We start from the raw sequence: 194,707 nt of genomic DNA, 5'->3' as shown, positions 1-194,707 counted from the left end.
AGCCATTCAATATGGCGGACTCAGGAGGATTCGAACCTCCGACCGCTCGGTTCGTAGCCGAGTACTCTATCCAGCTGAGCTATGAGTCCGTTTGGTGTTTTTAGACCAGATCACCGCTGGTTTTTTCGCCAGCCTGGCTTGAAGCCAAACTTGCCAAATAATGGCGGAGAAGGGGGGATTCGAACCCCCGACACCCTTTTGAGGTGTACTCCCTTAGCAGGGGAGCGCCTTCGGCCACTCGGCCACCTCTCCGCAACACGGGGCGCATGATAAACATGTTTTCCCCGTTTGCAAACCAAAATTTCGAGAAAAATTAGTGGTTTGGTTCTTCGCCCTTCTCTTTCTGGATGCGCTGGTAAATCTCTTCACGGTGAACGGCGACTTCCTTAGGCGCATTAACGCCAATCCGCACCTGATTACCCTTCACACCCAACACGGTGACAGTGACTTCGTCACCCACCATCAGGGTCTCTCCGACCCGGCGAGTCAGAATCAGCATTCCTTTCTCCTTACGGATTCAATTTCGGACAACAAGTCTGCAAACGTGAAAAGCGCTAGCTGGTGCCCAAAGGATCCAACCAGCACTCAGTATTGACCAGTACGGACGGAAGGAAAGTTCCACCTACACCAACCAAAACAACAAAAGGCGCGGATAAGCGCGCCTTTTGCAGGATGCCTCAATCGCCCTGTCGGGCCGGAGCATCGAGTTCGAACGCAGTGTGCAGCGCGCGCACTGCCAATTCCAGATATTTCTCTTCGATGACAACAGAGACCTTGATCTCGGAGGTGGAGATCATCTGAATGTTGATGTTCTCCTTGGCCAGCGCTTCGAACATGCGACTAGCAACACCCGCATGAGAACGCATACCAACACCGACGATAGACACTTTCGCAATGTTCACGTCTCCGACCACTTCGCGAGCGCCGAGTTCGCGCGCGGTGGCTTCGAGCACCTGCTGAGCGCTCTGGTAGTCGTTGCGGTGCACGGTGAAGGTGAAATCGGTGGTGTTATCGTGCGCAACGTTCTGCACGATCATGTCGACTTCGATATTGGCGGAGCTGATCGGGCCGAGGATCTTGAACGCAACGCCCGGCAGGTCAGGTACGCCACGGATGGTCAGCTTGGCTTCGTCGCGGTTGAAAGCGATGCCGGAGATGATCGGCTGTTCCATGGATTCCTCTTCATCAAGGGTAATGAGGGTGCCCGGGCCCTCCTGGAAGCTGTGCAGAACGCGCAGCGGGACGTTGTACTTGCCGGCGAATTCCACCGAGCGAATTTGCAGCACCTTGGAGCCCAGGCTGGCCATTTCCAGCATCTCTTCGAAGGTGATCTTCTCCAGACGCTGAGCTTTCGGCACGACACGCGGATCGGTGGTGTAAACGCCATCTACATCGGTGTAGATCTGGCACTCGTCAGCTTTCAGCGCCGCCGCCAGGGCCACGCCTGTGGTGTCCGAGCCACCGCGACCGAGCGTGGTGATATTGCCGTGCTCGTCGACACCCTGGAAGCCCGCCACAACCACCACACGGCCGGCCTTGAGGTCAGCGCGAATGTTGGTGTCGTCGATACTCAGAATGCGCGCCTTGGTGTGCGAGCTGTCGGTCAGAATGCGCACCTGGCTGCCGGTGTAAGACACCGCCGGCACGCCACGCTTGATCAGCGCCATGGCCAGCAACGCGATGGTCACCTGCTCACCGGTGGACACCATCACGTCGAGCTCGCGCGCTACCGGCTGGTCATCGCTGATTTGCTTGGCCAGGTCGATAAGGCGATTGGTCTCGCCGCTCATGGCGGATACCACGACGACTATGTCGTCACCCTTTTCGCGGAATTTCTTCACCTTCTCGGCGACCTGTGCGATTCGCTCGACGGTGCCGACGGAAGTACCGCCGAATTTCTGTACGATCAAAGCCATTTCAAAGCTGCCTCAGCCCGTGAAGGGCGCCCATTAAACAGACAACACCGCACACCACTGCGTTGCTTACCGGGCATGGCAAGCAGCGCGGTCACGCTTGAGTTACGGGCCTCAGAGGCCCTGCTCGACGAACGGACCGATCAGCGCCAGAGCACCATCGAGTGCGGCCGCATCAACCCCACCGCCCTGCGCCATGTCCGGACGACCGCCACCTTTACCGCCGACGGCTGCAGCGGCCTGCTTCATCAGGTCGCCAGCCTTCAGCTTGGCGGTCAGATCCTGAGTCACGCCAGCGACCAGCACGACCTTGTCGTCCTGCACGCCGCCGAGCAGGATCACCGCACTGCCGAGCTTGTTCTTCAGTTGATCGACCAGTGCGAGCAGACCTTTGCCATCCAGGCCATCGATGCGCGCACTGAGCGTCTTGACGCCTTTAATGTCCACGGCCGAACCAGCCAGGTCGCTGCCCGCTGCGCTGGCGGCCTTGGCCTTGAGCTGCTCCAGCTCCTTTTCCAGCTGACGGTTGCGGTCAATCACTGCTGCGAGCTTGTCGAGCAGGTTGTCGCGGCTGCCTTTGACCAGGGACGCCGCCTCTTTGAGCTGCTCTTCCGCGCCGTTCAGGTAAGCGAAGGCCGCTGCACCGGTGACCGCTTCGATACGGCGCACGCCGGCCGCCACACCACCCTCGCTGACGATCTTGAACACGCCGATATCGCCGGTACGGTTGGCATGAATGCCACCGCACAGCTCGACCGAGAAGCCGTCGCCCATGGTCAGCACGCGCACGCTGTCGCCGTACTTCTCGCCGAACAGCGCCATGGCGCCCTTGGCCTTGGCGCTTTCGATGTCCATCTCTTCGGTCTGCACCGGGGTGTTGCGGCGCACTTCGCGGTTTACAATCTCTTCGAGCTCTTTGAGCTGCTCGGGCTTGATTGCCTCGAAGTGGCTGAAGTCGAAACGCAGGCGCTGACTATCGACCAGCGAGCCTTTCTGCTGCACGTGCTCGCCAAGTACCTGGCGCAACGCCGCGTGCAACAGATGCGTGGCCGAGTGGTTGAGGCCGGTGGAGGTACGCACCGAAGCGTCCACTTCAGCGTTGATGGTGGCGCCGACGCTCAGGCTGCCTTTGCTGACCACACCATGGTGCAGCCAGGCGCCGCCGACCTTGGTGGTGTCGCGCACGTCGAAACGCACGCCCGGGCCTTCGAGGAAGCCGCAGTCACCGATCTGGCCGCCGGATTCGGCGTAGAACGGCGTCTGGTCGAGCACCACCACGCCCTCCTCGCCTTCATTGAGGATGTCGACGGATTGGCCGTCGCGCAGCAGCACCAGCAGCTCGCCACTAGCAACGGTGGCGCCATAGCCGAGGAAACGGGTATCGGCGTCGACCTTGACCAGGCTGTTGTAGTCCACACCAAAGGAGCTGGCGGAACGGGCACGCACGCGCTGGGCTTCCATCTCACGTTCGAAGCCGGCTTCGTCGAGGGTCAGCTCGCGCTCACGGGCGATGTCGCCGGTGAGGTCCATCGGGAAGCCGTAGGTGTCGTACAGCTTGAAGATCACCTCACCCGGAATCACCGTGCCGCTGAGTTCGGCAAGATCCTGCTCAAGGATCTTCAGGCCCTGCTCCAGGGTCTTGGCGAATTGCTCTTCTTCGGTCTTCAGCACGCGCTCGATATGCGCCTGCTGCTGTTTCAGTTCCGGGAAGGCCTCGCCCATCTCGCCCGCCAGGGCCACGACGATCTTGTGGAAGAAGCTGCCCTTAGCGCCCAGCTTGTTGCCGTGGCGACAGGCGCGGCGAATGATGCGACGCAGCACGTAACCACGGCCTTCGTTGGACGGGGTGACGCCGTCGGCGATCAGGAAGCTGCAGGAGCGGATGTGGTCGGCCACCACTTTCAGCGAGGCGTCGCCATCGTTGGCGCAACCGATGGCCTGGGCGCTGGCCGCCAGCAGGCTCTGGAACAGGTCGATCTCGTAGTTCGAGTTGACGTGCTGCAGCACGGCACTGATGCGTTCCAGACCCATGCCGGTGTCCACGCTCGGTGCCGGCAGCGGGTGCAATACACCGTCTGCGGTACGGTTGAACTGCATGAACACGTTGTTCCAGATCTCGATGTAGCGGTCGCCGTCTTCTTCAGGAGAGCCGGGTGGGCCGCCCCAGATGTGCTCGCCGTGGTCGAAGAAGATTTCGGTGCACGGGCCGCATGGGCCGGTATCGCCCATGGTCCAGAAATTGTCGGAAGCGTATGGCGCGCCCTTGTTGTCGCCGATGCGGATCATCCGCTCGGCCGGCACACCGACTTCCTTGTTCCAGATGTCGTAGGCCTCATCATCGGTGGCATAGACCGTGACCCAGAGCTTGTCCTTGGGCAGCTTCAGCCACTTCTCGCCGGTAAGGAATTCCCAGGCGAAGTGGATGGCATCACGCTTGAAATAGTCGCCAAAGCTGAAGTTGCCCAGCATTTCGAAGAAGGTGTGGTGACGCGCGGTATAACCGACGTTTTCCAGGTCATTGTGCTTGCCACCGGCGCGCACGCACTTCTGGCTGGTGGCGGCGCGGGTATAAGCGCGCTTTTCCAAGCCCAGGAAGCAGTCCTTGAACTGGTTCATGCCAGCGTTGGTGAACAGCAACGTGGGGTCGTTGTTCGGAATCAGGGAGCTGGAAGCGACACGGGTGTGTCCCTTCTCTTCGAAGAAGCTCAGGAAAGCTTCACGGATTTCTGCGCTTTTCATTGGCATTTTCCAGGAAAACAGGCGGCCACGGCACAGCCGGCAAAAGCCCGCATTATATCGGGCTTGGCCGCGGCGGCTAGGGCATGGGTACAATTATTTGCAAGCGCTGCAAAAGCCCTAAATTCAGGCTCTGCAATGACAGACAGCGGGCAGCAAGAAGCAGCCCGCCACGGGTCAATTTCTAAACGCGGCAAAAGCCTCGATCACCTGACCGATGCCATCGGCACTGACATCCAGATGGGTGACCATGCGCAGGCGCGGAGCAGCGCTCAGGCGAATACCGCGCTCGGCGCAAAAAGCCTTCAGTACCTCGGCACGCTCGCCGATCTGCACGTAGACCATATTGGTCTGCACCGGCTCGACCACATACCCCAGCTCACGCAACCCGGCGGCCAGACAATCGGCATTGGCGTGATCTTCGACCAGCCGTTCGACCTGATGGTCAAGCGCGTAGATCCCGGCAGCGGCCAGCACACCGGCTTGGCGCATACCACCACCGACCATTTTGCGTAGGCGACGCGCCTTGGTGATTAGCGCCTCGCTGCCACACAACACCGAGCCGACTGGCGCGCCAAGGCCCTTCGATAGACAAATGGATACCGAATCGAAATGCCGGGTGATTTCACCTGCGCTCACGCCCAGTCTGACCGCGGCATTGAACAGCCGCGCGCCGTCCAGATGCAGCGCCAAACCCTTATCGCGCGTGAAGGCGCGGGCAGCAGCCAGGTAATCGAGCGGCAGCACCTTGCCCTGCATGGTGTTTTCCAGCGCCAGCAAACGCGTGCGCGCGAAATGGAAGTCGTCCTGCTTGATCGCCGCCTCGACGCGGGCCAGATCCAGCGAGCCGTCCTGTTCCATATCCAGCGGCTGGGGCTGAATCGAGCCCAGCACCGCAGCGCCGCCGCCTTCATATTTGTAGGTGTGCGCCTGCTGACCGACGATGTATTCGTCGCCGCGCTCGCAGTGGGCCATCAGCCCGAGCAGGTTACTCATGGTGCCGGTGGGCACGAACAGCGCCGCTGCAAAGCCCAGGTCTTGAGCCAGACGCCGCTCCAGACGATTGACGGTGGGATCCTCTCCGTACACGTCATCACCCAGCTCAGCAGCCAGCATTGCCTCACGCATGCCGGCGGTGGGTTGGGTAACGGTGTCGCTACGCAGATCGATGATGGACATGAGCACTCCTGTTCGAGCAGATGGCGTAGGTTGGCAGCGCCGCTAAGGCCTGCTCACTCCAGTAAAGAGTCGGCCGCGGGTACCAGCAGAATGCCGGCGCGCTGGCCGTTATGAACTTTTGGGTTGGGAAAAATGATTCGTGCGCCCTGCTCTTCCACGACCCAGCGGCTGTTGGCCAAGTCTTCTGCGAGCAGATAACCGGGCTCCAGCTCGGTGAAGTTTTCCACGTCGACAGGCAAGTGCAGAACGAAGGCGTCACTGTGTTTGATCACTTCGCGGGCAAAGGAGAACAGCTGCAGTCGCTCGATAGCAGCCTCGTCGACCGCTGGCTCGCGGCCTTCTATGATGGCGTGCAGACGCAACTCCAGGCGATCGAGGTTTACCAATTCGTTATGGCCAAACGGCCTCGCCTTGCCCAATTCCAGGGTGAACGCCTCGGCGCCCAGCCCGGCATAGGTATAGGCGCTGAAGGTGGTCGAGGGCTGGCTTTGCAACAGCACGGCATCGATACCCGCAGCTTGCAGCCGAGCACATTCGCGGCGTGAGTGGCGACGCCCTTCGGCCCAAGGATACAGGGCGAATTGCTCGATACGCGAGGCACGAATCGCCGTGTGCATGTCGTAGTGCAGGCGCGTGCGTTCGGTGTCGGCAAAGAACGATGCAGCCAGATGCTCCAGTTCACAGGCGCGCATCGCTTCGGCGCCGCTACTCAGCTCGTGCCGGCCATTGAACAACCGGTTGATGTCCTGCTCGACAAACCGCTCGCCGCGGCGCATCGCTCCGGGGTTGCCGAACAGCAGCAGCAAGCGCGCCCGCGGCTGTAGTTCGTTGCGAGCAATGCTGCACAGCAAGCGGTCGAGCAGCTCGATCGGAGCCGTTTCGTTGCCGTGGATGCCTGCTGAAAGCAGCAGATCCATGCCGTTGTCGCGGCCAGCGGCCGGCGTGACTTCGAGGGCGCCCTCGGCAAGCCAGCGCAGGCGCGTGCCCTCCGGCGTCAGCTGAATCTTCGAGGCCGGCTCGTGGCCGGCCAACGTCATCTCAAGCAGGTTGCCGAGGGCGAGCATGGGCGTTCCTCAGTGATTGCAGTCTGGGCCGTGGACGTGGTCGTCATCGGCGCCATCATCAGCCGGTTCCATTTCCAGTTCCAGGCTGACCAGGTTGGTAGCCAGCGGACGCAGCAGCAGGTTGGCGTATTCGGTGTCGCCCTCGGCGACGTCTACACCAATCATCAACTGGCCGTTGCCGACCTGCTGAATCCATACTTCCTTGCCCTGCCACATTACGGCAAAACGGGTGCACGAGGTTTCCAGCTGGGTGCCGTCGGCGTCTTCGAGGATCAGTTGCAGGGCGTCGCTCATGGTTACTCCAGTAAGTTGGTGGCTCGTAGTGAGCCGCTTCAGATGAGTTGAAAGGGGTACACGGCGCCGAGCTTTAGAATTTGCGTAAGCTCATCCAGCGCCGTGCGGCATTCGTCGAGCAGCTGCGGGTCGGCCAGGTCATGCTCGCTCAGGCGGTCGCGGTAATGGCGATCGACCCATTGCAGCAGCCGCTCGTACAGTTCCGGCGTCAGCATCACACACGGGTTCATCGCCGCCAGTTCCTCTGCCTGCAAGGCTACACGCAGGCGCAGACAGGCGGGGCCGCCGCCGTTCTGCATGCTCTGCTTGAGGTCGAAGGCGCGAACCTCGGCAATCGGCCCGCTGCCTCCCAGCAGCGTTTGCAGGTAGGCCCAGACCCGCTGATTGCTGCGGCACTCCTCCGGCACTACCAGCAGCATACGCCCGTCGGCGCGGCTCAACAGCTGACTGTTGAACAGATAGGAGCGCACCGCGTCCTCGACGCCCAGCACATGCCGCGGCACACACACCGGCTGCAGCCGCCCCCCCAGACGGGCAAGTTTGTCGCCGAGTTCGGCAATCACTCGCTCGCTGTCCAAAAAGGCATCTTCGTGGTGGAACAGCACCTGGCCGTTGCCCACGGCAATAACGTCGTTGTGGAACACGCCCTGATCAACCACCGCCGGATTCTGCTGGGCGAACACCACGGCATCTTCGGCGAGGCCATGCAAACGCGCCACCGCCTGGGAGGCTTCTAGCGTCTGCCGTGCTGGGTAACGCTGTGGGGCGGGCAAGCGCAGGTCGAAGGCGCTGCGGCCGAACACGAAAAACTCCACGCCACGCTCGCCATAGTCGCGGCAGAACCGAGTGTGGTTGGCCGCGCCCTCGTCGCCGAACTGGCTGACCGCCGGCAGCGCACCGTGATGGGCGAAATGGCGTTCGTCAGCGAACATCGCCGCCAGTACGCGGCTGGTGGTGGGATGTTCGATGGAGCGGTGAAACTTGCAGTTGAGGTTGGCGGCAGTGAAATGCACGCGGCCGTCAGCGGTGTCGGCGCTGGGGCTGACGGTTGCGGCATTGGCGGTCCACATGCTCGAGGCCGAGCAGCTGGCGACCAGCAGCGGCATCGCCTCGCGCGCAGCTTTCTCGATCACCTGGGCATCGCTGCCGCTGAAGCCACAGCGCCGCAACGCCTGTACGTCCGGCCGTTCCTGAGGCGCCAGCACGGCCTGGGCAAAGCCCATGTCCATCAACGCCTTCATTTTTGCCAGGCCCTGGCGAGCGGCTTCCCGTGGATTGGACGCAACCTGGCTGTTGTCCTGCGAGGCGACGTTGCCGTACGACAAACCGCCGTAGTTGTGGGTGGGGCCAACCAAACCGTCGATATTCAGCTCACAGGCTGAAGCGCCAGAAATACTCATAGACTCACTCCCGGAGCCAGGCTGTCCGGCAACAGCAAGCTCTCGCTTTCCAGCGAGGCGACCGGATAGGCGCAGTAATCTGCGGCGTAGCAAGCGCTTGGCCGATGGTTGCCCGACGCGCCGATACCGCCAAACGGCGCAGCACTGGAAGCGCCAGTCAGCGGCTTGTTCCAGTTGACGATGCCGGCGCGGCTGCGCAGCCAGAACTGCTCGTAGTGCTCGCGGGAGTTGGACAGCAAACCGGCCGCGAGGCCGAAGCGAGTAGCGTTGGCCTCCACGATGGCGGTGTCGAAATCGTCATAGCGAATAACCTGCAGCAGCGGCCCGAACACCTCTTCGTCGCTACGCGGCATCACTGCTGTTACATCGATGATGCCCGGTGTCAGCAGCGCCGCGCCGTCGAGCGGTTGGCTCATATCCAGCAGCGGGCGGGCGCCCTTATCGATCAGGCGCTCCTGAACCTTGAGCAGATGCTGGGCCGCGCCCAGGGAAATCACCGCGCCCATGAACGGCTCGGGCTGGGCGTTGTAGGCGCCTACTTTCAAGCTCGCTACCACGCTGACTAGGCGCGCCAGCAGCGCGTCGCCCCAGGCGCCTTCGGGCACCAGCAGGCGCCGCGCACAGGTGCAGCGCTGGCCAGCAGAAATGAATGCGGACTGAATGATGCAGTACACCGCCGCGTCGATATCGGCGACCTGCTCGACGATCAACGGGTTATTGCCGCCCATTTCCAGCGCCAGGATGGTCTCCGGGTGGCCACCGAACTGCGCGTGCAACAGATTGCCGGTCCGGCTGGAGCCAGTGAAGAACAGGCCGTCGATACCCGGGTGAGCCGCCAGTGCCGCACCGGTATCGCGCGCACCCTGCACCAGGTTCAGTACGCCAGCTGGCAGGCCAGCCTCGATCCAGCACTTGAGCGTTGCTTCAGCCACATTTGGGGTGTGCTCACTGGGTTTGAACACCACGGTATTACCGGCCAGCAGGGCCGGCACGATATGGCCGTTAGGAAGGTGACCGGGAAAGTTGTACGGGCCGAATACCGCCACCACGCCGTGGGGCTTGTGGCGCAACACCGCACCCTGGGTGCCCTCGCGCTGCCCGGTGCGCTCGCTATGGCTCTGAATGGAAATCGCCACTTTGCCGATCATGCTGGCGACTTCGCTGGTCGCTTCCCAGAGCGGCTTGCCGGTCTCTTCACCGATGGTTTGCGCCAAGTCATCCCCGTTGGCCTTGAGCACAGAGGCGAAGCGCTCGAGCAACGCTATTCGCTCGTTCAACGGCATTGCGGCCCAAGCGGGGAATGCATCGCGGGCGGCCTGCACGGCGGCCTCCACCTGCTCTGCATCAGCTTCACGGCCCACCCAGAGCAGTTGCTGGCTGACCGGATCGAGAGACTCCAGGGCATTGCCGCGTCCCATCTGCCAGAGACCTGCAATGTAATGCGTGCTCATGGTCTATCACTCCAGGCTTTCACGGTTCGACAGACCGCCGCAGAACGATGGTCTTGTACATCTGACGGCTGCCGCTCTTTGGCGGCATAACCGGATCGGGGCAGTCTCTGCCCCGCCACATCAAAAACTCAAGCCTGCGCGGCCAGGGCCACAGCGCGCACCTGATCACCTACATTGAGACGCAAGCGCTTGGCGGTCAGCGGGTCGACCACCAAGGTACCGGCGGCCATCCGCGCACGCGCCGCGGTCATGCGGCAGTCTTCACGCTTGCGGTTATGCACCAGATACACCGGCGCATCGTCGCCCGGCGTGCCAATGGCCAACACCAGCAGCTGGCTGTCGCGAATCGCGCGGATCTTCGCCGTCTCGGCCTCTATGGCAGGGCCGGCATCGAAGATGTCGACATAGCCCTGATAACTGAAGCCTTCGGATTTGAGCATCGCCAGCGCTGGCTCGGTATCCGGGTGCACGCGGCCGATCACCTCGCGGGCGGCCTCGGATAGGAAGCAGGTGTACAGCGGAAACTTGGGCATCAACTCGGCGATGAACGCCTTGTTGCCAACACCGGTCAGGTAATCCGCCTGAGAGAACTCCATACGGAAGAAGTGCCGGCCCAGGCATTCCCAGAATGGCGAACGCCCTTGCTCATCGGAGACGCCACGCATCTCGGCGATGATCTTGTCGCCAAACTGCTCACGAAATTCGGCGATGAACAAGAAGCGCGCCTTGGACAGCAAGCGCCCGTTCAGGCCGGTGCGGTGATCGGCATGCAGGAACAGCGAGCACAGCTCGGAATGACCCGTCAGGTCATTGGCCAGGAACAACGTCGGCACCTGGCGATGGATACCCAATTCCTGAGACGCGCAAACGGTCAGGCCGACCCGGTAGTTGTACCAAGACTCACGCAACCCCACGCCACCGGCAATCGCGGAAATGCCCAGCACGCGACCGTCATCGTCTTCGAGCACGAACATGTAGTCGCAGTCGCCGCGCTCTGCTTCGCCACGAAAGGTCTTTTCGGCTCGACCGACGCGATAGGCAAGGCGCGCCTCATTGGCCGGCAAGGTGGTCAAGCCGGTGCCGGTGCTGCGCGCAAGGTCGATCAGTGCCGGCAGGTCGCCGGCCCGTACGGAGCGAACGATCATGATGCCTCCGAAAAGCTGCAGGTCAGACGCGTGGCACTCGTTAATGACGGACTCATACGGCCACCAGCCTTACCTGACCACCTTCGCCGACGCCAAGCGTCTGCGCGGTAGCAGGGTCGAGTGTGACCGGCTGGCCGGGCGCCCAGTCCAGTTCGGCGATCACGGCGCGGAAACCCTGCAGCTGCTCATTGCTGACCAAGTACGGCCGCCCACCACTGGCCTCACCCAGCACCACAGGCGCCACAACACTTTGGGCGATGGAGCGGATGCCAGAAGTGCGCGCATGCAGCGTCGGGCCGCCGTCGAAAATGTCAATGTAGTGGTCGGTCTCGAAACCGTCACGCATCAAAATATCGAACGACACCTGAGCGCGCGGGTGCACCAGGCCCATGGACTCCTGGGCGGTATCCGGCAGCAGCGGCACGTAGATTGGGTAATGGGGCATCAGTTCGGCCAGATAAGCGCGGCTGCGCAGCCCACACAGGCGCTCGGCCTCGCCGTAGCTCATACCGAAGAAATGCCGACCCACCGCATCCCAGAACGGCGACTCGCCGGCGTCATCACTTTCACCGACGATCTCTACCACCATCGCATCGGCAAAACGCTCCGGGTGGCATGCCGCGAACAGCAGGCGCGCGCGGGAGTTGAGCTCGGCGCAGACGCTGTCGACCAACGAGCGCTCGACGTAAAAGCTGGTCAGCAAGCTGTTGCCGGTCAGGTCGTGGCACAACGAGAGCACGTGGATCTTGTTGTGAATCTTCAGCTCGCGGGAGTTATGAACAAAGGTCTCGTTGCGAAAGCTGTAGAACGGCTCGGAATAGCCGGCCGACGCGACGATGCCCGAGCAGCCGACCAGGCGGCCGGACTCGGTGTCTTCGAGCACGAAGAAGTAGCGCTCCTCGCCGTTGAAACTCACTTCAGCGGCGAACGACGCCTCGGAGGCGGCGATCTTGTCGCGCAGCCGCTCGGCGTTGTCCGGCAGCGAGGTGACCCCTACTGGGCTGTCGGCAGCCAGGCGCTGCACTTCAGCGAGGTCGGTCATTCGCGCAGGGCGCATAACCAGCATGGTTCACTCCTTCAGCAAGGCGGGGGCGATACAGCCCTGGCAGCGAGAATCATCATCCGTGAAACGGGTCGGCACCTGCCGACACCGCGAATTGAACGGACAGCGCGCGGCTGCCCGATGCACAGATTAGGCCTTGGCGACTTTGGCGACGGCACGCTCGAAGCGATCCAGGCCTTCGTCGATATCAGCGTCCTCGATGACCAGGCTCGGCGCGAAACGCACCACGTCCGGGCCAGCTTGCAGAATCATCAGATTCTCTTCGGCCGCCGCATCGAAAAACTCGCGAGCCTTGCCCTTCCATGCATCGGAGAGCACTGCACCGATCAGCAGACCCATGCCGCGCACGCCGGAAAATACCCCGTATTTCTCGCCGATCTGCAGCAAACGCGCCTTGAAGCGCTCGTGCTTGGCCTTCACGCCATTAAGCACTTCGGGCGTGTTGACCACATCGAGCACGGCACCAGCTACCGCGCAACCCAACGGGTTACCACCATAGGTAGTGCCGTGGGTGCCGACTGCCAGATGGCTGGCCAGCGCCTCGGTGGTCAGCATGGCAGCAATCGGGAAACCGCCGCCCAGGCTCTTGGCGCTCGACAGCACATCCGGCGTGACGCCGTAGTGCTGATAGGCGAACAGGTGGCCGCTGCGGCCGACACCACTTTGTACTTCATCGAACACCAGCAGCGCGTTGTGCTGGTTGCACAGCTCACGGGCGCCCTGCAGGTATGCCAAGTCGGCGGGCAACACGCCGCCCTCGCCCTGAATTGGCTCGATGACCACGGCGCAGGTCTTGTCGCTGATCGCAGCTTTGAGCGCGTCAATGTCGTTGTAAGGCACATGGGTGATGCCCTGAATCTTTGGTCCGAAGCCATCGGAGTACTTCGGCTGGCCGCCCACGCTGACAGTGAACAGGGTACGGCCGTGGAAGCTGTTGGTGGCGGCGATGATCTCGTATTTGTCGGCGCCAAAGCGGTCGTGCGCGACGCGGCGCGCCAGCTTGAAGGCCGCCTCGTTGGCTTCTGCACCGGAGTTGCAGAGGAACACGCGCTCGGCAAAGGTGGCATCGACCAGTTTCTTAGCCAGGCGCAGCGCAGGCTCATTGGTGAACACGTTGGATACATGCCAGAGCGTATTGGCCTGCTCGGTCAGCGCCTTGACCAGTGCGGGGTGGGCATGACCCAAGGCGTTGACGGCAATACCGCCGGAGAAGTCGATCAGCTCTCGACCGCTCTGATCCCAGACGCGCGAACCGGCGCCGCGTACCGGCACGAATGTAGCCGGCGCATAGCTGGGTACCATCACCTGGTCAAAATCGGCGCGTTGCACCGGGTCGTGCTGAGCGGACATCGGGACTCTCCTGACGAGACACGCAAGCCAAGCAGGCCTGCGATGCGAAAGATTGTAGGGGGTGCTCAGGGGCCGGCATTGCCGGCATGCGACAACTTCGTACAGCGCCATCGCCCGCTGTGGGCCGGACAAAATCCATCTGCCTGGCCGGCGAGGCGCAGTTTAAACGTTGCGGTGGCTCCGGCGCACGGGGCGGCGAACATTTATCCGCCGCACGAATTTCGCACAGTGGCCATGCGGCTATGATTTTTTGGCATAAAGGGGCAAACCTGAGGTGGAAAATATTTTCATTCACCCCACCTGGGCATATTGCCAGCCTCCGGAGTGACGGTGATATCATTTTGCTCGCAGCGTGGCGCCCAAATATGAACGGCGTCCCACTGCCGGATCATCAAGGACCTGATGACCTGACGCAGTTTCCCTCAATGCTGTGCATCGACTCGTTAGTCAAGGAAGCACGAGATGAACACCAAAGAAAAACAACTAACCGAACTGCTTACCCTCACCTCACGCAGCATCACCCATATGACTGCTGCCATGACCGCATTCTCATTCGATCTGCTGCGTAGCGACGACAGTGGCGTGCGCTCCTCGGCCTCGAAGATGATCACCCGCCTCGGTGCGGTAAGCCGCGAACTGGATCAGCAGTGGGCTCTGATCAGTGAGTTGACCGGTGTCGAAGCGCCCGTCCGTGTGGACACCATCGAAGAAGTCCAGTTGCACTCGGCCTAAAGCGCCGCGCTCACCCACAGGCCGACGCAAAGTCGGTCTGTCAGCATATTCCTAATCAGCTATCTATCGTTCCCAAGCGCCAGATGCGCGCGAGCAGACTATGCACGCGCGGCCAGGTACTCACGCTGCAGCACGGCCACCAGCTCGGCAGCTGGCATCGCCCGCGCGAGTGCTGCGCCCTGCCCGGCCCAGTGTGCCGCAAATTCGGCATTCCCCGCCTTGCCCCCCGCAGCGATCAACTGTTTACCCGCATCGTAGGCAATCCCGAAACCCGGCACGGCAGGATGGCCTGGCGCGCCCACTTCAGCCATGAAGCGATTGACGATGCCACGCGCCGGGCGCCCAGAAATCACCGTGGTTACCTGAGTCACCCACGCCCGCTCGCTACTCAGCATCTGCCGATAGGCTTCATTGGCTGCCGACTCGGGGCAGAGAATAAAGGCGGTGCCCAGCTGCGCCGCGCTGGCGCCCAATGCCATAGCAGCGGCAATGCCAGCGCCATCCATGATTCCGCCAGCAGCGATGACCGGGCGAGACAGGTGTTTGACCAGCACCCTCACCAGAGCCAGCGTGCCAATGCCCTGATCGCCCCGCTGCGGCTCGAAAACACCGCGGTGGCCGCCCGCCTCGATGCCTTGGGCAACGACGATGTCGATGCCCGCGTCCTGCGCCAGCAGCCCTTCCTCCAAGGTCGTAGCCGAGGCCAGCAAAGTGATGCCAGCCTTCTTCAACGCGTCGATACGTTCCTGCGCAGGCAGGCCCAGGTGAAAGCTGACGATGGGCGGCCGCTCTTCGAGCAATACCTCGAGCTGACCCTCGTCATTTTGAAAACTGCAGTAGATATCGCGAATCGAATCAGGCGCTGGGACCCCAAATTCGGCGAAATAAGGTTGCAGGTACGCGAGCCAGGCCTGCTCTTTGGCAGCCTCGGCAACGCTGGGCTGGTGGCAAAACACATTAATGTTGAACGGCTTGCGCGTGCCTGCGCGGGTGTCTCTGATCATCTGCCGCCCAGCTTCAGCCTGAACCGCCGCAATGGAGATTGAGCCCAATCCACCCGCGTTGCTGACCGCGGCAGCAAGAGCCGGCGTGGCGGTACCGGCCATTGGCGCTTGAATGATCGGGTAGTCGATGCCCAGGGCTGCGCAGCTCATAGAGTTCTCGCTGATTCAGGTGATGAGGGCATCGACTATAGCCCCATGCATAACGAGAAGCCCACTTCGCAGCCTGCCCGCCAGCCGCAACAGATGCCGGGTACCACAATCCGTTTTACCTGCTGCGCCGTACTTGGCACTCTGTAGCTCCTCCGATCAGGCGACATCTCGATGAGCCTTCGCACCGCCCATTTGCAATTGCACGCAGCCGCCTTGCTGGTCGGCGTCTCGGCGCTGTTCGGCGAATCGCTGAAGGTCAGCGCCAGCATGATCGTGCTCGGTCGCTCGGCCTTCGCGTTATTGGCGCTGAGCCTGTTCTGCCTGTGCCTGAACAAACGCCCCTGGCGCGCCGTGAATCGGCGCACCGCCAACACCCTGCTGGCCACGGGCGTGACGCTGGGCGCGCATTGGTTGCTGTTCTTCATGGCAGTGCAAACCGGCGGCGTGGCCGTGGCGACCCTGGGCTTTGCATCGTTCCCGGCCTTCACCGCATTGATCGAACGCGTGGTGTTCGGCCAGCACCTGGGGCGTACCGACCGCTGGATTCTGCTGCTGGTGTCGATCGGGCTGATCCTGATCACCCCGTCATTCGATCTGCGCGATGGCGCCACCGTCGGGCTGCTCTACGGCGTGCTGTCCGGCGCGGTGTATGCGGCGATTGCCGTGGCCAACAAGCATGTCTCCGGCAAGGTCGATGGCCTGGCGTCCTGCTGGTGGCAATGCCTGGCCATCAGCCTGGCGTTGCTGTTCTGGTGCCTACCGGAGATCCCGACGATCAGTACCGGGGACTGGTGGCAGCTGGCCGCGTTGGGGGTGTTGTGTACGGCGTTGGCGTACAGCCTGTTCATCGCCTCGCTGCGCCATGTGCGCGCCCACACCGCGGCGGTGGTGATCACCATGGAGCCGATCTACGCCATCGCCGGTGCGTGGCTTATCTTCGGCACCATGCCGACCGCCGGCATGCTGCTCGGCGGTGCGCTGATTCTCGGCGCAGTTGCCTGGTCCGGGCTGCAGAGCAAGCGCTAGAGATTCATAAATGGCAGCCCGATCAAGGCTGCCAAGTGGTGCGCTCGCCACTGAGCCGGTGATCGAGAAAGCTCGCCGCGCTGATCAGCGCCAGGTGGCTCAGCGCCTGAGGCGTATTACCCAGGTGATGGCCGCGCCGATCCAGTTCTTCAGCGTACAACCCCAGCGGATTGGCATAGCGCAGCAACTGCTCGAATTCCAGGTGGGCTTTCTCGATACGACCAGCACGCGCCAGGCACTCCACGTACCAGAACGAACAGGCGATAAAGGAGCCCTCCTCGCCCTTGAGCCCGTCGTCGGTGCGGTAGCGATAGACCATGCCATCGCGCACCAGTTGCTGCTCGATGGCTTCCAGGGTGGCCAACCAGCGCGGGTCGGTGGCGGCGACAAAACGCATCAGCGGCATCAGTAGCATGGAGCCGTCGACATCCTGGCAACCGATGCGCTGCACGAAGTGGCCGCAGCTCTCGTCCCAGAAGTTGTTCCAGATATCGTCATGGATGGCTTGGCGCTCATCGTTCCAGCGCGCGAAGGGCGCCGGCAGCGAGCGTTTCTGGGCCAGGCGAATGGCGCGATCCAGGGCTACCCAGCACATCAGCCGCGAGTGCAGAAAGTGCTGCTCTTCGCCGCGAATCTCCCAGATGCCCACGTCCTTCTGCTGCCAGCTGTCACAGACCTGATCGACGATGCCCACCACGTGCTTCCAGCCGTCATGGGAAATCGCCTCGCCATACTTGTTGGCCAGGTACACGGCATCGAGCAGCTCGCCGAAGATATCCAGCTGGGTCTGTTCGTGGGCTTCGTTGCCGATGCGCACCGGCTTCGCGCCGCCATGCCCGGCCAGATGATCGAGGGCGCTTTCCGGCAAGTGATGCTGCCCGCGCAGGCTGTAGAGGATGCGCAGGTGCGCCGGGGTTTCCGAGCAGTCATCGACGCGGTCACGCACCCAGCGCATGAAAGCGTTAGCCTCCTCGGAAAAGCCCAGGCGCATGAAGGCGTAGACGGTGAACGAGGCGTCGCGAATCCAGGTGTAGCGGTAATCCCAGTTGCGCTCGCCGCCCGGCGCTTCGGGCAGGCCGTAGGTAGCAGCGGCGATGATGCCGCCGTGTTTGCGTGAGGTCAGCAGCTTGAGCGCCAGCGCCGAGCGATGCACCATCTCGCGCCAACGGCCGCGGTAATTGGATTGTTTAATCCAGCGCCGCCAGTATTTCAGGGTTTCCTGCAGGCAATGCTCGCAAGCGCCGGCAGCCACCAGTGGATCATCCGGCGCGCCAAGGACGAACTCGGCATGCTCGCCTTCACGTAATTCGAACTCGGCGATCGCGCAGTGCTCATCGATACGCAACGGCTGGCTCGCAGACAACCGCAGGCTGGGCTGCCCTGGCGCGTGGAACAGCACATCGCGGCCATCGATCTCCGCCACAGTGTCGGCGCGGCTGTAATCATGGCGCACCCGACAGCGCAGGCGGATCGTGGCACTGCCGGAGACCACGCGGATATTGCGGATCAGCCGCGGCGCGGCGTCGACATCGGCGTTGATCGGCATCAAGTCGGTACACTCCACCACCGCCTGTTCGTCCAGCCAACGCGTCTGCAGCACGTTGGTATCGGGCAGGTAGAGTTGCTGGCGACGCGCGTCGGGCAAGTCCGGCGCCAGCTGGAATACCCCGGCTTCGGGGGTATCGAGCAAGGCGCTGAAGATCGATGGGCTGTCGAAGTCCGGCCAGCAGAAGAAGTCCACGCAACCACTGTCGGCGACCAGCGCGGCGCTGCGCATGTCGCCGATGATGCCGTGGGCCTCGATGGGCATCTGACGATCATGGATATCAGCCATTGTCACGAAACTCCGGGTAAAGGCTCATGCCGCCGTCGATGAACAGCGTGGTGCCGTGGACATAGTCGGCCAAGTCGGAGGCCAGCCAAACCACCGCATTGGCGATGTCCTGGGCGTCGCCGATGCGCCCATAGGGGATCAGCTCGAGCAGCTTGTCGGCCGCCTCGCCCTCAGTGGCCTCGCGGTTGATCGCCGTGCGGATGGCCCCCGGCGCAATGGCATTGACGCGGATGCGTTGCTCGCCCACCTCCTGGGCCACGCTGCGCATCAGCAGGTCGAGCCCGCCCTTGGAGGCCGCGTAATTGGCGCGCCCGGCCCAGGGAATCAGCTGATGCACGGAGCTCATCTGAATGATCTTGCCGGCGGCGCGGGAAACCTCTTCACGAATACCCTGTTTAGCGAACTGCCGCAGGGCGGCGCGCACGCAAAGGAACTGGCCGGTGAGGTTGACCTGCAGCACCTGGTTCCACTCATCCAGGCTCATGTCCGCGGTCGGCGCGTCGCGCTGCATGCCGGAGTTGGCCAGCAGGATGTCGAGCCGCCCGAAGGTGGCGAGGGTTTCGGCGAACAGCGCCTCGACCTCCGCCTCGCTGGACACATCCGCCTTCACGGCGATGGCCTGGCCGCCGCCATCACGAATCTGCGCGGCGAGCTTTTCGGCGGCTTCACGCCCGGAACGGTAGTTGAGCACCACCGCAGCGCCCGCCTCGGCCAACGCCCTGGCAGATGCCGCACCGATACCTGAACTGGCGCCGGTAACCAGCGCGACCTGGGACTGCAGAGAGATGAGCATGGCCGTTTCCCTTTCCTCGACGTGCTACACCTGACTGGAAGCCAAGCGGCAGAGTTCAGGGAAAAGCCCGCTGCCGTCGATCAGTGCAGCAGCACCTCGCAGGCGTGGCGCGAATCAGAGAAAGGAGAACACCCCGAGGAACCTGCCATGCGAGACATCGAAACGCTGCTCGACTACCTGAAGCAGCACAAGCTCTACCTGACCACCGCCGAGTCATGCACCGCCGGCATGATCGTGGCGTTACTCGCCAAACACCCCGGTAGCGGCGAATGCTTGGACAGTGGCCACGTGGTCTATTCACCTGCGGCCAAGAAACGTCTGCTTGGCGTGAGCCAGCAAACCCTCGACACCTTCAACCTGACCAGCGAAGAAGTGGCATGCGAGATGGCGACCGGCGCCTTGAATGGCAGCCCAGCCAACGTGGCAGTGGCGAGCACCGGTGTCGCCGGGCCAGATGCCCAGGGCGAGATTGCACCGGGCACCCTGTGCTTTGCCTGGGCGTTTCGAACCGTGGGCGGCTCTATCCGGCTGTTTTCCAGCACCGAGCGCTTCGCCGGCGACCGCGCCCGGGTTCTCGAAGAGGCCGCGCGCTTCGCGCTGCTGCGCCTGCCAGACTGGCATGCGCAGCTGATCGACGAAGGCTAACGCCGGCTCTTGCCCGGCAGGATCGAGCTCAGCACCTGCTTGGTCGCCTGGCGCAGGATGCCGCCCTGGTTAGGGTCACCCTGCCACAAGGTCGATGCAAAGGCCTTGGCCTGGGCCAGGGTGATGTGCGGCGGCAGTGGCGGCACATCCGGGTCGGTCTTGAACTCGATGACCACCGGGCGATCCGCCGCCAGCGCCTGCTCCCAGGCACCCGCCACGTCTTCCTCATGGTCGACATAGATGCCCTTGAGGCCGATGGACTCGGCGAACTGGTGATAGGCCACACTGGGAATGTCCTGGGACGCCGAGAACTTCGGGTCGCCCTCCATCACCCGCTGTTCCCAGGTCACCTGGTTGAGGTCTTCGTTGTTGAACACTGCGCAGATCCAGCGCTTGTCCTGCCACTCGTGCCAATACTTGGCCACGGTGATCAGTTCGGCCATGTTGTTCATCTGCATCGCACCATCACCGACCAGGGCCACCACCGGGCGATCCGGGTGGGCGAACTTGGCGGCAATCGCATAGGGCACCGCCGCGCCCATGGACGCCAGGCCACCGGACAGCGAGCAGAGCATGTCCTCCCGCATCTTCACATCCCGGGCGAACCAGTTGGCGCAGGAGCCGGAATCGCTGGTCACCACGGCACGATCCGGCAGGCGCGGCGACAGCTCGTAGGCGACCCGCTGCGGGTTGATCGGCGAGGCCGAAGCCATGGCGCGGCGCTTCAGGGTGGTCTGCCATTGCGCCGTCCAGCGCTCGATACGCTTGCGCCAGGTGCGCAGCGTCTTGCGTTCGAGCAGCGGCAGCAGCGCCTGCAAGGTGTCCGCCGCATCGCCTTGCAGGTTCACCTCCATGGGGTAACGCAGGCCGAGCATGTCCGCCTGGATATCGATCTGCACGGCGCGCGCCTGGCCCTCCTTGGGCAGGAACTCGGCATAGGGGAAACCCGAGCCGATCATCAGCAGGGTGTCGCACTCTTCCATCATCTGGTAACTGGGCTTGGTACCCAGCAGGCCGATGGAGCCAGTCACCCAGGGCAGATCGTCCGGCAGCGCCGCCTTACCGAGCAGCGCCTTGGCGACGCCGGCACCGAGCACGTCGGCCACCTCGGTAACTTCTTTCGCAGCGCCCAGCGCGCCGGCGCCGATCAGGATCGCCACTTTCTTGCCGGCATTGAGCACTTCGGCCGCGCGCTGCAGGTCAGCGTCATAAGGCACCACACGCGGCCGGCTGTAACCGACGCCGGAATGCAGGGTGCCGTGTTCGCGCGCAGGTTCCTCGTACGGCAGGGTTTGCAAGTCGTTGGGCAGAATGATCGCCGTCACCCGGCGATCGCCCAGCGCGGTGCGAATGCTGCGGTCGACCAGGTGACGCACCTGGGACGGCGCACTGGCCTGCTGTACGAAGGCACCAGCGACGTCCTTGAACATCGACAGCAGGTCCACCTCCTGCTGGTAATGCCCGCCCAGGGCATTGCGCGCCTGCTGACCGACGATGGCCAGCACCGGCATATGGTCCATGCGCGCATCGTACAGACCGGTGAGCAGATGGGCCGCGCCCGGGCCGGAGGTGGCGATGCATACACCCAGATCGCCGGAGAATTTGGCATCGGCCGCCGCCATGAACGCCGCCATTTCCTCGTGGCGCGCCTGGATGAAGCGAATCTTGCCCTCGGCCCTCGCCAGGGCGCCGAATACGCCGTTGATGCCATCGCCCGGATAGCCATAAATGCGCCGCACGCCCCACTGATAGAGGCGTTCGACGATGAAATCTGCGACTGTCATGCTCATGGATAACTCGCTCGAAGTTCAGGCCCGAGATGGGGCCGACATGGATGGAGTTGCCACGCGACGTCTATGTGCGCGACTGCCCGGCCAGGCAGCTCTGCTGCCAGACAGAGAATCTTGACCGAGGCCTGATCGCAGAGGTTTAAGGTTTCTGACCACGCCGCTGCGCCTGTAGCTGCGCGGCATAGGCGCTGCGGGCCAGGCGAAGGTTGCCTGGCAAAAAGATCGAACATGCAGCGCGCGGCACCCTCAAACGACGTAGAGCGAAGAACCGAGGGACGAGGCATGACCCAGCGAGTACCCGATCCGACCCAGGCACCCGACTTGCCAGGTAAGCCCTCTCCACTCGATTTGCCCGATGAACCGGACAACGATGGGCTACCGGAAAAGCCGCAGCCAGACCCCGTCTGAGCGCGACGCCGCCGCTAACCCATCCACAACCAGGCAGGAGTGAACCTATGGTCGCCTTCGAACCGCAATCGCACCCCGAACGACGGGAGCCGCCACGCCAGAACGTCAGAGGCTGGGAGCGCCTGCTGTCCATTGGTGGCGGGCTGCTGCTCGCTGCTCTGGGTGCGGGCAAGCATGGCCAGCAGGGCAAGCGCCAGCTGAGCGTCGGTGGCCTGTTGTTGCTACGCGGGTTGAGCGGGCATTGCAGCGTGAAGAGCGCGCTCGATGATCCGCTGGAAGAAATCCGTTACCTGCGCGAGCGTGTGCAACGCCTGCAGGAGCTGGTGCTGATGGCCGAGGAAGTCGCCGACCGTACCCGCGCGCCTGCCGTGGCGCCCGTTCCCGTTCCGCCGGTGCCGCCAGTAACGCCCGCGCCGGCGGAGTTCAGCACGCCCATCGCCGATGAATTCGCCAGCCGCGAACAGAGCCGCTAGCGGCGTACAGGCAATAAATGGATAGTCCTTTAGAGCACGAGCAGGTGTAGCCACATGGAAAACGACAACCACGAACGCCCGCACAAGCGCCCCGCCAAGATCATCTCCGGGCATTGGCAACAGGATGCCCAGGAGCAACTGCGCGCACGTATTCAGGCCGAACAGTCGCATACCGATGAGCTGGAAGCCCTGGCACGAATCGCCCGCTCCACCATCGCCGACCTGGAAAATCCGGACGCGCCCCAGTCGGCTGATCGCCTGCAGGAAGCCGCCCGGCAGTTGGCGGCGCTGCGCGATGCCGTCAACAATTACAGCGGCCACGCGGTGCACAGCGTCGACCGTTTCGCCCGCAGCCATCCGCTGTGGCTGGCAGCCGGCGGCCTGGCTCTGGGTTACGCGGTGAGCCGGGTGTTGCGCAAGCGCCGTGATGATGGATATCCGCGCAAAGGAGCCCTGTAATGAACGAAGACCCGCGGCAACCACAACTTGAGCCTTCCCTGCTCGGCCTGCTGCGTCAGCTGACCCGTGAAGTGCAGACGCTGTTCACCAAGGAACTGGCGCTGGCCAAGGTCGAGCTCAACGCCTCCCTGCAGGCGACCAAAACTGGTATCGCTGCGGTCGCAGGCGGCGCCATCGTGCTGCTGTGCGGCGTGCTGATGCTGCTGCTCTCGGCGGTCTATGGTCTTAGCGAAGTGCTGCCACCGTGGGCGGCCGCGCTGATCGTCGGTGTGGTGGTGATCATCATCGGGCTGATCATGCTCAAGGTCGGTCAGCAGAAATTCGCCCCTTCCCAACTCACCCCCGAGCGCACCCTGGATTCCTTGCAGAAAGACAAGGAAGCGGTGCAGAGGCAAATGTCATGAGTACCCATAGCAGCATCGCAGCGGAATCGCTCAAATCCCCGGAAGTGCTCGAGCAGGAAATCGATCAGCAGCGCAGCCGCATCGATGCGCTGATCGATGATGTGGAAGCACGCCTGACCCCGCAGCGCCTTATCGATCAGGCTCTGGCCTATGGCCGCGACAGTGGTGGCCTGGAAATCGTCGAGCGCCTGGGCCAGACCCTCAAGGCCAACCCCGTACCGGTGGCCATGACCGCCATCGGCCTGGCCTGGCTCGCCGTGGAACAGGCCCGTGGCCGACCACGCCCGGAACCGGAAATCGACTACCCGACCGATCACGAATCCCTGGCCGATGCATTACGCGAAGCGCGCCAGTCGCTCGACCAGGGCACCCATGCTGTCAGGCAGAAACTGCACGATCTGGCAGACAGCGCCGATTCGGTGAAAAACCAACTGAAAGAAGGCGCCGACAAGATCAGCCAGGCGGTGCACCGTCGCCCTTGGGCTTTCGCTGCCGCGGGTCTGGCACTGGGCGCGGTGGTCGGTATTCTGGGCACGAGCCGCAAGCCTCATGCCGAAGAGCTCGAGGTGGAAACCTACGTGGTTCCGGATATCGAGGCGGGTTTTGACGAGCTGGACGACGATCCGGCCTTTCGGCCTGGCGCCATGTAAATGGCACCTTGAGCGCTGCCCCTGGCAGCGCTGCCGAGAGCAGAAACGAAAAAAGCGCCCTAGGGCGCTTTTCGCGTTGCTTCCGGGTGTTCAGTGGGCCCTGGAAGCTATATATGGCGCAGCGGACGGGACTCGAACCCGCGACCCCCGGCGTGACAGGCCGGTATTCTAACCGACTGAACTACCGCTGCGCATACCTCGATTGGTGGGTGATGACGGGATCGAACCGCCGACCCTCTGCTTGTAAGGCAGATGCTCTCCCGGCTGAGCTAATCACCCTTCACTCTCGAAGTGGGGCGCATTCTAGAGAGCGACCTGCACCTTGGCAACCCCCTTTGTGAAAAAAATTTATTGGCGTTCCAAAGGCTTAGGAATCATCACGGTTTCAGCGCAGAAACAGGTCAGCCTCTCGATACAGGGTTGGCCTAATCCACTGCTGGAAGGAATAATGCGCGCTCGCACTGGTCTGATCGTCGCGCGGTGGGTTTCACCTTCTGCTGCCAGACTGCCTTCGCTCTGCAACGCTGCAGATGCCCTGCGTCCGAATTGATGAATTTGCGTGCCTCGCGCGCCCCGCTAACTGGAGACAACCCGCTCATGTGGTTTCGCAACCTGCTGGTCTACCGCCTCACCCAAGACGTCGACTTCGATACCGAAAAACTGCAAGCCGCACTGGCCGCCAAGCCAGCCCGCCCCTGCGCCAGCCAGGAACTGGCGACCTATGGCTTCGTCGCCCCCTTCGGCAAGGGTGAAGATGCTCCGCTGGTGCACGAGAGCCAGGGCTTCCTGCTGATCTCGGCACGCAAGGAAGAACGCATCCTGCCCGGCAGCGTCGTTAAGGACGCCGTGAAGGAAAAGGTCGACGAGATCGAAAGCGAGCAGATGCGCAAGGTCTACAAGAAGGAGCGCGAGCAGATCAAGGACGAGATCGTCCAGGCCTTCCTGCCCCGCGCCTTTATCCGCAAGTCGGCGACCTTCGCCGCCATCGCTCCGGCCCAGGGCCTGATCATCGTCAACGCCTCCAGCCCCAAGCGTGCCGAAGACCTGCTCTCCACCCTGCGTGAAGCCATCGGCTCGCTGCCGGTACGCCCGCTGACCGTGAAGATAGCCCCAAGCGCGACCATGACCGACTGGGTCAAGGCCCAGAAAGCGGCTGCCGATTTCCACGTGCTGGACGAATGCGAGCTGCGTGACACCCACGAAGACGGCGGCATCGTGCGCTGCAAGCGCCAGGATCTGACCGGCGAAGAAGTGCAACTGCACATGAGCTCGGGCAAGCAGGTCACCCAGCTGTCCCTGGGCTGGCAGGACAAATTGTCCTTCGTGCTCGACGACAAGCTGGTGGTCAAGCGCCTGAAGTTCGAGGATCTGCTGCAGGAGCAGGCCGAACAGGATGGCGGCGATGATGACCTGAGCCAGCAGGACGCCAGCTTCACCCTGATGATGCTGACCCTGATCGAGTTCCTGCCGGCACTGTTTGAAGCCCTGGGTGGCGAAGATACCCCGCAAGGGCTCTAAAGGCTGCTGCGCGTCGGCCCTGCGGCGTTAAAAATAGGCTGGATCGCCAGCCCGGTCGGCAAGCCGCTTGCGGCTAACGCACTTCAGTGCGGCCCGAAGGGCGAGCGGAGCGAGTAATGCTCATGTACTAAAATACACTCCGCTTTCTCGCCTATTTTTGTGGGGCAGCTAGGCCTTGCAGGGCTCTAGCTCGCGGGCCTTTCAATTGCAGCTGCTCTTACAACAGGCCCAATACCCGCCCCATCCGACAGCCACCGCTGTCTATCCAACAATAACTGACCGCCAGCGCTCCGCCCCGGAGCCTGCCACCGCTCTTTAGGGAAAACCCATGTCCGCCCTGATCGCCCTTAGCCGCTTCGTCGGCAACACCTTCGCCATCTGGGTTCTGCTGTTCGCCGTGCTGGCGTTCCTGATCCCCGGTGCATTCCTGCCACTCACGGCGTTCATCGTGCCGCTGCTCGGGCTGATCATGTTCGGCATGGGGCTGACGCTGAAGACCGAGGATTTTCGCGAGGTGGTGCGCCATCCGCTGCGCGTGCTGATCGGCGTGCTGGCCCAGTTCATCATCATGCCTTGCCTGGCATGGCTGCTCTGCAAGCTGTTTAGCTTGCCGCCGGAAGTGGCCGTGGGGGTGATTCTGGTGGGCTGCTGTCCGGGCGGTACCGCCTCGAACGTCATCACCTGGTTCGCCAAGGGCGACGTAGCGCTGTCGGTTGGCATCACCGCCGTCACCACGCTGCTGGCGCCCCTCGTCACCCCGGCGCTGATCTGGCTGCTGGCCTCGGAATGGCTGCCGGTATCGTTCTGGGCGATGTTCAGCTCGATTTTGCAGATGGTGCTGCTGCCGATCATCCTCGGTCTGGTCGCCCAGCGCCTCCTGGGTGAGCGAGTGAAACTGGCAGTGGACGTGCTGCCGCTGATCTCGGTGGTCTCCATCGTCGCCATCGTCGCCGCGGTGGTGGCGGCCAGCCAGGCCAAGATCGCCGAATCGGGCCTGCTGATCATGGCCGTGGTGATGCTGCACAACGGTCTCGGCCTGGCCATGGGCTACGCTGCCGGGCGTTTCTTCGGCATGCCGCTGGCGCAGCGCAAGACGCTGTCCATCGAGGTCGGCATGCAGAACTCCGGGCTGGGCGCCGCCCTGGCCAGCGCCCACTTCTCGCCACTGGCGGCGGTGCCGAGTGCGCTGTTCAGCGTCTGGCATAACCTCTCAGGGCCGCTGCTGGCGACCTTCCTGCGCCGCATGAAGGATGACAAACCGCAGTGACTTGCCGCTGGGTTTGATGGGCTGATGCCCATCAAACCCAGTAGATCTGCGGAGCCTGTGGGAATGGGCCATGCCCGTGACTTGCACCAGGCGCCCCATCCGATGATGGCCTGCCAACAGTCACTGCCAAGCTGACTTGCCCAAACGACCGCGTCATGCACAATAGCGGTGCACGCCGGGGACGACCCTGGATTTCAGTGTCTGACTGCCGGGGACGACCCCACCGCCATCCGTGAGGGTCATATGTCCTGGATCATTCTGTTTTTCGCCGGCCTGTTCGAGGTCGGCTGGGCCGTCGGGCTGAAATACACCGAAGGCTTCACCCGCCCTCTTCCCACCGTGCTTACCGTCGCGGCGATGGTCATCAGTCTGGGCCTACTCGGCTTGGCCATGAAGGAGTTGCCGTTGGGCACCGCCTACGCCATCTGGACAGGCGTGGGCGCAGTCGGCACGGTGATCGCCGGGATCATCCTGTTTGGCGAGTCCATGGCATTGATCCGCTTGGCAAGCGTGGCGCTGATTATCTGCGGCCTGATCGGCTTGAAGATGAGCCACGGCTGAAACGAAAAGCCCGCCGATTGGTGGGCTTGTTCATTCAGCGATTATCGCCACGCAGCGCCCGCACTTCGGCCTGCAGCACCTGCCGCGTAGCCGCCTCTGCCTCGATGGGCGCGCCCGCCACCAGATCGATCCGCGACCAGAAACGGCGGAACAAGCCCTTCTGCGGGTCGCGGCTGAAAAAGCTGCCCCACAAGCCGCCCAGCGCCATGGGAATCACCGGTACCGGATTGTCCTGCAGGATGCGCTCGACGCCGGCCTTGAACTCGTCGATCTCGCCATCGGCGGTCAGCTTGCCCTCGGGGAAGATGCACACCAGCTCGCCGTCACGCAGGTACTCGCCGATACGCTTGAACGCCGCATCGAACACCAGCAGGTCTTCGCTGCGCCCGGCAATCGGCACCGTGCCAGCAGTGCGGAAGATGAAGTTGAGCACCGGCAGGTTGTAGATCTTGTAGTACATGACGAAGCGCACCGGCCGCCGTACCGCGCCACCGATCAACAGCGCATCGACGAACGACACGTGGTTGCACACCAGCACTGCCGGCCCCTCTTCCGGAATCGAGTCGAGCCCCTTGTGTGTCACCCGGTACATCGAGTGGCCAAGCAGCCAGATAAGAAAGCGCATGGTGAATTCGGGAACGATCTTGAAGATGTAGCTGTTCACCGCCACGTTCATCAGCGAAATGACCAGGAACAGCTGCGGGATCGACAGTCCGGCGACGCTGAGAAAGAGGATCGACACCAGCGCCGACACCACCATGAACAGCGCGTTGAGGATGTTATTGGCGGCGATCACCCTCGCCCGCTCGTTCTCGGCGGTGCGCGACTGGATCAGCGCATACAAGGGCACGATGTAGAAACCGCCAAACACGCCGATGCAGAGAATCGAACCGAGCACCCACCAGGCGTGGCCAAAGCCCAGCAGCGCCAGCCAGTCATAGGGCTGCGCTGCTTCGGGAATACCACCCGACGCCCACCACAGCAGAATGCCGAACACTGACAGGCCGATGGAACCGAACGGCACCAGACCGATCTCCACCTTGCGCCCGCTCATGCGCTCGCAAAGCATCGAACCCAAGGCGATGCCTACCGAGAACACGGTGAGAATCAGCGTCACCACACTTTCGTCGCCGTGCAGCCACTCCTTCGAGTAGGCCGGAATCTGCGTCAGGTACACCGCGCCGAGAAACCAGAACCACGAGTTGCCGACCAACGAGCGCGACACCGCCTTGGGTTGCGTCAGGCCCATGCGCAGGGTCAGCCAGGTCTGCCGGAAGATATTCCAGTCCAGCGCCAGCTCGGGCAGCGCGGCATCAGCCCGCGGAATGCCGCGCGCCGACAGGTAGCCGAGCACCGCCACCAGCACCACCGACGCGGCGACGATCACGCTGTAGTGGGCGCTGGTGAGCATCAGGCCAGCGCCGATGGTGCCCGCCAGAATCGCCAGAAAAGTACCCATTTCCACCAGCGCGTTGCCGCCGACCAGCTCTTCGGGCTTGAGCGCCTGCGGCAGGATCGAGTACTTCACCGGGCCGAACAGCGCCGACTGCAGGCCCATGGCGAACAACACACCGAGCATCAGCGTCAGGCTGCCTAGCATTACGCCGAGCGCACCGACGCCCATGATGAAAATCTCGAAGAACTTGAGCCGGCGGATCAACAGGTCCTTGGCGAACTTTTCACCGAACTGGCCGCCCAGCGAGGAGAACAGGAAGAACGGCAGGATGAACAGCATGGCCGCCACGTTGACCATCAGATCGCGGTCCGTGTCGAGGCTGAGCTTGAAGAGAATGGCCAGAATCAACGACTGCTTGAAGATGTTGTCGTTGAATGCACCGAGCAACTGGGTGATGAAGAACGGCAGGAAGCGCCGGCTTTTCAGCAGAGCGAATTGCGATTGCTGACTCATCGAGACCTTTCCTTAATGCGGATTCGATGAGCATTGGACTGCAACGGCTCGAGCAAAGCCACAGCCTCGCGATTTTTTGTCGACCGCGGCGCCTTTTCAGTTGAACAGCGGATTACCGCGCAGCCGCGCCACGGCCAGATCGACGAAGGCACGCACCTTGGCCGGCGCCTGGCGGCCTTCGGGGTACAACACGTGAATCGGCAGCGGCGGCTCCTCGAAGGCCTCGAGCACGACCTGCAGCGCGCCCTCCTGCAGGGAAGGGCCGGCCTGATAGCTCAGCACCCGGGTCAGCCCCCAGCCGGCGCGCGCCGTGGCGATCGCCGATTCGTTGGTGTTGGACTGCAGCACCGGATCGACCAGCACCCGCTGTCCCTCGGCAAAGCGCCATTCCGGCGAGGCCCAGGCACTTTGCGAGACGACGATGCGGTGATGTTTGAGATCGGCGGGCGTAGTCGGGACGCCATATTTTTCCAAGTAAGACGGCGCTGCGCAGATTACCCGGCGCACCGAACCGACCTGAATGGCGGTGAAGCCCGAGTCCGCCAGGTGACCGATACGGATCGCCACGTCGATGCCCTCGTCGACGATGTTCACCGGGCGGTCGACGAAAAAGGTGCGCGCATACATGCCCGGGTAGGCATCCAAGTAATCGAGCACCAGCGGCAACACATGCAGGTGACCGAACATCGACGCGGCGGTAATGGCGAGGGTGCCGGATGGCTCGGCGTAATGACCAGCGGCGGCCAGCTCCGCCTCGGCGATATCGCCGAGAATCCGCCGACAGTCCTGCAGATAGCGGCTGCCCGCATCGGTGGTTTTCACCGAGCGCGTGGTGCGTACCAGCAACCGCGCGCCGATCAGGTCCTCGAGGCCGGCAACGATGCGCGTCACCGCCGGCGCACTCATGTGCATCTGCCGCGCCGTGCTGGCGAAGCTCCCCGTCTCCGCGACCTTCACAAATACCCGCATCGCCTGCCAACGATCCATTTGCCCACTCCTATACTCAAGCGCTGGCTGCGCTAGTGGCGCAGCCAAGTGAGTATGCCGTATCTGGTAGCGCCGAGTGGGGGCACAACTGCATACGCAGAGCGCGTTCAGGATCACTCAAGGCTGCTTCTGGAAAGCAAAACCAGTGGCAGGAACGTGGCGGTAGCGGCCTTTTGTAGGGTGGACGACGCTTCACCCGTCCACCGCTTTGCGATCGCAATGGTGGATGAAAAGAGCGTCATCCACCCTACGTAGCGAACGGCTGCTTCTGCCTTGAAGCAATCCCTGCCTGCTACCGGCGCCGAGCTTCATACGCTTACAAAAGCGCGTGAACAGGCTTTCAGAAGCCGAAACTGCTAAGCCCCGGATGATCATCCGGCCGGCGCCCAAGCGGCCAATGAAACTTGCGCTCGGCCTCGCTGATCGGCTGTTCATTGATGCTGGCGTGACGGGCGCGCATCAGGCCGTCTTCGGCGAATTCCCAGTTCTCGTTGCCATAGGCGCGGAACCATTGGCCGCTGTCGTCGTGGTATTCGTAGGCGTAGCGCACGGCGATGCGGTTGCCGGTGAAGGCCCATAGCTCCTTGATCAGCCGGTAGTCGAGTTCGCGGTTCCATTTGCGGGTCAGGAACGCTTCGGCGTCGGCGCGGTTGCTGACGAACTCGACGCGGTTGCGCCAGCGGGTATCGACGGTATAAGCCAGCGCCACCTTGGCTGCGTCGCGGCTGTTCCAGCCGTCTTCGGCGAGGCGCACTTTTTCGATGGCGGATTGTTCATTGAACGGCGGCAGCGGTGGACGGGACATGGCAGAACTCCTCATTTACATTAAGAACACAGGGTGTGGGTGGTTGTCAGAGCGCCAGTTCGAGGCGCTGATAATCGGTGTTTTGCGGCTGCGCCGGTACGGCGCAGCAGATCAGTACTTCGTCGTCGCCATGCTGGGCACTGGGTTCTTTCAGGTAACTCACCGCGCCTTTCAGCAGGCGGGTCTTGCAGGTGCCGCAGGAGCCTTCGCGGCAGTTGAACTCAGGCTCCAGGCCGCGGGCTTCGGCCAATTCCAGCAAGGTGCCGGAGCCTGGCGTCCAGCGCGCTTCCTTCAGCGACTCGGTAAACAGCACCGCTACCGCCTCGGTTGCCGGCGCAACCGTTACGGTGGCAGCTGCCGGCTGATCGGGGCGACGCACCAGGGAAGCCGGCCCGAAACCCTCGGCATAAATGCGCCCATCGGCGATGTTGTAACCGCGCAGCCCGTCATACAGCCCCCGGGTGAAAACCGGCGGCCCGCACAGGTAGAAGGCGTAATCGTCGAAGGCCAGGTAGCGGGTCAACAGCGCCATATCGATACGCCCTGCCGTGTCGTAATCGACGCCCGGCTCAGCGCCCCTGGTGTCGCTGAGCACTCGCACCAGTCTCACTGAGCCTTGGGCCGCGGCGACCAGATCCGCCAGCTCACCATCAAACGCGCGCTCGGCTTTCGAACGCGCGGCGTAGAACAGGGTGACCGGCCGGATCCGCTGCTGGCGCCAGCCTTCGTAAACCACATGGCGCAGCATCGCCAGCATCGGTGTGATGCCGATACCACCGGCCAGCAGCACCAGCGGGCGCTGCTCCTGCGTATCGAGAGTGAAGGCACCGGCCGGCGCGCGGGCTTCGATCAGATCGCCCTCACGCAACCCATCATGGATGAATTGCGACACCCGCCCTTCACGCTTCACGCTGATCCGGTAAAGGCCATCGGACGGCGCGACGGACAGGGTGTAGGTACGAATCAGCGGTTTTTCATCCGTACCAAGCTGCAGCCGAATCGGCAGGTGCTGGCCGGCCAGATGCGGCAATAGCCCGGCGCCGTCGACGGGTTCGAGGTGCAGCGAGCGGATCGACTGGCTTTCCTCAACGATGCGCGCGACTTTCATCGGCCGCCATTGCGTGGCGTACCGGGCCGCGCGCAACCGGTCAGCTGCCTGCTGCCAATTGCCGGTGAGCAGCGAGCTGTCCGCCCAACCGTCCTCGCGTAGCGCCCAGCGCAGGGCTATGGCGCCCGGGCGGCGCACGATACGCCGGGCCCGGAACGTCCACAGCCGCTCGGCGCCCTGGAATGAACCGATCTCCGGTGAGTCGAAAACCACTTCGGCATCACCGCTCAGCTGCAGCACATCGCCCGTGGCGAAATCCACGAACAGCAGGCCTGCCTTGCCGTTGAGCACGATATTGCCGAGAGTGGAAAAGAACAGGTTGCCATTGAAATCCGGGATGGTCAGGGTGCTATCTGCCTCGCCCCGCACGAAGCCGCTATTACCGCCGCGGTGCGAGACATCGACCTGGCGCCGACCTTCGACATCGGCATAAGTCGCGACAAAGAAGGTATCCGCGTTTTCGATCAACCCACGCGAAGCGGCATCCAGCGCCGGCAGTTGCTCGACCTCAGCAGCGAATGGCGTCGCCGGATCACGGGCGAAGCTGAAATCGCGCTGCTGGATATAACGCGGGCAGTTGCCGAAGCTTTGCTCGACCGCTATCCGCAGGCCCTGCCCGCCTGCCGCCACCACGCCATTCATGCGGTTACGGCGGCGGGTGTGCAGCTCGATGCCCAGCAGCCCCAGCGCCGTGCCCTCGGTCATGCCCTGCCCAACCGGATCACCGGCCTGCGGCCGCGCCGCGATCTCCAGCACGGTAGGCGTTGGCGAGGTCATGAAACCAGCCTGACCTTCGAGCATGCCGGCCCAGGCATCGCCTTGATCATTCACGCTGCCGAGCACGATAAATGGCAACTGGGCGTAGAAATCGCGGTGCTGGTCGGGCATGAAGTCGCGCACCACGCGCTGGCCGACCGCCGCCATCCGCTCGGCGACACCGAGCTTCTCCTGAATGAAGGTTTCGCCCGGATGCCAGGTGGCGGACGTATTCGCAAGGTCGGTCATGGCTGTTCTCCAGATGGCGGCGGGTGGAGGCTCAGGCGTTGGCAGTCAGCCCGACAGGCGTTTCGGGAATCGCGACGAAGCCGGGCAGCGCCTCGATGCGTGCCAGAAAGGCGCGGACCTGTCCGTAGGCCGACAGGTCAACATTGCCTTCCGGCGCCCGGGCCAGGTAGCTGTAAAGCGCCACGTCGGCGATGGTCGGGTGGTCAGCGGCCAGCCACTGGCGACCGCTCAGGTGGCGCTCCAGGCGCGCGAGCAGCACGTGGGCGCGGGAGATCACTTCCTCGGCGTTGAAGTCGGCACCGAACACCGTGATCAATCGTGCCGCACAGGGCCCGTAAGCCAACTCGCCAGCGGCCACGGACAACCAGCGCTGTACCGCCGCCGCGCCCGCCGGGTCTTCCGGCAGCCAGTCGGTACGGCCGGTTTTCTTGGCCAGGTAAACGAGGATGGCGTTGGAGTCGGCCACCACCACGCCGTCATCCTCCAGCACCGGCACCTGGCCGAACGGGTTGAGCGCCAGAAATTCAGGCTGTTTGTGGGCGCCGGCAGCCAGGTCGACCTCGACCAGCTCAGGCTTGAGGCCCAGCAGCGAGGCGAACAGCACGGCGCGATGGGCGTGGCCGGACAGGGGGACGTGGTGGATTTTCATGGGTCGGCTCCTGGTTGACGGTGGGCCGGGAGAGTTCCCGATCCGTGCAACCAGCTTGCGACCAAGCGGCGTTTTGATGAATACGTGTTGTTGGCACTACTTTATTGCGATAACTGGAACAATCCGGCTTCGCATCAGATCGGCAACTGGCCCAGCGCCCAGCGCAGCCCGAAGAAGATCAGCAGCCCGCCGCCGATGGTCGCCAGCAGGTGGCGCGTCACCACGGCGATGGCGATGGTCGCCAGGCCGGCCATAAGGTAGGCGTTATCCCAGTTCAGCGCCCAGTTGCGCCCGTCCGGCAGCAGCATGGCCGGCACCACGATGGCAGTGAGCACTGCGGTCGGCACGTAATGCAGCGCCTGGCGCACCGCCTGGGGAAAGCGCAGGTCGGGGAAGGCGAACAGGCTGTAGCGGGTGGCGAAGGTGATCGCCAGCATGCCGAAGATCAGGACCCAGTTTTCCATCAGCAGAGCTCCTCCTGCAGCGGCCGTTGATAACGTTCCAGCGCCACGCCGACGACGATGCCGGCAAAAGCAGCGGCCATCAGCCCGAGTTTGTAGGGCAGGTCGTGGAAGACCAGCGCGGTGACGGCCGCGACCAGCGCCGCAGCGACCTGCGGACGGTTGCGCAACATGGGTACGACGATGCCAACGAAGGTAGCGATCATCGCGAAATCCAGCCCCCAGGCCGCCAGGTTCGGCACCGCCTGGCCGAACAGCAGGCCGATCAGCGTGCAACCAACCCAGTTTCCGTACATGGCCAGGCCGGCGCCGAGAAAGTACCAGTGCTTGTCTGGCGAGTCGTCGTTTCGCGCGTAGCGCTGCTGCACCACGGCGAAGGCCTCATCGGTCAGCCAGAATGCCAACGGCATGCGCCAGCGCTTGGGCAGGTGGCGCACGAAGGGCTGCAGGGTGGCGCAGTACAGCGCATGGCGCAGGTTGACCACCAGGGTGGTCAGCCACAGCACCGCCAGGGTGGCGCCACCGGTCAGCAGGCTGACGGCGATGAACTGCGCCGAACCAGCGAATACCAGCACCGACATGCCGATGGTCTGCCAGGCATCGAGCCCGGCGGCACCGGCCAGGCTGCCATAGATGATCCCGAACGGCATGGCGCCGAGCAGCATCGGCAGCATGTCGTGCAGGCCCTGGAAGAACTCTTGGTTTCGGGACATCGGCTTATCGCTTGGCTGAAAGATCGCCTGTGGGCGATCAGGAGCGAGTGAGGCTAGCCCGCCCTGCCCCTGCTGTCTTGAACAATCTTGCGCAGCTCACGCGATACTCGGGATTCTGTGCTGTACCTGTGGGAGCGGGCCGCGCTCGCGACTTTTCGCGGGTATGGCCCGCTTCCACAGGTAGTACGCAGGTCTCTTGTTGCCGTTACTCAGCCCTGGGTATCGCTTCGCTCAGCCAAAGGCTACTGGGCTGCGATGGCACGCATTGCGGTACTCGCCCGGGGCCACGCCGTAAGCCTGCTTGAACTGCCGCGTCAGGTGGCTCTGGTCGGCGAAGCCCAGTTGCAGGGCAACGTTTAACGGCGCGCAGCCATCACGCAGCAGCGCCCGCGCCTGTTCCAGGCGGCGCTGTTGTAGCCAGGCATGGGGTGGCAGACCAGTGGCGCGGCGAAATACCCGAGCGAAATGAAACGGCGAGAGGTTCACTGCAGCCGCCAACTCTTCCAGCGACGGCGGCTCACCGAGGCGCGAAGCCAGCAACTCTTTAGCTTGGGTGACGGCACGCGGCTCCTGGCCGGGCACCGGCGCCAGGCTGACGCCCGCGTGGCGCTGAAACAGCATCAGCAGCGTCTCGCGCCAGGCGGTCTGCTGTTGCAACACGCTGGCATCACTGTCGAGCAGACGATGCAGTTGGCCGAACGCCTGGTGCAGTTGCACATCCTGCAGCACGCTGGCCGCGAAAGACGGCAAGCCGCGCTGTGCCAACCCGAGTTCGTCGAGCACGCCGCTGACCTGCACCGGCGCCGGATAAAAAGCCCGATAGAACCAGCCCTGCTCGTGAGCGGCCGAACCGGTATGCACTTCATCGGGGTTGATCAGAACCATGCTGCCGACCGGCGCCAGGTGGTCGGCGCCGCGATGGCGAAAGCGTTGGGCACCGCCCTCGATCACGGTGAACACGAAGCCTTCATGCACATGCGGGGTAAAGCGCTGTTTGATATAGCGCGCCTGCAGCAGCTCCACGCCGGCCAGCGCGGGGCTTTCCCAGAAGCGGATGCGCTCGCCGGAGGGCATGGTTCACACGCCGAAGCGCGACTCCAGCCCAGCCTTGACCACCGGCCACTCCTGGTCGGTGATGCTGTACAGCACCGTGTCGTCGAGGCGGCCGTCGGCCAGGCGGCGATGGTTGCGCAGCAGCCCTTCGCGGATGGCGCCGAGCTTCTCGATAGCGCGCTGCGAACGCAGATTGCTGGCCGCAGTTTTCAGTTGCACACGCACCATCTGCCAGTTCTCGAAAGCATGGCGCAGCATCAGGTACTTGATCATGCTGTTGAGACCCGTGCCGTGTTGGGCCGCGTCCAGCCAGGTCCAGCCGATTTCCACGGCAGGCAGGGTCGGCATGAAATCGGCAAAACGGGTGGTGCCTACTACCTGATCACCCAAGCGAATCACGAACGGCAAGGCACGCTCGTCGCGCTGCTCCTGCAGCGCCAGGCGATACCAGTCCAGACGTTGCGTGCCGCTCATGTAGAGCAGCTCCTCACGGTTGGCTTCGGCCAGGGTGACCAGCGCCGGAATATCCCCATCGAGCAACGGCTCGATGCGCAAGGCACCGCGTTGCAGGGTGATCAATTGCGGCTTGAACATCGTTTCTTCTCCATCTACAACGCAGCCAGGCCGCTCAGTTTCTCATCGAACAACCGGCCTGTCTGCCAAAAAACCGTTGAGCACAGAGTGCCGCAAAGGCCAAGCCACGCCCCTGCGACCTTGGTAGCGCCTGACGCTACGCCGCTTTGCTGCGACACTACGCAGGTGAGCGCAAGTCCGCTATCCCATACGCTCGCCTTATTGCCCTCATGTTTTCGTGGAGTCTGCATGTCGCTGTCCAGTTGGCTTATTGCTGCAGTCGCCCTGCTCTACATGGCCGTGCTGTTCGCCATCGCCTTCTACGGCGACCGCCGCCGCAAACCGCTGCCGCCTAAGATCCGCGCCTGGGTCTACAGCCTCTCGCTAGCGGTGTACTGCACCAGTTGGACGTTCTTCGGCGCCGTCGGCCAGGCCGCCGAGCAGTTGTGGTCATTTCTGCCAATCTACCTGGGGCCGATGCTGCTCCTGCTCTTCGCCCCTTGGGTGATCGAGAAGATGGTTCTGATCAGCAAGCAGGAAAACATCACCTCGATTGCCGACTTCATCGCCGCGCGCTACGGCAAGTCGCAGTCCCTGGCCATCGTCGTGGCACTGATCTGCCTGGTCGGCGTGCTGCCCTACATCGCCCTGCAGCTCAAAGGCATTGTGCTAGGCGTGAACCTGCTGATCGGTTCGGAAACCGACCCAGACGGCACCCGCGCCCAGGACACCGCGCTGATCGTATCGGTGATTCTGGCGCTGTTCACCATCGTGTTCGGCACCCGCAACTTGGACGTTACCGAACACCACCGCGGCATGGTGCTGGCTATCGCCTTCGAGTCGCTGGTCAAGCTGCTGGCCTTTATCGCCGTCGGCGCTTTCGTCACCTTTGGCCTATACAACGGCTTCGGCGACCTGTTCAGCCAGGCGCAGCGCAGCACCGAACTGGAGACTTACTGGGCCGAGGCGGTGAACTGGCCGGCGATGCTGGTGCAAACCGGCATGGCAATGATCGCCATCGTCTGCCTGCCGCGGCAGTTCCACGTCACCGTGGTGGAAAATACCGAACCGCGCGACCTGCGCCTGGCGCGCTGGGTGTTCCCGCTGTACCTGCTGCTGGCGGCGCTGTTCGTGATTCCCATCGCCCTGGCCGGGCAGATGCTACTGCCAACCGGGGTGAGCCCGGACTCCTTCGTCATCAGCCTGCCGCTTGCCGAAGCGCACCCAGCCTTGGCGCTGCTGGCATTTATCGGCGGCGCCTCGGCGGCCACCGGCATGGTGATCGTCGCCTCCGTGGCGCTGTCGACGATGATTTCCAACGACATGCTGCTGCCCTGGCTGCTGCACCGCAAAAGCACCGAGCGGCCGTTCGAGGCGTTCCGCCACTGGATGCTCACGGCGCGGCGGGTGAGCATCGTGCTGATCCTGCTGCTGGCCTACGTGTGCTACCGGCTGCTCGGCACCAACGCCAGCCTGGCGACCATCGGGCAAATCTCCTTCGCCGCCATCGGCCAGTTGGCACCAGCGATGTTCGGCGCGCTGGTCTGGAAGCAGGCCAATCGCCGCGGCGTGTTTGCCGGGCTGATCACCGGCGCGGCGCTGTGGATCTACACCCTGGTGCTGCCGGTGCTGGCCCGTGGCCTTGGCTGGCCGCTGGACATTTTCCCAGGCCTGCGCACTTTGCTGTACGCGCCAATAGGCTTCGAAGTGGACGCGCTGACCCGTGGAGTGGTGCTGTCGCTGGCCGGCAACCTGACGCTGTTCGCCTGGGTGTCGTTCTTCTCGCGCACCCGGGTCTCCGAACACTGGCAGGCCGGGCGCTTCGTCAACCACGACTTCGGCCACAAGCAGGGTGGGCGCAGCGCCCTGGCCGTACAGGTCAACGATCTATTGATGCTGGCCGGCCGCTTCGTCGGTGAGGAACGCGCGCAGGACAGTTTCAGCCTCTTCGCCGCACGCCAGGGCAAGCCGTTCAATTCCGCGCAACCGGCAAGCAGCGAATGGATCGCCCACACCGAACGCCTGTTGGCGGGCGTGCTCGGCGCCTCATCGACCCGTGCGGTGGTCAAAGCGGCCATCGAAGGCCGCGACATGCAGGTCGAAGACGTGGTGCGCATCGTCGACGAGGCCAGCGAAGTGCTGCAGTTCAACCGCGCGCTGCTGCAGGGCGCAATCGAAAACATCAGCCAGGGCATCAGCGTGGTCGACCAGTCCCTGCGTCTGGTTGCCTGGAACCAGCGTTATCTGGAAATCTTCGAGTATCCCGAGGGACTGATCTGCGTCGGCCGGCCGATTGCCGAGATCATTCGCTTCAATGCCGAGCGCGGCATGCTTGGCAGCGCCGACGTCGAGGAAAGCGTCGCCAAACGCCTGTACTGGATGCGCCAGGGCACCGCCCACAGTTACGAACGGGTATTCCCCAACGGTCGGGTCATCGAGCTGATCGGCAACCCCATGCCCGGCGGCGGCTTCGTCATGAGTTTTACCGACATCACCGAATTCCGCGAAGCCGAACGTGCGCTCAAGGCCGCCAACGAAGGCCTCGAGCAGCGCGTCGCCGAACGTACCCATGAGCTGTCGCAACTGAACAAGGCACTGACCGCCGCCACTGGCGTGGCCGAAGCGGCCAACGCCTCGAAAACCCGTTTTCTCGCGGCTGTCAGCCATGACCTGATGCAACCGCTCAACGCCGCCCGGCTGTTCTCCGCCGCCCTCTCCCACCAGGAAGAAGCCCTGCCGCGAGAAGCCCAAGAACTGGTGCGCCACCTCGACAGCTCGCTGCGCTCGGCCGAGGACCTGATCAGCGATTTGCTGGATATCTCGCGCTTGGAAAACGGCCGTATCACCCCAGACCGTAACGCCTTCGCGCTGAACAGCCTGTTCGACACCCTGGGCGCCGAATTCAAAGTCCTGGCTGCCGAGCATGGCGTGGATTTTCATATGCGAGGTAGCAAGCTGCGTGTAGACAGCGACATCAAGCTGCTACGCCGCGTGCTGCAGAACTTCCTCACCAACGCCTTCCGTTATGCCAAGGGTCGGGTGCTGCTTGGCGTGCGCCGCCAGGGCGGGCACCTGCGCCTGGAAGTCTGGGATCGTGGCCCAGGCATTCCCGAAGACAAACGCCAGACCATCTTCGAAGAATTCAAGCGCCTGGACAGCCACCAGACCCGCGCCGAAAAAGGCCTGGGCCTGGGCCTGGCCATCGCCGACGGGCTGTGCCGGGTGCTCGATCACAGCCTGGAAGTGCGCTCCTGGCCAGGCAAAGGCAGCGTGTTCAGCGTTACCGTGCCCATCGCCCGCAGCCAGGCACCGGCAGTCCAACGGGCGCGCCCCGAGGGCAACGGTCAACTGCTGACTGGCACTCAGGTGCTGTGCATCGACAACGAGGAAAGCATCCTCACCGGCATGCACAGCCTGCTGTCGCGCTGGGGCTGCCAGGTGTGGTCGGCGCGCACCCGTGCCGAGTGCGAGCAACTGCTCGACGAGGACGTGCGTCCACACCTGGCGCTGGTCGACTATCACCTGGACGAAGGCGATACCGGCACCGAGCTGATGGCCTGGCTGCGCACCCGCCTGGGCGAGCCGGTACCCGGTGTGGTGATCAGCGCCGACGGCCGCCCCGAACTGATCGCCCAGGTGCATGCGGCCGGCCTGGATTTTCTGCCCAAACCGGTGAAACCGGCGGCGCTGCGGGCGTTGATCAGCCGGCATTTGCCGCGGCAATAAGGCAAAAGCAAACATCCAGCGACCTCGTGGGAGGGGCTTTAGCCCCGAGCTTTTTATCAACGCGAAAGCTCGCGGCTAAAGATGTAGTTGTAGGGTGGGTCGGGCCGCGTAGGTGAAGCCCATCGAGCCATTGATGGGTTTCACCCATCCTATATGGCTGAGATGCCCGCCTTGTGGGAGCGCGCCATGCGCGCGAGAAATCGCGAGCATCGACTAGGCGTCCCCGCCCGCTCCCAAAAGGGCTCGCAGGGCGTAGGATGGGTGCAACCCATCAATAACCGATGGGTTTCACCCATCCTACAAGGCTGCCGCAGCAGTAAAGCGACGAGCTACCTGTGGGAAAGGCCGTGGACGCCTGGTTCATGCCCGTGACTTTTTCGCGGGCATGGCCCGCTCCCACAAAGGTGTGAGCAATGAATGCCTCGTTTCGCCGCTGTTGCCAAGCCCCGCATTTCCTGCGAAAAACGCGCCCCTCTGCACTCTCGGAAACATGGCAATGAGCGACGAACTACGTATCGAAGATATCCACCAGGGCGACGGCAAGGCAGCAGTCAAAGGCGCACTGATCACCACGCAATATCGTGGCTGGCTGGAAGATGGCACCGAGTTCGACTCGTCCTATGCGCGCGGCAAGCCATTCCAGTGCGTGATTGGCACCGGGCGCGTGATCAAGGGCTGGGATCAAGGCCTTATCGGGATGCAGGTCGGCGGCAAGCGGCGCCTGTTCGTGCCCGCTCACCTGGCCTATGGCGAGCGTTCGATGGGCGCGCATATCACGCCCAACTCGAACCTGACTTTCGAAATCGAGCTGCTGGAAGTGCTGACGCGGGACGACTGAGCCGCCCCGCGCCTGGCACTCATTGTTTAGGCTGCGGCTCGACGCGGTCGAAGCTGAGCGCTTCGCTGCCTTTGATGTTCCAGGGATAGCCTTCAGTACCGACGAAGCTGACATCGGTGAAGCTTGAGTCCCGCAGGCCATCGATCTGCGCCCCTGCCTTGCCCTTGAAGCGCACCTGCTCGAAGGCGACGTTCTCGTGGAAGGCGTCGTGAGCGCTGTCGCCCTTGACCTGAATCGCCGCACCGGCGGCATCTTCCACCGTCACGTTGGCCACGCGGATGTCACGGAACTGCCCTGGCACGGTCGAGCGCTTGTAGTCGAGGATGGCGTTCGGGTCGTGGTAGTCGAGGGTCATGATCACGCCCTGCTTGACCGTATTACGGATCGCCGAATCGCGGAAGGTGACGTTGCGCGCGCCGCCGCCCATGAAGTTGGTGCTCTTCATGCGCAGGCCTGTGTCGGTGCCATCGGACACGTTGTCCTCGGCGAGGATGTTCTGGATCCAGCCGCCAGTATGGCTACCGGCGACCACCATGCCGTGGCCACGACGGAAGTAGTTGTTGAAGATCCAGGCATCTTCCTGGGGCGGCTGCTTGGTGGCATCGGCGCCAGTGCCGGATGCGAAGTTGACGCAGTCGTCGCCGGTGTCGAAGAAGTTGTTGAAGACCATGGCGCCCTTGCTGTTGGCGAACTCGATGCCGTCGCCATTGTTGGCGTCGTAGGTCATGTGCACGGTACCCGCCATCACCAGGTTCTCGGTCTCCAGGTTCATGATCCCGTGGTAGGCCGGGTTGAGCACGGTGAAGCCGCCGTAGAACACGTTCTTGACGTTGCGCAGGGTCATCAGTGACGAGCGCATCTGCCCGTAGGCGTCCTTGACGATGATGCCGCGCGCCACCGCCTTCTCGACCTGATCCTTGGCGAGAATGCCGTCTTCCATGTAGCGGGTGTTATCACTGGCGCGATAGAACGGCAGCGGGTTGCCAAGCTCGTCCTGGCTGTCGTCGTTGCGCTTCCAGCCGTTGCCGTCGATGGTGCCCTTGCCGACGATGCGGATGTTCTCGAACGCCTGATGCCGGCGCGGATCGCGCGGCAGCGCGTTGATCAACGACGCCGGGCGCACCATGGTCGAATACGGGTATTGGATATAGCCCTGCAGCGGGTAATCTTCGCTGCGCTCCGAACCGAGCAACGTCGCGCCCTCGGCGATCTCCAGGGTCATGTTGCTTTTCAGGTACAGTGCGCCGGTCTTGAATACGCCCGCCGGAATCAACACCTTGCAGTTCAGCGAGCAGGCATCGATGGTCTTCTGGATAGCGGCGGTGTTGAGCGTCTTGCCGTCACCTTTGGCGCCCCTCTCCTCGACGTTGAACACCTCGGGAGTAGCGGTGGTGCGCTGCACCAGCACTGGGCTGTCGCCTGACTCGCGACCTTCTGCATCCACCGAGCGCACGGTAAAGCGGTATTCGGTCTCGGGCTTCAGGCCATCGACGGTGAAGTTGTGGATGGAAATGCGGTGATGGAAGTTTTCCGTATCGGCCTTGTAGAACTGATCGATGTACGGTTTGGCTGGCGAATGCTGGTCATTGTTGGCGTTGGCGCCGCCCAGTTTCTTGCCATCCATGTAGACGTGATAATCGACGATACCAGCGGTGTTCTCCGGTTTTTCCCATACCAGGATGATCTGGCTGTCATCGTAGGCCAGAGTCGGCACCTGAACCTTGCTAGGTGCGTCCAGCGCCATGGCAGAGGCACTGAACAAAAACGCTAGCGGTATGACAACATACTTTTTCTGGATTGATTCGGCATACAAATTTACTGCGATTGAGCTCTCTGTGAGCGGCATATTCTTATCCTTTTTATGGCCAATATTTTGAATATACTGATATTTATTCAATCTCAGGGAGATTGAAAATAGCCAGCCAAGCAAGTTCGTCACACCCTCTAGAAGTACGACAACAGACAAGATAGACAAAATATAAGCGTCGTCCAGCCTGGAGCATGAAATTGCCCAGGCTGCGATCAACGATAAGAGGGGTTCAATCGCCTTCAGGGTCTTCCAGCTGCAGGCCGGCAGCTCGTTCGAGCAACTCAGGAGGCAGGCTCTTGCTGGCCCGGGCGCCGAGCAACTTGAGGTTCTCGGCGCGGCTGATCAGGTTGCCGCGGCCTTCGACCAGCTTGTTGCGCGCACCGGAATAAGCCTTGTCGAGCTGCTGCAGGCGCATGCCGACTTCGTCGAGATCCTGGATGAAGGCGACGAACTTATCGTACAGCGCACCCGCCCTTTCGGCGATTTCCCGGGCGTTCTGGCTTTGTCGCTCTTGGCGCCAGAGGCTGTCGATCACCCGCAGCGTGGCCAGCAGCGTAGTCGGGCTGACGATCACAATGTGCTGGTCGAAGGCCTCCTGAAACAGCCCCGGATCAGCCTGCAAAGCGGCAGCGAATGCCGCCTCGATAGGCACGAAAAGCAGCACGAAATCCAGGCTGTGCAGCCCATCAAGGTGCTGGTAATCCTTGAGCGATAAGCCCTTAAGGTGGCTGCGCAGCGACAACACGTGCTGTTTGAGAGCGAGCTGGCGCGTCGCTTCATCGGTAGCGGCCACACATTGCTGGTAGGCGGTGAGGCTGACCTTGGCATCGACCACCACCTGCTTCTCGCCCGGTAGCTGGATCAGCACGTCCGGCTGGAAGCGCTCGCCATCGGCGCTCTTCAGGCTGACCTGGGTGTGGTACTCGCGGCCCTTTTGCAGGCCTGCATGTTCGAGCACGCGCTCAAGCACCAGCTCGCCCCAGTTGCCCTGAGTCTTCTGGCCCTTGAGCGCCTGGGTGAGGTTCATCGCCTCTTCACTCAGGCGCTGATTGAGGCCCTGCAGGCGCTCCAGTTCCTTGCCCAGGGAAAAGCGCTCGCGGGCTTCCTGCTGGTAACTTTCCTCGACGCGCTTTTCGAACGACTGGATGCGCTCCTTGAGTGGATCGAGCAATTGGCCGAGGCGCTGCTGGCTGGTTTCCGAGAAACGCTGCTCGCGCTCGTCGAAGATCTTGCCAGCCAGCTCGGCGAACTGCGCGCGCAAGGCGTCGCGGGCGCCCTGCAGGTCTTCGAGGCGTTGCTGATGGTTTTCCTGTTGCTCATGCAGCTCGGCAGCCAGGCCAGCGCGCTCGCTGTCCAGGCGCCGCAGCTCGGTTTCCTGGCGCTCGCGCAAGGCCTGCACGCTACTGAACTGTTCACGCGCGAGCTGCAAATCGTTCTGCAGCAGATGAGTTTCGCGGCGCAAGGCGGCCAGCTCGGCCTGCTGGTCAGCCTTGATCTCGAGGATCTCGGCGAGCTCCTCACGGCAATTGTCCAGTTGCGCACTCAAACCCGCCTGGGCCATTTGCGCAGCATTCATACGCTCCTGAGCCAGCCCCAACTGCAGGCGCATCTCCTCAGCCTGCCGGGCCAGGGCCGCCATGCGCAGCCATAAAGGAACGGCGGCGACCAGCGCGCCAACCATGAAAGCCGGCAGCAGCGTTACGAAATCAAAGGGCATAAAAGCATCCAGGTAAGTCTGCCGGGCAGTATAACCGCGCGACTACAGCCGCCCCAGCAAGTCCCGCGCTTCGTCGTGCCCGTGCAGCGCCGCTAGCTCCAACCAGTGCCTGGCCTGCTCTGGTTCAAGGGTGCGCGGCTGACAGTACAGGCGCCCCAACTCCAGTTGCGCCAAACCGTCGCCTGCGCGCGCCGCCTGACGCAGCAGTTCGAAGCCGATGCGGCGGTCACGGGTATTGCCGCAGTCACGGCAGAGGAGTTGGCCGAGGCGGCTCTGCGCCTGAATCACGCCCTGGCGCGCGGGCTGCTTGAGCAGACGGCCAGCGATGCGCTTGACACTCGGCGCATGACCGATGCGTGGGCTGTCGAGTAGCCAGGAAGCGACACGAACAGGAACCTGGGCACGGACGGGAAGCGTATTAAGTTCGGTGTGGAGTAAAACGCGGGGCATAAGGCTAAAACGGGGGTTTTGAACAGGCGCGCCACTCTACTCTTTTTTATTCACAGGTAAAGCCCAGGCCGCCCTAGAGCGGCCCCTCACGACAATCCACAGAAGCTGTGGATAACTTTGTGGGTATGATGGGCGAAATACCTTCTAACGCTGATGATATGGGGCTCCAAGTCAAACTGATCATTTTTTCGCCACATATAAAAAGTCTATATTTTTCATAAACTTATAATTACCCCTACGATACTGGAGGCGTTTTGGCAAGTGGCAATCTGCTGCTTGACAAGCTGCATCGCGATTGTGCACAAGTTCGCAGAAGAGGCCTCTGAGGTGCCCTTTTGCAGGGCGCAAATAGGCTTGACATTGAGGTACGCCACGACGGCCGTGGCATGTAGCTCATGCACCAATTGCGCTCATGTCATCTGCGCGACATGAAATTGTGCAACGCGGTCCAGGCAAGCTCGGTTTGGCATGCCCATCTGGTTCGGGTTACCGTCGCCCATTCATCCGTTTATGGACCAACGCCCATGCTCAGCCGCCGCATCTGGCTGCGACTGTCTGTCACATTTGCCCTGCTCCTGGCATTTTCAGCTGCCGTTTATCTGGGTGGCCGCTATCTGTTGCAGCGAGGCGGTGTCGAAGACCTGAATTGGAGCGGCCTTTCACTATCGGCTGATGGCCTGCACATCGACAGCCTGAACATGCGCCAGCGCAGCGCCGCCGGCACCTTGAGCCTGCAAAGCCACAGCATTGGGCTGGCCTGGCGCGATTTCGGTTTCAGCCTGCCGTTCTGGCAGCATCTGGAAATCGACCGTCTGTCACTCGACTGGCAGCCGGCAGCCGAAAGCGCCACGCCGAGTACTGCGGCAACCGACCTCGATCTCCAGCAACTCTCCGCCCCGCTAGCTGTGCTGCCACTTAGCCTGCAGGTCGCTCAACTGGACGCCACCCTGCCCTGCGCCCGCCGGCGCTGCACTGCCACCGGAGACCTGAGCCTGCTGCGCGGCGACGATGATCACCTGAGACTGCAACTGAACCTCGATTATCAGGCGCAGATCGTGAGCGGCCTGCTCGAACTGCAACCAGCAGGCGATGCCTTCGACCTGACGCTGAGCCTGGCAGTCGATCAGCAACCGCAAATAACCCTTCACAGCAAGCTTCAACAAGTTGGCGATGGCATGACGTGGAGCGGCAAGCTCGACGCCATGAGGCTTACCCAGGCGGCCACTCTGCAGAACTGGCTGAGCGCCTGGACCGTGCCAGATGACGCGCAATGGCCTGATGCACCAGGCGAGGTCAGCCTCAGCGGCACATGGCAACTGAACCTGCCGCGCCGTGAGCTGGATGTGGACAACCTGCTGGCCTCCAGCGGCCAGTTCGACCTGCAGGGCAACCTGCCACAGCCGTGGCCTTTCCCCAACCTTGGGCAGTTGCAGGGTCAGTTGGCCATGGCGGCGCACAACGAGGGGCAGCAATGGATCGCCAGTCGCCTCGAAGCCGATCTGCAACTCACCGAGCCAAGCGGCGACTGGTTACAGTCGCTGCCACCGGAGCTGCGTGGCGAATCCCTGCATATCGAAGTACAGCCTGACGCTGCACTCGACAACCTGCGTGCCGATTTGGCCGACCGCAGCCTGCCGCTGAAAGTGACCGCCGCATTACGTGGCGCCACCCACCTCGATCTGCAGGGCCGCCTGGCGGTGGCAAGCGCCGCGCCCTGGGCCGTGCAGTTCGCCGACACACGCCTCAACACCAGCACGGCCAAGGTGAACCAAGCGGGCTGGCAAGCCGGCGAGCTGACCACAAATCTCAACCTTGCTGGCTACGCCGACGGCAACGCAGTTGAGCTGAACCTTGGCCAAGGCTCCGCAATTCAGACCGCCACCTTGAAAGGCGCTGAGTTGGCCGCGCAAAGGCTGCAGGTTGCTCTCGGCGGCACCGCGCTTAATCTGACGCTGCAGGATGACGCCCTGCAAGGTTGGCAATTCAAAGGCCCATTGAACCTGAGCACCACACGCCTGGAACAAGCCAATCTCAAACCTCAAGGCTGGCACTTACAAGGCCAGGTGACGGCAGCGGATCTGGCCGGCACCCTGCGCGGCAAGGTCACTAACGACAGCGAGCTGCAACTCGACCTCGACGCCAGCCTCGACACCAAACAGACCCTGCAACTCAAGGCAACCCTCGGCGAGCTGTTTCTACGCTCCGGCAATCCACTGGCCAAAACCCTGGTGCAATGGCCAGAGCTGCTCGACTTGAACAGCGGCCGCGTGAACGCCACCGCAAACCTGACACTGGCTGCCGGCAGCAACGCGCCAAGTGTTGACCTGAACCTGACCGGCAAAGGCCTGGGCGGTATTTACGACCGCTCCGAACTCAGCGGCCTGGACACTCGCCTGCAATTCAAACTGGCGCGCCAACGCTTCGACCTGGCCATTCAAGAGCTGAAAATACAGCAGGCCAACCCCGGCCTGCCCATTGGCCCAATCGAGGCACGCGGTCGCTACAGCGCATCACTGGCAAGTGTCGACAAAGGGCAGTTGGAGGTGAACCTTGCACGCACCGCGCTGATGGGCGGGCAAGTCACCCTCACGCCGGGGCAATGGGATCTGGCCGCAGGCAATCAACTGTTCCCCATCCAGGTTCGCGGCTTGGAACTCCAGCAGCTGTTCGCCCTCTACCCCGCTGAAGGTCTGGCGGGCAGTGGCACGCTGGACGGTGACTTACCGGTGCGCCTCGGCCAGAAAGGTATCGAGGTCGAGAACGGCCAGATCGCTGCCCGCCAGCCCGGTGGTCACTTGCAATTCAGCTCGGAGAAGATCAAGGCCCTGGGCCGCAGCAACCCGGCGATGCAGCTGGTGACGCAGTCCCTGGAGGACTTCCGCTTCACCACCCTGAGCAGCTCGGTCGACTATGATCAGCACGGCAAACTGCGCCTGGCCATGCGCCTTGAGGGTCAGAACCCGGCTATCGAGAACGGTCGACCGATACACTTCAACATCAACCTGGAGGAGGACATCCCCAACCTGCTCGCCAGCCTGCAGCTGACCGACCGGGTAAATGAGATCATCACGCGGCGCGTGCAGCAGCGAATACTGCAGCGCAATACCGCCCCCAAGGAGCCTTGACGAGGAGAAGCGCCATGCGCTTGCGTAGTTGCATCACCGCCCTGCTGCTGGGGCTACTGAGCGTAGCCTGTACGCCAACGGTACAACTGGCGATGCCCAACGAGCCGATCAACATCAACCTGAATGTGAAGATCGAGCACGAGATCTATATCAAGGTGGATAAGGCGCTGGACAGCATGTTCAGTGAATCCAGCGGACTGTTCTAAGGAGCCCACATGAACCTGATAAAACCTTTCGCCGGCCTGCTGCTGCTCTTCAGCCTGAGCCTGCCGGCCCACGCCATCAGCCTCAACGAGGCGATGTCCGCCCTGGGTGATGCCAAGGCCAGCGGCCAGCTCGGCGAGCAGCCTAATGGCTACCTTGGCGTGGTGAAATCCGGCGGCCAGGCCGACGAAATCGCCAAGCTGATCAACGCCGCGCGCCGCGCCGAGTACCAGAAGCTCGCCCAGCAGAACGGCATCCAGCTCAGCGATGTGGAAACCATCGCCGGCCAGAAGGCCATCGACAAGACCCCCGCTGGCCAGTACATCCAGCAGCAGGGTCAGTGGCGCCGCAAGTAACCCTGTAGAGCGCTCGCAGTACGCCGCGGGCGCTTTTCAATTCCCAGCAAAAAGCCGCAGCCCTCGCCAGCTCTGCTCTGTGGCGGAACTCGGCTACCGGCGCCCAGTCTCACGTCCAGCTATCGCCACTGATCAATGGATGACCGAGATGAGCCTTATCGACTGCCCCGAGTGCCAGAACCGTATCTCTGACAAGGCGCACGCCTGCCCGCAATGCGGCAACCCGATGAATGCGCAGCCCGGCAATCGCTGGCTGACCGAAAAGAACGTCGGTCAGGTCGCGGGCGCGACCACGGCCTGGCTCACAGCGCCGTGGATTGCCCGTATGGTTTTCGGCGTGGTGGCGATGATCTGCATCACCGTGATCATCGTCGCGCGCTGAGCCACCTTCAGGTGCGGCGAAGCAGCCGTGCCGCGTCCTTGGCGGCCTGCTCGATGGCCGTTTCCTCGTACGGCGCAAAGCCCATCACCAGCCCCGGCGCCTGAGGTTTCACGCAATAACGCTGCAGGGGCATCACGTCGATGCCCGCCTCTGCCAGCCGCGCCTGAGCATCGAGCTCATCCATCCCGTGCAGCCGACACACCACATCCAGCCCGGCGCGTATCGGTGGCACCTCGATCAGCCCTTGCCAGTTCCGCTCGGCGGCCTCCGCGAATGTCTCGGCACGCGCTGCATAGAGCTTGCGCATGCGCCGCAGGTGACGGTCAAAATGGCCTTGTTCAATAAAGTCCGCCAACACCGCCTGAGACAGGCTGTTGGCGTGCCGCGCGGTAAGCGAAACCAGCCGCGTGAAACCTTCCACAAGCTGCGGCGGCAGCACCACGTAAGCCAGGCGCAGAGAGGGGAATAGCAACTTGCTGAAGGTACCGGCGAGAATCACCGAAGCATCGGCGCCGGCCATGCTGCGCAGCGCCGGAATGGGCTTGGCGACGAAGCGGTACTCACTGTCGTAATCGTCTTCGAAGATGTAACTGCCCTGCTCGCCGGCCCAACGCAGCAACCCCAGACGCCGTGCCGGCGACAACTCGCCGCCCAACGGCGCCTGGTGCGAAGGCGTGACGTAGGCCATACACGCCGCCGGGGCTAGTCGTATGCCCTCCTCGACCTGCAGGCCCTCGCGGTCTACCGGCACATCGACCATCGCCACGCCGCTGGCCTTCATCAATTGCCGCGCGCCCGGGTAGCCGGGGTCTTCCATCCACACCGTTTCGCCGGGCGCCACCAGCAGCCGCAAGGTCAGGTCCAGCGCCTGCTGCACGCTGCCGAGGATGACGATGCGCTCGGCGCCCACCCGCACGCCACGGGCAATCCCCAGATACTGGGCGATGGCGCTGCGCAGGGCGGGTAAGCCGGCTGGATCAGCATCGAGCATGTCCAACAGACGCGACGAGCGTAGGTGCGCCGTATGCAGCTTGCGCCACAGGTCGATAGGGAACGCCAGCACATCTCCACGGTGAGGGAAGAACGGGCGCAGCCCAGGTTGAGTAGCGCTGCCCATAAAGATCGGTTTTTCCGCCTGCAGGCGCTGCGCCCAGGGCGTATCCGGCGCGTCGCGCTGCTGCTCTGCCACGGGCATCACACGGCGCCGCACATAGCCCGCGTTCAGCGTGGTATCCGGCAATACCGCGCAGACCCGTGTGCCGTAGCCGTTGCTGGTATCCAGATAGCCCTCGGACTGCAATTGCTGATAAGCGGCCTGCGCGGTACCGCGGGCCATGCCGTAATGCTCGGCCAGTGCACGCGTGCTCGGCAGCTGGCTACCTGACGGCAGGCGACTGCTGAGAATCGCCTCACGCAGGGCGGTGTACAGCCAACGCTGCAGACTCTCGCCCGGTTGCGGCGCGCCGAGCGGCAGCGATACCACTAATGGCCCCTGATTGTTGCCCGCCATGCCGCCCTCACTTGGATTAGTCGATTTGACGCTTTATGGATCAATGCGATGATCCACTTCAAGCAGAGAATCACCTCATCACGCCATCCGGTGTGTCGAACCTGCCCGCACTGCGGCCAGGCAAACGCTTTCGAGGACTCTCAGATGAAACAACGCATTCTAGTGATTGGCACCGGTTTCGCAGGACTGTGGGGCGCCCTCAGCGCTGCGCGTCAGCTCGATCTGCAGGCCCGCGACGATATCGAGGTGTGTGTGGTCGCACCGAAGGCAGAGCTGCATGTACGCCCACGTTTCTACGAGGCCGATGTAGCGCGCATGAACGCATCGCTCGATGAGCTGTTCGCCGTCGTCGGCGTGCGCTTCGTTCAGGGTTGGGTCAGTTCTATCGATAGCGTCAGCCAGACCGTGACGTATCGCGATAGACACCAGGCAGAGCAGCAGCTGACCTATAGCCGCCTGATCCTCGCCAGTGGCAGCCAGGTCAACCGCCCGGCCTTGAACGGCATCGAGCATGCTTTCGATGTAGACAGCCTGCAACATGCCATCGACTTGGAGCGCCATCTACACGGTCTGAGCACGTTGCCTGACAGCCCGGCGCGTAACACCGTGGTGGTCGCCGGCGGCGGCTTTACCGGGATTGAAACCGCCACCGAGCTGCCGGCTCGCCTGCGCGCGATCCTTGGCGACGGGGCGGATATCCGCGTGATCGTGGTCGACCGAGGCGAGCGGATCGGCGCCAGCCTGGGCGCACAAGTAGCGCCGATCGTCGCCGAAGCCAGCGCCCAGCAAGGCGTGACCTGGCGCCTCGGCAGTTCGGTCAGCGCGGTGGACGCGGGCGGCGTCACCCTGGCGAGCGGCGAACGTATCGATGCGCTGACGGTGATCTGGACGGTCGGCGTGCACGCTTCGCCGCTTACGGCCCAGCTCCCGGCTGAACGCGACGCTCAGGGTCGTCTGCATGTCGACCGCACGCTCAAGGTCAATGGCCTGAACAACCTGTACGCGGCCGGCGACACCACCTTTGCGGCCGTCGACGACCACGGCAACCACGCCATGATGACCTGCCAGCACGCCATTGCCCTTGGTCGCTCAGCCGGTAACAACGCCGCCGCCGACCTGCTCGGTGTCGCGCCTATCGCCTACAGCCAGCCCAAGTACGTTACCTGCCTAGACCTTGGTGAATGGGGCGCGCTGTTCACCGAAGGCTGGGAACGCAAGGTGGTGCTCACTGGCGCCGAGGGCAAACAGCTGAAAATGCAGATCAACACCGGGTGGATCTACCCGCCTGCCGCCGTCCGCGAAACCGCCCTGGCAGCAGCCGATCCACTGATTCCTGTGGTGGCTTGAGCATTCATAATTCCAAATGAGCGCAAGCTGGGCTGCTGCCATGCAGGCAACCCAGCTTTCACCATGATTTGAGCATTCCCCCATTGCAGCAATCAGCACATCTTGCTCTAATTTGCGACTAATTCTTATCTGCATTGAGGCGCGTAAACGCCTTCGGGTACGTGCTCTCGATGACGCCTTCCGATACCACCGTCCTGCACAACCTGTACGTCAGCCATCGCGGCTGGCTGCAGCAATTCTTGCGTCGGCGCCTGGGCGATAGCGCCGATGCTGCCGACTTGGTGCAAGACACTTTCGTGCGCCTGTTGCTGCGCCCGCGCAGCTTCGACAGCCACAGCGGTGAGCGCTCGTATCTGGCGACCATCGCTCGCGGCCTGAGCATCGATCACTGGCGGCGCAAGCAATTGGAACAAGCCTGGCTGACAACACTGGCCGACCGGCCGCAGGAGCTGCAACCTTCGCCGGAACAGACGGCGCTGATCATGGAAACCCTGCACGAGGTCGACGCCATGCTGCTGCGCCTGCCAGCCCGTGTGCGCCAGGCGTTTTTGCTCGCACAGCTCGATGGCCTGCCGAACCGCGAGATCGCCGTGCAACTTGGCGTGTCGGAGCGCATGGTCAAGAAGTACCTGGCTCAGGCGCTACTGCACTGCGCCGTGCTCGAAGCCGAACTCGACGGCCTGCTGGTCAAGTGAACGGCATGAACGCTCGCCCCCACACGCTCAGCCACGCCAGCCTGCAGCAAGCCGCTGACTGGTACGTGCGCCTGCACGATGAACGACCGGGCAGCCAAGTGCGCCAGCAATGGCAGCAGTGGCTGGAGCAACACGGCGAGCATCGCGATGCCTGGCAGTATGTCGAGCGCGTCAGCCAGCGCTTCGGCCAACTGCAGCAGCAGGATGATGGGCAGGTCTTGCGCCGCACCCTCGCCCAGCCAAGCCGCGCCGCCATCACTCGTCGCCAGGGGCTGAAAAGTTTGCTGCTCGTCGGAGCCGGCAGCCTGCTTGGCTGGAGCACCTGGCGCAGCACGCCGTTGCCGCGACTGGTGGCAAGTTGGACAGCCGATTTCGCCACCGGCACCGGTGAAGTGCGCGAAACACGTCTGGCCGACGGCACCCGCCTGTGGCTGAACGCGACCAGCGCGGTGGATGCCGATTTCAGCAGCGCCTTGCGCCTGCTGCACCTGCGTTTTGGCGAGGTGCTGATCGATACTGCGCGCGATACGCGGCCTTTCTTTATCGACAGCAGGCACGGACGCATGCAGGCCCTGGGTACGCGCTTTAGCGTGCGCAAGAACGACGATGAAACCTGGCTGACGGTGTTCGACGGCACAGTAGAAGTCTGCACCTCAGGCAGCCGCGAAACCCTGCGTATACAGGCAGGTCAGCAGGTCGCCTTCAGCGCCGCCAAGGTTGGCAGCCTGGGAACAGCAGCGAACGCCCGCGAGTCGTGGACGCGCCATGTGCTGGCCGCCGAAGACATGCCACTGGGCCAGTTGCTTGACGAGTTATCGCACTTTCGCCACGGCCACTTGGGCTGCAACCCGGCGGTCGCTGATTTACCAGTGATGGGTTACTTCCCACTCGATGACAGCGAACAAAGTCTGCACCTGCTAAAGGCCGCCCTGCCGATTCGCGTCCAGCGGCTGACCGACTGGTGGGTGAGCGTCGAGCCCAACAACGCCTGACTGCAAATAAATTATCCGCGCGGTTCCCCTTTCTGGATCTCGCTCGGTAATCCCTGAGAAGCCAACTATTCGAACCACTTCAGGGGACATGCAATTGCCAGCCGCGCACGCTTTCCGATTCTCTTTACGACCACTCGCCCTGGCGTTGCCCATGGCGCTGTCCCTCGCCCCGTCGCTGCTGATCGCCCTGCCGGCCACCGCGCAGGAAAGCCAGGCGGTACGCACCTACAGCATCGCGCCAGGGCCGCTCAACAGCGTGCTCAACCAGTTTTCCGCCCAGGCCGGTATCTACCTCGCCGGCCACAACGACCTGGCCAGCGGCAAGACCAGCCCCGGCCTGAACGGCAATTACTCGGTCACTGCCGGGCTCGCCCTGGTGCTGCAGAACTCGGGGCTGGAGGCGGTCGACCAGGGCGGCGGCGGTTATGTGCTGCGCCCGCTGCCCGCCAGTGGCGCACTGGAGCTGGACAGCACCACCGTATCCGGCCTCGCCGACGGCAATGCCGAGCTGCCGGGTGAGCCGCTGGCCGGCTACGTGGCTCTGCGCAACAGCAGCGCCACCAAGACCGATACCGCCCTGGTCGATACGCCGCAATCGATCTCGGTGGTCACCCGCGACGAGCTGCGCAATCGCCAGTCGGAGACCCTGTCCCAGGCACTCAGCTACACGCCGGGCGTCACCAGCCAGCCGACCAGTTTCAACCGTACGGCGGACCGTTTTCGCATCCGTGGCCTCGATGTCGAGTCCGCCACCGGCGGCTCGCTGCGCGATGGCCTGCGCCTGCAGAACAACTCTTATGACGGCATTCAAGAGCCCTATGGCCTGGAGCGTGTCGAGGTGATTCGCGGCGCGGCCTCGGTGCTCTACGGACAGCTGTCGCCAGGCGGCATGATCAACGGCGTGAGCAAGCGGCCGACTCGCGAGCCGCTGCACGAACTCAACCTGCAGATCGGCCAGAACGACCGCAAGCAGCTGTCCGCCGACTTCAGCGGCCCGCTCGGTGACAGCGATACCCTGAGCTACCGCCTGACCCTGCTCACGCGCGATAGCGGCACACCCCAGGATCACATCGACGACGACAGGCTCTATATCGCACCGGCGCTGACCTGGCGCCCGAACGAAGACACCTCCCTGACCTTGCTGTCGTTCTACCAGAAGACCGAAACGGGCTTCTCCGCGCCGCTGCCTTACCAACTGGTCAAGGGCGTGGACGACGCTGCGTACCAGATCGGTCGCCACGACTTCATCGGCGAGCCCGACTACAACGAGATGAACGGCGAGATGTCGACGCTGGGTTACGAGTTCGAGCACCACTTCAGCGAGCAGGTGCGTATCAACCACAAGCTACGTTACTACCAGACCGAAGTGGACTGGAAGTACCTGCAGGTGCGTACCGGCGGTAACGGTCTGACTGCCGCCGTGATCAATCAGGCGGCCACCACGGGCATCCTGCAGCGCCAGTACAGCGACCGCCGCGAGCGCGCCCGTGGCCTGGCCAGCGACACCAATATCGAATCGAAATGGCAGCTTGGTGGCGCGGAGCACAGCGTGCTGCTGGGCTTCGATGCCTACGACATGAGCTACGACTCGCACAACTTTCGCGGCGTCGCGCCAGCGCTGGATCTGAGCCGCTACAACTACGGGCAGCCGGTAGTGGTGAACAAGGACCGCAGCCTGGAGCGCGGCTCACAGATCGACACCCTGCAAAAAGGCGTTTATCTGCAAGATCAGATCAACATCGACGACCGCTGGGTTGCCGTACTCGGCGTGCGCCACGATTGGGCCGACCAGAACCAGCAGCATCGCGACGGCGTGCGCACCAGCCAGGACAACGAGGCCACCACCTACCGCGCCGGCCTGGTCTACAAGTTCGATAACGGCTTGGCGCCGTACCTGAGCTACAGCGAATCGTTCTTCCCGGTGTCAGTGGCCGTTGCCGGCGGGCAGAGCTTCGTGCCCACCGAAGGCAAACAATACGAAGCGGGCATTCGCTACCAGCCCGACGGCCGCAACCTGCTGCTCAGTGCCGCGGTTTTCGAGCTGACCCAGCAGAACGTGTTCAAGCAGGACCCTGCCACCAACATCGCCTCGCAGACGGGCGAAGTGCGCTCGCGCGGCTTCGAGGCGGAAGCCAAGGCGGACGTGACAGAGAACCTCAGCCTGATCGCCTCATACGCCTATATCGATGCACGCATTACCGAGAGCAGCATCGCCAGCGAAGTCGGCCAGCGCAGCGAGGACACGCCGTATCACCAGGCGGCGCTGTGGTTCGACTACAATTTCATGCGCCTCAACCTACCGCAACTCACCGTCGGCGCCGGCGCCCGCTACAAGGGCACCACCCAGGCCTCCGGCATGGACTCAGCGATGCCTGCCTACACCCTGTTCGATGCCATGGTCAGCTACCAGCTCGACGCGAACTGGGACATCAGCCTCAACGCCAACAACCTCACAGACAAGCAGTACACCTACTGTGAGTTCGCCACCTGCACTTATGGCGACGAGCGCCAACTGGTGACCGCGGTGAACTTCCGCTGGTAGCCAACGCCCAGGTCGGCCGCCTCATATGCGGCTGGCCTGGCTAGCTCAACGCGTACTCAGCTGATTGACGGCCCCGCTGTATCTGGCCAAACTCCAGCGTCTCAACCTGGCCGAGCCCGCCATGCTATCCATCGCCCATTCGCCTGCCCCGCTCTGCACCGGCCTTTCGCCGGCGGCGCTGTGCTGGCCGCGCGATGCCCTTCTGCGCCGCCGTCGTGCGGTGCTGTTCGCTTTCACCTTCTCGCCTCACGCCTGAGCTGCCTCGCGGCGGCTGTTTGTTGCTACCAGGCGCTGCGCCCTGTGCGCGGCGATATCTCCTTGTTTGCACACGCCTGCCCAACGTGCCAGGCGGGAGTCGAGAATGACCAATCGTAATGTGTTATGCCTGCTGATCGCCGCGGTGTCGGTGGTCGGCCTGAGCATGGGAGCGACGCTCCCGCTGGTGTCGCTGCGTTTGCACGAGGCGGGCGGCAGTTCGCTGGCCATCGGTGTGGTGAGCGCCATGCCGGCGGCGGGCATGATCCTGTCGGCCATGCTGGCCACTGCGCTTTGCCGGCGTTATTCCGCGCGGCAGCTGTACCTGGGCTGCTTCGCCCTGTGCGCAGCGAGTGCTGCAGGCATCGAATGGGTGAGCAGCAGCCTGCCAGCACTGGCGGCTTGTCGGCTGATCATGGGTTTGGCCATGGGTCTAGTGGTGATTCTTGGCGAGTCTTGGGTAAACGGGCTGTGCAATCCGCAGCGCCGCGGGCAGACCGTTGCGCTCTACGCGGCCTGCTTTACCGGCTGTCAGCTCGGCGGGCCGGCGCTGATCAGCATCCTGGGAACGCAGGCCGCCTGGATCGTGCTGATTGTCACCCTTGCCAACCTGGCGACCCTGGCGCTGATCTGGCAGCTGCCCGACCAGATGAACGAAGACGAGGAGCACGCGCGCAACTTTTCACTGCTCGGCTTTTTCCGCATAGCCCCAGCGCTGTGCATCGGCGTGCTGTTCTTCTCGTTCTTCGATGCGGTGATCCTCTCGCTGTTTCCCATCTACGCCAGCAGCCAGGGTTACGCGTTGGCCGCGGCGGCGCTGATGGCCAGCGTGATCCTAGCCGGCGACATGCTGTTTCAGGTGCCGCTCGGCTGGCTGGCAGATCGCCTTGAGCGGCGCGCCCTGCACCTGGCTTGCGGAGTCGTCAGCCTGGCGTGCGGCATCGCCCTGCCCTGGCTTATAGGCCAACCATCGCTGTTGTGGCCAACGCTGATAATCCTTGGTGCAGCTGCTGGCGGCGTCTACACCCTGGCGCTGATCCTGATCGGCCAGGACTTTCGCGGCGCCGACCTGGTCACCGCCAACGCCAGTGTCGGCATGTTGTGGGGCATAGGCAGCCTGCTCGGGCCTCTATTGAGCGGCGCTTTGATGGCCGGCAACTCCCATGGCCTGCCGCTCGCACTGAGCCTTGCCGCCAGCCTGTTCGTGCTGGCGGCGCTCTCGGCGTTGCGCTCGTCACGCCGTACGCTGAGTCAACGAGACACGACCTGAAAGACGCCTTCGCTCAAGCCGCTGCCTGACGATTTCCTTCAATACGGCATGGGTTCGGGGCGACAGACTGGCGGGCCTCCTTCCTAGACGAGCGATGCCCGCCATGCAACAGTTCCTGATCATTGCCGCCGCCCATTTCCTGGCGCTGATTTCCCCCGGCCCGGATTTCTTTCTGGTCGCCCGTACCTCACTCGCCGCAGGCTGGCGGGTCGCCAGCGGCGCCTGCCTGGGTATTGCCGTGGCCAACGGCGTGTTCATCGTCGCGGCGTTCACCGGCGTGTCGGTGCTGCAGCAGGGCAGCGTGCCCTTCATCACCCTGCAACTGGTCGGCTGCCTGTACCTGCTGTACCTGGGCGTGCTGTTCATTCGCCATGCCGGCAGCAGCGTGCTGCAGGCCCCGGGCGACGCGGCGCCTGGCGGGCGAACCTCCTGGCTGCAGGCGGCCGGGATGGGTTTTCTGTCCGGCATCCTCAACCCCAAGAACGCGCTGTTCTACGTCAGCCTGGCGAGCATGCTGGGGGCCCAGAGCAGTGCCGGCTGGAAGGCCTTCTATGGCATCTGGATGTTTGCCGTGGTGCTCGGCTGGGACCTGCTGGTGGCGCTGGCCATCGGCAATGGCCGCCTGCTGCGCAGCTTCCAGCGTGCCCTGCCGATGCTGGAGCGACTCTCTGGGCTGGTCTTGATCGCCCTGGCGCTGGGCATGCTCGGCATGCTGATGGCTTGATCGCGCTCACTGCCGCCCTGAGCAAGGCAGTCGGTGAGCGCTTACGGATCAATCCTTCAAGCGCGCCGCCAGTGTCGACAGGTCGCCGGACAGCCCCTGCATGGCGCGGCTCGCCGTTTCGCTGCGCTGCAGATCGGCCTCGTTGCTCTGGGCGATGGAGACGATCTCGGCCAGGTTGCGGGCGATGTCTTCAGCGACCGATGTCTGCTCTTCGGCAGCGGTAGCGATCTGCCGATTCATGTCACGAATCGATTCCACCGCCTGGGTAATGCTGTGCAGGCTTTCGCCGGCCATGCTGACCTGGGCACGGCCCGCAGCGCTCTGTTGCGTGCCCGCGTTGATGGCTGCGGTCGCCTCCTTCGAAGCGCTCTGCACGTTGGCGATCAGCTGGTGGATTTCACTGATCGAACTGGCGGTTCGGAACGACAGGTTGCGCACCTCATCAGCGACCACCGCGAAACCTCTGCCGGCATCACCGGCACGCGCCGCTTCGATGGCCGCATTGAGTGCCAGCAAGTTGGTCTGGTCGGCAATGCCACGGATCACGTCCAGCACGCTGCCGATGCGCTCGCTGTCACTTTCCAGACGCGTGATCACCTCCGAGGTGCGGGTGATTTCGTCGTGCATCTGCTCGATGGTGGCGATGGTGCGGGCCATGGTCGACTCGCCTTCCTGAGCGGCCTGATCAGCTTCATCAGCGGCACGCGCAGCCGCAGCGGAGTGCCGCGCTACTTCATCAGCCGTGGCGCTCATCTGGTGCATGGCAGTGGCAACTTGGTCGGTGCGCGAAAACTGCTCACGAATGCCATGGCCGATATGCCCGGCCACACTGCTCAGCTCGTGAGTCGCGGCATCCAGCTCACCGGTGCCGCGCCGCAGCTGCTGCGACAGCGCCTGCATAAATTCGCGCAGCCGGTTGGCCGCCTGAGCCAGTCGGCCCACTTCGTCTTCACGGCCTTCGCTCAGGCGCTCACCGAATTGCCCGCGGCTGAGCAGATCGAGCTGCCCGGTCGCCTGCAACAGCGGCGTGGTGATGCGCCGGTTAACCAGCCAGGCACTGAACAGCGCCAGCAAAAAACCCAGGGCGAGCATCGCCAAGCTACCGAACAGCACGCTGCGCTGAGCGATCTCGCGCAACTCAGCGGCGCTTGCCTGGCTGCGCTCGTGCAGCTCATCGACCAGCAACGACAGCTGCTCGGTGGTCGCCCGGTCAATCCCCTTCACTGCCGCATCACCGGCCTGCGCAGAAAACCCCGCTGCAGCAAATGCTTCATAACCTCGGCGATAGGCTTGGCCCATCTCGGCATGGGCACGGCGCAATTCGCTCAGGCGCTGGCGCAATTCGCCACTGCCGGCCGTATCGATCAGGTGGCCAATCTGCGCCTGAACCTGCCCTTCTTCCTTCTTAAACTGCTGCCAGTAGCGGTCGCGCTGGGTCTGGTCAGCGCCGCGCAGCAACACGTTCTTCCATTCCTGCACCTGGATTTTGAACGTCAGGTTGGCGCCGTCCACCTGGCGTGCCTCCTCCAGAGGGCCACTGAGCAACGCCTGATAGCCGTCCAGCTGGCGCGACAACAGCGCAAAACCCGCTAGCGCAATCAACAACATCAACACCAGACCACCGCCAATCAGCAACACCAATTGGGCACGCAGCGAACGACCAAAGCTCATGGAAATCTCGAACGGAAGGGAGAAGAACGAAGATTTTATGAATACTTTGTGACCTTTATGTTGCGGCCTAACAGCCGCCTGGCGGAGTGGTGTTCGCTATTGGCCGAGGCACTTGCGCAAAGGGCCGCGATCACGTCGCGGCCTGCGGCTATTGGAGGTAATCAGGCGGGAACCGGCGCCTGGGCATCGATCAGTTTCTGGCTTTTCAACTCACTCCAGAAGGCAGCAGGAATGCCAACTTTCATCGCCTGTACATTGGAGAGGATTTGCCCAGGTGCGCGCGCCCCAGGCACGATTGCCGACACCTGCGGATGCGCTGCGGCGAACTGCAATGCGGCGGTGTGGATGTCGATGCCATGCTGGCTGGCGACGGCCATGATTCGCGCCCGCTTCTCCACGGCGCCTGCCGGGATGTCTGGGCTGAAGTTGAAACGGCTGCGCCCACCAAGGAAGCCGTCGTTCAGCGGTGTTCCCACCACCACGCTGGTGCCATTTTTCTGCAAGGCCGGGAAGGTGTTGCGCAGTGCGTCGGCGTGATCAAGTAGCGAATACTGGCAGGCCAGCAGCACGATGTCCGGCGTAGGGTCATCGTTCGTCACCGCCCGCACGGCAGCATTCGGCGTGTTGATGCCAAAGCCCCAGGCCTTGATAAGCCCCTCGTCACGCATTTTTTCCAGCTCGACCATCGCCCCTTCACGAGCAATCCGGTAAGCCGCCTCCCAGCCACCCTCCAGCTCGGTGTTATCTGGGGAAAGGTCATGGATGAACACGATGTCGAGCCGCGGCAGACCCAGGCGCTGCAAGCTATCTTCCACGGAGCGCCGCGCGCCTGCGGCGGTGTAGTCGTATCGATAATTGAACGGCGCTGGCGACTTCCAGATGGCATGGTCTGCGCGCTTGCCTCCCGCCGCCGTCAGCACCCGCCCCACCTTGGTGGATATGACGTATTCAGCGGGATTGCGGTTATGCAGAAAGCGCCCCAAGCGGTACTCACTCAAGCCAAATCCGTAAAACGGCGAGGTATCGTAAAGCCTCACGCCAGCGCCCCAGGCGGCCTCAAGAACCGCCGCCGCCTGCTGGTCGCTTATTGGCTCGAAAATATTACCGATCTGCGTGCCGCCCATGCCAAAACGATGCGGCGTCATGTAGCGCATCTTATGGGAGGGTGAGTTGACGGGCAGATTCGCCCGCACGATTTTCCCTTCCGTGCGCATCACGCTGCCGCGCTCGGTCAACGATGCTGGGACCGAAGCAGCAGTTGCCGTACCTGCAACGCTCATTGTCGGCAACAACGCGGCGGCAACAGCACCTGCCGCTGAAAAGGTAAGAAAGTCTCGTCTGTCCATCTAGGTTTCCTTTCGCGAAACAGGGGCAAGGGCCGTTTAAAAAGCCGGCATCAGTGCTGGAAAACTAGAGCAACCATGACTTGCCGGGTGACCCTAATGCGCCCTATCTTTTGCACAATCCTGCCGATGCCCTTGTGCTGATCACACACTCTCAGCAGACTCGGCACTTCCATGGGCAGGGGTGCAGTTATGACCGGCGTATCCTCCTCGCAACTCAGCGTCAGCAATGCGCGGCCCGTCGCCTTGGGCGACCCGACGCCACCCTCAGAAACCTCGCGGGCACTCAATCAGTTGATTGAACGTGTGGCGTCTGCAATAGGTTTCGACGAGGTTCACAAAACCTCCATACCCGGCCTGACCTTCTATCGAATGGCCGACCTGGGAACCCCGACCTACTGCATTTACGAGCCTTGCGTGGCCATCATTCTGCAGGGCGCCAAGGAAATCATCTTTGGCGAAGAAGCCTGCGAGTTCGGCCCCGGCGTGTTCTTCGTCACCTCGGTGGACATTCCAACGCTGGCTCGTGTAACCGCAGCCAGTGAGCACACGCCCTATCTGTCAGTGGTATTGAAGCTCGACCTTGCCATGCTCAATGACGTGATTCAGACCCTTGCACCGACAAAGCAGGAAACCACTCAGGAAGCGCGGGGGTTCGTATCGGGAGCGGCGTCGAGGGAAATGCTCGAGGCGTTCGAGCGTTTGTCCGCACTGATAGACCGACCACTCGAAGCAGGGTTGATGTCGGACCTCATCAAGCGTGAGATTTGTGTTCGGCTGTTACTCGGCGCGGCCGGCCCATGGCTGCGCAGCGTTACCCGCGACGGTTACCGAGACAAAGGCATCGTCAGGGCCATCGAGTGGCTGAAGCACCACTACGACAAGCCACTGCACGTCGCAGACCTTGCCGAGCGCTCAGGAATGGCCAGCTCGACGCTGCACCATAACTTTCGAAAACTCACCGGCACCAGCCCTGTTCAATATCAGAAGCAGCTAAGGCTACAGGCGGCGCGCAGCCTGATGCTCACCGACAGGCTCGACGTGAACACCGCCGCATTGCGGGTAGGCTATGAAAGCGTCGCCCAGTTCAGCCGTGAATACGCCCGACGCTTTGGCGCACCACCCTCCAGAGATATCAAGCAGGCGCGCGAGAATGGCGGAACACTCGCCTAAAGACGAGAGGCCGGCTCAAGGTTTCCGAGTTCGTGCCCTGGCCTCCTTCTCGGCCTCATCCATGGCTGCGGAGAGCAGACCAGAACAGGCCAGCACACCAGCCCCTTTGGAGAGGCACTCATAACGCTGCTGCTCCTCCGCGGAACTGGTGAGACAGTCCTGCAAGGTGATTCGCTGTTCAGCCCCGGCAAGATTCGTTTGCACCTGCTCGTATTCAGCTGCGGTGATTCGGCCAGCGTCCTGCCGCTCCTGCGCGATCTCTCTCAGGTTTTGTAAATCAATAGCCGTCCAGCGCATGGCGCTCTGGCACATCTCACGCCTCGAGACCTTGCCTGCAACAGCTTCACCCGCAACCTCGACGGGCGCTGTGGGTACAGCCGTTCGTCCCTCACCGGCATACCCCTGCTTGATCGTAACGGCCTCAACACTCTGCTGGGCAGCCGGCGGCTGGCTACTGAAATGCTTCTGGCCCTTCTCGTCCACCCAGGTGTACACCTGGCTCAGCGCTTGATTGGAAAGGCTGCAGAGCAAAAGCAACGCAAGCGTCTGGCGAATGGGCATGACCGATAAATCCCTTTACTGAGCGCGGGCTGCGCTGCAGGCAATCTAGAACCGGGCGACGGCTTTGCCAAGGGGCCGCGGCTCTGCCTGCTCTATATCTGCGAACCGCTCGATGGTGGCTTTCCATAAAGTTGCCCAACACAGCGGGCAAGACTGCATACAATGCACATCCGCTTTCAGCTCCGCATAAGGATTCCGCCGCCATGGCCTCCCCCGACAAGCAGAAAAAACGCGCCCAGCGGGCCAAATCCAAGGCCAAGCAGAACCGCATCGGCAAGCCCAAAGCCAATGTCGTGCACCCGGTGCTGGCCAATCCGCTGATCGACGAACCGTTCGATGACGTGGAGATCGACCTCAGCACATTCGACTTCAAGGACATCGAGGAAAACGGCTTCGACCCGTCGCACTTCGATGACCTGTTCCAGGCGATGAACAAGGCGGAAGCCATCAGCCTGCTCGCCATGTGCCTGGTATTCCTGCAGTACCCGGTGCTGGAACTGGTGGTAGCCGAGGAAGACCCGGAAGCGGCGACCGACTTCATGATGGGCCTGCTGATCGTCTACCGCAGCCTGTTCCATCGCGATGACGAAGACGCGGCAGTGCAGTGGATCGGCAGCGAGACCTTCCAGACGGCCTACAACGAAGCGTCGGAGATTCTGCAGAAGAGAAATGCGCGGGCTGATGTGCGTGCTTGAAAGCTGAAGCGCATCTGGCCGCGTTAGTCACTCATGTCCATACAAGCCAGACTCGGCCTCGCGCATAAAGATCTCCAGCGTCTTCGGGCCAATGCCCTCGAACGCCAGCAGCCTTTTTGCAAAGTCCTCCCGGCTAGGGCTTTGCTGGCGAATGGTGGTAAGCATACCGCCGTATTCATGCAGCAGTTTGCGGCTGAGCTTGTGCAAACGCTCCGCGGTGGAAATGTCATAGCGCACGTAGCGCGCTTGACCGAGCAGACGCACCAGTTCCTGTTTGCTGCAGCGAGCGAGCTTTGCAGGCGTGTCCAGCTCGTGCTGCTCGACGATGACCCGATAGGCCCGCTCGGCAACCGATTGCTGGATGGGTTTACCGAACAGGAAACTCGCCAGCAGCCATTTGAACAGCGCCGTTTCACGCGCCTCATCTAGCTCAGCGTCGAGACCCAGTTGCTGCGCGGTGATGCGTTTTTCTGCCACCGGTGCACTGCTCTCCTGCATGGCGAGCGTTTGCTACGCCTTCTTCAAAGAGCAGACCACGGTTAGCGGGCAGCGCTCACCTCATCTGCTGACAGCCTCATATCTTGAAGCGCGACACCACCGTGCGCAGCTCGCCTGCCAAGCGCGACAGCTCGTCGGCTGTCTGCGCGTTCTCCTCGATGCCCTCGATCAGCACCATGCTGCCGTTACGGATTTCGATTACGTTGCGGTTGATGTCCTCGGAGACGGCATGCTGTTGCACGGCGGCGCTGGCGATCTGGGTATTCATGCCGACGATGTGCTCGACTTCATCATTGATCTCGCCAAGGCTCTTGGCAGCCTGATCCGCCGACTGCACACAGGCCTGCGCCTTGTCCTGTCCGGTTTTCATCTGCTCTACGGCGGCCGACATGGCCTGCTGCAGTTCCTGGATGATACGGCGGATTTCCTCGGTCGAGCCCTGCGTGCGAGAGGCCAGCGTGCGCACCTCATCGGCCACCACGGCGAAACCGCGCCCCTGTTCACCGGCACGGGCAGCTTCGATGGCGGCATTCAAGGCCAGCAGATTGGTCTGGTCGGCGATATTGCGGATCACCTCGATGACCCCGCCGATCTCTTGGCTGTGCACCGCAAGTGCGGAAACCTTCTGTGCGCTCAGCTCCACTTCACTGGCCAGTGCTTCGATGGTCATGCGCGTGTTCTGCATCACCGCAAGCCCGTTGCTTGATGCCTGACTGGCCTGCCCGGCTGCCCGCGCGGCGCCTTCGGTGTTCTGCGCCACGTCGGCGACACTGGCGGTCATCTCGTTGATGGCGGTGGCCACCTGTTCGGTTTCGCCCTGCTGGCCATTCATCGACTGCTTGGCCCGTTCGATGGACGCGCCCAGGCGCACCGAGGCCTCGGACACCGCATGGGAGCTGTGCTCCACCTGCGTCAGCGATGCGCGGAAGGCTTGCACCATGCTGTTAAAACCAGTGCTCACATCGGCCATTTCGTCTTTGCCGCGCACCTGCACCTGAACGGTAAGGTCGCCCTGTGCGATCAGCCGGGTGGCAGCGAGCACATCGTCGATGGCTTTGCGCATCGAGCCGTAGATGCCGGCGAACACATAGGCCAGCAACAGGCCCATGCACACGAACATCACTAGGATCAGCGTCCGGTCGGCCGCGCGATCATGGGCCCGGCTGTCCAGGGCGTCGGTCAGTTCCTGCTGCAAGACGTCCTGGGCCTTGTACAGGTCGGCCACCACTGCGTTGCCCTTGGCTGCCAAGCCCTGCACACCCGTAATGGTGCCGCCGGTATCGGCCAGTACCCGATCCAGGTCGCTGCGAAAGCTGTCCAAGGCCTGCAATGCGCTGTCGATAGGTGACTGCAGCCGGCCGGCCAGCGCCGGTTCATTGCGGCGCAGCAGCGTCAGGCTTTGCAGCAGCTCCTGGCGAATCTGCAGTTCCTGCTTGAGCAAGACCCGCATGGACGAGCGCGTGCCGGCAATCAGCGGCTGGCCTTCACGCAGCCCGCTGGCCAGGCCGCGCAATTGGCCGACGACATTGATCTGCCGCGGCAGACGCAGGGAGCTCTGGTCGATCATGAACAGCGAGTCGTAGTCATCGTCCAGCACCATGCCGGACGTGGCGCTGATCAGATAGACGAAGTTCAGGGTCTTGCCGATCTGGTCGTTCCAGGCATCGAAGATCGCCGCCTGTTCGGCATTGCCCTTGGCCTGCTCGATCAGTTGAAACGCATCGCTGCGCAGGCGCGCCACGCGGTCACCGGTTTCCAGCACGGTGCCCAACTCGCGGTCGGCGGCCTCCAGCTTGCTGAACGCTTCCTGTAGTTTCGCCTGGTTGGCGGCCAAATCTCCCTGGGCGGAGGCGTCGCCGCTGAGCAGGCGGTTGGTCAGCGCGCGCTGCAACATCGACAGGCGCAGCACCGGGGTGACGTCCAGCAGGTAACGCTGGCCCACCTGCTCACTGCGAATATTGTCGATGCTGGCATTGATCTGGTTGATAACCCGCAGGCCCAGCAGGGTCAGCGGAATAAGCACGATTACGGCGAGAATCGCGAATTTGACGGGGAAGCGCAGCCGACTGGTCAGGTGCATGGCAGGAGCAAGGATAATCATGGTTTCTCACTGATCTCATCGGATCGGCTTGGTGTTTTATGGCGCTCACAGCGGCTTGTCTATTAACAAGCCCTTGTGCCCGTAATGCCTGGGTGCGCCTTCTTTTGGAAGGTCGCCCACCCAGAATGGCAATAAGCCATTATTGGCGATGTGAGTGTGACAACCGGCCTCCAGCGTGGTTGCAACAAAATATTCGTTAGATAGCTCTGCACGGATTCACCCTGGCACTCAGGTCGGTGGCGGCCGAATCGCTGCCGCTACCTGCCTTTCGGCGCCCGTATGAACAACTTGACTCAGTAGTTACAAATTGCCATCACAACACCGTTATTCGGCTACTAAGCCGATGAAAATCCATGTGCTGGACACCGCCACATCAACCCGCTCGATACCCACAATGCGCCGCAGGCGCTCGAATAACCGGCGTAATCGGGCTAGCCTCGCGTTCACATGCATTACCCATTAACGCCGATAGCGAGGATTCGATGACCCAATCAACCTATGTTCCGCCCAAGGTATGGCAGCACCTTGAAGCTTCCGGTGGCCAGTTTTCCAAGATTAATCGCCCCACTGCCGGCGCGACCCACGAGGAGGAACTACCGGTCGGCAAGCACCCGCTGCAGCTCTACTCCCTGGCAACGCCCAATGGCGTGAAGGTGACCATCCTGCTCGAAGAGCTGCTGGCCCTGGGGCACAGCGGCGCCGAGTACGACGCCTGGCTGATCCGCATTGCCGAAGGCGACCAGTTCTCCAGCGGCTTCGTGAGCGTGAACCCGAACTCGAAGATTCCCGCCCTGCTCGACCGCAGCGGCGACACGCCAATCCGTGTATTCGAATCTGGTTCGATCCTTCTTTATCTAGCGGAAAAATTCGGCGCATTCCTGCCCAAAGACCCGGCAGGCCGCACCGAGACCCTCAACTGGCTATTCTGGCAAATGGGCTCGGCACCCTACCTGGGCGGCGGCTTCGGGCACTTCTACGCCTACGCCCCGGAGAAATTCGAGTACGCGCTCAACCGCTTCACCATGGAAGCCAAGCGCCAGCTGGACGTGCTGAACCAGCGCCTCGCCAATAATCGCTACCTGGCCGGCGACACCTACACCATCGCCGATATCGCCGTGTGGCCCTGGTACGGCGAGCTGGTGCGCAACAACGTCTACGGCGCCGCCGAATTCCTTTCCGCCCATGAATATCCCCACGTACAACGCTGGGCCAATGAGATCGCCGAGCGCGAAGCGGTGAAACGCGGCCGTCGCGTGAATCGCACATGGGGTGAGGAGTCAGAGCAAGTGCCAGAGCGGCATAAGGCTTCGGATCTGGCTTGAGGCGCGGATAACGACGGCGAACGCTGGTAGTTCAGATAACTACAAAAAGCCCCGATGCTTTTTAGCGTCGGGGCTTCAAGCCTGAAGTTTGCGTAGGAACGCGATTTTCTTTCTGGCTCTGATCGTCAAAGCGGCTCTAAAGCGTTTTTACACGACATGGGGCAGAAGCAGCCTTTTACTCCAGGCGGCCGCCAATTCGTATCGAGCCCCTAGTATCTGGCCGCCCGCTTTTCGATCTGGGTACTCGAAAAGAACATTATCAGCGCCACCAAGCAAACTAACGCCTGGATAACGCCTAAGGTCGACACCGGCGCGTACGCCAGCACCGATACCAACCAGGTGGTTATCGCGGCGGCGCCCATGGTCAGAAAGCCGAGCAGTGCTGACGCAAGCCCCGCTTCCTTGCCGAATGGCCCCATGGCAATGGCCGTGCCCAGCGGGTTGGCCAGGCCCATGCCCCAGAGAAAGGTCACCATCGACAGCGAGTACCAGCCAAGACCTGGATTACTAGGCCCGACCAGCAGCAGGCAGCCGGCTAGTACGGCGGTGGTCAGGCCCACAGTAGCGACGGTGCGGCTGCCATAGCGGCGCGCTAGGCGCGGTGCGGCCATGCCGGCGGCGAATACCACGAATACTGTGGCGGCGAAGTACAGCCCCGCTTGCAGGGACGACAGCCCCATGCTGCTCATCAGAATCGCCGGGGCGGCTGCGAAGGAAGCGAACAGCCCGCTCATCAGCAAACTCACTGCGGCGCCTGGAAGAATGAAGCGGCCATCGGCGATCAGCCGGCCGTAGGCGCCCACTACCTGCGGTACCGACTGTGCGGTTCGGCGTTCCGGCGGAAGCGTTTCGCCAAGGCCGCGCGCGTAGAAGAACGCGATGATGATGGCGGCAATCCCCACCATCACGAAGATCGCCCGCCAGCCCAGGGCGGTGGTCAGCAGGCTGCCCAGCAGCGGTGAGAAACCGGGTGCTGTCGCGGTGGCGATCATGGTCAGCGACAGCGCCCGCGCCAGGGTTTCGCCTTCAAACAGGTCGCGTGCAATGGCGCGGGCCAGCACCGCAGCGGCGCAAACGCCCAGCGCCTGGATCACTCGCCCGGCGATCAACATGTCGAGCGAGCCTGCAAAGCCGGCGACCAACGTGCCCACTACAAACAGCGAGAGCCCGCCGAGTACCAGACGCTTGCGGCCGAAACGGTCGGCCAGCGGCCCGAACACCAATTGCGCGAGCGCGTAGGTGATGAAGAAGCTGGAAAGCGTCAGGCCCAGCTCGCGGGAGGACACGCCAAGCTCCTGGCCGATGTCCGGGAACGCCGGAAGGATGATGTTGGTGGACAAGATGCTGATCGCCGACAGCCCCGCCAGTAACGCGACGACCTTGCCGGTCAGTTGCGTGCCGGTTTGCGTAGCCATCACGCTGTTGCTTGCCACCGCCTGATGCTGCCCGCTCATGGTGTCGCCTCCCAGCGCCGGAACAACACGCTGGCATTCACGCCTCCAAACCCGAAGCCATTAGAGAGCGCGTAGGTGATCGGCATTTTGCGGGCGTTGAGCGCGACCAGGTCGAGCCCCGCCGCTGCTTTGTCCGGGTTGTTGAGGTTCAGGGTCGGCGGCACGATCTGGTCACGCAGCGCCAGCACCGTGCAGATCGCTTCGATGCCGCCAGCAGCGCCCAGCAAGTGACCGGTGGCAGATTTGGTCGAGCTGATCGCCACGCTGGCATCGGCGCCGAACAGCGACTTGATAGCGGCCAACTCACCGTTATCGCCAACCTGGGTGGAGGTGGCGTGGGCATTGATGTGCTGCACATCGTCCGGGCTCAGGCCTGCCTGCTGCAACGCCTGTTGCATGGCGCGGCGGGCACCGCTGCCATCCTCGGGGCCGGCGGTGAGGTGATAGGCATCGGCGCTGGTGCCGTAGCCCACCAGCTCGGCCAGCGGCGTGGCGCCACGCGCAAGGGCGTGCTCCAGCGACTCGATCACCAGCAACCCGGAGCCTTCGGCCATCACGAAACCGTCGCGGTCACGATCAAACGGGCGCGAGGCCTGCTGCGGGTTATCGGCAAAACCGGTGGACAACGCCCGCGCCGCCGCAAAGCAGCCCAGGGTCACGCGGTCGATTGCCGCTTCCGTACCGCCGCAGATGGCGATATCGGCTTCGCCACTTCTGATCAGACGAGCCGCATCGCCAATCGCCTGCACGCCGGCGGCACAAGCGGTGACCGGCGCGCCAAGCGGGCCTTTGAAACCGTTGCGGATGGACACATGCCCCGCTGCCATATTGGCCAGGAACGAGGGTGCGGTGAATGGCGACAGCCTGCGCGGCCCGCGTGAGTCGGTGGTGCGCACCGCCTCGGCCATGGCACCGAACCCGCCCACGCCCGAGGCGATGATGGTTGCGGTTCGTGCCTGCTCGGCTTCGCTGCCTGGGTGCCAGCCCGCCTGCTCCAGCGCTTCATGAGCGGCAATCAGCGCAAACTCGATAAAGCGGTCCATCTTCTTGCGTTCTTTCGGCGCGATGATCTGTTCGGGTTGGTAGCCCGCCAGCGCATCCTCTTCGAACGTAGGCACTTGCCCGCCTACCGCCACGCCCGTGCCTTCGGTGATTTCTGCTGGCAGCGCGCGAATGCCCGAGCGCCCGGCTAGCAGGCGGCTCCACACTTCATCCACACCACAGCCCAGTGGCCCGACGATGCCAGTGCCGGTCACCACGATGCGTTTCTGTTGTTGAACGTTGCTCATTGGAACCTCTCTGTATCGGTCGACGCTCTCCCGAGCCGCAGGAGAACGCGCTGACCGGCCGCTGCGTCAGGCTTTCGCCGCGACGCTCGAATCATCGGTGCGTTCGCTGGGGCGGATCTTGAACCAGATGGAATACATCGCCGGCAGGAACACCAGGGTCATGATGGTGCCGACGAAAGTCCCACCGATCAGCGTGTAGGCCAGCGTGCCCCAGAACACCGAATGGGTGAGCGGAATGAAGGCCAGGATCGCCGCCAGCGCCGTCAGCAACACCGGTCGGGCGCGCTGCACGGTGGCTTCGACCACCGCCTGGAACGGGTCCAGGCCCTCTTGCTCGTTATGGTGAATCTGCCCGATCAGGATCAGCGTGTTGCGCATCAGAATCCCCGACAGCGCAATCAGCCCGACCAGCGCGTTGATGCCGAACGGCTGCTGGAACAACAGCAATACCGGCACCACGCCAATCAAGCCCAGCGGCGAGGTGAGAAACACCATGACCATGGCCGAGATCGAGCGCACCTGCAGGATGATGATAAGCAGCGTCAGGGCGATCATGATGGGCAGCAACGGCAGAATCGCCTGACTGGCCTTGCCCGATTCCTCGAAGGAGCCGGCCATCTCGATGCGGTAGCCGGCGGGCAGCGTCTCGATGATCGGCTGCAGGTCTTTCCACACCGCTACGGACACATCGGGCGGCTGCAGCTCTTCAGCGATATCGCCACGCACGGTGATGGTCGGTGTGCGGTCACGACGGCGCAGGATCGGGTCTTCCATGCGCACATCGACTTCGCCGATCTGCGACAGCGGAATGCGCTGGCCAGCTGAGCCAACCAGCGTGAAGCCCTCAATTTTCGCCGGGTCGAGACGGATATCCCCCGCGGCGCGGCCAACCACCTGCACCGAGCGAATGTCTTCGCGCACCGAGGTGATCGGCACGCCGGTGAGCAGAAATTGCAGCTGCTGCGCCACTGCGTTGGAGCTCAGGCCAACGGCTTGCAGGCGATCCTGATCCAGCGAGAAATGCAGCGTTGGCACCAGTGGGCCCCAGTCGCTGTTCACGGTTCTCATCATCGGGCTGGCTTGCAACACGCCCTGCACGCGGGCCGCGATTTCGCGCAGCTGCACCGGGTCCGGCCCCATCACTCGATAGGCCACGGGGTATGGCGAATACGGGCCGAACACCAGTTGCGTGACGCGCACCTTGGCTTCGGGCGCTAGCCCTTCGGAAGCCGCTTCACGGATGCGCAGCTTGAGCGCTTCACGGGCCTCCTGGCTGTCCGTCAGCACCACGATCTTGGCGAACGACGGATCGGGCAGTTCCGGCGCCATGGCCAGGAAGAAGCGCGGTGGGCCCTGACCGATATAGGAGGTGACGATCTTGGCTTCTTCCTGCTCGCGCAGCCACGACTCGACCTTGATGGCCGTGGCGTTGGTCTGCTCGATGGAGGTGCCGTACGGCATTTGCACTTCGACCAACACTTCGGGGCGATCGGACGTCGGGAAGAACTGCTTCTTCACCAGCCCCATGCCTAGCACTGACACCACGAACAAGCTGATAACCGTGCCAGCCACCAGCCATTTAAGGGCGATGACTCGCGCCAGCAACGTGCGGAAACGGTTGTAGTGGCGGGTGTTGTAGATGGCCGCGTGACCGCCCTCGACCTTCTTGATATTCGGCAACAGCTTCACGCCCAGATACGGCGTGAACGCCACCGCAACCACCCAGGAGGCGATCAGCGCGATGCCGACGATCCAGAACATGTTGCTGGTGTATTCACCCGCCGTGGACTGGGCAAAGCCGTTGGGCATGAAGCCGATGGCGGTGACCAGCGTGCCGGACAGCATCGGCGCGGCGGTGTGGCTCCAGGCGTAGGCCGATGCCTTGAAGCGGTCGTAGCCCTCCTCCATTTTCACCACCATCATTTCGATGGCGATGATGGCGTCGTCCACCAACAGGCCCAGGGCAAGGATCAGCGAGCCCAGGGTGATGCGGTCAAAGTTCTTGCCGGTGGCGGCCATCACCACAAAGACGATGGCCAGGGTCAGCGGCACAGCAGCAGCAACCACGACACCGACGCGCCAGCCCATGCTGACGAAGCAGACCAGCATGACCACCAGCAAGGCAACGAAGAACTTGACCATGAACTCGTCGACGGACGAGGTGATATTGACGGCCTGATCGGTAACCTTGCTGAGCGTCATGCCCAACGGCATGGCTTCATTGATGCTCGCTGTTTCGGCCTCGAGCGCCTTGCCGAGGTCGAGACCGTTCCAGCCCTCGCGCATGATTACACCGAGCAACAAGGCGGGCTCGCCACCGTTGCGCACCAGAAAGGTGGCCGGGTCTTCGTAACCACGCTCCACGGTTGCCACGTCGGAAAGCTTCAGCGTGCGGCCCTGCACGGCAATCGGGGTTTCGCGGATTTTTGCCAGTTTGTCGAAGGCGCCATCCAGGCGCATCACCACCTGCGGCCCGCTGGTTTCCACCGAACCGGCGGGCGTCAGCACGTTCTGGCTATTGAGAGCGGCGAAGATGTCCTGCGGGGTTACGCCCAGGGTTGCCAGCCGGTCGTGGGAGAAGGACACGAAGATGCGCTCGGCCTGTTCGCCGATGATGTTGACCTTCTTGACCCCCGGCACGTGCAAGAGGCGCTGACGCAGCGACTCGGCGTCACGTACCAGCTGGCGCTGCGGTTCGCCCTTGGCCTTCAGGGCATACACCGCGAAGGTCACATCGGAGAACTCATCGTTGATCATTGGCCCGATAACGCCGGCGGGCAACGTCTTGGCTTCATCGCCGAGCTTCTTGCGGGCCTGGTAGAACTCTTCCTGCACCTGCGACGGCGGCGTGCTGTCGAGCAACGACACCATGGTGAATGCCAGGCCCGCACGGGTGTAGGTTTCGCTGCGGTCGTACCACTTCAGCTCCTGCATGCGCTTTTCCAGCGGCTCGGCGACCTGATCCTGCATCTCCTGGGCGGTGGCGCCCGGCCAGGCAGTGATGATGGTCATCTGCTTGACGGTGAAGGGCGGATCTTCGGCGCGGCCCAATTGAAAGAACGCCAGCGTTCCGGCCACCGCGATCAGCAGGATCAGAAACAGGGTGATGGAGCGCTCGCGAACCGCAAGGGCGGATAGGTTGAAACGCCCCTCGCTCATGGCTGACTCCCGGCTACCGGCGTGGCGGCCGCCTGGGCCAGCCGCACTTCCTCGCCATCACGCAGCAGGTGTGCGCCAAGCGCCACCACCTGCTCGCCGGCGTCGAGCTTGCCGGCGATGCGCGCTGCATCATCGCCGATGCCTATCACCTGAACGGGGCGCCAGGAGACTTTCGCCGGCTCGCCGGCGATGACCCACACGCCCGTGCCATTGCCTGGGTCGTAGAGCGCGGCGATGGGCACCTGCAACACTTGAGTGGCGTTCTTGCCCTCTGCGATGTTAAGGGTGATGGTCGAGCCGAGCGGCGCGTTCGCCAGCGCACCGTCGAGCACATACCTGGCTTCGAAGGTACGGGTAGTGGCATCCGCGGCCTCGGAGAGCAAACGCAGCTTGGCCGCAACGGCAGCACCGTTGTTACCATAGAGAGTGGCCTGAGCCGTAGAGCCCGGCGCCGGGCGCAGGGTTTCGGGAAGGTGCACGATAGCTTCGCGCTGCCCTGCCCGCGCCAATCGCACCACCGGTTGCCCGGCGCTGACTACCTGGCCGGGCTCGGCCAGGGTGTCCATCACCACACCATCGGCGTCGGCCAGCAGCGCTGCGTAGCCCGTGGCATTGCGCGCCACATCTGCCTGAGCCTGCGCCGCGCTGAGCTGAGCCTTGGCGGAATCGGCCGCGGCCTTGATCTGATCGTAGGCCGACGCGGACACCGCACCAGCGGCTACCAGGCCGCGATAACGCGCCTCATCGTCAGCCGTCTGTCTGGCTCGCGCCCGGGCGGAAGCAACGGCCTCCTGCTGCGCACGTGCCTGCAATTGCAGGTCAATGGGGTCGAGACGCATCAGCGGCTGGCCGCGTTTGACCGTTTGCCCGGTGTCGACCAAGCGCTCGAGGATCTTGCCCGACACCCGGAAGCCAAGGTCACTCTGAGTTCGCGCGACCACCACACCGGTAAACGAGCGGGCCACGTCGGACGATTGCTCGACCGCCGCTGCCCTAACCAGCGGCGGCTTGAGGCGTGGGTCTTTGTTGACTGACGAATCGCCGCACGCCACCAGGACGATGGGCAGCAAGCAAATGGCGAAGGTGGCGGGCTTGAGGCGCATGGGTTCCGTTACTCAAGAGCAATGTAGGAACCACATTCTTCGACTTGTGACCAAAACTGTCAATGGTCACAAGCAATTATCTAGGGCGCCAGGCTGCGCAATATCAGCGCTGGCAGATGCACGGCGGCTTCGGCTGCCGTGTCGAGGTTGTACTGCAGTTGAGCCGAATTGACGTAGGGGCGCAGGATCAGAAAGATCGCATTGACGGCCTCATCCAGGGGCGTCTTGCGCTCGAATTCACCCGACTCTCGGCCCTCGAGAACGATCTGCTGGATAAGCTCACGAATGCGCAGCTCATGCGCCTTGACCGACGGCCACTGGTCGCGCGAAGCGACTGCAGCGATGTCGTAGAGCTTGCGATCGTGGAAGAACAGATCGCTGCCAGCCTCTGAAATCGAGCGAAACAGGCGCCTCAGCTTCTCGGACGCGGTCGGCGCCTCGGCCATGGCGGCTTCGACGATCTGCATGATCATGGCCAGGCGATTACTGCAGATCACCCCACCGATGGCCTGCTTGGAATCGAAGAACTTGTAGATGTAGGCCTTGGAAAAGCCGATTGCCTTGGCGAGGTCCGAGACGGTGGTCTTCTCGTACCCGTAATGGCCGAAATGCTGCGTCGCCGCGTTGATGATCTGGTCGCGGATCTCATGATCCAGCGGCCCACGTAGGGTCGAGGTGTTCATATCTTCGTTCATGGCCACAGCTTAACTCCGTGGTGAGCTGATTGACAGATAGTGACCAATCTATAATATGGTCACAACCTAAATCGGTCTAAGAGAAACGCCATGCCTCCCTTCCGTATTCTTGCTCTTGTGGTAAGCACCAGCCTGGCAGCAGGGTGCGCGGTTGGCCCGGACTACCATCGCCCGGACGCTCCCCTGGCCGAGCACTACGCTGGCCAGGCAGCGGTAGAGAGCCGAACCGCGACTGCCACCGCCAACTTCGCGGCCTGGTGGGAAGGCTTTGGCGACCCGCAATTGAGCGCCCTGGTCAGCAAGGCGCTTGCCCAGAACCTCGACATGGCCCAGGCCCAGGCGCGGGTCGCTCAGGCACGCGCCGGGCTGGGTGCAGCCAACGCTGCGCTGCTCCCTTCCGCCACGCTCAATGGCCAGGCCGCACGTGCTTACCAATCGGTGGAAACGCCGCTGGGCCAGGTGCTCGACACAACGCCCGGTTTTGACCGCTATGGCAATAGCTACGAGGCCAACCTCAACGCAAGCTGGGAGCTGGATGTATTTGGCGGCCTGCGCCGTGGCCGGGAAGCGGCGCTGGCCGACTACCAGGCATCCGAAGCAGGCGTTGTGGCAACGCGGCTCGCCGTCGCGGCGCAAACCGCCGATATCTACACCACCATCCGTGGCCTGCAGACTCGACTGGCGATAGCTCAGCGGCAGGTCGACACCCAGCAGGAGCTGCTGGATAAAGTGCGCCTGCTGCATGGTCAGGGCCTTGCCGCCGAATTTCAGGTGCAGCAGACCGAGGGCCAGTTGTCGCAGGTTAAGGCCAGTATTCCCGTACTGCAGACAGGTCTGGATGCGGCCATGAATGCATTGGACGTGATGCTCGGCACAGCGCCCGGTACTCATCGCACCGAGCTGCCTGGAACAGGCGCCATTCCACGCGCGCCGCAACTGGCGGCAATCGGCTCGCCCGCCGACCTGCTGCGCCGCCGCCCCGACCTGATTGCCGCCGAACATCGACTGGTCGCCGCCAATGCCCGTATCGGTATGGCGATCAGCGAGTACTACCCGAAATTTTCGCTCAGCGCCCTGCTCGGCAGCGCCACCACCCAAAGTGGCAACCTGTTCAGCAGCGGCGCCGCGCAATCGGCCGGTGTGCTAGGCCTGCGTTGGCGGCTGTTCGACTTTGGCCGCATCAATGCGCAGATCGATCAGGCCAAGGGCCAGGAAGCCGAAGCGCTGTCGGCTTATCGCCAGTCAGTTCTGAGAGCCAGTGAAGATGTCGAAAATGCCTTCTCGGCGTTGGTCAATCGCGAAGCTCAGGCGAGCACGCTGACGGCAGGCGAAACCTCCCTGAGCAGTGCCCGGCAGTCGTCCTTCATGGCTTACCAGAGCGGCGCTGCCAGCCTGATCGACGTGCTCAACGCAGATGAAACCTTGCTGCGTGCCTCGGATGCCAGAGCGCAAGCGCAGACGGAATCTGCGCGTGCGGCCATTGCCGCATTTCGTGCGCTGGGAGGCGGCTGGAACTCGCAGCCTCTGGCACTACGCTGAGCGATTGAAGGAGAGCCTTGCCCGAGTCTGTTTCTGGCCAAATAGCTTCGTCAACAAACTGCTAATTGCCATAACAATGATGAATTGAGCTCAGACCTCTTCAATCAGCGCACCATGCTCGAAGGACACACTAAATGGATGTCCTTGGAAATCCAGTAGCCTTGGGAAAAGAAGCTCTTGGGGCCAGTTCGCTCTCCTCCAAAGCCTTGCCGGATGGTCGTTGACGCAGGCGACGTAGAACGCCTCGCGCAGGTAACCGCCATGTAGCCTCTAACCCGCCACCTCGAAGATTGCCCCCTCCACACCCAGCACCTCGCCGCTGGCGGAATACACGCCAATACCCGTCTCGCAGACTTCCTTGATGCGCCCGTCGGCACAGCAGATGCGGTAGCGCAGCTGAAATGGCTCGTGCTTGAGCAGCGCGCATTGCACGCAGTACCAGACGTAGTCGGCGTACTCGGCAAGGATCAATGAGCCGAAGCTTTGTGCAGGGTCGCGGGTCAGGTACTCGGCGCTGTAGCCGGTCAGTTGCAGGCAGCCTTCACTGACGTAATCCATGTACCAGGTGCGGGCGTTGTCGCCACGATAGATCAGCACCGGTAGATGGTTGATCAACCCTGCGACGCCTGCCGGCCCATTGGGTGCCTTAACACTGGTCGAGGCCACCCCCTTGTGGCGGTGAACCCAGCTGGCCAGTTCCAGCCGCGAGTGCAGGTGAAATTTGCGCAGCAGGCTGCGCACATAGATTTTCACCGTGCCATCGCTGATCCCCAATTCACGGGCGATCTGCTTATTGCTGTTGCCGGCGGCGATCAACTGCAGGGTCTGCTCCTCACGTTCGGTCAGGGCATCTGACACGGCCGCAGGAGCCGGGGCAAAGCCGGCTGCACGCATTGTTCTCCTCCCCGTCTTCTGCGGTGTATGGAGCAATACAGACAGCAACTTCCATGCCCTCACCATGGCCACTACTCCTTTAGGCATACCTACTCAGGCGGATTGAGCAGATAGGCGCGACAGGAAATTATCTTGCCTACAGAGAAACACCAGCCATGCACCAACACATGGCCTGGTCGCTTCAATCCAGGGCAAATATGACCCTAGTCCTTACAAGGATCGCCATGAATCGCACAGCCGAGCTGCACCCCTTCAGCGTGCCGCGATACCCCAGCGGCAACCCCGCGCAACGGGTGGCCTTTCAGGTGCTGGTCACTCAGGACGACGGGCAGCAACGCCATGCGCAATTGCTGACCTGCACCGACGCCAACGAACTCTGCCACCTGGCGCTGCCGCAGTACGCAAGCGAAGCAGAACTGGGCGAGGCGCTAGGCACGCTGTTGAACGAAGCGCGGGTTGGCGTGCACCTAGAGCTACACGGCGACGAAGCCTTCATCTGGTCGCTGCGTGGTGTGGCACAAGCAGCCGGCCTGCTGGCCGACGAGATCACCCTGCACGGCAGCGAAAGCGGCCGACGCATGCTGTTCTGCGTGCACTGCGCCAGCTTGCAGGTGGGCACCTGCGCTGAGCTGCAAGCCTGCAACCACTGCGGGGTAATGCTGGAAGTGCGCCGGCACTTCTCCGAACGCCTGGGCGCCTACCTCGGCGTCTGCGCGGATGCCGACCAGCCCTATGCGCAGGCCCGGCCATGAATGCCTTCGAGGTACGGGTCGGTGAGACCCGGATGATCACCCCGGTAATCCGCGAGCTGTCGCTAGAGCCCATGAGCGGCAGGCTGCCGGCCTTTTCCGCGGGCAGCCACGTGCAACTGCACCTGCCCAACGGCAAGCGCAACGCCTACTCGCTGCTTAGCGATCCGGCCGACACCAGGCAATACCGCATCGCCGTGCGCCAGCAGACCCAATCACGCGGTGGTTCACGCTACGTACACGAACAGCTGCAGACCGGCGATCATCTGAAGATATCGCCGCCAGCCAATCTCTTTCCGTTGCAAAGCACGGCGCGCCTGCACGTACTGATCGCCGCCGGCATCGGCATCACCCCATTTCTCGCCTATTGCACCGAGCTGCTGCGCCGCGGCGCCGCGTTCGAACTGCATTACGCCTACCGCGCCGGGCTTAGCGATGCCTATATCGAGGTGCTACGTGAGCAGCTCGGCGAGCACTTGCACCTCTACGAAAGCAGCAGCCGACGTCTGGACCTGGGCCAGCTGCTGAGCCATCGCCCACTCGGCACTCACGTTTACGCCTGTGGCCCGCAATCACTGCTCGATGCACTGCGCGAACAGAGCCTGGCCCTCGGCTGGCCAGCGGCACGGGTGCACTGGGAGGCCTTCGCCGCGCCGGAGCCGGGCGTGCCGTTTCGTGTCGAGCTGGCGCGCAGTGGTCGCCAGCTGGAAGTCGGCGCCGAGCAAAGCTTGCTCGAAGCGTTGGAGGCAGCTGGTGTGGAGCGGCCCAACCTGTGCCGTGGCGGCGCCTGCGGTCAGTGCCAGACGCCCTACCTCAAGGGCGACGTGGAGCACCGCGATTTCTTCCTCAGCGCCGACGAGCGCAGAGGCAGCCTGATGCCCTGTGTGTCGCGCGGTTGCGGCAGCCCGATTCTGCTCGATATCTGACCCCGGAGACGCGACATGACTGTGACCTTCAAACCGGTAGAGACCTTCCAGGGCGACTTCAGCTACCGCAATAGCCCGAGCGCCATCGCCCGTTTTCCCTTCCCGTTCTCCGAGGATCAGTACATGTACTCGGTGAACATCGAGCCGGCGGTGTCACGCGATCCGGGCTCGGTGTTCGAACACAGCTTCGATGTCGACGAACACTACCTGTCGGAAATGGCCGAGCGCGCACGCGTGCTGGAGCGTGACCCCGAGCGCTGTCTGGTGATGCCGCACATGGCTCAGGCCGCCTGGGACCTGCTGGAAATGCTGATGGAACATCTGGCGCACGATTACCCGCAGCACTTTCGTCTGGAGCGCGACGGCGATGTCTGGCGCTGGCAGAACCTGGCGATGGGCATTGATCAGCGCTTTACCTACGGCGACGCCGACAGCCTGCCGTGCGAGCCGTTGGAGTACATCACCCGGCAGATGCAGGGCGACTTCGCGGTGCTCGACCAGCGCGATAACGACCTGTTCATGGACGCCGGCATGGTCACCTGCCCGGCCGACTGGTCGCTGCGCTTCGACGCTGGCATGAGTTTCAAGCAGTGGCATTCGCCGGTGCCGATGGCCAACCAGATGGGCATCTTCGAGCGCGCCCTGAAGTTTCTGCTGAACATGCAGGTCGGCCATCCGGTGCGCCGGCTGAACTGGACCGTGACCATCAACCCGCGCATGGACACCTCGCCCGAGACCTTCCACGAATGGGGCAGCGACCGCGGCTCTGTGACGGCAGACAACGTCGGCAGCCTGGTGCACCTGCGTGTGGAGCTGCAGCACATGGCTCGCCTGCCACGCTCCAACGCCGTGCTGTTCAGCATCCGCACCTACCTGATCAGCATGAACGAGCTAGTCAGCAACCCGGTGTGGGCGCGGCGCCTACACCGCGTCATCCGTGATTTGCCAGACCCAATCGCCGACTACAAGGGCATGACCCGCTACCGCAAGACGCTGGTGGACTGGCTAAGCCAATTCGATTCCGAAGCCTGACATTCATTTACCGCATACGAGGATTTTTCCATGGCTAATTCATGGCGCATCAGCGCGCTGCGCGAACGCCACCTGGCGCTTGGTTCGAACCTGGAAGACTGGAACGGTATGGGCACCGCCTGGACCTACGCCAGCGACCTGGCTGACCACCACGAGGCGATCCGCACCCGCGCCGGGCTGATGGATGTTTCCGGCCTGAAGAAGGTGCACTACGTTGGCCCGCACGCCGAAAGCCTGCTCGACTACGCCACCACCCGCGACATTTCCAAGCTCTACCCAGGCAAGTCGGTGTACGCCTGCATGCTCGACGAAGACGGCACGTTCGTCGACGACTGCATCGTCTACCGCACCGGCCCCAACGCCTTTATGGTGGTGCACGGTGCTGGCACCGGCTACGAAATGCTTATCCGCTCAGCCCAGGGTCGCCAGGTCGCGGTGCTGTTCGATGACGACCTGCACGACCTGTCTCTGCAAGGCCCGGCAGCCGTGGACTTTCTCGCCGAGCACGTGCCTGGCATCCGCGAGCTGCCGTATTTCCATCATCTGCAGACCAAGCTGTTCGACCGTCCGGTGATGATCTCGCGCACCGGCTACACCGGCGAGCGCGGCTACGAAATCTTCTGCAAGGCCGCCGATGCCCCGCTGATCTGGGACAGCATTCTGGACAAGGGCAAAGGCCAGGGCATCATCCCCTGCGCCTTCCTCGCCCTCGACTGGCTGCGCGTGGAGAGCTACCTGCTGTTCTTCCCCTACGACAACTCGCAGATGTACCCCTTCGCCGACCAGAAGGCTGGCGACACGCTGTGGGAGCTGGGCCTGGACTTCACCGTGTCGAAAGACAAACGCGATTTTCGCGGTGCCGGCGAGCACTTCCGTCGCCAGGGCCAGGAGCGCTTCAAGATCTTTGGCGTGCTGCTCGACGGCAAGGTCGCGGCCGAGGGTGGCGACACGCTCTGGTACGAAGGTCGCCAGGTCGGCCTGATCACCTGCGCGGTGTACTCACGCCTGAGCGGCCGCTCCATGGCCATCGCCCGCGTCGAACCGCAGATCGCCGAACAAGGCGTGCCCCTGCAGGTGCGCGGCAGCCTGGAGGTGAGCGCTATCGCCCACACCTTGCCGTTCGACGACCCCGAGAAGAAGAAACGCACGGCCAAGGGCTAAAGGTTGCCTGATCGCTCCCAGGCGTCGAACCGTCTGCGTGGGAAAGCCGCCAGGAACCCTCCGCGTCCGCCTTGCCAGAAGATCATGGCGCAGAGCGCCACCACCTGCATACCCACGCAGAGCGTGGGCACGATCGCCAACAGGAGATTAGCCATGACCCAACGCGTCGCCATCATCGGCACCGGCCCCTGCGGCCTGGCCCAGTTGCGTGCCTTCCAGTCGGCCCAGGCCGCCGGGGCAGAAATTCCCGAGCTGGTCTGCTTCGAGAAGCAGGCCGACTGGGGCGGCATGTGGAACTACACCTGGCGCACTGGCCTGGACGAGCACGGCGAGCCGGTGCACGGCAGTATGTACCGCTACCTGTGGTCGAACGGGCCGAAGGAATGCCTGGAATTCGCCGACTACAGCTTCGACGAGCATTTCGGCCGGCCCATGGGCTCCTATCCGCCACGCGAGGTGCTCTGGGATTACATCAAAGGCCGTGTAGAAAAGGCGGGTGTACGTCCGTTCATTCGCTTCGATACGGCGGTGCGCGACGTCACCTTCGACGCCGCCAGCGAACTGTTCACGGTCACCGCCCACGATCACCAAAACGACCGCACCTACAGCGAAACCTTCAACTACGTGGTGGTCGCCAGCGGCCATTTTTCTACGCCCAATGTGCCGGACTTTCCTGGCTTCGAGCGCTTCGCCGGGCGCGTGCTGCACGCCCACGACTTTCGTGACGCCCTGGAATTCAAAGGCAAGGACGTACTCATCGTCGGCGCCAGCTATTCGGCTGAAGACATCGGCTCGCAGTGCTACAAGTACGGCGCCCGCTCCATCACCAGTTGCTACCGCAGCGCGCCGATGGGCTATAAATGGCCGACCAACTGGGAGGAGCGTCCGTTGCTCACGCACGTTCAGGGCAGCACGGCGTTCTTCGTCGATGGCAGCAGCAAGCATATCGACGCGATCATCCTGTGTACCGGCTACAAGCACCACTTCCCCTTCCTGCCGGAAGCGCTGCGCCTGAAAACCGGCAACCGCCTGTGGCCGCTGAACCTCTACAAAGGTGTGTTCTGGGAGCAAAACCCAAAGCTGATTTACCTCGGCATGCAGGATCAGTGGTACAGCTTCAACATGTTCGACGCCCAGGCCTGGTATGCCCGCGACGTGGTTCTCGGGCACATTGCCTTGCCGACATACGAGCACATGCACGCCGAAGACCTGGCCTGGCGCCAGGAAGAGGAGACGCTGGAAAGCGCCCAGCAGATGTTCGAATTCCAGGGCGAATACATCCGCCAGCTGATCGCCGCCACTGATTACCCGAGCTTCGACATCGCCGAGGTCAACGCCACCTTCCTGCAATGGAAGCAGGACAAGTACGAAAACATCATGGGCTACCGCGACAAGTGCTATCGCTCGCTGATTACCGGCACCCCCGCCACGCCGCACCACACGCCCTGGCTGGAGGCACTCGATGACTCGCTGACGGCGTATCTGGCCGATGCACCCGCCGACCGCCTTAAGTCTGCCAGCTGAGGCGCCGCCATGAATCTGCCTGTGACAAGCTGCCCGCTGGAGCCGGCACTGTTCGCCCGCGCGCCCGACCTGGAGCGCCACCGCGTGGCGCCAGGCGGGCTGACGGTGTTCACGCTGGAGGCAGGTGATCGCCTGCAGGTAATCGACCTCGAGGGCGAGCAGCCTGCCGAACTACTGGCCTTTGCCGAGGATGGCCGCGAAGCGCTTTCGGCACTTGGCCTGCAAGCCAGCAGCGGTGCCGATGCCATCGCCCGCCTGCTGAACGACGGCAGCCGCGAGGCGCGGCATGTGGCCAGCGGGCTCGCCCGCTACCGGATCGATTGCAACCGGTTGCCCGACGCCGCCTCGCTGTGGCCAGCCGGCACGCCAGCAGGGTTCAGCCGCGAGCTGATCGCCAGCGCAGCGCTGCAGGTGATCGCCGCCGCGCCAGGCGGGCGTGTCGCCGTGGACAGCCAGCAGCGCGCCAGCGAACTGCGTGTACTGATCCATCGCGCCAATCCGCGCAGAGTTTGGGTGCCGCCACTGCCCACTCCGCTGGGCGAGGTGATCGACGAATTCACCATCCACCCTGGTACTGCTCGCGACTATGTCGTCGCAGCCGGGCAGTTCATTCAGGTGATCGACGTCGCCGGGCGCCAATGTTCGGATTTCGTTGCCTTCGACCGGCGTGGCCTGGATGCCGGGCGCGAGATCGACCTCGATCCCACCGTCACCCGCACCCTGAATGGCAACGCCTATCCGGGGCCAGGCCTGTTCAGCCGCTTCTACGACCGCAACATGCAGCCGATGCTGGAGGTGGTGCGCGACACCGTTGGCCGCCACGACACCTTTGCCCTGGCCTGCGCCGCGCGCTACTACGAGGCCCATGGCTACTTCGGCCACGCCAACTGCAGCGACAACATCAGCCATGCCATGACGGCGCATGGCGTAAGCCCACGCGCTGGCTGGCCGGCGATCAATTTCTTCTACAACACCGGCATCGATGCGCACCAGCACCTGACGCTGGACGAACCCTGGTCGCGCCCCGGCGATTACGTGCTGCTCAAAGCGATGACCGAGCTGGTTTGCGCCAGCAGTTCCTGCCCGGACGACATCGACCCGGCCAACGGCTGGCAGCCCACCGATATCCACATCCGCGTGTACAGCGAAAAGGAGCGTTTCAGTCTCGCCATGGCCACTCGACAAACAGCAGATGCCGACCCGGTACTGACCCGCGAGAGCGGCTTTCACGCTGCCACCTCGGCCCTCACCCGGCAGTTCATTGACTACCGCGGCTTCTGGACGCCGACCCGTTTCGACGGCTACGGCGCCACCGAGGAATACCACGGCTGCCGCGAACGCGTAGCGGTGATGGACCTCTCCGCGCTACGCAAATTCGAGGTGCTCGGGCCTGATGCCGAAGCGCTGCTCGACTACTGCCTGACCCGCGACGTGCGCAAGCTCGCCGTTGGCCAAGTGGTCTATTCGGCGATGTGCTTCGAGCACGGCGGCATGCTCGACGACGGCACCCTGCTACGCCTCGGCCCGGACGCGTTTCGCTGGATTGGTGGTGAAGATTACGCCGGCATCTGGCTGCGCGAGAGGGCCGAAAAACTCGGCATGAAGGTGTGGATAAAAAGCGCCTCCGAGCAGATCCATAACGTCGCCGTGCAAGGCCCGCTGAGCCGCCAGCTGCTCGCGCAGATGATCTGGACGCCCGGCACCCAGCCAAAGCTGGAAGAGCTGGGCTGGTTCCGCTTTCTCGTCGGCCGCCTGGATGACTACAACGGCCCGCCCGTAATGGTGTCGCGCACTGGCTACACCGGCGAACTGGGCTACGAAGTCTGGTGCCATCCGCAGGATGCACTGCAGGTCTGGCAACGCCTGTGGCAGCTCGGCGAGCCGCTGGGTTTGGTGCCGCTCGGCCTCGAAGCACTGGACATGTTGCGCATCGAAGCGGGGCTGATTTTCGCCGGCTATGAGTTCGACGACCAGACCGACCCGTTCGAGGCCGGCATCGGCTTCTGTGTGCCACTCAAGAGCAAGGCGGCGGATTTCATTGGCCGCGATGCCCTATCAAGGCGCAGCGCAGCCCCCCGCCACAAGCTGGTCGGCCTGCAACTGGAAGGCAATGAAACCGCCTCCCACGGCGACTGCGTACACAGCGGCCGGGCGCAGATCGGCGTGATCACCAGTGCCACGCGCTCACCGGTACTGGGCCGCAACATCGCCCTGTGCCGGCTAGATGTGGGCTATTGCGAGCCCGGCACCGTCGTCGAAATCGGCAAGCTCGATGGCCAGCAGAAGCGCATCCGCGCCCAGGTCAGCGCCAGCACCGTTGCCTACGACCCGGACAAGAGTCGGGTACGTGCTTAAGCGAAGCAGTTGTGGAAGGAGAATTGCTTGGTGATGGCCATTCGATCTCACGGAGGTGGCCCATGTGGTTCAGCAATACGTCCCGAAACCTGGCCGATGATCTCAGCCAGTGGCTCAACCACCTGCTTGATGGCAAACACAGTACGGCCACCGCAAAACCTAATCTGCAGCGTGATGCCCAGCTGTTCAGCAGCCTGCAACGACTTCAAAGCGACTGGGACGAATTGCAGCGCATCCGCCAGCAGGCCGAATGCCAGGTGCCGCCGCCCTGCAGTGCAGAAGAATACGCCGCACTCAAGGGAGACCTCGCCGAGGCTCGGGCACAGATCGGCGAACTCATCCATGCCCGTGACGACAGCCATCGGCGCCTGCACGAGCTGGAGGCCGAGCGCACCCATTGGGACGAAGAGCGCCAGGTTTGGGAACTGACCAAGCGCACCCTCACCGAAGGTAGCTGGGCGATGAACGTGGTGGGCGGCGACCCCGACCATCCGCAGAACCTGATTCGCTGGTCCGAGCAATTCCGCGAGCTGATCGGCTACAGCGCCGGGGAATTTCCCGATGGCTGGGACAGCTACTTCAAGGTGGTCAACAGCGATGACCTGAAACAGGTCATGCAAACCTTCAATGCCTCGATGGTCGACACCGGCGGTGATGGCTTCTACGCCGTCGAATACCGCATGCGCCACAAGACCCGTGGCGAGGTGTGGTTTCGCGAACGCGGCCGCTGCCTGCGTAACGCTCAGGGCCAGCTGCTGTATGTCACCGGCGCGGTACGTGAGATCAGCGACGAGAAGACCGCCGCCGCCCTGCGCAAGCGCGAGCAGGCCAACATTCAGTCCACCTACACGCAGATCGCTCAGGTCGCCGGGGGGATTCGCAGCATTGCCGAGCAGACCAACCTGCTGGCCCTCAACGCTGCCATCGAAGCGGCACGGGCAGGCGATCAGGGCCGCGGCTTCGCCGTGGTCGCCGACGAAGTGCGCAATCTGGCGCGGCGCACCCAAGAGTCGGTACAGCAGATTCAGGGCATGTTGCAGAAAGAACGTTCGGGCGAACCATCTTCAGGCGAGAGCCACTGAACGTGAGCAAAAAAAGGGCACTGCAACCCCGCCAACGCCACAGACTGCAAGGGCTGGAGACCTTTAGCCCTGGCACACTCATTGCTTTCCCAATAAGAACATTTGTTTATCCGCAATAAAATACTTTCGACTCGACCTGCCTGCGCACCCTTTATTCCAATAAACCGCTTTCGAGGATTCAGTAATGGAAGAACAGAAGACGCCGCCTACGCTCGAAGAGCTGCAGGCGCTGATCGAAATGACCAATACCCTGAACATGGAAATATTCTATTGGTGGTGTACCGCGCTGATGATCTGCATCCACGCAGGTTTTCTATCTTACGAAATTGGCGCCTCGCGCCTGAAGAACGCCCTGGCGGCAGGCGTGAAGAACATCCTCGCGTTCGGCTTTATCGTACCCAGCGTGTTCCTGCTCGGCTGGGCCGTGTACAACGCCTTCCCCGATGGCCTGGTGCCGCGCATGGACGCCCTGATGGCCGGCATGCCGTGGAGCCAGTCCATGGGGCCGAACATTCAGGACAACGCCACCGGCATCTTCTGGGGCGCCTTCGCGTTATTCGCCGCCACCACCGGCTCGATCCTCTCGGGAGCGATCATCGAGCGGGCGCGGATGAGTGCATTCATCATCATGACCATCGTGCTCGGCGGTTTCCTCTGGCTGCTCGCCGCCGCGTGGGGCTGGCACCCGGAAGGCTGGCTGACCGTACTGTGGGGCTACCATGACGTCGGCGCAGCGGGTGTAGTACACATGGTTGCCGGTTTCTTCGCCCTTGGCGTGCTGATCAACCTCGGTGCACGCATCGGCCGCTTCAACCCGGACGGTAGCGCCAATGCCATCGTCGGCCACAGCATGCCGATGTGCGTGGTCGGCCTGATGCTGATCATCGTTGGCTTCTTCGGCTTCCTCGGCGGCTGCATCATCTACAACTCCGGCGCCCAGTGGACCAACATCTACGGCCAACCGACCAACCTCTCGGCCTTTTCCTACAACACCCTGATGGGCTTCGCTGGCGGCCTGATCGGCGCTTACCTGACTACCCGCGAGCCCTACTGGATGATGTCCGGCGGTCTGGTCGGCATCATCTCGGTCGCACCTGGCCTGGATCTCTACCACCCCGGGCTGGCCTACCTGATCGGTATGGGCGTGGCGGCTACGGCGCCGCTGGTTAACAACCTGCTGCTCAAATTCAAGCTGGACGACGCCGTCGGCGCCTTCGCGGTGCATGGCTTTGGCGGGTTCGCCGGCCTAGTGATCAGCGGCATTTTCCTCGCGGGCTATCCGAACATGAACGGCATGGCCGACATCAGCTTCCTCGGCCAGGTTGGCGGCGCTCTGGTGATGGCCGCGCTGGGCTTTATCCCCGGCTATGGCATCTCCTACGCCCTCAAGAAGGCCGGCATGTTGCGCGTACCGGCGCATGCCGAAGAGCGCGGCCTGGATCTGACCGAAGTACCGGCCCAGGCCTACCCGGAGTGGAACAGCATGTACGGGCCGAGCAGCACCGTTGGCGGCAGTACCGAACCCTCGACCCTTGGCTCAGCTACAGCCAAATGACCCCCCGACCGGCCGCGATGGCGGCCGGCTCATCTCAAGGACTCATCCCAAGGAGTAGTGCCATGAGCATCACCACCTACGAAGGTGCCAGCGCCGTATTCACCTACGCCGACAAGCCCGCCATCCTGATCTTCATCAGCTTTCTGGTGGCTGCCGTCAGCCTCTATGCTCTGATCGCGACCATCGTTCACGAAAAGCACAGCTATGCGCTGCCTGACGACGAGCTCAACAAGCTGAAGTAACCGCCTCCGACCGGCGGCGCCCGCCGCCGGTCCCCCTCCCTCCTAGCCACACTCGCCTTGCGCGCCTCCCTATCAAGCAACTAATGGGCGAGACACAACCACATTCGTGCCTATTCATCGCCCCGGCAAGCCCGCTGCTTGCAACAAAACGGCCGTGCACTTGCTCCCGGCGCACCAAGGCGAAGCAAGAGTCCATGGCGGCCCACTGAGCGTGCCCTGACGCCATGTAACAAATTGTTATCAACTCAATAGGTTAGCTAAACATGCCCGACAGACGGTAATTCTGGCAGGCGTATTGCTTTACCAGAAGGGAAGTTAATTGCCTTACAGGAATAAATATCAGCTACGCGGCTGGCGTTTCCTGAGGCAGAAAATCCGGTTAGCCGCCGACGGCAGCCGGACTCTTTTCCCCGTCGGCTGGAGGCAACAGGCAATGGTTCGGTTTGTACAGATAGGCCGCAGTATGTGGGTTCTTCCCCTGGTTCTAGGCAGTACCGTCGCCCTCGCTGACGAGGCGATACCGACGATCGACAGTGGCGACACGGCGTTCGTGGCGCTCTGCTCGCTGGTCGTGCTGTTGATGACCCTGCCGGGTCTCGCGCTGTTCTACGGCGGCATGGCGCGAACCAAGAACGTGCTGTCGATCCTCATGCAGGTGTTCTGCACCGCGTCGCTGATGTCGGTGCTGTTCGCCATCTATGGCTACAGCCTGACCTTCAGCAACGGCGGCTCGCTGCAGGCTGTGATCGGCGGCCTGGACAAGCTGTTCATGGTGGGCATCACCAAGGACTCGGTAGTCGGCACCATTCCGGAGTATCTGTACTTCCTGTTCATGTTGCTGTTCGCCGCCATCACACCGGCGATTATCGTCGGCGGGTTCGCCGAGCGCATGAAGTTCTCAGCGGTGATGGTGTTCATGGCCGTGTGGCTGACTATCAACTACATCCCCATGGCCCATATGGCCTGGGGCGGTGGCTGGGTGTTCGACCTGGGCGTGCAGGACTTCGCGGGCGGCAACGTGGTGCACCTGAACGTCGGTATCGCCGCGCTGGTAGGTGCCTGGCTGCTGGGTCGGCGCCGTGGTTTCGGCACGCCGTCCCTGGCACCACACAACATGACCATGACCCTGACCGGTGGCTCGCTGTTGTGGGTAGGTTGGCTGGGTTTCTGCGGCGGCTGTGCACTGGCGGCCAACGGCTACGCCATGCTGGTGATGGTCAACACCATGCTCGCCAGCTGCGCCGGCGCATTGGGCTGGATGGTCGTCGAATGGCAACACCGTGGCCGGCCGAGCATGTTCGGTGCACTGTCGGGTGCCATTGCTGGCCTGGTGGCCATCACTCCGGCCTGCGGCTTCGTCGGCCCGATGGGCGCCATTCTGCTCGGTTTCATCGCCGGCCCGGTATGCGTCTGGTCGGTGGAAAAGCTCAAACCGATGATTGGCCTGGACGACGCCTTCGATGTGTTCGGCGTGCATGGCGTGGCCGGCATCCTCGGCGGCCTGCTGACCCCCGTGTTCGCCATGACGGCCATCGGTGGCCAGGGCTTCGCCGAGGGTCGCGACCTGTTCAGCCAGTTGCTGGTCAATGGCGGCGCCATCCTGTTCAGCATCCTCTTTTCGGCCATCACCAGCCTGATCGCCTACAAGGTCGCCGGCATGCTGTGCGGCGGGCTGCGGGTGGATGAAGAGACCGAGGTCGACGGCCTCGATCTCTCCTCCCATGGCGAAGTTGGCTACAAGTATTCGAACTGAGGGCAACCCTGATGAAACTGATCACCGCAATCATCAAGCCGTTCCGACTCGACGCCGTGCGCGAGGCGCTCACCGAGCTGGGCATCCGCGGTATCACCGTCACTGAGGTCAAAGGCTACGGTCGACAGAAAGGCCACACGGAAATCTATCGTGGCGCCGAATATGACGTTCAGCTGGTACCCAAGATTCGTCTGGACGTGATGGTGACCGACGGCCTCTGCCAGCCCGCCATCGACGCCATTCTCAAGACTGCCCACACGGGCAAGATCGGTGACGGCAAGGTATTCGTCCAGCATCTGGAAAGCGCCGTGCGGATCAGAACCGGCGAGCTGGACGACGACGCGTTCTGAATGCCTGTTCAACTGGACGAGCCGGTGAAAGCCGGCTTTGCCAGCCGCAATTTCATTACCAGGTTTAGGTGGCAGGCCTTCAAGCCCAGCGATAGCGCTGCCCGCCACCTTTGCGTAGCAGCCAACCCTTTCCAGACACGTCTTAGCCCTGCATCGGCAAGCACCTCAGGGCCACGAATCCATTGTCGCCATCGCCATCAGCCTGCGGTCGTCGCGGTATTGCTGGCCGTCCTGCTGGCCGCCAAGAGGCATCAGCACCTGGGCATGCGCATGCGCAAACCTTCTTGGGGCGAGTCCCCTCGCGCAGACAAGCACGGGCACCGAGCCGGGTGGCGTATTCCTGTGCGTAGGCAGGTCAGGCTGAAGGGCTCAAGAACTTGAGCCCGGCTACGCCGCCGATGATCAGCGACAGGCAAACCAGCCGCGCCATGCTGGCCGGCTCATTGAGATAGGCAATGCCGTAGATAGCCGTACCAACCGCGCCTATACCGACCCATATCGCATAGGCGGTGCCGATGGGCAGAGAACGGGCGGCAAGAGCCAGCAGGTACATGCTCAGTGCAATGAAGAAGATGCAGTAAAGGCTCGGCCACAGCCGCGTGAAACCCTGCGTACGGGGGATGGCGGAGGCATACATCACTTCGCAGATGCCGGCGGCAAGCAAGGTCATCCAGGCCCAGGATGCAGTCATTTGAACTCCTTAAAATGCACAAAAGCCGGCCTCTCCTCTCGGAAGAGCCGGCTGATCAGATCATGTGACAGGTGTGATCAGTAACCCTGCCCAGGCACCCAATTGGTGCCAGCCAGCGGCACCCGTGCCATGGCGGCGGACTCGACGGTAAGCGCCACCAGATCCTCAGGATCGAGGTTGTGCAGGTGGCTCTTGCCGCAAGCGCGGGCCATGGTCTGGGCTTCCAGCACCAGCACACGCAAGTAGTTTGCCAAGCGGCGGCCGCCTTCGACCGGATCGAGGCGTTTGGACAGCTCTGGGTCTTGGGTGGTGATGCCGGCCGGGTCGCGACCGTTCTGCCAATCGTCATAGAAACCGGCAGCCGAGCCGATCTTCTTCAGCTCTTCGTCCAGACGCGGGTGGTTGTCGCCCAGAGCGATCAATGCAGCGGTACCGATGGCCACCGCATCGGCGCCCAGCGCCATGGCCTTGGCCACGTCTGCACCATTACGGATACCGCCGGAGACGATTAACTGCACCTTGCGGTGCATGCCCATCTCTTGCAGCGCCTGAACCGCTTGCGGAATGGCCGGCAGAATCGGGATACCGACGTGCTCAATGAACACTTCCTGAGTCGCTGCGGTGCCGCCCTGCATGCCGTCGAGGACGATCACGTCGGCGCCGGCCTTCACCGCCAGCTTCACATCGTAGTAAGGGCGGCTGGCACCGATCTTCACGTAGATGGGTTTTTCCCAGTCGGTGATTTCGCGCAGCTCGGCAATCTTGATTGCCAGGTCGTCCGGGCCGGTCCAGTCAGGGTGACGACAGGCACTGCGCTGATCCACGCCAATCGGCAGGGTACGCATGCCGGCGACGCGCTCGGTGACCTTCATGCCGAGCAACATGCCGCCGCCGCCCGGCTTGGCGCCCTGCCCCAGCACGATCTCAATGGCATCGGCCTTGCGCAGGTCATCCGGATTCATGCCGTAGCGCGACGGCAGGTACTGGTAAACCAGATGCTGCGACTGGCCGCGCTCTTCCGGCGTCATACCGCCGTCACCGGTGGTGGTACTGGTGCCGGCAATGCTGGCGCCACGGCCGAGGGCTTCCTTGGCATTGGCTGACAGCGCGCCGAAGCTCATGCCGGCGATGGTTACCGGAATTTTCAAGTGCAGCGGCTTCTTGGCGAAGCGGTTGCCAAGGATGACATCGGTGCCGCATTTCTCGCGGTAGCCTTCTAACGGGTAACGCGACACGCTGGCGCCTAGCAGCAGCAGATCGTCGAAGTGCGGCAGCTTGCGCTTGGTGCCGCCGCCGCGAATGTCGTAGATGCCGGTTTCGGCAGCGCGCTGGATTTCCTGGATGGCCAGGCGATCAAAGGTGGCCGACTCGCGCAGGACTGGAGGTTGTTTATCACTCATGAAGACTCTCCTCGAAAGGTGTCACCGTGGGAGCTGAAGGGGACGCCTAGTCCATGCCCGCGAACGCTTTTCGCGGGCATGGCCCGCTCCCACAGGAAAAAGTTGGTCAGTACGCGGAAGCGTTGTCGACTTTGAAGTTGTATAGCTGACGGGCCGAGCCGTAACGTTTGAAGTCCGCGGCGTTTTCCTTGAAACCAGCGCGATTGAGCAGCTCTTGCAGCTCTTCGATGTGCTCGGCGCGCATCTCTTTTTCGATGCAGTCGGAACCCAGCGACTCAACGCTGCCTTTGACGAATATCTTGGTTTCGTACAGTGAATCACCAAGCGCATCGCCGGCATCACCGCACACCACCAACCTGCCCGCCTGGCCCATAAAGCAGCTCATGTGGCCGATGCTGCCACCGACCACGATGTCGATGCCTTTCATCGAGATGCCGCAACGCGCGCCGGCATCACCTTCGATGACCAGCAGCCCGCCATGGGCGGTCGCGCCGGCCGCCTGGGAGGCGCTGCCTTTGACGCGTACATAGCCGCTCATCATGTTCTCGGCGCAGCCCACGCCGACGTTGCCGTGTACGGTGATCGAGGCTTTCTGGTTCATGCCCGCGCAGTAGTAGCCGGCATGCCCCTGGATATCGATGGACACCGCCTCGTTAACACCAACGGCCAGGTTATGCGCGCCGTTGGCGTGGGTGACCACCCACTCGCGGTCCTGCACATTGTTGACCTGGTCGTGCAACGCCTGGTTGAGGTCACGCACAGTTGCAACGGATAGATCGATGGTTTTCATATGCGTGCTCCTTAGGCCGACGCGCGTTCCCAGATGTACATGGTGGCGGGAACGGGTTCCCAGACTTTGGCCTTCTCGATACCCGGCAGGCTCGACAGCGCTTGATACTCCGAAGCCATGGCGACGTAGTCATCGGTCTCGGCGAGGATCGCCGGCTTGCAGGCAATCGGATCGCGAATCACCGCAAAGCCATTGCGGGTGCCGATGGCAAAGGTAAAGAAGCCGTCCAGCGCTTCCAGCGAGCTATCCAGGGCCTGCTTCAGCGAGTCGCCCTGCTGCAGGCGCCAGGCCAGGTAGCCGGCAGCGACCTCGGTGTCGTTTTCAGTCTCGAAGTTGATGCCTTCGCGGCGCAGCTCCTGACGCAGGCGGAAGTGGTTGGACAGCGAGCCGTTATGCACCAGGCACAGATCGGCACCCGTGGAGAACGGGTGGCTGCCCTCCATGGTCACCGCACTTTCGGTGGCCATGCGGGTGTGGCCGATGATGTGGCTGCCCTTCATCGAGGCCAGGCCGAAACGCTCGGAGATTTCACGGGGCAAGCCCATGCCCTTGAGGATTTCGATGCTCTGCCCTGCGCTCATGATGCGCACGGTCGGCGCCAGCTCGTTGAGGGCTGCACGTACCGGCGCCTCCTCAGCCTTGATCTTCAGCACGATGGCGCTGGCGTTCTGAAACCAGTCCAGCTCGGTACCGAGTTTTTCCCCAACGGCCTTAACCAAGGCAGCGAAGTCATAGCCTTCGGTCGTGGCCTGCAGGGTCAGTTTGACCCAGCCATCGGCCACTTCATCTCCATAAATGGCAAAGCCGGCGCTGTCCGGGCCGCGGTCGGTCATGGCCTCGAGCATCGGCTCGAACAGCTTGCCGAGCTGTGACTCCAGCTCAGGTTTTTTCAGGTAAAGCCCCACGATTCCACACATAGCTAAAACTCCTGGGCAGAAGGCGCCCTACTCACGGGTGGGCGCCGGAAAACGGTTGAACAGAAAGGTCGGATCAGAAGAATTCGGTGTAGCGCTTGATCTCCCAGTCGGAGACGTGGCGGCTGTATTCCACCCACTCCATGCGCTTGAGCTTGATGAACTCACCGACGATCTCCTTGCCCATGACTTCGGCAAACAGCGGGTCGGCTTCCAGCGCATCGCAGGCTTCCTTGAGCGACTGCGGCAGGGTCTTGATGCCTTTCGCGGCAATCGCTTCGAGGCCCAGTGCGTAGAGGTTTTCGTTGCAGATCTGATCGGGCATCAGCTGCCGGTCGATACCGTCCAGCCCGGCGGCGATGATCGCGGCGCTGACCAAGTACGGATTGCAGCCGGCGTCCGGCAGGCGGAATTCCAGACGGCCATAGGGCACACGCACCATCGCCGAGCGGTTGTTGGCGCCGAAGGCGATGAAGGCCGGAGCCCAGGTAGCACCGGACAGCGAGTTGCCGACCACAAGACGTTTGTAGGAATTCACCGTCGGCGCGGCGAAGGCGCACAGCGCCGGGCCGTGAGCCAGCAGGCCAGCGGCGAAGTGATACGCGAGTTTCGACAGGCCCATGCCGTTCTTGTCGCCGGCATCGAAGAACAGGTTCTTGCTCTCGGCGCTGGCGATGGAAAGGTGGAAGTGCATGCCATTGCCGGCGCGTTTCGGGTCTGGCTTGGGCATGAACGAGCAGATCATCCCCAGGTCGTTGGCGATCTCACCGGCAGCCATGCGGAAAAAGGTGAAACGGTCTGCCGACTCCATGGCGTCGCTGTAGGTGTAATTGATCTCGAACTGGCCGTTGGCGTCTTCGTGGTCGATCTGATAGATGTCGAAACCGACCGGCTGCAGCGCTTCGGTGAGCTTTTCGAGAAATTCGCGGGAGCGCGACAGACCCTTGTAGTCGTAGCAAGGCTTGTCGAGGTTATCGCTGGCATCGACCAATTGCAGAGTGCCGGCTTCATCGCGGCGCATCAGGTTGAATTCCGGCTCCAGGCCGGTATTCAGCGTCCAGCCACGTTCTTTGAGGCGCTCCACCTGCTTCTGCAAGACATAGCGGCTGTCGTACGGCCAGGGTTGGCCGTCCACGTGGCCAATACACACCACGCGGCCGTAACCCGGCTGCCACGGCACGGGGATCAAGGTCGACAGATCGCCCTTGGCCATGAAGTCCGGCCCGTGCGGCTCCATGCCCATGCCGCAGATGGCGAAGCCAGCAAACCCGGCGCCCGCTTCCGCCACCGCTTCAAGGCCTGTCACCGGCACCGATTTGGTCTTGGCCGAACCATGAATGTCTACGAACTGGGCAAGCACATACTTGATCGCGTGTTTCTCGATGACCCGCTGGGTTTCACTGGGCAGCATCACATGGCTCCTGTCGACTCGATGATTATTCCAATTAGGAAATTAACTTTCCCAATAAGAATGCAAGCAACTTGCCAATCTTGAGCGCTACGGGTGCGAGTCAGCTGCCATGCGGGTTTTCTTCTATCCTCGAAGGAAAAATGCTTTCATAACAGGAAATTCACACCGCCGACATGCACCGTTGCAACGCAGCCTGCGCATTCCTGGTGCGAATTTATTATTCACAAATAGAAAATGGCCGTGCATGAGCAAAACCACAGAAACTCCGCCCCGCTTAAAACTTGAGCAATACCTAGGTATGCAGATTCGTCGCCAGCGCCAGGCTCAGGAATTGAAGATCGCCGAGGTCGCACGCATCGCCGGAATCAGCCAGGGCATGCTCAGCAAGATCGAGAACGCTCAGGTATCCACCAGCCTCGATACCCTGAGTCGGCTCTGCGACGTACTCGGCATGCCGATGTCCAAACTGTTCAGCCAATATGATCAACAAGGCAGCGGCGCGCTCTTGGTGAAGTCCGACGAAGGCCTGGAAGTGGTGCGTCGTGGTACCGAGAAGGGCCACACCTATCACCTGCTCAACCATACCCGCGGGCCGAAAAAGACTTTCGAGGCTTATATGGTCAGCATGGACGATGCCAGCGAGGAGTTTCCGACCTTCTCGCATCCCGGCACCGAGTTCCTGCATCTGCTCGAAGGTGAACTGGTCTACCGCCACGGCAACGGGCTCTACCCCATGCAGGCTGGCGACAGCCTGACCTTCGATGCCGAAGTCCCCCACGGCCCGGAACAGCTGATCCAGGTACCGATCCGCCTGCTGTCGATCATGAATTACGGCAAAGAGTGAAGGCCGCATTCATTCGGCGGCTATAAGGCGCAAGCAGCCCGCTAGCCGATCTATTGTGGGAGCGTGCCATGCGCGCGAAAAATCGCGGGCATGGTCCGCTCCCACAGATACCGCGCCGATGACCGCTCTCGCCTCTAAATATCCCACGTCGCACTCAATGCCCGCCTCCTCTTTCACGGCGCGCCCTCCAGATCGAACAGAGCTGGTTGGCTGATGGCACCACGCTTCCTTCCGTTTTCTCGCCTCCGAGACGGACCAGCGACCTGGCTGCGAACTGGCGCCGAGAGCGCTGATGACGTCCTCGCCACTCTACTCGTGACCACACCCTATAAATTCCTGTGGAGATAAATAAATTCCCCACAGGCATAGACACGAACAACACATTCGCTTATAAAAATCACCACCAAGAAAATTAGATTCGCCATACGAAAATATATTCATAGGCGAACCGCGCATCTATCCCTGAAGAATTTCCTGCCGCCGACCTTCTTGAGGATCCGACATGCAGCACGCCCAGAACCAATACGTGATCAAGATCAGTTGCCCGGCCACGTCGGGCATCGTCGCCGCGGTGGCGTCGTTTCTTGCCGAGCATCAGTGCTACATCAGCGAGATGTCGCAGTTCGACGACGAGGTCAGCAGCACCTTCTTCATGCGCGCGGTATTCCGCTTCAATACCGGCGTGAGCGATGACCTGGCGAAGATAGAGGAAGGCTTCGCCGCAGTGGCAGGCGCTTTCGACATGACCTGGGGTCTGTTCAGCACCAGCAAACCGATGCGTGTGCTGCTGATGGTCAGCAAGTTCGACCATTGCCTGGCCGACCTACTCTATCGTCACCAAAAGGGCGAGCTGAACATGGAGATCACCGCCATCGTCTCCAATCACCTTGACCTGCGTCCCATGGCCGAGCGCGAGGGCATCCGCTTCATCTACCTGCCGGTGACCAAGGACACCAAGACCGCTCAGGAAGCCGAGCTGATGAAGATCGTCGATGAGACCGGCACCGAGCTGGTGGTACTGGCGCGCTACATGCAGATTCTTTCCAACAACCTGTGTAAGCAACTGGCTGGCCGGGCGATCAACATCCACCACTCCTTCCTACCCGGATTCAAGGGCGCCAAGCCTTACCACCAGGCATTCGAGCGCGGCGTGAAGCTGATCGGCGCCACCGCTCACTACGTCACCTCGGACCTCGACGAAGGCCCGATCATCGAGCAGGAAGTGCAGCGCGTGGATCACGCCCTGAAGCCTGATGACCTGGTCGCCATTGGGCGCGATACGGAAACGGTGGCGCTGTCGCGAGCGGTGAAATATCACATCGAGCACCGCGTGTTCCTCAATGGCGACCGTACGGTGATCTTCCGATGAGCCAGTTGATCGACGGCAAGGCCGCGGCCGCCCGCGTACTCGCCGAAGTTAAGGCAGAGGTCGAGCGGTTACACGCTCAGGACGTCGAGCCGGCGCTGGCCGTGGTACTGGTCGGCGACGATCCGGCCAGCCACGTCTACGTACGTAACAAGGTGCTGCGTGCCGGTGAAGTGGGCATCCGTTCGCTCGAATATCGCCTGCCGGCCGAAGCCAGTGCCGATGAGGTGCTGGAAGTGGTCGCCGCGCTGAATGCCGACCCGGCCGTGCACGGCATTCTGGTGCAGTTGCCACTGCCCAAACATATCGATGAAGTGCGCGTACTCGAGGCCATCGATCCCGGCAAGGACGTCGACGGTTTCCACAGCGAGAACGTCGGCGGCCTCAGCCAGGGCCGCAACGTGCTGACGCCCTGTACACCAGCCGGCTGCATGCGCCTGCTGCATGACACGTTAGGTGATCTTTCCGGCAAGCACGCGGTGGTGGTCGGTCGCTCGAACATCGTCGGCAAGCCGATGGCCGCGTTGCTGCTGGCCGCCAATTGCAGCATCAGCGTGGTGCATTCGCGCAGCGTCGAGCCAGAGAAGCTATGCCGCCTGGCCGACATCGTGATCGCCGCCGTCGGCCGCCCACGGCTGATCGATGCCGGTTGGATCAAGCCCGGTGCCGTGGTGATCGACGTCGGCATCAACCGCATCGAAGAAGACGGCAGAAGCCGCCTGGTCGGGGATGTGGATTTCGCCGCCGTGCAGCAGGTTACCGCAGCCATCACCCCGGTACCCGGTGGGGTCGGCCCGATGACCATCGCCATGCTCATGCACAACACCGTTCTCGCCGCCCGTCAGCAGACCGGGCAGGCCATTCAGGAGGCTCGCTGATGCCTTTCTCGCTGCTCAAATACGGCCTGTCGTCGGAGTATCCCGTCGAGGTCGACCTGCCCGCACCGGAGGAGCTGAAAGCCTCCTATGACGTGGTGATCATCGGCGCCGGCGGTCATGGCCTGGCCACTGCCTACTATCTGTCCAAATACCACGGCATTACCAATATCGCAGTGCTGGAAAAGGGCTACCTGGGCGGCGGCAACACCGCGCGCAACACCGCGGTGATCCGCTCCAACTACCTGACCAGCGAAGGCGTGAAGTTCTATATCGAATCGGTGCGGATGTTCGAAAACCTCTCCAACGAGTTCGACTTCAACATCATGTACTCCGGCCGTGGCCAGCTCACTCTGGCCCACACCGACGCCACCGTGCGCGCCTTTCGCCAGCGCGCCGAAGTGAACAAGCACTTCGGCGGGCGTACCGAGATGATCGACCGCCAGCAGATCCGCGAGCTGGTGCCGAGCCTCAACCTCGACCCCGGCCAAATTCCGGTACTCGCCGGCCTCTGGCACATCGACGGCGGCACCGCCCGCCACGATGCCGTGGCCTGGGGCTACGCCAAGGGCGCGGCCAAGCGTGGGGTGGAAATTCATCAGCTCACCGAGGTGCAGGACTTCGTCGTCGAGGGCGACCGCATTCGTGCGGTGAAGACCAATCGCGGCACCATTCAGTGTGGTTGCGTGGTGCAGGCAGTAGCTGGAACCAGCTCGCTGCTGATGAACAAGTTGAACATCAAGGCGCCGATCCACACCTATCCGCTGCAGGCGATGGTTACCCAACCGTTCAAGCCGTTCCTCGATCCGCTGGTGAGCTCCTCAGCCCTGCATTGCTACGTGCAGCAGACCAGCCGCGGCGAGATCGTCTTTGGCGGAGGTTCCGACCCCTACCCGCTGTACAACACCCGTTCGACCCTGGATCTCAAGGAAAGCCTGCTGGCCTCGGCCGTCGAGATGTTCCCGTTCATGGCCAACGCCAAGCTGATGCGCCAATGGGCCGGGATCACCGACATGACCCCGGACTACAGCCCGATCATGGGCCTGTCGCCTATCGACGGTTATTACCTCGACGCCGGCTGGGGCACCTGGGGTTTCAAGGCCACGCCGATCTGCGGCAAGACCATGGCCGAGCTGGTCGCCAGCGGCGGCAAGGTTCCCGAGCTGATTGCGCCGTTCGGCCTGGATCGCTTCAGCCGCTTCCAGCAGGTCAACGAAATGGGCGCCACGGCGGCCAGCCACTGACGGGTTACAGCCAATGAAGATCATGACTTGCCCGCTCAACGGGCCGCGCAACATCAGCGAATTCACTTATGGCGGCGAGCTGAAACAAATGCCCGACGCCAACACCTGCAGCGTCGCCGAGTGGGCCGACTACGTATTCAACAGCGAGAACCTGCTCGGTGTGGTTACCGAGTGGTGGATGCACACACCGTCCAGCTACTGGTTCCTGGTCGAACGCCACACCGGCAGCGACGAGATCCTGCGCACCTTCGACCCTCGTGAACTGTTCGACCAGCGCGTCGATTTCGCCGCCCCGGAGGCCGCTCAATGAACCGCCTGCCCGCCCCCATGGGGCTGTTGATAGACCGCAACAAGCCGCTGACCTTCAGCTTCGACGGCACCTCCTGCCAGGGTTTCGCCGGTGACACCATCGCCAGCGCCCTGGCCGCTGACGGCCGCTGGCTGCTGTCGCGTTCGTTCAAGTATCACCGCCCGCGCGGCCCGCTGACCATGGCCGGCCAGGACGCCAATACCCTGGTGCAGTTGCCGGACGAACCCAACGTGCTTGCCGACGAATTTCCGCTGCGCGCCGGCCTCAACGTCACCCCGCAGAACGTCAACGGCAGCCTGGAAAAAGACCGCGACGCGATTCTCGGCAAGTTCTCCAAGTTCATGCCGGTGGGTTTCTACTACCGCGCCTTCTACAAGCCCAAGGGCATGTGGAAGCGCTGGGAGCCGCTGATCCGCAAGAAGGCCGGCCTAGGCGTGCTCGACCTGAAGTTCGAGCCGACCTACCACGACAAGGCCTATCTGTTCTGCGACCTGGCGGTGATCGGCTCCGGCCCCGCCGGCCTGTCCGCTGCCCTGCATGCAGCCAACGGCGGCGCCAAGGTGCTGCTGATCGAGCAGAACCCGGTGCTCGGCGGTTCGCTGACCTACGCCCGTTTCGGCCTCGATGCCAACGCGGCCATGGGCCTGCGTGAAGAGTTGGTCAGTGCGGTACAGGGCCACGCCAATATTCGCGTTCTAGACTCGGCGATCTGCAACGCCTGGTTTGCCGACAACTACCTGCCGGTGATCCAGGGCAACCGGATGTACAAGGTACGCGCCAAGCAATGCATCATCGCCAGCGGCTCGTTCGACCAGCCGGTGATCTTCCGCAACAACGACCTGCCCGGCGTGATGCTGACCAGCACCGCCCAGCGGCTGATGCGCCTGTACGCGGTGAAACCGGGCAAGCGCGCCGTAGTGCTGACCGGCAACGACGACGGCTACCTCGCCGCCCTCGACCTGCATGAACAGGGCGTGGAAGTCGCCGCCGTGGTCGACATGCGCGAGCACGTCGACACCGCCGGCCTGGCCACCGCGTTGCAAGCCAAAGGTATTGCCTGTCATGCCGGGCACACCGTGTATGAAGCAATCGCTGGCAAAAACGCCCGCCATATCGGCGCTGTCGATGTACGCCGCATTACTGGCACCGGCAAGGTGGCCGAGGTCAGCACCCGTATCGATTGCGACCTGCTGTGCATGTCCGCCGGTTACATGCCGGTTTACCAACTGCTCTGCCAGGCCGGCGGTACGCTGCGTTATGCCGACGAACACGCCGCGTTCTCGATTCAAAACCTGCCAAAGATCCTCCGCGTCGCCGGCTCGGTGAACGGTCGTCACAACCTGCAGCGCGTAATCGCCGACGGTCAGCGCGCCGCCAGCGAAGCCCTCGCTGACATCGGCCTGGGTGGCGCTCTGGTAGACGGCACCGACAAGGACGACAGCAAGGTCAACTTCCCCTGGCCGATCTTCGCCCACCCGCAGGGTAAGGAATTTGTCGACTTCGACGAAGATCTGCAGATCCGCGATATCGTCAACGCCACCCGTCACGGCTACCGCGACGTGCAGTTGGTCAAACGCTTCTCCACCGTCGGCATGGGCCCGTCGCAAGGCCGTCACTCGGCGCTGCCCACCGCACGCTTGGTGGCCGAGGCCACTGGCCGCAGCGTCAGCGAAACCGGGGTGACCACCGCACGCCCGCCGTTCACTGCCGAGAAACTCGCGCATATCGCCGGCCGTGGCTTCGACCCGTATCGGCAGACTGCCATGCATCGCCGTCATGTCGAGCTCGGCGCCAGGCTGATGCCAGCAGGCGTCTGGCAGCGCCCGGCGTTCTACGGCAAGGCTGAAGATCGTGAAGCCTGCATGCAAGCCGAGGCCCGTCATGTACGCGAGAGGGTCGGCCTGATCGACGTCTCCACCCTCGGCGGCCTCGACATTCGCGGGCCGGATGCAGCCGAGCTGCTGGAACGCCTATACACCTTCGGTTTTAAGAAACTGCCCGTCGGCCGTACTCGCTACGCGCTGATGACCGCCGAAGATGGCGTGGTGATCGACGACGGCGTGGCTTGCCGCCTCGGCGAGCAACACTTCTACGTATCGGCGACCACCAGCGGCGTGGATCGCGTGTACCGCAGCATGCTCAAGTGGAACGCGCAGTGGCGCCTGAACGTCGACATCGCCAACGTCAGCGCCGCCTTTGCGGCGGTCAACCTGGCCGGCCCGCTGTCGCGCCAGGTACTGGAAAAGGTCTGCAGCGATGTCGACCTGTCGAGCGAGGGCTTCCCCTATCTCGGCGTGCGCGAGGGCGCCGTTGCCGGTGTTCCGGCGCGCTTGCTGCGGGTCGGTTTCGTCGGTGAACTGGGTTACGAGATCCACGTGCCCGCGCGCTTCGGCGAGTACCTGTGGGACGCGCTGATGGAAGCAGGCAAGGCCGAGAACATCCGCCCGTTTGGCGTGGAAACTCAACGCCTGCTGCGCCTGGAAAAAGGCCACGTGATCATCAGCCAGGACACCGATGGCATGACCCACCCCGCCGAGATCGACATGGGCTGGGCCATCGGCCGCAAGAAGCCGTTCTTCGTCGGCAAGCGCACCATCGAGATCCTCGAAGCGCAGCCACTGAAACGCAAGCTGGTCGGTTTCACCCTGCCCAAGGGCAGCAGCAAACCACTGGAGGGTCACCTTGTGCTCAAAGGCCCGGACATTAGCGGCAATGTCACCTCGTGCGAGTACTCGGAAACCGTCGGCGCGATCATCGGCATGGCGTACGCCGGTGCCGATCAGGCCACGCCTGGCATGCAGATTCCGATCCGTGTGGAAGGTGGTGAGATCGTCCATGCCACCGTGGTGAAACTGCCGTTCTTCGACCCCGAAACCCAGCGCCAGGAGCTGTGATCATGAGTCTGAATATTCGCGACCACGCTGAACGCAGCCCGGTTTATGAGCTCCACGGCAATGCCCCACTGACTTTGCTGGGCGAGCGGCTGTTCGTTGCCGGCGCCGTGAGCGACAGCGAGCAACTGCAACGCTGCGCGCTAGTTGACCTGAGCAACCTGCCACGGGTTGGTTTTCGTGGCACCGACGCCGCGGCCTATCTGCAGAACAAGGGCTACCAATTGCCGGACAGGCCCAATCAGGCCTGCCTGCAACACACTGGCGAGCAGGTGCTACGGCTGTCACAGACCGAGTACTTCCTGCTCGGCAGCCTGACCGATGGTGGAGCCCGCATCGCCGCCGACGAAGCGGGCTGGCATTACGACGAAAGCCTGGCCAACTACCTGCTGCCCCGCCAGGACAGCCACACCTGGCTGGCCCTGACCGGCGCGCATCTGCCGGAGCTGTTCGCCAAGATCTGCGGCGTCGACCTGCGCACCGAAGCTTTCCCGTTTGGCGCGGTGGCGCAGACCTCGGTCGCGCGGCTCAACGCCATCGTGGTCAACGGCAGCACCGCCAATTTGCCGGTGTTCCACCTGCTGTGTGATCGCGCATCAGCGCATTACCTTTGGGGCGCGCTACTCGATGCGATGGACGAGTTCGGTGGCAAGGCAGCGGGCATCGAAGCGCTGCAATAACCGACAGTGTCTGCTCTTGCGGGCGATCCGCTGACCAATGATTGCACGCAAACGCAGTACGCGTAGGAGCGCGGCCATGCCCACGAAAAATAGTGGATACAACGCGAAATCCACACTGTGCCCACCATCGCTATCGCGCGTATAGCGCGGCTCCTATGCTTCCCCTCCAGCCCGAGAGAAACCCATGGCTGCCGACAAAGAAGAACTCACTGACTACCGCGTGCCCGCCTTGCAACGTGGCCTGAACATCCTGCAGATGTTCAACGCCAGCGAGCGCAGCCTGAGCAGTAACCTGATCGCCGAGCGCCTGGGCGTCAGCGTCTCGGCCATCTACCGGATTCTGGTTACCCTTACCGAGATGGGTTACCTGAACAAGCTGGGTACCAACAATTACGAGCTTGGCCCCCAGGTGCTCTGCGACGGCTTCGCCTACCTGGCCAGTCGCGACTTGGTGGATATCGCCATGCCGCACCTGAATGCGCTGAGAGATCGCACCTCACTGTCCTGCCACCTGTCAGTTCGCGAACAAACCGACAGTTTGTATATCGGCAGGGCATTCGCCGCTCAGCGCCTATCCGTGAACATTCCCATCGGCACACGTATCGCCTGTCATTGCACTGCCATGGGTCGTATGTTGCTTAGCGATCTGGACACTATGGAGGTAGCTCGTCTTTACCAACACGTGCGCTTGGATGATTACCCGCCGCCAGCACCGAAAACGCTTCCTGAACTGCAAGAATTGCTGGAGCAGGACCGCCAGCGCGGTTGGGTTCTACACCGCTCGGACTATTCGGCTGCTATCGCCTGCTCCATTCGTAATCACCAGAACAAAGTAGTAGCCGCCATTAACTTATCCGGACCTGAAGCGGTAATGGATAGCGCGCTTACCCAAGAACGGTTTCTACTGAACCTCCAGCAATGCGCGCAAGCGATATCCAGGCAACTAGGGGGCTAAAACCACAGAGCAACTGAATATTCTCAGTGCCTAGGCTCTGTACGACCCCTAGGGTGAAGCGCTAAGGGATTGCCCTAAATCTTGCCTTAAAGGCTAAACCCAGAAACACAAAACCCCTGAAATCTTCAACAGATTCAGGGGCTTAGTGATTTTTAAATATGGCGGGAAGATAGGGATTTGAACCCTAGGTACCATCGCTGATACAACGGATTTCGAATCCGTCCCGTTCGGCCACTCCGGCATCTTCCCAGGCGGCGCGCATGATATCAGCAGAAATCGGTTTGGCGAAGCCTGTCGTGTAATTTTTTTCACGTGCTATCAAATGCTTGGCTCACTGCCTTGGTCCAGGCAATGCCGCCAGCGGCTTGCTGGCGTATCTCGCTTTGGCCGCGATGCGTTGCAAGCTGTGGCGCAGGCGCTCTTCATTGAATCTGTTCGACCGTTGCAGCAGCGCTGTGCCAGCTGCGCACGATCTACTCGACGGATAGCACCTTGTCGACCAGCCAAAATACTGTATATTTAAACAGTATTTTCTTCCCATCTACCTGCCATGCCTTCCCTCGTCGCTATCGATCATCTGCTCAATGAACGCCATATCTGGCGCGGCCAGGGCGTTGTTGCGCCCAGTGGGCACCAGCCTACGGGCAACGCTGAGCTGGATACATCGCTGCCGGGCGGTGGTTGGCCGGAGTCGGCGTTGAGCGAGTTACTGGTCGAGGTGCCGGGCATTGGCGAGCTGCAGGTGCTGCTGCCGATACTGGCGCGCCTGAGCGCTGCCGGTGAGCGGGTCGTGCTGATCGCGCCGCCCTACCTACCCTTTCCCAGCGGCTGGTTGGCGGCGGGGGTGGAGATGAAGCAGTTGACGCTGATCCAGGCGAGCGCACGGGACGCCCTATGGGCGGCCGAGCAATGCCTGCGCTCGGGAAGCTGCGGCGCCGTGGTGCTCTGGCCACAGCGCACCGATGACCGCGCCTTGCGCCGCCTGCAGATCGCCGCGGAAACCGGGCAAACCCTGGCCTTCGCCTACCGCCCATTGCACGAGGCGCGCAACCCTTCGCCGGCAGCCTTGCGCCTGACCATCCAGGCGCAGCCCGCCCAGGTACGGGTGCTCAAATGCCGGGGTGGGCAGCCGCCGGCACGGGCGTTTACCTTGAGCGCCTGGGGGGGTTGAGATGCGCTGGGCCTGCATCCTGTTGCCACAACTGGCCATGGACGGCGTGCAGCGTGGCCGTGAGGACCACGCTGCACCATTGGTGCTGCTGAGCGGTACGCCCCAGCGACGCGTGTTGCAGGCGGTCAATTCGCCCGCCCGGGCCCTCGGCTTGCGCCCGGGGCTGACGCTGACGGCGGCGCAATCCTTGAACTGCGCGTTCGCCAGCGCCGAGTACGACCCCGCCGACATCGAGCGCTGGCGCAATTTCCTGGCTGCCTGGGCCTACGGTTTCAGCTCCCAGGTCAGCCTGCACTATCCGCGTTGCCTGCTGCTGGAGGTGCAATCGAGCCTTGCCCTGTTCGGGCCCTGGCCGCGCTTCGAGGCGCGCTTGCGTGAGGAGCTGACGGCGCTGGGCTTTCGCCATCGCATCACCCTGGCGCACCACCCGGCTGCGGCGCGCATGCTCGCCAACCTGCACGATGGCCTGGCGATCACCGAAGAGCAGGCGTTGCGCGAACGCCTGGCGGCCATGCCGCTGGAGCGCATCGGCCTGCCCGAGGAGCTGGTCACGACGCTGGCGCGCATGGGTCTGCGCCAGGTGCGCCAGCTGCAGGCGCTGCCCCGCGACAGCCTGGCGCGACGCTTCGCGCCCGAGCTGCTGGCTGGTCTGGATACCCTGATGGGCCGGCGCCCGCTGGCGCTGGATTACTACCGTCCGCCGGATGTGTTCGACAGCCGGCTGGAGCTGCACTTCGAGGTAGAATCGACCCAGGCCCTGCTGTTTCCGCTGCGCCGCCTCACGGCGGATCTGGCCGCCTACCTGGCTGGCCGGGACTGCGGCGTACAGCGTTTCGTGCTGCACCTGGAACACCGCGACGGTGAAGACAGCCTCATGCCCGTCGGCCTGCTCAGCGCCGAGCGGGATGCGGCGATGCTGCTGGAGTTCACCCGCGGCCGCCTGGAGCAGCTGCAATTGCCCTCACCGGTGCTGGCGCTGCGCCTGGTGGCCCGCGACCTGCCGATCTTCGTGCCGCAGCATCAGGCCCTGTTCGAGGATCGCCCACAGCAAACCCTGGGCTGGGAGCAGCTGCGTGAACGTCTGCGCGCCCGTCTGGGCGACGACGCCGTGCAAGGCCTGGCCGCCCATGCCGATCATCGCCCGGAGAAGGCCTGGCGCACCGATACCAACCGCGCCTCACTGCCCAGCCCAAGCGGCGCCCGGCCCAGCTGGCTGCTGCCAGAGCCGCAGGTGCTGCGCGAGCCGCTGCATATTCTCAGCGGCCCGGAGCGCATCGAATCCGGCTGGTGGGATGGCGAGGATGTGCGCCGCGACTACTACCTGATCGAGACGCGCAGCGGCCAGCGCGGCTGGGCCTTTCGCAGCGTCGGCGATGACGGCCCGTTGCGGCTGCACGGCTGGTTCGCATGAGCCTGCCCGAGTACGCCGAGCTGCACTGCCTGTCGAACTTCAGTTTCCAGCGCGGTGCCTCCAGCGCCGCCGAGCTGTTCGAACGTGCCAAGCTGCTCGGCTACCGCGCCCTGGCGATCACCGACGAATGCACCCTGGCCGGCATCGTGCGAGCCTGGCAGGCCGCCAAAGAGCACGAGGTGAAGCTGATCGTTGGCAGCGAGCTGAGGCTGCAGGGCGGCGCCCGGCTGGTTGTGCTGGTCGAGAACCTCGCCGGTTACCAGCGCCTGTGTGCACTGATCACCCGCGCCCGGCGGCGCGCGGAAAAGGGCCACTACATCCTGCTCGACGAGGATCTGCCCGTGGAGCCGGACGGGCTTTTGGCCATCTGGCTGCCGGCGCCGACCGACGACGCCATGGCCGGTGCCTGGCTGCGCGAGCGCTTTACCGAACGCCTGTGGCTGGGCGTAGAGCTGCACCGCGGCGCGGATGATGCAGCGCTATTGCAACATGGCCTGAGCCTTGCCAAACAACTGGGTATTGCCGCCGTGGCCTGTGGCGACGTACACATGCACGCCCGTGGCCGCCGCGCCCTGCAGGACTGCATGACCGCAATCCGCCACCACCTGCCCGTGGCCGAAGCCGGCGCCCACCTGTTCGCCAATGGCGAGCGCCACCTGCGCCGCCGTGAGGAACTGGTCGAGCTGTATCCGCCCGAACTGCTCGCCGAAACCCTGCGAATCGCCGAACGCTGCCGGTTCGATCTCGGTGAGCTCAAATACCAGTATCCCCATGAGCTGGTGCCGGCCGGCCATAGCGCCAGCTCCTGGCTGCGCCAGCTGGTCGAGGACGGCATCCGCTGGCGCTGGGGCGATGACATCAACGACGAAGCGCGGGCGCAGATCGAAAAGGAACTGGCGCTGATCAGCGAGCTTGGCTACGAAAGCTACTTTCTGACCGTGCACGACATCGTGCGCTTCGCTCGCGAGCAATCGATTCTCTGCCAGGGGCGCGGCTCGGCGGCCAACTCCTCGGTGTGCTTTGCCCTCGGCATCACTGAACTCAACCCGATGGCCAAAGGCAGCCGCCTGCTGTTCGAGCGCTTCTTATCTCGCGAGCGCAACGAACCGCCGGACATTGACGTGGATTTCGAGCACGACCGCCGCGAGGAGGTCATCCAGTACGTGTTCCGCCGCTATGGCCGCGAGCGCGCGGCGCTCACTGCGGTGGTCAGCACCTACCATGGCGCCGGGGCGATTCGCGACGTGGCCAAGGCCCTGGGCTTGCCGCCGGATCAGATCAACGCCCTGGCAGGTTGCTGCGGCCGCTGGAGCGACCGCATTCCCGATGCCGAACGCCTGCGCGAAGCCGGTTTCGATCCGCAGAGCAAGGTGCTGCACCGGGTGCTGGTGCTCGCTGGCGAGCTGATTGGCTTTCCCCGCCACCTCTCCCAGCATCCCGGCGGCTTCGTGATTTCCGAGAACCCGCTCGACACTCTGGTGCCGGTGGAAAACGCCAGCATGGCCGAACGCACCGTGATCCAGTGGGACAAGGACGATCTCGACGCAGTCGGACTGCTCAAGGTCGACGTGTTGGCTCTCGGCATGCTCAGCGCTCTGCGCCGCTGCTTCGACCTGTTGGCCGCCTATCGCAACAAACGCTGGACGCTGGCCAGCCTGCCGACCGAGGACAAGACCACCTACGAGATGATCAGCCGCGCTGATACCCTGGGTGTGTTCCAGATCGAATCCCGCGCGCAGATGGCCATGCTGCCGCGCCTGCGGCCAAAGACCTTTTATGACCTGGTGATCCAGGTGGCCATCGTGCGGCCGGGGCCGATCCAAGGCGATATGGTGCACCCTTACCTGCGCCGCCGAACCGGTGAAGAAGAAGTCACCTATCCCTCTGAGGAGCTGCAGCCGGTGTTCGAGCGCACCCTCGGCGTGCCGCTGTTTCAGGAGCAGGTGATGGAGCTGGCAATTATCGCGGCCGGGTACTCCCCAGGTGAAGCGGACGAACTGCGTCGTTCCATGGCGGCCTGGAAGCGTCATGGCGGTCTGGAACACCACCGCCAGAAGCTGACCGAGGGCATGCTCAAAAAGAACTATCCCATCGAATACATCAACCGCATCTTCGAGCAGATCAAGGGCTTCGGCAGCTACGGCTTTCCCGAGTCCCACGCGTCCAGTTTCGCCCTGCTCACTTACGCCAGCTGCTGGCTCAAGTGCCATGAACCGGCAGCCTTCGCCTGCGCGCTGATCAACAGCTGGCCGATGGGTTTCTACAACCCGGACCAGGTGCTGCAGGACGCCCGCCGCCACGGCCTGCGCATCCACCCGGTGGACGTGCGCCACAGCGCCTGGGAGTGCACCCTGGAAGACATCGGCAAGCCGCAACCGGCGATTCGCCTGGGGATGTGCCTGGTCAAAGGCTTTCGTGAGGACGCCGCACTGCGCATCGGCGCCGCCCGCGAGCAGGCGGTATTCAGCGATATCGCCGAGCTCTGCCAGCGCGCCCGCCTGGACAACAACGCTCGCGCACGCCTGGCCGACGCGGGCGCCCTGCAGGCGCTGGTCGGTCATCGCCATCAGGCGCGTTGGGCCATCGCCGGGGTGGAGCCGCAGTTACCGTTATTCGCCAGCCTGCCGGCAACGACCGAAGCCAACATCGAACTGCCGAGCCCCAGCGTTGGTGAAAATCTGCTGATCGATTACGCCACACTGGGCACCACGCTCGGGCCGCACCCGCTGTCCTTACTGCGCAGCAAACTCAGGGCTGCCCGCTGCCGTAGCCGCCGTGAGCTGGAGCATGTTGAACCCGGAAGGATGGTCAGCGTGGCCGGCCTGGTGATCGGCCGCCAGCGCCCGCAAACCGCCAGCGGCGTGACCTTCATCACCCTGGAAGACGAGTTCGGCATGATCAACGTACTGGTGCGCCTGGAACTGGCCGAGCGCCAGCGCAAGACGCTGCTGCAATCGCGACTTCTGCGCATCGACGGGCATCTGGAGGCGGCTAATGGCGTGCTGCACGTGATCGCCGGGCGGCTGGTCGACCTGACGGACTGGCTAGTGGGGCTGGATGTGCGTAGTCGGGACTTTCATTGAGTGGGATACAGCGAGTGGTAGTTCGGCTGTGGTTTTGACGGGCTGCGCCCATCCTACGTTTCAGGCTCACCTGACTAAATGAGAGACATAGGGTAAAGCGGAGCCCAATTTATGTCGGAACGGGCAGGGACGCCCAGTTCATGCATTACTCAGTGGGAACGGGTCATGCCCGTGAGCTTTTCGCGCGCATGGCGCGCTCCCACAGGGTGACTGGGGCCGTAGCGCCTACAGCGAGCGGCGCATACCGATATGGGGAATATCGTCTTCCAGGTACTCGTCCGTTACCGCGACAAAACTGTAGCGCCCGTAGTAACCCTGCAAGTGCGCCTGGGCAGACAGGTAGATCGGCAGGCCTGGCCAGCGCTGGTCACAGGCTTGCAGCGCCTGTTCCATAAGGCTGCGGCCAACGCCAGTGCCACGTGCGCTGGCGGCAGTGACGACTCGGCCAATCACTACTTCGCCGTCATTCAGGGCTGGATCGAGTAAGCGCAGATAGGCCAACAGCTCATCGCCACGCCAGCCAAATAGATGGCAGGTTTCGCCTTCCAGATCGCGGCCATCGACTTCCAGATACGGGCAGTTCTGCTCGACCACGAATACCTGAGTGCGCAGCACCAAGGCGGCATAAAGCTCGGTTTTGCTTAGCTCGTTATGGTGTTTGCACTGCCAGGTGACGGACATGATCGACTCGCGAGAAGAGGCTCAGGGACGGCTGGCGACTCTAACCGCTTAGAGCCGCTTCGTCATGCGCGAGAACCATGGCTCTACTTCTCGATGATTTGCCCGCGCAAAGCAGCCAGGCGCGCCAGCAGGCGGTTCTGCACCGGCGTCGGCACACCCTGGCTGTCCATCGAGGCCTGCAGGTTCTCGACCAGCGCATTGAAGTGGCTGGGCGACAGATTCTGACCCTTGTGGCTTTCCTCCAGCGAGTCGCCGGTGTACACGCAGGGCCCGCCGGCGATCACGCAGAACTTGTCGACCAGCTTGTCGCGCAGCCCGGCGATATCCACCTTGGCAAAGAAATGCACGATGCGCTCATCGCGTGCCACGTTGATCAACATGCCTTCGACGATACGGGTGATGCCGGGCTTCTCGCCCAGGTCACGGTACAGGCTGTCATCCTTGGCCGGCTGTTGCGCGCAGCCAATCACTACCAGCGCCAGCAGCGTAACGCAGAGTGAACGCAGCATGCTCAGAAACTCCCCTGCACGGACAGGTAGGCGCCGTTCTGGTTATCCAGCGTGGCGATCTCGCCGAGGCGCGCATAGGCCAGCACGATGGCCAGGTGCTTGTTAGGGAAGTAACCGACGAACAGGTCGGCCCAGTCGCTTTCGCCCGCGAAGTTGAGGTTGTCTGGTTTTTCCCGGTACTCCACGCCCACAGCCCACTCGCGGTTGAGCAGCACGGCAACCGAACCTTCCTTGAGCACTGAACGACGGTCACGGCGGTCACCGCCAAAACCCAGCAGGCCCATCTCGTTGGCACGGCTGTAACGCACGCCGCCGTTGAGCAGCAGGTTGTAGCCAAAGGCGCCGCCGAGGATCAGCCGGCTGGCGGTCAGATAGCCTTCGGTGTCTTCGTCACGCTTGGCGCCGACCAGGCTGGGAATCAGAAAGTCTTTCTGGCGCTTGTGTTGAATACCCAGAGAAACCTGGGGCAACTGGTCGTAGATCAGGTCGCCGAACAGGCGCACCTTGATGCCGAGGATATCCTGGCTAAGGCTGTTTTCCGGCAGGCTCAGATCACGGGCCAGGGTGCCCAGATCCAGGCGCTGGCGTGCGTAGGAGAACTCGATGCGGTTGTCATAGGCTGCTGCCATACCGGCGACATCCAGGCGGTAATCGCCGGTTTCCACCCGGGTGGCGAAGGCGGCGGCGCCCCACTCGCCTTTCTCGCCATAGCCCGCCAGCACCGCCCAAGGGGTTATGCCGCCGCCAGCAGCACCTTCAAGGCTGCTCGCGCCGCCGGTTGCCAGTAAACGGCCCTCATCAGCCAGGGCGGCCGAGGTGAGCAGGCCCAATAAAAGGGTGCCAGTCAATTGCGATAGCCACATGATCAATGCACCAGAGAAACAGAAGAGGTTAATGGGCGCTGCGTCCAGAGCTCGAACGCCTGCGGCGCCAGGGGCCGGCTGATCAGGTAACCCTGCACGCTGTCGCAATTCCAACGATCGAGCAGATCCAGGCTGCGCTGCAGCTCGACGCCTTCGGCGACCACCTTGAGGCCCAGGCTGTGGCTCATCTCGATGGTCGAACGCACGATCACTGCGTCTTCGCTGGTGTCGTCCAGGTCACGGATAAAGGCCTGATCGATCTTCAGTTCCTGCACTGGCATGCGCTTGAGCTGCGTCAGGGAAGAATAGCCGGTGCCGAAGTCATCCACCGACAGGCCAACGCCTTTCTCGCGCAACGCGTGTAGCACCTGCAAGGCAACTGCCGGGTTGAGCATCACACCACTTTCGGTAATTTCGAAAATCAGCTGTGCGGGCGGAATCTGATAATGGCTGAGCAGGCGAGCGACCCGCGTAGGCAACTCGGCATCGACCAGATCCTCGGTAGAAATATTCAGTGAGAGTTGCACCACCATCCCGCGCGCGCGCCAGTCCTGCAACTGACGCAAGCCCTCCTCGATCACCCAGGCGGTGAGCAGCTGGATGCTGCCGGTGCGCTCAGCCAAGGGGATGAATTCACCGGGTGACACCATGCCGAACTGCGGGTGTTGCCAGCGCAGCAGGCCTTCGGCCTGCAGGCGCGCCGGGTTGCGGAGGTCGAGCTTGGGTTGGTAGTGCAGCAGCAGTTCATCGCGCTGCGCGGCGCGGCGCAGGTCGCGAATCAACTGTACCTGGCGCTGCTGGGCAGCATCACGGCCACTCTCGTAAAGCTGAATGCGACCCGCCAGATGCCCGGCGTCCTGCATGGCGATGGACGCGCGGCGTAGCAGTTCTTCAGCGGTCGCGCCGTCGCTGGGGTAACCGGCGATGCCAATGCGACAATCCAGAGCAATATCGTGGTTGTCGACCCGGAAAGGTTTCATGGACAGCTGCTGAACCCGGTCGGCGGTGGCCACCGCACTGTCGACATCGGCGCCGTCGAGCAGCAACACGAATTCATCGCCCAACAGGCGCGCCAGGCTGTCCGAAGGGCGCAGCGCGGCTTGCAGGCGGTTTGCCAGTTGCTGCATGACGCGGTCACTGCCGCCCGCCTCGCAACTTTCACTGACGGTACGCAGGTTGCCTATCCCCAGGTACAACAGCGCGATATGACGCTGCGCTACGATAGCGCTGTTCAGGCGTTCGAGCGCCAGGTTGCGGTTGGGCAGCCCGGTCAGTGGGTCGTGCAGCGCATTGTGGGCCAGCTGCCGCTCACGCTCGGCAATACCCTGCTGCATGCTCTGGAAGGTCTTGGCCAGGCTACCTAATTCGTCCATCCGATCGAGCGCCAGCGGCACCTCATAGTCCCCCTGGCCGACACGCTCTGCTACACCGGCCAGCTGGCGGATCGGCCGCGATAGGCTGCGCGCCAGCAGCAGCGCGCCCAGCAACGAAGCCACCAGTGCGGCCACGGCAATCAGCAAAATCTGTTTGTTGAGTACTGCTACCGAACCACGTGCCTGTTCGAGCGAACGCTGTAGCAGCGCCTGTACCTTAAAGCCCTCACCGCTGGAGAGCACCAGGCGCTGCACGAGGAAGGGTTCATCGCCATGCATGACCTCGCCGCTGTCACCGTCAAGGACGATCATCGGCATGTCTTCCAGGGTGCTCACGCGCACGTCAGGCTGGCCATCCATGCTGCCGATGATGGTCAGCTCCAGGTGCGTGAGCTGATTGAGCTCGCGGGCGAAGCGATCATCGATGGCGAACCCGGTCACCAACCGCGCAATCGGCAACGGTGCATTGATGTTGGCTTGCACCAGCAGATAGATGTGGCCGTCGAACGGCATCAGGATGCTCTGCCCCTGCTGGCTCAGTTGCCGGTTGATCTGCTCGGCGCGCGCCACCGAGAGCGGCGCCACGGTACTGGCAGTCAACTTGCCGTCCATGTTGAACATCATCACTACGCCGGCGTTGATCCGCGCGCCATGGTTGAACAGTGCCGAGCGGATGGTCGCCTCGTCACCACTCGCCACCGCCTCGCGAAAACCGAAATCGGACGTCAGCACCTGTACCGCATCACGCAGCTGGCGAGCATGAGTATCGAGCAGTTGCCCGAATATGCCGGTGCCCACATCCAGTTGCTCGCGCGCTTGAGTACGAATCGACGCAGTGGTGGCCGCCTGCACGGCGAAATACAGCACACAGATGACTACCAGCGGCAGCAGGATCAAGACACTGGCGATACGCGCCTGGAAACTAATGCGAACCATGTTCCACGGCTTTTTTGAAGGCGTCGCCGAAGGCGCTGGGTGGTGCACCCGGTGGTTCACTGACACTGGCGCCATCGACTGGCAAGGTAAAGCGCGGTGATGCTGTACTGCCTTCAACTTTCAGCGCTTCGCCCTGCGCGGGCTGCATGTCAGGCAGCGCCGAGTGCCAGAGAGTTACCTGATAGTCCCCAGCTGGCAGGTTATCGAAGCTCACATGCCCCTGAGCATCGCTGACGGCAAACCAGGGGTCATCGGTGACGTAGATATAGCCCACCATCCAGTCATGGATGTTGCAGCCCAACACCACCAGGCCGGGCTTGTCGAAGATCACAGGCGAGCTTGGCGTGCCCTGGTACAGGCGTAGCTCGAAGCGTTTGGCCGGCGAGAATGAATAGACCTGGTGGCGAATGTCATCGCGGTTTGGAAAGGTCACCGCAGTTCCGGATCGCACGGCCAGCACGCTGGGTACGAAACGCATATCCTGCTGGTCCATCATCGCGGTGCCGGGCGCTGCCGTGCTGGCACCCGTCTTACTGCTTAGCGTAACGACGGCGTTGGCCAGCGGCGCGCCCTTGGCATCCACCACCTCGCCTTGCAGACTGGCAGCCTGGACGGCGCACAGCGACCCGAACAGATACAGATGTACAGCGAGAAGAAAACGTTTGGTCATGAGAGCTCGTCAAGGGCTGATCAGCCCCGCCGTGAGGCCGCGTTACGCGCCTCTTCGCCAATGAGGAAGGTCTGCAGGAAAGATTAGCCGCCATACAGAATAAGTTCGAGCTTTTATGACGACGCCGCTAGGCAAAAGGCCACTATCCGCCAACTATCGGACGAAACAGCCTGAAAAGGCTGAGCTAGAGGGTTATTCGCTGCCGCGCAGGCGCTTGGGTGTGAGCCCCAGATAACGGCGCATGGCGGTGGTCAGCGCGCTCTGGCTGGAGAAGCCGCACTCCTCGGCGATACGCACCAGCGGCAAGCCGCTGCCGCGCAGCAGGCGCGTGGCGCGATCGAGGCGAGCCTTGAGCAGGTACTGGTGCGGCGTGAGGCCGACGCTGTCCTTGAACTGCGCATGGAAGTGGCTCGGGCTGAGGCAGGCCACATGGGCCAGCTCGGCCACGCTGATGCGCCGCGCCAGGTTATCGGCGATGTAACCATCGAGGCGCTGCACATCCAGTGCGCCGTGGCATCGCACAGTCTGCTCGCCAAACACTCTCAGATGCAGGGCGCGCAGCAGCACGCCGCCCAACGAGCGCGCAAGCAGTGGGTCGCTACCATAACGCTCCAGCTCGGCGCCGGCATAGCTGAGCAGATGCTGAAAGTCGGCATCGAGTTGCGGATAGCGCGGCGTGTCGAATAGATGGTCGAGCAGCTGCAGGTCCTCGCTGGACATGTCCTGCTCGTTGAGGTCGACGATCAGCATGCGGTTGTCGCCAATCCCGGCGAACTGATGGTCGGCATCGCCCGGCACCAGGCAGGCGCGCATGCGACACACTTCACCGCCACGGCCAACCACCTCGAACTCGGCACGACCGGACACCGACATCACCAGCTGATGGTGGTCGTGGGTGTGTTCGTGGGCCTGATCGTCCAGGCGCATAAGGCGGGCGTTGAGCATGATTCGCAACTCGATGGGCAACTCGCGCACTCTACCGCGTTGCCAGACAAAACTGTATCGGCCACGACCAGAGGCCGGTTACCTGAAGCGAACAACAGTTGCAGCGGCAGGCTGACAAGCGAAACGCCTGACACACGAATAAATATTGAAAAAAGCCAACCGCGCCCCATCTAAGTCTCAACGTCAATCGACAGGTGCCGCATGAACGACCAGCACGATATCGAAATCGCTTCGGAGCAGACCAGCCACAGCCTGATGCTGCCCGGCCAGAACCTGCCGGACAAACTCTATGTGATTCCGATTCATAACCGCCCGTTCTTCCCCGCGCAGGTGCTGCCGGTAATCGTCAACGAAGAACACTGGGCGGAAACCCTCGAGCTGGTCAGCAAGACCGAGCACAAGACACTGGCCCTGTTCTACGTCGACACACCAGTCACCGATCCACGCCATTTCGACACCTCCAGCCTGCCGGAACATGGCACCGTGGTGCGTATCCACCATGTCAGCAATGACGACGGCAAGCTGCAGTTCGTAGCGCAAGGCCTGACCCGCGTACGCATTCGCGACTGGCTCAAGCACCATCGCCCACCGTACCTGGCCGAGGTCGAATACCCGCGCAACGCCAATGACGGGCGTGACGAGGTCAAGGCCTACGCCATGGCACTGATCAACGTGATCCGCGAGCTGCTGCCACTCAACCCGTTGTACAACGAAGAGCTGAAGAACTACCTCAACCGCTTCAGCCCCAACGACCCGTCGCCGCTCACCGACTTCGCCGCCGCCCTGACTACCGCGCAATCGAAGGTGCTGCAGGAAGTACTCGACACCGTGCCGATTCTCAAGCGCATGGAGAAGGTGCTGCCGCTGCTGCGCAAGGAGGTCGAGGTCGCGCGCCTGCAGAACGAGCTCTCCGACGAGGTGAACCGCTCGGTGGGCGAGCACCAGCGCGAGTTCTTCCTCAAGGAACAGCTGAAGATCATCCAGCAGGAGCTGGGCATCACCAAGGATGACCGCAGCGCCGACACCGAGCAGTTCACCCAGCGCCTGGAAGGCAAGACCCTTCCCGAGCAGGCGCGCAAACGCATCGACGAGGAGATGAACAAGCTCTCCGTGTTGGAAACCGGCTCACCGGAATACGCCGTCACCCGCAACTACCTAGACTGGGCAACCAGCGTGCCGTGGGGCGTGGTTGGCAAGGACAAGCTGGACCTCAAGCATGCCCGCAAGGTGCTCGACGATCACCATGCCGGCATGGACGACATCAAGGAGCGGATTACCGAGTTCCTTGCCGTTGGCGCCTTCAAGGGCGAGATCGCCGGCTCCATCGTGCTACTGGTCGGCCCGCCGGGCGTCGGTAAGACCAGCATCGGCAAGTCAATCGCCGAATCCCTGGGCCGGCCCTTCTACCGTTTCTCGGTCGGCGGCATGCGTGATGAAGCCGAGATCAAGGGCCATCGCCGCACCTACATCGGCGCCCTGCCCGGCAAACTGGTGCAGGCGCTCAAGGATGTCGAAGTGATGAACCCAGTGATCATGCTCGACGAGATCGACAAGATGGGCAGCAGCTTCCAGGGCGACCCGGCCTCGGCGTTGCTGGAAACCCTCGACCCGGAGCAGAACGTCGAATTCCTCGACCACTACCTAGATCTGCGCCTGGATCTGTCCAAGGTGCTGTTCGTGTGCACCGCCAACACCCTGGACTCGATTCCCGGCCCGCTGCTCGACCGCATGGAAGTGATTCGCCTGTCCGGCTATATCACCGAGGAAAAACTGGCCATCGCCAAACGCCACCTGTGGCCCAAGCAGCTGGACAAGGCCGGCGTATCGGCCAAGCAGCTGTCGATCAGCGACAGTGCCCTGCGCGCCCTGATCGAAGGCTATGCCCGCGAAGCCGGCGTGCGTCAGCTGGAGAAGCAGCTCGGCAAGCTGGTGCGCAAGGCGGTGGTCAAGCTGCTCGATGATCCGCAAACGAAAGTGAAGATTGCCGCCAAGGACCTGGAAGGCTACCTGGGCATGCCGGTATTTCGCAGTGAACAGGTGCTATCCGGCGTCGGCGTAATCACCGGCCTGGCCTGGACCAGCATGGGCGGCGCCACACTGCCGATCGAGGCGACGCGCATCCACACCCTGAACCGCGGCTTCAAGCTCACCGGCCAGCTCGGTGAGGTGATGAAGGAGTCGGCAGAGATCGCCTACAGCTACATCAGCTCCAACCTGAAAACCTACAAAGGCGAGCCAACCTTCTTCGACCAGGCCTTCGTGCATATGCACGTGCCAGAAGGCGCCACGCCGAAGGACGGCCCAAGCGCCGGCGTCACCATCGCCAGCGCCCTGCTCTCCCTGGCCCGTAACAAGGCGCCTAAAAAGGGCGTGGCGATGACCGGCGAACTGACCCTGACCGGCCAGGTGCTGGCCATCGGCGGCGTGCGCGAAAAGGTCATCGCAGCGCGCCGGCAGAAGATTCACGAGCTGATCCTGCCCGAGGCCAACCGCGGCTCGTACCAAGAGTTGCCGGAGTACCTCAAGGAAGGCATCAGCGTGCATTTCGCCAAGCGCTTCAGCGATGTCGCCAAGGTGCTGTTCGACTGACCGCCCCTGCTGCGGGCTGCCTGACGGGTAGCCCGCAGCCTCTTCTACGCCCCCGCGCGCGCGCCTGCTGGCAAATCGATAGATCGAAACCCGAATGCCACTGTCAGAAGCTGACCCGGCCGCCGTGAGGCTGCGCGGCATTCTGGCCTGTGCAGGTCGCGCCTTGCCTGGGAGATGGTCGATATAAGGAGAACGGGGATGCCCCGCACCGACAAGGAACACTTCATCGGGCTCGAGTGGCTGCGCTTCATACTCGGCCTGTACATCGTGGTCTTCCACACTCTGCACAACTACCCCGAACAGCAGCTGCCCATCATCAAGCAGCTCAGCGGCGCAGGCTTCTTCGCCACCAGTACCTTCTTCGTGCTTTCCGGTTTTCTGCTCGCGCACGTGTACTGCCAGCGCGGCCAGATGCGCGAACCGGCGGTGAGTTTCTGGAGCAGGCGTTTCGCCAACCTGTACCCATTGCATATCTTTTCACTGCTGCTGACCATCACGGTGATCTTCGTGATCAGCAACCTGGGCATCCCGCCGGACGACACCAAAGCCAGCATCCGCTTCGTGGTGTACGACACCAACGAGGACAGAAGCCAGATCGCGCTCGACACCCTCGAACACTTCATGAGCAACGGTGAGCTGGCCTTCAACAGCCTGCTGCAACTGCTGATGCTGCAGGCCTGGAACCCCTTCTACCTGACCTTCAACGCCCCGCTGTGGTCGATCTCCACGCTGTTCTTCTTCTACCTCACCTTCCCGTTCGTGGCGCCGCGCCTGGCGCGGCTCAAGCACAAGGTGCTGTGGCTGGGGGTGATCACCCTGATCTACCTGATTCCGCCAACCCTGGTGATTCTCAACGGTGATTACGGCATGCCGTTCACCGGCATCCTGCACCGCAACCCGCTGGTGCGCCTGCCCGAGTTTCTCGCCGGCATCCTCGCCTACGGCCTGTTCCGCGACCTACAGGACGCCGACCGCACGCCGGGTGCCGGCGGTGTGGGACTGATGATCGCCTTCGTGCTGGGCTGCTTCCTCGGCACCGCCTGGCTGATCGAAGGGCCGCAGTTCTGGTACTACCTGCTGCACAACGGCCTGCTGCTGCCTGCGCAGATCATACTGATCTACGTCTGCGCCCTGGCGCCCTCGCCAAGCAGCGAGTCAGTGAGGCGCTGGTCGCAGCGTCTCGGCGCGGCCTCGTTGCCGCTGTTCGTGCTGCATGTGCCAGCCTTCACGCTGTTCTCCCGCTCGGAGATGCTGCTCGGCGTGGCGTCCGGCGAATGCTTCGCCAACTGGGCGCAGTGCGCGGTGCAGGCCGGCGAGCAGCATCTGTCGATCCTCTACTACCCGCTGTTTTTGCTTCTTACGGTGATCCTCTGCGTATGGGCTCAGGAGAACGCGGTGGTGCCTACACGTAAACGGCTGCTCAAGTGGCTGCCGGTGCGGCGTAGCACAAACTGAGGAAAACGAAAGGCAATTCACAGGAATCATCTGCAACGGCGACGGTCGGAAGGAGATGTTCGGCCGACCGTGCCGCTGTTTCTTACTGTTTTCTGGAGGGATCCGTGATCCTCAAAACCGTCAAGGCATCTGTCCGTCACAGCATGCTTCCAGCCGCGCTGTGCCTGGCCTGCACCACCTCGCTGTTCAGTGCTCACGTACTGGCCTTTTCTCTGGATGACGTGGCCTCCCAGGCCAAGGGCTTGCTGGATAAGCCTTACACCGCTCCGGCCAACAACCTGCCCAACGAACTGCGCAACCTGCCATTCAAGGATTACCAACAGATCAAGCCGCGCGAAGACAAGTACGAATGGGCTGACAGCAAAACATCTTTCAAGCTGAGCTTCTATCATCAGGGCATGCACTTCGAGAGCCCGGTGAAGATCAACGAAGTGACCGCCAGCAGCGTCAATGAAATCAAATATGATCCGGCGCGCTTCGACTTCGGCGATGTAAAAATCGATAAGGAAGCCACCAAGGATCTTGGCTACGCGGGCTTTCGCGTCATGGACCCGGTCAATTCCAAGGGCAAGCTTGACGAAATCATGAGCCTGCTCGGCGCCAGCTACTTCCGCGTACTCGGCAAGGATCAGGTCTACGGCGCATCGGCGCGTGGCCTGGCCATCGACACCGCGCTGCCCAGCGGCGAAGAATTCCCCTATTTCCGCGAGTTCTGGATCGAGCGCCCGAAAGCCGGCGACAAGCACTTGGTGATCTTCGCCCTGCTCGACTCGCCACGTGCCACAGGCGCCTATCGATTCATCCTGCGCCCCGGCAAGGACGCAATCGTCGATGTGCAGTCGAAAGTGTTCCTGCGCGAGAACGTCACCAAGCTCGGCGTCGCCCCGCTGACTAGCATGTTCCTGTACGGCAGCAACCAGCGCTCTAGCAAACCCAACTATCGCCCGTCCCTGCATGACTCCAACGGCCTGGCCATTCATACCGGCAGCGACGAGCATATCTGGCGCCCGCTGAACAACCCACAGAACCTGGCGGTGAGCACTTTCCAGGTCGAGAACCCGAAAGGTTTTGGTCTGCTGCAACGCGGCCGCGACTTCGCTCAGTACGAAGACCTCGACGACCACTACGAGCAGCGCCCCAGCGTGTGGATCGAACCGAAGGGCGCATGGGGCAAGGGCAAGGTCGAGCTGGTGGAAATCCCCACACCGGATGAAACCAACGACAACATCGTCGCCTTCTGGACGCCTGACGAACAGCCCAAGCCGGGCGAGCCGATGGAATTCAATTACCGCATGCACTGGACCAAGGACGAGCGTGCCCAACTGGGCAAGGACACCGCCTGGGTCAAGCAGACCATGCGCAGCGCCGGTGAGGTCAAGCAACCCAACCTGACCCGCAAGCTCGATGGCAGCATTGCCCTGCTGGTGGATTTCGAGGGCCCGTCCCTGGAAGCACTGAAGTCTGATGCCGCGGTGACCAGCAACTTCAGCGTCAATGACAACGCCGAAGTGCTGGACAACAGGCTGCAGTACAACACCGCCACCAAAGGCTGGCGCATGACGGTGCGCTTCAAGGTCAAGGATCCCAAACAAGCGGTGGAAATGCGCGCGGCTCTGGCCGAGGGTGATAAAACCCTCAGCGAAACCTGGAGCTATCAACTCCCGCCTAATACGGTTACCGCCCAATGAAAACCACTGAGCAGTCCGCCCTGGACGAGTACCTGGACAGCCTGCCTCTGAGTGCTACTGAGCGTGAAGCCCTGGCTGATTGCCGCGACTTCAGCGAACTGCACAACCGCCTTGGCGGCGTGCAGACGGCAGATGCCGAAGAGGCCGTGCACAAATCAGCCGCCCGACGCATCGAGCTGGGCGCAGGTGAATCGCTGCAAGACACCGGCCTGCTTTCGCTGGACTCGGCCGGCCGGCCGGTTCTGCGCGCCGCACCGCCGCTTAACCGCACCAAGATGACCCCCGAGCCGTGGCACACCAACCTGCTGAGCCGCGGCCTGCGCTCGCTGTTCGGCAAGAGCAATCCGCCACGCCCGCCCAAGCGCGAGCTGGAGCCAGCGCGTTGGCGCCGGGTCGGCTCGCTGCGCCGGCACGTTTTGCTGTTGTTGATGCTTACCCAGACCGCCGTTGCCACTTGGTACATGAACAGCATCCTGCCCTATCAGGGCTGGGGGCTGATCAATCTGCAGGAAGTGATGGAGCAGGGCTGGCAGGATAGCTTCTTCCAAGTGCTGCCCTATGTAGTGCAAGGCAGCATCCTGGCGCTGTTCTCCCTGCTGTTCTGCTGGGTATCGGCCGGTTTCTGGACAGCCTTGATGGGCTTCTGGGAGCTGATGCGCGGCTACGACCGCTACGGTATTTCCGGCAGCAGCGCCGGCGACGAGCCGATCGATCCGCAGGCGCGTACCGCGATCATCATGCCGATCTGCAATGAAGACGTACCCCGGGTTATCGCCGGCCTGCGCGCCACCTATGAGTCCGTCAAAGCCTCAGGCGAACTGGAGCAGTTCGATTTCTTCATCCTCAGCGATACCGGCGACGCCGACATCGCAGTGGCTGAGCAGCGCGCCTGGCTGGAGCTGTGCAAGGAGACCGAAGGCTTCGGCAACATTTTCTATCGCCGCCGTCGCCGCCGCGTGAAGCGCAAGAGCGGCAATATCGACGATTTCTGCCGCCGCTGGGGCGGCGATTACCGCTACATGGTAGTGCTCGACGCCGACAGCGTAATGAGCGGCGAATGCCTGACCAAGCTGGTGCGGCTGATGGAAGCCAACCCCCAGGCCGGCATCATCCAGACCTCGCCGAAAGCCGCGGGCATGAACACCTTGTACGCACGCCTGCAGCAGTTCGCCACTCGCGCCTACGGCCCGCTGTTCACCGCTGGCCTGCATTACTGGCAGCTCGGTGAATCCCATTACTGGGGCCACAACGCGATCATCCGCATGCAGCCGTTCATCGAGCACTGCGCCCTCGCGCCATTGCCGGGCAAAGGCTCGTTCGCCGGCGCGATCATGTCCCACGACTTCGTCGAAGCCTCGCTGATGCGCCGCGCTGGCTGGGGCGTATGGATCGCCTACGACCTGCCGGGCAGCTATGAAGAGCTGCCGCCCAACCTGATCGACGAGTTGCAGCGCGACCGCCGCTGGTGCCACGGCAACCTGATGAACTTTCGCCTGTTCCTGGTCAAGGGCATGCACCCGGTACACCGCGCGGTGTTCCTGACAGGCGTGATGTCCTACCTGTCGGCACCGCTATGGTTCATGTTCCTGCTGCTCTCCACTGCCCTGCTGGCCATTCATACGCTGATGGAGCCGCAGTACTTCCTGGTGCCCGGCCAGCTGTTCCCGGTATGGCCACGCTGGAACCCGGAAAAGGCCATTGCGCTGTTCTCCACCACCCTGACGCTGTTGTTCTTGCCCAAGCTGCTGGCCGTGATCCTGATCTGGATCAAAGGCGCCAAAGAGTACGGCGGCGCGTTCAAGGCGGTAGTGAGCATGCTGCTGGAGATGCTTTTCTCGGTGCTGCTGGCACCGGTACGCATGCTGTTCCACACCATGTTCGTGACGGCTGCATTCCTAGGTTGGTCCGCGACCTGGAACTCGCCACAGCGTGATAACGGCATCACCACTTGGGGCGATGCCACGCGCCGTCATGGCTGGCAGGCGTTGCTGGGTATCGTGTGGACGGCGGGCGTGGCCTGGCTCGACCCGAACTTCCTGTGGTGGCTGTCGCCGATCGTGGTGTCGCTGATGCTATCGATCCCGGTATCGGTGTTCTCCAGCCGCCTGAGCCTGGGCTTGGGTAGCAAGAGGGCTAAGCTGTTCCTGATTCCCGAGGAGTCCAACCCACCTCAGGAGCTGCTGTCGACCTACGCCTACACGCGGCATAACCGCGAGCACGCGATGGAAAACGGCTTTATCGAAGCGGTGCTGCGCCCCTTCCCCAATGCCCTGGCCTGCGCCATGGCCACCGCCCGTCACGACCAGGCACCGCTGCTAGAACAGGCTCGCCAGCGAGCCCTCAACGAAGCTCTGGAACTGGGCCCGAAAAAGCTCGACGGCAAGCGCAAGCTTGCGCTGCTCAGCGACCCTGTGCTGATGGCGCGTCTGCACGCGCAGCTGTGGCAGCAGGCCGAACAGCACCCGCTGTGGCGCCATGCTTACAAGCAGAGCGCGCCGGCCCAGCCGAAGCATGACAACCAGGCGCTCAAGCTGGCGCCCGTCGGCACCTCCTCACCCCTGGTCAACTGACCGCCACGCGGTCATCCAGCCCAGGCTGGCACGGGTATCGCCCTCTTCGGGGCGGTACTCGGCGCCCAGCCAGCCGCGGTAAGCGGCCTTCTCCAGCGCTTCGCGCACAGCCACAAAATCTATATTTGCACTGCCTGGCGCACCTCGCCCTGGGCAATCGGCGAACTGCACATGACCGATCCGTCCGGCGAGCATTTCGACGGCAGCCACCGGATCGATACCCTGCCGCGCCATATGGTAGATATCCAGCTGCGCCCGAAAATTGTCATGATCGATAGCGGCCAGCAACCCCTGCAGATGCTGCGGGGTATTGACCAGAAAACCGGGCATGTCGATGGGGTTGATCGCCTCGCTCACCACACCGATATTCAATATCTGAAACGCTTCGGCTGCCTTGCGGATATTGCCGATCAGCGTGGCTATCGCCTCCTCGCGCGACAGGCCTTTAGCCAGCCGCCCCGGCAGCACATTGACGAGCTGCGGACGCACCATGGCGGCGTAACTGAGTGCCTCTTGCAGCGCCTCGTCGAATGCTTCCTGGCGTGCGGGCACGGCAGCCAACCCAGGGCCGCCAGAAACGAAGTCGCCTCCCGGAAAATTCATCAGCACCAGCGGCATGCCTGCCCTGGCCAATTCGTCCTTCATGCGCAGCGCCGGCACCTCATAGGGAAACTGGATTTCCACGCCATCAAAACCTGCCGCAGCGGCAGAGACGATGCGTTCGAGCAGCGGCTGCTCGGTAAACAGCATCGTCAGGTTGGCGGATAACTTCATAAACACTCCAGACAGCGCAGCCAGGCATACGCAGGGTTAAATGAGCGAGGCCGACAAGCATTGCCGCCTTAGCAGGCCGTTGAAAAACGTAGGCGAGGCAGCCAGTGCAAGGCAAAAACAGCCGAAAAAGCGCAGTTTACGTGTTGTAAATGAGCATTTTGAGGCTGTTTTTAACGCAGCAATGGCAACGTAGGTAGTTTTTCAACGGCCTGCTACAAGCCATCTTTCTCCAGATGATCGAGATCTACCGGCTCGCCGCTGTGAGCATCCAGACGGTGACGAATATCCTCGAACATCAGATCGAACTCTTCATGCTCGTGGCTGATCAGCACTAAGCTCGTTGGCAAGCCGTACTTGTGAGAGAGACGACTGACCACGCTGGCGAAGTTGAAGGCCGTGTCACGGTGCAACTCGAAGGACTCTTCGAAAGCCGTACCGCCGATCTCGCCCTTCAACGTCATGTACAGCATCGAACCCTCGGCAGCATCCTGGCGGATGTCGTAATGCAGATCGATGGCGTAGATCGGTATGTCAGCGGTTGCCACGCTGTTGCTGCGGTGAAAATGGCCGGGCTCGAACATGTGCTGTCTCCTCTGCTGAGATTGACCGAAGCGCAGACAACTACGGACTCTTCACCTTAGACAGTGCCGGCAGAGGATGATGCGAAAGCATGACCGCACCACAGATGAGCGCGCAACGCACCAATAGTGAGCAAATTAGAAACACACGAGCCGCTGCAAATACCTATCGCAGAGCGCTTGATACGCTCGTTTGAACTCAATGCTTCTTTTCGGCGCGCTCCTGCACCAGCACCCATGGAGCGACGACCACGGCCCACAAGGACGGATCACGATTGAGCAGATCCTCGGCACGGGTATCGCTCAACACCGCGATACGCCCCGCTTCCAGCCAGGCGGCGACTAGCTCCTGGCGGTTTTCGGCGACCGCTTCAGCAACCTCGATAAGGTCCTGATCGCTGTCGACCCACAGCAGCGCGCCACGGGCGAAGAACGGTTGCAGCTCCTGCCAGGTGATGGGAGCGGTTTCGCCGAGCAATTTGGCATAGAGGGTGCTTGGTTCTTCGTTCATGGCAGTTCCGTATCGTGGTAGCCGTTTTTTGACGGCCGCCATGATAACGACGGATGGCTGGCAGGCAAGGGAGTGTCAACCTCCCGGCGGTCAGGAACTAGCCGTTTTTCTATACATTTCTTGCAATTACGCGACATTCTTACCGATCTCTTTCGACTGCCGACTTTCCAAGGCGCAAATCTGCGCTCTACACTGTATCGGTACAGTTGCCGGGGATCTGGCCGGAAGTCGACTCCGGTTCTGCTGCTTTGGCTACCAGAACTACAACAAAACACAACGAGTGGAGCACTATGAACAACGCTACTAAGCAGATTTCCAAGCTGTTCGCCGCTATGGCCCTGGCTGGCTGCGCCAGCTACTCGGTCGCCGCTGACACCATCAAGATTGCCATGGCTGGCCCGGTGACCGGTGCTGTAGCCCAGTACGGTGAGATGCAGTTCGTTGGTGCCAAGATGGCCATCGAGCAGATCAACAAGGCCGGCGGCGTGAATGGTGCTCAACTCGAAGGCGTGGTCTACGACGACGCGTGCGATCCCAAGCAAGCTGTGGCTGTTGCCAACAAGATCGTCAACGATGGCGCCAAGTTCGTCGTTGGCCACCTGTGCTCCAGCTCCACTCAACCGGCTTCGGACATCTATGAAGACGAAGGCATCCTGATGATCACCCCGGCTGCCACCAGCCCGGAAATTACTGCCCGTGGTTACGAGCTGATCTTCCGCACCATCGGTCTGGACAGCCTGCAAGGCCCGACCGCCGGCAACTTCATCGCCGACCACGTGAAGCCGAAGAACGTCGCCGTCATCCACGACAAGCAGCAGTACGGTGAAGGCATCGCCAGCGCCGTCAAGCAGACCCTGGAATCCAAGGGCGTGAAAGTCGGCGTGTTCGAAGGCATCAACGCCGGCGACAAAGACTTCTCCTCGCTGATCGCTAAACTCAAGCAACAAGGCATCGACTTCGTCTACTACGGTGGCTACCACCCAGAGCTGGGCCTGCTGCTGCGTCAGTCCAAGGAAAAAGGCCTGGACGTTCGCTTCATGGGCCCAGAAGGCGTAGGCAACAAGGAAATCTCGGCCATCGCTGGCCCGGCGTCCGAAGGCATGCTGGTTACCCTGCCGCAATCCTTCGACCAGGATCCGAAGAACAAGGCGCTGGTTGACGCATTCAAGGCCAAGAACGAAGACCCAACCGGTCCGTTCGTATTCCCGGCTTACGCCGCCGTTCAAGTCATTGCCGAAGGCATAAAGAAAGCCGGCAGCACCGACACCGCCGAAGTAGCCGCAGCTCTGCGCGCCAACACCTTCGAGACCCCGACCGGCACCCTCGGTTTCGACGAAAAAGGCGACCTGAAGAACTTCAACTTCGTGGTCTACGAATGGCACCAGGACGGCACCAAGTCCGAAGCCAAGTAACTCCCCCGCCTTAACCCAAAGCCCACTGCTGCGCAGTGGGCTTTGTTTATTGAAAGAATTCCGGTTTCGCGCTGCGCCACAAGCGCTGCCGTGCGCGTAAACCCAGGAGTTAGGCAATGCCTGATCTTTATCACTACCTGCAACAACTGCTCAACGGCCTGACCGTCGGCAGTACCTATGCCCTCATCGCCATCGGCTACACCATGGTGTACGGCATCATCGGCATGATCAACTTCGCCCACGGCGAGGTGTACATGATCGGTTCCTACGTCGCCTTCATTGCCATCACCCTATTGGCAATGATGGGCCTCGACAGCCTGCCGCTGATCATGATCTGCGCCTTCGCGGCGAGCATCATCGTCACCAGTGCTTTCGGTTACAGCATCGAGCGGGTCGCCTACCGGCCGCTACGCGGTGGAAACCGGCTGATCCCGCTGATCTCGGCGATCGGCATGTCGATCTTCCTGCAGAACGCCGTGATGCTTTCTCAGGACTCTAAAGACAAGGCCATCACCAACCCGCTGCCCGGTAACTTCATCTTTGGCGAAAGCGCTATGAATGGCGTGGTGATCTCCTACATGCAGGTGCTTATCTTCGTGGTCACCTTCCTGACCATGATCGGCCTGACCCTGTTCATCTCCCGCTCCCGCCTGGGCCGCGCCTGCCGCGCCTGTGCCGAGGATCTGAAGATGGCCAACCTGCTAGGCATCAACACCAACAACATCATTGCCCTGACCTTCGTCATCGGCGCCGCCCTGGCGGCCGTCGCTGCCGTGTTGTTGGGTATGCAATACGGCGTGATCAACCCGCACCTGGGCTTCCTGGCGGGTATCAAGGCGTTCACCGCCGCGGTTCTCGGCGGCATCGGCAGTATTCCGGGCGCTGTGCTTGGAGGCCTGGTTCTCGGTGTGGCCGAAGCCTTCGGCGCCGATATCTTCGGTGACCAATATAAAGACGTGGTCGCATTCAGCTTGCTGGTGCTGGTGCTGCTGTTCCGCCCGACCGGTATTCTCGGCCGTCCGGAGGTTGAAAAAGTATGATCAAGAACCTCAAGACCGCCCTGTTCAGCAGTATTCTGCTGCTGCTGATCTCCTACCCGATTCTGGGCCTCAAGCTCAGCGTCGTCGGCATCAGCCTGCAAGTACAAGGCGCCAGCGCCAAGACTCTGTGGACTATCGGTATCGCCGCGGCACTGCTGTTCATCTGGCATCTGGTGCTGCGTGATCGCCTGGTCGGCGGTGAAAAACTCAAGGGCGCACTGCCCGGCTTGCCACAGAACCTCAAGAACAGCCTGACCCTGCCCAGCGTGCAGCGCTGGATCATGCTCGGGCTGTTCGTGGTGGCGCTGGCCTGGCCGTTCTTCGGCTCCCGCGCCGCAGTGGACATCGCCACGCTGATCCTTATCTACGTGATGCTTGGCATTGGCCTGAACATCGTGGTCGGCCTCGCCGGCCTGCTCGATCTCGGCTACGTCGGCTTCTACGCGGTGGGTGCCTACACCTACGCGCTGCTCGCCGAGTACGCAGGTTTTGGCTTCTGGACAGCGCTGCCGATCGCCGGCCTGATGGCCGCCACCTTCGGCTGCTTGCTGGGCTTCCCGGTACTCAGGCTACGCGGCGACTACCTGGCCATCGTGACACTGGGCTTCGGCGAAATCATCCGCATCATGCTGCGTAACCTCACCGACATCACCGGCGGCCCGAACGGTATCAGCTCGATTCCCAAGCCGGAGCTGTTCGGCCTGTCGCTGGATCGTCGCGCTCCGGATGGTGGCCAAACCCTGCATGATTTCCTCGGCATCGCCTACAACTCCTCCTACAAGGTGATCTTCCTCTACCTGATCGCCTTGCTGCTGGTGCTGCTGGCCATCTTCGTGATCAACCGCCTGATGCGCATGCCGATCGGCCGTGCCTGGGAAGCGTTGCGCGAAGACGAAATCGCCTGCCGTGCCCTGGGTCTGAACCCGACCACGGTGAAGCTCTCGGCCTTCACCATCGGCGCCAGCTTCGCCGGTTTCGCCGGTAGTTTCTTCGCTGCCCGCCAAGGGCTGGTGACGCCGGAGTCGTTCACCTTCATCGAGTCGGCGATGATCCTCGCCATCGTCGTACTGGGTGGCATGGGCTCGCAGCTCGGCATCATCTTCGCGGCCATCGTGATGACCCTGTTGCAGGAGATGCGCGACTTCAACGAGTACCGCATGCTGATATTCGGCCTGACCATGATCGTGATGATGATCTGGCGTCCGCAGGGCCTCATGCCTATGCAGCGCCCACACCTGGAGTTGAAACAACGATGAGCCGCCCGATTTTAGAAGTGAGCGGCCTGTCCATGCGTTTTGGCGGCCTGCTGGCCGTCAACGGGGTCAGCCTCTCGGTCAATGAAAAACAGGTTGTGTCGATGATCGGCCCGAACGGCGCCGGCAAGACCACGGTGTTCAACTGCCTGACCGGTTTCTACAAACCGACCTCGGGCAGCATCCGCCTCAACGGTGAACAGATCGAAGGCCTGCCGGGCCACAAGATCGCCCGCAAGGGTGTGGTACGTACCTTCCAGAACGTTCGCCTGTTCAAGGAAATGACCGCGGTGGAAAACCTGCTGGTCGCCCAGCACCGCCACATCAACACCAACTTTCTCTCCGGTCTGTTCAAGACCCCGGCGTTTCGCCGCAGTGAGCGCGAGGCCATGGATTACGCGGCGCATTGGCTGGAGCAGGTCAACTTGACCGAATTCGCCAACCGCCCTGCCGGCACTCTGGCTTACGGCCAGCAGCGCCGCCTGGAGATCGCCCGCTGCATGATGACCCGACCGAGCATCCTCATGCTCGACGAGCCGGCCGCCGGCCTCAACCCACGGGAAACCGACGACCTGAAAGCGCTGATCGGTGTGCTGCGTGACGAGCACAACGTGACCGTGCTGCTGATCGAACATGACATGAAGCTGGTCATGAGCATTTCCGACCACATCTTCGTGATCAACCAGGGCACGCCCCTGGCCGACGGCACGCCGGAGCAGATCCGCGACAATCCGGACGTGATCAAAGCCTACCTGGGGGAAGCGTAATGCTGTATTTCGACAACGTTTCCACCTTCTACGGCAAGATCCAGGCGCTGCACGGCGTCAGCGTGGAAGTGCGCCAGGGTGAGATCGTCACTCTGATCGGGGCCAATGGCGCCGGCAAATCTACCCTGCTGATGACTCTCTGCGGCACGCCGCAGGCTACCAGCGGCAGCATCCGTTATCAGGGTGAAGAGCTGGTCGGCATGGAAACCCCGCTGATCATGCGCAAGAGCATCGCCGTGGTGCCGGAAGGCCGCCGCGTGTTCGCCCGCCTGACCGTCGAGGAGAACCTCGCCATGGGCGGCTTCTTCGGCAGCAAGACGGACAATCAGGAGCAATTGGACAAGGTGCTACACCTGTTCCCGCGCCTGAAGGAACGCCTGGTGCAGCGCGCCGGAACCATGTCCGGTGGTGAACAGCAGATGCTCGCCATCGGCCGTGCGCTGATGAGCAAGCCCAAGCTGCTGCTGCTCGACGAGCCCTCGCTGGGCCTGGCACCGATCATCATCCAGCAGATCTTCGACATCATCGAACAGCTGCGCAAGGACGGCGTGACCGTGTTCCTGGTCGAGCAGAACGCCAACCAGGCGCTCAAGCTGGCAGACCGCGGCTACGTACTGGAGAACGGCCGGATCGTCATGCAGGGCAGCGGCCACGATCTGTTGAATGATCCGAAAGTACGCGATGCATATTTAGGCGGCTGATACCTTTTTATCCCGGCGGCCCTATGATCGCCGGGATATTTACCCTGAACGATGCCTGGCGCGCTCCAGTCCCAATATTGAACGGACAAATACAGGAGTCGCACCATGCTGAAGTTTCTCGGCAGCACCATCGGCATCATCTTCCTGATCGGCCTGCTGGTCGTGATTGGTATTTTCTCGCTGATCTTCTGATCACTGTCATCTGCAAGCCGGGCGTCCGCCCGGCTTTCTTCATGCCCCGCGCATGACTCCGCTCTCGGCGTTACAATGGGCATCACTTTGCTGATGATGCTTCTGCCATGACCGAACCCTTACGCCTCTCCAAACGCCTGATCGAACTGACCGGCTGCTCACGCCGCGAGGCCGAGCTGTACATTGAAGGCGGCTGGGTCACGGTTAATGGTGAAGTGGTTGACGAGCCCCAGCGCAAGGTCACCGACGAGACCGTCGTCCTGCTGACTGGCGCGGTCGCCGAACCCCTGGTTCCGGTCACCCTGTTGCTGCACATTCCCAGCGGCCGCTTTCCGGAGCGCGCTGCCGAAGAAATCGGCCCGGATAGCCGCTGGCCTGAGGACCGTGCCGAACAACGTACGCTCAAGGGCCATTTCGTCAACTTGACACCTTGCATCCCTCTGCAAGCGGGTGCCGACGGCCTGCACGTGCTGACGCAGGACTGGCGCATCGAGCGCAAGCTCAAGGACGACCTGAGCAAGTTGGAGCAGGAATACGTGGTCGAGGTCAGCGGTGAGCTGTCCGAGCGCGATCTCAAGCGCCTCAACCATGGTCTGGTGTTCAACGGTACGCCGTTGGCACCCTGCAAGGTCAGCTGGCAGAACGAAACCCGCTTGCGCTTCGCACTGAAGAACCCGCTGCCCGGTCAGCTGGTTTTCATGTGCAACAGCGTTGGCCTCAAGGTACTGGGTATGAAGCGTATCCGCGTCGGCGCCGTGTCGATGGGCAAGGTGCAACCCGGACAATGGCGTTATCTAGGCGCCAAAGAGCGCTTCTAATCCCCCCATTTTTTCGGCAGCGCCCACCAGCGCGGCCTCTCCAACCAGGAATATTCATGCTCAATAATGATGTGCTGCGCAGCGTTCGTTACATGCTCGATGTCAGCGATGCAAAAATGGTCGAGATCGTTAAGCTGGGTGGCAAGACGGTCACCGAGGAAGAAATCACCGCCGTTCTGAAAAAGGACGACGAGCCTGGTTACCAAGACTGCACTGACGATCTGCTGGCCCATGCGCTCGACGGCCTGGTGTACTTCAAGCGCGGCAAGGACGACAGCCGCCCGGCTCCGGCCCTGGAGCTGCCGGTCACCAACAATCAGGTGCTGAAGAAGCTGCGCGTAGCCTTCGAGCTGAAGGAAGAAGACATCCACACCATCATGCGCAGCGTCGATTTCGAAGTGTCGAAGCCAGAGATGAGTGCACTGTTCCGCAAGGCCGGCACCAGCAACTACCGCGCCTGTGGCGACCAGTTCCTGCGCAACTTCCTCAAGGGCCTGACCCAGCGCCTGCGAGCCTGATACACCATGAGCTACCAGGTTTCGCCCATTGGCTATGTGCGCTCCTGCTTCAAGGAGAAGTTCGCCATCCCGCGCCAGCCGCAACTGGCACCCGCGGCGCGGGGCGTGCTCGAACTGTGCGCACCATTCGATGGAGGCGATGCGCTGCAGGGCCTGGAGCAGGTCAGCCACGTGTGGCTGCTGTTTCTCTTTCATCAAGCGCTGGAAGACAAACCCAGGCTCAAGGTGCGCCCGCCACGCTTGGGTGGCAATCGCTCGCTTGGCGTATTCGCCACGCGGGCGACTCATCGGCCTAACGGCATCGGTCAATCGGTGGTGAAACTGGAGAAAGTCGACAAGGATCGCCTGTGGCTATCCGGCATCGACCTGCTCGACGGCACGCCGGTGCTCGACGTCAAACCCTACGTGCCCTATGCCGACTGCGTGCCTGACGCCCACAACCATATGGCTGCGGACGCTCCCGTGCGAATCGAGGTGCAGTGGCAAGACAACGCGCTGGCTCAGGCGCGCGAACACGGCTTGCGCCTGAACGAGCCGCTGGTCGAGCTGATCGAGCAATGCCTGGCCCAGGATCCGCGCCCGGCCTATCAGCAGCCCACGCCCGAACGCCGCTATGGAGTACGTTTATGGGACGTCGATGTGCACTGGCACTATCCGCATGAAGGCTGTATCCGCGTACTGGATGTGCAGGCGGAGTAGCTCACCGAGCCTCTCCGAACCTGGAATATCCGCACGACCTCCCCGGGTATAGCTTCGCTCAACCACGGGCTACCTCCCTTAGCCTGGCGTTGAGCGAAGCGATACCCAGGAAAACCCTGCATACAACCGCAGCAACGGCCAGCGACTCTTTTTCGCAGGCGAAAAAAATCCGCAGCCATCGCTGGCTGCGGATTCGGGGTCTTCAGACGATCAGGCGTCGGCTTTCTGCACGGCATCCTTGATCAGGGTCTGCAACTCACCCTTTTCGTACATTTCCAGCAGGATGTCGCTACCGCCTACCAGCTCACCGGCTACCCACAATTGCGGGAAGGTCGGCCAGTTGGCGTACTTGGGCAGGTTGGCGCGAATTTCCGGGTTCTGCAGGATGTCGACGTAAGCGAACTTCTCGCCGCAGCCCATCAGCGCCTGCGTAGCACGTGCGGAAAAACCGCACTGTGGCGCATTCGGCGAGCCTTTCATGTACAGCAGAACGGTGTTGCTGGCGATCTGCTCTTTGATGGTTTCGATGATATCCATTAGGCACCTCAGAACTGGACTATCCGACTCGTGGGTCGATACGGTGGCGCATTGTAACCAAAAGCCGAGCGCAATGCTCAGTCATGCAGATGCGCTGCACGTGATTCAAGGCGCCACCACGTCCACCGGCACGCCATTGAGCGCGGCGTTGCCCGACAGCCCGTCGAGCAGACGTTCGTCGGTCAGGTCATTGGCACTCACCCCGGGTGTCGCCTGGGCAATGCTCATCTGCACACCAGGGCGGCCGTGCCCCCAACCATGGGGTAGGCTGACGACGCCAGGCATCATCTCGGCGCTCGCCAGCACCTCCACCTCCAGCATGCCAACCCGCGAGCGCACTCTGACCCGCTGACCGTCCTGAAGCCCGCGTTGGGCGAGATCTTGTGGATTCATCAACAGCTGATGGCGCGGCTTGCCCTTCACCAGCCGGTGATAGTTGTGCATCCAGGAATTGTTGCTGCGCACATGGCGACGGCCGATCAGCAGGAGCTGGCCTTCAACCAATGCCGGCTGTGCGGCGAAGCGCTGCAAATCGTTAAGCAACAATGGCGGCGCGGCCTGCACCTGGCCATCGGCCGTTCTCAGGCGCGCCGCCAGGTTCGGCTTCAGCGGGCCGATATCCAGACCGTGCGGATGATCCTGCAGGGTCTGCAAACTCAACTTGAGCGGCGAGCGGTCGCCATAAGGCCCCATGCGCAAGCCCATGTCGATCATTTGTGCAGGCGCTTGCGTCGGTTTTAATGTGGCGCCGGTCTGCGCGGCGAAGGCTTGCGCCAGGCCGACGAAAATCTCCCAGTCATCCAATGCGCCCTCGGGCTTGGGCAGCACTGCTTCGTTGAAGCGAGTGACATTGCGCACCGCGAACAGGTTGAAGGTGGTGTCGTAGTGGTCGTGCTCCAACGGCGCGGTGGACGGCAGGATCAGATCGGCATAGCGGGTGGTTTCGTTGATGTACAAGTCCACGCTAAGCATGAAGTCCAGCCCCTCGAGGCCACGCTCCAGCTGACGGCCATTGGGCGTAGACAGCACCGGGTTGCCTGCCACGGTAATCAGCGCACGTACCTGGCCATCACCCGCCGTCAGCATTTCCTCGGCCAGGGCGCTGACCGGTAGCTCGCCGCCATATTCGGGCAACCCGGATACGCGGCTCTGCCAGCGGTTGAAGTGCCCGCCAGAAGTGGCGCCGACCAAGTCCACAGCGGGCTCGGTGCACAACGCCCCGCCCTCTCGATCCAGATTGCCGGTGACCAGGTTGATCACCTGCACCAGCCATTGGCACAGGGTGCCGAATACCTGAGTCGAGACACCCATGCGGCCATAGCAGACGGCACGCTCGGCAGCGGCAAAGTCGCGGGCCAATTGACGGATCGTCTCGGCCGCAATGCCGCAATGCGCGGCCATGCGCTCTGCGCTGAACGCTGCAACCGCATTGCGCAGTTCGTCCAGCCCGGCGACAGGCAGATGGCTGCCGCGCCCCAGGCCCTCCTCGAATATGGTGTTGAGCATGCCCAGCAGCAATGCCGCATCCTGCCCGGGGCGAATGAACAGGTGCTGGTCAGCGATGGCTGCAGTTTCGGTATACCGCGGGTCGACCACCACCAGCTTGCCGCCGCGGGCCTGGATGGCCTTGAGGCGCTTTTCCACGTCCGGCACGGTCATCAGGCTGCCGTTCGACGCCAGTGGGTTACCACCGAGGATCAGCATGAAGTCGGTGTGATCGATATCCGGGATCGGGATCAGAAAACCGTGGCCGTACATCAGGTGGCATGTGAGGTGGTGAGGTAACTGATCGACCGAGGTGGCGGAATAGCGGTTGCGGGTCTTGAGCAGGCCGAGAAAGTAATTGCTGTGGGTCATCAGCCCATAGTTGTGGACGCTGGGGTTGCCCTGATAGACCGCCACCGCATTCTGCCCATGGGCGGCCTGCACGGCGGCGAGGCGGCTGGCGGCGAACTCGAGGGCTTCCTGCCAACTGATAGCTTCCCAGTTGTCGCCGTTACGGCGCATGGGCTGGCGCAGGCGATCCGGGTCGTTCTGAATGTCCTGCAGGGCGACGGCCTTCGGGCAGATATGCCCACGGCTAAACGGATCATCACGGTCACCCTTGATGGAGCGCACCTGGGGCTGCCCATCGGCAGCCTGGTCGACTTCAAGGGTCAGCCCACAGATGGCTTCGCACAGGTGGCACGCACGGTGATGGAGGGTCGTGATCATGGCCAGCCTCGCTTTATTGTTGGAAAGCCATCATGGGCGCCAGCGAGGGCACGTACCAGCAGCTTCATCCCTGTGAATCGTGGGCCATCAGGGCCATGCATCAGGCTCGTTGAAAAGCCTGAAAGGCGCGTCACATCTGGCAATCCGGGCGGATTTGCGCGTAGGCGTCATTTACTTATAACATCGGCGGCTTCCCGTTTCGTCGCACTGTGCGGCCCCCAGCCGCAGGCTCTCTCGTTTTCCCGAAAAAAGAGCCTGCGCCCTGTTTGTCAAAAGGTAGTTAACGATGAGCGCAAGACACTTTCTCTCGCTGAAGGACTGCACACCGGATGAACTGGTGAGCCTGATCCGACGCGGCATGGAGCTGAAAGGCTTGCGCAACAGCGGCGTACTGTTCGAGCCGCTGAGAAATCGCGTGCTGGGCATGATTTTCGAGAAAGCCTCGACCCGTACTCGCCTGTCGTTCGAAGCCGGCATGATCCAACTCGGTGGCCAGGCCATCTTCCTGTCGCCGCGTGACACCCAGCTGGGCCGTGGCGAGCCGATTGCCGACTCGGCCATCGTCATGTCGCGCATGCTCGATGCGATCATGATCCGCACCTTCGCCCACAGCACCCTGACCGAATTCGCCGCCAACTCCCGAGTGCCGGTAATCAACGGCCTGTCGGACGATCTGCACCCCTGCCAGCTGCTGGCGGACATGCAGACCTTCCTAGAACACCGCGGCAGCATCGTCGGCAAGACCGCCGCCTGGATCGGCGACGGCAACAACATGTGCAACTCCTATATAGAAGCGGCCATGCAGTTCGACTTCAAATTGCATGTCGCCTGCCCGCAAGGTTACGAGCCGAATGCGGCACTGCTAGCCGAAGCGGGCGAGCGGGTGAAGATCTTCCGCGACCCGCACGAAGCAGTCACCGGCGCGCACCTGGTGAGCACCGATGTGTGGGCCTCCATGGGCCAGGAAGAAGAAATTGCCGAGCGCCACAAGCTGTTCGCGCCGTATCAGGTGAACCGCGCCCTGCTCGATGCGGCCGATGAGAACGTGCTGTTTCTGCACTGCCTGCCGGCGCACCGCGGCGAGGAAATCAGCGTCGATCTGCTCGACGACCCGCGCTCGGCGGCCTGGGATCAAGCAGAGAACCGCCTGCACGCGCAAAAAGCGCTGCTCGAATTCCTCGTTGAACCGGCGTATCACCACGCATGAGCCAGTCGATGCTGTTGAGCCTGCGCAATCTGGGTTGTGGCTACGGCGACCAGCGCATCGTGCAGCACCTGGATCTGCACCTCAATACCGGGGAAATCGGCTGCCTGCTCGGCCCATCAGGTTGCGGCAAGACCACCACCCTGCGCGCCATCGCCGGTTTCGAGCCGGTGCTGGAAGGTGAAATTGCCTTGGCCGGCGAAGTGATTTCCCGCCCTGGCTTCACCCTGGCGCCCGAGAAGCGCCGCATCGGCATGGTGTTTCAGGATTACGCGCTGTTCCCGCACCTGAGCGTGGCGCAGAACGTATCCTTCGGCATTCGCAAGCAGGCGAACTGCGAGCAGGTGACCCGCGAGTTGCTGGAACTGGTCAAACTCGATCACTTGAGCAAACGCCATCCGAACGAGCTCTCCGGTGGTCAGCAACAGCGTGTGGCCCTGGCCCGTGCGCTGGCCACCAACCCGCAACTGCTGTTGCTCGACGAACCGTTTTCCAACCTCGATGGCGAGCTGCGCCGACGCCTCAGTCATGAGGTACGCGACATACTCAAGGCCCGTGGCACCAGTGCGATTCTGGTCACTCACGACCAGGAAGAAGCCTTTGCCGTCAGCGATCAGGTCGGAGTCTTCAAGGCCGGCCACCTGGAGCAATGGGACACGCCGTTCAACCTCTACCACGAACCGCAGACGCCCTTTGTCGCCAGCTTTATCGGCCAGGGCTACTTTATTCGCGGTCAGCTATTGGCGCCCGATGAAGTGCAGACCGAACTGGGCGTGATCCGCGGCAACCGCGCCTACGCCTGGCCGGTCGGCAGCGCGGTGGATGTGCTGCTGCGCCCGGACGATATCGTCCATGACCCGCAAAGCGCGCAAAAGGCCAAAATCGTCGGCAAGAGTTTTCTCGGTGCCGCCACCCTGTATCGCCTGCAACTGCCTACTGGCAGCCAGCTGGAAGCACTGTTCCCCAGCCACGCCGATCACCAGCCCGGTGAACAGGTCGGTATTCGGATCGCTGCCGACCATTTGGTGGCGTTCGCAGCACCGGGCAGTGTGGCCGCGCCATCGACGCTGGAGCTGGCCGACTAAAAGGCTTTATAGGTGCAGCTGGCCGCTGCTCACCAATCTCGCATGGCCAGCGATCTTCACCCGCTCCCCGCTCAGCCAACACCATAGAAAACCGCCGCGCTTACCGCCCTGGTAAGCGCTCAGCTCAGGCCTGCCCAGTTGCTGCGCCCAGTAAGGCGTAAGAATGCAGTGCGCCGAACCGGTGACCGGATCTTCGTCGATGCCCACCGCGGGCGCGAAGTTGCGTGATACGAAATCCACCGACTCACCTTTTGCGGTGATAATCACCGCCGGCCAAGGCAATTGCGCCAGCGCTTTCAGATTTGGCTGGCAAGCAGCCACAGCAGCCTGCGACTCGAGTACGACGAGTAACTGCGGCGCATCCAGCACGGCAATCGGCGTCTGCCCGAGAATTTCCGCCAAGCCCTGCGGGGTGGCGATCGGCGTCGGTTGCGCACAGGGGAAATCCAGCACCAGGCGATCGTCTTCGCGGCTGACCGACAAGGCGCCATCCACATAGTTGAAATCGATACGCTCACCCGCCTCGCCGTGGCACTCGAACAAGGCATGGGCGCTGGCCAACGTGGCATGCCCGCACAGCCGCACTTCGGTCGTCGGGGTAAACCAGCGGATGCGCCAGGCAGCGCCCTCCTTCACCACAAAGGCGGTTTCGGCCAGGTTGTGCTCGGCAGCGATCTGCTGCATCAGCGAGTCGTCGAGCCAGTGATCGAGGCGATAGACAATGGCGGGATTGCCCGCGAATGGCTTGTCGCTGAATGCATCGATCTGATGAAACGGCAAAGGCATCGAGTGATTCCTGTAGAGGAGTGAAACGCTGAGCATGCCAGCACCGCAGCGCCTGGCTGCGATACAGCTCTAGGCCAATGCAGCGCAACAGTAGGATCAGCGTTGCGGGTGAATGCCGTAGCGCTGCAGCAGCGCGCCCAGCCGACCGTTCTGGCGATAGCGGCGCACGCCTTCATCGAAGATGTCGCGATAACGGGCGCTGGAGGAAAGCACTGGGGAGAAGGCGATATAGATCGGCACATCCGGCACCCGGCAACCGACTTCGATCAACTCATTTTTATTGCCGGCCTGGTTCATGTGCATGGCCATGATCCAGGTGTTCTCGACCAGCGCATCCAGGCGCCCCAGCTCGACCTTGCGTACGTTCAACGCCAGCGCCTGCTCACCCGCCGCCAGCTGCAGCCTTTCATGGTCTCTCTCATAACGCCTGACGTAACCATCGAGCTCTTCGCCATAGCTGTAGCCGTTGATCACACCGAGGCGAACACCGGCGAGCGACGCCAGCCCGGTATAACGCCAGGTGCTACCGGGGCGCGCATAGAAACAGTTACGGGAAATACCGGGGGCCTGTTTGCCGAATAGAAAGTCCGGTGCGTCACGTACACCCGCTCCGATCAGGGCGTTGGCGCGGCCGTTGCGCACGTCCTGCACGGCGCGCGCCCAGTTGGTGACGCGGTAGTCGACCCCAATACCGGCCTCGGCGAATATCTGCGTGGCGAGCTCGACGAAGACGCCGGGGCGCTCAGCGTCCGGCGCGCAGTTGACCGGGCACCAAACATCGGCCTCCATGATCAGGCTCTCGGCCCTGGCACCGCTGCTGGCCATAACTGCAGCGCCCAACAGGCCACTCGCCATCCAAGCAAAGCCTTTCACTGTTTGCATCGCCTCCTGCTGCTTGCGCGGGGCGACACGCCAGCCCCACTGTCCATTCGATTTACCGCGGCCACCACCTGGCAGCGCTGCGACAGTGCCAGTGTCTGAAGTTCGCTTCAAGCGGGGCGAGGGATATCCGGCGTATGGTAATCAGCCGACCGACAGGTTCGTGCGGTTAACGACCGATCTCGGCGAACTGCCCCTGAGTGTGCTCTACCAGAGTGTCGGCACTCAGCTCAACTTCAAGGCCGCGTCGCCCGGCACTTACATAGATCGCTGCAAAGTTGCGCGCGCTGCTATCGATAAAAGTGCGCAGGCGTTTCTTCTGCCCCAGCGGGCTGATGCCGCCGACCAGATAGCCCGTCGCGCGCTGCGCCGCATCGACCGGGGCCATGTCCACCTTCTTCACACCGGCGGCATGGGCCAGAGCCTTGAGGTCGAGTGTGCCGATGACTGGCACCACCGCCACCAGCAGTTCGCCTTTCTCACTGACTGCGAGCAACGTCTTGAACACTTGAGCAGGCTCAAGGTCTAGCTTCTGCGCTGCCTCCAAACCATACGAGGCGGCTTTGGGGTCGTGCTCATAGCTGTGAATTCGGTGCTCGGCACGCACCTTTTTCAGCAGATTCAGCGCTGGGGTCATGACAGCTCCAGGTTGGATTGGAAACGGCAAAGCCGGTCGATTCTAGCGCTGCCGCTCGGCAAACGCTGCGCCGCGTTAACAACGCTCAGAAAAGGTGTTTCGCAAGGGAACCTATCCCTTGCCAAACTGACCTATTTATCTGTAAGCGCGATTGATATCGAAAATATGAGCCGCCATTAGGGTTCGATTTTTTGACAATGGACGACACGCCTCTATATTTTTTTCGATTGCGAACATCCACACAGAGACTTTAACTGCAATGGCAATGGTGCAAACGGAACGCTCCTGATCGAGCCTCTCCGCGCCTCGCACCGGCGCCGCACAACAACAAAAACGAGGCTTCCCCATGACAACTGCGCTACAACAACCCTCGCTGTCGGGCCAATGTACGGCCGAATTTCTGGGCACCGCTCTGCTGATCTTCTTCGGCACCGGCTGCGTCGCGGCACTCAAGGTGGCCGGGGCCAGCTTTGGCCTCTGGGAAATCAGCATCATCTGGGGCGTCGGCGTGAGCATGGCGGTCTACCTGACCGCAGGCGTTTCCGGCGCGCATCTCAATCCGGCGGTCAGCATCGCGCTGTGCATTTTCGCCGGTTTCGAAAAGCGCAAACTACCCTTCTACATTCTGTCCCAGGTCGCTGGCGCTTTCTGCGGTGCACTGCTGGTTTACACGCTCTATAGCGGGCTGTTTTCAGAGTTTGAACAAACCCACCAGATGGTTCGCGGCTCGGTAGCCAGCCTGGAACTGGCGTCGGTGTTTTCCACCTTCCCCAACCCGGTGCTGTCCACCGGCCAGGCGTTCATGGTCGAAGTGGTTATTACCGCCATCCTGATGGGCTTGATCATGTCCCTGACCGATGACAACAACGGCCTTCCGCGTGGCCCGATGGCGCCGCTGCTGATCGGCTTGTTGATCGCCGTGATCGGCAGCTCCATGGGCCCGCTGACCGGCTTCGCGATGAACCCGGCGCGGGACTTCGGCCCCAAACTGATGACCTTCTTCATGGGCTGGGGCGAGATATCCCTCACCGGTGGCCGTGACATTCCGTACTTCCTGGTGCCGATCTTCGCACCGATCGTGGGTGCCTGCCTGGGCGCCTTGGCGTACCGCACCCTGGTCGCTCGCCACTTGCCGAGTGCGGCGCAAACGCCGGTGCCGGCGGCAGAACGCGCCACCGGCCGCGACGTCAAAGCTTCGTGATTTCAACTGCGCACATTCATAAGGGTGTGCGCCACTTTTGTCCTCCGCTCACTCGCTCAAGGCAATCGACATGACAAACGCTCAAAACAAGAACTACCTCATTGCCCTCGACCAGGGTACTACCAGCTCCCGCGCGATCATTTTCGACCGCGATGCCAACGTGGTGTGTATCGCCCAGCGCGAATTCACCCAGCACTACCCGCAAAGCGGCTGGGTCGAACACGACCCGATGGAAATCTTCGCTACCCAGAGTGCGGTGATGGTCGAAGCGCTGGCACAGGCGGGCCTGCACCATGACCAGGTGGCCGCCATTGGCATCACCAACCAGCGTGAAACCACCGTCGTGTGGGACAAGAATACCGGCCGGCCGATTCATAACGCCGTTGTCTGGCAGTGCCGCCGCAGCACCGAGATCTGCCAGCAGCTCAAGCGTGACGGCCTGGAGCCGTACATCAAGGAAACCACCGGCCTGGTCACCGACCCCTACTTCTCGGGTACCAAGCTCAAGTGGATTCTTGACCACGTCGAAGGCAGCCGTGAACGCGCCCGCAACGGTGAACTGCTGTTCGGTACCATCGATAGCTGGCTGATCTGGAAATTCACCGGCGGCAAGGTACACGTCACCGACTACACCAACGCCTCGCGCACCCTGCTCTTCAACATCCACACCCGCGAGTGGGATGCCAAGATGCTCGAAGTGCTGGATATTCCCCGCGAGATGCTGCCGGAGGTCAAATCCTCGTCCGAGGTCTATGGCCACACCAAGAGCGGTATCGCCATTGCCGGTATCGCCGGCGACCAGCAGGCCGCGCTGTTCGGCCAGATGTGCGTCGAGCCGGGCCAAGCCAAGAACACCTACGGCACCGGTTGCTTCCTGCTGATGAACACCGGCGACAAGGCGGTCCACTCCCAGCACGGCATGCTCACCACCATCGCCTGCGGCCCGCGCGGCGAGCCGGCCTATGCACTGGAAGGCGCAATCTTCAATGCCGGCTCGACCATCCAGTGGCTGCGCGATGAGCTGAAGGTGGTCAATGACGCCTACGACACCGAATACTTCGCCGGCAAGGTCAAGGACAGCAACGGTGTGTACATGGTCCCGGCCTTCACCGGCCTCGGCGCGCCGTACTGGGATCCCTATGCCCGTGGCGGCCTGCTCGGCCTGACCCGCGGAGTGAAGATCGATCACATCATTCGCTCTGCCTTGGAATCCATCGCCTACCAGACCCGCGATGTGCTCGACGCCATGCAGCAGGACTCCGGCGAACGCCTCAAGTCGCTGCGCGTGGACGGCGGCGCGGTGGCCAACAACTTCCTCATGCAGTTCCAGGCAGACATTCTCGGCACCCACGTGGAGCGCCCGGAAATGCGCGAAACCACGGCATTGGGCGCGGCCTATCTAGCGGGCCTGGCTACCGGCTTCTGGAGCAGTCTGGACGAGTTGCGCGGCAAGGCGGTGATCGAGCGCGTGTTCGAGCCGCAACTGGGCGAGGCCGAGAAAGAAGCGCTGTACGCCGGCTGGAAGAAGGCGGTCGATCGCACCCGCGACTGGCAGCCCCACGAAGAGCAGAAGTGAGCCATCAGCCGGGCGAGGGCCTGTTAGCACTTCCGCACGACCGCGCCGGAGCCTGTTTTGCCGCGAGGCAAGGGCCGCGCCCGCTCCCGGCGGGCTTGCGGCATTTCCCACATCCATGTGGGTCACACAGCCGCGAAGTTTAGTGGGCTAAATGAGCCGGCGAGAAACGCAGCATCGCGGCAAAACAGGCCCGACCCTTCGGGTTGTGCGAAAAATCTCGCCATGCGTTGTTGGAGGACTTGGCAAGGGAACAACCATTCCCTGCGTCCTCCGCCTAGCCTGGCAAGATCTTACGCAGCAACGCGGCTTGCGCGGCAGTGTTAACAGGCCCTGGTCCCGGCTGTCACTGGCAGAGAGCAGATTCGTGCGGCATCATGGTGCAATTCCGTGAGGCAGCCTGAAGGACCCCCCATGAATCTGCCCCCTCGCCAGCAGCAAATCCTCGACCTGATTCGCGAACGCGGTTACGTCAGCATCGAGGAGTTGGCCACTCTTTTCGTCGTTACCCCGCAAACCATCCGCCGCGACATCAACCAGCTGGCGGATGCCAACTTGCTGCGCCGCTACCACGGCGGCGCGGCCTACGACTCCAGTGTCGAAAACACCGCCTACGCCATGCGCGCCGACCAGATGCGTCAGGAAAAGCAGCGCATCGGTGAAGCGATCGCCGCGCAGATTCCCGATCACGCGTCGCTGTTCATCAATATCGGCACCACGACCGAATCGATTGCCCGTGCGCTGCTCAACCACAGCCACCTGAAAATCATCACCAACAACCTCAACGTCGCCTCGATGCTCGCCGCCAAGGATGACTTCGATGTGCTGCTCACCGGCGGCAACGTGCGCCGCGACGGCGGCCTGGTCGGCCAGGCGAGCGTGGACTTCATCAACCAGTTCAAGGTCGACTTCGCCCTGGTCGGCATCAGCGGCATTGATGAAGACGGCAGTCTGCTGGACTTCGATTATCAGGAAGTGCGGGTTTCACAGGCGATCATCGCCAACGCCCGCAAGGTGATCCTCGCTGCCGACTCCAGCAAGTTTGGCCGCAACGCGATGATCCGCCTTGGCCCGATCAGCCTGATCGACTGCCTGGTAACCGATCAGCAACCCGTGCCCGGCCTCTGCCAATTGCTCGAGCAGCACAAGATCCGCCTCGAAGTCGTCTGAGCCACTACCCTCCTCCCCACCACCTGAGCGCTGCCTTTCAGTAAGCCAGCGCTCAGGTGCGTGTTGTTTTTCCTGTTCATTCGAACATCGGGCGAACCTTCGCGCCCCGAAAGCATCTGTAAATATGTTCGTGAATTTTCATTCAGGCACATTCCAGCGCATTTTTTGAGCAATCACCACTGGAAGCGGCCTTATTCATGCGCTAATATTTTCGAAAATGAACATAAATGTTCGAATTTAAATTCGAACGCTATACGAGGCCCACGACGATGCCCACATCCAGCCAGTCCAACAGCCCGCTGTCCGAGGTTTACGATATTGCCGTCGTTGGCGGCGGCATCAATGGTGCCGGCATCGCCTGTGACGCCGCTGGCCGTGGCCTGTCGGTATTTCTCTGCGAGAAGGACGACCTCGCCCGTCATACCTCCTCGGCGAGCAGCAAGCTGATCCACGGCGGCCTGCGCTACCTGGAGCACCATGAATTCCGCCTGGTGCGTGAAGCCCTGGCCGAGCGCGAAGTGTTGCTGGCCAAAGCGCCGCACATCGTCAGCCCGATGCGTTTCATCCTGCCCCACCGCCCTCACCTGCGCCCTGCGTGGATGATCCGTGCTGGGCTGTTCCTCTATGACAACTTGGGCAAACGCAAAGCCCTGCCGCGCTCGCGCGGTTTGAGCTTCGGCGCCAACAGCCCGCTCAAGCCAGAGATCAGCAAGGGTTTCGAATACTCAGATTGCTGGGTTGATGACGCGCGCCTCGTTGTGCTCAACGCCATGGCAGCCCGCGAGCACGGCGCCCATGTGCATACCCACACGCGCTGCGTCAGCGCGCGCCGCAGCAAAGACGCCTGGGAGGTCGACCTCGAGCGCGCCGATGGCAGCCGCTTCTCGATTCGCGCCAAGGCGCTGGTCAACGCCGCCGGGCCTTGGGTGGCACGCTTTATTCGCGACGATCTGCAGCAGAAATCGCCCTATGGTATTCGCCTGATTCAGGGCAGCCACTTCGTTGTGCCGCGCCTGTTCGAAAGCAAAGAAGCCTACATTCTGCAGAACGAAGACCGCCGCATCGTCTTCGCCATTCCCTATCTGGATCGCTTCACCCTGATCGGCACCACGGACCGCGAATACCAGGGTGACCCGGCCACGGTCAGCATCAGCGAAGAAGAAACCGACTACCTGCTCAAAGTGGTTAACGATCACTTCCGCAAATCGATCAGCCGCGCCGACATCATTCATAGCTACGCCGGCGTGCGCCCGCTGTGCGATGACGAGTCCGACGAGCCGTCGGCGATCACCCGCGATTACACCCTGTCGCTGTCGGCCCAGGGCAGCGAGGCGCCACTGCTGTCGGTGTTCGGTGGCAAGCTGACCACTTACCGCAAACTTGCAGAGTCGGCGATGGCTCAGCTGGCGCCTTTCTTCCCGAACATGAAGGCGCGCTGGACAGCGGAAGCTCCGCTGCCAGGTGGCGAGAACATGCAGAGCCGGCAGAGCCTGGTCGATGCACTGCGTGCACGTCACGGCTGGCTCGATGCCGACCTGGCTTACCGCTGGGCAGTCACCTATGGCAGTCGCGCCTGGAAGCTGCTCGACAACGTGCAGAGCCTGGAAGGGTTGGGCGAGCATTTCGGCCACGATCTTTACGCCCGCGAAGTGGACTACCTGCGCGAGCACGAGTGGGCGACTGAAGTGGACGATATCCTCTGGCGCCGCAGCAAACTGGGCTTGTTCCTATCTGCCGCCGAACGCAGCCGACTTGAAGCCTACCTGGCCCCTGCCCCGGCTCCGATGCTTACAGCTGTACCAAATGCTCGTCCTGTCGATGAGCCTGCAGGTGTGGCAGTACCGCGGCCAGCAACGGCGCCTTGAAACGCTCCTGAAAACGGTGAGCGAGCCCTGGAATCAGGCGCAGCTCACTGCCTTGGATATGCGCGGCGACATGCACGCCGTGCATCACCGGCAACAGCGGATCGGCGGTGCCGTGCACGACCAGTGTCGGCACCCGCAGCCGATTGAGCAGATCGACCCGGCTACCTTCGGCAAGAATCGCCAGCAATTGGCGTTCTACACCTGCCGGATTGAAGGCACGGTCATAGGCGACTTCAGCCTGATGCAGCAGCACCGCACGATCATCCACCACGCTAGGGCTGCCCAGCGCCGCCAGCAGATCCGCCTGCTGCTCCAGTGCCACCTCACGGTTCAGCGCATCCCGGCGCGCCAGCAGGTGCAACAACGCAGGGCTCGGTGCTGGCAAGCCCTGAGCGCCAGAACTGGTCATCACCAAAGTCAGGCTGCGCACTCGCTGCGGCGCCATATCGGCTATGTGCTGGGCGATCATGCCGCCCATGCTGGCACCAAGCAGGTGAAACTCGCGAATGCCCAGCGCATCCATCAGCCCCAGCGCATCGCCCGCCATATCGCGCAGCCCGTAAGGAGCGCCGACCGCCAGCCCGAGGCGATAACGCAGCACTTCATAGGTGAGGTTGGCTGTGGGCGCCTCGCGGTTCCAGCGACTCAGGCCCACGTCGCGGTTATCGAAGCGAATGACCCGAAAGCCCTGTTCGCACAACTGCTCGACCACATCGTCCGGCCAATGGATCAGCTGCCCACCGAGGCCCATGACCAACAGCAACGCCGGATCGCTGTCATGCCCAATGCTCTGATAAGCCAGGCTCACATCCGCCAGCGACACGCGCTCGACGTCCGTGCCGACCTTGCAGGCTTCAGTCGCCAGGGACGACAGGCTGCACAGCAAGGCAGCCAGAAAAATAACTACGCGCATCATTGATTCCACAAAGCGATAAGCCGGATAGCAGACAAGTGTCGCAGTGATGGCCAAACGCGCGCTGCCACAGAACGGTGACAGTTTGATGAAACCTGCCAAGCGACCGATTAATAGGCGCCCGCTCAAACGAGCTCGACAGCGAACCAACCCTGGGTGAAACTCCCTTCATGAAATCCGCTCATCTTTTTTCAATATTAGTTGAATATTACGCAGGCGCTTAGATGCTAGAAATCCGTCATTTGAAAACGCTTCACGCGCTGCGTGAGACCGATAGCCTGGTCGAGGCTGCAGATCGCCTGCACCTGACACAATCGGCACTGTCGCACCAGTTCAAGGAACTGGAAGAACGCCTGGGCATGCAGCTGTTCGTGCGCAAGACCAAGCCGGTGCGCTTCACCAGTGCCGGCCTGCGCCTGCTGCAACTGTGCGACAGCGTGCTGCCTTTACTGCGCAGTGCAGAACGGGATCTGTCACGCCTGGCCGGCGGCACAGCCGGTCGCCTGCACATGGCCATTGAATGCCACAGCTGCTTCCAGTGGCTGATGCCGACCATCGACCAGTTTCGCGATGCCTGGCCGGAAGTGGAGCTTGATCTGGCTTCCGGCTTCTCCTTCGCGCCGCTGCCGGCCCTGGCCCGCGGAGACCTCGATCTGGTGGTGACGTCCGATCCCGTGGAATTGTCCGGCATCACCTACGTGCCACTGTTCACCTATGAAGCCATGCTGGCAGTGGCTAACCAGCACGCGCTGGCCAACCGGCCTTTCATCCGCCCCGAAGACCTGATCAAGGAAACCCTGATCACCTATCCGGTGGAACGCGATCGCCTAGATATCTTCACCCGCTTTCTCGAACCTGCGGACATTGAGCCGGCTCAGGTGCGCACCTCGGAGCTGACGGTGATGATGATGCAACTGGTGGCCAGCGGCCGCGGCGTCTGCGGCCTGCCCAACTGGGCGCTGCACGAGTACAGCTCACGCGGCTACGTGACCGCCAAGCGGCTGGGTGACAAGGGCCTGTTCGCCACGCTCTACGCCGGCGTGCGCACCGACATGCTCGATGCGCCGTTCATGCGCGACTTCCTGCTCACCGCCAAGGACACCTCGTTCGCCAACCTCGAAGGCGTCAGCGTCGCCCGGCAGTGATGCCTCAGGCTGCGTCGAACTGCAGCTCCGGCGGCTGGCGACGAAAACCCGAAGTCAACCAGGCCAGGTAGACGACGCCCAGCGCCAGCCAGCAAAGGCCAAGGGTGATCGCCAGGTGATCCAGGCTCACCATCAGCCACAGCGTGGCGAACATGCCGAGCAGTGGGAACAGCAGGTACTGCAGCAACTCACGGGCACCACGCCGGGCACCGCCGATCCAGTAGTGGAAAATGACCGACAGGTTGACCAGCGAGAACGCCAGGAAAGCGCCGAAGTTGATGAACGAGGTCGAGGTGGTCACGTCCAGCTTCAGCGCCAGCAGAGCCACCACCGCACACAACAGGATGCTCCCCAGCGGCGTACCGAAACGCTTGCTCAAGGTGCCGAACAAACGCTTGGGCAGCACGCCGTCTCGGCCCATGGCGAACAGCAGACGCGAGGCGCTGGCCTGGGCTGACAAGCCTGAGGTGAACTGCCCGACGATCAGACCGATCAGGAATATCGACACGAACAGATCGCCACCGATGTTACGGGCGATTTCGTAGGCTGCCGAGTCGGTGCTGGTGAACACGGCGCCAGGATGAGCGAGCTGCACGAAGTAGGCGGTGACGATGAAGATCAGCCCGCCGAACAGGGTAATCAACAGGATCGCTCTGGGAATGGTTTTCTGCGGATCGCGGGTTTCCTCGGTCAGCGTGCTGACCGCATCGAAGCCGAGAAACGAATAGCAGGCAATCGCAGCGCCGCCCATCACCAGCGGCAGGCTGAAGCTGCCGTCGAAGAACGGTTGCAGGCTCCACAGCGGTTTGCTGCCGTCCCCCGCCACGTAATGCACGCACAAGGCCACGAATGCCACCAGCACCAAAAGCTGCACCACCATCAGCAAACCGTTGACTGTCTTGGCCAATTGCAGGCCCACCATGTTGATCAGTGACGTCACCACGATGAAACCCAGCACCCAGACGGCCTGCGGCACCTCCGGAAACGCCGAGCCCAGGTAGGCTGCGCCGATCAGCCAGATGGCCATGGGCAGGAACAGATAATCGAGCAGCAACGCCCAGCCGGCGAGAAAGCCCAGCTTGGCGTTGATCGACTTGCGCACGTAAGTGTAGGCGGAGCCGGCCACGGGAAAGGCCGTAGCCATTTTCGCGTAGCTCAGCGCAGTGAATAACATGGCCAGTGTGGCGGCCACATAGGCGGCAGGCACCTGCCCGTTGGTCACGTCGGCAAGAATACCGAAGGTACCGAGCACGATGATCGGGGTCATATAGGCGATGCCGAACAGCACCACCGAACCCAGTGACAGGGTACGTTTGAGATTGGCCATTACTGCTACTCCGAGATTATGATTTTTATGGCAGAGCCGAAGTCGGCGAACACAGCAACGCTCACCGGGCGCGGCGTCCGGCGGCAATGCGGAGGTTGGCCTCCGTCTTAACGTGGAATCAGTAGTTCGCGACGCCCGTCCGGGTAGTCGATGCGCTCACCGGGCAGCGTCAGGCGTCGCTCGTCGAGGTAGCGGTAATCGCTGCAGGCCGCCTGAAGTTGATCCAGGTCGAGCTCGACGATCTGCCGACACTCTTCACGCCCGGCTTCGCACAGCATCCGGCCGAATGGATCGACCGCACTGCTGCCGCCCGCGAACACCAGATCGCCATCGCCACTGCCCACACGATTGACCATCACCGCGAATGCCTGGTTTTCCATGGCCCGCGCCATTATCGCCGTACGGTGGGTGGGGCCGTAGGGATCCATATTGCCGTTGGTGACGATGATCAAATCGGCGCCGAGCTGCGCCAGCGCCCGGGCGCTTTCCGGAAACTCGATGTCGAAACAGATCAGGATGCCGACCCGGATACCCTGCCAGGGCACCGTCACGTAGCGGTCGCCCGGCGTGAAGATGCCGCGGTCGGATGACCACAGATGGGTCTTGCGGTAGCGCATGGCGATACCGGCCGGGGTGATCAGCAGCGTGGTGTTGTAAAACACGCCGCAGTCATTTTCCGCCATGCCGATGGCCACCGAGACGTTGCGCTCGCGAACCGCCTGCTGCACGGCCTGAATCGTCGGGCCGTCGACCGGCTCGGCCAGCTCGGCGATATTGAGCGCAGTCGGAAACCCCATCAGATGAGTCTCCGCGAATACCAGCAGATCGGTACCTTCGGCGCGATCGTCAATCGCCTGCAAAGCGCAGCTCAGGTTGTATGCGGTGTCGCCATCACGGCCGCGCATTTGTACGAGTTCGATCTTCATCAAGATTTCCTGTTGTTTTGTCCCAGGCGGATAAAAAGCGTCAGAATCGGCCGGGTATTTCCTTGCCTGGCAGGTCGGTGAACTGCCAATGCCGTACCCCGAGTATGGCGGCAAGGATCGACGCCGGTAATCACGCAGGCGGGTTAACCCATTGGGGGTAGGAAGTGGGACTTTCGTTGCAGCACATCGCCTGGCACCAGTCGGTTGGCAAACTCATCGAGGGGCTGGATCGCCCGGGTTTCTGGACGGCGCTGGTGCGCGTGCTGGAGCAGTACGTAGCCTTCGACAGCTGGGTAGTGCTGATCTTCAGCGACGCGCGGCCACAGGTTCTCGCCGAGTGCCCAGGGCTGGACGGTGGTCCTGACACACTGTTTCTGGACTACCTCAAAGGCCTCTACCAGCTCGACCCGTTCTACATCGACAGTCGCGAACGAACCGTCGGCGGCCTGCTGCACCTGGCCGATGTGGCGCCGGAACGCTTCGAGCAAACCGATTACTACCAGCGCTATTTCCGCCTCAACGTCGTGGTTGACGAGGTGCAGTTCAATGTCCCCCTGGAGGCTGGCCGCACGCTGTGCCTGTCGCTCGGCGCGCAGCATCGTTTCACTCCCGAGAACCTCGCCCTGCTTGGCCTGGTGCAGCCCTGGGTAAGCGGGCTGATGCGTCAGCGCCTGACCTTCGACCAACAGCTACTCGGCAGCTCGACGCCTGGCCCCAGACGACCGCAAGCACCTGGTAGCGCCGGGCATCGCCTGGAAAACAGCCTCACGGCGCGAGAGCTGGATGTTGCCCGCCTGATGCTCAGCGGCTGCTCGGGCAAGGAAATCGCCCGTAAACTGTCCATCTCGACGGAGACGATCAAGGTGCATCGCAAACACATCTACGGCAAGCTGGGGATCAAGTCGCAATCAGAACTGTTTGCCCTGTTCCTACAGGCCCAGCAGGACTGACAGCCTCTCGGTCGGCGTCACCGCCGCGCCATGACTTACCACCCATCAGGAAACGCTCATGAACATCGCCGACATCCCTTTTGGCATTACCGACTGGAGCCAGGTGGACGCCACCGAGCATCCGGGCGAAACCGGCGTGGCCCATTGGAGAACCCGCCAGTTCGGCGCATTGCGGGTGCGCATGGTTGACTATTCACCCGGCTACCTAGCCGACCACTGGTGCAGCAAGGGCCATATCCTGCTGTGTCTCGAGGGCGAACTGCATACCGAACTGGAAGATGGCCGCCGCTTCGTGATGACCGCGGGCATGAGTTACCAGGTCGCCGATCAGGCCGAAGCGCACCGCAGCTCGACGAATACCGGCGCAAAGCTGTTCATCGTCGATTGATATCCACAGCATGAGTCGGCGCGGCGCGAGTTACACGACCACCATCTGCCGTTATGCTGGCAGTCGATTTCTGCGCCTGGAGCACACCATGATCAACGTCTACCGTCTGCCTCTCATCGCCAGTTTCGTCCTGCTGGGCGCCTGCGCCAGCCCGTCCAAGAGCGTGCAAGTGCAGAAACAGGCGCAATGCCCGATCAGTCTGCAGGCAGGCCAACAGTTGATCCTCAGCCTGCCGAGCAACCCGACGACCGGCTACCGCTGGGCAGTCCGTGAAGAGGCCGCGAAGGTGCTCAAGAGCCTCGGCCCGGAAGTGTATAGCAGCGCTGAAAACTCCGACTTGGTCGGCGGCGATGGTCATTCAACCTGGCGCTTCCAGGCGACAGAACGTGGTGAAGCACGACTGTTGCTGACCTACGCACAGCCCTGGGATGCCAGCGCAGAACCTGCCGAGACCTTCGATTGCCAGATTCGCGTGCGCTGAGCGCTGTCGCCGCCAATTACCGCAGCTGCTCCAATCAAGCCTTCGAAGCCCGCCTTCCAGCGGGCCTCAGCACTCGCGTTGCACTAATACCTCCGACAAGGTTTGGCTAATCGCCGGACTTGGCTAAAATGCGCGCCTTTCCAGCTCCGCGCAGACCGACCGTGAACAGACAGCCCGACCAACTTTTTGCCCAGCCACTGGATCAGGTGCCGGACTTCGTGTTCAACGAAGACGTGGCGCGCGTGTTCCCGGACATGATCAAGCGCTCGGTGCCCGGTTACCCGACCATCGTCGAGAACATCGGCATGCTGGCCGGCCAGTTCGCTCAGCCGCACAGCGTGCTCTACGACCTGGGCAGCTCGCTGGGCGCCGTGACCCAGGCGCTGCGCCGCCATGTTCAACTGGAAGACTGCCGGGTGGTCGCCGTGGACAACTCCAGCGCCATGGTCGAACGCTGCCGCGAATACCTGCACGCCCAGAACTCGATGTTCCAGGAGCTGCTGCCGGTCGAGGTCATCGAGGCCGATATTCTCGCCATGCAGTTCCAGCCGACCTCATTGGTAGCGCTGAACTTCACCCTGCAATTCATTGAGCCGGCGCAGCGCCAGCCCCTGCTGGCGCGTATTCGACAGGCATTGCTGCCGGGCGGCGCACTGATCCTGTCAGAAAAGCTGCGCTTCGAAGACGACGGGCAGCATGCTCTGCTCACCAATCTGCACGTCGCCTTCAAACGTGCCAATGGCTACAGCGAACTGGAAATCGCCCAGAAACGCAGCGCCATCGAAAACGTCATGCTGCCCGACAGCCTCGAGCAGCACCGCGAACGCCTACACGCTGCCGGCTTCAGCAAGGTGGTGCCGTGGTTCCAGTGCCTCAACTTCGCTTCCCTGGTAGCACTGCCATGATGCGCCGTATGGATCTGGACGCCCTGCAGGCCGAGCTCGCCGGCACGCCGCTGCAGGACTGGAGCGCTGACCTACCCGGGCAGATCGACGCCAAACTGGCCATCGGTCATGGCGACCTGGAGCGTTGGTACGCGGCGGTCGAAGCGCTGCCGGCGCTTGAGGCCGAGCAGATCGACCTGCTGCGGGACTTCAAACTCGACGGCACACGTGACGAAACAACCCAAGCGGCCCTGGATAGCGCCCTACGCGGCCTGATTCCCTGGCGCAAAGGCCCCTTTCATCTGTTCGGTGTGCACGTGGATACCGAATGGCGTTCCGACTGGAAATGGCAGCGCGTTTCACCGCACCTGAACCTGACCGGCAAACGCGTACTCGACGTCGGCTGCGGCAATGGCTACTACATGTGGCGCATGCTCGGCGACGGCGCCCGCAGTGTGGTCGGCATCGACCCGAACTGGCTGTTTCTCTGCCAGTTCCTGGCGATGAAGAACTACCTGCCGGACATGCCCGCCTGGCACCTGCCCCTCGGTATCGAAGAGCTGCCTGCAAAGCTGCTGGGCTTTGACACCGTGTTCTCAATGGGCGTGCTCTACCACCGCCGCTCACCTATCGACCACCTGCTGGAGCTCAAGGACTGCCTGCTCAAGGGCGGTGAACTGGTACTGGAAACCTTGGTTGTGGAAGGCGACGCCCAGCAGGTGCTGGTTCCCGAAGACCGCTACGCACAGATGCGCAACGTCTGGTTCCTGCCCTCGGTGCCGGCGCTGGAACTGTGGCTGCGCCGTGCTGGCTTCGTCGACGTACGCTGCGTGGACGTCAGCGTCACCTCGGTCGAAGAACAGCGCAGCACCGAGTGGATGCGTTACCAGTCGCTACCCGAGTTCCTCGACCCACTGGATCACCGCCGCACCCTCGAAGGCCTGCCGGCCCCGCGCCGCGCGGTACTGGTTGCGCGCAAACCCTGACAGCAGCGTCAATCAGCCCGATCACCTTTACGACGCCATTCAGCCTGCCGTGCGGCGATCATAACGAGTGGCATCTGCGCCCCATTGCTGACTCGCTCCCGAGCACTCCCCAGGCGCACCTGGCCCGCGCTTTCGAGCCTTAGCAGGCGGCGCATCTTGCGCCTCCAGCACCAGGCGAAGTACCAGTCGCCCAGCCACTGGGGCAACTCATGCGCAACAAGGCCCGACGACCTTGCCTGGGGGGTGCGCTCGTTATTGGCGGCATGCTGTTCGTTCGATCTCATGACAACTCTCCTCGACAGCCTGTGGTCACCGGTTATCGGTGACCGCTTGCCGACAGATTGAGTTACGCCTACTGTTAAGACAAACGAGTAATATCTAACAATCGATTAAGAAAATATTAACCAGACCATGAACAGCACATTGCTCACCGAACTGCCCGCTGCGCTGCCACTGCTGGAAAGCGATGTGCTGAAGACATTCGTCGGCATCGCCGAGAGTGGCAGCTTCACCCGCACCGCCGCGCAGGTATTCCGTACCACGGCTGCCGTTAGCCAACAGATCAAACGCCTGGAGGAATCCCTAGGGCGCACGCTGTTTCTACGCGAGAGCCGACGCGTGCGACTCACTTCGGATGGCGAGATTCTGCTCGGTTATGCGCGGCGCCTGCTCAAGCTCAACGAGGAAGCGGTCTCGCACTTTCTGGTTCCGAATCTGGCGGGTACCGTACGTTTCGGCACGCCATTCGATATCGGCGTAGGCGCCCTCCCCGACCTGCTGTCGCAGTTCGCCCTCAGCCACCCCGCGGTTCAGGTCGACGTATCGGTAGGCCGCAGCTGCGAGCTGATCGAGCGCCTGGATGCAGGGGAGCTCGACCTTACCTTGCTCAATACCGGCAATGGCGATGCCGACGACTCCCGAGGAGAAATCATCTGCAGCGAATCGCTGGTCTGGGCAGGCCGTGATGGCGGCTTGGCGGTCAAGCGCAACCCTCTGCCGTTAGCCGTCGCCAGCCTTGGCTGTGCCTGGCGACGTGCGGCCATGGACGGGCTGGATAGGCTCGGGCGTAGCTACCGCATCGCCTACTCAAGCGAGCAATGCGCGGGGCAGGAAGCGGCGTTACTGGCTGATCTGGCCATCGCAGCCTTCCCGGCCAGCCTGGTCAAACCGCCACTGCGCCGCCTGCCCCAGCAGGAACACGGGCTACCACCACTGGGCGACTATCACATCAAACTACTGCGCGGCAGCAACCGTGGTGCAGCTGCCGAAGCACTGGCAACGCAGGTGGCAGTGGCTTATGGAGCACGCCGTTAGTGTGATGCAGCGCTTTCGATCAGCTGCTTCATTTCCCTCACCGCATCCTTGAAACCAACGAACAATGCGTGGCTGACCAGCGCGTGGCCAATATTCAGCTCGTTGATGCCAGGGATCGCCGCCACCGGCTCGACGTTATGGTAATGCAGGCCATGACCGGCGTTGACGATCAACCCCAGCGCCCCCCCCAGGGAAACGCCTTCACGAATACGTTGCAGCTCGATAGCAGCGTCTTCCGGCGTGTGGGCATCAGCGTAACGCCCGGTGTGCAGTTCGATGGCCGGCGCGCCGACGCGTTTGCTCGCCTCGATCTGCAGCGGGTCGGCATCGATGAACAGCGAAACCTCACTACCAGCGGCCGCCAACCGCTTTACCGCTGCGGCAATCCGCGCTTCCTGGCCGGCTACATCCAGGCCGCCTTCGGTGGTCAACTCCTGACGGGTTTCCGGTACCAGGCAGACGTGTTCGGGGCGAATTTGCTCAGCGAAATCGAGCATGAAGTCGGTCACGCCCATCTCGAAGTTCATGCGTGTCTGCATCACCTCTTTGAGCACCCGCACGTCACGCTCCTGGATATGCCGGCGGTCTTCACGCAGATGCACGGTAATGCCATCCGCCCCCGCTTCCTCGGCATCTAGCGCGGCTTTGACTGGATCCGGATAGCGGGTGCCCCGCGCCTGGCGCAACGTGGCAACGTGATCGATATTCACACCCAGCAAAACACGATTGGCTTTAATCACGGGTCGGCTCCTTGAGCGTCATGAACAATTCGCGGCTGACCAAGGGTCGGCCGCCAAGATGAGGGGCTAGCGCTTGACGCATCAAACGCTTGGCGGCAGCTAGGGCGCCGGGCGCGGCCCAGTCTGCATCGGCCATGGCCAGCAGCTCGCTACCCAGGAATGCGCCAGGCTGCCAATGGCCGATGGGCAAAAAACCACTGTCTGCCTGCAATCGGTACAAACCGCTTTCGACGACAGCATCACCCTGTACATCGCTATCGAGGGCGAAACCATAGCCCAACTCGTCGAGCAGCCGCCATTCGAAAGCCCGCAGCAGCGGCTCAAGCGCACGGCCCTGGGCCAGCGCCAGAATGGTCAGGGCGTATTGCTCGAAAATGACGGGGTGCGGGTCTTCGGCTGGCAGCACGCGAATCAACAGCTCATTGAGGTACAAGCCACTGAACAGCGCCTCGCCGGAGAGCAGATTGGGAATGCCGGCGGCTTCCAACCTGGCAACGTTCTTCAGCTCGCCGCGACCACGGGTTTCCAGCTCGAGGGGGATGAACGGCCGAGCCAGGCTGCCGGCTTTACCACGAGCCCCGCGCAATACCGCACGCAAACGCCCCTGGGGCGTGAAGAAGTCGACCAGTGCACTGCTTTCACGGTACGCACGGCTGTGCAAAACATAGGCGGGCTGGCTGAGCGCAAGCATGTGGGGATCACTCGCTAGGATAGCCAGCCGCAAGGCGGCGGGATGCCGGGTCAGATATTGTCGTAGCCCAGCGAACGCAAGGCGCGCTCGTCGTCGGACCAGCCGCTTTTGACTTTGACCCAGAGGTTGAGCATGACTTTGGTGTCGAACATCGACTCCATGTCTTTGCGTGCTTCCTGGCCAATGCGCTTCAGGCGCTCACCCTTCTCGCCGATGATGATCTTCTTCTGGCCATCACGCTCAACCAGGATCAGCGCATGGATATGCATGATCCGACCTTCGCGCTTGAATTCCTCGATCTCTACGGTGATCTGGTAAGGCAGTTCGGCACCCAGCTGACGCATGATCTTTTCGCGCACAAGTTCAGCCGCGAAGAAGCGTCCGGAACGGTCGGTAATCTGGTCTTCGGGGAAAAAGTGCACGCCTTCCGGCAGGCGCTCACCAACCAATTTTTCCAGTGCATCGAGATTGTGCCCATGCTGAGCCGATACCGGCACGATCTCGGCACTGGGCAACTGCTCGGCCAGCCACTTCAGGTGTGGCATCAGATCAGCCTTGTCATCCAGGCGGTCGGTCTTGTTGACGGCCAGGATTACCGGGCCCTGCACGTACTGAATACGCTCGAGCACCATCTGGTCTTCGTCGGTCCAGCGAGTCCGGTCAACCACGAAGATCACCACGTCGACGTCCTTCAACGCCGACGCCGCGTTCTTGTTCATGTAGCGGTTGATCGCCTTCTCGTTGTTCTTGTGCAGACCTGGGGTGTCGACGTAGATCGCCTGCACGTCACCCTCGGTCTTGATGCCGAGCATGTTGTGGCGGGTGGTTTGCGGCTTGCGCGAGGTAATCGCCAGCTTCTGACCGAGGATGTGATTGAGCAAGGTCGACTTGCCCACGTTGGGCCGGCCAACAATGGCGACGTAGCCACAGCGTGTTACAGGCGAATCAGTCATTGCCGTTCTCCACACCCAGAGCGATCAGCGCTGCCGTCGCCGCTACCTGTTCGGCAATGCGGCGGCTGGCGCCTTGGCCCAGGGTTTTGTCATTGAGTAGATTGACCTGACACTCGACCACGAATGTCCGGCAATGGGGCTCGCCCTGAATGTCGACCACTTCGTAACGCGGCAGCTCACAGGCGCGCGACTGCAGAAACTCCTGCAGGCGTGTCTTGGGGTCTTTGTTGGTGTCGACCAGCGTCAGGCCATCCAGCTCGTTGGTCAGCCAGGCCAGCACGCGCTCGCGCGCGGTGTCCATGCCGGCATCCAGATAGATGGCGCCGATCAGCGCTTCCAGCGCATCGGCTAGGATCGAATCGCGACGAAAGCCGCCGCTCTTCAGCTCGCCAGAGCCCAGACGCAGGTACTCGCCAAGGTCGAAACCGCGAGCCAGAATGGCCAGCGTTTCGCCCTTGACCAGGCGCGCGCGCAATCTGGAAAGTTGCCCCTCGCGTGCCTGCGGGAAACGCTCGTAGAGCGCCTCACCGGCGACGAAATTGAGGATGGCATCACCGAGAAACTCCAGACGCTCATTGTTGCGCCCGGCAAAACTACGATGGGTCAGCGCCAGGATCATCAGATCCTGGTCCTTGAAACTGTGCCCCAGCTGTCGCTCGAGGCGGGTCAACGAAACACTCACGGCATTCGCACACGGAATTCTTTATCGAAATTAACCACCAGATCGATGTTCTCGATCAGGTGCTCACGTTTGTCATATTTGAGGTGGGCAAGAAATTCATTGCCATCCTGGGTCACTTTCAGCACGTCCTGCATGTTCAGATCGCGGATGCTGTTGACCGTCATGCCACGGCTCACGTGAGCGTAGAAATCGGCCACGGTTTTGACGCTCTCCACACGGTCGGTTTCCACCGAGGTGATGATCTTCTGCATCGACATGTAGTCGAGGTAATGCGGCACCACCTTGAACGCCGTGCTGGCCAGAAACGCTACAACGGCAAGCACAACCAGCCAACTGACGATCGACAAGCCCTGCTGCGAGCGCGCGAATTTCATATTTATCCCCAAAATATCCAGATAGTCCGATGCGCATCAGGCGCATCACAAGACTATAGATAGCTGGCGGCGCCGTATTGAACGGCGCCGCAAATTTTCATCAGATCAGTGAATCAGCCCGACGCGGGAGAGGTTCGGCAGAGACTTGAACTTCGGATCCGGCCAGCTCATCCAGATGGCGAATGCCTTGCCGACGATGTTGCGATCCGGAACCATGCCCAGTACATCTTTGGGGATATTAGGGTCGTTCCAGTAGCGGCTGTCATTGGAGTTGTCGCGGTTGTCGCCCATCATGAAGTAGTGCCCTTCAGGAATCGTCCACTCCTTGCCCGGTTCGGCGCGGTAGCGGCTCATTTCCTTGCGGATACGGTGCTCGACTTCACCCAGGTGCTCACTGTATAGCGTGGCGCTACCCAGGCTGCCCGGCTCTTCACCGATCAACTGCTCGGCAACCGGGTTGCCGTTGATGAACAGGCGCTTGTCGTTGCTGTAGCGCACGTGGTCGCCTGGCAGGCCTATCACCCGCTTGATGTAGTTGACGTTGGGATCGCTCGGGTAACGGAACACCATGACGTCGCCGCGCTGCGGGTCACCGACTTCGATCACCTTAGTGTCCAGCACCGGCAGGCGAATGCCGTAGGCAAATTTGTTGACCAAAATGAAATCGCCCACTTCCAGGGTCGGAATCATCGACCCCGACGGAATCTGGAACGGCTCGACCAGAAAGGAGCGCAGCACCAGCACGATGGCCAGCACCGGAAAGAACGACTTGCCGTATTCAACCAGCAAGGGTTCCTTGTTGAGCTTCTCGACCACTGCGTCGTCGACTTGCTCGACCTTGCCCTGGTAACTGGCGATCGCTGCACGACGCCGCGGCGCCAGGAATACCAGATCGAACAAGGCCAGCGCGCCGCACACGGCGACGGCAATGACCAGCAACAGCGGGAAATTGAATGACATAGGCCTCAGCTATCCAACTTGAGTACAGCAAGGAAGGCTTCCTGTGGAATCTCCACGTTCCCCACCTGCTTCATGCGCTTCTTACCGGCCTTCTGCTTCTCCAACAGCTTGCGCTTACGGCTCACGTCGCCGCCGTAGCACTTGGCCAGAACGTTCTTTCTCAATGCCTTGACAGTGGTCCGTGCCACGATCTGGCCGCCGATGGCCGCCTGAATCGCAACATCGAACATCTGTCGAGGGATTAGCTCTTTCATCTTTTCGGTCAACTGACGCCCTTTGTAGTGGGCGTTGTCACGGTGCACGATCAGCGCCAGCGCATCGACCTTGTCGCCGTTGATCAACACGTCCAGCTTGACCAGATTGGCCGACTGGTAACGGTCGAAATGGTAGTCCAGCGAGGCGTAGCCACGGCTGGTGGATTTCAGACGATCGAAGAAATCGAGCACCACTTCGTTCATCGGCAGGTCGTAGCGAACCTGAACCTGGGTGCCGAGGAATTGCATGTCGCGCTGAACGCCACGCTTCTCGATACACAGGGTGATGACGTTGCCCAGGTGCTCCTGCGGTACCAGGATGGTCGCGGCCACGATCGGCTCGCGGAAATCCTCGACCGAAGAAACATCCGGCAGCTTGGACGGGTTGTCGACGTAAATCGTTTCACCGGTCTTAAGCAGAACTTCAAAAATAACGCTCGGCGCTGTGGTGATCAGATCCAGGTCGTATTCGCGCTCCAGGCGCTCCTGGATGATCTCCATGTGCAGCATGCCGAGGAAGCCGCAACGGAAGCCGAAGCCGAGGGCGTCGGAGCTTTCCGGCAGGTATTGCAACGATGAATCGTTGAGGGTCAGCTTCTGCAGCGCATCGCGGAAGTCCTCGAAGTCGTCGGAGCTGACCGGGAACAGGCCAGCGTAAACCTGCGGCTGAATCTTCTTGAAGCCCGACAGCACTTCGACGTCTGGCGTCGAGCTGAGGGTCAGGGTGTCACCTACCGGCGCACCGTGAATGTCCTTGATGCTGGCGATGATAAAGCCAACTTCGCCAGCCTTGAGATCTGCGGTGGCGGTGTGTTTGGGGTTGAACACCCCCACGCTGTCGACCAGGTGAATCTTGCCGGTGGACTTGACCAGGATCTTGTCGCCCTTCTTCACCCGGCCGTGACGTACACGTACCAAGGAAACCACGCCCAGATAGTTGTCGAACCAGGAGTCGATGATCAGAGCCTGCAACGGCGCCTCGATGTCGCCGGTCGGTGCCGGAATGGTCTGCACCAGGCGCTCGAGCACTTCATCGACGCCCATGCCGCTCTTGGCGCTACATGCCACGGCGTCGGTGGCGTCGATACCGATGATCTTCTCGATTTCGTCCTTGACGCGATCCGGATCGGCTTGCGGCAGGTCCATCTTGTTCAGCACGGGCATGACTTCCAGGCCCTGCTCGATGGCGGTGTAGCAGTTGGCAACCGACTGCGCCTCGACGCCCTGGCCAGCATCAACCACCAGCAACGCGCCTTCACAGGCAGCCAGCGAACGGCTTACCTCATAGGTGAAGTCGACGTGCCCCGGGGTGTCGATGAAGTTCAGCTGATAGGTGATGCCGTCCTTCGCCTTGTAATAGAGCGTGACGCTGTGAGCCTTGATGGTGATACCGCGCTCACGCTCCAGATCCATGGAATCGAGAACCTGGGCCTCCATCTCGCGCGCAGTAAGGCCACCGCACATCTGGATGAAACGGTCAGCCAGCGTCGACTTGCCGTGGTCAATGTGGGCAATGATGGAAAAATTGCGGATATGACTCAGGTCACTCACAGGACAACACTCGAAAAAGGCCGCAGGCGACTGCCCGCCGAAAATAGCCGCAAAGTTTACCCGAGTGGTTGCCCCCACGTCACGTCAGGACAACCGCGCGAGCGCAGTTATTGGCCATCTGCCCGCCTCACCCTGCTTAAACGTCAGGCTTTACCGAGTAGCCGGCAGTACAAGAGCAATGAGACGCGCACAAAAAAGGGCGACTCTCGTCGCCCTTTCCTGCTTAGCAATGGATAACTATTAGCAGGCTTATTCAGCCAGGCCTATTCGGCCAGTTTGAAAGTGATAAAGCTGGCACGCCCCTGACGCAGGACGCGCATCGACACCGAGCGATTCTTCGGCAGCGATTGCGCCACCTCAGTGAAGTTCTTCGCCGAACTGATGGCCTGATTGTTCAGGTGAGTGATCACGTCGCCAGGACGCAGACCGATCAACGCAGCCGGGCCGTCCTGCACTTCACGAATCACTACACCGCCACGCAGATCCAGCGCTTTCTTCTGCTCATCGGTCAGCTCGGCAACGCTGACACCCAGACGGTTGCTGCTGCGCTCGGCGCCAGGCGTTGGAGTTTCGGTGGCTTCATCGCCATCGTCAGCAGGCATGGTGCCGACCGCCAGCTTCAGAGTTTTGCGCGCACCTTCACGAACGATCTCCAGGTTCGCTTTGGTGCCAGGCTTCAAGGCGCCCACCAAATGCGGCAGGTCAGCGGACATGATGATCGGCTTGCCGTCCAAGCTGAGGATCACGTCACCAACCTGCAGGCCTCCTTTGGCAGCCGGACCATCTTCGAGCACCTGGGCAACCAGCGCACCCGCTGGCTTCTCCAGACCGAAGGACTCGGCGAGATCCTTATTCACTTCCTGAATCACCACGCCCAGCCAGCCGCGGCTCACCTTGCCACTGGCTTTCAGTTGGTCAGCCACATCCATCGCCACGCTCATAGGAATGGCGAAAGACAAGCCCATGAAGCCACCGGAACGGGTAAATATCTGCGAGTTGATACCTACGACTTCGCCATCCAGGTTGAACAGAGGGCCACCGGAGTTACCAGGGTTGATCGCGACGTCAGTTTGGATGAACGGCACGTAGCTCTCGTTTGGCAGGCTACGGCCCTTGGCGCTGACGATACCGGCAGTTACCGAATGATCGAAACCAAATGGCGAGCCGATGGCCAACACCCATTCACCGACCTTGAGGTTGTCGGAATTACCCAATTTGACGGTCGGCAGATCGGTCGCATCGACCTTGAGCAACGCGACGTCGCTACGCGGGTCAGTACCGATCAGCTTGGCCTCCAACTCACTGCGATCAGACAGACGCACGATGATTTCATCGGCATCGGCCACTACGTGGTTGTTAGTCAGGATGTAGCCGTCTTTGGAAATGATGAAGCCCGAGCCAAGCGATTGCGCTTCACGCTGACGACCACCACTGCCTGGCGAGCGCGGCTGCTGGGGAATATTGCGCTCGAAGAACTCGCGAAATATCGGCGGCAGGCCTTCGAGATCAGGCACCGCAAGACCACCATTGCTAGCCACGGCATTCGGCACTTTCTGCCGGGTGCTGATGTTGACCACGGCAGGGGACGCTGCCTCGACCAGCGGCGTGAAGTCCGGAAGCTGCGCGTGTGCAGCTACTGACTGCCCCATCAGAAAAACCGCGAACAACGCGGCAGCGTAATTTTTCAGGCTAGGCATCGACATTGCAGTTTCTTCCCCATCCAGAACAAACGAGCCCCCTGCGGGGGGCCATCGGTACAACAAAGGTGACGATGCAGTGGCAGTATTGACCCTGATCGTGATCATCGATTCTTACGGAGCTTAATGCGCGTGATCGGCACGCATCGACATGGCAACTCGCTCCGCTGTTCCCAGCGGTATTTCTCCGACAACCGTAACCATGACATCTCCATCATCGGTTGTCAGGCGACGGGATACAGCCACGGTAGGGCCAAGCTGGCTACGGGCATCAGCCACTGCGGCATGATGCAAAGGCTCGAGAAATACCGAAAAACGCGCTAGGCCGTCATCGTAGACCAGGCAATCGACGTTATCGTCAGATACCGGGCTAGGACGCTGGGTCACAGCACTAAGACTGAAGCCTGGCGGCAACCACTCGGAGCGCCAGAGTTCTATAGACGGAGTGCGAGCCTTGATGATACGCACAGGCGCGCAGTCGCCGGAAGGCTGCAAAACCGCAGCCGGCTGAGTATCAGTAGTATTCAACTGGGTAAACTGAAAACGCTCAAGCAACCTGCCTTGGTCGTTGACCAGAAGCGACTTGAGGGGCAACCCGGTTTCCTTGTCCACGTAAAACTCGACACCGTAGCGATGCCTGTCACGCGGAACCAATCCAAGAACCATTGCAGGGCGACCAGCAACACGCGACTCACCATCCAGGCGAACCTCGTACCACTGCTCTATCTGCTCGACGTTCAGGCCGCGAGCGGGCGAGCGCTGTTCGCCCACAACGGTGGAGGCAATAGCACCATTGGCGCACTGCGTTTGACCATTGACCCGCAGCATTTCCTGGGGCGCGCCATCAAGCTGCAACAGTCGTTCACGCACAGACCCACCCGGCTCGACCTGACGCCAGATACTGTGAGTGGAGAGATTGCCATTACGCTCGTAGACGAACGTGCCTTGAAAACTCTGACTGCTTTCGGCTTTGCCAAGCCTCTGCAACAATCCCTGAGCGTCGGCGGCAATGGCAGGGGTTGCCAATATACCGCCGAGCATCAGAGACGTGACGAGAATGGAGCGCATACGCGTCGCTCTTAACGCTCTTCTACGCTCGCAGACCGTGCAAACGGCAGTGCGTTTTCAGCTGCACCAGGTGCAGACTGTTCAGCATGCTGACGCAGATACTCAGGCAGGCGCTGTTCGTGCCAGCCGTCACCTTCGGCAGAGACGGTTTCTACAGCCGGTTGCTCGTCCGAAGTCTTGAAACCCGCCAGAATGGCCGGCCCTTGAGCTTGCGGAAGTGCAATGGATGGTTGGTCCTGTTGCGCCAGCTGGGCACCAGAAACATCATCCTGATTGTAGAAACGTACACCTGCCAACACGGCAACTGTCACAGTTGCCGCAACGGCAACGCGTCCCAGGCTACGCCACGGACCACGCACAACCTTCTCCTGCACAGCTGGAGTGGCATCGTTTTCAAGCGCAGCGGAAACTGCTGCAGCGATGTCCAGCTTTGGCACGAGCAGATCTTTGTGCATCACGGCGCGAGCTACTTGGTAGCGAGACCATGTTGCGCGTAGTTCGGCATCATCGCTCGCACCGAGCACACGCCGAAGTTCAAGTTCATCCGCTTCGTTATCCATCACCGCGGACAGCGATTCCTGCAGGGCTTCACGACTCATAGCGGTTCCTCTCTTGGCTGTCGCCGCTGTCTCAGGCTTCCTGCAACAACGGTTGCAGGGACTTGTCGATGGCTTCACGCGCCCGAAAGATTCGCGAACGCACGGTACCAACTGGACACTGCATGACACTCGCAATGTCTTCATAACTAAGACCATCAAATTCACGTAACGTTAGCGCCGTTCGTAAATCTTCTGGCAATTGCTGGATGCTCCGATGCACGGTTGCTTCGATTTCATCCCTCAACAGGGCGCGCTCGGGAGACTCGATATCCTTGAGGGCGTGGTCGCCATCGTAGAACTCGGCATCCTCTGCACTTACATCGTTATCTGGCGGCCGACGACCACGAGATACGAGGTGATTCTTCGCCGTGTTAATGGCGATGCGGTACAGCCATGTATAGAACGCACTGTCGCCGCGAAAGTTTCCCAGTGCCCGATAAGCTTTTACAAAAGCTTCCTGGGCTACATCCTGAGCTTCATGGGTGTCGTGCACGAAACGCACGATCAACCCGAGAATCTTGTGCTGGTATTTCAGCACCAACAGATCAAATGCTCGCTTGTCACCGCGCTGAACGCGCTCAACCAGCTGCTGATCCTCTTCCTGGGTTAGCATGAATACTCCTCGTTGAGCCCGTAGGAGGTCAGCGCCTGCCAGAAGATCGATCTGCCAAAATAGACTCGAGCCATATGCAAAAGTTCTCCCCCTCCGAACAAGCTTCCCACAAAACATTTTTTGGTTTTGCACGAAACCACGCACCAGGCCTGATGCCTGCTGCGCGAATTGTCTTTAGATCGCCTGACGGGCCGAATCGAATCGCACAATGGCTTCGATCACTCAACCAGCCAGACACATTCCCTCTCCGGGGCGACTCCGCTATAGAACCTCGACCATAGACAAAGTTCATACGCGCTACAGCGGAAGATATGCAGCTCCAAAATGGCCGGCCAGCTACGCAGGCACATCGCCACCCTGCACACGATACACGTTCTGTGCAGGACAACCTACCAAGCCGGCTATTGTGCCGCTAGCACCCTCTATATACTAGGGCCTGCCAAGGTTTCAGCATGCTCTGCTGCGCAGCCATTTTATAGTTCGCAGGCGGGCTGAGCGCAGATATAAAAGACACACAGCCCCCGCCCATATCAGACTTTGAAGTCGGCACATCGCGAGCCGCTTCGACATACGCCATCCAGCGGAACCCATAACAATGAGCCAACACTTACAGCACGATGTTCTCGTTATCGGCAGCGGCGCCGCCGGCCTTACCCTGGCACTCACGCTTCCCGACAACCTGCGCATCGCTGTGCTGAGCAAAGGTGAGCTGGCCAATGGTTCGACCTACTGGGCTCAGGGGGGCGTTGCGGCGGTGCTGGATCACAGCGACACGATTGACTCCCACGTCGATGACACGCTCAACGCCGGCGCCGGCCTGTGCCGCGAAGACGCTGTGCGGTTCACTGTCGAGCACAGCCGTGAAGCGATCCAGTGGCTGATAGAGCAAGGCGTACCTTTTACCCGTGACGACGGCGATCACGAGGACGGCGGCTTCGATTTCCACCTGACCCGGGAAGGCGGGCACAGCCATCGGCGGATCATTCACGCAGCCGACGCAACTGGCGCAGCCATCTTCAATACGCTACTCGAGCGCACGCGCCAGCGCAGCAATGTCGAACTGCTTGAGCAGCGCGCCGCCGTTGACCTGATTACCGAGCGCAAGCTGGGCCGTGAAGGCAGGCGCTGCCTGGGCGCTTATGTACTGAATCGAATGACCGGCGAGGTGGACACCCACCACGCGCGCTTCGTGATTCTCGCTACCGGCGGCGCAGCCAAGGTCTACCTCTATACCAGCAATCCCGACGGAGCCTGCGGCGATGGCATCGCCATGGCCTGGCGCGCCGGCTGCCGCGTCGGCAATCTGGAATTCAACCAGTTCCACCCCACCTGCCTTTACCATCCGCAGGCCAAGAGTTTTCTGATTACCGAAGCCCTGCGCGGCGAAGGCGCACTGCTGCGCCTACCCAATGGCGAGCGCTTCATGCCACGGTTCGACCCACGCGAAGAGCTTGCACCGCGAGATATCGTGGCCCGCGCCATCGACCATGAAATGAAGCGCCTGGGTATCGACTGCGTTTATCTGGACATCAGCCATAAACCGGCGGAATTCGTTAAAAACCACTTCCCAACCGTTTACCAGCGCTGCCTGGAATTTGGTATCGACATCACTCAGCAGCCAATCCCTGTAGTACCAGCCGCCCACTACACCTGCGGCGGCGTGGTTGTCGATCAGGCAGGTCGCAGCGACGTCGAGGGCCTCTATGCCATCGGCGAAACCAGCTTCACGGGATTGCACGGCGCCAACCGCATGGCCAGCAACTCGCTGCTCGAATGCTTCGTGTATGCGCGCTCGGCGGCTGCGGACATCGTCGCCAATCTGCATCGGGTAACAATGCCTACCGACCTGCCCTCCTGGGACGCCAGCCAAGTCACCGACTCGGACGAGGACGTGATCATCGCTCACAACTGGGACGAGTTGCGGCGCTTCATGTGGGATTACGTGGGCATCGTGCGGACCACCAAGCGCCTGCAACGCGCCCAGCATCGGGTACGCCTGCTGCTCGATGAAATTGACGAGTTCTACAGTAATTACAAGGTCAGTCGCGACCTGATTGAGCTGCGTAACCTAGCCCAGGTAGCCGAACTGATGATTCTTTCAGCGATGGAACGTAAGGAATCGCGGGGGCTGCATTACACCCTGGATTACCCCGACCTGCTGCCCGAGGCGCTCGACACTATTCTGCAACCCGCCAACGCTGACGACTGAACTTCAGGTAAACCCGCAGCCGACGGTGTACGTCTCGTGGTAACGAATCAGAAGGTATGACCAGGCTGCGCGCAAGGTACCTGCCTGGCAAACGAAAGCGCACGATCACCAGCCATGGCAGCGCCATGCTGTCGGGCTGCAGGGTAATGGCTTGCCATTGCCCTTCTGCGCAGCGCACCTGCCAGCCGTCGTCATCATGGCGCAAGGCACGGACGGTATCCGCTCGACTGAGTAGCACATCTCTGGGCAACACCCAGGCGGCGTGGCAGCCGCACGCCAGCACACAAACCAGCTTCGCCCAGAGCGGCAGCTCGACCAGCACGAGGGTCAGAAGCGCCAATGCCTGAGCGCACAGATAGACTTCCAGCAGCCGCCTTGACGGCCGCCAGCTACATTCGAAGCGTTTACTTGGGCTGGACACGATCCAGAATCATGCGAACGATATGGCGCAGATCGGCATCTTCAGGCTCGCCGCGCTGCATAAACCAACCGAACATGTCCTGATCTTCGCACTCAAGCAGCTTGCGGTAGCGTGCCCGATCTTCTTCGCCGAGCGTCGCGTACACCTCGCGCACGAAGGGCACTAGCAGCACGTCCAGCTCCAACATGCCACGCCGGCTGTGCCAGAAGAGGCGGTTGAGTTCAGTGGCATCGACCATGTGAGTGCTCCTCGAAAAAAGGCCGGCAGTATACCAACAGCAGCACCGTGCATCAGCGTCGTGATCGCAATTGCCCGAGCGCGTTATTGCCTGTAGCTAGACACTTGCCGCTGCTCTTATCATGACACCCTCATTCTTTACCCACGATTGTCTCGACCATGGCCGACAGCGCTTTCTTTTGCCCGCTTACCCATGAAGGCATCCTCGCCGTACGCGGCCCGGATGCTGGAAAGTTTCTCCAGGGTCAGATCACCTGCAACATCAATTACCTCGGCGACAGCGGATCAAGCCTTGGCGCGCGCTGCACGCCCAAAGGGCGCATGCTTTCCAGCTTTCGCATCGTCAGCATAGCCGAGGGCTTTCTGCTGGCCATGAGCCGCGAGCTGTTGGAGCCGCAACTGGGCGAGCTGCAAAAATACGCCGCCTTCTCCAAAGCCAAGCTAAGCGACGAGAGTGCTGCCTGGGCCAGATTCGGCATCAGCAGGGGGGACGCTGCGTTGCAGGCGCTGGGCATCGAACTAGCCACTCAAGCTGACAGTGTTGCCAGTAAAGATGCGCTCTTCGCGACCCGTCTAAGTGATGGCCGCGCCGAGCTTTGGACTCCAGTGGAACAGGCCGAAAGCGTACATTCGCAGCTGGCTAAACAGCTACGTGAAGCGCCACTCAACGACTGGCTGCTGGCACAGATTCGCGCAGGCATCGGCCAGGTAACCGGAGAAACCCGCGAGCTGTTTATTCCGCAGATGATCAACCTGCAGGCTGTCGGCGGCGTGAGTTTCAAGAAAGGTTGCTATACCGGCCAGGAAATCGTTGCCCGCATGCAGTACCTGGGCAAGCTCAAACGCCGCCTCTACCGCCTGAAAATCGCTACCGACCAACTGCCTACCCCGGGCAGCGAACTGTTTTCCCCTGTGCACCGCAGTGCAGTGGGCGAAGTGGTACTGGCCGCAGCGAGTCCCACAGGCGTGGAACTGCTGGCGGTGCTGCAGGAAGACGCTGCACTCGATGGAAACATTCACCTGGGCAGCCTCGAGGGCATGCCGCTCGACCTGCTCGATCTGCCGTACACGCTGGATAGCAACCGCGAAATCCAGCGCTGACGTACACTGCGCATCGTCTGCCATCACTTCGCCAAGAACGAGAACTTCATGAGCAAACTCGCCGAGAAAGTCCTGCTGGATCTGACCAAGGCCATCGACAACGATGAACTGGTCCTGCCGACCCTGCCCGAGGTCGCCTTGAAAGTTCGCGAGGCAGCGGAGGACCCCAATGTCGGCATTCCCGAAATGACCAAGGTGATTGGCAATGATGCAGCGCTGACCGCACGCATCATCAAGGTAGTGAACAGCCCGCTGCTGCGCACCAACCGGGAAATCACCGACCTGCAGATGGCCATCGGCCGCCTCGGCATCAACTACACCTGCAACCTGGCAACCGGCCTGGCGATGGAGCAGATGTTCCAGGCCACGACCGATGTAGTTGACCGCAAGATGCGCGAAGTATGGACGAAAAGCACCGAAATTGCAGGCATCTGCCACGTACTGTGCCGTCACTACACACGCTTGATGCCGGATCAAGCCACCCTCGCCGGCCTGGTTCATCAGATTGGCGTCCTGCCGATTCTCACCTACGCCGAAGAACACAGCGAACTGCTCTCCGACTCGATCAGCCTCAATCATGTGATCGAGCAGATTCATCCGATCATCGGTGACAAGATCCTGCGTACTTGGGAATTCCCGGAAATGATCGCCTGCATCCCGAGCCAGTACCTGAACTTCAGCCGTGACGGTGGCAAAGTCGACTATGTGGACATCGTCCAGGTGGCAACGCTGCAGAGCCATCTCGGCACGCCGCACCCTTATACGCAGCTCGATTGGAGCCAGATCCCGGCATTCGCCAAGCTCGGTATCAAGCCGGACATGGACATCCATGCCGACGAAGACCTGTCAGCGGCAATGGATGCCGCAATGACCATGCTGCAGTAACTGCAATGGGGCGAGGCCTCACCCCGCCTCGCCGTCAAATACCACGCGCACCAAGAGCCCATGAGGTTTGGCCTGATGCAGGCTGATTGCCGCCCGGTGGGCACGACAGATCTCACCAACAATCGCCAACCCAAGACCAGCCCCCAGACCTTGTGCCTGACGGCGATAGAAACGCTCGAACACGCGCTCCCGATCCTCTTCGGGAATTCCCGGGCCGTCGTCCTCGACCTCCAGCACGCCTGACTCCAACACCCGCAAAATCACATTCCCACCGGCTTCTGTGTAGGCCATGGCATTGTCGACCAGGTTGCATAAAAGCTCATTGAGCAGGGTCGGTTCACCACGAATCCACACCGGCTTCTCGGCTTCCAGCGCCAGTGCCACGCCTCTGGAATGGGCCAAAGGCGCCAGGGCCATGCCCAGCTCACGGGCCAACTGACTAAGATCCAAGCGCAACGCGCCGCCCTCGGCAATCGCTCGCGCTCCGCTTTCGATCCTCGCCAGCGACAGCAGTTGATTGGCCAGATGGGTCAGGCGATCGGCATTGAGCGCCGCATCCTGCAGGGTTGCGTGCCATACACGCGAATCTTGATCACGCAGGCCCAGTTCGACGCGCGCCTTGAGTGCCGCCAATGGGGTGCGCAATTCATGGGACGCATCGGCGATGAATTGCGACTGGCGCTCGAACAGTCCGCGCAGACGATCATTGAACTGATTGAGCGCATTGACCAGCGGCAGCAGCTCGCGCGGCATGTCCTCATCAGGCAATGGTCGCAGATCATCACTGCTGCGCGCGGCAACGGTTCTGCGCAAACTCTCAAGCGGCCGCAACCCGGCGCTTACCGCTAGCCAAACGAGTAACAAGGCGCTCAGAGATAGCAAGCCCATGCGCCACAGTGTGCCGAACAAGAGTTCACGCGCCATGCGCTCGCGAGCACCCTGCGTTTCTGCGACACGGATCTCGGCCATGCCGCTGTAGTTAGGCTCGCTGACCGGCTGCAGAAAGCTCACCACACGTACGCCCTGCCCGCGATACTCACCGTCGTAGAACTTGGCGAGCGCGGGATAATCATTGGTGCGTGGAGTATTTTCCGGAGCCGCCGGCAGATCCTCGTAACCGGATACCAACTCGCCCTTCGGCCCAAGCACCTGATAGTAGATGCGTCCTGCGCTGTCGTAGGCGAAGGTATCCAGGGCGATATAGGGCACATTGGCGCTGAGCATACCTTCGACGGCGTAGAGCCCGTCGGAGATCGCCCGGGCCGACGCCAGCAAGGTGCGATCATAGGCGGTATCGGCAGCGTGACGGGCGCTCCAGTAAGCAGTCAGGCTGCTGACCAACAGGATCACCGTGAACAGTATCGCCAGCCGTCGGATCAACCGGCCACGCAAGCTCCCAGGCCTATCCACCCGTGGCTTCCAGCAGATAGCCCAGGCCGCGGAAGGTAACGATACGCACCGAACCACCTTCGAGCTTCTTACGCAGGCGGTGCACATAAATCTCGATGGAGTCGGCGCTAGCCTCCTCATCCAGCCCGAATACGTGGGAAGCCAGCTGCTCCTTGCTCATGACGCGACCAGGTCGGGAAATCATCGCTTCGAGCACGGCCTGCTCGCGGGAGGTCAGGTTGAGGCTTTCATCGAGCAGTGTGAAGCGCCGGGTATCAAGGTCATAGACCAGATCACCACAGCGCAGCTGCTGCTCGCCTCCGAGCATGCTGCGACGCAGCAAGGCCTTGACCCGCGCTTCCAGCTCGCTCAGTTCGAACGGTTTGGCAAGGTAATCGTCGGCGCCCAGATTGAGCCCGTGCACGCGATCTTTAACCTCGCCGCGCGCCGTGAGCATCAGCACCGGTACCGTCTTGCCGCGAGCACGCAAACGGGCGAGCAACTCGAAACCGTCCATGCGCGGCAGGCCGACATCCAGAATAGCCAGTGCGTACTCCTCGCTGCCGAGTGCGAGGTCCGCAGCCACGCCATCATGCAGAACATCCACTGTCCAACCAGCACTCTTGAGCGCCTGGGTGACGCTCGCCGCCAATTGCGGATGATCCTCGACCAGCAGAATTCGCACTGCAACCTCCAACCGAACCATGGACTGGACTGCCATGAGTGGCGAGAGTTTACCGCTCACGCGAAAAGTTAGCAGTTACAGCGTGCAACGGCGGTACATATGCAACAACTTATTGCGTTGAAAGGCTGGTGAAAGGTTGTGCTTCTAGGATCAATTACCGGGCGGCTCGATCCTCCCGCTCAGCGACTCGCACAGTGGAGTGCAGTCGCAACAACAATAATAACGGAGTAAACACTCATGCCGAGTGCCACGCGCCAGGCTGTCTCGTCGTCGAGTCTTTTGAGTCTCGCCCTGCCGGCTGCCTTCTTCGCCTCCCTTGCCCAAGCGAGCACTTCCGATTATTCCGTTGTTAGCCTGCAATACCAGGCCGCCCCTACCAGCCACATCGTCCGCCATGCCTCAGAGCAACCTTCTCATGACAGTTGGGGACAATATCTGCTGTTCGAAGCTCACGCGCAAATCCGTGAAAAAGCAGGCGAGCAGCCTGTTGGCTCAATTGCTGGCAGCGACGAGATAGATAACGATCAAGCGGCAGGCCAGAATCTGAGCTCTTCCCAAGAGCCAGCCGAGCAAACTAAGCGCCCGCAGCACGAGCAACGAATCGCCTCGCTCGAAAAGCTGTACCGCACGCGGCCAGGCAATGCTGCCGGTTTCGGTGCCGCAGCCAACCCACACTTTTTCATCGATCCTGCCGAGCTCAACACGGGCGAGCGGCAGGCGAGTCACGACTTCAAAGCGCTCGGTGCTCCCGTCCTGCGCTCAACCCCAACGAGCATCCCCAGCGATCATGCTGAAGTAGCGGATGCCGGCAGTGGCGACAGGCAATGGGAACGCGACGTCGACTTGAAGTATGTGGCACGCAGCGATATCGCGTGGGTTTCGGGCTAAGGCCTGGCACCCAAAGCAAATCGTTACCGCCTCGACCGATCAGCTGAGCACTCTCGCCACTGCGCATAGAGAAACTCACCCGCACAGCGCCATTTGCCGCTGCGCCGCTGGTTAACAATAAAGACTCCAATGGAGAAAAACCGATGAAAACATCCATGCGTACCATCCTACTGACCGCCTCTTGCCTGATGCTGGCTGGTCAAGCAATGGCAGACGAGCCGCGGCGCCCCGAGTGCATCGCGCCGGCTGCCCCAGGCGGCGGTTTCGACCTGACCTGCAAGCTGGCACAAAGCGCTCTGGTGGAAAGCAAGTTGCTCAAGTCGCCGATGCGCGTGACATACATGCCAGGCGGCGTCGGTGCGGTGGCATACAACGCAGTGGTCGCCCAGCGCCCGTCCGAGGAAGGCACCATTACCGCATTCTCCAGCGGCTCGCTGCTCAACCTCGCGCAGGGCAAATTCGGTCGCTTCGACGAGAACGCAGTGAAATGGCTGGCGGGCGTCGGCACCAGCTACGGTGCGCTGGCGGTTCGCAAGGACTCGCCACTCAAGAACCTCGATGACCTAGTAAAGGCCCTCAAGGAAAACCCGGGCAAGGTTGTAATCGGCTCCGGCGGCACCGTTGGCAGCCAGGACTGGATGCAGACCGCTCTAGTAGCCCGCGCCGCCGGTATCAACCCGCGAGAAATGCGCTATGTGGCGATGGAGGGCGGTGGTGAGCTGGCAACCGCGCTGCTAGGCGGCCATATCCAGGTCGCCAGTACCGACATTTCCGACTCCGTGCCGCACGTCGAAAGTGGCGACATGCGTATCCTCGCGGTGTTCTCCGAAGAGCGCCTGCCCGGTAGCAAAGTGGCAGACATCCCGACCGCCAAGGAACAGGGCTATGACGTGGTCTGGCCGGTAATCCGTGGTTTCTACCTCGGCCCAAAAGTCAATGACGAAGCCTACACCTGGTGGAAGAACTCGTTCGACCAGCTGCTGGCCTCCGAAGACTTCGCCAAGCTACGTGAGAGCCGCGAGCTGTATCCGTTCGCCATGACCGGCGATGAGCTGGATGCCTACGTGAAAAAGCAGGTGGCTCAATACAAGGAACTGGCCAAGGAATTTGGTCTGATCCAGTAATCCCTGCTGCATAGTTCATCCTCCGGGCGCCGCCTGGAGGATGCCTTCGCCATGAACGAACGAGGACGTCCTCAAATGTCACAACGCATTTTCGGCGCTGTGCTGCTGCTGGCCTGTGCAGGGCTGGGCATCGTTGCCTGGGGCTACCACGCGCCCTTCTCCTATGAACCGGTGGGCCCACGCGCCTACCCGATGCTGCTGCTGATCCTCATGGGTCTGGGCGCGATTTACCTACTGGTCAAACCGGCCCGCCCTGGTGAGCCCAGCGACGAGCCGCCTCTGGACAAGCACGTGATCCGCAAAGTAGCGGGCTGCGTGGTGATCTTCACCCTGTATGCGACGCTGTTCGAACCCCTGGGTTTTATTCCCGCCAGCGTGCTCTTCGGTGTCGCCATGGCGCGCCTGTACGAAGGCACCTGGAAGACCAGTTTGATCTCTGGCGTGTTGCTGGCCATCGGTCTTTACCTGCTGTTCGACAAAGCCCTCGATGTCCCGCTGCCGCTCGGCATCCTGTCCTCTCTGGAGATCTGATCCGTGGATACTTTTAGCTACCTGGGTCAGGGCTTTGGCGTAGCGCTGAGCCCTTACAACCTGCTTACAGCGCTGTGCGGCACCCTGATCGGTACCGTCGTCGGCCTGCTGCCGGGCCTTGGCCCGATCAACGGCGTGGCGCTGCTGATTCCGATCGCCTTCGCCCTCGGCCTGCCACCGGAAACCGCACTGATCCTGCTTGCGGCGGTGTACCTGGGCTGTGAATACGGCGGTCGTATTTCGTCCATCCTGCTGAACATCCCGGGCGAAGCCTCGGCCGTGATGACCACCCTAGACGGCTACCCGCTGGCACGTCAGGGCAAGGCCGGCGTGGCTCTGTCGATCTCGGCCTGGAGCTCATTCGTCGGCGGCCTGATAGCCACTTGTGGCGTGGTGATCTTCGCACCGCTGCTGGCCAAGTGGGCGGTGGCCTTCGGCCCGGCCGAATACTTCGTACTGATGGTGTTCGCAATCGTCTGCCTGGCGGGCATGGCCGGCAATAAACCAATGAAGACCGCCATTGCGGCCTGTATTGGCTTGTTCCTGTCGTGTGTCGGTATCGACTCCAACAGCGGCGTATACCGCTTCACCTTCGGCAGCCTCGGTCTGGCCGACGGCATTCAGTTCGTGGTGCTGGTACTGGGCCTGTTCTCGGTCAGCGAGATTCTCGTACTGCTTGAGCGCACCCACCACGGCCAGAAGGCCCTGGATGCCAGCGGCCGCATGCTGTTCAATGCAAAGGAAGGTATGTCGGTGCTCGCTACCAACCTGCGCAGCGGCGTCACGGGCTTCGCGATGGGCGTTCTACCAGGCGCCGGCGCGACCCTGGCCAGTGCCGTGTCCTATATGGCTGAGAAACGCCTGGCCGTTAAGGATAACAAGTTCGGCGAGGGCGACCTGCGCGGCCTGGCCGCCCCGGAAACCGCCAACAGCGCTGCGGCCTGCGGCTCCATGGTACCGATGCTAACCCTGGGCGTTCCCGGCTCAGGCACCACCGCGGTGATGCTCGGCGCCTTGACGCTTTATAACATCACGCCCGGCCCGCTGCTGTTCCGCGACCAACCGGATATCGTCTGGGGCCTGATCGCTTCGCTGTTCGTGGCCAACATCATGTTGATCATCATCAACGTGCCGATGATCAAGGTGTTCACCAAGATCCTTGCCGTACCGTACTGGGCATTGGTGCCAGCCATTGCCATCATCACGTCGATCGGCGTCTACGCGGTGCACGCCACAGCGTTCGATCTATACCTGATGATCGGCATCGGCGTCGCGGGCTACATCCTTCGCAAGATGGACTTTCCGCTGTCAGCAGTCCTGCTGGGGTTCATTCTCGGCGGCATGATGGAGCAGAACCTGCGCCGTGCACTGTCGATCTCCAACGGTGAGCTGGGCATCCTCTTCGCCAGCCCGATCACCTGGGGCGTATGGGCACTGATCGTGGTAATGATCGCCCTGCCGTTCTACCGCACCTGGCGCAAGCGCAGCCAGCGCAAGGCCGACGCGGCCAATGCCTGATAGCGGCAACCCGCACTGCAATCCCAAGCACCTGCGCAACTGGTGGCTCACGCCACTGGTTGGCGCAGTCGGTGGTTACCTGGCCAGCCTTATCGGTTGGCCTTTGCCTTGGGTCATCGGCTCACTGCTGGCAGTCATTCTGCTGCGCTGCAGCGGCGTGCTCAGCCAGGAAATGCCAGGCGGCCGCCAGGTCGGCCAATGGCTGGTCGCCGTCGGTATCGGCCTGCACTTCACCAGTGAGGTGCTCGAGCAAGTGCTCGGTAACCTGACAATCATTTTGCTTGGCGCCTTCGCCACCCTCGCACTCAGCGCTATCGGCATTGCCGGCCTGCGCCGCTCCGGTGTGGATCGCGCCACGGCGTTCTTCGCCAGCATGCCGGGCGGAGCCAGCGAGATGGTCAATCTGTCCCGTCGCCACGGTGCGCAACCAGCACGCATCGCCGCAGCGCACAGCGTGCGCCTGCTGATGGTCATCCTGCTGATTCCGGCACTGTTCACCTGGGGCCTGCCACCGGTCGAACCCGCTCTACCCATGCCGGTAGACTGGTTCTGGCTGGCGATCCTGCTGCCAGCAGGCGCCCTGCTGGCTCTGCTATGGCGTCGACTCGGGCAGCCCAACCCATGGATGCTCGGCCCGTTGACTCTGTGCGCCGCAGCCAGCGTGACGTTCGATCTGCATATCGGCATGCCCGGCTGGCTCGGTCAGGCAGGCCAATGGCTGATCGGTTGCGCGCTGGGCTGTCATTTCGACCGAGCGTTCTTTCGCAGCGCACCGGGCTTTCTGGCGCGCGTGGTGCTATTCACCTTGCTGGCCATGGTCACAACGGTTGGCCTGGGCTCAGCTATCGGCTGGCTGAGCGGTATAGACTCGGTTTCGCTGATGCTCGGCATGATGCCAGGCGGCATCACCGAACTGTGCCTTACAGCAGAAGCGCTGCAGCTGTCGGTGGCGCTGGTAACGGCGCTACGGCGTTGCGTCTGTTTCTGGTGATGTTCCTCGCCGAGCCCATGTTCAGGCTATGGCAGCGGCACTCGCCGCTGCCTTGAGCTTTCTAGCCCGGCTCCACGCCGGGCTTTTTTTAGCGGATATGTCCAGACGGCTGCTGTCGACATGGCTGGCGTACTCTCTCCCGGCGCGCGTACCAAAAGGAGTCGACATGTCCGGTTATCTGAAAAGCCTGTGCCTGCTGCTATCACTCGGCCTGCTGGTCAGTGCCTGTAGCAAGGCCGGCCTGGCCTATCGCAACCTGGACTGGGTGATTTCCTGGCGGGTGAATCAGTACCTGGATCTCGATTCGCAGCAGAAGGCCTGGTTCAAGCCCAAACTGCAGGAGCACCTAACCTGGCACTGCAGCACTGAGTTACCGAAGTATGTGGATTGGCTGCAGCGCACTAGGGACCTGGTCCAGCAGCCTGCACCGGATGTCAGTCAACTGGAGGCCCAGATGATCGAGGCCGAGCAGGCCTTCCACGCTGTCGTGCAGGAAACCAATCCCACGGCAGTCACGCTGCTCGCTGATCTACGCCCTGAACAGGTCGAGCAGCTCTATGCACGGATGGAAAAAGATAACCGCGAAGACCGCCAGAAACTTCTCGAACCGCCCTTGGAGAAGCAGATCAGCGAACGCGCCGAACGCCTGGAAAAACGCCTGAACCCCTGGTTCGGCAGCCTCAACGAAACACAGAAAGAGCGCGTAGCCAAATGGGCCAGCGAACGCCGCGATCAGAACCGTCTGTGGCTGGAAAACCGCGCGCGCTGGCAGGGAGAGTTTCGCCGCGTGCTGGATCAGCGTGACGCGGCAGACTTCGCGCCACGCATGACTCACGTACTGGAAAACCGCCGCGGTGCCCATGACGAGCAGGCAACCCAGGCCTACGAACAGTCACGCCAGGCGATGGCAGCGCTGCTCAGCGATCTGCTCGCAGCGGCAGACGACAAACAACGCAAGCAGGTGAACGAGCGGCTGGCGTCCATGCAAACCGATCTGGCCGGGCAAATCTGTAACGGCTGATCAGCCCTGAACCGGCGGCAAACGCCAGTCGATTGGGGCCAGCCCATGCTGCTCAAGAAACTTGTTGGTGCGGCTGAAGTGACCGTTCCCGATAAAACCGCGATGCGCTGACAACGGCGATGGATGCGGCGAGCGCAGCACCAGATGTTTGCTGGTATCGATCAAGCGCTCCTTGCTCTGCGCATGGGCGCCCCAGAGTAGAAACACAAGATGCGGGCGCTGCTCGCTGACCACCGAAATGATCCGGTCGGTAAACGGCTGCCAGCCTTTGGCAGCATGCGAGCCCGCATTGGCGCGCTCGACCGTCAGCGAAGTGTTGAGCAGCAACACACCCTGCTCGGCCCAGGACTGCAGATAGCCGTGGTTGGGAATATCAATATTGAGGTCGCGTTTGAGCTCTTTATAGATGTTCACCAGCGAAGGCGGCGTGGCCACACCCGGCTGCACCGAGAAACACAGTCCATGGGCCTGGCCCGGACCGTGGTAAGGATCCTGACCGATGATCACCACCTTGACCTGATCCAGCGGCGTGGAATCCAGGGCGTTGAAGATCAGCGGGCCCGGTGGATAGATTTCCTTACCCGCCGCCTTTTCCTGACGCAGAAAGTCGCCCAGGGCACTCATGTAGGGCTTGTCGAATTCCTCATGAAGCGCCTGTTTCCAGCCGGCTTCCAGCTTGACCTTATCTGCGGCAGACATGCCTACTCCCGGTAATCAGTAGAGTCGGCACGCTAGAGAAGCATCTAGGTCAAGTCAAGGCGACGGCAAACCGCAAACACGTGAAGTGGTTGGCAAGCGCGATTTCTTAGACCAAAAGCGAATCACACGGAACGCCGATAAAAGCGTAAAAAGGAGCGGTCAACACCATAATAAAAACAAGGACTGCATCATGAAGCGACTCCTCGCGTTTCTGGCCCTGTGCACGGCGGCCAGCGCCTGTGTTCAGGCTGCCGACCCCATCACCCTCGGCCTCAGCTACCCGCGTACCGGCAGTTACAAAGAAGAAGGCCTGGCGCAAATGCGCGGCGCCCTGCTCGCCATCGACGAAATCAACGCCCAGGGCGGAGTTCTGGGCCGCAGCCTGCGCCTGTCCAGCCTGGACGACGCCTCGAAGCCGGACAAAGCGGTGCGCAACGTCGACAAACTGGCCAAGGAAGGTGCGGCGATGCTGTTCGGCGGCGCCTCCAGTGCAGTCGCCATCGCTGCCGGCAAGCGCGCGGCGCAACAAGGCCTGCTGTACTTCGGCACCCTCACCTACTCCAACGACACCACCGGCAAGGATGGCCACCGATACATGTTCCGCGAGTGCAACAACGCCTGGATGAGCGCCAAAGTGCTGGGCCAGTACCTCAATAAGCAGCTGCCCGATAAACGCTATTTCTACGTCACGGCCGACTACACCTGGGGCCATACCACCGAAAGCTCGCTACGCCAGACCACCAGCACGCAGGACCCCGCCCAGCATCCCGGCCTCAAGGTGCCATTCCCCGGCGCCGGCCTGGCGGACTACCAGAACGCGCTGACCCAGGCCGCCGCCAGCAATGCTGAAGTCCTGGCGCTGGTGCTGTTCGGTGAAGACCTGGTGCGGGCCATGCGCATCGCCAAGGACATGGGCCTTACCTCGCGCATGCAGATCGTCGCGCCGAACCTCACCCAGAGCATCGTCGAACAGGCCGGGCCGGGCCTGATGGAGGGCGTGGTCGGCACCGAACCCTGGACGTGGCGCGTACCGGAGCTGGAAAACTCAGCGCCCGGCAAAGCCTTCGTCAAGGCCTACAGCGAACGCTACGCCATGTACCCGTCCAGCTCGGCTGCATCGGCCTACAGCATCGTTCAGCAATGGGCGGATGCGGCCAAGCGTGCCGGCAGCTTGGACAGCGAGGCGCTGATCAAGGCCCTGGAAGGCCACAGCTACACGCTGCTCAAAGATCGCCAGCAATGGCGCAGCTTCGACCACCAGAACATCCAGACCGTGTACGCGGTGAAAGTGAAACCTCGCGCCGAGGTACTCAAAGACCCGCTCAAGCAGGATTACTTCGAAATCGTCGAGCGTCTGGATGGCGGCACCGGGCTGCCCGATCTGGCCACCTGGCAGACCGAACGGCGTAACGCCGGCCAGCCTTTGGCGCTACAGTAAAGACAACACCGCTGAAGAGGACGCCCCATGAGTACGGCACTTGAACCCTACAAACCGGGTATCTTCGACCTGACCCACAAGCTCACTGTGGAAAAGCATGGCCACACCGCACTGCTCACCATCAACAACCCGCCCGCCAATACCTGGGACCGAGAATCGCTGATCGGTCTCAAGCAGCTGATCGACCACCTGGACCGCGATGATGACATCTACGCGCTGGTCATCACCGGCCAGGGTGGCAAATTCTTCTCGGCCGGCGCCGACCTGAAACTGTTCGCCGACGGCGACAAGGCCCGCGCTCGGGAAATGGCCAGCCGCTTCGGCGAAGCCTTCGAGCGGCTCAGCGCCTTCCGCGGCGTTTCCATCGCTGCAATCAACGGCTACGCCATGGGCGGCGGCCTAGAGTGCGCCCTGGCCTGTGACATCCGCATTGCCGAACGCCAGGCCATGATGGCCCTGCCCGAAGCCAGCGTGGGCCTGTTGCCCTGCGCGGGCGGTACCCAGAACCTGCCCTGGCTGGTGGGTGAAGGCTGGGCTAAAAGGATGATTCTGTGTGGCGAACGGATCGATGCCGACACAGCACTGCGCATCGGCCTGGTGGAACAGGTCGTGGATACCGGCGAAGCACGTGGCCACGCGCTGCTGTTGGCCTCCAAAGTCGCCAATCAGAGCCCGGTAGCAGTACGCGCCATCAAGCCGCTGATCCAAGGCGCGCGCGAAAGAGCGCCGGCCACCTGGCTGCCTGCCGAGCGCGAGCGTTTCGTCGACCTGTTCGACGCCGCTGATACGCGCGAAGGGGTCAATGCCTTCCTAGAAAAACGTACGGCCAACTGGCGCAACCAGTGATTCTCAACGGCAACTGCCTCTGGAACTGCACATGAATGTCACCTTTGAAGAACGGGCCAGCCTGCACGGCTATCGCATAGGCATTGCCAGCCTGGACGCGCCGGCGAGTCTCAACGCCCTGTCGCTGCCGATGATCGATGCCCTGCAGGATCGCCTGCAGGCCTGGGCCGAAAACGCCGATATCGCCTGCGTGCTGCTGCGCGGCAACGGCAGCAAGGCGTTCTGCGCGGGCGGCGACGTGGTGCAACTGGCCAAGAAATGTCTGGCCAGCCCTGGCGACGCACCTGAGCTTGCCGAACGTTTTTTCGCCCGCGAATACCGCCTCGATCACTACCTGCACACCTACCCGAAACCACTGATCTGCTGGGCGCATGGTCACGTGCTGGGCGGTGGTATGGGGCTGCTGCAGGGCGCCGGGATTCGCATCGTCACACCGAGCAGCCGTCTCGCCATGCCGGAGATCAGCATTGGCCTGTTTCCGGATGTCGGCGGCAGCCACTTTCTGTCCCGCCTGCCTGGCAAGCTAGGCCTGTTCTTCGGGCTCACCGCCAGCCCCATGAACGCCCGCGACGCCCTCGACCTGAACCTGGCAGACCGCTTTCTCCTCGACTCCCAACAAGACGCCTTGATCGAAGGGCTGGTGCAACTGAACTGGCGCGACCAGCCGGATCTGCAGCTGCATAGCCTGCTCAAGGCGCTGGAACAGCAGGCTCATTACGAACTGCCGGCCGCACAATGGCTGCCGCGTCGTGAGCGCATCGATGCGCTGCTCGACCAGGCCACCCTGCCGCTGAGCTGGAATGCCCTGGCCAGCCTGGAAAATGACGATGACGCCCTGCTGGCCAAAGCCGCCAAAACCTTGCTGGGAGGGAGCCCGCTGACGGGCCATCTTGTATGCGAGCAGATCAGGCGCGCACGGCACCTATCATTGGCCCAGGTGTTTCAGATGGAGTACGGCATGAGCCTGAGCTGCTGCCGCCATCCGGAATTCGCGGAAGGCGTGCGCGCCCGCCTGATCGACAAGGATCACGCGCCACGTTGGCATTGGCCGGATGTGGCCAGCGTACCGGCCGAAGTGATCGCCGCGCACTTCACGACGCTAAGCGATCACCCTCTGGCAGATCTGGCTTGATCGATCAGCGCTCGCGCAAGGCTTCGGCGCGGGCGCGGATTATCGGTTTGAGCAGGTAACTGAGCACGCTCTTCTTGCCGGTGATGATGTCCACCGACGTCACCATGCCCGGAATGATCAACAGCGGATGTTCCTCGCTGCCAAGGTGGCTTTTCTCGGTGCGCAGCTTGATCAGGTAAAAGCTGTTGCCTTCTTCGTCAGTCACGGTGTCCGCACCGATCTGCTCCAGCTTGGCCTTCAGGCCACCGTAAATGGTGTAGTCATAGGCGGTGAACTTGACCACGGCTTCCTGCCCGGGGTGCAGGAAGGCGATGTCCTGCGGGCGGATGCGCGCCTCGACCAGCAGGGTATCGTCGATGGGCACGATCTCGATCATATCGCTGCCTGGCTGAATCACCCCGCCGATGGTATTGACCAGCAATTGCTTGACGATACCCCGAACAGGCGAAGTGACCAGCGTACGATTGACGCGGTCTTCGAGCGCCTTGCCGGTGGATTCGATCTTGCTCAGGTCGGTGCGCACCTCGTTGAGCTGAGTCAGCGCCTCGCTGCGAAAACGCCCACGGGTCTCGTCGATCTTGCGTTCCACTTCCTTGATCGCTGCCTCGGCACGCGGGATGGCCAGGCCGGTCGCCTCCAACTGACCGCGGGCCTCCACCTCGGCACGCTTGAGGCGCAGCACCTCGACCGGAGACACCGCGCCCTCAGCCACCAACGGCTCGGACATGCGAATCTCCTGACGCAGTAACTCCAGGCTGTTGCGGAACTGGCCCTGCTTGGACGCGTATTCGCGTACTTCCTGACGGCGCTGGGTCAATTGTTCCTGCAACCCGGCGATCTCGTCCTGCAGCTGCTGCTGGCGGCTGAGGAACAGCGCCTTTTCGCTTTGCGCCAGGCCTGGCGCCTTGGCGGCGATATCCTCGGGAATCGCCAGCTCGCGCCCTTCGACCTCGGCGCTCAGCCGCTCGACACGCATGGCCAGGGATAGCCGGTCAGCCTCGGTCTCACCCACGTTCGATGCAAAGCGTGTGTCGTCCAGGCGCAGTAACGGCGTGCCCGCCTCGACCACCTGCCCTTCGTGGACGAACAGTTCGGAAACGATCCCGCCTTCCAGGTTCTGGATTTTCTGCACCCGTGACGACGGGATGGCCTTGCCGTCACCGCGGGTCACTTCATCGACCTCGGCGAAGTTGGCCCACAGCAAGCAGAACAACACGAACGCAATGATGCCCCAGAGCGTGAGGCGCATGACCCGCGGCGCATCCTCGATGAGCGCCTTGCGCACCTCGGGCAACGGCTCGTCGCCCACTTCATCACGGGGGCCGAAATACGAGGCGGCAGCGCGGTAAAAGCGCTGGAAGAAGTGCTTAACTGACACTGATCTGCCCCTTCTTCAACGCCTCCATGACGCTCTCCTTCGGTCCGTCGGCGATGATGCGGCCACGGTCGACGATGACCAGGCGATCGACCAGCGTGAGCATCGAAGCACGGTGTGTGACCAACAGCAGCGTCTTGTTCTTGCTGATGGCGGCGAGTCGCTGTTTAAGGCGCTCTTCGCCGGTGTTGTCCATCGCGCTGGTGGGCTCGTCGAGCAACAGGATCGGCGGATCCAGCAACAAGGCGCGGGCCAGTGCCACGTTCTGCCGTTGGCCGCCAGACAGGTTCTGCCCACGCTCGCCCACCTGCAGCTCATAGCCGTTAGGATGCAGCCGCGCGAACTCGTGTACGCCGGCCAGCTCGGCGGCTTGCAGCACCAGCTCGTCCTCGACATAGCGCGCGCCGGATACCAGGTTGTCACGCAGGGTGCCGGCGAATAGCTGGATATCCTGGGGCACATAGCCGATGTTGTAACGCACGTCACTGACATCCAGCTGACGAACATCGATACCGTCGACTAGAAGGCTGCCTGCGTCAGCCTGGTAGAGGCCGACGATCAGCTTGGCCAGCGAACTCTTGCCAGAACCGCTACGGCCGATGATGCCGACCTTTTCCCCTGGCCGAATCACCAGACTGATAGCTTGCAGCGCAGCTTGCTGCTGCTCGGGATAGTGGAAATCCAGCTGGCGAAACTCGATGCCACCCTGCAGCGTCTGGCGCTTGAGGGGACGCTCGTCAGCCTGACGCTCCTGGGGCAACTCCATCATGTGGTTGACCGAATCCAGCGTCACACGCGCCTGCTGATAACGGATCAGCAGACCGGACACCTGAGCCAACGGGCCGAGCGCGCGCGAACTGAGCATGTAGCAGGCAATCAGGCCGCCCATGCTCAGGTTGCCGGCAATGATCTGGTACACGCCCAGCACGATGATCACCACACCGGCGAGTTGCTGCAGCAACAAGGTCGAGTTCATCGCCAGGCTCGACAGCATGCGCGCCTTGAGCTCGAAGCGGCCCAGGGTGCCGATGGTCTGTTCCCAGATGTACTGCCGCTCGCTTTCCGCGTTATTGACCTTCACGGCATCCAGACCGGCCAGGCTTTCGATCAGCCCGGATTGACGCTCGGCCGCCAGGGCCATACTGCGCTCCATGGTCTCGGCCAGCGGTTTTTGCAGCGCCCAGCCGATCAGCGCGACCAGCGGGAAGGCAAGGATGGGAATCCACACCAGGTGCCCACCCAGATAAGCGATCACCGCCAGAATCAGGATGGTAAACGGCAGGTCGATGACGCTGGCCAACGTCAGCGAGGCGAGGAAATCGCGCAGGCTCTGAAACTCGTGGATGTTCTGCGCGAAGCTGCCGACGCGTGCTGGGCGGTGCTTCATCGCCATGCCGATAATGCGCTCGAACAAGGTGGCCGATACGATCATGTCGGTCTTCTTGCCGGCAAGATCCAGACACAAGCCACGTAATGTCTTGAGCAACAGGTCGAAGATGAACACCCCGCATATGCCGACTGCCAGCACCCACAGTGTCGCCTCGGCCTGGTTGGGCACGACGCGGTCATAGACGTTCATCACGAACAATGGCGTAACCAGGCCGATCAGGTTGATCAGCAGACTGGCCGCGACAGCGTCGATATACAGCCAGCGCGAGCGCATGAGGGTGTCACGGAACCAAGAGCCGGCCTGGGGAATCAGCTCGCCACGGGTGAAATCGAACTTGTGCTGAGGCTGGGCGAAGAACACCCGACCACTGTAGTCCTCGGCCAGGGTCTCGATGCTGACGCGTACTTCGCCGCCTTCGGTTTCACTGGGCATGATCCGCGCCTGCCCATCGGCCTCCCAGGCGAGCAGCAAGGCGCTGCGCCCATCGCGCAAAAGCAGCAGCGCGGGCAAAGCCAGTTCAGGAATTTTCTCGAGGTTGCGGCGCAACCAGCGCCCCTGCAGCCCGGCACGGGCAGCGGCGCGCGGTAGCAATTCAGCGCTCAGGCGCTGTTTGGGCAGCGGCAACCCGGCGGTGAGCATGGCTCGGCTGACGGATTTCTGATGGAGACTGCACAACGACAGCAGACTATCCAGCAAGGGATCGTCGTAACGGTCGCGAGGATCGTTACGAGGCTGGGACGGATCAGGTTCTACTGCCACTGCACATTTACCCTTACCTAAAAAACCGAACTCTAGTTCAAGTTGGGCAGTTGCACATTAGTCTTCACCGTATCGAGCGGAACCGACGCCATCGGCGCCGCGATTCCCTGGCTCTTGAGCAGCGTGCCGGTGGTCGCCTTAATACGGTAATGGGTGAACAGCTCAGTGAAGCGCACTTCCTGCAGACGGCGTGCAGCGGTGAAGTACTCGTTTTCGCTGTCTAGCAGATCCAGCAGGGTGCGCTCGCCCAAGCCGAACTGCTTCTGGTAGGAGTCACGCACACGGGAGCTGTGGTCGACGTACTGCTGGGCGATCGGCAATTGCGCGCGGGCATTCTGCAGCGCGTTCCAGGCCAGGCCGACCTCTTCGTTGAGCACGCGCAGTGCATTGTTGCGAATATCCATGGCCTGGCTGCTTTGGTACGCCCTGGAGCGCACGTTGGCGCTGTCGCTGCCACCGGCATACAGGTTGTAACGCATGCGCACCATCGCCTGCCATTCCTTGTTCTCGCCTTCCACACCGTCAACGTTGTCGTTCAGACCTGTGGACAACTCCGCATCGAAGCGCGGGTAATAGGCGCTTTTCGCTGCGGCGTACTGCGCTTCGGTCGCCTTGACGTCGGCCTCGGCCGAACTGATGTTGGGGTTGTTGGCCAGCAGCTCGTCACGTGCGGCGGTCAGGCTTTCGGGCAGGTGCACACCCATGCTGTCGGGCATGCTCAGGTCAACGGGCTCGCTACCTACAACACTCAGGTAGGTGACCTGAGCATCCGCCAAATTGGTTTGTTCGGTGAGCAGGTTATTGCGGGCCTGGGCAAGGCGCGCCTCGGCTTGATCGAGGTCGGCCATGCGCCCCACCCCGCGCTCGCTGCGCAGGGAAATCTGGTCGTAGATACGTTCGTGGCTGCGCAGGTTTTCTTCCGCCAAGCGCGCCAGTTCCTGACGCTGCAGAACATCGAGGTACGCCTGAACCACCTGCAGGGCAGTGCGCTCGGTATTGGCCAGCAGCGCATAAGCGCGCGCGTTGACGGTGGCGCGCTGACGGGCAACTTCGTTGCTCGTGGCAAAGCCATCGAACAGCATCTGCTGAACGGTCAGGCTGGACTCGGAGCGGTTCAGTGTCCGGTAGCCCTGATCATTGGCACTGCGCGTGCTGTTGTTCTCGGTGCCTTCACGACCATAACCGGCTCGCACATCGACGCGCGGCAGGTAGCCCCCCCTCGCCGCCTTCATATCTTCCTCCACGGCCAGCCGCGCGTTGATGCCGGACTGGATTTCAGGATGCACGGCGAGCGCATTCTGCATGGCCTCGCTAAGCGTCTGAGCCTGAGCTGAAACAGAAATCGCGAGGGCAAGAGGAAGAGCGGCAATGAAACGCATGGTCGGTAAATTCCCTGTAAAAGCCGATATGTTTATCGCTATATATCAAGTCGCTGCGCAGCCGGCCGAAGACTATCATTGCCACCTGAACTTCAGTGACTCACGGAAGACAAAAGACCTGAAAATATCAAAGTGACATCAACGGGTGCGATTGTTTATGATCGGACCCGAAGGGTCAATAGTCTGGCGAATATGGAGCATCAATAAAATTAACGCCAGATAAATGACGTCAATTTTTCATCAGCATCCGCTATAAACCTGTATAGACGCATTTCATACGATTCACCTCGCGCCCGCGCATGGAGCTGTTTATGAGCAATTTCGCCGCCGTCATCAAATCATTGATTGGCCAAGTATTCGTCACTTCGGTTGACGGCTTGAGACGTCAGGTTTTTGAGGGTGATCGCATCTTTGCTGGCGAGCAGGTCACCACTGCCGACGGCGGCTCCGTGACTCTGGAGATGGCGAACGGCGAAACGGTGAAGCTCGGCGCGAACAGTTCCTGGCAGGCCGGCAATCCTGAGACGCAGGACGGTGCGGAAAGTACCGCACAAGCTCCTCTCAGTGAATTCGAGCAGGCATTGGCCGCAGGCCTTGACCCGACTATTGACCTTGAACCCACTGCGGCAGGCCCCGGCGCAGGTGGTGGCGGTGGCGCTGCAGGCGGCGGCCACAGCGCGATTATGCTCAGCGAGACGGCCCAGCGCGTCGACCCGACGATCGGTTTTCAGACAAGCGGCCTGGGCACCTCTGGTTTCAACCTGATCGAAGATAACGATCCGGCCATCTTTTCAACGGCAGACGCAGCCGGTGTGGGCGCAAACACGCCGGATACCACCGCGCCAGTTGTAACCGTCGGCATAGCCCCGATCACCAGTGACAACATCCTCAATAGCACCGAGCTCGGCGCGGCCACGGTCACTATCACCGGCACAGTGGGCGGCGAAGCAAAAGTCGGCGATGCGATCACTCTGAACCTGGGTGGCAATGCCTATAGCGGTACGGTTATCGCGCTGGGTAATGGAACGCTCGGCTTCAGCATCCCGGTTAGCAGCGCTGAACTCGGCAGTTTCAACAGCATCAGCGCAACGGTCAGCAGTGCGGACGCGGCAGGCAATGTCGGCACTGCCACGGCAAGCCGGCCGTATACCGTCGATACCACAGCGCCGGTAATCACTGTCGATGCTCCAGCTGTCACCAACGACACCACCCCAACCATCGTAGGTACGACCGATGCACCAGTTGGCAGCATCGTTACGCTGACCATCACGCAAGGTGCCAACACCTTTACCGTGACCACCCCGGTTCTGACTGGTGGTACCTACAGCGTCGAACTGACTCAACCACTGGCTGAAGGCCCTTACTCGGTCGACGCAAAAGTCACTGACCCGGCCGGGAACACCGGTTCGGCCAACGACACCGGTGCTATTGATACCACTGCACCAGTCATCACCGTCGATGCCCCGGCCATCACCAACGACACTACACCGACCATCGTCGGCACTACCGATGCGCCGGTTGGTAGCATCGTTACGCTGACCATCACGCAAGGTGCCAACACCTTTACCGTGACCACCCCGGTTCTGACTGGTGGTAACTACAGCGTCGAACTGACTCAGCCGCTTGCCGAAGGCTCGTACTCGGTCGATGCCAAAGTCACTGATCCCGCCGGCAACACCGGCTCGGCCAATGACACCGGTGCCATCGACACCACGGCTCCTGTCATCACCGTCGATGCCCCGGCCATCACCAACGACACGACGCCGACCATCGTCGGAACCACCAATGCTCCTGTCGGCAGCACGGTTACGCTGACCATCACGCAAGGTGCCAACACCTTTACCGTGACCACCCCGGTTCTGACTGGTGGTACCTACAGCGTCGAACTGACTCAGCCGCTGGCCGAAGGCCCGTACTCGGTCGACGCAAAAGTCACTGATCCTGCCGGCAATACCGGCTCGGCCAATGACACCGGTGCTATCGACACCACTGCACCAGTCATCACCGTCGATGCTCCGGCCATCACCAACGACACTACACCGACTATCGTCGGCACTACCGATGCGCCGGTAGGCAGTGTTGTGACGCTGACCATCACTCAGGGCGCTACCGTTCTGACCACCACGGCTATCGTGGTCGCTGGCGGCACTTACTCCGCGGATGTACCGGCTGGTCTGGCTGAAGGCCCGTACTCGGTCGACGCAAAAGTCACCGACCCGGCCGGCAACACCGGTTCGGCCAATGACACTGGTGCGATCGACACCACTGCACCGGTCATCACCGTCGATGCCCCAGCCGTCACCAACGACACCACCCCGACCATCACCGGTACGACCGATGCGCCGGTTGGCAGCATCGTTACGCTGACCATCACGCAGGGCACTACCACTCTGACCACCACGGCTACCGTGGTCGCCGGCGGCACTTATTCTGCTGATGTACCGGCTGGTTTGGCTGAAGGCCCGTACTCGGTTGACGCCAAAGTCACTGATCCTGCCGGCAACACCGGCTCGGCCAATGACACCGGCGCGATCGACACCACGGCTCCTGTCATCACCGTCGATGCCCCGGCAATCACCAACGACACTACACCGACCATCGTCGGGACTACCGATGCACCAGTTGGCAGCATCGTTACGCTGACTATTACCCAGGGCACGACCGTTCTGACCACCACGGCTACCGTGGTCGCCGGCGGCACTTATTCCGCTGATGTACCGGCTGGCCTGGCTGAAGGTCCGTACTCGGTCGACGCAAAAGTCACTGACCCAGCCGGCAACACCGGTTCGGCCAATGACACCGGCGCGATCGATACCACTGCATCAGTCATCACCGTCGATGCTCCGGCCATCACCAACGACACTACACCGACCATCACCGGTACGACCGATGCGCCGGTTGGCAGCATCGTTACGCTGACCATCACGCAGGGCACTACCACTCTGACCACCACGGCTACCGTGGTCGCCGGCGGCACTTATTCTGCTGATGTACCGGCTGGTTTGGCTGAAGGCCCGTACTCGGTTGACGCCAAAGTCACTGATCCTGCCGGCAACACCGGCTCGGCCAATGACACCGGCGCGATCGATACCACTGCACCTGTCATCACCGTCGATGCTCCGGCCGTCACCAACGACACCACGCCGACCATCGTCGGGACTACCGATGCGCCGGTTGGTAGCATCGTTACGCTGACTATTACTCAAGGTGCCAACACCTTTACCGTGACCACTCCGGTCCTGGCTGGCGGTACCTACAGCGTTGAGCTGACTCAACCACTGGCCGAAGGCCCGTACTCGGTCGATGCCAAAGTCACCGACCCGGCCGGCAACACCGGCTCGGCCAATGACATCGGCGCGATCGATACCACTGCTCCGACTCCAACCATTACCCTCGACGCCAACATCACTGCCGATGACGTGATCAACCTCGCTGAGTCCACTCAGCAGATTCCGGTCACCGGTACTGTCGGTGGCGACGCCAAGGTCGGTGACACCGTCACCCTGACCGTCAATGGCAAGACCTTCACAGGTCAGGTACAGGCCGACAATACCTTCAGCATCAAAGTCCCTGGCGCCGATCTGATAGCCGATACCGGCAAGACCATCAATGCCAGCATCAGCACCACTGATGCCGCGGGCAATATCGGCACTGCCACGGATAGCGAAGGCTACAGCGTCGACGTTACTGCCCCAACGCCAACCATCACCCTCGACTCCAACATCACTGCCGATGACGTGATCAACCTCGCTGAGTCCACTCAGCAGATTCCGGTCACCGGTACTGTCGGTGGCGATGCCAAGGTCGGTGACACCGTCACCCTGACCGTCAACGGTCAGGATTTCACCGGCTCGGTCGTTGCCAATCCCAACGGCACCTTGGGCTTCAGCATTAACGTCCCCGGTGCAGACTTGGTCGCCGACGCCGGCAAGACCATCAACGCCAGCATCAGCACCACCGATGCCGCCGGCAACATCGGCATTGGCACGGACACCGAAGGCTACGGCGTCGACATCACGCCACCCTCAGCGGCAATCGATATCGTCAAGATATCCGAGGATACCGGCACGCCTGGCGACTTCATTACACGCGACAGCACGTTGACCGTCAGCGGTACGGTCGGTGCTCTGGGCTCTGGTGAAAAAGCGCAGATCAGCGTGGACGGCGGCAATACCTGGACTGACCTGAACGTCAGCAACGGCACTTGGGATTACGCCGATGGCCGAACCCTGTCGCTGGGCGATCACACCTATCAGGTCCGGGTCGTCGATGCTGCGGGCAACCTAGGCGCCACGGACACCCAGAAAGTCACCGTCATAGCCAACCAGAACCCGGTTGCGGTCAATGACCCAGGCACTGCAGCTGGGCTTACCGGCCAGTATTACGCTTATCACGAAGGAGCGAATCTGGATGGCCCCAACCTGAGTTCCCTGGCGCAAGTGCGTGCCTTTATCGACGCCAACTCGCCTGATGCCGCCTTCGTGGCGAAGAACATCAATTACAGCCTGGGTGGTGGTGACCTTGGCGGTAACAACAACCTGCAAACTTTTCTGGGCTCTGACGCCGCATCGTTGAATGTAGACCCGGAGAACAGCAGCGACGCCATCATAAAACTGAGCGGCACTCTGCAGCTGCAGGCGGGAAGCTATCAGTTCCAGGTCAAAGCCGACGATGGATACAGCATCTCGATCGATGGCGTGATCGTCTCGAGGTTCGACGGTAACCAGTCACCAAGCACCAATAGTGGCTCGTTCACCATCAGTGAACCGGGCGCGCATACCATTGAAATCATCTACTGGGATCAAGGTGGTCAAGCCGCATTACAACCTACATTGAGTTTCGCTGGCGGCCCTTATCAGCCGCTAAGCAACTTCTCTCCAACCCAAGCCAATCCGGCGCTGGTCACTGGGCATGACAATGCGTTGACGATTTCCCAGTCAACACTGCTCGCCAACGACAGCGATGCAGACGGCGATACCCTGCGCATCATCGGCGTTGATAATCCGAAGCATGGCACCGTTACCCTGAACGACAACGGCTCCATTACTTTCACCCCGGCGAGCAATTACTACGGCCCTGCGTCCTTCAGCTACACGGTCAGTGATGGCAATGGAGGCACAAGCAAAGCAACGGTAACCGTGAATGTCACGGGCGACGCCACTCCGGGTATTGGCGCAGTCAGCAGCGCAGTGGACAGCGCAGGCGGCCAGGTGGATGAGGGCGACAATGCCGTCTTCACCGTCAATCTGACCAATGCCAGCATCACCAGCACCACCTTCAGCCTGACGCTAAATGCTGGCACCGCAAAAGCGGGCAGTGATTACAACGGCACGCTGACCAACCAGAGCTTCAGCAACGGTGTGACCTACAACGCCAGCACCGGCATGGTGACCGTACCGGCTGGCGTATCCAGCTTCACCGTTACGGTACCGACCATCAATGACACGGTCTCTGAGCCGACCGAAACCTTCAGCCTGACTGTTGGTGGGAAAAGCGGTACTGCCACGATCATCGACAACGATGGAGTGCCAACGGTCAGCGCTGTCAGTTCTGCAGTCGACGCCACCGGCGGCCAAGTCGATGAAGGTGACAACGCCGTCTTCACCGTCAACCTCACCAACGCGAGCGGCACGCCGACCACCTTTAGCCTTTCGCTGAATGCCGGTACTGCGACAGCGGGTAGCGACTACAACGGCACGCTGACTAACCAGAGCTTCAGCAAC

General features: G+C 62.0%; 166 protein-coding genes, 5 tRNA genes and 1 pseudogene. 87 read left to right on the top strand and 85 right to left on the bottom strand.

Annotated elements, in window-relative coordinates:
* Positions 1-12: 12 nt before the first annotated feature.
* The 13 genes from BUC40_RS07540 to BUC40_RS07480 form a co-directional block, all read right to left on the bottom strand.
* Positions 13-89, bottom strand: a tRNA-Arg gene (locus tag BUC40_RS07540).
* Between the two features lie 72 nt (positions 90-161).
* A tRNA-Ser gene (locus tag BUC40_RS07535) sits at positions 162-252 on the bottom strand.
* Positions 253-313: 61 nt separating this feature from the next.
* On the bottom strand, positions 314-499 hold the full coding sequence (csrA, locus tag BUC40_RS07530; RefSeq protein WP_013792214.1) for a carbon storage regulator CsrA: 186 nt from the start codon (positions 497-499) through the stop codon (positions 314-316).
* Between the two features lie 178 nt (positions 500-677).
* On the bottom strand, positions 678-1,916 hold the full coding sequence (locus BUC40_RS07525; protein ID WP_073264250.1) for an aspartate kinase: 1,239 nt from the start codon (positions 1,914-1,916) through the stop codon (positions 678-680).
* Positions 1,917-2,027: 111 nt separating this feature from the next.
* On the bottom strand, positions 2,028-4,652 hold the full coding sequence (gene alaS / locus BUC40_RS07520) for an alanine--tRNA ligase (protein ID WP_073264248.1): 2,625 nt from the start codon (positions 4,650-4,652) through the stop codon (positions 2,028-2,030).
* 174 nt (positions 4,653-4,826) lie between these two features.
* Positions 4,827-5,828, bottom strand: coding sequence for a low-specificity L-threonine aldolase (gene ltaE / locus BUC40_RS07515; protein ID WP_073264246.1), 1,002 nt, complete (start codon positions 5,826-5,828; stop codon positions 4,827-4,829).
* A 53-nt stretch (positions 5,829-5,881) separates the two neighbouring features.
* Complete coding sequence (gene astE, locus BUC40_RS07510; RefSeq protein ID WP_073264244.1) at positions 5,882-6,892, bottom strand: succinylglutamate desuccinylase; 1,011 nt, start codon at positions 6,890-6,892, stop codon at positions 5,882-5,884.
* 9 nt (positions 6,893-6,901) lie between these two features.
* A complete protein-coding gene (locus BUC40_RS07505; RefSeq protein WP_070886694.1) occupies positions 6,902-7,186 on the bottom strand; it encodes a topoisomerase II in 285 nt (94 codons plus the stop codon).
* A 38-nt stretch (positions 7,187-7,224) separates the two neighbouring features.
* Positions 7,225-8,586 carry an N-succinylarginine dihydrolase gene (astB, locus tag BUC40_RS07500; RefSeq protein ID WP_073264242.1) on the bottom strand — a complete coding sequence of 454 codons (1,362 nt, stop codon included), beginning with the start codon at positions 8,584-8,586 and terminating at the stop codon, positions 7,225-7,227.
* Entirely contained in the window at positions 8,583-10,037 is a 1,455-nt protein-coding gene (astD, locus tag BUC40_RS07495; RefSeq protein WP_073264240.1) for a succinylglutamate-semialdehyde dehydrogenase, read from the bottom strand. The genes astB and astD overlap by 4 nt, the downstream gene beginning before the upstream one ends.
* A gap of 128 nt (positions 10,038-10,165) precedes the next feature.
* Entirely contained in the window at positions 10,166-11,182 is a 1,017-nt protein-coding gene (astA, locus tag BUC40_RS07490) for an arginine N-succinyltransferase (protein ID WP_073264238.1), read from the bottom strand.
* A gap of 52 nt (positions 11,183-11,234) precedes the next feature.
* The gene (aruF, locus tag BUC40_RS07485) at positions 11,235-12,248 is read right to left on the bottom strand and encodes an arginine/ornithine succinyltransferase subunit alpha (RefSeq protein WP_073264236.1); all 1,014 of its coding nucleotides are present in this window, start codon (positions 12,246-12,248) and stop codon (positions 11,235-11,237) included.
* Between the two features lie 126 nt (positions 12,249-12,374).
* Positions 12,375-13,595: an aspartate aminotransferase family protein gene (locus BUC40_RS07480; protein WP_073264234.1), complete on the bottom strand. Its 1,221-nt coding sequence runs from the start codon at positions 13,593-13,595 to the stop codon at positions 12,375-12,377.
* 462 nt (positions 13,596-14,057) lie between these two features.
* On the opposite strand from BUC40_RS07480, the gene BUC40_RS07475 reads away from it, so the two are divergent.
* The gene (locus BUC40_RS07475; RefSeq protein WP_073264232.1) at positions 14,058-14,327 is read left to right on the top strand and encodes a hypothetical protein; all 270 of its coding nucleotides are present in this window, start codon (positions 14,058-14,060) and stop codon (positions 14,325-14,327) included.
* Between the two features lie 98 nt (positions 14,328-14,425).
* Here BUC40_RS07475 and BUC40_RS07470 read toward each other — a convergent pair whose 3' ends face one another.
* On the bottom strand, positions 14,426-15,481 hold the full coding sequence (locus BUC40_RS07470; protein WP_073264230.1) for an NAD(P)H-dependent flavin oxidoreductase: 1,056 nt from the start codon (positions 15,479-15,481) through the stop codon (positions 14,426-14,428).
* Between the two features lie 171 nt (positions 15,482-15,652).
* On the opposite strand from BUC40_RS07470, the gene BUC40_RS07465 reads away from it, so the two are divergent.
* Entirely contained in the window at positions 15,653-16,507 is an 855-nt protein-coding gene (locus tag BUC40_RS07465) for a DMT family transporter (RefSeq protein WP_073264228.1), read from the top strand.
* Between the two features lie 22 nt (positions 16,508-16,529).
* On the opposite strand, the gene BUC40_RS07460 is transcribed toward BUC40_RS07465, so the two are convergent.
* Together BUC40_RS07460 and BUC40_RS07455 are read right to left on the bottom strand one after the other, a co-directional pair.
* On the bottom strand, positions 16,530-18,341 hold the full coding sequence (locus BUC40_RS07460) for a glycoside hydrolase family 15 protein (RefSeq protein ID WP_073264226.1): 1,812 nt from the start codon (positions 18,339-18,341) through the stop codon (positions 16,530-16,532).
* Positions 18,334-19,134: a glucose 1-dehydrogenase gene (locus tag BUC40_RS07455; RefSeq protein ID WP_073264224.1), complete on the bottom strand. Its 801-nt coding sequence runs from the start codon at positions 19,132-19,134 to the stop codon at positions 18,334-18,336. The genes BUC40_RS07460 and BUC40_RS07455 overlap by 8 nt, the downstream gene beginning before the upstream one ends.
* Before the next feature lie 147 nt (positions 19,135-19,281).
* Here BUC40_RS07455 and BUC40_RS07450 point away from each other — a divergent pair, with 147 nt between their 5' ends.
* Positions 19,282-19,779: a CinA family protein gene (locus BUC40_RS07450; RefSeq protein ID WP_073264222.1), complete on the top strand. Its 498-nt coding sequence runs from the start codon at positions 19,282-19,284 to the stop codon at positions 19,777-19,779.
* On the opposite strand, the gene BUC40_RS07445 is transcribed toward BUC40_RS07450, so the two are convergent.
* The gene (locus BUC40_RS07445; protein ID WP_073264220.1) at positions 19,776-21,569 is read right to left on the bottom strand and encodes a thiamine pyrophosphate-requiring protein; all 1,794 of its coding nucleotides are present in this window, start codon (positions 21,567-21,569) and stop codon (positions 19,776-19,778) included. The two genes, BUC40_RS07450 and BUC40_RS07445, sit on opposite strands and share 4 nt — an antisense overlap.
* 455 nt (positions 21,570-22,024) lie before the next feature.
* Between BUC40_RS07445 and BUC40_RS07440 the strand changes: the two genes are divergently transcribed.
* From BUC40_RS07440 to BUC40_RS07425, 4 genes are read left to right on the top strand one after another with little or no spacing between them, the layout of a single operon-like run.
* Positions 22,025-22,450 carry a YgaP-like transmembrane domain gene (locus BUC40_RS07440; protein WP_073264218.1) on the top strand — a complete coding sequence of 142 codons (426 nt, stop codon included), beginning with the start codon at positions 22,025-22,027 and terminating at the stop codon, positions 22,448-22,450.
* Positions 22,451-22,504: 54 nt separating this feature from the next.
* On the top strand, positions 22,505-22,909 hold the full coding sequence (locus BUC40_RS07435) for a hypothetical protein (RefSeq protein WP_073264216.1): 405 nt from the start codon (positions 22,505-22,507) through the stop codon (positions 22,907-22,909).
* Positions 22,909-23,313, top strand: a complete 405-nt coding sequence (locus tag BUC40_RS07430; RefSeq protein ID WP_073264214.1) for a phage holin family protein — start codon at positions 22,909-22,911, stop codon at positions 23,311-23,313. Before BUC40_RS07435 ends, BUC40_RS07430 begins: the two co-directional genes overlap by 1 nt.
* A complete protein-coding gene (locus BUC40_RS07425; RefSeq protein ID WP_073264212.1) occupies positions 23,310-23,963 on the top strand; it encodes a DUF3618 domain-containing protein in 654 nt (217 codons plus the stop codon). The genes BUC40_RS07430 and BUC40_RS07425 overlap by 4 nt, the downstream gene beginning before the upstream one ends.
* 114 nt (positions 23,964-24,077) lie before the next feature.
* On the opposite strand, the gene BUC40_RS07420 is transcribed toward BUC40_RS07425, so the two are convergent.
* Both BUC40_RS07420 and BUC40_RS07415 read right to left on the bottom strand, forming a co-directional pair.
* A tRNA-Asp gene (locus BUC40_RS07420) sits at positions 24,078-24,154 on the bottom strand.
* A gap of 12 nt (positions 24,155-24,166) precedes the next feature.
* A tRNA-Val gene (locus BUC40_RS07415) sits at positions 24,167-24,242 on the bottom strand.
* A gap of 318 nt (positions 24,243-24,560) precedes the next feature.
* On the opposite strand from BUC40_RS07415, the gene rdgC reads away from it, so the two are divergent.
* From rdgC to sugE, 3 genes are all read left to right on the top strand, one after another.
* Positions 24,561-25,481 (top strand): recombination-associated protein RdgC, encoded by a 921-nt coding sequence (gene rdgC, locus BUC40_RS07410; protein WP_073264210.1) that lies wholly within the window; start codon positions 24,561-24,563, stop codon positions 25,479-25,481.
* Positions 25,482-25,809: 328 nt separating this feature from the next.
* Positions 25,810-26,748: a bile acid:sodium symporter family protein gene (locus BUC40_RS07405; RefSeq protein ID WP_073264208.1), complete on the top strand. Its 939-nt coding sequence runs from the start codon at positions 25,810-25,812 to the stop codon at positions 26,746-26,748.
* Positions 26,749-26,991: 243 nt separating this feature from the next.
* The gene (gene sugE / locus BUC40_RS07400; protein ID WP_073264206.1) at positions 26,992-27,309 is read left to right on the top strand and encodes a quaternary ammonium compound efflux SMR transporter SugE; all 318 of its coding nucleotides are present in this window, start codon (positions 26,992-26,994) and stop codon (positions 27,307-27,309) included.
* A gap of 34 nt (positions 27,310-27,343) precedes the next feature.
* Here sugE and BUC40_RS07395 read toward each other — a convergent pair whose 3' ends face one another.
* The 9 genes from BUC40_RS07395 to BUC40_RS07355 all read right to left on the bottom strand — a co-directional run bounded on the left by BUC40_RS07395 (position 27,344) and on the right by BUC40_RS07355 (position 36,593).
* Positions 27,344-29,218 (bottom strand): MFS transporter, encoded by a 1,875-nt coding sequence (locus BUC40_RS07395; protein WP_073264204.1) that lies wholly within the window; start codon positions 29,216-29,218, stop codon positions 27,344-27,346.
* A gap of 96 nt (positions 29,219-29,314) precedes the next feature.
* Positions 29,315-30,205, bottom strand: coding sequence for a LysR family transcriptional regulator (locus BUC40_RS07390; RefSeq protein ID WP_073264202.1), 891 nt, complete (start codon positions 30,203-30,205; stop codon positions 29,315-29,317).
* 340 nt (positions 30,206-30,545) lie between these two features.
* Positions 30,546-31,010, bottom strand: coding sequence for a nuclear transport factor 2 family protein (locus tag BUC40_RS07385; protein ID WP_073264200.1), 465 nt, complete (start codon positions 31,008-31,010; stop codon positions 30,546-30,548).
* A 46-nt stretch (positions 31,011-31,056) separates the two neighbouring features.
* Entirely contained in the window at positions 31,057-33,123 is a 2,067-nt protein-coding gene (locus BUC40_RS07380; RefSeq protein WP_073264198.1) for a 2Fe-2S iron-sulfur cluster-binding protein, read from the bottom strand.
* Positions 33,124-33,154: 31 nt separating this feature from the next.
* The gene (locus BUC40_RS07375) at positions 33,155-33,772 is read right to left on the bottom strand and encodes a glutathione S-transferase family protein (RefSeq protein WP_073264196.1); all 618 of its coding nucleotides are present in this window, start codon (positions 33,770-33,772) and stop codon (positions 33,155-33,157) included.
* Positions 33,773-33,906: 134 nt separating this feature from the next.
* Positions 33,907-34,236: an AzlD domain-containing protein gene (locus tag BUC40_RS07370; RefSeq protein ID WP_073264194.1), complete on the bottom strand. Its 330-nt coding sequence runs from the start codon at positions 34,234-34,236 to the stop codon at positions 33,907-33,909.
* Positions 34,236-34,946 (bottom strand): AzlC family ABC transporter permease, encoded by a 711-nt coding sequence (locus tag BUC40_RS07365; protein WP_073264192.1) that lies wholly within the window; start codon positions 34,944-34,946, stop codon positions 34,236-34,238. Before BUC40_RS07365 ends, BUC40_RS07370 begins: the two co-directional genes overlap by 1 nt.
* A 231-nt stretch (positions 34,947-35,177) precedes the next feature.
* Positions 35,178-36,020 (bottom strand): helix-turn-helix transcriptional regulator, encoded by an 843-nt coding sequence (locus BUC40_RS07360; RefSeq protein ID WP_073264190.1) that lies wholly within the window; start codon positions 36,018-36,020, stop codon positions 35,178-35,180.
* Between the two features lie 3 nt (positions 36,021-36,023).
* Positions 36,024-36,593, bottom strand: coding sequence for a GNAT family N-acetyltransferase (locus BUC40_RS07355; RefSeq protein WP_073264188.1), 570 nt, complete (start codon positions 36,591-36,593; stop codon positions 36,024-36,026).
* A gap of 228 nt (positions 36,594-36,821) precedes the next feature.
* On the opposite strand from BUC40_RS07355, the gene BUC40_RS07350 reads away from it, so the two are divergent.
* Complete coding sequence (locus tag BUC40_RS07350) at positions 36,822-40,298, top strand: hybrid sensor histidine kinase/response regulator (RefSeq protein ID WP_073264186.1); 3,477 nt, start codon at positions 36,822-36,824, stop codon at positions 40,296-40,298.
* A gap of 496 nt (positions 40,299-40,794) precedes the next feature.
* Positions 40,795-41,136: an FKBP-type peptidyl-prolyl cis-trans isomerase gene (locus BUC40_RS07345; RefSeq protein ID WP_073264184.1), complete on the top strand. Its 342-nt coding sequence runs from the start codon at positions 40,795-40,797 to the stop codon at positions 41,134-41,136.
* Between the two features lie 19 nt (positions 41,137-41,155).
* On the opposite strand, the gene BUC40_RS07340 is transcribed toward BUC40_RS07345, so the two are convergent.
* From BUC40_RS07340 to BUC40_RS07330, 3 genes are all read right to left on the bottom strand, one after another.
* On the bottom strand, positions 41,156-42,880 hold the full coding sequence (locus BUC40_RS07340) for a glycosyl hydrolase family 28 protein (protein ID WP_244160618.1): 1,725 nt from the start codon (positions 42,878-42,880) through the stop codon (positions 41,156-41,158).
* A 295-nt stretch (positions 42,881-43,175) separates the two neighbouring features.
* Positions 43,176-44,663 carry a DNA recombination protein RmuC gene (locus tag BUC40_RS07335; RefSeq protein ID WP_073264180.1) on the bottom strand — a complete coding sequence of 496 codons (1,488 nt, stop codon included), beginning with the start codon at positions 44,661-44,663 and terminating at the stop codon, positions 43,176-43,178.
* A gap of 42 nt (positions 44,664-44,705) precedes the next feature.
* The gene (locus tag BUC40_RS07330) at positions 44,706-45,113 is read right to left on the bottom strand and encodes a tetratricopeptide repeat protein (protein WP_073264178.1); all 408 of its coding nucleotides are present in this window, start codon (positions 45,111-45,113) and stop codon (positions 44,706-44,708) included.
* Between the two features lie 524 nt (positions 45,114-45,637).
* On the opposite strand from BUC40_RS07330, the gene BUC40_RS07320 reads away from it, so the two are divergent.
* The 4 genes from BUC40_RS07320 (at position 45,638) to BUC40_RS07305 (ending at position 49,180) form a co-directional block, all read left to right on the top strand.
* The gene (locus BUC40_RS07320; protein WP_073264174.1) at positions 45,638-48,238 is read left to right on the top strand and encodes an intermembrane phospholipid transport YdbH family protein; all 2,601 of its coding nucleotides are present in this window, start codon (positions 45,638-45,640) and stop codon (positions 48,236-48,238) included.
* 14 nt (positions 48,239-48,252) lie between these two features.
* Positions 48,253-48,444: a YnbE family lipoprotein gene (locus BUC40_RS07315; protein WP_042553186.1), complete on the top strand. Its 192-nt coding sequence runs from the start codon at positions 48,253-48,255 to the stop codon at positions 48,442-48,444.
* A gap of 9 nt (positions 48,445-48,453) precedes the next feature.
* Complete coding sequence (locus BUC40_RS07310; RefSeq protein ID WP_073264172.1) at positions 48,454-48,798, top strand: YdbL family probable chaperone protein; 345 nt, start codon at positions 48,454-48,456, stop codon at positions 48,796-48,798.
* Positions 48,799-48,946: 148 nt separating this feature from the next.
* On the top strand, positions 48,947-49,180 hold the full coding sequence (locus tag BUC40_RS07305; protein ID WP_073264170.1) for a zinc ribbon domain-containing protein: 234 nt from the start codon (positions 48,947-48,949) through the stop codon (positions 49,178-49,180).
* A gap of 7 nt (positions 49,181-49,187) precedes the next feature.
* Here BUC40_RS07305 and pdxR read toward each other — a convergent pair whose 3' ends face one another.
* Positions 49,188-50,690, bottom strand: coding sequence for a MocR-like pyridoxine biosynthesis transcription factor PdxR (gene pdxR, locus BUC40_RS07300; RefSeq protein ID WP_073264168.1), 1,503 nt, complete (start codon positions 50,688-50,690; stop codon positions 49,188-49,190).
* Positions 50,691-50,834: 144 nt separating this feature from the next.
* Here pdxR and BUC40_RS07295 point away from each other — a divergent pair, with 144 nt between their 5' ends.
* The 6 genes from BUC40_RS07295 to BUC40_RS07265 all read left to right on the top strand — a co-directional run bounded on the left by BUC40_RS07295 (position 50,835) and on the right by BUC40_RS07265 (position 58,515).
* Positions 50,835-52,037: an NAD(P)/FAD-dependent oxidoreductase gene (locus BUC40_RS07295; RefSeq protein ID WP_073264166.1), complete on the top strand. Its 1,203-nt coding sequence runs from the start codon at positions 50,835-50,837 to the stop codon at positions 52,035-52,037.
* Between the two features lie 170 nt (positions 52,038-52,207).
* Entirely contained in the window at positions 52,208-52,732 is a 525-nt protein-coding gene (locus tag BUC40_RS07290; RefSeq protein ID WP_073264164.1) for a sigma-70 family RNA polymerase sigma factor, read from the top strand.
* Between the two features lie 5 nt (positions 52,733-52,737).
* Positions 52,738-53,724, top strand: a complete 987-nt coding sequence (locus BUC40_RS07285; protein ID WP_073264162.1) for a FecR domain-containing protein — start codon at positions 52,738-52,740, stop codon at positions 53,722-53,724.
* A gap of 151 nt (positions 53,725-53,875) precedes the next feature.
* The gene (locus BUC40_RS07280; RefSeq protein ID WP_244160617.1) at positions 53,876-56,266 is read left to right on the top strand and encodes a TonB-dependent siderophore receptor; all 2,391 of its coding nucleotides are present in this window, start codon (positions 53,876-53,878) and stop codon (positions 56,264-56,266) included.
* Between the two features lie 361 nt (positions 56,267-56,627).
* The gene (locus BUC40_RS07270; protein WP_073264156.1) at positions 56,628-57,791 is read left to right on the top strand and encodes an MFS transporter; all 1,164 of its coding nucleotides are present in this window, start codon (positions 56,628-56,630) and stop codon (positions 57,789-57,791) included.
* Between the two features lie 103 nt (positions 57,792-57,894).
* Positions 57,895-58,515 (top strand): LysE family translocator, encoded by a 621-nt coding sequence (locus BUC40_RS07265; protein WP_073264154.1) that lies wholly within the window; start codon positions 57,895-57,897, stop codon positions 58,513-58,515.
* A 48-nt stretch (positions 58,516-58,563) separates the two neighbouring features.
* Here BUC40_RS07265 and BUC40_RS07260 read toward each other — a convergent pair whose 3' ends face one another.
* A complete protein-coding gene (locus BUC40_RS07260) occupies positions 58,564-60,186 on the bottom strand; it encodes a methyl-accepting chemotaxis protein (RefSeq protein WP_073264152.1) in 1,623 nt (540 codons plus the stop codon).
* A 161-nt stretch (positions 60,187-60,347) separates the two neighbouring features.
* The gene (locus BUC40_RS07255; protein WP_208605762.1) at positions 60,348-61,331 is read right to left on the bottom strand and encodes an aldo/keto reductase; all 984 of its coding nucleotides are present in this window, start codon (positions 61,329-61,331) and stop codon (positions 60,348-60,350) included.
* Positions 61,332-61,901: 570 nt separating this feature from the next.
* On the opposite strand from BUC40_RS07255, the gene BUC40_RS07250 reads away from it, so the two are divergent.
* Positions 61,902-62,702, top strand: coding sequence for an AraC family transcriptional regulator (locus BUC40_RS07250; RefSeq protein ID WP_425272923.1), 801 nt, complete (start codon positions 61,902-61,904; stop codon positions 62,700-62,702).
* Between the two features lie 15 nt (positions 62,703-62,717).
* On the opposite strand, the gene BUC40_RS07245 is transcribed toward BUC40_RS07250, so the two are convergent.
* Positions 62,718-63,263: a DUF4124 domain-containing protein gene (locus BUC40_RS07245; protein ID WP_073264148.1), complete on the bottom strand. Its 546-nt coding sequence runs from the start codon at positions 63,261-63,263 to the stop codon at positions 62,718-62,720.
* 203 nt (positions 63,264-63,466) lie between these two features.
* On the opposite strand from BUC40_RS07245, the gene BUC40_RS07240 reads away from it, so the two are divergent.
* Positions 63,467-63,958, top strand: a complete 492-nt coding sequence (locus BUC40_RS07240) for a hypothetical protein (protein WP_073264146.1) — start codon at positions 63,467-63,469, stop codon at positions 63,956-63,958.
* 27 nt (positions 63,959-63,985) lie between these two features.
* Here the strand turns inward: BUC40_RS07240 and BUC40_RS07235 are convergent, their stop codons facing one another.
* Both BUC40_RS07235 and BUC40_RS07230 read right to left on the bottom strand, forming a co-directional pair.
* Entirely contained in the window at positions 63,986-64,456 is a 471-nt protein-coding gene (locus tag BUC40_RS07235; protein ID WP_073264144.1) for an HhH-GDP family DNA glycosylase, read from the bottom strand.
* 76 nt (positions 64,457-64,532) lie between these two features.
* A complete protein-coding gene (locus BUC40_RS07230) occupies positions 64,533-66,557 on the bottom strand; it encodes a methyl-accepting chemotaxis protein (protein WP_073264142.1) in 2,025 nt (674 codons plus the stop codon).
* Positions 66,558-67,039: 482 nt separating this feature from the next.
* Between BUC40_RS07230 and yghU the strand changes: the two genes are divergently transcribed.
* A complete protein-coding gene (yghU, locus tag BUC40_RS07225) occupies positions 67,040-67,879 on the top strand; it encodes a glutathione-dependent disulfide-bond oxidoreductase (RefSeq protein ID WP_073264140.1) in 840 nt (279 codons plus the stop codon).
* A gap of 209 nt (positions 67,880-68,088) precedes the next feature.
* Here yghU and BUC40_RS07220 read toward each other — a convergent pair whose 3' ends face one another.
* The 5 genes from BUC40_RS07220 to BUC40_RS07200 all read right to left on the bottom strand — a co-directional run bounded on the left by BUC40_RS07220 (position 68,089) and on the right by BUC40_RS07200 (position 75,579).
* Complete coding sequence (locus BUC40_RS07220; RefSeq protein ID WP_425272922.1) at positions 68,089-69,294, bottom strand: multidrug effflux MFS transporter; 1,206 nt, start codon at positions 69,292-69,294, stop codon at positions 68,089-68,091.
* Positions 69,295-69,329: 35 nt separating this feature from the next.
* On the bottom strand, positions 69,330-70,622 hold the full coding sequence (gene fabF / locus BUC40_RS07215) for a beta-ketoacyl-ACP synthase II (protein ID WP_073264136.1): 1,293 nt from the start codon (positions 70,620-70,622) through the stop codon (positions 69,330-69,332).
* A 66-nt stretch (positions 70,623-70,688) separates the two neighbouring features.
* On the bottom strand, positions 70,689-73,781 hold the full coding sequence (locus tag BUC40_RS07210) for an efflux RND transporter permease subunit (RefSeq protein ID WP_073264134.1): 3,093 nt from the start codon (positions 73,779-73,781) through the stop codon (positions 70,689-70,691).
* The gene (locus BUC40_RS07205) at positions 73,778-74,884 is read right to left on the bottom strand and encodes an efflux RND transporter periplasmic adaptor subunit (RefSeq protein WP_073264132.1); all 1,107 of its coding nucleotides are present in this window, start codon (positions 74,882-74,884) and stop codon (positions 73,778-73,780) included. The genes BUC40_RS07210 and BUC40_RS07205 overlap by 4 nt, the downstream gene beginning before the upstream one ends.
* Positions 74,885-74,964: 80 nt before the next feature.
* Entirely contained in the window at positions 74,965-75,579 is a 615-nt protein-coding gene (locus BUC40_RS07200) for a TetR/AcrR family transcriptional regulator (RefSeq protein WP_073265144.1), read from the bottom strand.
* Positions 75,580-75,669: 90 nt separating this feature from the next.
* Here BUC40_RS07200 and BUC40_RS07195 point away from each other — a divergent pair, with 90 nt between their 5' ends.
* The gene (locus tag BUC40_RS07195; RefSeq protein ID WP_073264130.1) at positions 75,670-77,118 is read left to right on the top strand and encodes an efflux transporter outer membrane subunit; all 1,449 of its coding nucleotides are present in this window, start codon (positions 75,670-75,672) and stop codon (positions 77,116-77,118) included.
* A 270-nt stretch (positions 77,119-77,388) separates the two neighbouring features.
* Here the strand turns inward: BUC40_RS07195 and BUC40_RS07190 are convergent, their stop codons facing one another.
* The gene (locus tag BUC40_RS07190; RefSeq protein ID WP_073264128.1) at positions 77,389-78,012 is read right to left on the bottom strand and encodes a LuxR C-terminal-related transcriptional regulator; all 624 of its coding nucleotides are present in this window, start codon (positions 78,010-78,012) and stop codon (positions 77,389-77,391) included.
* 224 nt (positions 78,013-78,236) lie between these two features.
* Here BUC40_RS07190 and BUC40_RS07185 point away from each other — a divergent pair, with 224 nt between their 5' ends.
* The 11 genes from BUC40_RS07185 (at position 78,237) to BUC40_RS07135 (ending at position 90,741) form a co-directional block, all read left to right on the top strand.
* Positions 78,237-78,764, top strand: a complete 528-nt coding sequence (locus tag BUC40_RS07185) for a dimethylamine monooxygenase subunit DmmA family protein (protein WP_073264126.1) — start codon at positions 78,237-78,239, stop codon at positions 78,762-78,764.
* Positions 78,761-79,687 carry a PDR/VanB family oxidoreductase gene (locus BUC40_RS07180; RefSeq protein ID WP_073264124.1) on the top strand — a complete coding sequence of 309 codons (927 nt, stop codon included), beginning with the start codon at positions 78,761-78,763 and terminating at the stop codon, positions 79,685-79,687. Before BUC40_RS07185 ends, BUC40_RS07180 begins: the two co-directional genes overlap by 4 nt.
* 15 nt (positions 79,688-79,702) lie before the next feature.
* Positions 79,703-80,719 carry a heme-dependent oxidative N-demethylase family protein gene (locus tag BUC40_RS07175; protein WP_073264122.1) on the top strand — a complete coding sequence of 339 codons (1,017 nt, stop codon included), beginning with the start codon at positions 79,703-79,705 and terminating at the stop codon, positions 80,717-80,719.
* A gap of 30 nt (positions 80,720-80,749) precedes the next feature.
* Positions 80,750-81,880: an aminomethyl transferase family protein gene (locus BUC40_RS07170; RefSeq protein WP_073264120.1), complete on the top strand. Its 1,131-nt coding sequence runs from the start codon at positions 80,750-80,752 to the stop codon at positions 81,878-81,880.
* Positions 81,881-82,033: 153 nt separating this feature from the next.
* Positions 82,034-83,404: an NAD(P)-binding domain-containing protein gene (locus tag BUC40_RS07165; protein ID WP_073264118.1), complete on the top strand. Its 1,371-nt coding sequence runs from the start codon at positions 82,034-82,036 to the stop codon at positions 83,402-83,404.
* 9 nt (positions 83,405-83,413) lie between these two features.
* Positions 83,414-85,759: a trimethylamine N-oxide demethylase gene (locus BUC40_RS07160; RefSeq protein WP_073264116.1), complete on the top strand. Its 2,346-nt coding sequence runs from the start codon at positions 83,414-83,416 to the stop codon at positions 85,757-85,759.
* 62 nt (positions 85,760-85,821) lie between these two features.
* Positions 85,822-86,841 carry a methyl-accepting chemotaxis protein gene (locus BUC40_RS23225; RefSeq protein ID WP_073264114.1) on the top strand — a complete coding sequence of 340 codons (1,020 nt, stop codon included), beginning with the start codon at positions 85,822-85,824 and terminating at the stop codon, positions 86,839-86,841.
* Positions 86,842-87,025: 184 nt separating this feature from the next.
* Positions 87,026-88,396, top strand: a complete 1,371-nt coding sequence (locus tag BUC40_RS07150; RefSeq protein ID WP_073264112.1) for an ammonium transporter — start codon at positions 87,026-87,028, stop codon at positions 88,394-88,396.
* Between the two features lie 62 nt (positions 88,397-88,458).
* Entirely contained in the window at positions 88,459-88,638 is a 180-nt protein-coding gene (locus tag BUC40_RS07145) for a hypothetical protein (RefSeq protein WP_073264110.1), read from the top strand.
* A gap of 433 nt (positions 88,639-89,071) precedes the next feature.
* Positions 89,072-90,391 (top strand): ammonium transporter, encoded by a 1,320-nt coding sequence (locus BUC40_RS07140; protein WP_073264108.1) that lies wholly within the window; start codon positions 89,072-89,074, stop codon positions 90,389-90,391.
* Between the two features lie 11 nt (positions 90,392-90,402).
* Positions 90,403-90,741, top strand: a complete 339-nt coding sequence (locus BUC40_RS07135) for a P-II family nitrogen regulator (RefSeq protein ID WP_073264106.1) — start codon at positions 90,403-90,405, stop codon at positions 90,739-90,741.
* 355 nt (positions 90,742-91,096) lie between these two features.
* On the opposite strand, the gene BUC40_RS07130 is transcribed toward BUC40_RS07135, so the two are convergent.
* The 5 genes from BUC40_RS07130 to glnT form a co-directional block, all read right to left on the bottom strand.
* Positions 91,097-91,432 carry a DMT family transporter gene (locus tag BUC40_RS07130; RefSeq protein ID WP_073264104.1) on the bottom strand — a complete coding sequence of 112 codons (336 nt, stop codon included), beginning with the start codon at positions 91,430-91,432 and terminating at the stop codon, positions 91,097-91,099.
* A gap of 77 nt (positions 91,433-91,509) precedes the next feature.
* Entirely contained in the window at positions 91,510-92,832 is a 1,323-nt protein-coding gene (locus tag BUC40_RS07125; protein WP_073264102.1) for an FMN-binding glutamate synthase family protein, read from the bottom strand.
* 106 nt (positions 92,833-92,938) lie between these two features.
* A complete protein-coding gene (locus BUC40_RS07120; RefSeq protein ID WP_073264100.1) occupies positions 92,939-93,622 on the bottom strand; it encodes a GltB/FmdC/FwdC-like GXGXG domain-containing protein in 684 nt (227 codons plus the stop codon).
* 11 nt (positions 93,623-93,633) lie between these two features.
* Positions 93,634-94,539, bottom strand: a complete 906-nt coding sequence (locus tag BUC40_RS07115; protein WP_073264098.1) for a class II glutamine amidotransferase — start codon at positions 94,537-94,539, stop codon at positions 93,634-93,636.
* Between the two features lie 73 nt (positions 94,540-94,612).
* Complete coding sequence (gene glnT, locus BUC40_RS07110; protein WP_073264096.1) at positions 94,613-95,947, bottom strand: type III glutamate--ammonia ligase; 1,335 nt, start codon at positions 95,945-95,947, stop codon at positions 94,613-94,615.
* 244 nt (positions 95,948-96,191) lie between these two features.
* On the opposite strand from glnT, the gene BUC40_RS07105 reads away from it, so the two are divergent.
* The 8 genes from BUC40_RS07105 to BUC40_RS07070 all read left to right on the top strand — a co-directional run bounded on the left by BUC40_RS07105 (position 96,192) and on the right by BUC40_RS07070 (position 105,112).
* Complete coding sequence (locus tag BUC40_RS07105; RefSeq protein ID WP_073264094.1) at positions 96,192-96,791, top strand: helix-turn-helix domain-containing protein; 600 nt, start codon at positions 96,192-96,194, stop codon at positions 96,789-96,791.
* 502 nt (positions 96,792-97,293) lie between these two features.
* Positions 97,294-98,160 (top strand): formyltetrahydrofolate deformylase, encoded by an 867-nt coding sequence (purU, locus tag BUC40_RS07100; RefSeq protein WP_073264092.1) that lies wholly within the window; start codon positions 97,294-97,296, stop codon positions 98,158-98,160.
* The gene (gene folD, locus BUC40_RS07095; protein WP_073264090.1) at positions 98,157-99,035 is read left to right on the top strand and encodes a bifunctional methylenetetrahydrofolate dehydrogenase/methenyltetrahydrofolate cyclohydrolase FolD; all 879 of its coding nucleotides are present in this window, start codon (positions 98,157-98,159) and stop codon (positions 99,033-99,035) included. The genes purU and folD overlap by 4 nt, the downstream gene beginning before the upstream one ends.
* Positions 99,035-100,276, top strand: a complete 1,242-nt coding sequence (locus BUC40_RS07090; RefSeq protein WP_073264088.1) for an FAD-dependent oxidoreductase — start codon at positions 99,035-99,037, stop codon at positions 100,274-100,276. The genes folD and BUC40_RS07090 overlap by 1 nt, the downstream gene beginning before the upstream one ends.
* A gap of 13 nt (positions 100,277-100,289) precedes the next feature.
* Positions 100,290-100,586: a sarcosine oxidase subunit delta gene (locus BUC40_RS07085; RefSeq protein ID WP_073264086.1), complete on the top strand. Its 297-nt coding sequence runs from the start codon at positions 100,290-100,292 to the stop codon at positions 100,584-100,586.
* A complete protein-coding gene (locus tag BUC40_RS07080; RefSeq protein WP_073264084.1) occupies positions 100,583-103,480 on the top strand; it encodes a 2Fe-2S iron-sulfur cluster-binding protein in 2,898 nt (965 codons plus the stop codon). The genes BUC40_RS07085 and BUC40_RS07080 overlap by 4 nt, the downstream gene beginning before the upstream one ends.
* Positions 103,481-103,587: 107 nt before the next feature.
* Positions 103,588-104,157 (top strand): sarcosine oxidase subunit gamma family protein, encoded by a 570-nt coding sequence (locus tag BUC40_RS07075; protein WP_073265142.1) that lies wholly within the window; start codon positions 103,588-103,590, stop codon positions 104,155-104,157.
* 184 nt (positions 104,158-104,341) lie between these two features.
* Positions 104,342-105,112, top strand: a complete 771-nt coding sequence (locus BUC40_RS07070) for an IclR family transcriptional regulator (protein WP_073264082.1) — start codon at positions 104,342-104,344, stop codon at positions 105,110-105,112.
* Between the two features lie 159 nt (positions 105,113-105,271).
* On the opposite strand, the gene BUC40_RS07065 is transcribed toward BUC40_RS07070, so the two are convergent.
* Positions 105,272-105,361: transfer RNA gene (locus tag BUC40_RS07065), tRNA-Ser, on the bottom strand.
* 301 nt (positions 105,362-105,662) lie between these two features.
* On the opposite strand from BUC40_RS07065, the gene imuA reads away from it, so the two are divergent.
* From imuA to BUC40_RS07050, 3 genes are read left to right on the top strand one after another with little or no spacing between them, the layout of a single operon-like run.
* Positions 105,663-106,283: a translesion DNA synthesis-associated protein ImuA gene (gene imuA, locus BUC40_RS07060; RefSeq protein WP_073264080.1), complete on the top strand. Its 621-nt coding sequence runs from the start codon at positions 105,663-105,665 to the stop codon at positions 106,281-106,283.
* A 1-nt stretch (position 106,284) separates the two neighbouring features.
* Entirely contained in the window at positions 106,285-107,694 is a 1,410-nt protein-coding gene (locus BUC40_RS07055) for a Y-family DNA polymerase (RefSeq protein ID WP_073264078.1), read from the top strand.
* A complete protein-coding gene (locus BUC40_RS07050; RefSeq protein WP_073264077.1) occupies positions 107,691-110,777 on the top strand; it encodes an error-prone DNA polymerase in 3,087 nt (1,028 codons plus the stop codon). Before BUC40_RS07055 ends, BUC40_RS07050 begins: the two co-directional genes overlap by 4 nt.
* A gap of 225 nt (positions 110,778-111,002) precedes the next feature.
* Here the strand turns inward: BUC40_RS07050 and BUC40_RS07045 are convergent, their stop codons facing one another.
* From BUC40_RS07045 to BUC40_RS07020, 6 genes are all read right to left on the bottom strand, one after another.
* On the bottom strand, positions 111,003-111,458 hold the full coding sequence (locus BUC40_RS07045) for a GNAT family N-acetyltransferase (RefSeq protein ID WP_073264075.1): 456 nt from the start codon (positions 111,456-111,458) through the stop codon (positions 111,003-111,005).
* Between the two features lie 83 nt (positions 111,459-111,541).
* Positions 111,542-111,967 (bottom strand): group I truncated hemoglobin, encoded by a 426-nt coding sequence (locus BUC40_RS07040; RefSeq protein WP_425272914.1) that lies wholly within the window; start codon positions 111,965-111,967, stop codon positions 111,542-111,544.
* Positions 111,968-111,969: 2 nt separating this feature from the next.
* Positions 111,970-112,830, bottom strand: a complete 861-nt coding sequence (locus tag BUC40_RS07035) for a DUF3034 family protein (protein ID WP_073264073.1) — start codon at positions 112,828-112,830, stop codon at positions 111,970-111,972.
* Positions 112,831-112,832: 2 nt separating this feature from the next.
* Complete coding sequence (locus tag BUC40_RS07030; protein ID WP_073264072.1) at positions 112,833-115,139, bottom strand: bifunctional diguanylate cyclase/phosphodiesterase; 2,307 nt, start codon at positions 115,137-115,139, stop codon at positions 112,833-112,835.
* Entirely contained in the window at positions 115,126-115,809 is a 684-nt protein-coding gene (locus BUC40_RS07025; protein ID WP_073264070.1) for a hypothetical protein, read from the bottom strand. Before BUC40_RS07025 ends, BUC40_RS07030 begins: the two co-directional genes overlap by 14 nt.
* A 192-nt stretch (positions 115,810-116,001) precedes the next feature.
* Positions 116,002-116,754 (bottom strand): AraC family transcriptional regulator, encoded by a 753-nt coding sequence (locus BUC40_RS07020; RefSeq protein WP_073264068.1) that lies wholly within the window; start codon positions 116,752-116,754, stop codon positions 116,002-116,004.
* A gap of 201 nt (positions 116,755-116,955) precedes the next feature.
* Between BUC40_RS07020 and lon the strand changes: the two genes are divergently transcribed.
* The 4 genes from lon (at position 116,956) to mdoH (ending at position 125,056) form a co-directional block, all read left to right on the top strand.
* Entirely contained in the window at positions 116,956-119,343 is a 2,388-nt protein-coding gene (gene lon, locus BUC40_RS07015; protein WP_073264067.1) for an endopeptidase La, read from the top strand.
* Positions 119,344-119,541: 198 nt separating this feature from the next.
* Positions 119,542-120,798, top strand: coding sequence for an acyltransferase family protein (locus BUC40_RS07010; protein WP_073264065.1), 1,257 nt, complete (start codon positions 119,542-119,544; stop codon positions 120,796-120,798).
* A 143-nt stretch (positions 120,799-120,941) separates the two neighbouring features.
* On the top strand, positions 120,942-122,486 hold the full coding sequence (locus BUC40_RS07005) for a glucan biosynthesis protein G (protein WP_073265139.1): 1,545 nt from the start codon (positions 120,942-120,944) through the stop codon (positions 122,484-122,486).
* A complete protein-coding gene (gene mdoH, locus BUC40_RS07000; protein WP_073264063.1) occupies positions 122,483-125,056 on the top strand; it encodes a glucans biosynthesis glucosyltransferase MdoH in 2,574 nt (857 codons plus the stop codon). The genes BUC40_RS07005 and mdoH overlap by 4 nt, the downstream gene beginning before the upstream one ends.
* On the opposite strand, the gene BUC40_RS06995 is transcribed toward mdoH, so the two are convergent.
* The 3 genes from BUC40_RS06995 to BUC40_RS06985 form a co-directional block, all read right to left on the bottom strand.
* Complete coding sequence (locus BUC40_RS06995) at positions 125,039-125,830, bottom strand: hydroxypyruvate isomerase family protein (RefSeq protein WP_073264061.1); 792 nt, start codon at positions 125,828-125,830, stop codon at positions 125,039-125,041. The two genes, mdoH and BUC40_RS06995, sit on opposite strands and share 18 nt — an antisense overlap.
* 212 nt (positions 125,831-126,042) lie before the next feature.
* The gene (locus BUC40_RS06990) at positions 126,043-126,411 is read right to left on the bottom strand and encodes a DUF5064 family protein (protein ID WP_073264059.1); all 369 of its coding nucleotides are present in this window, start codon (positions 126,409-126,411) and stop codon (positions 126,043-126,045) included.
* A gap of 196 nt (positions 126,412-126,607) precedes the next feature.
* The gene (locus tag BUC40_RS06985) at positions 126,608-126,919 is read right to left on the bottom strand and encodes a DUF2288 domain-containing protein (protein ID WP_073264057.1); all 312 of its coding nucleotides are present in this window, start codon (positions 126,917-126,919) and stop codon (positions 126,608-126,610) included.
* A 290-nt stretch (positions 126,920-127,209) separates the two neighbouring features.
* On the opposite strand from BUC40_RS06985, the gene BUC40_RS06980 reads away from it, so the two are divergent.
* The 9 genes from BUC40_RS06980 (at position 127,210) to tsaA (ending at position 134,319) form a co-directional block, all read left to right on the top strand.
* A complete protein-coding gene (locus BUC40_RS06980; RefSeq protein WP_073264055.1) occupies positions 127,210-128,331 on the top strand; it encodes a branched-chain amino acid ABC transporter substrate-binding protein in 1,122 nt (373 codons plus the stop codon).
* Positions 128,332-128,447: 116 nt separating this feature from the next.
* Positions 128,448-129,371: a high-affinity branched-chain amino acid ABC transporter permease LivH gene (livH, locus tag BUC40_RS06975; RefSeq protein ID WP_042556481.1), complete on the top strand. Its 924-nt coding sequence runs from the start codon at positions 128,448-128,450 to the stop codon at positions 129,369-129,371.
* Entirely contained in the window at positions 129,368-130,627 is a 1,260-nt protein-coding gene (locus tag BUC40_RS06970) for a high-affinity branched-chain amino acid ABC transporter permease LivM (protein ID WP_073264053.1), read from the top strand. Before livH ends, BUC40_RS06970 begins: the two co-directional genes overlap by 4 nt.
* Complete coding sequence (gene livG, locus BUC40_RS06965; protein WP_070886626.1) at positions 130,624-131,391, top strand: high-affinity branched-chain amino acid ABC transporter ATP-binding protein LivG; 768 nt, start codon at positions 130,624-130,626, stop codon at positions 131,389-131,391. Before BUC40_RS06970 ends, livG begins: the two co-directional genes overlap by 4 nt.
* A complete protein-coding gene (locus tag BUC40_RS06960) occupies positions 131,391-132,092 on the top strand; it encodes an ABC transporter ATP-binding protein (RefSeq protein WP_073264051.1) in 702 nt (233 codons plus the stop codon). Before livG ends, BUC40_RS06960 begins: the two co-directional genes overlap by 1 nt.
* A 105-nt stretch (positions 132,093-132,197) precedes the next feature.
* Positions 132,198-132,284: a small membrane protein YohP gene (locus BUC40_RS23320; RefSeq protein ID WP_111463138.1), complete on the top strand. Its 87-nt coding sequence runs from the start codon at positions 132,198-132,200 to the stop codon at positions 132,282-132,284.
* Positions 132,285-132,391: 107 nt separating this feature from the next.
* Positions 132,392-133,102: an rRNA pseudouridine synthase gene (locus tag BUC40_RS06955; protein ID WP_073264049.1), complete on the top strand. Its 711-nt coding sequence runs from the start codon at positions 132,392-132,394 to the stop codon at positions 133,100-133,102.
* Between the two features lie 56 nt (positions 133,103-133,158).
* Positions 133,159-133,620, top strand: coding sequence for a YehS family protein (locus tag BUC40_RS06950; RefSeq protein WP_073264047.1), 462 nt, complete (start codon positions 133,159-133,161; stop codon positions 133,618-133,620).
* Between the two features lie 6 nt (positions 133,621-133,626).
* Positions 133,627-134,319 carry a tRNA (N6-threonylcarbamoyladenosine(37)-N6)-methyltransferase TrmO gene (tsaA, locus tag BUC40_RS06945; RefSeq protein ID WP_073264045.1) on the top strand — a complete coding sequence of 231 codons (693 nt, stop codon included), beginning with the start codon at positions 133,627-133,629 and terminating at the stop codon, positions 134,317-134,319.
* Positions 134,320-134,529: 210 nt separating this feature from the next.
* Here tsaA and grxD read toward each other — a convergent pair whose 3' ends face one another.
* The gene (gene grxD, locus BUC40_RS06940) at positions 134,530-134,856 is read right to left on the bottom strand and encodes a Grx4 family monothiol glutaredoxin (RefSeq protein ID WP_073264043.1); all 327 of its coding nucleotides are present in this window, start codon (positions 134,854-134,856) and stop codon (positions 134,530-134,532) included.
* Between the two features lie 105 nt (positions 134,857-134,961).
* On the bottom strand, positions 134,962-137,070 hold the full coding sequence (locus tag BUC40_RS06935; protein ID WP_073264041.1) for a molybdopterin oxidoreductase family protein: 2,109 nt from the start codon (positions 137,068-137,070) through the stop codon (positions 134,962-134,964).
* 286 nt (positions 137,071-137,356) lie between these two features.
* On the opposite strand from BUC40_RS06935, the gene argF reads away from it, so the two are divergent.
* Both argF and BUC40_RS06925 read left to right on the top strand, forming a co-directional pair.
* Positions 137,357-138,277 carry an ornithine carbamoyltransferase gene (gene argF, locus BUC40_RS06930; RefSeq protein WP_073264039.1) on the top strand — a complete coding sequence of 307 codons (921 nt, stop codon included), beginning with the start codon at positions 137,357-137,359 and terminating at the stop codon, positions 138,275-138,277.
* A complete protein-coding gene (locus BUC40_RS06925; protein ID WP_073264037.1) occupies positions 138,274-139,359 on the top strand; it encodes an ABC transporter ATP-binding protein in 1,086 nt (361 codons plus the stop codon). Before argF ends, BUC40_RS06925 begins: the two co-directional genes overlap by 4 nt.
* A gap of 6 nt (positions 139,360-139,365) precedes the next feature.
* On the opposite strand, the gene BUC40_RS06920 is transcribed toward BUC40_RS06925, so the two are convergent.
* From BUC40_RS06920 to ybaK, 3 genes are all read right to left on the bottom strand, one after another.
* Positions 139,366-140,145, bottom strand: coding sequence for a PhzF family phenazine biosynthesis protein (locus tag BUC40_RS06920; protein ID WP_073264035.1), 780 nt, complete (start codon positions 140,143-140,145; stop codon positions 139,366-139,368).
* Between the two features lie 96 nt (positions 140,146-140,241).
* Positions 140,242-141,027, bottom strand: coding sequence for a substrate-binding periplasmic protein (locus tag BUC40_RS06915; RefSeq protein ID WP_073264033.1), 786 nt, complete (start codon positions 141,025-141,027; stop codon positions 140,242-140,244).
* 166 nt (positions 141,028-141,193) lie between these two features.
* Positions 141,194-141,661 carry a Cys-tRNA(Pro) deacylase gene (gene ybaK / locus BUC40_RS06910; RefSeq protein WP_073264031.1) on the bottom strand — a complete coding sequence of 156 codons (468 nt, stop codon included), beginning with the start codon at positions 141,659-141,661 and terminating at the stop codon, positions 141,194-141,196.
* 346 nt (positions 141,662-142,007) lie between these two features.
* Here ybaK and BUC40_RS06905 point away from each other — a divergent pair, with 346 nt between their 5' ends.
* The 4 genes from BUC40_RS06905 (at position 142,008) to glpD (ending at position 147,470) form a co-directional block, all read left to right on the top strand.
* A complete protein-coding gene (locus BUC40_RS06905; protein ID WP_073264029.1) occupies positions 142,008-142,862 on the top strand; it encodes an MIP/aquaporin family protein in 855 nt (284 codons plus the stop codon).
* Positions 142,863-142,932: 70 nt separating this feature from the next.
* Positions 142,933-144,438 (top strand): glycerol kinase GlpK, encoded by a 1,506-nt coding sequence (gene glpK, locus BUC40_RS06900; protein ID WP_073264027.1) that lies wholly within the window; start codon positions 142,933-142,935, stop codon positions 144,436-144,438.
* A 411-nt stretch (positions 144,439-144,849) separates the two neighbouring features.
* Complete coding sequence (locus tag BUC40_RS06895; RefSeq protein WP_073264025.1) at positions 144,850-145,605, top strand: DeoR/GlpR family transcriptional regulator; 756 nt, start codon at positions 144,850-144,852, stop codon at positions 145,603-145,605.
* Positions 145,606-145,874: 269 nt separating this feature from the next.
* A complete protein-coding gene (gene glpD / locus BUC40_RS06890; RefSeq protein ID WP_073265137.1) occupies positions 145,875-147,470 on the top strand; it encodes a glycerol-3-phosphate dehydrogenase in 1,596 nt (531 codons plus the stop codon).
* On the opposite strand, the gene BUC40_RS06885 is transcribed toward glpD, so the two are convergent.
* On the bottom strand, positions 147,394-148,383 hold the full coding sequence (locus BUC40_RS06885) for an alpha/beta fold hydrolase (RefSeq protein WP_073264023.1): 990 nt from the start codon (positions 148,381-148,383) through the stop codon (positions 147,394-147,396). The genes glpD and BUC40_RS06885 overlap by 77 nt on opposite strands.
* 224 nt (positions 148,384-148,607) lie before the next feature.
* Between BUC40_RS06885 and metR the strand changes: the two genes are divergently transcribed.
* Positions 148,608-149,528: a transcriptional regulator MetR gene (gene metR / locus BUC40_RS06880; protein WP_073264021.1), complete on the top strand. Its 921-nt coding sequence runs from the start codon at positions 148,608-148,610 to the stop codon at positions 149,526-149,528.
* 4 nt (positions 149,529-149,532) lie between these two features.
* Here metR and BUC40_RS06875 read toward each other — a convergent pair whose 3' ends face one another.
* Together BUC40_RS06875 and BUC40_RS06870 are read right to left on the bottom strand one after the other, a co-directional pair.
* Positions 149,533-150,855: an APC family permease gene (locus tag BUC40_RS06875; RefSeq protein ID WP_073264018.1), complete on the bottom strand. Its 1,323-nt coding sequence runs from the start codon at positions 150,853-150,855 to the stop codon at positions 149,533-149,535.
* Positions 150,856-150,962: 107 nt separating this feature from the next.
* On the bottom strand, positions 150,963-151,781 hold the full coding sequence (locus BUC40_RS06870; RefSeq protein WP_073264016.1) for a carbon-nitrogen hydrolase family protein: 819 nt from the start codon (positions 151,779-151,781) through the stop codon (positions 150,963-150,965).
* 164 nt (positions 151,782-151,945) lie between these two features.
* Between BUC40_RS06870 and BUC40_RS06865 the strand changes: the two genes are divergently transcribed.
* From BUC40_RS06865 to BUC40_RS06835, 6 genes are all read left to right on the top strand, one after another.
* Positions 151,946-152,731: a helix-turn-helix transcriptional regulator gene (locus tag BUC40_RS06865; RefSeq protein WP_073264014.1), complete on the top strand. Its 786-nt coding sequence runs from the start codon at positions 151,946-151,948 to the stop codon at positions 152,729-152,731.
* A gap of 58 nt (positions 152,732-152,789) precedes the next feature.
* Positions 152,790-153,119 carry a DHCW motif cupin fold protein gene (locus BUC40_RS06860; RefSeq protein ID WP_073264012.1) on the top strand — a complete coding sequence of 110 codons (330 nt, stop codon included), beginning with the start codon at positions 152,790-152,792 and terminating at the stop codon, positions 153,117-153,119.
* A gap of 88 nt (positions 153,120-153,207) precedes the next feature.
* Positions 153,208-153,600, top strand: a complete 393-nt coding sequence (locus BUC40_RS06855) for a protease inhibitor I42 family protein (protein WP_073265135.1) — start codon at positions 153,208-153,210, stop codon at positions 153,598-153,600.
* Positions 153,601-153,728: 128 nt separating this feature from the next.
* The gene (gene cmoA, locus BUC40_RS06850; RefSeq protein ID WP_073264010.1) at positions 153,729-154,505 is read left to right on the top strand and encodes a carboxy-S-adenosyl-L-methionine synthase CmoA; all 777 of its coding nucleotides are present in this window, start codon (positions 153,729-153,731) and stop codon (positions 154,503-154,505) included.
* The gene (gene cmoB / locus BUC40_RS06845; RefSeq protein WP_073264008.1) at positions 154,502-155,470 is read left to right on the top strand and encodes a tRNA 5-methoxyuridine(34)/uridine 5-oxyacetic acid(34) synthase CmoB; all 969 of its coding nucleotides are present in this window, start codon (positions 154,502-154,504) and stop codon (positions 155,468-155,470) included. Before cmoA ends, cmoB begins: the two co-directional genes overlap by 4 nt.
* Positions 155,471-155,881: 411 nt before the next feature.
* Complete coding sequence (locus tag BUC40_RS06835) at positions 155,882-156,784, top strand: LysR substrate-binding domain-containing protein (RefSeq protein WP_073264004.1); 903 nt, start codon at positions 155,882-155,884, stop codon at positions 156,782-156,784.
* On the opposite strand, the gene pdxJ is transcribed toward BUC40_RS06835, so the two are convergent.
* The 11 genes from pdxJ to rpoE form a co-directional block, all read right to left on the bottom strand.
* A complete protein-coding gene (pdxJ, locus tag BUC40_RS06830; RefSeq protein ID WP_073264002.1) occupies positions 156,781-157,524 on the bottom strand; it encodes a pyridoxine 5'-phosphate synthase in 744 nt (247 codons plus the stop codon). The two genes, BUC40_RS06835 and pdxJ, sit on opposite strands and share 4 nt — an antisense overlap.
* Entirely contained in the window at positions 157,517-158,215 is a 699-nt protein-coding gene (gene recO / locus BUC40_RS06825) for a DNA repair protein RecO (RefSeq protein WP_073264000.1), read from the bottom strand. The genes pdxJ and recO overlap by 8 nt, the downstream gene beginning before the upstream one ends.
* Positions 158,216-158,265: 50 nt before the next feature.
* Positions 158,266-159,168 (bottom strand): GTPase Era, encoded by a 903-nt coding sequence (gene era, locus BUC40_RS06820; RefSeq protein WP_073263998.1) that lies wholly within the window; start codon positions 159,166-159,168, stop codon positions 158,266-158,268.
* Positions 159,161-159,850 carry a ribonuclease III gene (rnc, locus tag BUC40_RS06815; RefSeq protein ID WP_073263990.1) on the bottom strand — a complete coding sequence of 230 codons (690 nt, stop codon included), beginning with the start codon at positions 159,848-159,850 and terminating at the stop codon, positions 159,161-159,163. The genes era and rnc overlap by 8 nt, the downstream gene beginning before the upstream one ends.
* Complete coding sequence (locus BUC40_RS06810) at positions 159,847-160,224, bottom strand: DUF4845 domain-containing protein (RefSeq protein ID WP_073263988.1); 378 nt, start codon at positions 160,222-160,224, stop codon at positions 159,847-159,849. Before BUC40_RS06810 ends, rnc begins: the two co-directional genes overlap by 4 nt.
* Before the next feature lie 105 nt (positions 160,225-160,329).
* Positions 160,330-161,184, bottom strand: coding sequence for a signal peptidase I (gene lepB / locus BUC40_RS06805; RefSeq protein WP_073263986.1), 855 nt, complete (start codon positions 161,182-161,184; stop codon positions 160,330-160,332).
* A gap of 5 nt (positions 161,185-161,189) precedes the next feature.
* Complete coding sequence (lepA, locus tag BUC40_RS06800) at positions 161,190-162,989, bottom strand: translation elongation factor 4 (RefSeq protein ID WP_073263984.1); 1,800 nt, start codon at positions 162,987-162,989, stop codon at positions 161,190-161,192.
* A 263-nt stretch (positions 162,990-163,252) separates the two neighbouring features.
* A complete protein-coding gene (locus tag BUC40_RS06795; RefSeq protein ID WP_425272913.1) occupies positions 163,253-164,692 on the bottom strand; it encodes a DegQ family serine endoprotease in 1,440 nt (479 codons plus the stop codon).
* Between the two features lie 117 nt (positions 164,693-164,809).
* Positions 164,810-165,754, bottom strand: coding sequence for a MucB/RseB C-terminal domain-containing protein (locus tag BUC40_RS06790; protein WP_073263982.1), 945 nt, complete (start codon positions 165,752-165,754; stop codon positions 164,810-164,812).
* Between the two features lie 11 nt (positions 165,755-165,765).
* Positions 165,766-166,353 (bottom strand): sigma-E factor negative regulatory protein, encoded by a 588-nt coding sequence (locus BUC40_RS06785; protein WP_073263980.1) that lies wholly within the window; start codon positions 166,351-166,353, stop codon positions 165,766-165,768.
* Positions 166,354-166,384: 31 nt separating this feature from the next.
* Positions 166,385-166,966: an RNA polymerase sigma factor RpoE/AlgU gene (gene rpoE / locus BUC40_RS06780; RefSeq protein ID WP_013792331.1), complete on the bottom strand. Its 582-nt coding sequence runs from the start codon at positions 166,964-166,966 to the stop codon at positions 166,385-166,387.
* Between the two features lie 595 nt (positions 166,967-167,561).
* Here rpoE and nadB point away from each other — a divergent pair.
* Positions 167,562-169,175: an L-aspartate oxidase gene (gene nadB / locus BUC40_RS06775; protein WP_073263978.1), complete on the top strand. Its 1,614-nt coding sequence runs from the start codon at positions 167,562-167,564 to the stop codon at positions 169,173-169,175.
* Here the strand turns inward: nadB and BUC40_RS23115 are convergent.
* Entirely contained in the window at positions 169,144-169,596 is a 453-nt protein-coding gene (locus tag BUC40_RS23115; RefSeq protein ID WP_073263976.1) for a protein YgfX, read from the bottom strand. The genes nadB and BUC40_RS23115 overlap by 32 nt on opposite strands.
* The gene (locus tag BUC40_RS06765) at positions 169,580-169,834 is read right to left on the bottom strand and encodes an FAD assembly factor SdhE (protein WP_073263974.1); all 255 of its coding nucleotides are present in this window, start codon (positions 169,832-169,834) and stop codon (positions 169,580-169,582) included. Before BUC40_RS06765 ends, BUC40_RS23115 begins: the two co-directional genes overlap by 17 nt.
* Before the next feature lie 158 nt (positions 169,835-169,992).
* On the opposite strand from BUC40_RS06765, the gene ygfZ reads away from it, so the two are divergent.
* Positions 169,993-170,934 carry a CAF17-like 4Fe-4S cluster assembly/insertion protein YgfZ gene (ygfZ, locus tag BUC40_RS06760; RefSeq protein ID WP_073263972.1) on the top strand — a complete coding sequence of 314 codons (942 nt, stop codon included), beginning with the start codon at positions 169,993-169,995 and terminating at the stop codon, positions 170,932-170,934.
* Between the two features lie 48 nt (positions 170,935-170,982).
* A complete protein-coding gene (locus tag BUC40_RS06755) occupies positions 170,983-171,819 on the top strand; it encodes an HDOD domain-containing protein (protein WP_073263970.1) in 837 nt (278 codons plus the stop codon).
* An 18-nt stretch (positions 171,820-171,837) separates the two neighbouring features.
* Here the strand turns inward: BUC40_RS06755 and BUC40_RS06750 are convergent, their stop codons facing one another.
* Together BUC40_RS06750 and BUC40_RS06745 are read right to left on the bottom strand one after the other, a co-directional pair.
* Positions 171,838-173,229 carry a sensor histidine kinase gene (locus BUC40_RS06750; protein WP_073263968.1) on the bottom strand — a complete coding sequence of 464 codons (1,392 nt, stop codon included), beginning with the start codon at positions 173,227-173,229 and terminating at the stop codon, positions 171,838-171,840.
* Positions 173,222-173,893: a response regulator gene (locus tag BUC40_RS06745; RefSeq protein WP_073263966.1), complete on the bottom strand. Its 672-nt coding sequence runs from the start codon at positions 173,891-173,893 to the stop codon at positions 173,222-173,224. Before BUC40_RS06745 ends, BUC40_RS06750 begins: the two co-directional genes overlap by 8 nt.
* A 237-nt stretch (positions 173,894-174,130) precedes the next feature.
* Here BUC40_RS06745 and BUC40_RS06740 point away from each other — a divergent pair, with 237 nt between their 5' ends.
* From BUC40_RS06740 to BUC40_RS06715, 6 genes and pseudogenes are all read left to right on the top strand, one after another.
* Positions 174,131-174,781: a hypothetical protein gene (locus BUC40_RS06740; protein WP_073263964.1), complete on the top strand. Its 651-nt coding sequence runs from the start codon at positions 174,131-174,133 to the stop codon at positions 174,779-174,781.
* A 143-nt stretch (positions 174,782-174,924) separates the two neighbouring features.
* Entirely contained in the window at positions 174,925-175,905 is a 981-nt protein-coding gene (locus BUC40_RS06735) for a Bug family tripartite tricarboxylate transporter substrate binding protein (RefSeq protein ID WP_073263962.1), read from the top strand.
* A 75-nt stretch (positions 175,906-175,980) separates the two neighbouring features.
* Complete coding sequence (locus tag BUC40_RS06730; RefSeq protein ID WP_073263960.1) at positions 175,981-176,436, top strand: tripartite tricarboxylate transporter TctB family protein; 456 nt, start codon at positions 175,981-175,983, stop codon at positions 176,434-176,436.
* 3 nt (positions 176,437-176,439) lie between these two features.
* A complete protein-coding gene (locus BUC40_RS06725) occupies positions 176,440-177,954 on the top strand; it encodes a tripartite tricarboxylate transporter permease (RefSeq protein WP_073263958.1) in 1,515 nt (504 codons plus the stop codon).
* Positions 177,947-179,001: pseudogene (locus BUC40_RS06720) on the top strand (AbrB family transcriptional regulator). The gene BUC40_RS06725 and the pseudogene BUC40_RS06720 overlap by 8 nt, the downstream one beginning before the upstream one ends.
* A gap of 110 nt (positions 179,002-179,111) precedes the next feature.
* Entirely contained in the window at positions 179,112-179,966 is an 855-nt protein-coding gene (locus BUC40_RS06715) for a DUF6279 family lipoprotein (RefSeq protein WP_073263956.1), read from the top strand.
* On the opposite strand, the gene ung is transcribed toward BUC40_RS06715, so the two are convergent.
* Positions 179,967-180,665, bottom strand: a complete 699-nt coding sequence (ung, locus tag BUC40_RS06710; RefSeq protein ID WP_073263953.1) for a uracil-DNA glycosylase — start codon at positions 180,663-180,665, stop codon at positions 179,967-179,969. It abuts the gene before it with no gap.
* A 190-nt stretch (positions 180,666-180,855) separates the two neighbouring features.
* Between ung and BUC40_RS06705 the strand changes: the two genes are divergently transcribed.
* The 3 genes from BUC40_RS06705 to BUC40_RS06695 are packed head-to-tail and all read left to right on the top strand — an operon-like array spanning position 180,856 to position 184,081.
* The gene (locus tag BUC40_RS06705; RefSeq protein WP_073263951.1) at positions 180,856-182,103 is read left to right on the top strand and encodes an ABC transporter substrate-binding protein; all 1,248 of its coding nucleotides are present in this window, start codon (positions 180,856-180,858) and stop codon (positions 182,101-182,103) included.
* 27 nt (positions 182,104-182,130) lie between these two features.
* Positions 182,131-182,949 carry an enoyl-CoA hydratase gene (locus tag BUC40_RS06700; protein WP_073263949.1) on the top strand — a complete coding sequence of 273 codons (819 nt, stop codon included), beginning with the start codon at positions 182,131-182,133 and terminating at the stop codon, positions 182,947-182,949.
* A gap of 31 nt (positions 182,950-182,980) precedes the next feature.
* Positions 182,981-184,081 (top strand): enoyl-CoA hydratase/isomerase family protein, encoded by a 1,101-nt coding sequence (locus tag BUC40_RS06695; RefSeq protein WP_073263948.1) that lies wholly within the window; start codon positions 182,981-182,983, stop codon positions 184,079-184,081.
* Positions 184,082-184,085: 4 nt separating this feature from the next.
* On the opposite strand, the gene BUC40_RS06690 is transcribed toward BUC40_RS06695, so the two are convergent.
* Genes BUC40_RS06690 through BUC40_RS06680 form a run of 3 tightly spaced genes read right to left on the bottom strand, consistent with a single transcriptional unit; the run spans position 184,086 to position 188,984 of the window.
* Positions 184,086-185,390: an HlyD family type I secretion periplasmic adaptor subunit gene (locus BUC40_RS06690; protein ID WP_139272148.1), complete on the bottom strand. Its 1,305-nt coding sequence runs from the start codon at positions 185,388-185,390 to the stop codon at positions 184,086-184,088.
* 58 nt (positions 185,391-185,448) lie between these two features.
* On the bottom strand, positions 185,449-187,605 hold the full coding sequence (locus BUC40_RS06685) for a type I secretion system permease/ATPase (protein ID WP_073263944.1): 2,157 nt from the start codon (positions 187,603-187,605) through the stop codon (positions 185,449-185,451).
* Positions 187,606-187,637: 32 nt separating this feature from the next.
* On the bottom strand, positions 187,638-188,984 hold the full coding sequence (locus BUC40_RS06680; RefSeq protein WP_073263942.1) for a TolC family outer membrane protein: 1,347 nt from the start codon (positions 188,982-188,984) through the stop codon (positions 187,638-187,640).
* Between the two features lie 311 nt (positions 188,985-189,295).
* On the opposite strand from BUC40_RS06680, the gene BUC40_RS06675 reads away from it, so the two are divergent.
* Positions 189,296-194,707: retention module-containing protein (locus BUC40_RS06675; protein WP_073263940.1), on the top strand; the 5,412-nt coding region annotated here is incomplete at its 3' end.

It is taken from the genome of Phytopseudomonas punonensis (assembly GCF_900142655.1).
In the GTDB taxonomy this organism is placed as follows: domain Bacteria; phylum Pseudomonadota; class Gammaproteobacteria; order Pseudomonadales; family Pseudomonadaceae; genus Aquipseudomonas; species Aquipseudomonas punonensis.
Note: the sequence above shows the minus strand (reverse complement) of the source record. Positions and strands in the feature narration are given on the sequence as shown.

Coding starts and splice junctions, on each gene's coding strand:
- livG (WP_070886626.1), top strand. CDS start 130,624: ATGAGCCGCCCGATTTTAGAAGTGAGCGGCCTGTCCATGCGTTTTGGC.
- BUC40_RS07175 (WP_073264122.1), top strand. CDS start 79,703: ATGACTGTGACCTTCAAACCGGTAGAGACCTTCCAGGGCGACTTCAGC.
- BUC40_RS07010 (WP_073264065.1), top strand. CDS start 119,542: ATGCCCCGCACCGACAAGGAACACTTCATCGGGCTCGAGTGGCTGCGC.
- BUC40_RS07130 (WP_073264104.1), bottom strand. CDS start 91,432: ATGACTGCATCCTGGGCCTGGATGACCTTGCTTGCCGCCGGCATCTGC.
- BUC40_RS07365 (WP_073264192.1), bottom strand. CDS start 34,946: ATGTCCCGAAACCAAGAGTTCTTCCAGGGCCTGCACGACATGCTGCCG.
- BUC40_RS07240 (WP_073264146.1), top strand. CDS start 63,467: ATGGCCTCCCCCGACAAGCAGAAAAAACGCGCCCAGCGGGCCAAATCC.
- BUC40_RS07050 (WP_073264077.1), top strand. CDS start 107,691: ATGAGCCTGCCCGAGTACGCCGAGCTGCACTGCCTGTCGAACTTCAGT.
- BUC40_RS07035 (WP_073264073.1), bottom strand. CDS start 112,830: ATGTGGCTATCGCAATTGACTGGCACCCTTTTATTGGGCCTGCTCACC.
- fabF (WP_073264136.1), bottom strand. CDS start 70,622: ATGAGCAACGTTCAACAACAGAAACGCATCGTGGTGACCGGCACTGGC.
- BUC40_RS07335 (WP_073264180.1), bottom strand. CDS start 44,663: ATGCCCTTTGATTTCGTAACGCTGCTGCCGGCTTTCATGGTTGGCGCG.
- folD (WP_073264090.1), top strand. CDS start 98,157: ATGAGCCAGTTGATCGACGGCAAGGCCGCGGCCGCCCGCGTACTCGCC.
- BUC40_RS06885 (WP_073264023.1), bottom strand. CDS start 148,383: ATGCGCGTAGTTATTTTTCTGGCTGCCTTGCTGTGCAGCCTGTCGTCC.
- BUC40_RS06990 (WP_073264059.1), bottom strand. CDS start 126,411: ATGTTCGAGCCCGGCCATTTTCACCGCAGCAACAGCGTGGCAACCGCT.
- BUC40_RS06715 (WP_073263956.1), top strand. CDS start 179,112: ATGTCCGGTTATCTGAAAAGCCTGTGCCTGCTGCTATCACTCGGCCTG.
- purU (WP_073264092.1), top strand. CDS start 97,294: ATGCAGCACGCCCAGAACCAATACGTGATCAAGATCAGTTGCCCGGCC.
- ygfZ (WP_073263972.1), top strand. CDS start 169,993: ATGGCCGACAGCGCTTTCTTTTGCCCGCTTACCCATGAAGGCATCCTC.
- BUC40_RS07265 (WP_073264154.1), top strand. CDS start 57,895: ATGCAACAGTTCCTGATCATTGCCGCCGCCCATTTCCTGGCGCTGATT.
- BUC40_RS07395 (WP_073264204.1), bottom strand. CDS start 29,218: ATGAGTCAGCAATCGCAATTCGCTCTGCTGAAAAGCCGGCGCTTCCTG.
- BUC40_RS07045 (WP_073264075.1), bottom strand. CDS start 111,458: ATGTCCGTCACCTGGCAGTGCAAACACCATAACGAGCTAAGCAAAACC.
- BUC40_RS06680 (WP_073263942.1), bottom strand. CDS start 188,984: ATGCGTTTCATTGCCGCTCTTCCTCTTGCCCTCGCGATTTCTGTTTCA.
- BUC40_RS07315 (WP_042553186.1), top strand. CDS start 48,253: ATGCGCTTGCGTAGTTGCATCACCGCCCTGCTGCTGGGGCTACTGAGC.
- BUC40_RS06795 (WP_425272913.1), bottom strand. CDS start 164,692: ATGTCGATGCCTAGCCTGAAAAATTACGCTGCCGCGTTGTTCGCGGTT.
- alaS (WP_073264248.1), bottom strand. CDS start 4,652: ATGAAAAGCGCAGAAATCCGTGAAGCTTTCCTGAGCTTCTTCGAAGAG.
- BUC40_RS07125 (WP_073264102.1), bottom strand. CDS start 92,832: ATGAGTGATAAACAACCTCCAGTCCTGCGCGAGTCGGCCACCTTTGAT.
- grxD (WP_073264043.1), bottom strand. CDS start 134,856: ATGGATATCATCGAAACCATCAAAGAGCAGATCGCCAGCAACACCGTT.
- BUC40_RS07200 (WP_073265144.1), bottom strand. CDS start 75,579: ATGAACGAAGATATGAACACCTCGACCCTACGTGGGCCGCTGGATCAT.
- era (WP_073263998.1), bottom strand. CDS start 159,168: ATGACTGATTCGCCTGTAACACGCTGTGGCTACGTCGCCATTGTTGGC.
- BUC40_RS07505 (WP_070886694.1), bottom strand. CDS start 7,186: ATGAGCGACGCCCTGCAACTGATCCTCGAAGACGCCGACGGCACCCAG.
- BUC40_RS06810 (WP_073263988.1), bottom strand. CDS start 160,224: ATGAAATTCGCGCGCTCGCAGCAGGGCTTGTCGATCGTCAGTTGGCTG.
- BUC40_RS07210 (WP_073264134.1), bottom strand. CDS start 73,781: ATGAGCGAGGGGCGTTTCAACCTATCCGCCCTTGCGGTTCGCGAGCGC.
- tsaA (WP_073264045.1), top strand. CDS start 133,627: ATGAGCTACCAGGTTTCGCCCATTGGCTATGTGCGCTCCTGCTTCAAG.
- lepB (WP_073263986.1), bottom strand. CDS start 161,184: ATGTCATTCAATTTCCCGCTGTTGCTGGTCATTGCCGTCGCCGTGTGC.
- BUC40_RS07260 (WP_073264152.1), bottom strand. CDS start 60,186: ATGAGCTTTGGTCGTTCGCTGCGTGCCCAATTGGTGTTGCTGATTGGC.
- BUC40_RS07020 (WP_073264068.1), bottom strand. CDS start 116,754: ATGCTCAACGCCCGCCTTATGCGCCTGGACGATCAGGCCCACGAACAC.
- BUC40_RS23225 (WP_073264114.1), top strand. CDS start 85,822: ATGTGGTTCAGCAATACGTCCCGAAACCTGGCCGATGATCTCAGCCAG.
- BUC40_RS07385 (WP_073264200.1), bottom strand. CDS start 31,010: ATGTCCCGTCCACCGCTGCCGCCGTTCAATGAACAATCCGCCATCGAA.
- BUC40_RS07105 (WP_073264094.1), top strand. CDS start 96,192: ATGAGCAAAACCACAGAAACTCCGCCCCGCTTAAAACTTGAGCAATAC.
- BUC40_RS07310 (WP_073264172.1), top strand. CDS start 48,454: ATGAACCTGATAAAACCTTTCGCCGGCCTGCTGCTGCTCTTCAGCCTG.
- rdgC (WP_073264210.1), top strand. CDS start 24,561: ATGTGGTTTCGCAACCTGCTGGTCTACCGCCTCACCCAAGACGTCGAC.
- BUC40_RS07085 (WP_073264086.1), top strand. CDS start 100,290: ATGAAGATCATGACTTGCCCGCTCAACGGGCCGCGCAACATCAGCGAA.
- BUC40_RS07070 (WP_073264082.1), top strand. CDS start 104,342: ATGGCTGCCGACAAAGAAGAACTCACTGACTACCGCGTGCCCGCCTTG.
- BUC40_RS07440 (WP_073264218.1), top strand. CDS start 22,025: ATGGTCGCCTTCGAACCGCAATCGCACCCCGAACGACGGGAGCCGCCA.
- BUC40_RS07330 (WP_073264178.1), bottom strand. CDS start 45,113: ATGCCCCGCGTTTTACTCCACACCGAACTTAATACGCTTCCCGTCCGT.
- nadB (WP_073263978.1), top strand. CDS start 167,562: ATGAGCCAACACTTACAGCACGATGTTCTCGTTATCGGCAGCGGCGCC.
- BUC40_RS07040 (WP_425272914.1), bottom strand. CDS start 111,967: ATGCTGCGTTCACTCTGCGTTACGCTGCTGGCGCTGGTAGTGATTGGC.
- BUC40_RS07170 (WP_073264120.1), top strand. CDS start 80,750: ATGGCTAATTCATGGCGCATCAGCGCGCTGCGCGAACGCCACCTGGCG.
- BUC40_RS07180 (WP_073264124.1), top strand. CDS start 78,761: ATGAATGCCTTCGAGGTACGGGTCGGTGAGACCCGGATGATCACCCCG.
- BUC40_RS06735 (WP_073263962.1), top strand. CDS start 174,925: ATGAAAACATCCATGCGTACCATCCTACTGACCGCCTCTTGCCTGATG.
- BUC40_RS06955 (WP_073264049.1), top strand. CDS start 132,392: ATGACCGAACCCTTACGCCTCTCCAAACGCCTGATCGAACTGACCGGC.
- BUC40_RS06875 (WP_073264018.1), bottom strand. CDS start 150,855: ATGGCCAATCTCAAACGTACCCTGTCACTGGGTTCGGTGGTGCTGTTC.
- mdoH (WP_073264063.1), top strand. CDS start 122,483: ATGAAAACCACTGAGCAGTCCGCCCTGGACGAGTACCTGGACAGCCTG.
- BUC40_RS07115 (WP_073264098.1), bottom strand. CDS start 94,539: ATGTGTGGAATCGTGGGGCTTTACCTGAAAAAACCTGAGCTGGAGTCA.
- cmoB (WP_073264008.1), top strand. CDS start 154,502: ATGATGCGCCGTATGGATCTGGACGCCCTGCAGGCCGAGCTCGCCGGC.
- BUC40_RS07390 (WP_073264202.1), bottom strand. CDS start 30,205: ATGGATCGTTGGCAGGCGATGCGGGTATTTGTGAAGGTCGCGGAGACG.
- sugE (WP_073264206.1), top strand. CDS start 26,992: ATGTCCTGGATCATTCTGTTTTTCGCCGGCCTGTTCGAGGTCGGCTGG.
- yghU (WP_073264140.1), top strand. CDS start 67,040: ATGACCCAATCAACCTATGTTCCGCCCAAGGTATGGCAGCACCTTGAA.
- BUC40_RS07480 (WP_073264234.1), bottom strand. CDS start 13,595: ATGTCCGCTCAGCACGACCCGGTGCAACGCGCCGATTTTGACCAGGTG.
- BUC40_RS07470 (WP_073264230.1), bottom strand. CDS start 15,481: ATGAGCTGCGCAGCCCTGGGCATCGACTACCCGATCATTCAAGCGCCA.
- recO (WP_073264000.1), bottom strand. CDS start 158,215: ATGCTTGCGCTCAGCCAGCCCGCCTATGTTTTGCACAGCCGTGCGTAC.
- astB (WP_073264242.1), bottom strand. CDS start 8,586: ATGAGTATTTCTGGCGCTTCAGCCTGTGAGCTGAATATCGACGGTTTG.
- ybaK (WP_073264031.1), bottom strand. CDS start 141,661: ATGACCCCAGCGCTGAATCTGCTGAAAAAGGTGCGTGCCGAGCACCGA.
- glnT (WP_073264096.1), bottom strand. CDS start 95,947: ATGCTGCCCAGTGAAACCCAGCGGGTCATCGAGAAACACGCGATCAAG.
- BUC40_RS06860 (WP_073264012.1), top strand. CDS start 152,790: ATGAACATCGCCGACATCCCTTTTGGCATTACCGACTGGAGCCAGGTG.
- BUC40_RS07270 (WP_073264156.1), top strand. CDS start 56,628: ATGACCAATCGTAATGTGTTATGCCTGCTGATCGCCGCGGTGTCGGTG.
- BUC40_RS07090 (WP_073264088.1), top strand. CDS start 99,035: ATGCCTTTCTCGCTGCTCAAATACGGCCTGTCGTCGGAGTATCCCGTC.
- BUC40_RS06915 (WP_073264033.1), bottom strand. CDS start 141,027: ATGCAAACAGTGAAAGGCTTTGCTTGGATGGCGAGTGGCCTGTTGGGC.
- BUC40_RS06790 (WP_073263982.1), bottom strand. CDS start 165,754: ATGCGCTCCATTCTCGTCACGTCTCTGATGCTCGGCGGTATATTGGCA.
- BUC40_RS06950 (WP_073264047.1), top strand. CDS start 133,159: ATGCTCAATAATGATGTGCTGCGCAGCGTTCGTTACATGCTCGATGTC.
- BUC40_RS06765 (WP_073263974.1), bottom strand. CDS start 169,834: ATGGTCGATGCCACTGAACTCAACCGCCTCTTCTGGCACAGCCGGCGT.
- BUC40_RS06870 (WP_073264016.1), bottom strand. CDS start 151,781: ATGAAGATCGAACTCGTACAAATGCGCGGCCGTGATGGCGACACCGCA.
- BUC40_RS06700 (WP_073263949.1), top strand. CDS start 182,131: ATGAGTACGGCACTTGAACCCTACAAACCGGGTATCTTCGACCTGACC.
- astD (WP_073264240.1), bottom strand. CDS start 10,037: ATGAGCACGCATTACATTGCAGGTCTCTGGCAGATGGGACGCGGCAAT.
- BUC40_RS07245 (WP_073264148.1), bottom strand. CDS start 63,263: ATGCCCATTCGCCAGACGCTTGCGTTGCTTTTGCTCTGCAGCCTTTCC.
- BUC40_RS07375 (WP_073264196.1), bottom strand. CDS start 33,772: ATGAAAATCCACCACGTCCCCCTGTCCGGCCACGCCCATCGCGCCGTG.
- glpD (WP_073265137.1), top strand. CDS start 145,875: ATGCCCACATCCAGCCAGTCCAACAGCCCGCTGTCCGAGGTTTACGAT.
- BUC40_RS07120 (WP_073264100.1), bottom strand. CDS start 93,622: ATGAAAACCATCGATCTATCCGTTGCAACTGTGCGTGACCTCAACCAG.
- BUC40_RS07465 (WP_073264228.1), top strand. CDS start 15,653: ATGAGCCTTCGCACCGCCCATTTGCAATTGCACGCAGCCGCCTTGCTG.
- BUC40_RS07345 (WP_073264184.1), top strand. CDS start 40,795: ATGAGCGACGAACTACGTATCGAAGATATCCACCAGGGCGACGGCAAG.
- BUC40_RS07305 (WP_073264170.1), top strand. CDS start 48,947: ATGAGCCTTATCGACTGCCCCGAGTGCCAGAACCGTATCTCTGACAAG.
- BUC40_RS06980 (WP_073264055.1), top strand. CDS start 127,210: ATGAACAACGCTACTAAGCAGATTTCCAAGCTGTTCGCCGCTATGGCC.
- BUC40_RS07430 (WP_073264214.1), top strand. CDS start 22,909: ATGAACGAAGACCCGCGGCAACCACAACTTGAGCCTTCCCTGCTCGGC.
- BUC40_RS07290 (WP_073264164.1), top strand. CDS start 52,208: ATGACGCCTTCCGATACCACCGTCCTGCACAACCTGTACGTCAGCCAT.
- BUC40_RS07185 (WP_073264126.1), top strand. CDS start 78,237: ATGAATCGCACAGCCGAGCTGCACCCCTTCAGCGTGCCGCGATACCCC.
- imuA (WP_073264080.1), top strand. CDS start 105,663: ATGCCTTCCCTCGTCGCTATCGATCATCTGCTCAATGAACGCCATATC.
- BUC40_RS07195 (WP_073264130.1), top strand. CDS start 75,670: ATGCCTCCCTTCCGTATTCTTGCTCTTGTGGTAAGCACCAGCCTGGCA.
- pdxR (WP_073264168.1), bottom strand. CDS start 50,690: ATGGCGGGCAACAATCAGGGGCCATTAGTGGTATCGCTGCCGCTCGGC.
- BUC40_RS06920 (WP_073264035.1), bottom strand. CDS start 140,145: ATGCCTTTGCCGTTTCATCAGATCGATGCATTCAGCGACAAGCCATTC.
- BUC40_RS07445 (WP_073264220.1), bottom strand. CDS start 21,569: ATGAGCATGACAGTCGCAGATTTCATCGTCGAACGCCTCTATCAGTGG.
- BUC40_RS06985 (WP_073264057.1), bottom strand. CDS start 126,919: ATGAACGAAGAACCAAGCACCCTCTATGCCAAATTGCTCGGCGAAACC.
- BUC40_RS07380 (WP_073264198.1), bottom strand. CDS start 33,123: ATGACCGACCTTGCGAATACGTCCGCCACCTGGCATCCGGGCGAAACC.
- rpoE (WP_013792331.1), bottom strand. CDS start 166,966: ATGCTAACCCAGGAAGAGGATCAGCAGCTGGTTGAGCGCGTTCAGCGC.
- glpK (WP_073264027.1), top strand. CDS start 142,933: ATGACAAACGCTCAAAACAAGAACTACCTCATTGCCCTCGACCAGGGT.
- BUC40_RS07030 (WP_073264072.1), bottom strand. CDS start 115,139: ATGGTTCGCATTAGTTTCCAGGCGCGTATCGCCAGTGTCTTGATCCTG.
- csrA (WP_013792214.1), bottom strand. CDS start 499: ATGCTGATTCTGACTCGCCGGGTCGGAGAGACCCTGATGGTGGGTGAC.
- BUC40_RS07140 (WP_073264108.1), top strand. CDS start 89,072: ATGGTTCGGTTTGTACAGATAGGCCGCAGTATGTGGGTTCTTCCCCTG.
- BUC40_RS07250 (WP_425272923.1), top strand. CDS start 61,902: ATGGCCGACCTGGGAACCCCGACCTACTGCATTTACGAGCCTTGCGTG.
- aruF (WP_073264236.1), bottom strand. CDS start 12,248: ATGCTGGTTATGCGCCCTGCGCGAATGACCGACCTCGCTGAAGTGCAG.
- BUC40_RS07355 (WP_073264188.1), bottom strand. CDS start 36,593: ATGTTCAAGCCGCAATTGATCACCCTGCAACGCGGTGCCTTGCGCATC.
- BUC40_RS06905 (WP_073264029.1), top strand. CDS start 142,008: ATGACAACTGCGCTACAACAACCCTCGCTGTCGGGCCAATGTACGGCC.
- BUC40_RS06755 (WP_073263970.1), top strand. CDS start 170,983: ATGAGCAAACTCGCCGAGAAAGTCCTGCTGGATCTGACCAAGGCCATC.
- BUC40_RS07005 (WP_073265139.1), top strand. CDS start 120,942: ATGCTTCCAGCCGCGCTGTGCCTGGCCTGCACCACCTCGCTGTTCAGT.
- ung (WP_073263953.1), bottom strand. CDS start 180,665: ATGTCTGCCGCAGATAAGGTCAAGCTGGAAGCCGGCTGGAAACAGGCG.
- BUC40_RS07425 (WP_073264212.1), top strand. CDS start 23,310: ATGAGTACCCATAGCAGCATCGCAGCGGAATCGCTCAAATCCCCGGAA.
- BUC40_RS06970 (WP_073264053.1), top strand. CDS start 129,368: ATGATCAAGAACCTCAAGACCGCCCTGTTCAGCAGTATTCTGCTGCTG.
- BUC40_RS07235 (WP_073264144.1), bottom strand. CDS start 64,456: ATGCAGGAGAGCAGTGCACCGGTGGCAGAAAAACGCATCACCGCGCAG.
- BUC40_RS06785 (WP_073263980.1), bottom strand. CDS start 166,353: ATGAGTCGTGAAGCCCTGCAGGAATCGCTGTCCGCGGTGATGGATAAC.
- BUC40_RS07525 (WP_073264250.1), bottom strand. CDS start 1,916: ATGGCTTTGATCGTACAGAAATTCGGCGGTACTTCCGTCGGCACCGTC.
- cmoA (WP_073264010.1), top strand. CDS start 153,729: ATGCGCGCCTTTCCAGCTCCGCGCAGACCGACCGTGAACAGACAGCCC.
- BUC40_RS07255 (WP_208605762.1), bottom strand. CDS start 61,331: ATGACGCCGCATCGTTTTGGCATGGGCGGCACGCAGATCGGTAATATT.
- BUC40_RS07450 (WP_073264222.1), top strand. CDS start 19,282: ATGCGAGACATCGAAACGCTGCTCGACTACCTGAAGCAGCACAAGCTC.
- BUC40_RS06855 (WP_073265135.1), top strand. CDS start 153,208: ATGATCAACGTCTACCGTCTGCCTCTCATCGCCAGTTTCGTCCTGCTG.
- BUC40_RS07405 (WP_073264208.1), top strand. CDS start 25,810: ATGTCCGCCCTGATCGCCCTTAGCCGCTTCGTCGGCAACACCTTCGCC.
- livH (WP_042556481.1), top strand. CDS start 128,448: ATGCCTGATCTTTATCACTACCTGCAACAACTGCTCAACGGCCTGACC.
- BUC40_RS23320 (WP_111463138.1), top strand. CDS start 132,198: ATGCTGAAGTTTCTCGGCAGCACCATCGGCATCATCTTCCTGATCGGC.
- BUC40_RS07150 (WP_073264112.1), top strand. CDS start 87,026: ATGGAAGAACAGAAGACGCCGCCTACGCTCGAAGAGCTGCAGGCGCTG.
- BUC40_RS07285 (WP_073264162.1), top strand. CDS start 52,738: ATGAACGCTCGCCCCCACACGCTCAGCCACGCCAGCCTGCAGCAAGCC.
- BUC40_RS07230 (WP_073264142.1), bottom strand. CDS start 66,557: ATGATTATCCTTGCTCCTGCCATGCACCTGACCAGTCGGCTGCGCTTC.
- BUC40_RS07165 (WP_073264118.1), top strand. CDS start 82,034: ATGACCCAACGCGTCGCCATCATCGGCACCGGCCCCTGCGGCCTGGCC.
- BUC40_RS07080 (WP_073264084.1), top strand. CDS start 100,583: ATGAACCGCCTGCCCGCCCCCATGGGGCTGTTGATAGACCGCAACAAG.
- BUC40_RS07205 (WP_073264132.1), bottom strand. CDS start 74,884: ATGCGCCTCAAGCCCGCCACCTTCGCCATTTGCTTGCTGCCCATCGTC.
- astA (WP_073264238.1), bottom strand. CDS start 11,182: ATGATCGTTCGCTCCGTACGGGCCGGCGACCTGCCGGCACTGATCGAC.
- argF (WP_073264039.1), top strand. CDS start 137,357: ATGAGCGCAAGACACTTTCTCTCGCTGAAGGACTGCACACCGGATGAA.
- BUC40_RS07025 (WP_073264070.1), bottom strand. CDS start 115,809: ATGACCAAACGTTTTCTTCTCGCTGTACATCTGTATCTGTTCGGGTCG.
- BUC40_RS07320 (WP_073264174.1), top strand. CDS start 45,638: ATGCTCAGCCGCCGCATCTGGCTGCGACTGTCTGTCACATTTGCCCTG.
- astE (WP_073264244.1), bottom strand. CDS start 6,892: ATGCTCGCCCTCGGCAACCTGCTTGAGATGACGTTGGCCGGCCACGAG.
- ltaE (WP_073264246.1), bottom strand. CDS start 5,828: ATGTCCATCATCGATCTGCGTAGCGACACCGTTACCCAACCCACCGCC.
- BUC40_RS07435 (WP_073264216.1), top strand. CDS start 22,505: ATGGAAAACGACAACCACGAACGCCCGCACAAGCGCCCCGCCAAGATC.
- BUC40_RS06740 (WP_073263964.1), top strand. CDS start 174,131: ATGCCGAGTGCCACGCGCCAGGCTGTCTCGTCGTCGAGTCTTTTGAGT.
- BUC40_RS07475 (WP_073264232.1), top strand. CDS start 14,058: ATGAACACCAAAGAAAAACAACTAACCGAACTGCTTACCCTCACCTCA.
- BUC40_RS07190 (WP_073264128.1), bottom strand. CDS start 78,012: ATGCGTGCAGCCGGCTTTGCCCCGGCTCCTGCGGCCGTGTCAGATGCC.
- BUC40_RS07160 (WP_073264116.1), top strand. CDS start 83,414: ATGAATCTGCCTGTGACAAGCTGCCCGCTGGAGCCGGCACTGTTCGCC.
- BUC40_RS07370 (WP_073264194.1), bottom strand. CDS start 34,236: ATGGAAAACTGGGTCCTGATCTTCGGCATGCTGGCGATCACCTTCGCC.
- BUC40_RS07460 (WP_073264226.1), bottom strand. CDS start 18,341: ATGGCTGATATCCATGATCGTCAGATGCCCATCGAGGCCCACGGCATC.
- BUC40_RS07135 (WP_073264106.1), top strand. CDS start 90,403: ATGAAACTGATCACCGCAATCATCAAGCCGTTCCGACTCGACGCCGTG.
- BUC40_RS07350 (WP_073264186.1), top strand. CDS start 36,822: ATGTCGCTGTCCAGTTGGCTTATTGCTGCAGTCGCCCTGCTCTACATG.
- BUC40_RS06730 (WP_073263960.1), top strand. CDS start 175,981: ATGTCACAACGCATTTTCGGCGCTGTGCTGCTGCTGGCCTGTGCAGGG.
- BUC40_RS06705 (WP_073263951.1), top strand. CDS start 180,856: ATGAAGCGACTCCTCGCGTTTCTGGCCCTGTGCACGGCGGCCAGCGCC.
- BUC40_RS07055 (WP_073264078.1), top strand. CDS start 106,285: ATGCGCTGGGCCTGCATCCTGTTGCCACAACTGGCCATGGACGGCGTG.
- BUC40_RS07145 (WP_073264110.1), top strand. CDS start 88,459: ATGAGCATCACCACCTACGAAGGTGCCAGCGCCGTATTCACCTACGCC.
- BUC40_RS06835 (WP_073264004.1), top strand. CDS start 155,882: ATGAACAGCACATTGCTCACCGAACTGCCCGCTGCGCTGCCACTGCTG.
- BUC40_RS07295 (WP_073264166.1), top strand. CDS start 50,835: ATGAAACAACGCATTCTAGTGATTGGCACCGGTTTCGCAGGACTGTGG.
- metR (WP_073264021.1), top strand. CDS start 148,608: ATGCTAGAAATCCGTCATTTGAAAACGCTTCACGCGCTGCGTGAGACC.
- BUC40_RS06960 (WP_073264051.1), top strand. CDS start 131,391: ATGCTGTATTTCGACAACGTTTCCACCTTCTACGGCAAGATCCAGGCG.
- BUC40_RS07340 (WP_244160618.1), bottom strand. CDS start 42,880: ATGGCGCTGGACGCACCTAGCAAGGTTCAGGTGCCGACTCTGGCCTAC.
- BUC40_RS06925 (WP_073264037.1), top strand. CDS start 138,274: ATGAGCCAGTCGATGCTGTTGAGCCTGCGCAATCTGGGTTGTGGCTAC.
- BUC40_RS06995 (WP_073264061.1), bottom strand. CDS start 125,830: ATGAAGTTATCCGCCAACCTGACGATGCTGTTTACCGAGCAGCCGCTG.
- BUC40_RS06695 (WP_073263948.1), top strand. CDS start 182,981: ATGAATGTCACCTTTGAAGAACGGGCCAGCCTGCACGGCTATCGCATA.
- lon (WP_073264067.1), top strand. CDS start 116,956: ATGAACGACCAGCACGATATCGAAATCGCTTCGGAGCAGACCAGCCAC.
- BUC40_RS07280 (WP_244160617.1), top strand. CDS start 53,876: ATGGCGCTGTCCCTCGCCCCGTCGCTGCTGATCGCCCTGCCGGCCACC.
- BUC40_RS07360 (WP_073264190.1), bottom strand. CDS start 36,020: ATGCCCTCCGGCGAGCGCATCCGCTTCTGGGAAAGCCCCGCGCTGGCC.
- BUC40_RS07220 (WP_425272922.1), bottom strand. CDS start 69,294: ATGGCTACGCAAACCGGCACGCAACTGACCGGCAAGGTCGTCGCGTTA.
- BUC40_RS06895 (WP_073264025.1), top strand. CDS start 144,850: ATGAATCTGCCCCCTCGCCAGCAGCAAATCCTCGACCTGATTCGCGAA.
- BUC40_RS06935 (WP_073264041.1), bottom strand. CDS start 137,070: ATGATCACGACCCTCCATCACCGTGCGTGCCACCTGTGCGAAGCCATC.
- BUC40_RS07455 (WP_073264224.1), bottom strand. CDS start 19,134: ATGCTCATCTCTCTGCAGTCCCAGGTCGCGCTGGTTACCGGCGCCAGT.